Genomic DNA, 228,147 nt, shown 5'->3' with positions numbered 1-228,147 from the left:
TCGTGCCGACCCGCATGGTGGCCGCGGCGCCATCCGGCCCGAGCCAAACCGCGCGCGAGGCGTCGTCATCAGCCACCATCGTCACGACCGCATCGGCATCGATTGCCGCATCAGCTGGCGAGGTCGACCAGCGCGCGCCGCGCGCGATCAGATCCTCCGCCTTCGCCCGGCTGCGATTCCAGACCGCCACGGAATAGCCTGCGTCGAGATAACGACCGGCCATACCATGGCCCATGCGCCCGAGCCCGATGAAGGCAACGCGCGCCACGCTCAATCGACGTCCTCGATCGCAGCGCCTGGCGTCGTGCCGAACGCGCGCTGCGCCAGCGTCGCCGCCATGAACTCGTCGAGATCGCCATCGAGCACGCCGGCGGTGTCGGACGTCTGCACGCCCGTGCGCAGATCCTTCACCATCTGATACGGCTGCAGCACGTAGGAGCGGATCTGGTGGCCCCAACCGATCTCGGTCTTGGCCGCCTGGTCGGCCGCCGCTTTCTCCTCGCGCTTCTTCAGCTCGATCTCATAGAGACGTGCGCGCAGCATGTCCCAGGCCTGGGCGCGGTTCTTGTGCTGTGACCGGCCAGCCTGACAGACCACCGCAACGCCGGTTGGGATGTGCGTCAGCCGGACCGCCGATTCGGTCTTGTTGACGTGCTGGCCGCCGGCGCCACCGGACCGCATGGTGTCGACGCGGACATCGGACTCCTTGATGTCGATCTTGATGCTGTCGTCGATGACCGGGAAGATCTGCACCGAAGAGAACGAGGTGTGGCGGCGTGCATTCGAATCGAACGGAGAGATTCGGACCAAGCGATGCACGCCAGCTTCAGTCTTCAGCCAACCATAGGCATTATGCCCGGAGATCTGGATGGTCGCCGACTTGATGCCGGCCTCTTCGCCCAACGATTCTTCGAGATACTCGATCTTGAAACCGTGCTTCTCGGCCCATCGGGCGTACATGCGCAGCAGCATCTGCGCCCAGTCCTGGCTCTCGGTGCCGCCGGCGCCGGCATGGACCTCGAGATAGGTGTCGAACTTGTCGGCCTCGCCGGACAGGAGCGCCTCGAGCTCGCGCCGCGCGACCTCCTTCTTCAGCTCCTTCAGCGCATTCTCGGCTTCAGTGACGACACCGGGATCGTTCTCGGCCTCGCCAAGCTCGATCATCTCGATATTGTCGCTGAGCTCACGTTCGACCTTGCCAATGCCGGTGAGCGAATCCTCCAGCGAGGTCCGCTCCTGCATCAGCCGCTGAGCTTTTTGGGGGTCGTTCCAGAGATTGGGGTCTTCGGCGAGCTTGTTCAGCTCGGCCAGCCTTGCCGTCGATGTCTCGACGTCAAAGATGCCTCCTCAGCAGCCCGACCGACTGCTTGATCTCTTCTACGATTTTCTCGATTTCCGCGCGCATGTCGCTCTCTTCAGGCCACGGCTTGAAGCGCCGCAGCATCGTCTCTCACAGGGGATGTAACGGCGCTCGGCGCAAAGCGCAATCGCTCTGCACCGCACCGGCATCAGTTTCAGCCGGCCCAATGCCTAATAGAGGCTTCCCGTGCCTGGACGGATGATGAAGCTGCCAGCATCAGGTTGGCCGCCGCTCTGCGACGGCATCACGCGTCCATCGGCGTCGGCGACACCGATGACCGAGTAGTTGTCCGGCGGCGCCGTACCAGGTTTGAACGCTTCCATGATCGTGCGGCCGCCGTCGCCGGGGCTCGCGCGCATGCCAGTCTTGGCATCGACACGGACCAGCTTGATGCCGGCCGGGATCTTGAAGGGCGTGGCCGGCTTGTCGGCCAGCGCGAGCTTCATGAAGTCTTTTGCGATCGGCGCGGCCAGATGACCGCCGGTCGCAGCATTACCCCTACCGAGCGGCCGGGGCTTGTCGTAACCCATGTAGATGGCGACGGCGAGGTCCGGCGAGAAGCCGACGAACCAGGCGTCCTTGGCCTCGTTGGTGGTGCCGGTCTTGCCGGCGATCGGCTTGCCGACCTCCTTCAGCACGGTCGCCGTGCCCGCCTGCACCACGCCCTCGAGCATCGAGGTGATCTGGTAGGCCGTCATCGTATCCAGAACCTGCTCCCGGCGGTCGACCAGCTGCGGCTCGCTCTGGTTCTTCCAGCCGTCCGGTGCGTCGCAGCCGCGGCACTCGCGGGCATCATGCTTGAAGATGGTGTGGCCGTAGCGGTCCTGGATGCGGTCGATCAAGGTCGGCTTCACCCGACGGCCGCCATTGGCGATCATCGAATAGGCCGTGACCATGCGCATGGCCGTGGTTTCGCCGGCGCCGAGGGCGTAGGAGAGGTAATTCGGCAGCTCGTCATAGACTCCGAATCGCTTGGCGTATTCGGAAATCAGCGGCATGCCGACGTCCTGCGCGAGACGCACGGTCACCGTGTTCAGCGACAGACGCAGCGCGTTGCGCAAGGTCGTGGGCCCGAGATATTTGCCGTTGGAGAAGTTGTCGGGGCGCCAGACCTGCCCGCCCTGCCCCTGGTCGATCTCGATTGGTGCGTCGACGACCTGGGTCGACGGCGTATAGCCGTTGTCGAGCGCCGAAGAATAGACGATCGGCTTGAATGACGATCCGGGCTGCCGGTAGGCCTGCGTTGCGCGGTTGAACTGGCTCTGGTCGAAGGAGAAGCCGCCGACCATCGCGAGCACACGGCCGGTGTTCGGGTCCATGGCAACCATCGCGCCGGACACTTCGGGCAGTTGCTCGAGGCGATACTGGCCTTCGACCGGATTGCCTTCCTTGTACAGCGGATCGGCATAGATCACGTCGCCCGGCTGCAGCACCTGGGCGACCGACGTCGGCACCTTGCCACGGCCGTTGGCCGTCGCAGCCCGCGCCCATTTCACGCCGTCAAGCGTGATCAGGCCAGTCTGGCGTTCCTTGCTGACGGCGCCGCCGAGTTCGCGCGGCGGCTGGAAGCCGATGCGGGCGGACTGGTCACTGGTCTCGAGCACCACGGCCATCCGCCACGGTGAGATGTCCGAGAGCGATTTGATGTCGGCGAGCTTCACCCCCCAATCGCCCGAAGTATCGAGCTTGGAGACAGGCCCGCGATAGCCCTGCTCCTGGTCGTACCTCACGAGTCCGGCGACCATGGCCTTGCGCGCCATGACCTGAATCTTCGGATCGAGCGTCGTCCGGACGGACAGGCCGCCTTCGTAGAGTTTCTTCTCGCCATAACGTTCGAAGATGTCGCGGCGAACTTCCTCGGCGAAATATTCACCCGCAAAGATGTGGGCGCCGGTGTTGCGGCTCGCGATCGTCAGCGGATCCTTGCGCGCCTTGTCGGCGTCGGCCTGCTTGATCCAGCCGTTCTCAAGCAGACGATCGACGACGTAGTTGCGGCGCTCGATGGCGCGGTCGCGATTGCGGATCGGATGCAGGCTGCCCGGCATCTTCGGCAGCGCGGCGAGATAGGACGCCTCCGCCACGGTGAGCTCGTTCACCGACTTGTCGAAATAGACCAGCGACGCCGCGGCGATGCCATAGGCGCCCGAGCCGAGATAGATCTCGTTGAGATAGAGCTCGAGAATCTTGTCCTTCGAGTAGGTGCGCTCGATGCGCATCGCCAGCAGCGCTTCCTTGATCTTGCGGGCGAACGACACCTCGTTGGTCAACAGGAAGTTCTTGGCGACCTGCTGGGTGATGGTGGAGGCGCCCTGCGGACGGCGATTGGAGCCGAAGTTCTGGGCGTAGACCACGGCGGCGCGCGCCATGCCGGTGAAATCGATGCCGCCATGCTCGTAGAAGTTCTTGTCCTCGGCGGCGAGGAAGGCGTTGATCACGAGCTTGGGAACCGCCTGGATCGGCAGGTACAGCCGGCGCTCCCGGGCATATTCACCGACCAGCGAGCCGTCGACCGCGTGCACGCGCGTCATCACCGGCGGCTCATAATCCTGCAACTGGGAGTAGTCAGGCAGGTCCTTGGAAAAATGCCAGATCAGGCCGGCCGCTGCTGCCACACCGACCAGGAACAAGACGGTACCGGCCGCGAACAGGAAGCCCAAAAACCGCACCAGAAAGCGCATCGGCGAATATCCGTTCCAACTCTTGTTTCGTCTCTCGGCTCGGACGCGGCGCACCCACAGGCGCTACCGCCAAAAATCACACGGTCGGCTGCAATGCCGCGTGACCCATGCCAGAGAAACGCATGGTCAAGCCTATCAGCGGTCAAGCCTATCACAAGTCTGCCGAGAAGGAATCCTCACTGATTCCGGGTGCCTCGCAGCACGTTTATACGGATGTTGCTGTGGCCAAACTAGGGCTTTGCGCGTACCGCCGCCGGCTTGTCCGGCCTCTCGGGGCCCGCGTTGGCGATGCGCTTGGCCAGAAAGGCATCGATCGCCCGCGCCATTGCGTCCGCCGTGCGCGACCGCCATGCGTCGGAGACCAGGTTCCCCATATCGCCCTTATTGGAGACATAGCCGAGTTCGACCAGCACGGATGGCACGTCGGGCGCCTTGAGCACGCGGAAACCGGCCGATTTCAGCGGGCGCTTATGCATATGCACCGCCGTCTTCATGTCGTTCATCAGCACACGGGCGAACCTGTTGGAAAACGTGCGGGTTTCCCGGCGGGCCAGATCGATCAGGATGTCGGCGACGTCGGCCGGCTCCTCGGTCAGATTGACCCCGCCGATCTGGTCGGCCCGGTTCTCGGCCTCGGCCAGCCGTTCCGCCTCGACGTCAGACGCCTTGTCCGACAGCGTATAGATGGTCGCGCCCTGCGCAGTGCCCTCACCTCGCGGCAGCGCATCGGCGTGGATGGAGACGAACAGAGCCGCCGACTGCTTCTGGGCGATGCGGACCCGGTCTCCAAGCGGGATGAAGGTGTCGTCGTCGCGAGTCATGATCACGCGGAACTTGCCCGACCGTTCCAGCCGGTCGCGCAGCGCCTGGCCGAAGGCGAGCACCAGATTCTTCTCCGGCACCTCGCCGCCCTGGGTGCCGTAGTCGATACCACCATGACCGGGGTCGATCACGACCACGGGCCGGGTGTCCGGCGGACCATCCGTCGGAGGGGGAGCGATGGCGACCGTCGTCGGCGGCGGCCGGACTGCCGGCGCAGGGTTTCCTGCGACCGCGACCGACGCCGTCGCGGACCCCGAATCGGCAGGCCTGGGCGCAAGACGGCTGTCGCTGCCGATGGCGCGGGCGAAGGTCGCCTCGTCGACCTCCTCCAGTTCGAGCACCAGCCGCGGCGGCTGACCGTTGGCGGCATCCAGCACCGTGGAGTTGGCGATTCGAGCCGGGCCGGTGAGATCGAAGACGATGCGGGACCCACCGGGCATCACCATCCCATAGCGGAACGCCTTCACCAAACCACGGCCGCTGGTCCCGGCTCCAGTGGGCAGATGAAAGCTGACCTGGGGCAGGTCGACGACGACGCGATAGGGTTCGCTGAGCAGGAAGGTTCGAAACGGCACCGTCCGGTCGAGATCGAGCACGAAACGGGTCTGTCGGGAATCGCCGGCGACCCGTGCGTCGGTGGCGATGGGGAACCCGGGCCCGACCACGGCAGGCGGCACCTGGCCGACCGGTCCGCTCTGGGCGCGGGCCGGAATGACCGCCGCACATAACATTTGCGTGACGCACAGCGACGCGCATCCCAGCAAGGAAAGGTAATTCGCCCGGCCAATTGCCAAATCGATGCCTCCGCGGGATCGTCTTACCGCAACCAATCCCAGGGGTTAACCGCCAAATTTTGTCATTTTCGTTAAAGGCCACCGATTGTTGCGGTTCCGCGACGCTTCGCTTGCGCGACCTGACCATTCCTCGTATGTACGAAGGGCTGAAGGCTAATCCTTACTGCCGGTTGTGTCGCGTTCAACCTCCGGTGAAACGCCGGAAGCTTCGTGATCGGGGTGCTCGATATCGGGTCCTCGGTCGTTGCGAAGAGTCCAGCGCCTTTCCGACGCTCCACCAAAGCCTGCGCGATCCCGCGCGGCCGCAACGGAGAGCCGGTCACGAGCCGAGTGGCGCCTGTCAGGGCGCCTCCTCGCAGAGACCGCCCGGGCACCAGGTCAGACACGGTATAGCCTGATACCGCACCCGTGACAGGGTGGGTATTCGATCCAGGCAAGCGTTTCGGCGCAATCTGGCCTTCGGCAACAGAGAAGGCGGCACCCGCTGCCGCCCACATATTCCAGACGGGCCGACGCTTGATGCGCCAGACTGAGTTGCCAACCATGACCAGCGGACGATCCGCGCCGATGCGGGGCCAGATCCCCGTTCGGCCAATCGCCCCGCCGGCATCAGGGTTGGCGCGGCGCGACCAGCTGCGTTTAGGCCTTCCCCTCACCCCCGAATCAGGTGGACCGTCGCGTCATCCGACAGCGCGCCACGCGCTCGCGGCCAATCGCGCCCGTCGCCTCCAAGAGTTCCAATATGCCCAACAAGATGTTGATCGATGCTACCCACCCGGAAGAGACCCGGGTCGTTGTCGTCCGCGGCAACCGCGTCGAGGAATTTGATTTCGAAACGGCCCAACGCAAGCAGCTCCGCGGCAACATCTACCTGGCCAAGGTTACGCGGGTCGAGCCCTCGCTGCAGGCCGCCTTCGTCGAGTATGGCGGCAACCGCCACGGCTTCCTGGCCTTCAGCGAAATCCATCCGGACTACTATCAGATCCCGGTCGCCGACCGGCAGGCTCTGATCGAGGCCGAGGAGCGCGCGCACCGCGAAGCCGAAGAGGAAAGCGAGAACCGCTCCAACCGCCGCCGCAACCGGCACCGCAGTTCACGGCGCCGCGGCAGCGGCGAACGGGTCCAGAGCGAGATCGTCGAGGCCGCCGAGGCGGGCCTCCCTGCCCCGACCGAAGGGCACGAGGCCGACCACGAGGCGCAAGACCACCACGCCTACGCGCAGGACGATCAGCCGCACGCCGACGCGACCGCTCCCAGCGAGGCGCAGGGCTTCTCCGAAGGCCCGGTCGAGGCTCAAGGTCGGGACGCCTCGGGCGAAGCTCGGCAGGGCGCAGCCGACGAATCGCGCGAGCATGCCGACCGTCAGCCTGATGCCGTTGCCGCGCAGGGCCATGACGCTGCTGCCGAGCAGCCCGCCGGCGAAGCTGCGGAGGCCGCGAGCCCGCAGACCGGCGACTCGCACGCTGCCGAGGCGGCCAGCCCGGCTGTCGCGGCAGACGAGCACGACGACGAGCATGACCATGAGCATCACGGTCACGACGAGCATCATGACGGCGAGCACGAGCATGATGAGCACGAACATCACGAATACGACCATCATGAGCATGATCACGATGAGCACGACGACGATGACGTCGCTGCCGTGGGCGAACATGCTGATCACGGCGTCACCATCGTGCCCGGCGACGAGAACGGCTCCGACACCGCGTCCGGCGACCATGAGGACGACGAGGACGACGGCGAGGAGATCGAGGAAGAGCTCGTCGAATCCGTCGGCGGCGATGACGTGCTGGAGGAAGTGCCGGAGCGCACCTTCCGTCCGCGCCGGCAGTACAAGATCCAGGAAGTCATCAAGCGCCGCCAGGTGATGCTGGTGCAGGTCGTGAAGGAGGAGCGCGGCAACAAGGGCGCGGCGCTGACGACCTATCTGTCGCTGGCCGGCCGCTATGCCGTGCTGATGCCCAACACGGCGCGCGGTGGCGGCATCAGCCGCAAGATCACCTCGGCGCAGGACCGCTCGCGCCTGAAGGAAGTGGTGCAGGATCTCGACGTGCCCGAGGGCATGGGCGTGATCCTGCGTACCGCCGGCGCCAACCGCACCAAGCCCGAGATCAAGCGCGACTTCGAATATCTGCTGCGTCTCTGGGAAACGGTCCGCGACATGACCCTGAAGTCGCAGGCCCCGACCCTCGTGTACGAGGAAGGCTCGCTGATCAAGCGCTCGCTGCGCGACCTCTACAACAAGGAGATCGACGAGATCCTCGTGGCCGGCGAAGACGGCTACCGCGAGGCGCACGATTTCATGAAGATGCTGATGCCGACCAATGTCCGGGCGGTGAAGCAGTATCGCGACGGCCAGCCGCTGTTCTCCCGGATGGGCGTCGAGAGCCAGCTCGACGCGATGTTCTCGCCGACCGTTCAGCTGCGCTCGGGCGGCTATATCGTGCTCAACCAGACCGAGGCGCTGGTCTCGATCGACGTGAACTCCGGCCGCGCCACGCGCGAGCATCACATCGAGGACACAGCGCTCAAGACCAATATGGAGGCGGCCGAGGAAGTGGCGCGGCAGCTCCGTTTGCGCGACCTGGCCGGGCTGATCGTCATCGACTTCATCGACATGGACGAGAAGCGCAACAACCGCTCCGTGGAACGCAAGCTGTCGGACTGCCTGCGGCAGGATCGCGCGCGCATCCAGGTCGGCCGGATCTCGCATTTCGGCCTTCTGGAGATGTCGCGGCAGCGCATCCGGGCCAGCGTGCTCGAAAGCTCGACCGAGCCGTGCGCGCATTGCGGCGGCACCGGTCACGTGCGCTCGGTGTCCTCGGTGGCGCTGCAACTGCTGCGCAGCCTCGAAGAGACGCTGATGAAGGGCGCCACCCACAATCTCGTGGTCCGCACCCGCACCGAGGTGGCGCTCTACGTGCTCAATCACAAGCGCGGCCATCTGCGTGACCTCGAGAACAGCTTCAAGGTCTCGCTCGCCGTCATCGCCGATCCGAGCGTGAGCGGCCAGCAATCCTTCATCATCGATCGGGGCGAGCAGGTGCACACGCTCGAGGCCGCCAAGGCGCTGCTCGCCGCGCAGGCCTCCGCCCCGCCGCTGGCGGCCGAGGAAATCTACGACGAGGAAGAACCGTTCGACATCGAGACGGAATCCGAGGTCGAGACCGAGGAGACCGAAGGCCTGTCCGAGGACGCAGCCGACGGCAGCGCAGCCGAAGGCGAGCGGGACGGCGCGCGCCGCAAGCGGCGACGGCGCCGGCGTGGCCGCGGCAGCGAGGCCCGCGAGGGCGCGCTCCCAGAAGGCACGGCCGGACTGCAGTCCGCCGAGCCGGGCTCTGCCGCCGAGCAGTCAGCCGAGGACACCGACGGCGAAGACGACGAGTCGGAGGAACAGCCTGCGTTCGCACAAGGCGAGCAGACGGATCAGCCTGGCGGCGAGCGGCGTCCGCGCCGGCGTGGACGCCGCGGCGGTCGCCGTCGGCGCGGTGGCGCGGAAGAAGGTCTCGCCGCGTCGATCGGCGACGAGCTCGCGCCGGCTTCGGCATCGGAGGCAGAAGCCGCCGTGGCCGATTTCGACGGCGATGGCGCTTCCCACCACGACGAGGAAGAGCCGGCAGAACCTGCGGCGCCAGTCCATGCGTCGGCCGCAACCGAGGCCGATGAGTCCGTCGCTGGCGCCTCCGTGCCCATGCCACAGGCTGCTCCGGGACAGCCCGAAGTGCAGCAGACCGAGGCTCCGAAGACGGAATCCGAGAAGACCCCACGCCGTTCAACGGTTCGCGAGAAGGTCAGCTTCCTCACCGAGCCGAGGCCGGAGGGCGCGGTTTCAGCCGTCAACGTCGCCGAGAGCAGCGCACCCACTCCGGCTGTCGACGTCGCGGCGTCCGGACCGGTTGCCTCCGAACCGGCGGCCACCGATTCCTCGTCCCCTGCGGCCCCGCGCCGGGCCGGCTGGTGGTCCCGCCGTTTCGGTGGCGGGCAGTAAGCCCCCGCTCTCCGACGCTTCGATGCAAAACGCCCGGCCAGATTGGCCGGGCGTTTTTCATATGGCGTTCTTCGTATGGCGATCGTTCTTGACCGTGACGACCGACCGGAGGCCGCTCAGCCGGTCGTCACGGCCGGCTCGACATCCGACGGATCGATCTGCTGATTGAGCCGTCGCTGCAGGAAATCATGGTCGAGTTCGTCTTCGCGCCACGAGACGAACACGGTGGCGATGCCGTTGCCGATGATGTTGGTCAGTGCACGCGGCTCGCGCGCCCTAGCCTAACCAGCGCGCGATCCGGGCCACCGCCTCACGCATGTCCTCGGCCGAACGCGCATAGGAAAAGCGCACGAAGCTGCGGCCGTGGATCGGATCGAAGTCGACGCCCGGCGTGGCCGCCACATGGGTCTCCTCCAGCATCCGCTTGGCGAAGTCGAAACTGTCGGAGGTGAAGTCGGACACGTCGGCATAGAGGTAGAAGGCGCCGTCGGCCGGCAGGAACCGGGTCAGGCCGGCCTTCGGGAAACCCTCGATCAGGATGTGCCGGTTCTCCTGGTAACCGTGCTTGATGGCCTCCATTTCGGTCCGGCCGTCGAACGCCGCTTCCGCCGCGATCTGCGACAGGGTCGGAACCGAGATCGCGAGGTTCTGTTGCAGACGCTCGATCGGCCGCACCAGCGCATCTGGCACCACCATCCAGCCGATGCGCCAGCCCGTCATGCAGAAGTACTTCGAGAACGAGTTGATGATCAGGGCCTCGCGCGACAGCTCCGCCGCCGTCACCGCCGGAAACGCGTAGTCCAGACCATGATAGATCTCGTCGGAGATGAAGCGGATGCCGGCGTCGCGTGCGGCTGCGATGACACCGCCCAGCGCCTCACGCGACATCATGGTGCCGGTCGGATTGGCGGGACTTGCCACCAGCACACCCTTCAGCGGCGTCTTGCGGTGCGCGGCGAGCAGCGCTTCGCCGGTCAGGGCGTGACGGTTCTCCGCCGTGGTCTCGATCAGCACCGGCTCGCAGCCCAGCGCCGTCAGGATATGGCGATAGGGCGGATAGCCCGGCACGGTCACGGCCACGCGGTCGCCGGGCTCGAACATGGCCAGGAACGCCAGGATGAATCCGGCCGAGGATCCCGTCGTGATCACGATCCGCGCCGGATCGACCTCGCAAGCGTGCGTCTCGCGATAGTGCCGCGCGATTCGCTGTCGCAGCGACAGCAGACCGAGCGCCGAGGTGTAGTCGATGCGGGCCTGATCGAGCGCGGCATGCGCGGCCGCAATGGCCGCTCGTGGCGCAGGCGCCGCCGGTTGGCCGACCTCCATGTGGATGACATGTCCACCGCCCGCCTCGATCCGCTCGGCCGCAGCCATCACGTCCATCACCATGAACGGCGGAACATTGCTGCGCGCGGACGGTGCCGTCAGGTCGGCGATCCGCTGTTCCAATGTCGGTATCACTGTCGCATCCACCATCGATATCTGCTATTGACCCCGGCTGTTCGGACCCGCTCCGTGAACCGGTCGGGGTCAGCCCATGGGCCTCGTTCGCCGCAGATGAGCCGCATTCCGCCGTTTGGTGGGCAATAGCCCGTCTCGCGCCTCGCGCCAATTGCAAAGATCGCCTGATGTCGCTCCGCATCGTGCTTCGCAAGAAACTGTCCGGCGGGCTTGCCGCGGTCGTCGCGGCGGCCGTGACGCTGGCGCCGCTCGCGCCTGCATCGGCGCAGCAAGGCAAGGGACCGCCGATCCTGCGCGACACCGAGACCGAGGTGCTGCTGCGTGAATATACCCGGCCGATCCTGCGCGTCGCCGGGCTCGAAAAGCAGAACATCCAGATGGTCATCATCAACGATGCGTCCTTCAACGCGTTCGTTGCCGACGGCCGCCGCATCTTCGTCAATTACGGCGCCATCCTGCAGTCGGAAAATCCGAACCAGCTGATCGGCGTTCTCGCGCACGAGACCGGCCATCTCGCCGGCGGCCATCTCGCCAAGCTGCGCCAGCAGCTCGCCACCGCCCAGACCCAGATGATCATCGCCACCATTCTCGGCGCCGGCGCCCTCGCGGTCGGCGCGCGCGGCGGCGGCAGCGGCCTTGCCAATGCCGGCGCCGCGACGCTGTCGGCCCCGGGCGAGGTCATCCGCCGATCGCTGTTGTCGTACCAGCGTCAGCAGGAGGAGAACGCCGACCGCGCGGGGGTGAAATTCCTCACTGCGACAGCGCAATCGCCGAAGGGCATGTACGAGACGTTCAAGCGCTTCACCAATGAGAGCCTGTTCGCCGCGCGCGGCGCCGACCCCTATCTGCAATCACATCCGATGCCGGCCGATCGCGTCGAGGCGCTCGAGGGCCTCGCGCGCCAAAGCCCCTATTGGGACAAGAAGGACGACCCCGCACTGCAGCTCCGCCACGACATGGTCCGTGCCAAGATTTCGGCCTTCATGGAACGGCCGGACACGGTGGCACGGCGCTATCCATTGTCGGACACCGGCCTGCCCGCCCGCTACGCCAGGGCAATCTCCACCTACCTGCATGGCGACCTGCGCAGCGCCCTGAGCCAGATCGATGCCCTGATCCAAGTGCAACCCAACAACGCCTATTTCTACGAGGTCCGCGGCCAGGCCCTGCTGGAGGGCGGCCGACCCACTGAGGCGATCGCCCCGCTGCGCAAGGCGGTGCACCTGTCCAATAACGCCCCGCTCATCGAGATGTTACTTGGTCAGGCCTTGGTGGCATCCGAGAACAAAGCCTACACTGAGGAGGCGATCTCGATCTTGCGCGCGGCGGTCGCGCGCGAATCCGAGGCGCCGCTCGGCTATTCCCAGCTCGCGATGGCCTACGGTCGCAAGGGCGATTATGCGGAGGCGGATCTCGCCTCGGCGCAGGCCGCCTTCCTGCGTGGCGACAACAAGACGGCGCGCGAGCTTGCCTCGCGTGCAAAAACCCGCTTCGCGGTCGGCTCGCCAGGCTGGGTCAGGGCCGACGACATCGTCACGGCAAAGCCGCTTTCCGGCCAGTAGGCTGTCGGACAGCGGGGTTGGCGCCCGCTGAAGTTTTGAACTACTGCTATCATCCGATCCAGAATATCAAAATACCGTCACGACCATCGACAAGGACCCGATCATTTGACCCAGAGGACCTCCTTCATGCCGTCAGTCCGCACGCTCATTCCCGCGATGTTGCTCGCGCTTTCGCTCTGCGGCGTGCCTCAGCTCGCGTCGGCGGAGAGCTTCTCCGACAGCCAGCGGGGCGAGATCGAGACCATCGTCCGAAACTACCTGATCGCGCATCCCGAGGTGCTCGAAGAGGCGATGGCCGAGCTGCAGAAGCGCCAGACGGCAGCCGAGGCGGCCAAGCACGAGGCCAGCGTCAGCAAGAACGCCGAGACCATCTTCAACTCGCCGCGCGGCGTCGTGCTCGGCAACAAGGATGGCGACGTCACCTTCGTCGAGTTCTTCGATTACAATTGCGGCTACTGCAAGCGCGCGATGGCCGACATGATGGAGCTGATGAAGAGCGACCCGAAGCTGAAGGTCGTGCTCAAGGAATTTCCCGTGCTGAGCCAGGGCTCCGTCGAGGCCGCGCAGGTCGCCGTTGCCGTTCGCATTCAAGCCCCGCAGAAATATCTCGACTTCCACCAGAAGCTGCTGGGCGGCCGTGGCCAGGCCGACAAGGCCCATGCGCTCGCGGTCGCCAAGGATCTCGGGCTCGACATGGCGCGCGTCGAGAAGGACATGGCGAGCCCCGAGGCCAAGGCGACGATCGAGGAAAACTTCAAGCTCGCCGAGGAGATGGGCATGAACGGGACGCCGAGCTACGTGATCGGCAAGCAGGTCGTGATCGGCGCCGTCGGCGTCGAGGGCCTGCGCGAGAAGATCAGCGCGGCCCGCTGCGGCAAGGCGAGCTGCTGAGCATCTCTGCCAAAGCGTCTCGCCATCACGAGATCAATCGAAGGCCGGCTGTCTCAGCCGGCCTTCTGCTTTTGCCGTGAGCCGGTGGCGAAGCGGCAGCCGGGTGGCGGCAGCGCCCTCGCCTATCCCTTCAGCTTCATGCCGAGCCGGGTTCGAAGTGCCTCGCGGATGTGCCCGCGTGCAATCGCCTCGGCCCGATCGGGATCGCGGATCGCGATCGCTTCGATCAGCTCACCATGCTCGGCCGCGGCAGTTGCCGCACGTCCTTCGGCCGCAAACGTCGTGGTTCCCAGCAGCGCTGTCGCGACATGCATGTCCTCGAGGGCGGCATCGAGGTAGCGGTTGCGCGCCGCGCGCTGGATCGCACCGTGCATCAGCCGGTTCAGCCGCGCTAGCTCGGCGGCGTCGTCCCCCCCGCTGACAAAGCGTGCATGAATGTCGCGGAGCGCCGCGATCTCGGCCGACACGGCATACTGCGCGGCGAGCCGGGCGGCGGCGCCTTCGAGAATTTCCCGCATCGCGTACAGCTCGAGGACTTCATTCTCGTCGAGACTGCGCACGATCAGGCCGCGTCCACCAGCCGGCTGCACCCACCCCTTGGCCACCAGCTTGCCGAAAGCCTCACGGACCGGCGTCCGGCTGACGTTCAGCTTCTGGGCGACCTCGTCCTCACGCAGCCGATCGCCGGAGCGATAGAAGCCGTTCTCCAGCGCATGGCACAGCGCACGAAATACCGCTTCGCCGAGAGAGACGTTGTCACGATCGATGGTGAGCGATGGCGCTTCCGAGGACATGGGGGTCACGATTTCACAATCTCGTTGCGAACAACAGCCTATCTTGCATATTTTTGTATACAATGGCATACCAATTCTATGCCTACTGTAGCCTTTACTTCCGTACCATCCATCATCGCTTGGCCGACGGCTGGCATGCGGAGGGGTGGCTGTGTGGACCAAACCCGGTCCAGGCCCCGCCGCCTTGCGTCCGCGAGGGCCTGCGATGACTGATCAGAGCGATCTCGCCGTCCATCCCCTGACCTACGACGTCGTCGTGGTCGGCGGCGGCAACGCAGCCCTCTGCGCCGCCATTGCGGCACGGCGCGCCGGGGCCTCGGTCATCGTGCTGGAGGCCGCCTCCAAGTTCTATCGCGGTGGCAATACGCGCCACACCCGCAACATGCGCTGCGCCCATGACGCGGCGACCGCGACGTTGAGCGGCCCCTACACCGAGGACGAGTTCTGGGACGATCTCCTGCGCGTCACCGAAGGCCAGACCAACGAACAACTGGCGCGTCTGATGATCCGCGAGTCCAAGGACATGCTCGACTGGATCGTCGCACAGGGCGTGCGTTTCCAGCCGTCGCTCGGCGGGACGCTGAGCTTAGGGCGGACCAACTCGTTCTTCCTGGGCGGCGGCCGGGCCATGCTCAATGCGTTGTATCTCACCGCCGAGCGGCTCGGCGTCGACGTGCTGTATGAGGCGGAGGTCGTCGGGCTCGACATCGATGAGACCCGTTTCGACGCTGCGATCATCCGGCAGCGTGACGCCAGGACGCGGATCTGCGGCAAGGCGCTGGTTGCGGCAGCGGGCGGCTTCGAAGCCAACATCGACAGGCTGGTCGAGGGCTGGGGCGAGATCGCGCGCAACTTCCTGATCCGCGGCACGCCCAACAATCGCGGCACGGTGCTCGACTTGCTGCTCGGCGCCGGCGTCGACAGCATCGGCGATCCGACCCAGTGCCACGCGGTGGCGATCGATGCGCGCGCCCCCAAATATGACGGCGGCATCATCACGCGGCTCGACTGCGTCGTGTTCGGCATCGTCGTCAACAACAACGCTGAGCGATTCTACGACGAAGGCGAGGACGTCTGGCCGAAGCGCTACGCGATCTGGGGACGCCTGGTTGCCGCTCAGCCGGAGCAGATCGCCTACATCATCTTCGACGCGAAATCGGCGAACCTGTTCATGCCGTCGCTCTACCCCGCGATCGAGGCGGCCAGCATCACCGAGCTCGCCGGCAGGCTCGGCCTCGATCCGGACAAGCTGACCGCCACCGTCGCGCATTTCAACGCATCGGTGCGCGACGGACAATTCAATCCCGACATCCTCGACGATTGCCGCACCGAGAACCTGACGCCGCCGAAATCGCATTGGGCGCGCCGCATCGATAGCGGCCCCTACTACGCCTATCCGGTTCGGCCCGGCATTACCTTCACCTACCTCGGCGTGCGGGTCGATCACGCCGCAAAGATGATGATGAAGTCCGGCGGTCCCGCCGACAACATGTACGCCGCAGGCGAGATCATGGCCGGCAACGTGCTCGGCCGCGGCTATGCCGCAGGAATCGGCATGACGATCGGCAGCGTGTTCGGGCGTATCGCCGGCCAGGGAGCAGCGACACATGCAGCACAGTGAGGCGTTGACCGAGGCGGATCGGCTGATGACGATCTGCAATTCCTGCCGCTATTGCGAGGGACTCTGCGCCGTGTTTCCGGCAATGGAGATGCGCCGCGCCTTCACCGGCGGCGACCTCAACTATCTCGCCAATCTCTGCCATGCCTGCGGGGCCTGCTACGTCGACTGCCAGTTCTCCCCCCCGCACGAGTTCGACGTTCGCGTCCCCTCCGTTCTGGCCCGGGTGCGGCACGAGAGCTATGCCGACTATGCCTGGCCGCACGCGCTGGCGCCGCTGTTCAGGCGCAATGGTCTCGCGGTGTCGCTCATCGCGGTGGTCAGCATGGCCGCGTTCATCGTCGGCATCGTGGCCTTCAACGATCCCGCCGCGGTGTTTGCAAGCCGGCACGGCCCCGGCTCGTTCTACGCGCTCATGCCCCACAACGCGATGGCGCTGTTGTTCGGCGCCGCCTTCCTGTGGGCCATCATCGCCTTCATCACGGGCGCTCGGGCGTTCTGGAATGATATCGGCGAGCCGAGCTCGACCTTGACGCGCCCACGTCCACTGCTGCGCGCCGTTCGCGACGCAGCCAGCCTGCGCTATCTCGATGGCGGCGGCGTCGGCTGCTACAACGAGGACGAGCGGCCACGCGACACCCGGCGGTTCTATCACCATCTGACGTTCTGGGGCTTCATGCTCTGCGTCGCATCGACCAGCGTCGCGACGCTCTATCACTATCTTCTGCACCGTGAGGCGCCCTATCCGTTGTGGGACCTGCCGGTCGTGCTCGGCACGCTGGGCGGATTGGGCATCGTGGTCGGTCCGCTCGGACTCTACACCGCCAAGCGCAGGCGTGAGCCTGCGATGATAGATGCGGGCAGTCGCGCCATGGACGTCGCGTTCCTGGCGATGCTCGTCCTTACCGGCGCAACCGGGCTCGCCCTCCTCTTGCTACGCGAGACCAGCACGATGGGCCTGCTGCTCGCGCTCCATCTCGGTGCGGTGTTCGCGCTCTTCATCACGATGCCCTACGGCAAGTTCGTGCACGGCCTCTATCGATTCTTGGCGCTCGTCCGCTACGCGCGCGAACGTCACGGCGCGTAGCTCATGCGAAGTCGCCGGCGACACGCAACGGATCACTGTTGTCGTCATGCAGCATTCATGACCCTGAGCATCCGTTCATAAAGTTGCGATCTGCGACATTTTTCCGGAACGATCGGCGACGCACGGAACGACTCCTACCTCCTGCCGTTGTCGGCGCGGGCAGTGCAAATACGAGGAGGATAGAGGATGACCAATCGCTTGATGGTATCAGTTGCTGCAATCGCGCTCCTGGCGGGTGCAGGTTTTGCTCATGCGCAAGGTACCGGCGGTGCGGGCGGCGCAGCTGGACAGTCCGGCGGCGCAGCCATGCAGGGCGGTGCGACCGGTGGTGCTGCCGGCGGAGCATCGAGCGGTGGCATGAACGCGCCCGGCGGCGCGATGCATCGCGACAGCGGCTCGCCTGCGTCCGACATGCGCTCCAGTCAGTCCGAGCAGAAGCCCGGTGCGACCAAGGGCCAGCGCGCCGAGGAAGGCATGAAGGGTCCGAATGCCAAGGGCGCGACCTCCGAGACCGACAAGGCCGGCTCCAAGAACATGAAGGCCGAGGGTCGCGACAGCAAGAGCGGCACCAGCACGAACGCCGAAACCAAGACCGGCAGCGACCGGTCGCAGACCACCACCGGACAGGCCGGCGCCGGCGCCAAGCTCACCACCGAGCAGCGCACCAAGATCACCAGCGTGATCCGCAGCCAGCGCGTCGAGCCGGTGACCAACGTGAACTTCAATATCTCGGTCGGCACCCGGGTGCCGCGCGACGTTCACTTCCACCGGCTCCCGGCGGAAGTCGTGACGATCTATCCGGAATGGCGCGGATACGACTTCATCCTGGTTCGTGAGCAGATCATCGTGATCGATCCCCGCACCTACGAGATCGTCGCAGTTCTCGACGCCTGATCCCGACCAGGCAGGCGATGAGGACATGGGGCGGGCAGCAATGCCCGCCCCATTCTATTGCGCAAAGAGCACGTAAGGGCGATCACACGCAGCCCGTGCAGCCGGGTGGACAAACCTGGTTAACCAGCAATTTCGTACACTTAAGACGGTTTTTTCGTCTGACGGACCAAGCCTCGGGCAGCCGGCCCGGCTGCCGAAAGGCTTCCCCTTGGCGGCTTTGTTACCTATAACGCCGCCCACTGCCGCCACACCGCCGGGATGGGAATGGCCGACGCCGCGCACAACACGATCTATGTCCTCAACGGACCCAACCTCAACCTGCTGGGCACCCGCGAGCCGGAGACCTATGGCCATGCCACCCTGGCAGACGTCGAACGGCTCTGCGTCGAGACGGCCGCGCGCTTCGGCCTGACGGCGGAGTGCCGGCAGTCGAACCATGAGGGTGTGCTCGTGGATTGCATCCATGAGGCCCGCAGCCGCGGTGCGGTCGGAATCATCCTCAATGCCGGCGCCTACTCTCATACCTCCATTGCCTTGCACGACGCGCTGATGGGGGTGAAGATCCCCGCCGTCGAAGTGCACATCAGCAACATTCACGCCCGCGAGAGCTTCCGGCACCATTCTTTCACCGCGAAGGCCGCGTTTGCCTCGATCTGCGGCTTCGGCATCGACGGCTACCGGCTGGCGATCACCGGCCTCGCCGCCAAGATCGGCGCCAAAGCCGTCACGCAGACCGACATCTAGCGCAAGCCTGACGTCACAGTCCTCACGCACCCAACGTTCCGGATCAGATCATGGCGCCCCAGCCCGACGACAAGACTATCGCGAAATCCGAAGACAGCCAGCTCATTCGCGAGCTCGCAGCGCTGCTGGATGAGACCAGCCTGACCGAGATCGAGCTGGAGCGTGCCGGCCTTCGCATCCGCGTTGCCCGCAACGTGACCGTTGCGGCGGCCGTCCATTCGGCCATCGGAACGGCCGCCGCTGGCGTTCCCGTGGTCGCAGCCGCCACCGCGGCAGCCGCCGGCGCAGACTTGTCCAAACATCCCGGCGTGGTGCCCTCGCCCATGGTCGGCACCGCCTACTGGGCGCCCGAGCCCGGCGCCAAACCGTTCGTCGAGGTCGGCTCCAAGGTGTCCGTCGGTCAGACTCTGATGATCATCGAGGCGATGAAGACGATGAACCAGATTCCGTCACCGCGCGCCGGGACGGTGACGCAGATCCTGGTCGAGGACGGCCAGCCCGTGGAGTACGGCGAGCCGCTCGTCATCATCGAATAAGCGCGACTAGCGGACGGCGAAAGCGAATGGTCCACCATTCCATGTTCGCCGCTCACTACTCGCCACTCGCGCCCGAGGCACCATGTTCGACAAGATCCTCATCGCCAATCGCGGCGAAATCGCCCTTCGCATCCTCAGGGCCTGCAAGGAGCTCGGTATCTCCACCGTCGCGGTGCATTCCACCGCCGACGCCGATGCGATGCATGTCCGCCTCGCCGACGAAAGCGTCTGCATCGGGCCGCCGCCGTCGAAGGACAGCTATCTCAACATTCCCGCCCTGCTCGCCGCCTGCGAGATCACCGGCGCGGACGCCGTGCATCCCGGCTACGGCTTCCTGTCGGAGAACGCGCGCTTCGCCGAGATTCTCGCGGACCACAATCTGCATTTCATCGGGCCGAAGGCGGAGCACATCCGCCTGATGGGCGACAAGATCGAGGCCAAGAAGACGGCCAAGCGGCTGGGCATTCCCGTCGTTCCAGGCTCGGATGGCGCTGTCACTCCGGACCACGACGCGATGGCGATCGCCAAGGAGATCGGCTTCCCGGTGCTGGTCAAGGCAGCCGCCGGCGGCGGCGGCCGCGGCATGAAGGTCGCCCACACCGAGGCCGACCTGCAGCTGGCGCTGACCACAGCGGCCAACGAGGCGAGATCGGCGTTCGGCGACGCCTCGGTCTATCTGGAGAAGTATCTGCAGAAGCCGCGCCACATCGAGATCCAGGTGCTCGGCGACGGCCGCGGCGGCGCCATCCATCTCGGCGAGCGCGACTGCTCGTTGCAGCGGCGCCATCAGAAGGTCTGGGAGGAAGGCCCCTCCCCGGTGCTTGACGCAGCGGCCCGGGCCAAGATCGGCAACACCGTCGCCAAGGCGATGCAGGAGCTGAAATACATCGGCGTCGGCACCATCGAATTCCTCTACGAGGACGGCGAATTCTATTTCATCGAGATGAATACCCGCATCCAGGTCGAGCATCCCGTCACGGAGATGATCACCGGGATCGACCTCGTGCTGGAGCAGATCCGCATCGCCGCCGGCGGCGACCTGCCGATGACCCAGGACCAGGTTGTCATCAACGGCCACTCCATCGAGTGCCGCGTCAATGCGGAAAACCCTGTCACCTTCCGGCCCTCGCCGGGCAAGATCCTGCAGTACCACCCGCCTGGCGGCCTCGGCGTCCGCATCGATTCCGCCGTGTATCAGGGCTACGTGATTCCGCCCTATTACGACTCGCTGGTCGGCAAGCTGATCGTCCACGGCAAGACTCGGGTCGAGTGCCTGATGCGGCTGCGGCGCGCGCTGGACGAGATGGTCGTCGACGGCATCGAGACCACCCTGCCGCTGTTCAGGGCCCTTGTCCGCGAGCCGGCCATCATCGATGGCGACTATCACATCCACTGGCTCGAACAGTACCTCGCTGGCCAGAAGGCGGAGTGAGCGGCCAACCGCAAAATTCCAACGACGCGCCGGAACCCTTCAGCCCGCACTGCGTTCTGCTCTTTCGGCGGTTCCGCTGAGGGGGCAGGTATTTCAATTGGCATGCGAGTGAGCGGTGGCGCCTGAGATTGGACAAAGGCGCACGCTGGGACAAATCCTGCTGCTGTCGGCGGGATTCCTGGTGCTGGTCGTCGTCAGCACGGCCTCGGTGCTGCTCGTCAACAAGGCCCGCAAAGACAACGCCTGGGTGGTGCACACCATCGAGGCGGAGAACCAGATCAACGCGCTGCTGCTCGAGGTCCGCCGGGCCGAGAGCGGCGCCCGCGCCTACCTGCTGACCCAGGACAATACGTTTCTGACCGATCACGACGCCGCCGTCACCGCGATCGCGCCGGTGCTCGACAAGCTCGGAACACTCGTGGCCGACAATCCTGCCCAGGTCGAGCTGCTCCGCCAGGTCCGCGCCGAAATCGACACCCGCCTCGGCCAATTCAGGCGCGAGAAGGACCTGGCCGCGCAGGGTGACCTCGCCGCCGCCGCCGCGCTCGTGCGGAGCGCCGCTTCCGGCAACACCAGCATCAACATCCGCGATCTCGCCAATCGCATGCGGCTGGAGGAAGAGCGGCTGTTCGTGCTGCGCACCGCCAATGCCGACCGCAGCCAGCAGCTGGCGACCGTCGTGACGGTGACTGGCTCGGCCCTGGTCGTCCTGCTCGCGATCATCTCGGTGCTCCTTGTGCGCCGCTCGGCCAGCGCGCGCGACGAGGCCGAGGCCAGGCTGCGCGAGAGCAACCTCAACCTCGAAGCCACCGTCGACGAGCGCACCGCGGACCTGCGCGAGGCCAATGAGGAGATCCAGCGCTTCGCCTATATCGTGAGCCACGACCTGCGCTCGCCGCTCGTCAACATCATGGGCTTCACCAGCGAGCTCGACGAGCTGCGCAACGACATCTTCCGGCGGATCGCGACGCTGGCGCGGGCGGCCTCCGACGCGCCGCCGCCGGCGGAAGGCGCCGAGCCCGAGCTCGAAGGCGCCGACCAGCAGCTGTCGGAGGATTTCAGCGAGGCGCTCGGCTTCATCAAATCCTCGATCGCCAAGATGGACCGGCTGATCACGGCCATCCTCAACCTGACCCGCGAGGGCCGCCGCGAGTTCGTGCCGGTGCGGATCGATACCCGCGAGCTGATCGAGGGCATCGTCTCGACGCTTGCGCATCAGGCTGCGGAAACCGACACCACCATCCGCGTGGAACCGTTGCCGGCCATCGTCAGCGACCGCCTGGCGCTGGAGCAGATCTTCTCCAACCTGATCGACAACGCCATCAAATATCTCAAGCCGGGCGTTCCCGGCGACATCGCCATTCGCGCCCGTACCAAGCTCGGTTTTGCCATCTTCGAGGTTACGGACAACGGCCGGGGGATTGATCCCAGGGATCATCAACGTATCTTTGATCTGTTCCGCCGCGCCGGGACCCAGGACCGTCCGGGTCAGGGGATTGGATTGGCGCATGTCCGCGCGCTGGTGCGCCGGCTCGGCGGAACCATGTCGGTTGCGTCGGAACTCGACCAGGGCAGCACGTTCACCATCACGCTCCCGATCAACTGGAACGCCTCAAACCGGAACTCAGACCGATGACCATGCCCGTGACGATCATCATGATCGAGGACGACGAAGGCCACGCCCGCCTGATCGAGCGCAACATCCGACGGTCCGGCGTCAACAACGAGATCAAGCCGTTCACCAATGGTACAGATGCCGTGAAGTATCTGCTGGGTGCTGACGGCACCGGCCTCGATCACAAGGGGCACGCATTGCTGATCCTGCTCGACCTGAACCTGCCGGACATGACCGGCATCGACATCCTCAAGATGGTCAAGCAGAACAGTTTCCTGAAGAGCGCGCCCGTGGTCATCCTCACCACGACCGACGACTCGCAGGAGATCAAGCGCTGCTACGAACTCGGCTGCAACGTCTACATCACCAAGCCGGTCAACTACGAAAGCTTCGCCAACGCCATTCGCCAACTCGGCCTGTTCTTCTCCGTCATCCAGGTTCCGCCCGCCGCATGAGCTCCGCCGCCCCCACGCTGCTCTATATCGACGACGACGCAGCGCTGGCGCGGCTGGTCGAGCGCGGGCTCAAGCGATTGGGCTTCACGGTGGAACACGCCGCCGACGGCAGCGCGGGCTTGCAACGGCTGGAGCGCGGCGGCATCGACGTCGTGGCGCTCGACCAGTACATGCCAGGCTTCGACGGACTCGAGACGCTGGAGCGCATCATGGCGCTGCCCGAACCGCCGCCGGTGGTGTTCGTCACCGCCTCACAGGATTCCAAGATCGCGGTCACGGCCCTGAAGGCCGGCGCGGCGGACTACCTGGTCAAGGACGTGCAGGGGGAGTTCATTCCCCTGCTGCAGGTCGCGGCCGAAGGCGCGGTGCGCCAGGCCCGGCTGCAGAAGGCCCGCGACGAGGCGGAGGCGGAAGTGCGGGCGTCACGCGACCGCTACGCGGCGCTGGCGGCCGAGCGCGAGGTCCTGCTGCGCGAGGTCAATCACCGCGTCGGCAATTCGCTGCAGATCATCGCCTCGCTGCTGCATCTTCAGGCCAACTCCAGCACCCAGGACGACGTCAAGGCCGCGCTCACCAATGCAATGGGCCGCGTCGCCGCCGTGGCGCAGGTGCATCGCCGCCTCTACACGTCTCAGGATCTCAAGAGCGTGCTGCTCAACCAGTATCTGGATTCGCTGCTCGACGACCTGCGCCGCTCGGCGGAGGGCAACCGGATGTCGCGGCTGACCCTGAAGGCGGAGCCGGTCGAGATCGACCCGGATCGCGCGGTCGCGATCGGCATCGTCGTCAACGAGCTGGTCATGAACGCGGTCAAATACGCCTACCCCGATGGGCCGGGCCCGATCCATGTCGAGCTGAAGCTTGCAGGTGAGGACATCGTGCTGTCGATCGCCGACAACGGCGTCGGCCTCAACGCAACCAGCGATCCGCGCTCGACCGGAATGGGCCAGCGCATCGTCAGCGCCATGGCGACCAAGCTCGACGCCACCGTCGGCCCCGATCCGAGCCATGCCGGCACCAGGATCGTGGTCCGCTTCCGCCTCGAAAAAGATGCTCCCAAGCCCGCGGCTGCCGCGGTCGGCTGAGCCGACGCAGCCGGCACGCAACCATCGCGCGCCCGGCATCGGCCTGCTATGCTGATCCCATGAATACGCGCGACTCTGCAGCGTCCGAGATTACGCCCGAGGTCCTGCTGCGTGCCTATGCCTGCGGCATCTTCCCGATGGCCGAAAGTGCCGACGACCCGACCTTGTTCTGGGTCGAGCCGGAGCTGCGCGGCGTCATTCCGCTCGACGGCTTTCGCGTCGCCTCGCGCCTTGCGCGTACGGTCCGGTCGGACGCCTTCGCCGTGACCGTGAACCAGGCGTTCAAGGCGGTGATGGATGGCTGCGCCGAGCCGCAGCCTGGCCGCGAGGACACCTGGATCAACAGGCGTATCCGCGAGCTCTACAGCGGCCTCCACGCGCTCGGCCATTGCCACAGCGTCGAATGCTGGCAGGATGGCGAGCTGGTGGGCGGCCTCTACGGCGTCAGCCTGGGCCGCGCCTTCTTCGGCGAGAGCATGTTTCACCGCACCCGCGACGCCTCGAAGGTCGCGCTCGTGCATCTCGTCGCGCGGCTGATCGCCGGGGGCTTCGAGCTGCTCGACACCCAATACGTCACCGAGCACCTCAAGACCTTCGGCGCCGTTGAGATCCCGCGCCGGCGCTACACCGTGCTGCTCGAAAAGGCCCTGAGGGGGCCGGCCGCCAATTTCGCCAGGCTGGCGGTTGATCGGCCGATCTCGGGCACCGAGGCACTCGCGATCATCGCAGCGCGCGGCTGAGCGAGGTTATCTGAACACTCCGCCGAACGGTCCACCCGCCTGGGGCGGCGGCGGTGGTGGCGGCACCTGCTGGGTCTGATTCTGCTGCGGCGGCGATGGCGGCCTGGGCGCCGCCTGCCGCTGCTGCGGCGGACGCTTTTGCGCAGGCTGCGGCGCCGCGGCCGGCTTCTGATCCGGCGCGGCGGCGCTGACGACCGTGGTCTGCGGCTCTTTGCAGTCAACCAGCCAGATGTCGTAGATCGGGTGCTCGACGCCGTGCAGACCGGGGCTGGCCGCGAACATCCAGCCCGAGAAGATGCGCTTCACCTCGCCCTGCAAGGTGATCTCGTCGACCTGCACGAACGCGTCGGTGTTGGCGGCCTCGGTGGCTGGCCTCGTGTAGCAGGCGTCGGTCTTTACCCGGAGCGCCCCGAACTGCACGGTCTCGCCGATATCCTCGTCGAAATTGATGATGCGGCCGGTGATCTTGTCGAGCCCGGAGAAGCTCGCCTTCTTGTTGACGATCTTCTGCGCCGGCGGTTCGGTCACGACCTCGTCGCCCGGCTGGATGGTGGCCGGGGTCTGCGGTACCGCGCCGTTCGGCGGGATCGCTGCATTCTGGGGTGCGCCGCGTGGCGGGGCCTGCCGCTGACCAGGCGCAGCCCCCGGCTGGCCGGGTGGCGGCACGGCCGCAACCGGAGGATTGTTCTGTGGCAGGATCGTCGTTCCCGGCGGCGGCGCCAGCGGCTGGGATTGGACCGGACCCGGCAGGGCGGCGCCCTGCCCTGGCGGCGGACGGGTTGGCGCCGGCAGCACCCGGCCCTGCGGCAGCTCCGGGATCTCCTCCTCTTCCTCAGGAGGCGGAATCGGCTCGCCACGGCGCGGAATGTTGCCCGGCGGGCGCGGAACGGGATCGGAGAAAATGGTACCGATCTGCGCGCGCGCCGGCACGGACAGCGTGAGGGATGTGGCGGCCAGCAATGCCGCGATACCGGTCAGGACGATTGTTCGGTGCATCTCGCGCGGCTTTATCAGGCGAATCGGGGTTCGGGACAATCAAATCGCGTCATGACCCATCCGCCGCTCTCGATCAGCCCTCCCGTTAACATGTCGAATACGGCGGGGGAAGGGCGAGCTGCCAGCACTCCGCGTGCTGGTCAGCCGGTTCTTCCAATGAGATAGTCGTGATCAAGAGCCGGATCGGAACCGGCGCCAAAGGGAAGGAAATCGATGTCTGATTCGATCCGTCTCGACGGCCGAGTGGCCGTCGTTACCGGCGCGGCCGGCGTCATCGGCGCCGCGACCATGCGGCTGCTGGCCGCGCGCGGGGCCCGCATCGTCGCCGTGGACCGGCGCGAGGCCGATCTCGCCGCCGCGACGGCCGCCCTGCCGGCGAGCGCCGAGGCGCTCGCCGTGGCCGCCGACGTCACCAACGAGGACCAGGTCGCGGCTTATGTGCGACAAGCGTGCGATCGGTTCGGCACCATCGACGTGTTCTTCAACAATGCCGGCATCGAAGGCGAGATCAAGCCGATCACCGCATATCCGCTGGAGGCGTTCCGTCGCGTGCTCGACGTCAACGTCGTCGGCGTCTTCCTCGGCCTCAAGCACGTGCTGCCGGTGATGCTGAAGCAGAACCGCGGCTCGATCATCAACACCGCCTCGATCGCAGGCCTGATCGGCTCGCCGCAGATCGCCGTCTACAGCGCCAGCAAGCACGCGGTCATCGGCCTGACCAAGAGCGCGTCCTGGGAGTGCACCGGCACCAATGTCCGTGTGAACTGCATCTGCCCCGGGCTGATCGAGAGCCGCATGCTGAGCGCGATCATCGAAGGGCGCAGCGGCGCCGCGGTTCCGGCCGACAAGGTGGTCGATCGCGTCCCCGCGCGCCGGCTCGGCCAGGGCGCGGAGGTCGCCTCGATCGTCGCCTTCCTCGCCTCCGACGATGCCAGCTACGTCTCCGGCGCGGCCTACACCGTCGATGGCGGCCGCACCGCCGCCTGACGTCCCTTCAACTTGACCGTCTTTCAACCCGACAGGTTTTTGCAATGCCCGTGCAACTCGATGCCGATGCCGCTGCCGTCTACAAAGCATTTCAGGAGGCCGGTCGGCCGGCCTATGAGACGCTGACACCACAGGAGGCGCGGGACTACTATCTGGCCGCGCGCGTCGTGAGCAATCCCGAGCCGCCCGAGCTTGCGGACGTCAAGGACCTCGCCATCCCTGCCCCGCATGGCACAATCCCGGCACGGCTCTATCGGCCAAGGACGGTGCGGCAGAACAACGGTCTTGCACCAGGATTGGTGTTCTATCACGGCGGCGGCTGGGTGATCGGCAATCTGGAGTCGCATGACGTGGTCTGCCGCGCGCTGGCGCACGAAGGCGAACTGATCGTGATCTCGGTCGACTACCGCCTCGCGCCCGAGCACAAGTTTCCGGCCGCGGTCGACGACGCCGCCGCGGCCATACGATGGATCGCCGACAATGCCGCCGCGCTCGGCATCGATGCCGCCAGGCTCAGCGTCGGCGGCGATTCCGCCGGCGGCAATCTCGCCGCCGTCGTCGCGCTCTTGGCGCGTGACGGCAAGGGCCCGAAGCTCTCAGGCCAGGTGCTGATCTATCCGGCCACCGACTTTTCGATGAGCCATCCCTCGCACAGCGAGCCCGAGACCAGCGTGCTGCTGACGCATTCGGTGATCCGCTGGTTTCGCGACCATTATCTCAACAGTGCCGCCGACATCCACGATTGGCGGGCCTCCCCGGCGAAGGCGGAAACCCTAGCCGGGCTACCGCCCGCCTATGTGCTCACGGCCGGCGCCGATCCGCTGCGCGACGAGGGCGACGACTACGCGCGCCGCTTGCGCGAGGCCGGCGTGCCGGTGACGCATCGCAACCATCCCGGCCAATTCCACGGCTTCTTTACGATGGGCAAGCTGCTCGACCAGGCCAATGTCGCCGCACGCGACATCGGCGCCTGGCTGAAGCAGCTCGACCGGCCCGGCGGCATCTGAGCGTTACCGCGCTGAGCTCAGAACGCACCGACCCGCGAGTTCGCGGGTCGTGCTCACATGCGGCCGAAGTCGTCGCGTGTGAGATCGGCTTGCTCGCGCTCGAGCAGCAGCTACATCCCGCGCAAGCCGGCCGGGACGACTGGACAGCTCACATTTCATTCCTCGCAGCAGGAGACTCCCACATGAAGACCGTGAACCTCGCCGACAAGCTGAGCCAATTCTCAGGCCATTGGGACCCGCACGTGGTCGCGGACTACAACGATAATGACGTGATGGTCGTGAAGTTCATGGGAGAATTCCCGTTCCACAAGCATGACACGACGGATGACTTCTTCCTGGTCCTGGAAGGCGAGATGGAGATGGACATTCAGGGGCAGCCGTCGCGGACGGTGAAGGCCGGCGAGTTGTTCGTCGTCCCCAAAGGGGTCGTCCACCGGCCGCGCGCGGCCAAGGAGGTCAAGGTGCTCCTGATCGAACCCAAGGGCGAACCGAACTCCGGCGACTCCGACCGGGTGCCCGCGCCCAAGCCGCGCATCTGACTCGCCGGAAGGCGTCAGACCTTCGGGCCTCCGCGAGCTTGAGATATCATTCAGAGCGGACAGGTGAGCAGGATAAACATGGAGCCAACTCTGGAGATTGCGCTGGCTTGGTTCCAGCCCGAAGAGTGGGAGGACATCAGGCGGATCTGCCCGGATCTGCACGACACTTATGAAGAATGGCTGGCCAGCGCTCAGGAGGTCATCGACACGATCGGCAGTCGCCCGGACGAGCGGATCGTGAAAGTGATCCTGACCGCGGCCGAGCTTCGGAAATGGCAACGTGCGACAGGCCGCAAAGTCGATGGCAGGGTTCGCTCACAGCTTGCCGCCAGGCGCGCGCGCAAGATCCGCAACGAGTCCCCACATCCGGCTCCCGAGCCCCGTTCTGGCTCAGAAGGCAGTCGCTGACGCTTGTCGCTCAGTTCGCTCAGGCGGGCCACGGCAAGTTCTGAGGGCGCAACGGCCGCCCATGCAGCGAACGAAGCGGAGCATCGCCGAAATGTCCGCTGTTCTTGCGCTGCAACCGAGATAGTGTCCCGTCGCCCGCAAGGACGGCTTATGGCCGTCTGGCAGGCCCCTCCTCCAATAGGATCGCCCCGATGTTCGACCGCTTGACCCGCCAGCCCGAGGATCCCCTGCTCGCTCTGATCGGCATCTTCAAGGCTGACCCGAGAGCCGACAAGGTCGATCTCGGCGTCGGCGTGTATCGCGACGAGGCCGGCCATTCGCCGATCTTCCGCGCTGTGAAAGCTGCGGAGCGCATCATCTGGGAGAGCCAGGACAGCAAGAGCTATGTGGCGCCGGAAGGCGACCAGCTCTTCCTCGACCTGTTGTGGTCGCTCGTCGGCGGCCCCGCGCCCTCGGTCCATGCCGCAGGCGTGCAGACCCCGGGCGGCTCGGGTGCGCTCCGCCTCGCCGCCGATTTGATCCGCCAGGCCGGCACCGGCAAGATCTGGCTCGGACTGCCGAGCTGGCCCAACCACGCCGGCATCTTCGCCGCGGCGGGGCTCGAGGTCGAGACCTATCCCTACTTCGACGTTCCGTCGCAGACGCTGCAGTTCGACCGCATGCTGGAGGCGCTGCAGCGCGCCGCGCCCGGCGACGCCGTCCTGATCCACGCCTCCTGCCACAACCCGACCGGCGCCCCGCTCAGCACCGAGGACTTTGCGCGCATCACCGCCGTGATGGCCGCGCGTGGCCTCGTGCCGCTGATCGACTCCGCTTATCAGGGTTTTGGCGCCGGTCTCGAGGGCGATGCCGCCGGCCTGCGGGCAATGGTCGCGGCCGTGCCCGAGGCGCTGCTGGCGGTGTCCTGCTCGAAGTCCTTCGGACTCTACCGCGAGCGGACCGGCGCGCTCTACGCCGTCGCCTCGGCACAGGCCGCAGCCGAGACCGCGCGCTCCAATCTCGTCTCCATCGCCCGCACCAGCTATTCGATGCCGCCCGACCATGGCTCGGCGATCGTCAAGACGATTCTCGACACGCCGGACCTCTATGCCGACTGGAGCAGCGAGCTCGAGACGATGCGCCAGCGCCTCGCCGCGCTGCGCCGCTCTTTTGCCGAGGCGCTCGGCGGGCGCTGGTCCAACACGATCGCGATCGGCGTCCAGGAAGGCATGTTCTCGCTGCTGCCGGTGACGCCGGCCGAGGTCATGACTTTGCGCGAAAAGCACGGCGTGTACATGCCGACCTCGGGCCGCATCAACATTGCAGGCCTGAAGCTCGCCGACGTCGCGCGCGTTGCCGGCCTGTTCAAGTCGCTTTGAAACATCGCCTGCAAGGATCAAGGCCGTGACAGAGATCGTCGCTCAGGAGCGGCACAAGCTCTACGAGGACGCGATGGCGCTGACGCTGGGCACGCTGTTCGTGTCGCTCGGCATGCTGATCTACAGCAAGACGGTGCTGCTGGTCGGCAGCACCGCCGGTCTGTCGCTGCTGTTGAGCTACATCAGCGGCTATGGTTTCGGCGTCAGCTTCTTCCTGATCAATCTGCCGTTCTATGCGTTGGCCGTCCGGCGCATGGGCTGGCCGTTCACGATCCGCACCTTTGTCGCGGTCGGGCTCGTCGCCCTGTTCTCACGGCTGACGACGTCATGGATCGACATCAGCCATATCGATCCGATCTATGCCACCGTAATCGGCGCCGGCCTGACCGGGACCGGCCTGTTGATGCTGTTCCGGCATCGCACCGGGCTTGGCGGGATCAACATTCTGGCGCTGTATCTGCAGGAGCACTGGAAGATCCGCGCCGGCTATTTCCAGCTCGCCGTCGATTTCCTCATCATGATCGCCGCATTCTTCGTCATCCCCGTGAACCGGCTGGCGCTGTCGATCCTCGGCATCGTGATCGTCAACGTCATCATCGCGATCAACCACAAGCCGGGGCGCTATATGGCGCTGAGCTGAACGGCCGAGCTCCAAGCGCACGGTCGATCTGCGCTCGGATAGCCCCACCGTGACACGCGCCGGATGCCGCACGAGTGCGCTGCACCTTGCCAGACGGCGCATTCCGTGGGATGAAAGCTCTGGTATGCCAGCAACCGAGGCAATGGGTTACCGCATCCGTCCGCTCCTGCCGGACGCCTGACGGACTCGTCGGTACGGCTGGATCGCCAACAAGAAACGCGAACGCAAAATCTCGAACCGATCTCTGGGGACGACCAAGGTATGGCACGCAACATTCTGATTCTCGGGGCCTCCTATGGCTCCCTCCTCGGCACCAAGCTGCTGATGGCCGGCCACAACGTGACGCTGGTCTGCCGCAAGAAGACAGCCGAGCTGATCAACCGCGACGGCACGGAAGTCCGCATCAAGCTGCGCGACGAGCCGGCGCATCGCTCGATCTTCTCGCGCGACCTGCCGGGCAAGCTCGACGCGGCCACGCCCGATAGCGTCGACCTGTCGCGCTACGACCTGGTCGGTCTTGCGATGCAGGAGCCGCAGTACACCAACCACACCATTCGCGTGCTGATGGTGAAGATCGCCGAGGCCAAGCTGCCGTGCCTCTCGATCATGAACATGCCGCCGCTGCCCTATCTCAAGCGCATCCCGGCGCTCGCCAACGTCGACCTCGACGAGGCCTACACCAATCCCGCGGTGTGGGAACGCTTCACGCCCGGGCTGGTCACGCTGTGCTCGCCGGATCCGCAGGCCTTCCGTCCGCCGGAGGAAGCCGCCAACGTGCTGCATGTCGGCCTGCCGACCAACTTCAAGGCCGCCGCGTTCGAGGACGAGACGCACAACGCGTTGCTCCGCGAGCTGGAGCGCGACATCGACGCGGTCAGGCTCGACGGCCAGGACGTGCCCGTGAAGCTGAAGGTGTTCGACTCGCTGTTCGTGCCGCTGGCGAAGTGGTCGATGCTGCTCACCGGCAACTACCGCTGCATCACCCGCGGTGAACCGCAGGCGATCCGCGATGCCGTGCATAGCAATCTCGCCCAGTCGAAATCGATCTACGAGCATGTCGATGCCATCGCCCGCAAGCTCGGCGCCGATCCGAGCGACCAGGTGCCGTTCGAGAAATACGCCAAGGCGGCCGAGAGCCTGCTCAAGCCGTCGTCGGCCGCGCGCGCCGTCGCCGCGGGCGCGCCGTTCATCGAACGCGTCGACCTTCTGGTGAAGCTGATCTCGCAGCAGCTCGGCATGCCCAACCCCGACATCGAGCAGACGGTGCAGACGGTCGACTTCAAGCTCAACGAGAAGATCGTGGTCGGCGGCTCCAGCGCGCAGTGATGCGCAGGCGCCGACATCGTCCGTAACCAGATGTGACTTTGCATGAACGCGCGGCCGACGCATGGTTCGCGCGTTCATTGATTCCCATCGTTCGGAATGAAGATGCCGTCCTTCGGGCCTCTCGCTTTTCCTCTGCAGGCCCTGAGCTGGCTCGGCAATCAGGGCACCCGCGCCATCGTCGCGGTTCTGCTGGCGGCAATCGCCGTGCCGCCGCTGGGCGAGCTGGCGCGGCCCTACGTCACACAGGCGATCTTCCTGCTGCTCTGCATCTCCTTCATGCGCGTCGACGTCGCGATGCTAACAGCGCATCTGCGCCGCCCGCTGCTGGTGGTGGCCGCGACCGCATGGACCACGATCGCCGTGCCGACGCTGGTCGGCACGATTGGACGCATCGCCGGCGTCGATGCCACCGCGCCCGACCTGTATCTCGCGCTGATGCTGCAGGGGACGGCCTCGCCGATGATGGCCTCGCCCGCACTCGCCGCGCTGATGGGGCTCGACGCGACGCTGGTTCTCATCACGCTGGTGACCTCGACCGCGCTGGTGCCGCTGACGGCGCCGCTGTTCGCCTATGTGTTTTTGGGTGAGACATTGTCACTGTCTCCGGCCGCGCTCGGGCTGAAGCTCGCCGCCATCCTTGCGGGCGCCCTGGCGGCGGCCGCCGCGATCCGCCTTGCCCTCGGCATCGCGACGATCCGCCGCCACCGCGCGCCGATCGACGGCGTCAACGTCCTCATCCTGTTCGTGTTCGCGTCCGCCATCATGGCCCATTTCCTGGCCGACCTGGCCGCCAGCCCGTTCCGCATGCTGGGACTGGCGCTGCTCGCCTTCACCGTGTTCTTCCTGTTGCTTGGTACCACGATGCTGCTGTTTCGCGGCGCGGGGCGCGAACGCGCGATGGCGCTCGGCATGATGGTGTCGCTACGCAACATGGGGCTGATGCTCGCGGCGACCGAGGGCGCGATCCCCGGCACCACCTGGCTGTATTTCGCGATGAGCCAGTTCCCGATCCACCTTGCGCCGCAACTGTTGCGCCCGCTCGCCGAGCGCCTGCGTCCAAGGCCGCTTCCATCGGGCGGGACCGATCACGGCTTGATCAATCCTGCATCGGAATGAGGCAGAGCAGCAACGGCATGCGGCCGTTCCGGCATGACACGACGGCGAGCCGCTTACTATCAAGGCCGACATGGTTGTTGCTGGCGTGCAAGGCCGGCGCTACGCTCCGTGCCTGTTGGTGCAGGAGGATTATGTGACCACGTCAGACGATCAGAAAATTTCCGAAGACCGCCGCGATGCGCTGCGCTACGCGCTCGCCATCGGCTCCGGTGCCGCGCTTGCGTCCGCCATGACGACGACGCCCGCCTCGGCGCAAGCGGCCGACAACACGCTCGACCGCGTCCGCGCCAACAAGGTGCTGCGCATCGCCGTGCTGCCGGGCGAGCTGCCCTATTTCAACAAGGATCTTGCCACCGGCACCTGGTCGGGCTTCTCGATCGAGATGGCCAACGACATCGCCAAGCTGCTCGACGTGAAGCTCGAATATGTCGAGTCGACCTACGGCAATTCGGTGCTCGACCTGCAGGCCGGCAAGATCGATCTCGGCTTCGCCCTCAACCCGACGCCGCAGCGCGCGCTGGTCATCGACTTCTGCGGCACGGTGTTCCCGCATCCGTTCGGCGCCATGCTGAAGAAGGGCATGGAAGCGAAGACCTGGGCCGACATCAACAAGCCGGAAGTGAAGATCGCCGTCGACGTCGGCTCGGCCAACGAGGCGGTGGCGCGGCGCTTTGCTCCCAACGCCACGATCAAGTCGCTCAAGTCGCGCGACGAAGTGATGCTGGAGATGGCCTCGGGCCGCGTCGACGTCGTCGTCAACGCCCTGATCCTGGGCCTCACCGCAATCGCCAAGAACCCCAATCTCGGCTCCTACAAGATCCTGCAGTCGCCCTCGGTCGCGATCCCCTCCAGCATGGGCGTGCGCCGCGAGGCCGACAAGCGCTGGCGCGACTTCCTCGCGGTGTGGATCGACTACAACCGCGGCATCGGCCAGATGCGCGAATGGTTCGTCAAGGGCCTGGGGCTGGCCGGCGTCAAGGCCGAGGACGTGCCGGTCGAGGTGAATATCTAAGCGAAGCCACGCTCTCTCCCAGCGTCATTGCGAGGAGCGCAGCGACGAAGCAATCCAGGACCGTTCGTGCCGCCCTGGATTGCTTCGCGTCGCTCGCAATGACGGAGGCATTCGATGATGTATCGCCTCACGCCTTGTCGTACGTCATGCCGCGCTCGAAGCGGCGGCCCAGGAGCGTCGCCGGAAACAGGATCGCGAAATAGATCAGCGCGATGATGGTGTAGACCTCGAGCGGCCGATAGGTGTCGGCGTTGATCAGCGTCGCGTTGTAGACGAGATCGGGCACTGCGATCACCGACACCAGCGAGGTGTTCTTCAACTGCGTCACCGACTGGTTGACGTAGGGCGCCAGCATCGGCTTCAAGGCCTGTGGCAGGATCACGAGCCGCATCATCCGCCACGGACGCAGGCCGAGCGCGCGCGCCGCATCCCATTGCCCGCGTGGCACGCTCTCGATGCTGCCGCGCACGATCTCGGCATAGAACGCCCCGGCGTAGAGCGACAGCACGGTGACCGCGGCGACATGCGCCGGAATGTTGACGCCGATCACCACCGGGAACGCGTAATAGAACCAGATGATCTGCACCAGCAGCGGGGTGCAGCGGAACAGCTCGATATAGCCGATCAACAGCCAGTCGATCACGACCGGACGGCGCAGCCTGACGATGCCGACGACGAGCCCGATCACCGAGCCGAGCAGGATGGTGCCGAGCGTGTACGCCATGGTCCAGCCGAGCCCCAGCCAGAACAGATGGCTGTACTTGGCGAGGATGGCGAAATCCCAGGTATAGTTCATCGCAGCTCCGGCGTGACGCGGTCGCGGCCCCTCACAGATACCGGCTCGGAGCAAAGGCGGAGACGTCGAACGACGGCGCCTCGCCCGTGATCATCGCGGCGATCGCCGCGCCCGTGGCCGGCCCCGTGGTGAAGCCGATATGCTGATTGCCGAATGCAAGCCACAGGCCGGAATGGCGCGGCGCCGGCCCGATCATCGGCAGCGAATCCGGCAAGGTCGGCCGCGCGCCGCGCCATGGCTGGGCCACGGCCTCGCCGAACTCGACCACGCCGCGCGCCAGCGGGACCACCTGCTCGAGCTGGGCGAAATTCGACGGCGCATCGCGATCGGTCAGCTCGACGCCGGAGGTGACGCGCACGCCGTTCTCCATCGGCGTCATCAGGAAGCTGCCCTCGGCGTCGTGGATCGGACGGTACAGCATGCGCTCCGGATTGGGCGTGAACTCCTGGTGATAGCCGCGCTCGAACGCCATCGGCACCCGGTAGCCGAGCGACCTGAGAATGTCCGGCGACCAGGGACCGAGCGCAACCACGACATGACGGGCGCGAATCTCGCCGTCGCCGAGCACGACACGCCAGCCGTCCCCGTCGGACAGCACCGCCCTGATCTCGGACTGCCGCAGCACGCCGCCCGCGCCCTCGAACATCCGCGCGTAGGCTTTCGTCACATTGCCGGGCGAGTCGACCGACGCGGTCTGGCTATGCAGCAGTCCCACTTTGTAGACCGGCAGCATATTAGGCTCGAGCGCGGAAATGCCCTGGCGGTCGAGCAGCTCGCTCTTGATGCCGTATTCGGCCAGGAGAGCCTGCTCCGCCTTGGCCGCTCCGACAGCGTCGCTGCGCCACGCCTTGAGCCAGCCGGTCTCGCGGATCCGCTGCGGCTCGCCGGCGCGAACGATCCAGTCGCGATGCAGTTTCAGCGACGCGCCGATCAGGCCATGCAGCGCGGTGGCGCGCGGCTTGACGCGGGACTCCACGGCATTGGCGAGAAAGCGCAGCACCCATTCGACATTGCGCAGCGTCCATGCCGGATCCCAGCGCAGCGCCGCGCTCTTGTTGCCGAGATAGGACGGCAGGGCCTTGAACAGCGAGGGCTTGTTGAGCGGAAGGATCGAACCGGAGGAGAGAATGCCGGCATTGCCGTACGATGTCTCCTCGCCCGGCGCCTTGCGGTCGACCAGCACCACCGAGAGCCCGCGCTCCCGGATGGCGTAGGCGGAGGAGACGCCGACGATCCCCGCTCCCAGCACGACCACGTCGGCTGTCTGCTGCATACGCTCCATCGTCTCTCGATCCATCTGCTGCTTACATCAGGGTCAGGCCGCCATCGACCGGCAGCACCGCGCCGGTGACGTGGCCGGCGTCTTTCGACAGCAGGAAGGTCACGGCCGCGGCGATGTCGTCGGGCTCGGCGAGGCGCTGTTGCGGATTGGCCGCCGCCGCCGTCTGCCACGCGGCCGGATCGAGCGAGCCGAGCCGTCCCGCATCCTTGCGCGTATAGCCGGGCACGACGACATTCGCGGTGCCGCCGCACGCAGCCAGCTCGATGGCGAGGCATTTCACCAGCGCCTCCAGCGCCGCCTTGGCGGCGGCCGAGGCCGGGAAGGTGCCGCCCGGCACGAAGCGGTGCGCGACGAAGCTGGAGATCGCGACCACGCGCGCATGGGTGCTCTGCACGAGGTCAGGGAGCGCGGCGCTGGCGAGCTCATGAAATGCCGCGGGCATCACTGCGAGTGAGCGGTCGAGCCCGTCGCGCGGCAGATCGCGAAAGCTGCGGCGGTCGGCAAAGCCGGCAGCATGCACCACCGCGTCGATCCGGCCGAACCGCGTTCGTGCCGCAGCCGCCAGCTCGGTGGCAACGCCCTGCCTGACCAGATCGCCGCAATGAAACTCGGCTTCGGCGCCGGCCTCCCGGCACGCCGCGGCGACGTCCCGCAGACGCGCGAGACCTGCTTCGTCAGCCCCCTGCCCGTGCAGCATCAAGGCCTGCCCCGGTGCGGCCACGCGGCGCGCCACCGCAGCGCCGATGCCGGCCCCGCTGCCGGTGATGATGGTGACACGCATCGCGCCTCGTCTACCCCTCGGTTTCGCGGGGCGGACTATAGGTCTCACACCTGCCGATGCCAACACGCGGACGGACATGCGCCGATGTCCGTCGCGCGGGACTTCTTGCGCCTCAGACGTTCAGAACGTCCAGGTCGAACGGCTGAGTTCGCCGCTCAGCACTTGGCGCCGACTTTGCACTTGTTGGTCGACTGTGAAATCGTGCCGCCCTTGCCGCTGCAGGTGGCGGCATAGGCATTCACGCAGGCGACCTTCGCGGATGTGCAGCCCGCATGATCGTTCTTCACGCAGATCGTCTCGCTATAGGTCTCGATCGTGCTGCCGCCTTTCTTGCAGACGCACATTCCGGTGACTTCGGCTTTTGCCGCAAAAGCGCTGTCGACACTGCCGACCGCGGCAGCAGCAAACAAAATCAGGGACAGAAATACGCGCATCGTATCCTCCATGGACAAAGTGGCAATGCGCGTACTATGCGCGCTTCGCGCATGTCACACAACTTTAAATTGTCTCAACTGCCATCGAGGATCGTCGCCCGCGGCTGCTCGTCCACTGATCCAGGTCAGGCGGTGAGGCGTGCCGCGCGCCGCAGGGCCTGCGGCGGCTGGCCGAAGGCGCGAATGAAGGCGCGGCGCATCCGCTCAGGATCGCGAAAGCCGGTCGCCTCGGCCACCAGCTCGATCGGCTGATGCGAAGCCTGCACGCGATCGCGCGCCACCTCCAGCCTGAGACGCTCGATCGCCTTCGACGGCGTCGTGCCGGTCTCGGCCACGAAGGCGCGGGTGAAATGCCGCGTGCTCATGCCGGCACGCTCGGCAAGGTCGTCGACCGTCAGCGGCGCATCGAGATGCTCCCGCGCCCAGGTCAGGAGCTCGGCGAAGCGGCCGCTCGGCGCCTTCAGCTCCAGCAGCGAGGAGAACTGCGACTGCCCGCCGCTGCGGCGATGATACAGCACGAGCTGACGTGCGGTCTTCTGCGCGATCTCCTCGCCGTGATCGTCGGCGACCATGGCGAGTGCGAGATCGATGCCGGCAGTGATCCCAGCCGAGCTCCAGACATTGCCGTCGCGGACGTAGATGCTGTCAGGCTCGAGCTTCACTTGGGGGTAGGCTCGCAGGAACTGCCGCGTGCGCTGCCAATGCGTGGTCGCGCGCCGCCCGTCCAGCAGGCCCGCTTCGGCCAGCACGAAGGCGCCGGAACAGATGCTGGCAAGCCGGGTGCCCCGCTGCGCGACCTTACGAACGAAGTTCAGCGTGCATGCGTTGCGGCTCGCAGCTTCCACGCCCTCGCCGCCGGCGATCAGCAGCGTGGTCAGCGCCGACACCGGACCGAATTTCCGCGCCAGCATTTCGGCCCCTGACGACGACCGCACGGGTCCGGGCGTGGCGGCGACGACCCTGATCGATGGCGCGGCGCGCGCATAACGCGAAGCGATCTCGAACACCGAGATCGGTCCGGCGGCGTCGAGCAACTGAAAATCGGGGTAGATGAGCACGCCGATCATGGTGGATGACTCCGTGAGCCCAAGTCCGTGAGCCCAAGTGCGAAATCCCAAGCCCGTCCGGAAACGAGGGAACTTTGGCATATGCGCCATCCAGCGGACCATGCAGAATGCCCGCCGTCAAGCACCACACCTGCGAGCACCGCCATGGCCCAACCGCTCTCGATCGCTCTCGTCCTGTTTCCACATCTGACCCAGCTCGATCTCACCGGTCCGGTGCAGGTGTTCTCCAGCGTGCCGGGGGCGACACTGCATCTGGCGTGGAAGAGGATCGAGCCGATTCCGACCGACTCGGTCCTCACACTGATGCCGACCACCACCTTCGCTGACTGTCCGCAGGCGGACGTGATCTGCATTCCCGGCGGCTTCGGCGTCGACGCCATCCTCGATGACGCCGAGGTCATCGGCTTCATCCGCCGCCAAGCCGAACGAGCCAGGTACGTCACCTCGGTGTGCACGGGCTCGCTCGCGCTCGGCGCCGCCGGCCTGCTGGATGGCTATCGCGCAGCGACCCATTGGAGCGCGCGCGAGTGCCTGCCGCTGTTCGGGGCCACCGTCAGCACCGAGCGCGTCTGCATCGACCGCAACCGGATCACCGGCGGCGGCGTCACGGCCGGCATCGACTTCGCGCTGACCCTGGTGGCGCAGTTGGTCGATCGTCAGACGGCGGAGGCAATCCAGCTCAGACTCGAATACAATCCGGCGCCCCCTTTCACCGCTGGATCCCCCGACACGGCGCCGCCCGAGGTGGTGTCACGCATGCTGGAGCGGATCGCACCGTTCCGGAAGCGGCGAATCGAGGCGGCGGAGCATGCGGCGGCCGCCCTCAGGAGCAACCCGGCGTAGCGCAGGCTTGGCAGGCTCCCGACAGTAAAGAGGCCGCCCAGAGCTCGGGGCGGCCTTTTCCGATCGGGTCATCTCGAGCGAAATCGAATCAGCCGCCAGGAGTCCAGGGCTGATAATCACCGGTGGCCTTTGGCCTGCGACCGCTGCCCAAGGTCGAGCCGGCCGGGCGATACGCCAGCGCAGTCCCCGTCAGGTTCGGCTCATGCGGCTTTTCCCACTCGCGGGGCTTGTAGCCCTCCTGAGTCGGCGGCACATCGACCATATGATGCATCCAGCCGTGCCATTCGGGCGGAATACGGCTGGCTTCGGCCAGTCCGTTATAGATCACCCAGCGCCGCTCGAAATGCAGCACCGGGTCGATCTTGCCGCCGGCAGTCCGATAATAGCGGTTGCCCTGTGCGTCCTGCCCCACGAGCTCGCCGAAGCGCCAGGTCCACAATTGCGTGCCGAAAGTCTGGCCGTTCCACCACGTGAAGAGCTTGAGAAAGAACTGTTTCATGGGCTTGGGGCCGGTTCTGTGAAGGTCCCGGTTCTGATGCCACCCCGCCCGCATCTTGTCCAGTGTTGCACCGCTCCGCCCGCGACGATGTATCGGTTCGCGGCGGGGAACGACATCCGCGGCCTGCGGTTAGGTCACTTTCCCCCCCTGATGGAGCGATAGCGATGACCAGACTGAAGAGATGGAGCACTGCGGCGGCAGTGGCGCTGATTCTGCCGCTGGCGGCAGCGACGACGAGCTTTGCCCAGGGTCCCGGCGGCGGTCGTGGTCCGGGCGGCGGTGGTGGTGCCGCCATCGGCGGGGGCGGTGGCGCGGCCATCGGTGGTGGCGGCGGCGGAGCGATCGGCGGCGGCGGACGCGGCGGCTTTGCGGCCGGCCCGGGTGGCGCCGGGATGAGCGGCGGCAGCTTCGCCGGACGCGCAGCCGTTGGCGGCGCAGCGCTGGCGGGTCGCGGTCCGGCGGCCGGCGCCAACGTCGCCGTCAACACGGGTGGCGGCCGCGGCAACTGGAGCGGCGGCAATTGGAGTGGCGGCGGCTGGCAGGGCGGTCACCGTGGCGGCTGGCATCACCGCGGCGGCGGCTTCTGGCCGGGTGTCGGCGTTGGCGTCGGGATCGGATTGGGCAGCAGCTATGCCTACTACAACGATCCGTATTATTACGGGCCCGACTATTACTCCGACTACTCGTACTATGACGACTCCGCGCCTGTCGCCATCGTTGGAACCGAAGGCGTCGACCCGAGCTACTGCGCACGCAGGTACCGCTCGTATGATCCGGCTTCGGGAACCTATCTCGGCTATGATGGCTTTCGCCATCCATGTCCGTAAGAGTCTGACATAGTAGCTGCGACAACAGAGGGCGGCGAGCCTATGCTCGCCGCCTTTTTCGTGCCGTATTGTTGTTTGTTCTGTGTCTAATGCGCCACGTTGCAGGCTGATTTTCGCCCATATTTCAAAATGTGCCTCGCGACGTGCAGATGATCGGCCCGTTTCGGTCCAATATCGTTTGAGCATGTGATTCTGCCCGTTTGGCCGCTTCGCAGGCTTGGTTGATATCAGTTGATGGACACATGGATTTTCGCGGAACTCGCGCAATGCAAACGCCGCGGGTGAGTGGCTTGGGCCTGCCGCCCGCGAACGCGCCAAGAACTTCGAACAAGGAGGCGCGCCTTGCCGACATATCTTCACTGCTTGGACGCAGCTGCATCGAAACTCGGATGCATGGGGCTGGCCGCGATGATCCCCGGCCCAGCTGGCGGACATGTCGATGATTGAGAAACGCAGATGACCTATCAGCGCCTCGCATTGGGGCTCGGTCTTGGAACGCTGCTGGCGATCGGCGCCGCGTCCACGGCGCTCGACATCAAGTCGCGCCACGACGCGGCCTGGGTGAATTCATCGCTCGACATCCTGCAGAAGACCTCCGATCTGCGTCTGCTGCTACGCGAAGCGGAAGCGACCTCTCGCGGCTACGCACTCGTCGGTGACGATCAGTTCAGGACGGAGTTTGCCGATGTCAGCACGAGAATTCCGGTCGCCATGGCCGAGCTGCGGCGCGCCGTGGCCGACAATCCCGAACCGCTGAAGCTTCTGACCGAGACCGAAGCCCTGATTGTCCGCAGGGTCGAGCTCGCTGCGGAGCTGATCCGGTTGCACGCCGCCTCGGATCGTGCGGGGCTCGAAGCCCTCAGAAGCCGCGCCGAAGGGCCGGCGACCATGAGCGAGATCACGGCCCATCTCGACCGTTTCGTTGCCGATCAGCGCAAGCTGCTGACGCAGCGTTCGATGACGTCGAAATCCACCGGATCGCTGCTGCTCACGATCGACCTGTGCGGTCTCGCGCTGCTGCTGATCATCGCCTTCTACCTCATCCGGCGGACCTATCTCCACGATCGTGCGCTGCGCGCGTCGCTGGTCCGCTCCGAAGCCGAGGCCAACTCGCTGGCGGAAAAGGCCGAGCAACAGCATCTCGACCTGATCGCCGCCCATGAGAAGCTGCGCCATTCCGCCGAGATCCTGCAGAACACGTTCAACAGCATGGCAGAGGGCGTGCTCGTCATCGATGCCACCGACACCGTGGTATTCTCGAACCCCGCGGTCGAACATCTGCTCGGCTACAGCCCGGAAAAGAATCTGGCCGACGTCCGCGCGCGCCTCCGCGTCTACGAAAGCGACGGCGTGACGCCTGTCGCAGCACACGACCTGCCGACGCCGCGAGCGTTGCGGGGCGAGAGCTTCGACCGCCGCGAGCTGATCGTCTACCGGCCCGACCGGGACGAGACGCTGCGGCTGATGATCTCCGGCCGCCCGCTGCGCGACGCCGCGGGCGGCATTACCGGCGCGGCGATGGTCTATCACGACATCACCACGGCGCACGAGACCGAGCGGCTGCTGCAGCAGGCGCAGAAGCTGGATGCGATCGGCAAGCTCACCGGCGGCGTCGCACACGACTTCAACAACATGCTGACGATCATTACCGGCACCATCGAAACGCTGGCCGACGAGGTGAAGGACCGCCCCGCCGCCGCGGCGACCGCGGCGCTGATCGGACAGGCGGCAGACCGCTGCACCGAGCTGATCCGGCATCTGCTCGCCTTCGCCCGCAAGCAGCCGCTGCATCCGCGCGACAGCGACGTCAACAGCACGATTCTCGACATCGCAAAGCTGCTGCGTCCGACCCTCGGCGAGCAGATCGAGATCAACTCGATCCTCGAAGAGGAGACGCTGATCACGCACATCGATTCGGCGCAGCTCGCCAACTCGCTGGTCAACATGGCGATCAACGCCCGCGACGCGATGCCCAATGGCGGCAAGCTGCTGCTGGAATCGCGCAGGGTGGAGCTCGATGAGGCCTATGCCTCAGCCAACGCCGGCGTGACGCCCGGCCCCTATGTCATGGTCGCCGTCAGCGACACGGGTACTGGCATGTTGCCGGAGGTCCGCGACCGCGCCTTCGAACCCTTCTTCACGACGAAGGAAGCCGGCAAGGGCTCCGGCCTCGGCCTCAGCATGGTCTACGGCTTCGTCAAGCAATCCGGCGGCCACATCAAGATCTACAGCGAGGAAGGACGGGGCACCACGATCCGGCTCTACATCCCTGTGCCCAAGGGACAGGCTGCGAGCCCTGCTCGGCCCGAGCCCCCGCCGCCGCGCGGCGAGGAGACGATCTTCATCGTCGAGGACGATCCACTGGTGCAGGACTTCGTCGTCTCACAGTTGCAGAGCCTCGGCTACAAGACCATCACCGCATCGACCGGGGTCGAGGCGCTGGCCAAGATCGACTCCGGCCAGAGCTTCGATCTCCTGTTCACCGACGTCATCATGCCCGGCGGCGTCAACGGCAAGGAGCTCGCCGAGGAGGCGCTGCGGCAGCGGCCCGGCACCAAGGTGCTGTACACGTCCGGCTATACCGACAATGCGATGGTCGAGCACGGTCGCCTCGACCAGGCTGCGCTGCTGCTCACCAAGCCCTATCGCAAGTCGGAGCTCGCCAAGATGGTGCGGCTGGCGCTGGCAGGCCCCGTGGATGACGCCTTGGCCGATGATGCCTTGGCCGAGAACGCCTTTTCCGAGGACGCGCAGACGCGCGCTCACTTCTCCTGACTTGACCATCGCGCAGATCGGAACTGCGATCGTCACGGAGCTGGGCGCCACAAATTCCAATGGAAACCTACCCCATGCAATTGGCAGGACGCGACGGCATCCCGCGCCATTGGAGGCCACCGATGATCCGCCGGCGGGTGGTGATCGGGCTCGGCCTTGGAACCCTGCTCGCGATCGGCGCCGCGTCGACGGGACTGGACATCAAGGCGCGCAACGATACCGCCCTGGTCGAGCACACGATGGAGGTGCTGGAGAAATCCTCCGAGCTCCGCGCCCTGCTGCGACAGTCAGAAGCCGCCTCGCGCGGCTTCGCATTGTCCGGAGCCGACCGGTTCATCGCAGAGTTTCAGGCGACGAGTGGACTTATTCCTGCAGCCTGGGCGGACCTGCGAGAGCTCGTCCGGGACAATTCCTCGCAGAGCGAGCGGCTGCGATCGATCTATGGCATCGTGCAGCGGCGCATTCAGCTTGCCGGCGAGCTGATCCGTCGCCACGCGGCGAACGATCGCGACGGCCCGGAGGCGCTGGCGGCGAGCGCGGCCGGTCCGGCGGCGATGACGACGATCAACCAGGCGCTCGACGCCTTTACCGATGAGGAGCGCCGGCTGCTGGCGGACCGCGCCACGATCTCGCGACGAACCGGATCCTGGCTGCTGGCGATCGACCTCGCCGGCGTCGGCCTGCTGCTCCTGATGTCGGCCTATCTCGTCCGGCGCGCTCATCTTTCCGACCGGGCGCTGCGCTCGTCCCTCACCCGGTCACGGGAGACCGCGACCTCGCTGGAAGCCCAGGCCGTGCAGCAGCGCAGCGATCTCGCCGCCGCCTATGACGAGCTGCGCCGCTTCTCCGCCATTCTCACGAACACCTTCAACAGCATGGCCGAGGGCGTCCTCGTCGTCGATCCCGAAGGCACGATCATGCTGTCGAACCAGGCGATGGGACGTTTCCTGGGAACGAATGTGGGCAAGACCTTCGCCGAGATGCAGGCTGCCAACCAGTTCTACGAGAGCGACGCCGTCACCCGCATCGTCGACGAGGAGCTCCCGATCGCGCGCGCCTTGTGCGGGCTGTCGTTCGACCGCCGCGAGGTCGTGGTCAAGCCGACCGACGGCCGGCCGCAGTTTCGCCTGATGGTCAGCGGGCGGCCGCTGCGCAATTCCGCAGGCGCGATCAGTGGCGCCGCGCTGGTGTATCACGACGTCACCGACGTGCACGAGACCGAGCGCCTGCTGCAGCAGGCGCAGAAGCTCGATGCCATCGGCAAGCTCACCGGCGGCGTCGCGCACGACTTCAACAACATGCTGACGATCATCACCGGGTCGATCGAGGTCCTGATCGACGCGGTGCAGGACCGGCCGGCGGCGGCCGAGTTCGCAGCCCTGATCGGCAGGGCCACCGATCGCTGCACCGAGCTGATCCGGCATCTGCTCGCCTTCGCCCGCAAGCAGCCGCTGCGTCCGCGCGACATCGACGTCAACGCCACGGTGGAGGACATCGCCAAGCTGCTGCGGCCGACCCTCGGCGAGCAGGTCGAGATCAGGACCGTTCTCGCCGACGAGGATCTCATCGCCCATGTCGATTCCGCGCAGCTCGCGAACGCGCTGGTCAACATGGCGATCAACGCGCGCGATGCGATGCCCGATGGCGGCAGGCTGCTGCTGGAGACGGCGAAGACCACGCTCGACGCGGCCCATGCAGCGGCCAATCCCGGCATCGTGCCCGGCTCCTACGTCATGGTCGCGGTCAGCGACACCGGCAGCGGCATGCCGCGGGAGGTGAAGGACCGCGCCTTCGAGCCGTTCTTCACCACCAAGGATGCCGGCAAGGGCTCCGGTCTCGGCCTCAGCATGGTCTATGGCTTCGTCAGGCAGTCCGGCGGCCACGTCAAGCTTCAGAGCGAGCAGAACCGCGGCACGACGATCCGGCTCTATCTGCCGGCGGCGCAGGCGACGCAGCAGATCGAGACGGAGCACGAGCAGGCGCTGCCGCATGGCCGCGAGACGATCCTGGTGGTCGAGGACGATCCGCTGGTGCGCGACTTCGTGCTCGCCCAGTTGCAGGGCCTCGGCTACACCACCCTCGTCGCCTCGCAGGCCTCGGAGGCGCTGGCCATCGCCGCGCGGAACCAGCCCTTCGACCTGCTGTTCACCGACGTCATCATGCCCGGCGGCATCAGCGGCCGGCAGCTCGCCGAAACCATCATGACCACGCGCCCCGCGCTCCCAGTGCTCTACACCTCCGGCTATACCGGCGATGAGATGGTCGAGAATCGGCAGCTCGTGCCGGACGCGCTGCTGCTGACCAAGCCCTATCGCCGCGCCGAGCTCGCGCAGATGGTGCGGCGGGCGCTGGACGGCAAGCCGGCGGCCGGCTGGCGCTAGCCGCGGGTCGCCATCGCCACCGCGGCCAGCGTGAAGGCCAGCGCGGCCACCTGCCCTGCCCCGAGCGGCTCGCGCAGCGCGATCGCGGAGGCCAGGACGCCGATCACCGGCACCGCCATGGTGCCGATCGCCGCCACCGACGCCGGCAGCCGCGACAGCGCCGCGAACCAGGCGACATAGGCGACGCAGAACTGGATCACGGTGGAATAGAACATCAGCGCCCAGTCGAGCTGATCCAGCTTCGTCCAGTCGGAATGCTCGACCGCGAAGCCCACGAGCACGATCGGCACGCAGCCGATGCCGATCTGCCAGGCCGCCGCCGACAGCGGCGGCAGCCTGATCGGGAGCTTCTTGGCCATGACCGTGCCGAGCGCGAAGCCGAACGCGCCACCGAGCACCATCAGGATGCCCGGCAGCTTGTCGCGGCTGGCGTTGAGCCCGTTGCTGCCCATGATCGAAGCCAGCCCGGCGAACGCCAGCACCAGCGCGAGCACGCGCAACAGCGTCGGCCGCTCGCCGAGGATCGGCCAGGCCAAGAGCGAGGCCCACACCGGCATGGTGTAGGCGATCAGCGCAGCCTCGCTCGCCGGCAGCCACAGCAGCGCCAGCCCCATCAGCACCATCCAGGCGGTGACGTTGAGCATCCCGGCCAGGATCAGCCGCGGCCAGACCTCCCGTGGCACGGCGAGGCTCTGGCTGCGGATGACGGCCAGCAGCGCCAACAACAGCGCGCCCACCACCCCGGTGGTGCCGCGCAGAGTGAGCGGCGGCAGCACGCCGACCAGATGCTTGGTGACCGGCCAGTTGAAGCCCCAGCCGAGCGAGGTGATGGCGAGGAACATCAGCCCGGCGGGCGTGATCCGCCCGCTGGCCACTGGCTTGTCTGTCATGGAATCACCGGCGCCGTCCGTGGGAGGATGAGCTTGCCGGCGTTTTCCCGGCCACACCAGGGATTGTGGGGCATGCCTGCCCCGCGAACGCTCCGTAGGCGCCCGTGAGTCCCGCCGATGCAAGCGAAACACGTCATTCGCACGCGAATAAATCTGCCCCTGTGAACAGCGGGACGAAGCCCTGTGGACAGCCTGCGGCACAAATTTTTTCGGTTTCGAATCCGCGAGGACTCGCCGATAGTTACGGCCATCACGATACCGGCACGCGCCCTGGTTATCCCGTACTTTCCCCCATATTTAGTGTTTGGTTTAGGAACCCGTACTAGTCCTTGACGGGTGGAGCGGAGTCGTCCTAGCTTCCGGCCCGGTTCGGCGCACAGTCATGTTTCGGGTCTGGCCGGCCGCTTCCCTCGAGAGGGTTCGAAGACGACCACGCCGCCGTCGCCACGGCAGCGGGCGTGGGTCGCCGTCTGCCCTGTGGACCATCGCTGCGCCGACGCGTCCCGGCGGGGAACCCACTAGATGTGGGGCCTCCCCTGCAGGGACGACGGAGCAGAACGGCGGGAGTGACGCGTTGAGAACGGACGGTGCGGGCAGCGGACGGGCTGCACGCCCCGCGCAGGAAGACGGGGCGAGACGCCGGACAACGGCGCAAGGCCTTCGCCTTCGAGGCTGAACAGATGCGGACCGGGCAACCGGTTGAACTGCGGCGGCAGACGAATTTTCCGGCAGCGTCCGGGGACTTCCAGCCGTCGCCCTTGGATGCAATGATCCCGGCCGCCAAGCGCGGTCCGGCAAGAACTATTGGGGCTCGCGATGCGGATTGAACGGCGCAACACCACCGAAGGACAGTCGCCCTATGCAGGGATCGACTTCCGCCTGACCACGTCCGAGATCAAGAATCCGGATGGCTCCGTGGTGTTCCGGCTCGAGAATGTCGAGGTCCCCGAGTTCTGGTCGCAGGTCGCCTCCGACGTGCTGGCGCAGAAGTATTTCCGGAAAGCCGGCGTCGCCGCGCGCCTGAAGAAGGTCGAGGAAGAGAGCGTGCCGTCGTGGCTGTGGCGCTCGGTGCCGGACACCGAGGCGCTGGCCGCTCTCCCTGAGAACGAGCGCTACGGCAGCGAGCGCTCGGCCAAGCAGGTGTTCGACCGTCTCGCCGGCTGCTGGACCTATTGGGGCTGGAAGGGCAACTACTTCTCCTCGGAAGCGGACGCGCAGGCGTTCTATGACGAGCTCCGCGTCATGCTCGCCAAGCAGATGGTCGCGCCGAACTCGCCGCAATGGTTCAACACCGGCCTGCACTGGGCCTACGGCATCGACGGCCCCGGCCAGGGCCACTATTACGTCGACTACAAGACCGGCAAGCTGACCAAGTCGAAGTCGTCCTACGAGCATCCGCAGCCGCACGCCTGCTTCATCCAGGGCGTCGAGGACGACCTCGTCAATGACGGCGGCATCATGGATCTGTGGGTGCGCGAGGCGCGCCTGTTCAAATACGGCTCCGGCACCGGCTCCAACTTCTCGCGGCTGCGCGGCGAAGGCGAGCGGCTGTCGGGCGGCGGCCGCTCGTCCGGCCTGATGAGCTTCCTCAAGATCGGCGACCGTGCCGCCGGCGCGATCAAGTCGGGCGGCACGACGCGCCGCGCCGCCAAGATGGTGGTGGTCGACGCCGACCATCCGGACATCGAGGCCTATATCGACTGGAAGGTGAAGGAGGAGCAGAAGGTCGCGGCGCTGGTCACCGGCTCCAAGATCAACCAGAAGCACCTCAAGGCCGTGATGAAGGCCTGCGTCAATTGCGAGGGCTCCGGCGACGACTGCTTCGATCCCGAGAAGAACCCGGCGCTGCGCCGCGAGATCAAGCTCGCGCGCCGCGCGCTGGTGCCCGACAACTACATCAAGCGGGTGATCCAGTTCGCCAAGCAGGGCTACAAGGACATCGACTTCCCGATCTACGACACGGACTGGGATTCCGAGGCGTATCTGACCGTCTCCGGCCAGAACTCCAACAACTCGGTGTCGCTGAAGGACGACTTCCTCCGCGCGGTCGAGACCGACGGCGACTGGAGCCTGATCGGCCGCACCAACAAGAAGGTCGTCAAGACGCTGAAGGCCAGGGACCTCTGGGAGAAGATCGGCCACGCCGCCTGGGCCTCGGCCGATCCCGGCCTGCACTTCAACACCACGATGAACGACTGGCACACCTGCAAGGCGTCCGGCGACATCCGCGCGTCCAATCCGTGCTCGGAATACATGTTCCTGGACGACACCGCGTGCAACCTGGCCTCGGCCAATCTGCTGACGTTCTACAACACCGAAACGAAGCACTTCGACGTCGGCGCCTACGAGCATCTCTGCCGGCTCTGGACGGTCGTGCTCGAGATCTCCGTGCTGATGGCGCAGTTCCCGTCGAAGGCGATCGCCGAGCTGTCCTACGAGTTCCGCACGCTCGGCCTCGGCTATGCCAATATCGGCGGCCTGTTGATGACCATGGGCCTGTCCTACGACTCCAAGGAAGGCCGCGCGCTGTGCGGCGCGCTCTCGGCGATCATGACCGGCATCGCCTACAAGACCTCCGCCGAGATGGCCGGCGAGCTCGGATCCTTCCCCGGCTACAAGAAGAACGCCGCGCACATGCTGCGCGTCATCCGCAACCATCGCCGCGCCGCGCGCGGCGAGGCGACCGGCTATGAGGCGCTCTCCGTCGCCCCGGTGCCGCTCGACCACGCCCACTGCCCGCAGGTCTCGCTCGTCAGCCACGCCATCCAGGCCTGGGACGACGCGCTCGCGCTCGGCGAGACCAACGGCTACCGCAACGCTCAGGTCACCGTGGTCGCCCCCACCGGCACCATCGGCCTGGTGATGGATTGCGACACCACCGGCATCGAGCCTGACTTCGCGCTGGTGAAGTTCAAGAAGCTGGCCGGCGGCGGCTACTTCAAGATCATCAACCGCGCGGTGCCCGCGGCGCTCCGCGTGCTCGGCTATCGCGAGAGCGAGATCGCCGAGATCGAGGCCTACGCCGTCGGCCACGGCTCGCTGTCGAACGCGCCCGGCGTCAACGCCACCACGTTGAAGGCCAAGGGCTTCACCGACGAGGCCATCGCCAAGGTCGAGAAGGCGCTGCCGACCGCGTTCGACATCAAGTTCGTGTTCAACAAGTGGACGCTCGGCGAGGACTTCATCGTCAAGCAGCTCGGCGTCACCACTGAGGCGATCGCCGCCCCCACCTTCGACCTGCTCACCGCGATCGGCTTCACCAAGCGCGAGATCGAGGCCGCCAACGTGCACATCTGCGGCGCGATGACGGTCGAGGGCGCGCCGCATCTGAAGGCCGAGCATTATTCGGTGTTCGACTGCGCCAACCCCTGCGGCAAGATCGGCAAGCGCTATCTCTCGGTCGAGAGCCACATCCGCATGATGGCGGCGGCGCAGCCGTTCATCTCGGGCGCGATCTCCAAGACCATCAACATGCCGAACGACGCCACGGTCGAGGACTGCAAGGCGGCGTATCTCTTGTCGTGGAAGCTTGCGCTGAAGGCCAACGCGCTCTACCGCGACGGCTCGAAGCTGTCGCAGCCGCTGAACTCGCAGCTCATCGCCGACGATGAGGACGAGGACGATGCGGTGGAGTCCTTCTACGACAAGCCGATGGCGGCGCGTGCCACGCAGGTCTCGGAGAAGATCGTCGAGAAGCTGGTCGAGCGCATCGTGGTGATGCGCGAGCGCGAGAAGATGCCGGATCGCCGCAAGGGCTACACCCAGAAGGCGGTCGTCGGCGGCCACAAGGTGTACCTGCGCACCGGCGAGTATGACGACGGCCGTCTCGGCGAGATCTTCATCGACATGCACAAGGAGGGCGCGGCGCTGCGCTCCTTCATCAACAACTTCGCCATCGCGGTGTCGCTGGGTCTCCAGTACGGCGTGCCGCTGGAGGAGTATGTCGACGCCTTCACCTTCACCCGCTTCGAGCCGGCCGGTCCCGTGCAGGGCAACGACTCGATCAAGTACGCGACGTCGATCCTCGACTATGTCTTCCGCGAGCTCGCCGTCAGCTACATGTCGCGCTTCGACCTCGCCCATGTCGACCCCTCGGAGAGCAATTTCGACGCGCTCGGCCGCGGCGTCGACGAAGGCAAGCCGTCGGAGGATGGCCCGAGCCAGCAGGCGGCCAAATATGTCTCGCGCGGCCTGACCCGCTCCCGCACCGACAATCTCGTGGTGATGCGCGGCGGCTCCTCGTCCCCCTCCCCTGCAGGGGGAGGGTCGATCGGAAGCACCGCTTCCGATCGGGGTGGGGTGAATCTCACCGCCCTCTCCCATGCCCGCACCGGCGACGCCCTCGACGGCGCCGTCGCCCTGAAGCAGGAGCCGCAGCACGACCTCTCGCCCACCGAGAAGCTCGAAGCCCTGCAATGGAGCAAGGCCGGCACGGCCAACACCCAAGTCGCCTCCAAGGCCGAACGCCGCGCCGAAGCCAAGGCCAAGGGCTACGAAGGCGAGATGTGCTCGGAGTGCGGGAATTTCACGCTGGTGCGGAACGGCACCTGCATGAAGTGCGATACGTGCGGCAGCACGACGGGGTGTTCGTAGACCGTGCATAACACACTACAGATCCTAAATGTGTTCTTAGCGTCGCCGGGCGATCTTCTAGAAGAGAGGAAGATCGCCCGGATGGTCGTCGACGAACTGAATGCCTCGATTGGCCGCCCCTTAGGCTGGCGAGTCGAGCTATACGGCTGGGAGGACACACCAATCGGTGCCGTGCGGCCACAAAGCCAGATCAATGAAGAGGTCAACCAATGCGACCTGTTTGTTGGATTGCTCTGGGAGCGATGGGGCCAACCTCCTGGCGAAAGTCCGTACAACTCTGGGTTCGAGGAAGAGATTGAACTAGCAAAAGCCCGACGGGCCAAGACCGGCAGTCCGGAGATTTGGCTATTCCTCAAAAAGATCGATCCCAAGCTGCTCCGAGATCCTGGGGAGCAGATGAAGCTAGTAATTGCCTTTCGAGAAAAAACCCGCTCCGAGCAGAAGCTCTTCTATAAGGAATTTGACAACTCTATTGAGTGGACGTCAGAGTTTCGCCGACGACTTTCAAATTACTTGGTTACCTTGGCCGGCACGAGGTCATTTCCGGCCACAGCATCTACGCCGCCCGAACGTACCGAGTCCACCACAGAACTGTTGGAGTTAGAGGCACAGACCAGGGAAGATCTCCCAAAGTCTTCTCAACAGGCGATTGGTCTGATTTCAACTCTCTCGCGCGCAATCTCAGCTGGAGCTCTTGAAACCTCGCAGGTCAAGCAAATCGAAGACAAGCAATTGGCCAGGATCCTACTCCTAGCGGGCGCATTACAAGCTTCATATTTCAAGGATGAACTTCTCACCGCTCATCAGGCCAACTTGATCTATCGAGAGCGCGATGGGATTAATCCATCAAAAAGCGAACGGCTTCTTCTGCTCCGGACGATGCTAGCTAGCAGCGAGCAGAACGTCCCAGGTTGGGCATGGTTCAGATCCGACAAAACGGCAAAGGCGATCGTTGCGATAGCGACCTACGACACGTCAGACGAAGTCTCAGTAGGGGCCATCCGCTTCTTACGTGAATTGAAACTAGGAATCAGCCCTCAGGAAAAAAAGAAACTTCTAGAAACACTGCTTGGTCGCAAAAGCGAAAATTGCTCCTTACAGGCCGCATTGTGGCTTCAGTCCCACGGCGAGCTATCCGATCTCCCATTCCTTTTGGAATGCAAGCTGGACGACTCAAGCGAGCTAAGCATCGCCGCCGAAAATGCTTCGTTGGCGATTCTACAGAGAGACAACCCGATACAGGCATTGAAAGAACTATCAGAGACCAGCCAGAAGCCCTCCGAGGGCATCGCCACTAGCATCCTTGCTTTCGCCCAAGACGCAGACCTACACACTTTCCTAAAACATTCAAATCCGACTCTCCGAAAGCTATCGGCATTAGAACTCCACGAGAGGAGTCTGCTAACTGGAGAGATGGCCGCTGCACTTATCAAAGACATCAACAATGATGTACAGATCACTGGAATAGAACTCTCCATCCAGCTAGGAGAGTTTATTCCCTCAAGCCAGATCCGATCCGTTGTTAGACCAACAAGCCTCCTTGCGGCCATAGGATCTACTAGTTCGCCAGACGCCGACAGGATAATCGTTAAGTCTCTTGAAACGCTCTCACCTGACGAACTAAAGAAAAAGATCGACTGGTACTTGAGTGACGGTTATCTAGCATATGCAGCCCTCGCGCGGAAATATTTCTCATCATTCCACGATCAGATCATTTCGGATTTATCCGACGGTTTCTCCTCACTCCAAAAGAAATGCTCGGAACGCCTATTAAAGGAGTTCGGAGAAGCGGGGCGACGGCAGCTAGATCAATACGACGGAAAGCTCAACAACTTCCTCCGCAAGCAATACACGGCCGCGGCACTCGATGCCATCGCGACTTATGGAAGTTCAATCGACCGTCCAGTCGTAGAAGAATTCATAAAAACTGCAGACTTTGACACAGCAGGAAGCCTTGGCGAGTTTTTAGGGAAGCATGGCGGCGCTGAGGACGCAAAAACAATCATTGACTTATACAAGAAAAGCTGGAGCAACCGAGATCATCTACTGAACTCGGCGCTTCAATTAATGCAAGACCCACACAGTCTTTTGTCCGATTCCACCATAGATGAGCAAACCCTGGCTAAAATAATACGTCTATTAGATAACGCGTCGATCAGCGCCGGACAGAACAGTTGGCTGTCACTGCTTAGCAGCTCAAGCAGCGATGTCCGCAAAGCAATAGCTTATCGAATCTACGCAACATCAGATTCAAAGAAGCGAAGGCGACTACTAACTTCACTGCTGAGCATGCCAAGCTACTACTATGACGCTGTTTACTGGCTTGACAGAATGTCCTACGCGCCCATCGAATGGCAGTCTCATTTTGCTGATTCACTTCAGAAGCACCTTGATCAACCGTTCAAAAAGGACTGGCTTGATTGAATGCATCACTCGCCTTTCCGGCGATTTTGGTGTTTGGCGCAAGACGGATTAGCGGCGTGTAGTCCGCCGCTTACCTGGCCGACGCATGCGCTTTTCTAACGCGCCCTACTAAGCCAGCCCTTGGCTCCGCCTCCCCCATGCACCTCCACATCTTCTCCGATCTCCACGCCGACATGGCCGGGAGTTACGGTGACGCTGCACTTTACTCGATCTGTTTGCGCTCGAACGCCCTCACCCACTCCCGCTGATCTTCCGTATCCGGCACGCGCACGCCGCGTGCGGCGCCGATCCGGTCGAAGGCCTCAGTTCCATCAATGCCCAGCCGAATCATCACAGACGCCGCGATGACGGCCGAGCGGCCGATACCGGCCCGGCAATGGATCAGGACCGTCGCGCCCTCCGTCAGCCGCACGGCGAGGCCCTCGGCAAGCCGCACCGCCGCACTGCGGCTGTCGGGCAGGCCGCGGTCGGGGACCGGGAACGACAGGAAGGCCATGCCTCGCGACTGGCACAGCGCGGCCTCGCGCTGAAGGCCGAGGTCATGAACCTCAGCCGGCTCCAGCAGGCTGACGACGACGGCAATGCCCTCGCCCACCCAGGCCGCGATGTCGTCTGCCAGCCAGTCTTCCGCCCGCGGCCGCGCCGCGATGGCGAGCCGGCCGGCGATGGGCAAGTCGATCCAGTGCAGGCGGGACATGGTGATGGTCCTGTCATGAATGAGCGTTCGTAGCCCGGATGAGCGAGAGCGACATCCGGGATCGCGGTTGCCGAGACGGATGCACTCTCAGGCCCCCGAACATCATACCGCGTCCGCTACACGATCCCCAGGATTTCCCGGTGCAGCGGAACGATCGCCGACACGCCGCAGTTTACTACGAACCAACAACGAAGGAGGTTCGTTCATGAAGATGGCAATCGTCTTGACGGCGGCTCTGTTCGCCGCTTCGCCGGTGTTCGCCGCAGAGACCGGCGCAAGTTCGCACGGCGCGTCGAAGAAGGCGCCCGGTCAGCAGATGCAGCGTAGCAAGACGTCGACGGCGCCCGGCGCTTCGGAGTACGCGCCCGGTCATCAGAGCAACACCGCCGCCGGCCCTGGGCATTCCGAGAGCGCTCCCGGCCAGCGCATGACGACCACCGGCTCCAGCACGCATAGGAAATAGTGGGCGCGCGAACGGGATACGATCCCGCTTCTCGGCCCCCCTTTCGCTTGAAGACACAGAAAAGCCGTAAGCCTCTCAGTTCATCTTCCAGACATCCGAGGGAGTCACATGCGCAAAGCGATCTTCATCCTTGCAACATCGATTTCAACCGCGCTGATCGTGCCCGCCAGCGCGTTGCCTCGCGCTCCCCTTCAGGTCGATCGCGGCGCATCTGATCTCATCGAGGTGAGAGGCGGTCATGGCCATGGTCATGGTCATGGCTGGGGCCGCGGCGGCGGTCACCGGGCCTTCGGCTGGAGTCGCGGCCGAAAGGTGGGTTGGCGCGGTCATCACTGTCCGCCGGGCCACTGGAAGAAGGGATGGTGCTGATCAGCCGGACCAGGAGCGTTAGCAAGCGTAGGGCGGATTAGCGGAGCGTAATCCGCCGCTCGACCAGATCGGCGCGTTACGCTTCGCTAACGCGCCCTACGCGGCGAGCCCTGGGCTCCACCTCCCTGCCCGCCATGAACCTCCACATCATGGCGTGCCGATCGTCATGGTGATGGGCAACCATGAATTTGATCACCGCACCCTTCCCGAAGAGCTGAAGCTGGCGCGCGCCGAGGCGGCGCGGTTCGGCGTGCATCTGCTGGAGAACGAGGCGGTCGTGCTCGCGGGCGTACGCTTTGCGGGCGCCACGCTGTGGACACAGCCACGCGCTTCCCGCGCACTTTGGTTGACTTGCATCAACAGGGTCGTAGTGAATCCGCATCAAGCTGTCATCGTCAGAGAAGCGGAGGCAGTATCATGGCCGACTCGCAAGCATCTCTCGTCCCATCCCACGACGCGCCCGATCCGCACCGTCAAATCGATTCAGCCGCTTGGGCCGTCTTCTTCATCTGGCTCGGCGTGGTCATGCTCGCAGGGCTTCCCTGGGGCTGGTTCCTGGTGGGCGTCGGCGTCCTCATCCTGGGCGCACAGATGATGCGGACGCAACGGAGCCTAAAGGTCGACAGGTTCGGCGTGGTCATCGGGGTCATCATTCTTGCGGCCGGCCTGTGGGATCTTCTTGCCTTGCCGTTGCCGCTCATGCCGATGATCCTGATCGTGCTGGGCGGATATCTGCTCTGGAAGACGCTTTCGACGACGGAATCCCCCTGAAGCGGCGCACGAAACATCAGCAGGCTCGGATGAGCGGGATAGCCCGTAGGGTACGGGCGGTTCGCAATGGAGGGCACGCGCCGCCCTGCGGCGCTACTTGAAACACACCGACTTGTCGTTCGGGTCGAACGAATTCCCCGGCATCGGCCGCAGCGGGGTCAGCTTGGGGTTGGCGGCCAGCAGCCGCTTCGCATAGGCGCCCAGCGCGGCGTTCATCGTGTTCAGGCGGTCCTGGGCGTCGGTGCGTTGCAGCGGCAGGGTGACCACGCCAGAGTTGTAGACCTCCGCCCGCGACCATTGCTGGCCCTGCACGATGCGGCCGACGAGGCGCGACTTCAAATCGGCGGCGCTGTCACCGGCCGCGCTCTTGGCCCCGACGACATCAGGCGGCAGCAGACTGGGGTTGACGATCCAGCCGCGCGGCTTGGCGACGGTGTTGCCGAACAGGATCAGCTCGTCGACGGTGTTGTTCAGCGCTACGTAGTCGCGCAGCGGCAGGCTGGCGTCGCCGGTGCCGGTCTCCTGGACGTGGCTCGCCAGATGCGGGCCGGTGGCGCAATAGGTGCCGAAGCTGAGCTTGATGCTGCCGGAGCTCATGGCCATGTAGCTGCCGACATCCGAGCCGCCCGGCGGCGACGGCGCGTCGTCGCCGCAGAAGGTGCCGTGCGACGAGGCATCCTGCAGGGAGTGCAGATAGAGCCCGATCCGGGCGATCTGCACCGGCACCGGCGGCTTCCTGGGGTCGTCGAACAGCACGCCGGTCGTCTTGCTCTTGTCGTCCAGCCAGGATTTGAGCTGGGTGTAGTCGACGACGCCGTTGCTGTTGTCGAGCACCTTCGGTCCCGAGGTGATGTTGAGGGCCGGCCCGATGGCGTAGTTCTCCAGCAGCGGCACGTTGCCGCTGATCGGCACGTTCGCCAGGCATTGCGGGCCGCTGAAGTTCGAGGAGCCGTTCGGCACCGTGTATCCGGCGGTGCACAGCAGGCCCGGGCCGTCGTCGGGCTTCATCGCCCATTGCCGGAGATCGTACAGCGTGCCCTGATAGACGCTGTCGATGGTGATGGGATAGCCGGGGGGCGGATAGTGGAACGGATACACCGCCTGCACGCCGCTGGCGCCGTGCACGTCGGTGCCCTGCCCATTCGGCGAGAAGTTCAGGAGATAATGATAGAGCGGCCCGTCGGTGGTGTTGTTGGTGCGCTGGAAGCCGTTGAACTTGGCGGTGATGTAGCTGGCGCCGGAATTGGTCGATGTCGCCTGCCCGCCGCACTGATCGATCGGCGCATATTGCGCGTAGTCGGAATTCTCGTTGTAGGCGGCGATCCAATACGCCACGTCGGCGCGATAGCCGAGCGCCTGGGCGATGAAATAGGTGGAGTCGGCGTGGACCATGCTGCGGCCGGGCGGGATGACGGCGAACTGCACCGCCTCGAGCAGGCAGCCCCGGTTGAGCGCCTCCGCCGGATTGCGGCACGCGCTGGCCGGCGCGAGACAATTCCTCAAGCCGTCCTTCACGCGCGGGATGCAGATGTCCTCCAGGAACGCCTGCGCGGGGTGCGGCGCGGTCAGGCCCCAGCCGAGAACGGACGATCCCACGACGACGGAGAGGGTCGACAATGCAAAGCCAATGCGCATGAAAAACTCCTTGGTGATTGAAATCCAGCCGGTCGGGACTGAACGATGGCCAAACGCCACGCCTCTCAAGCCACGCGAAACGCTGCGTGAGGCTTGCCTCGCGGATTCGGCGAGGATGATTTGTCCCCATCTCGATCAAAATATCAACCTATAGTTGTTATAACAAATGTATCGCTTTCGCAAAGATGGCGCGCTGCTTGGCCCGCCGGCGGCTCGCCGTTGACGCAGGTCTTTCAGACTCGCATCATCACGCCCTGATGTATCGCGATGTCACCGAGCCGCCGTCGGAGGTGCGCTATCGCTGCCCGTGCTGCCGCTTCCTCACTCTGGGTGAGCGCGGCGGGTTCGAGATCTGCCCGGTCTGCTATTGGGAGCACGACGGCCAGGACGACCACGATGCCGACCTCGTCCGTGGTGGTCCCAATGGAGCGCTGTCGCTGACCGAGGCACGCGCCAATTTCAAGACCCACGGCGCCTCGGAGGCGGCGCATCGTGCGTGCGTCCGTCTCCCCCGGCGGACGACGAGCGCTAGCTCGTCGCACGATGCGGGACCGTCATCGGCCCGACGGGAGACGCCGGATGTTGTCATCGCTGGATGCCACCACGCCAGCATAGCGATCGCAGGCGAGCACCAAGCGCCAGCGTCATGTCGCAGGGAACGAGCCGTTCAGCTCGCTCCGTCTCGTTTGCCATGAGCGTCGTTCTTCTCGCGCTGAGGAGAGATCTTCCAGTCGCGACCTGCCTTACGGTGGTCCCAATCGATGCCGGGTCCCATCCGATGCAGCGTGTGCTGCTTCTGACGTTCGCTGGTCGACTGCCCCTTCTCTCTTGCCGGCACGCCTGAACTCGCTTTGGTCTCCGCGGGATTGGGGGAAGGTTTTCCTTGCCCCTGAGCGAACAAGGGATTGAGGCTGACTGACGCCAGCAAGACGATCATGAAGGCAAAAGTACGCATGGAACGGCTCTCCCTTTGCATGTCACATCGACCATCCGGCCGCGACCTCGACAGGAGCACTCTGAAGGTCGCGGGCAGCTGCGGATTGATCTGGATCAGATATCCCGCGGGACCAGGCAATCGCGGCTCGCCGGAGCGGATTGACCAGCGATGGATGGAACATGCCTTTGCCTGAGCCGTTCCTGGCTGAAGTGCGGATCGCGGCTGTTTACAGAGCAGACAGATGACCAAGTTTGCGAAGGGCGACCACGTCTCCTGGAACTCGGAGGCCGGCCGCGTGACCGGACGCATCGTCGCGGTGCATGTGCGCGACTTCGACTACAAGGGCTATCGTCACCGCGCCAGCAAGGACTCTCCGCAATACGAGATCAAGAGCGACAAGAGCGAGCACATCGCCGCTCACAAGGAGAGCGCCTTGACCAGGGTGAGCGGCAATGAGGCTCGCGGTTCGCAGGGATGACCGAGCACTCACCCGCCAAGACCGCAATGACACGGGCGCGCGACGCGCTTCCCGTCTTCACCATCGGGCACTCCACGCGGACGATCGCCGAGTTCGTCACGCTGTTGCGGGCCGGCGAGGTTCAGCTCGTCGTCGATATCAGGCGCATCCCGCGCTCGCGGACCAACCCGCAGTACAATTCGGAGGTGCTGCCGGCCGAGCTCGCGCGCCATCAGATCGGCCATCTGCGCATTGCCGAGCTCGGCGGCCTGCGCAAGACGAGCGGCATTTCACCGGACACGAACGGCTTCTGGACCAACAAGAGCTTCCATCATTACGCTGACTACGCCCTGTCCGATGACTTCCGGCGCGGCTTCGATCGCCTGCTGACCGTGTCGGCCGCGCAACGCACGGCCATCATGTGCGCGGAGGCGGTGTGGTGGCGCTGTCATCGTCGCATCGTCGCCGACTACCTGATCGATGCCGGCCGCGCCGTGTATCATCTCATGGGCCACGACGAGGTTCGTGCGGCGACGTTATCTGAGGGTGCGGTGCGAGCCGGCGACAAATTGACCTATCCCGGCTCGAACAACGAATGACACGCAACTCGCGGCGCAGCCGACGCGCTCCGCAGGCTAGGTCTCCTCCTCCATCGTCACCGCGACGGCGCCGATGGCCGACAGCCGCACCTTGTCGCCTTCGACCTCGGCGACGAGACCCTTGTCGATGAAGTGATGATGCCCCTTGTGGCTGCCCTCGCCGCTGTCCTTCCTGGTCAGCTTGATGCGGTTGCCGTCGACGCGGTCGACGGTGCCGACATGCACGCCGTCGGCGCCGATGACTTCCATGTGTTCCCTGATGTCCTGCATGACGCGTCTCCTTCGTGGCTGATGATGGGTCTGAAACTGCCTCAACCGGCGGGGTGCCCGAACTGTTCCGTCCGCGTACCTAGCCGTCGGGCGGATCAGCGCAGCGTGATCCGCCCTTCCTCCGCAGGCGGCGGTTACGGCTGCGCCAAACCCCGCCCTACGGACTCTCGTCATTGCGAGGAGCCGAAGGCGACGAAGCAATCCAGGGCGGCATGAGAATTCTGGAGTGCTGCGGATCCTGCCACGGGCTGCGCCTCGGCGCGGACCCGTCGGCTCGCAATGACGCAAAAACCCGCCTGCGCCGACAAAGCTATTTCATCAGCGGCCTCAAGCTGATTTGGCCTGTCCAGTCCTTCGGTGAAAAATAAATCACTTTCGCTTTTTCAAAAATCATGATTGTCTACGCCCATCCCGGCCCGCCGAGAGGGGCGCATCGCGATCGTCACGAGACGTGGGCCGGAGATGCGGTGGCTGTGAGTGTGCCGCAGCGGGCTTGAGGCCCGCCGACGAACGGCACGCTTGCGGACGTGAAGACGCGTGGTCCTGGCGCCCCGAAGCTGGCGCCAAGTGCGGTGGTGATGATGATCGCGCCGTGCGACGGTGGCTAACAAGCCGGACACCGGGGAGATCGCGACATAAGCGTGAAAACCATCGCGCGGGGAATGCCGGGATGCCTCGGCTGAACCTGTGGTGACTGCCGCCTGCTTATCTTCTGCAGGCGGGCCATGGGTGCGGCCAGCGCCCGGCATTCCCCGCGCCCTCTCCCTTCAGAGGGCCAACGACCGGCAAGGCTCGGGCGCCATCTGCGTCGCGGGATCGCGCCCGCTTGGCGATGCTACGCCTTGCGCACGGTGCAGAGGAAGCCCTCCACCGCCACGCGGAAACGATCGGCATCGGTGGACATGCGGCGGACGGAGTCGACCATCGCCGCGCCCGCATTGCCGGTCTGGCGGTTGAGCGCTGCGACCGAGCCAATCGTGTCGGTCACGGCGCGGGTGCCCTGGGCGGCATGCTGGAAGTTGCGCGAGATCTCGGTGGTGGCGGCGCGCTGCTCTTCGACCGCCGCGGCGATCGCCGTCATCTTCTCGTCGATGCTGGAGATGTTGTGGCTGATGGCGCGGATCGCCTCGACCGACTCGCCGGTGGCGGCCTGGATCTCGGCGATCTGGCGGGTGATGTCGTCGGTGGCGGTCGCCGTCTGCGCCGCGAGGTTCTTTACCTCGCCGGCGACCACGGCGAAGCCGCGGCCGGCTTCGCCGGCGCGCGCCGCCTCGATGGTCGCGTTGAGCGCCAGCAGGTTGGTCTGCGCGGCGATCGCGGTGATCATCTTGACCACCTCGCCGATGCGGTTGGCGGCGCGGTCGAGCATCTCGACGGTGGCGTTGGTCTGCGCCGCCTTCTCCACCGCCTGGCGCGCATCGGCCGCCGAGGCCTGCACCTGGACCGCGATCTCGGAGACCGACGCGGTCAGCTCCTCGGTGGCGGCGGCGATGGTCTCGAGATTGGTGGTCGCGGTCTCCGCGGCGCTGGCGACCGCGGCCGTCTGCTCGGTGGACTCATCGACCAGCTTGCGGACCTCGCCGGCGCTGGAATCGAGCTGGCCGGTCGAGTTTCCCATGCTGACGATGACCGCCTGCACGGTGTCGTCGAAGCTCTTGCAGGCGCTGTCGATCGCCTGCGAGCGCTCCAGCCGGCGGCCCTGGTCGAGCTCGCGCTCACGCGACAGCTGCTCGGCGGTGGCGGCGCTCTCGCGCAGGCCCTCGAGGGCGGCAGCCATGGCGCCGAACTCGTCGGCATGAGCGAACTGCGGCACCGGCGTCTGGTAGTCGCGCTGGCCGATGCGCTGGATCGCCTGCATCAGGACGCCGACCGGGCGCATCAGGCGGACGCGCACCGCGCGCAGCGCCAGGCCGGCCACCACGAGCGCGGTGATGAAGGCGAGCGACTGGACGATCAGGCTGCTCAGCGCCGCGGTCTTGATCTCCTCGGCGCGCGCGATCGAGCCGTCGAGCGCGGTCATGCCGATGGCGATGATGCCGGCGAACGGGCCCTGGCAGAACGCGTTCCATTCCGGCGCCGGCATCGCCGGCTTGCCGCTGCCGTCAAACCCCTTGGCGAGCTGGTCCATGCGCTGATGCGCGGCCTCGACCTCGGCGCGCGAGGTCTTCACGGCCCCGGCGAGCCCGGTGCTGCGGCCCCCCGCCAGGAGGTCGTCGAGCCCGGACCAGCCGGCCGCGACGGTGCCGCGCCATTGCGCGATCGCGCCCTTCTGGGTGTCGTCGAGCGGCTTGGAGGCGTTGATGTTGGGACGCAGCGCCGAACATTGCAGGCCGTAGCGGTCGCGGACCTGCCAGGCCAGCCGCCGCGCCTGCACCATCTTGGCGATCGCCGGATCGGTCATCCAGGCGCGGTTCGAGACGGCGAGCGAGGCGGCGTTGGCGACGTCCAGCGTCTTGGTCATTGCCTGGTACCAGGCCTGCGTGCGCGCCAGCACGCGTTCGGAGCGCGGCTTCGCGGCTTCATCGAACAGCAGCTTGAACTGCGGAACCGTGGCGTCCCAGCTCGATTTCAACCCGGCCATGAGGTCGTCGCGCTCGGGCATGTCGACGCCGGCGAGCGCGGCGACGATGCCGTCATAGCCCTTGGCCTCGATGCCCTGATATTCGGTGAGCTTGGCGCGCGGATCGTCCTCGCTCAGCAGCACGCTCTGGATGTCGCCGCGGTGGGCGCGCATGACCAGGACGTTCTGGAAGATCGCCTTGTCGGCCGCGGTCAATTGCTCGGTCGCGACGCTCTCGCGATAGCGGCCCGCGGCGCCGCTCATCAGGATCGCCGTGGACACCAGGATGCCCGCCGCCAGCACCGACAACAGCACCATCAGCAGAGTACTGACCGATTTCTTCATCACGCCCCGCCCCACACCAGAAAGTGGCAGGATGACGCGATTGCGCAAATTCTTCCTTAACCATGGACCGGCACACCGGCGGCCGAGGTAATCAGTTGCCGAAATCCCCTGCCCCACGCCAACAAAAAATGCGCAAGCCGCAACGCGGCAGCCGCTGGCGCGCGCTGCGGCGCGATGCGAAGCGAATCGCAGGGCGCGGTGCGCAGTGGCTGGGCCGGACGGTGGGCGCGGCGCCGCGATGGATCAAGATCGCCTGCGGCGCCTTGGTGCTGCTCGTGACCTTCGCGCTGGTCAATCTGGCCTATCACGTCCTGCGCAAGCCGACCGAGCTGTTCGTGGTGACGGGTCATTCGCTCGACAAGGAGCCGGAAGAGACTTGGCGCCAATATGGCGCGCTGTTCCGTGAGAGCTCGACACGATCGATCACGCCGGAGCTGCTCGCCGCCCTGGCGCAGACCGAGAGCTCGGGCAATCCGGTGGCGCGCACCTATTGGCGCTGGCGCTTCGCATGGAATCCGTTCGCGCTGTATCAGCCGGCGTCCAGCGCCGTCGGCTTGTTCCAGATGACCGACGGCGCCTTTGCCGACGCCGCACGGTTCTGCATCCGGGATCGCGAGGTGGTCAGCGACGGCTGTGGGTCGCCGAGCCTGTACGTCCGCGCATGGCCGGCGCATGCGGTGGCGCTCACGGTGATCTCGCTCGACCGCCAGGTCGCTGCCGTGCTCGCGCGGCAGCCTGCTGCCAAGCCGAGTGCGCAGCAGCGGCAGGATCTCGCGGCCGTCATTCATCTGTGCGGCGCCGGGCCGGCGGCCGGGTTCGCGCGCCGTGGCTTCAAGCCGGCGGATGGCGAGCGCTGCGGCGACCATTCGGTCGCCGGTTATCTCAGCCGCGTCAATGCGATGAAGAAGCAGTTTCAGAAGCTCTCGACGGCGGAGCAGAGCTAGCGCATGGCGCCCGCTCGGCAACATCGCAGCCCGCCCGGTTCCGCGTTAAGCACGTCGGATTCACTGATGTGGGCAAAGCGCGCCCGTTAAGACATTGGCAACGAACTGCCGCGCATTTTCTCCGTCCCATTAGTACAGGAGTCACCATGTCAGAGATCGGCATTCCCGGCGCGCGCATCCGGTCCTTCATCGAGCGGATCGAGCACCTCGATGGCGAATTGGCGGAGCTGAACGAGCAGAAGAAGGAAGTGTTCGCCGAGGCCAAGGGCGAAGGCTTCGACGTCAAGATCCTGAAGGAGATCATCAAGCTCAGGAAGCAGGACCAGGACGAGCGCGACGAGCACGAGACGCTGCTCGACACCTATCTCCGGGCGATGGAAGCGGCCGAGACCGGGCCGGCCAGCAAAACCCCCGAGCGCAAGGCGGCGTGACGCTGCCGACCGACGATGGCGGCGCGCAGCCCATCTGCGCCGCGCGCTGCCCTCCCCCGGGATTTTCCTTGCCCGGTTCCATCCGAGCCTCTAACGCTGCGCTACGCTTCTGCCCGCGCCCGAGGATGAGATGACCGACGCAATGACCTGCCCGCAATGCCGCTCCGAGCACGCCTATCAGGACGGCGCGCTATGGGTCTGTCCCGAATGCGGCCATGAATGGAGCGGCGACGCCGCCGTTGCGGCATCGGCCGGCGACGACGCCAGCATCCGCGACGCCAACGGCAACGTTCTGGCCGACGGTGACAGCGTCATCGTCATCAAGGACCTGAAAGTGAAGGGATCGTCGTCGGTGGTGAAGGGCGGCACCAAGGTGCGCAACATCCGCCTGCAGGAGGCGAGCGACGGCCACAACATCGCCTGCAAGATCGACGGCATCGGCCAGATGAACCTGAAGTCGGAGTTCGTGCGCAAGGCGTAGAGCCTAGTGCTCCCGGAACATTCGCGACGCCATGGCGTTCGGATCAACAACGGGAGGATGGCCATGCTGACGGACGACCAGATCGCGACGCTTTCGGATATCGGCCAGGCGATCGCCTTCTCGCCCGACCGGCAGGACGAACTCGATGGACTGATCCGCGAAGGTTATGTCGCCAAGGACGGCGACATCTACGAGCTGACGGCGAAGGGGCAGAAGATCCTGACCGATCGAGGTGCCGGATTGAACGAGGCCTGACGGACCGGAGGCTCGCAGCACCGGGCATCGGGGCGTCGGTATCAGCGCCACCGGAAAGTCTGGCATCCGGCCAAATATCATGCGGGGAATCGGCGGTTCGTCTGCAGACACCCTTGCGAATCGAACTCTGATTCACCCAATGAACGGCGATATTCCGCCCGAAGACCGAAAACAATGTCCGCGGGCGCCGCAGGACTGCGCAGGCGCTGCCTGTTATTTGACGCAACAGGTCCGGCTCAGGCCCGGCACTCAGGCCGAACAGCACAACACGGGCAAATCGCCAATTGATCGAGCAGCAAACGCAGGCCGGTTGCCCAACGCTGCGTGATCCAAGCAGTGAATCCGTCACGCTTCTGTGGTCATGAAGTGACACCCGTAGCAATCCGTTCCGTAGCAGCACGGCGTGGATTCATAACTTGGCATGAACTCTGCTTTCCCGATCCTGACCGGGTCCCACTCTTTGGAGGCAGAATCAACGTGCTCGTCACTCTCGTCGCAATGCTATGCAACGGCCAGCTCTGCATGGAGAAGGTCGTCACCAACAGCGAGATGTCCGGCATCACGATGACATCCTGCGCCGTCAGCGCGCAGATCGGAATCGCAGACTGGATGTCCAAGGGTCCCTATCACGAGTGGCATCTGCAGAGTTACAAGTGTGTCGCCGGCAAGTACGTGCCGAAGACCAACGCCTGATCCGCTTTGTCCGTCCGGCTGGCGCCCGGATATCCGGGGCCGGCCGGCCAGGCGGAAGAGCTCTGCACTGCTGTCGAATGTTCGACCCCAGTCGCGTCGCATTCGGGACATGCGCAGCAAAAAACGCTGCCGTCAGCGTGCAAACGCGCCCTGAATCGGCGAATTCGATGCGCAATGGCGCTGGCCCGCTTCGTGCAACGCCCCTCAGCGACAATGAGGGATGACGTCATGCCGTTCTACAGCTTCCATTGCGCAGCCTGCGCGGAGGATATCGAGTTGCTGATCGGGATTTCTGAAAGGCCGGTCTGTCCGACCTGCGGCAGTCGCAAGCTGACCCGCCTGCCCTCGCTACCGGCGCCGCCAGCGCGCAGCCCCGGCCTGATCAAGGCGGCGCGCAGCCAGGCAGCACGCGAGGGGCACCTCAGCAACTACAGCCGCGCCGAACGGAAGAAGCGCTGACCCGGCCGCGGCCGCCGGCCCTCGGCCTCAGTCCGATGTGATCTGCACCTCGGGCACGTCATCCTCGGGATCGTCGATGTCGAGGCCATCCTCCTCGTCCAGATCGATCCCGGAGAGGCAGATGTCACCGTCGTCGATCACGAGCTCGACCGGGGACAACGTCCGGCCCTGGCAGGGCCCGATGAAGCATTGTCCGGTATCGAGGTCGAACTGCGCACCATGCTCGCCACAAACGAGGAAATTGCCTTCCTCGTCCATGAACTCGCCCGGATGCTTGTCGAGGCGGGCGCCCTGATGCGGGCAGGCATTCTCGAAGCCATAGAAATTGTTGCCCTTGCGCGTGACCAGGATCGGCCAAGGCTTGGCGCTGCCGTCGGGCTCGCGGCGCTGGAGAACGAAGCCCCGCGCCGCGCCATCGTCCACCTCATAGGTCGCGCAGATCGCAAACAGCGTGCTCATCATCCGCCTCTTCTCGCCTCGCCCGGCGTTCTTGGCGCATCCGCGACATCACAGGCGCGCTGAAGAGGGTCGCAGCAAGCAGCATGCCAGCCAGTGCCTGACAGGCAGATCGCGGGCCTCAGACCGCTCGCATGCCGAGGCGGCCGATCCCGGGAAATTTCAGCGCCGGCCGACGCAGATCGACGCCGAGAACTCCCCCGAAGAAGTTCAGCTCGACGCCCTCGATCCACCCGACGGTGACACCGAGATAGCCGCCGAGCGATACGAACAGACCGGTCCCGGAGGCCGTGCGCCCCCACCAGCCGTCAAAGGGGAAGTCCTTGCCGATTGCGGTTGGCGGCAGCACGGCGTTCAGCTCAGGAACCGCGTTCAGCGCCGCCTGCACGAAGGTGTTCGAATTCGGCCCCGGCCAGGCGTTGTAGTCGCCATAGGCGCGGAAGCGGTAGTTCTCGATCACGCTGCGGATCCTCGGGATCACCCGCTCGGCTTCATCGCCGTCGACGGCCAGCACTGTCTCCGGCAATGCACCGAACCAGCGACCATCGGGCGCGAAGCCATCGACCCGGATCGGCTCACCCCACGCGGTGTAGTCGTAGCGGGTGTAGCGCGGGCCGCCCTTCTCCTTCACGACGATCCAGGTGTGGACCGCGAAGATGCCACGCCAACGCACCGTGCGCGCAGCGAATACGCGCACCATCGCGTCGGCATGCTGCGCCGGCGATGGCAGCAGGCCCGCGCTCGAACGGTCCGCAGTCTGCCAGCTGCCGCGACGATCGCCGCGCAGATAGTTCGCGGCCGACAGCGAGATGGGCACGAAGATGAGCAGGAGGAAAGCGAGCACGGGCTTTTTCACGATGGGCGAGAACAATGGAGGCACCGAGGAATGACAGCCATGTAGTCATCGCGCCCGCCGTCGCCAGCGCCGGCCGGCCCGCCACCTTCACAATCCGGACACCAGGGCAGCGCTGAAGACTCAGTGCCGGCGGAAACCACCGTCCGGGCCGGAACGCCCGCCGCCGCCGCGAGGGCCGCTGACGCCGACACGCGCAGCGCCCATGGCGGGGCCGCCCCCGATATGCGCCAAACCGATTTGCGGCGAAGTCCCGATCATGCGCATGCCGCCCATCTGCGCGCGGGCGCTCTGCGGCGCACCGCTGCTTCGGCTCATCAATGGCTGCACCATGGGTGGCGTTGCAGCTCGAGCGGGAGCACCAGCCACGACCGGAGGTGCGCCGGGGCCGGCGGCAGTCGCAGGCGGCACACGACCTTGCATGCCCGAAGGCGGTCCGGATCGTTGGCCCGTGCCGGCGACCGCGACCGCTCCGGCGCCAGGCTGGATCATCCCGCCGGGACCACGACCCGGCATCCCCGGGGTCATGCCAGGCTGAGGCGGATTTTGCGCCATGACCGGCGGATGGCGATGCCAGTAGCGGTTCCAGAACGCGTGCCGATGATACCAAGGCCGTCCGAAATAGAAGCTGCTCCAATAGGTGGTCAGCGTGAAGCCGACAGTCGGCACGTACTCGACATATTCGGGCAGGTAGACGTACTGCTCACGATACAGATAGGCGAGCGTCCGCGCCGCGACCCAGCCGCGTTCGCCTCCGAAGCTGACATCGCACCATGCGCCGCCTTGAATGCAGCCATGGATGGTGATCCTGGCACCGACTGGAATGCGCTCGACGACGGGAAAACCGGGGCCGGGTCCTGCGCGCATGGTGGCCGCGGTGCGCACCAGGCCCGGCGCGGCCACCGCCAGCGAGGCGGGCGTGACAATCAACAGCGCAGCAACAAGACACGGTCTGAGTTTCACCACGGGCGCCCTCCTGTCTGTTTGCCCGAGCGAGCTCGGGCGCGAGACTCTCGCGCCCCGCATGCGCGGCTCAGGCATCCGGTCCACGGGGATGGTTGCAGACTATCGCGGCAACCTCACGGCGCTCCGTTGTCGGAGAGGAGTTGCGCTGCTCCACCGAGAGCACGGCGAAATGCCTCGTCGAACGTCACGCCACGGAATTGCCACCGATCTTGCTTGCCAGCGCGATCGAGGCGCCATTGCGTGACCCAGCCCAGTTCGGCATCGTCCCAGGTGAGATCGCCAAAGAGCATGACATCAGCGCCGGGAAACCACGACGCAACCGCCGCGGGCTGGACATCGTTCAACTTGGTCCGCTCAATAGCGGCCTTCGAGACCTCGGAGGCGCTTGGCAGAGCGATCTCGAGTCCACGCTTGACGGCGGCTGCGCGCAGCGCGTCGCGCTGCAGATCGGACCTCCGGTCGTCGGATGCAACGAAGAAAGTACGACCGCCCGACGTCATCGCCACGATCACGGCAATCGACGGGCGCGGCGCCGGCCACGGCTTGATGTTCAAGCTCGCAAGCAACTGATCGATCCGCGCGCGATCGAATGACACAGTCAAGTCATACGGACGGTCGCGCGTGCCCTGCTCGTCGTGCTTCGGCTTGCCCGACATCTGATCGTGATAATCGAAGCCGGTGACGAACTCCGCTGCCCGCGCCTCGAGTGGCGCGAGCCTTGCGTCGTTCCTGAGCTGAAATGCACCGGACACCTTGATCAGCACGTCTTCCAGACATGCTGCAAATGCCGCCCGGCGATTGTCCTCGCCCTGACCGGTCACGACCGTCTGCGCCTGGTACAGGTCGGTCGGAGCCGCATTCGCAATAGTGCAGGCCCCGACGACCATCATCGCCCAGAGCCCGAGACGCCATACGCCCCAACCGCGGAGAGCACCGCACTGCCTCTGCCTCATCGCGCCCTCGATCCGGCTATGTCGGCTATTTCTGCCGGTCGAGCTTGACGATCGTCGGTGTGGCGGCGTCGGACGTCGAGAACGTCACGCGATCGCCGGCGTGGATGTTCTCGATCATGGCATTGTCCTTGATCTTGAACTCCTGGGCCGCTCCGGCCGTGTTGGCACCGACGGTCCCGTTGGGAACGCGCTTGATCGCGATCGTGCCGTTGAGACGGTTGATCCCCGTGACCATGCCCGCCGTGTCTTGCTCCGCTGCCAGAGCGGGCCAAGTCCCCGCAAACAGGGCGACCGTCGCCAGAGTAATGCCAACTGCTCTCATCGCTGTTCTCCTGCCTTGCTTCTCGCGGCAAACAAAACACCACGAATTCTTTGGTTCCCGGAACCTTCAGCTTCGTCGCTGACGACTTTGGGCCGTCTAACGCGCCACATCAATGCGCCGTGCAGCCCGTTTGTCGCCCCCAAGCACTACGCCTACATAAAACATGCTGATCGTCTCCGCCGCTGCGGACGACGCGCGCTCGACCGGGCGCAATCGCGAACCTTCTTCGACCGACACGGCTCGGCCACCCTCATGTAGTGATTTGCACGGATTTGTCATCAGACCAGCGCGTGATCAAAGTTTTCCTGCACTCGCAGTATCGACGCCCCGTAACGCCGAATTCATCAATGCGTCAGGATGCGCCTTGACAGCACAGGCAGCCGGGAGGACGATAACCGCGTCGTCCAATCTCGGTGGCCGTTCCTGACGACGCCGCGATGTCCGAACGACAACAAACCATCTGATTGCAGGGAGGTTCTATGACTCCACCTCCGTACCAGATCCGCTGAGTGCGACGGGACTCGCTTCGGACCATCGCATAGCGGCAAATCACGAACGGCACGCCGGGTCGCGGCTTAGTGGGCTGCATCAGCGAGGCATGGCCCCTTGCCCGCCCGGCGCTGTGCCGTCCATCTGGATCACTTCAGCGCGAGCTTTGTAGCTATCTGCGGCTTGAGGCCCGATACTCGGGTTGATACTGCGCAACGAGAACATTGGAACGTGTGATCAGTCGATCGCGTGCAGCGATCAGTTGACCAATGGCAGCCGAGATATCCGCTCGCGGCATCGCCGCATTCCCAATGTCCCCGACCAATGTCCCCGAAACGAAATCCTTCATCGCCTGATGCACGGCGGGTGCAGGCGTCACCCGCCGCCGAAGCAATCTGCCGCAGCTACTTGCTGTAGTCGTAGAAGCCCTTGCCGGTCTTGCGGCCGAGCTGGCCTGCGGCCACCATCTCCTTCAGCAACGGCGCCGGCCGATACTTCGGATCGTTGAAGCCGTTGTAGAACACCTCCATCACCGACAGCATCGTGTCGAGACCGATCAGATCGGCCAGCGCCAGCGGACCGATGGGGTGATTGCAGCCGAGCTTCATGCCCTCGTCGATGTCGGCCGCGGTCGCGATGCCTTCCGAATACACGAAGATCGCCTCGTTGATCATCGGGCACAGGATGCGGTTTACGGCAAAGCCCGGGCTGTTCTTCGCGGTGATCGCGACCTTGCCGATCCGCTTGGCGAAATCGGCGGCGGCCGCATGGGTCGCATCCGAGGTCTGCAGGCCGCGGATCAGTTCAAGCAGCGCCATCATCGGCACCGGATTGAAGAAGTGCATGCCGATGAAGCGGTCGGGCCGGTCGGTGGCGGTGGCCAGCTTGGTGATCGAGATGGAGGAGGTGTTGGTCGCGATCAGCGCCTCGGGTTTCAGACCGGCACAGAGATCCTTGAGGATCTTGAGCTTCAGCTCCTCGTTCTCCGTCGCGGCCTCGATGACCAGGTCACAGTTCGACAGCTTCGCCTTGTCGGCGGTGCCGGTGATGAGCGACAACGCCCTGTCCTTGTCGGCGGTCGTCATCTTCTCCTTCTTGACCAGGCGATCGAGGCTGGAGCCCACCGTCGCCAGCCCGCGCGCCACGGCCTGCTCCGAGATGTCGACCATGACGACCGGAACGCCCGCGGCGGCGCACACCTGCGCGATGCCGTTGCCCATGGTGCCTGCTCCGATGATGCCGACCGTCTGAATCATTGCCGCTTCCTCTCAGTCTCGTATCCGCGGGGACCGCCCCGTCCTGCGCCGTTGCTTAACAGGCTATCGGCCGGCCGGGTAGACCCAAGGCGGCGGGCTGAGAAGGGGCCGGCTGCCCCGCGGTTCGACGGCATCGGGAGCGAACGGTCGCCCCGGGGTCCAAACCAAGAGCCGGCAGACAACTGGCACGGCGCCCAGCCAGAGCCAGCCGCCCGCACCCGCGCCGACGGCGCCGCGCAACGACGCGGCCGGCGACAGCGCGCGCGGCACCGGGCCGCTGAACAGGACCGCTGACCGACACGCCGGCACGGGCGCCCGGGCGGCGGCGGCCGTCGCGTGACGTTGCGTGAGCGCCACGCCAAATCCGTCGGTGTCATCGGAACACCTGTTGAGGCCGACGGTTCTCCACGCTGCAACAGGTCCAATCGAGGAGACCGCCGTGGCGACCGCCGAAACCACCCGACCATCCCCGGAGCCAACGGCGCAGATCGCACGGCATCCGATCCATCCGATGCTGGTGCCGTTCCCTATCGTCTGCTTCATCGGAGCGTTCGTCACCGACATCGCCTATTGGCGGACCGCTGAAATCATGTGGGCGGATATCTCCGCCTGGCTGCTGCTGGTCGGACTGATCATGGGCGTGCTGGCCGGCATCGCCGGGCTCATCGACTTCCTTGGCAATCGGCTGATCCGGTCGCAGGCACCGGCCTGGCCGCACATGGCCGGCAACCTCATCGCCCTGGTGCTGGCCTTCTTCAACAACTTGGTCCATTCACGCGATGCCTGGACCTCGGTCGTGCCGACCGGCCTCATCCTGTCGCTCGTCACGGTGCTGATCCTGCCCGTCACCGGCTGGCTCGGTTGGTCGCTCGTGTATCGTCACAGGGTGGGAGTCGCACGATGACGCCGTCCGGCTCCTCTCGCCTCGCGCCTCTGCTCACAGCCCTCCTGCTCGGAATATCCGCGCTTGGTCTCACCGCGTGCAACGAAGCCGGCGATCCGAACGCCGAGGTCGGCGCCAACGTCAAGCTGCCCGCATTGACGCAATACCTGTTGCCGCCGATGAACGTCGCCACGGTGGTCGGCTGGAAACAGGGCGAGACTCCCAAAGTCGCGCCGGGCCTGAAGATCGAGGCGCTCGCGACCGGCCTGCAGCATCCGCGCTCGCTCTACACGCTGCCGGACGGCGACGTCCTGGTGGTGGAATCGAAAGCGCCACCCCCGCCGCCGGCGAAACGGCCGAAGGATCTCGTGATGGCCCTCGTCGAATCCTGGGCCACGTCGGGCGGCAACACCGGAGCGAGCAACCGCGTCACATTGTTGCACGACGCCAATGGCGATGGCATTCCCAAGCAGCAGAGCCTGTTCATCGACCATCTCAATTCGCCGTTCGGGATCGCTCTGGTCGGCAACGATCTCTACATCGCCAACACCGACGCCATCGTTCGATATCCCTACACGCCAGGCGAAACCCAGATGAAGGACGCGGGCACGACGCTTGCCGCGCTGCCGGGCGGCCCGATCGATCATCACTGGACCAAGAGCCTGGTGGCGAGCCCCGACGGCCGGTTGCTCTATGTGGGCGTCGGCTCCAACAGCAACATCACCGAGAACGGCATCGAGGCCGAGAAGAACCGTGCCGCCATTCTCGAGGTGGATCGCACCACGGGACGCTGGCGGGTATTCGCGAGCGGCCTGCGCAATCCGAACGGATTGAGCTTCGAGCCGCAGAGCGGCGCGCTGTGGACGGTCGTGAACGAGCGTGACGAGATCGGTCCGGACCTCGTGCCCGACTACATGACCTCGGTGAAGGACGGCGGCTTCTATGGCTGGCCATACAGCTATTACGGCCAGCATGTCGATCCCCGCGTGCAGCCGCAACGGCCGGACCTGGTCGAAAAGGCCATCGTCCCGGACTACGCGCTCAGCTCGCATGTCGCGCCGCTCGGCATGACGTTCTACACCGCCAGCGCACTGCCGCAGGCCTATCGCGGCGGCGCGTTCGTCGGCGAGCACGGCAGCTGGAACCGCACGCCGTTGAACGGCTACAAGGTGGTCTACATCCCCTTCGATGGCGGCAAGCCGAACGGGGAAGCCCAGGACGTCGTGACCGGCTTCCTCAATGATCGGAACGAGGCGCGCGGCCGGCCGGTCGGTCTCGCCGTCGACAAGACCGGCGCCCTGCTGATTGCCGACGATGTCGGCAATACGGTCTGGCGCGTCACGGCATCCGGCGGCTGACGGCCTTCAGCCGAATGACGCGAAGAATGGAGGACGATATGGGACTGGCTCAATACGCCATCGTTGCAGTCGGCGATCATTGGAGCGTGCTGCATGACGGCAACGCCCATGGCGACTACGCGACCAAAGAGGCTGCGTTCGAATCCGCTGCATCGGCTGCGACGCTGGCCATCAAGCAAGGCCACGAGGTGCATCTCAGCGTTCCGGGCAATGAACCCGATCGATCGAACAACTAATCAGCACCACGACACTGTCGTCTTGTTCCAACAGAACCTCCAGGGATAGTGAACTGCACGCTAACGTGTGTTAGCGACACCAGGCCGACAGGCTCGCAGACTTCTGCTCGAAGCAACAGGAGTTCGCCATGAGCGTCACCCGGAACCGGCGCAAGCAGACAGTGTCGTTCCGCCAGCGGCTGCAGCAGGCTGCAGCCGCTGCCCGCGAGGCGGCAGCACGTCTTCCCGCAGGCCCCGAACGCGACATCATGCTGAAGAAGGCGATGCAGGCGGAGACGGCGGCGCATATCAACGAGCTGTTGAGCGCGCCGGTGCTGCACGCCGCGGAGCGCTAGACCACGCGCCGTATCGTCTGCTGCGGCTTTGAAAGGAACCCGAACGCCATCACGACGCTTTGCTTTCGAGGTCTTGTCTCGGCGAGAGGACGATGATGGCCCGGGTCGTGATAGGCACATCGGGATGGCACTACGAGTCCTGGCGCGGCGCGTTCTTTCCGCCGGAACTGCTGATCAGACATCGGCTGCCCTACTACGCCAGCCAGTTCGAGACCACCGAGCTGAATGGCGTGTTCTACAGGACACCGACGGAAGCTGCCGTCCGCGGCTGGCGCGATCAGACCGGGCCCGATTTCGTTTTCGCATGGAAGGCCTCCAAGTTCATCACGCATTGGAAGCGCCTGTCTGCGCGCTCGGTCAACAGCATCGCGCTGATGGAGAGCCGGCTGTCGCTGCTCGGCGACAAGGCCGGCCCCGTGCTGTTCCAGCTGCCGCCGCAATTCGAAGCGAATCCAGAACGGCTCGAGTCGTTTCTGCCGCTGCTGCCGACGCACCGGCGCTACAGCTTCGAATTCCGTCACCCGAGCTGGTACACACCGGCCATCATGCGCCTGCTGAGGGATGCGAACATCTCGCTCTGCCTGTCGGACCATCACGACGCGCCGGCGCCGTGGAGGCGCACGGCCGATTTCGTCTATGTGCGCGGCCATGGTCCGGGCGGCCGCTACAAGGACAACTATCCGGACGCGACACTCGAGGCCTGGGCCAAGCGCATGCGCGCCTGGGCGTCGCGCGGCATCGACATCTACGTCTATTTCGACAACGACCAGAAGAGCGCGGCACCCGCCGATGCTCTGCGGCTACGCCGGCTGCTCGCGGCGTCTTCTCACCGCGCACGCCACGCAGCGCGCGCCAGCTCGTCGGAACATCGTACACATCTCTCGGTTTAGGTCTGCAACCAACGAGAGGAGCGATCCGCGCGACGCACGCTCATCACGCTCGGCTGCCTGGTGGCGGCGGGCCCTGCCCTCGCCCAATCAGTCGGCGAAAAGACCGGGGTGAATTCGGCGCTCGGCATTGCGCCGATCACCGAGGACTTCGTGAAGCAGGTCGCCATCAGCGACATGTTCGAACTGCAAATTGAACCAGTTCGGCGAGCAGAAGGGCAACGGGCAGGAGAAGAGCTTCGCCGCGCAGATCGTCAAGGATCACCAAGACTTCGACCGGGCTGAAGAGCATGGTCGAGAGCGGCAAGGTCAAGGTCCAACTGCCCGCCGTTCTCGACAGCGCGCATCAGAGCAAGCTCGACAAGCTGAAGGCAGCGAGCGGCAAGGACTTCAGCTCGGATTTCGACGACATGCAGGTCAGCGCCCACAAGAACGCGGTGTCGCTGTTCGAGCGTTATGCGGAGGGCGGCGACAATCCGGCGCTGAAGGAATGGGCCGGCAAAACCCTGCCGGCCCTGCAGCATCATCTCGAAATGGCGCAGAACCTCGACAAGGGCAAGCGAGCGAACGATATGAGCGCCGGTCCGAGCTGGCCCTCATGATGTTCGGATGCTGTGCCGTGCAGTCCCGTCGTCAGGCGGCGCGGACGGAGGATTGCCGAGTTGATCGATGCTCGACTCGATCCGTACGCGATCGACCTCGATCCGGCCTTGCGGCGCGGTCGACCATCGCGCGCACGTCGGTGAGCTTTGCCTTGGCAGCGCTCAGTCCGTCGAAGATGGCTTGGCTGTCGGAGAGCGTCTCAACGGCCGCTTTCGCTTTGGCGAAGGCGGCGTCGGCCTGCTGCCCGGCCTTGTCGACGGACTTGATCGCTTCGGTTCTGCTCGCGTAGGCGCGATAGTGAGATACCAGCACCTCGCCCCCGAGAACACAGGCAAGCGCCGTGACCGAGAGCATCGATGCCGAAAAGAGCTGACCGACTCGCATTGATGCATTTCCAGTTGCTTGTTTTGATCAACCCAGAAGCCGGAACTAAGGGGGCCTTAACTACACAGGTTTCGCCGAGCGCCAGATCGTCGCGATCACGCATCGGGTCCCGTAATTTCACGGGCTTCGACGGTGATGCCGCATCAGATTTCATGAGAGTTCCACGACAGGGGCGCGAAGGACTGGTCGGACTCGCGCGATGTCGACCAGCTCCGAGCATCGCTGAGGGCAGGAGCATCGCCAAGATGCCGCAGCAGTCCCCGGCCGCGGGCCGCACTTTGGTTCCGCGCGCAGGTGCAGAAAGATCAGCGGTCAACGCGGTATCATGCTAACATAAGTTATTGAAGTCGCACCGAATGGAACCCCAATAAACCAACTCGGGGGAACCACTCTTTGAGTCATCTGGTCCGCAAGCTCGAGAATTTCGTCCGCCTCTCTGCGGCCGACCGCCTGATGCTCAACCGCGCGGCGGCTCAACGGGTAAGGACCTTCGCGCCACGCACCGACATCGCGCGCGAAGGCGAGAAGCCCAAGGACGTGCATCTGATCCTGAACGGCTGGGCCTGCCGCTACAAGCAGCTCGAGGACGGCCGCCGCCAGATCGTCTCGTTCTTCCTGCCTGGCGATATCTGCGATCTCAACATCTTCATCCTGCGCGAGATGGACCATTCGATCGGCACCATCACGCCGGTGTCGATCGCCGACCTGCCGCGCGAGTTCTTCGACGAGATCAGCGCCGGCTATCCGCGCATTGCGACGGCGTTCTGGTGGGAGACGCTGGTCAACGCCGCAATCCAGCGCGAATGGACCATGAATCTCGGGCAACGCACCGCGTCCGAACGCATGGCTCACCTGTTGTGCGAACTGTTCTTCCGGCTGCGGCTGGCGGGCCTGGCCGACGACAGCAGTTGCAGCTTCCCTCTCACCCAGGCAGATCTCGCCGAGGCGACAGGCCTGTCGAAGGTCCACGTCAACCGCACGCTGCAGGAACTGCGCGCCAGCAACCTGATCGTGCTCAAGGGCAAGATGCTGGTACTTCCGGACCTCGAGCGCCTGATGAGCGCCGGCCTGTTCAACGCGAATTACTTGCATTTGGACCGCGAAGGCCGTCAGCTCGACGCGAATGAGTGAGAGGTTCGGAGCGCTGGCGCTTGCGCTATGCTGACCGTGTCGGCACTCTGCCGGGGAAACGGCGATGGTCGAACAGCGCATGGTGGACGGACCCTTCGAGCAGGAGATCGTGCAGCGCCTCGGGCTGATGCCCAACCTGTTCAGGTCGGCGCCGTCGGCGCCTGAGGCGACCCGACAGCTCTGGCAGTTCGCCAAATGCGCCTATCTCGACACCCCGCTTCCGGCCCTTTTCAAGGAGCGGCTCGCCGTCCATCTGTCGCGCCTCAACCGCTCGCCTTATTGTCTGACCCGGCATTTCGGATTTCTGGTCGGATTGGGCAAGCCCGCGGGTGACTCGACGTCTCGCCCGGAGACGATCGATCGGGCGCGTCACCTGCTCGCGCGGCCGCTCGCGGATCCCGCGCGCGCCGCGGCGGCGCTCGACCGGCTTGAACTCGTCCAGCCCCCGCTCGACATCCCGGAGCCGGGCAGCGATGGTGAGGCGGACCTGTTCGAGGCCGCGTCGGTGCTGTTCATGCAGCGTGCTGATTCCGACCGCTCGCGGCGCGCAATCCGACATGCCTTCGGCAACACCAGGTTCGATCTGCTGGCGGCCTTCCTCGCCTATCTGCGCACAGCCCATTTCTGGGCCGATGTACACCTGCTTGCGATCGATTCGGACGTGCTTGCCCTCGCACAGACCGATCCCGAGCTTGCCGTCTGCCTCGGGTGCAGCGAGCTGCCGGAGGCAGGGCCGTCCGCACGGCAGCCGCATTCGAACGGCGGCGATGCCGGCGATCATCGGCTGCGCCGCCTCCTCGAGATCGATTCGGTCGGCGTGCTGTTCTTCGATCATGCAGCCGGCACCCTGATCGACGCCAACGAGGCCTTCTTGGCGATGACAGGCTATTCGCGCCAGGACATCGACAGCGGCGAGCTGACCTGGAAGAGCCTGACACCCCCGGAATGGATGCGCACCTCGAGCGACCAGATCGAGCTGCTGCGGCAGACCGGCCGGATCGGTCCCTATGAGAAGCAGTATTTTCGCAAGGACGGGGAACGCGCCTGGATGATGTTCGCCGGCCGTGACCTCGGCGACGGCACCCTGGTCGGGCTCGCGATGAACATCGACGACCGCAAGCGCACCGAGGCCGCGCTGCGCGACAGCGAGGCGCGCTTCCGCCAGTTCGGCGAAGCATCCTCCGACGTCGTGTGGATCCGCGATGCCGAGACCCTGCGCTGGGAATATCTCAGCCCCGCATTCGAGACGATCTATGGCGTCCCGCGCAGCGCTGTGCTCCGCGGCGACCATCTGGCATCGTGGACCGAGCTCATGCTGCCGGAGGACCGGCCCCGCGCCATCGAGAGCCTCGAGCGCGCCCGGCGTGGCCAGCGCGACAGCCTGGATGTCCGTATCGTCAGCCAGCCGGACGACGTCACGCGCTGGCTGCGCATCCGTAGTTTTCCCATGGTCGACGAGCTGGGACGGGTGCAGCGCATCGGCGGCATCACCCAAGACATCACGGCGCTGGTCTCGGCCTCGGAGCACCAGAAGCTGCTGCTCGCCGAGCTGCAGCACCGCGTCCGCAACATGCTCGCCGTGATCCGCTCGATCATCCGCCGCACGGGCGACTCGAGCGACAGTGTCGAGGATTTCGCCAGTCACCTCGAAGGCCGCATCACTGCGCTGTCGCGCATCCAGGCGGTCGTCACGCGCGATCCCCTCGCCGGTTTCGATCTGGCCGAACTGATCGCCGATGAGCTGCGCGCCGGTGCCGCGCGCGAGGACAGGCAATTCTCGCTGTCGGGCCCCCAGGTGCGACTGAAGCCGAAGGCGGCCGAGAGCATCGGGCTTGCCATGCACGAGCTCGCGACCAATGCGCTGAAATACGGCGCGCTCACAGTGCCGCGGGGCTTCATCAGGATCGAATGGCGGCTCGATGAGCGCGACGCGGCCGACTGGCTGGTCATCGACTGGACCGAGACCGGCATGTCCGGCCGTCCGCTGGGTGCGCAGCGCCAGGGTTTTGGAACCGTGCTGCTGGAACAGATGCTGCCGTACGAGGTCGGTGCCCGCGTTGTCCGGCGCTTCGAGCCGAGCGGCCTCTGCTGCGAGATCCGAGTGCCCACGGGCGACATTCTCAAGCGTTGACGGGCCGATCGACGCTTCATTTCGCGGCACCGGTCGGTAACAATGGCCAGGATCTCGCCGGCACGGCGAAACGCCGTCGGCATAGCCTTCGCGGTGCATTCGGGGTATGCTCCGCCTGCGGCCAGAGGTGGACGTCGCACGGGTCGCGCAACCGCCATGTCTTCGCCTTGGTTGGGGCGGATATGACCAAGTGTCGATGAGAATGGGAATCAGCAGAGCGTCGGCGCGACGGAACGATGATGGGACGTTCCCGAGTATGCGGCTCTGGCCAAGATGGATCACCGTGAACATGCAGATGCGTGGGCACGAGGGACAACCGGTATCCAGGTTCTGTGCTGATGCGGCCGGAGAGGCCGAGCGTTTCGTGGCGCAGTCGTCATCCGACGTTGGTGTCACGAAGCGTCAGTACGATGCAGCGTGAGTACGCGAAGCGTGGGTGCACGAGGCGTTGGTAGGACGACGCATCGGAACAGAGCCGAGCGCCGCCTGCGAGGCGGACGACAACGGAGGACGGAGCGTCAATGCTTGCAACGACGACCAAGGACGGCGATCAGCAGCCTCATGCCGTGATCGATCCCGAGATCGTGCTGGCGGCCCGCGCCGATCGCACTGCCGCCGAAGCGGACAGGCGCAGCTCGCAACGGCCACCGGACGTGCCCTCGCCGAAGATCGACCCTGACTACAGGACGCAGGCGACCAGCGACTTCGCAGTCACCGGAGAGCGCAGCACGTTCGCCACCTGGGCCGTGCGCACCATTCTGGCGGTGCTGTTCGCGGTCGGCAGCGCCGTCGCCGCAGCCGCCTGGCAGAGCTATGGAGACCAGGCCCAGGAGATGATCGCGCATTGGATGCCGCGGATCTCGCTGGCTTCGAACGCCGACAAGGATGCCGCGGCACAGCCAGCCGCGACCGCGCCCCAGCAGGCGGCCGCAGAAGCGCCGGCCGAGGTGCAGGAGCACGCAACGAGCGCGGTTGGCGCGACCTCGCAGGAGCAGGCGCAGTTGCTGCAATCGATGGCCCACGACCTCGCTGCCTTGAGCCAGCAGATCGGCGAGCTGAAGACGAGCCTCGCACAGCTGAAGGCCGGGCAGGAGCAGATGGTCCGCGACATGGCGCGGGTCGCCGAGGCCAAGTCCAGCGACAGGCCCGCCGAGCGGCCGAGCGAGCGGACCGCGGAAGCACGGTCGTTCGATCCGCGCGCCATCGAGCAGACGATCCGGCCGCGCCCGGCCGCGCGCCCTGCAACGGCGGCCGTGACCCCGGCACAGCCTGGTGCGGCAGCACCGCACCGGCCGCGCATGCCGCCGCCGGCCGCAACCAGCATGGCCCCTCCGCCGCCCGCCCCGATGCCGCTGCCGTCGGCGCCGGTCGATCCGGATCAGCCCGTGGTGCGCCCGCCAATGCCGGTGCGCTGAAGGATCCGCACAGGCGCCCGCGCTGGTCCGCGCCGATCGGCGCAGCGGTGATCGATGTCGTCGATCCACTTGTGGCGACGCGGCTTTCCGAGCTAAGGAACTGCGCCTGACAATGCGCATCCCCGAGGGGTTCATGAGCCTGACCGATCCGACCGTCCTGTCCGCCTCCGACCTCGCAGACCGCATCGCGATCCTGCGCGACAACATCCGCCAGATCACCGAGCAGGCCGCCTCGCAGTCGGGTGCCGCGGACGAGGAGCGCAACGCCGACCGCCTCGCGCAGCAGAGCGAGGAGCTCGACGTTCTGCTCAAGGAGCAGGAGCGGCGGCTGAACAAGTAGCCGGCGACCCCTTCGATCAATTCGCGCGTGCTGCACTGCGCTCGTTGTTGCCCGCGCTTCGCCCACAGGCTAGCCTCGCCGAAAACAAGCGGGAGGTAGCCAGAGAATGCGAAACGGTCTGCTTTACACGTCAACCCTTGCGGCATTGACCATTGCGGCATTGCTGGCGGCCCTGACACCGGGCAGCGCAGAGCCACGCCACATGTATACGACCATGGTGCTGGAGGCGTTCGCCACCAAGGTCGAATGTCCCGGCGTCGATGTCGTCTATCAGGACCTAGTCCAGAAGGCGCAGGACATGAAGATGCCTGACGGCACGACCGAGAAGGTGCGCAAGGCGATCGCCTACATGCACACCGGCGGCAAGATGGGCGAGAAGCAGGACGACGAGCTGATGGCGGAGGTCGCCGTCGCCACGCAGGCCATCGACATGGATCAGCGCCGCCTCGGCATGACGAACTGGTGCGAGGAGCAGAAGAAGACGCTGGCCGGCTTCATCCGTCCCAAGGGCTGACCCCGGAGCGGCCGCGAGGCTGGCGGAAAGACCGCGCGGCGCGTTGCCGGCAATGGCCGAATGACGCGCCGGTCGTCGACCAGCGCACCGCCATAGCGGGCACCGGCACAGCCCCGCGGCGGGCAGGAACCCGGATAGCCGCTGCCGCTTGGCCTTGAGCTGCTACGCAGCAGACATCCAGCCCGGAGCGAGCCATGCGCATCGAAACCGCCTTCCTGTTCGACCTCGACGGCACGCTGGTCGACAGCGTCTATCAGCACGTGCTCGCCTGGAAGACGGCGCTGGATGCCGAGAACATCGAGCTCTCGGTCTGGCGCATCCACCGCAAAATCGGCATGAGCGGCGGCCTGTTCACCAATCAGTTGCTGCGCGAGACAGGTTTTGCCATCGAGCCCGAGCGGATCGAGCGGCTGCGGAAAGCGCATGCGGCGGCCTATCAGAAGCTCGGAGGCCAGGTCCGGCCCCTGCCCGGCGCCCGCGAGCTGCTGGGTTTCCTGACCGATGCCGGCATCCCCTGGGCGATCGCGACCAGCGGCAGAATGGAAACGGCGGCCGTCAATCTCGCCGCGCTCGGCGTCGATCCCAAGACCAGCGCCGTCGTGACCCGCGACGAGGTCCGCTACGCCAAGCCTGATCCCGACCTGTTTCTCGCCGCCGCCGCCCGCCTCGACGCGCCGATCGAGCGCGCGGTCGTGATCGGCGACAGCATCTGGGACATGCTTGCCGCAACCCGCTGCCGGGCGCTCGGCGTCGGCCTGTTGAGCGGCGGCTATGGCTCGGAGGAATTGCGCCAGTCCGGCGCCATCCGCGTCTACGAGGACCCGGCCGACCTGCTCGACCACATCGACGAGGTCGGCGGCCGGCGTTGACTCCAGCCAGTCAACTCTGCGGGCCCGACAGCGAGATGTCGCGTTCGGCGCGGAACACGTTGGCATAGAGGTTGGCGATCCACTGGCGCCCCGTCGATGTCATGTTGAGATAGCGGATCTCGGTCTGGATGTGCGGGGCGACGCTGTTCCAATAAAACTGCGGATAACGATTGACGATGTCGGCCGGTGACTCATAGCCGAGCTGCCGGTTGATGCCGACCTCCTCGAACTCGTGATACAGCGCGTTGGCCTTGCGGATGTAGTTGGGGTCGCCGAGCTGTCCGATCAGGTCGGCGGCGCGCACGATCGACTGCTCTTCGTCGAACTGCTGGCCGGCGAGCGGCGGAAAGCGCGTGCCCTCGATGGCGCGGGCGATGCGGTCCTTGTCCAGCGGCGCCATGCCTTCGATGCGGTTGATCACGTACAGCTTCGAGCGGTCGACGTGATACGGCATCAGGCTGGCATCGGAGGAGCCGCGCGGCAGGCAGATCTTGCGGCCGCCGCGATCGACGACGAAGCCATTGACATCGTCTTCCCTGAACAAGCCGCGGACATAGCCGATGTCGTGAAGCAGGCAGGCCAGGATGACGTGGACGTAGTCGTCCGCCGTCATGTGGCTGTGCAGCGCACGGCCGCGCAGGATCTCGTGGCCGGCCAACGTCACCAGCAAGGTGTGCTCGACGTTGTGATACAGCGCATCGCTGTTGCCGATGCATTCCAGCGCAATGCGCGCAGCTGCCGGAAGCATCTCCGTCAACTGGGTATGAGACGATCCGAAACGGCGTCGCATATAGGAGCTGAGGAAACGCTCCAACGCCGCTGCCGCGAGCTCCGGTAAGGTCATCATCGCCGCTGCCCCGCCTCAGACAGCCTAAACACAACGTCAAAAGACATAACGCCCGAAAACACAATCACGATAACGCGGCTCGTGGCACGACTGAGACGTCACGATGATCCGGCTCGGGACGGCCAGCTTCGCACGGACACGCGCGAGATCGGCCTCCCGGGGGCGTCGAGCACCTTGGCCGACGAGCATAGCCCAGGTCGAGGATATCGGCCACACCCGGACGGGCACACACCGGAAAACTGCGGGCCGAGCGGCTGCACCTGAGCAGCTCAAATTCGATCGCCGCGGCCCGTTCACCTCACGTGACGAGAGAGGCGGAGCGCGACGTGCAGCGCGATCGCTAACGTCCCCGCACCGGCAGCGGCGGCCGCGGCGGTCGTGTCTCACCACGATGGGCCGGGCGCCGCGAAGGGGGACGGCGGGCCGGCGCGGCTGCCGGCGCATCGACCGACTGCAGATAGGTGCTCAAGGCCGACGCGGCGTCGTCGCTGCTGGTGTAGTGCTTCTGCAGGAACAGATAGAGCGTCAGGCGAAAGCGCCCCTTGGCGAGCCCACGTGCCGAGCGATGACAGGTGGCGCAGCTGTCCGCAAACAGCCGCGCACCGGATTTGCCGGCATCGAGATTTTCCGCCCGTGCAGCGCTGATGACAATCAGCAGCAGCACGGCCGATCCAACGAGCTTCAGCCGCGCTCCGGCGCGCCTGCGCGCTTGGACGCGCTCAGGCGACATCAGCCTGCGGGCTTTCCTCGGCCTGCGCACCCAGCGCATCGAGATCGACCAGCGCCGGATCGTCGGGCATCGGCTCGCTCTGCTGCTGTCCGCCGCCATGGACGTGCATCAGCGTCTGGACCCGGCGCGCGTTGAGATAGTCGACGTGCTGATGCGCCAGCGCCAGCGGCAACAGGGCCTTGGGCAGCGCCGTCATGGTGAACGCGGCGACGCGCTTCACCTCCTCGCCCTCGCGCCAGGTCAGCGGGCTCAGCGTATAGATCATCTGACGGTCGGTCTCGGGCGCCGGCAGTTGCCGCGTCTCGGGCGGCGCCAGCAGGGCCACATTGATGTTGCCGGCCCGCGTGCGGCTTGCGGCCGCGCGCAGCTCCCAGCAGATCAGCTCCGCGGCGGAGAGCACCTCGCGGCGGATGTCGTCGACATCGGATGCGAAACGACTGGCCTCGCTCAGCGCCGCGCGGCCGCGCGTGACCGCATCGACAAGCGCCGCCGCACCGATTTCGAAGCGAGGAACCGCCTGCTCGATGGCGGTGGCGACGGCCTCGATGTCGTTGGCGGCGCGGTCGCGGTCGCGCTGCGCCACCGCGTCGGCGAAGGCGCGCTCCGCCAGGATGATCTGCTCGTCGCACTCGGCGACGGATGCGCGCAGCGCCTTGGCCTTCTGCTCGACGGCCTGCATCTTCGATTCGGCACGATCGAGCTGCCCGTTGCTGGCGCCGGCCTTGGCGAGCCGCTCCGCTGCGACGCGCTTCTCGTCCAGCGCCGCCTCGGCCACCCGGAGACGGTCCGTCAGCCGCTGCCGCGCGGCCTGCTTGTCCTTCAGCGCACGCTCGAAGATCTCGACGGGGCTCAGCTCACGCTTGAAGAAGACCATGGCAATAATCCCTGGACGGCGGGCGCGCCGGCAACGTTGGTCAGCGGCGAATCCACTGCCGAATCATGTTGCCCGATTCTTGCGTGGAAAATGGGTCGGAAACCAGGATGAGATGCGGCACACGTCCCCCTTGACGGAACGTATCCACCGCCGGCTGGTGCGGAGCATCAGTCGGCGGATCCGACGGACCGCGCGGCGATATTCGGTAAAATGGAATCCGATGTCAGCTCTGATGCGGACCGCGCATCATCCTCATGGCGTCCGCGATGTGGCGCCATTCGCGGGCCTCCTCGGCCTCGCCACTGGCTTCGCATTGCTGCGCCTTCTGCGCAGCCTGCGCGACGGCCGAGGCGCCGTGCATCTCGAGCATCTGCCGGGCGATCGCGTGGATCTGGACTTCAGACATCATGTCGAGCTCCTGTCGCCGGATCGAATGGTTCGCGACAACTTCCTCTACGCCGATGCGTTCCGTGAGCTGGATCACTGCACGTCCGGTTCCACCGGCCCAGACTGCGCCCCGTAATTTACCTTACGTGATCAATCCGATTTCGCGCGCGCCGCCACGCTGTTACTTCTGACTGAGATTCGCCGGAGGGCGATTGAGGAGACGGACATGACGCAGGTCTTCTTCCACTGCTCCAATCCCGATGAGTTCCTCGTCGATCGGCGTGGAACCGCGGTCATCGATCTCGCCGAGGCCTGTGATCACGCCGAGCGCGTCATGCAGTCGCTGATCTCGTCCGAGAGCGAGGAGGATTGGCGCGACTGGGTGCTGCACATTTCCGACGATCTCGGCGAGGAAATCATCGCCATGCCATTCACGTCGGTGCTCGGCCCGATGCATTGAACGGAGCTGCGCACTGCGCCCTCCGGCGCTGAGACATTGAGTCCGCATTAGGGTTACCGGCTCCCTTACAGGTTCCGCTCCTCGCATTCTTCTCGCCACATTTGTCCGCCATTTCGGCGCTGTTGCGACGGAGGGGACATCTCATGACCAGACTGCTGACGGCCGCGGCCTTGGCGCTGACATTGACGGCATCGGCGGCGATGGCCGACGAGCACCGCGGCGGCGATGCCGCGCTGGGCGCCTTGTCGGGCGCCGTCGTATTTGGACCGGTCGGGGCCGTTGCCGGCGCCGTCGTCGGCTATACCGCAGGTCCTTCGATCGCGCGCTCCTGGGGCTTCCGCCGCTCGCGTGCGGCCCGGTCGCAACAGGTCCGGCGTCCGGCCAGGGACAGCCAGGCTGCGATGACCGAGTCTCAGCAGCAGCCGCAGGCCGCGCCGCGCAGCGCACCCCCGCCTGCACGGACCATCGCTGTCGCTCCGCCGGCGCCGCGCGGTCCGGTGGCGCCCCCGGTGCAAACGCTCGAGTAGACCCGCAGGCTGATCAGTAGCCGCGGGCGCGATCCACGACGTTCAGCAACGGCTCTCCGCGCAGCAACCGCCGCGCATTCTCCGTGACCTGCTGCGCGATCACCTCCCAGGAGGCGATCGCCGCCATGTGCGGCGTCACCAGCACGCCCGGCTCGCGCCACAGCGCATCGTCCGCGGGCAACGGCTCATGTGCAAAGACATCGAGCACCGCGCCGCGCAGATGGCCGCTGCGAAGCAGCGCGACCAGATCCTCCGTCACCAGGTGCTCGCCGCGGCTGCACAGGATCAGCGCGGCCCCCTTGGGCAGCCGGCCCAGGCGCCCGGCATCGAGCAGGCCCACGGTCGAGGCCGTCAGCGGCAGCAAGCAGATCAGGATCTCCGTCTCGCCGAGGAAGGCGTCGAGCGCATCGGCGCCGCTATAGGTCCGCACACCGGCGAGCGCCTTGGGCGAGCGCGACCACGCGCTCACCGCGAAGCCCAGATCGACGAGACGGATCGCGGCCGCGGAGCCGAGCTCGCCGAGCCCGAGAATGCCGACCCGACGGTCCTTCGCGGCACGCTGCTCGTACCGACGCCACACGCCGTTGCGCGCATTGCTGACCACGCGGTCGAAGTCGCGGTGGAAATACAGCGTCCCCCACAGCACGAACTCGGTCATGGCCGCGGAGATATCGGGATCGACGATCCGGCACAGCGGCACGTCCGGCACGGTCGGATCGGACAGGATGTTGTCGACGCCCGCTGCGATCGAATGGATCAGCTTCAGCTTCGGCATCGCCGCCAGCGCGCCGGGCTCCGGCTTCCAGCACACGGCAAGCTCGGCGCCGCGCGCCGCGGCTTCCGGCCATGACGCGACGGTCACGCCCGGCAGCTCGCGCGCGAGCAGCGCCTGCATCGGATCCATCAGTCCGGGACGGCTGAGAAGCGCGACCGTGATCATGCCGGCCGCAGTCCACACCATTGCGCGACGAACATTGCAATGGACAGCGTGGTCTTGCGCACGCTGTCGAGATCGACACGCTCGTCGAACGCGTGCGGACCGATGCCATAGGGCCCGTAGCACAGCGCCGGGATGCCATAGTCGACCTGATAGTAGCGGGTGTCGTTGACCGCCGTAGAGAGCCGCACGTCGAGCGGCTGCTCGAACACGCGCGCATGTACCTCGGCCAGCGCCGCCTCGGCGGCGCTGCCGGGCTCGCACACCGCAGGATCGGCCTGGAAGCCGCTCCACACCAGCTCGACCGGATTCTCCGACAGGAAGCTGTCTGCGGCCTGCGCCTTCGCGAGACACTGCTCGATGCCGGCCATGGCCTGCGCCGGCGTCTCGCCCGGCAGCACGCCCAGCCGGCAATCGAGGTCGCACCAGGCCGGCGTCGAGCTCGCCCAGTCGCCGCCCTTGATGATGCCGACGTTGAACTTGATCGGATCCTTGACCGCAGCGAACCAGGCGTTCGACTTGGCACGCGCGTTGATCTCTTTCGTGTGCTCCTGGAAGGCGCGGATCAGATGCATCGCCGAGAGGATCGCGTTGGTGCCGGTCTCGGCATAGGCAACGTGGACCGGCGTGCCGCGGACACGCAGCCGGAACCAGATGGCGCCGACCTGCGCGCGGGTCAGCGTGTGGCCGGTCGGCTCCGGGATCAGGCAGGCATCCGCCGTGTAGCCGCGCATCAAGGTCGAGAGCGCGCCGTTGCCGGTGCTCTCCTCCTCGGTCACGGTCTCCAGGTGAATGCGTCCGTCCAGCACGAAGCCGGCGGCCTTGATCGCGTCGAGCGCGAAGATCATCGCGGAGACGCCGGCCTTCATGTCCTGCGCGCCGCGGCCGATCATCCAGCCGTCGCGCACGATCCCCTCATAGGGTGGATCGTTCCAGAGATCGGTCGGGCCCTCGGGCACGACGTCGATGTGGCCCTGCAGGATCAGGCTGCGTCCCTTGCCCGCGCCGTCCAGCGTCGCCACCACCTGCTTGGAGCCGTCGAGTGCGATGCTGTCCATCGGCGCCGCCTTGGGATGGCGCATCAGGTCGACGTCCTCGAGGCTGAAGCGGTCGACCTGATAGCCGCGGGTCTCGAACTCGCGAGCCAGCCAGTCCTGCACCGGCGCCTCTTCGCCGCGCAGGCTGCGGAACTGGACGAGTTGCTGCAGGAAGGCGACCTGCTTGGCGAAGTTGGCATCGACAGCGGCGGCGAGCCGCTCCATCACGTCATTCGGCACAGCCGCCGCAGCGTCGGTCACGTCTCAAACCTCCAGCCTTCCAGTTCACCTCGGCCGCGCGTCAGGCGGCCAGGCATTTCTCCAGGATCGCGAGCCCTTCGTCCACGATCTCGTCGGACGCGGTCAGCGGCACCAGGATGCGGATGGTGCTCGCGGTGACGCCGCAGGACAACAGGATCAGTCCGTTCTCGTGCGCCACGCGGGTCACGCGCTTGGTCATTTCGGAATCCGGCTCGTCGCTGCCGCGCTGCTTCAGGATATCGAATGCAACCATCGCGCCAGGACCGCGCGGCCCGGAAACCGGAACCAGGTTGTTGGCGCGCGAGAAGCGCTCGATCGCCGCGCGCAGCCGCTCGCCGATCGCATTGGCGCGGTCGAGCAGCTTCTCCTGCTCGAACACGTCGAGCACGGCGAGCGCCGCCGCGCAGGCCAGCGGATTGCCGCCATAGGTGCCGCCGAGGCCGCCCGGCTCCGCGGCGTCCATGATTGCGGCACGTCCGATCACGCCGGACAGCGGCATGCCGCCGGCGAGACTCTTGGCGACGCAGATCAGGTCCGGCTGCACGTCGTAGTGCTCCATCGCGAACATCTTGCCGGTTCGGCCGAAGCCGGTCTGCACCTCGTCGGCGATCAGCACGATGCCATTGCTGTCGCAGATCCGGCGCAGGCCCCGCATCAGCTCCGGCGGCGCCTGGTGGAAGCCGCCCTCGCCCTGCACCGGCTCGATGATGATGGCCGCGACCTGCGAGGCGTCGATGTCGGCCTTGAAGATGAAGTTGATGTAGGACAGCGTATCCTCGACCGTCACATTGCTGCCGGCGATCGGGAACGGCGCATGCCAGACGCCGGGCAGCGGCGGCCCGAAATGCTTCTTGTACGGCATCACCTTGCCGGTCATCGCATTGGCGAGCGCGGTGCGGCCGTGGAACGCGCCGGTGAAGGCGATGATGCCGCTGCGCCCCGTGGCGGCGCGCGCGATCTTGATGGCGTTCTCGGTCGCCTCCGCGCCGGTCGTCAGCAGGATCGACTTGGCCGGCCCCGAAATCGGCGCCAGCGCGTTGAGCCGCTCGCTCAGCCGCACATACGGCTCGTATTGCAGCACCTGGAAGCAGGTGTGGGTGAAGCGGTCGAGCTGCGCCCGGATCGCGGCAACGACATGCGGATGGCAGTGGCCGGTGTTGAGCACCGCGATGCCGCCGGCAAAGTCGACATAGCGCTTGCCCTCGACGTCCCACACCTCGCTGTTGAGGGCGCGGTCAGCAAACAACGGCGTCGCATAGCTCACGCCCCGGACGACGGCCTCGTGTCGCCGCGCCAGCAGGTCTTCGTTCGCAGCCAAATTCGCAGCCATGGCTCAACTCCTCGTGGGAAAATCGAGCCGCAGGCTACGCCGAGAGCCGTCGCGATCAATCAGCTTGTTCCCGACGACAGGTGCCTGCAATGCACCGGACCCAGCGGGATGAGCGCGCAGCTACGCGGCGAGCACATTCTTCAGCCAAGCCCGCAGCGCGACGATCGCGGGCTCGTCCCAGCGCTCCCGAAGGGCGACGAGCTGATAGGCTCCCATGTGGAGTGCCGAGGGGATCACCTCGACCAACGCACCGCTGCGCAAATCATCGGCGACCAACACCTCGTTGGCGAGCGCGACGCCCTGGCCAAAGCGGGCCGCCTCGATGGCGAGATGCGCGTGCCACAGCCGCTGGCCGCGCAACGTGACCGGCTCCCGATACCCCGCCAGCTCGAACCATTGCTCCCATTGCGCGGTGGACTCCTCGTGGATCAGCGAGGCCCTGGCGAGGCCCGGGAGTGTCGCGATCGCCGGAAACCTTGCCAGATAGGCCGGGCTTGCGACCGGGAATACGCGTGGACGCACCAGCTCCTCAGCGACCAGGCCGCCGCTCCGGTCGACCGCTTCGGCATAGACGATCTCCGCATCCGCTTCCCCGCGCTGCAAATCGGGGTGCGCCAGCGTCGGCTGCAGATTGATGTCCCAGTTGCGCGGCGGGCCGCTCAGCTCGGGCAGCCGCGCCAGCAGGCGGCGATTCGCGAGGCCCGGAATGCACCAGATGTTCAGGGTCGGACGCGCCACGGGCCGCACCGAGATTGTCGCGCGGGCGATGATGTCGAAGGCCTGGCTGACCTCGGCATGAAACTGGCGCCCGGCCTCGGTCAGCGCGAGGCCCCGCCCCTCGGCACGCACCAGCGCCACGCCCAGGCTGCGTTGCAGATTCTGCAGATGCCGCGAGACCACGGTGTGGCTGACGGCGAGTTCGTCGCCGGCGGCGCGCACGCTGCCCTTGCGGCCGACGGCCTCGAAGGCACGCAGCGCGATCAGGGAGGGCAATCGAGGTCTCGTCATGCTCGCACAGTTCTCAGCCTGCGCGATCCCCCTCCCCGCCCTCAAGCGGGAACCGCCACGATCCGTCTGTCGCGCGGCTGATGTCGGAGCGCCGGCTGCCATGGCGGCGTCCGTTGACCGCACAAGGCGTTCCGGGCGGAGCGCCGCATCGCGGTCACGAGGGCGCTTTCGCGCGTCATGCCGCTCTTAGCGTCAGCATTGGCGCAACGCCAGCCCGGAGAAAGCCACACGCGCGGCCGGGACCTCCGCGGACGCCTTACGAGGCAGGCCACGTCGCAAACGATCCTTAAGCCTCCCGCCATGGCAGGCGCCATTTGCCTAAAAGTTTCCACAATTCGACTTTGAATCGGGAGTGCTTCGAGCAGGAGAACCCCCAAGATGCGGATCAGCCAAATGATCTACGTCGGTTCGCTGGCAGCCCTCGTCGCGACGGCCGCCCCCGCACTGGCGAAAAGCTCCCAGACGCCCAAGCCGGATGATCAGACCACGTCGTCCCTGCCGTGCCGCGCCTACCAGCAGGCCCCCGACGGGACCTGGATGGAGCGGCCCTGTCAGGGCCAGGGCGCAAGCGCCCCGGCGCGTCAGCGCGCGGTCACCAACGGGACCGGCAGCGCCGAACAACGTTAGCGGATCTGGTTCGCGGACTTGGCGCGAGAGCCGGAGCGCTTGCGCTCCGGCCTGCACTGATGCCCGCGCTCAGTAAGGTGGCGCCCGGCGCGCCCGCTGCTCCCTGCCCGCCTCGACCCACCACAAGAGATCGTCGGCAAAACGCGGAAACGCGCGTTCCAGCGATTGGCCGGAATCGCCGGTCGGCCTGCCGTCGGCGGACAGCGCCTGACCGATCGGGCCGACGGCAAGCGTGCTCGACACCACCACCATGCCCATCTCCGACAACGTGCCGTGCCACGCCGTGGCGGCCCGCGCCCCGGAGAGCCGGCCGGCGGAATAGCTCGCGATCGCCGCCGGACGCCAGAACCATTCCTCGAGAAAGTGGTCGGTGAGGTTCTTCAGTCCCGGCTGCATGCCCCAGTTATATTCGCCGGTGACGAACACGAAGCCGTCGGCGGCGCGGATCTTGACCGCAAGCTCGGCCATGGCCGCTGGCGCCTGGCCGGGCGGATATTCCTTGTACATGCGGTCGAGCATCGGCAGGCCGACCGCCCTGGCGTCGATCAGTTCGACGTCCTGGTCCTTGGCGCGCAACCCGTCCACGACGAATTGCGCGAGCCGGATGCCCATCCGGTCGGAGCGATAGGAGCCGTAGAGGACGAGGATTCGGAAGCTCATGGCGCGTCAACTCCTGGCGCGGACGATCCGCGCCAGACTACCACGCCGTCATGTCATGGAGGTAGTTGTGGTCACGCCGCAGATCGATGGACCGGCGGCGCGTGGTTGCAGAAACGAGGCGAGGCGGGCTCAGCGCGTCACCGTGGCCGAAGCGGAGCGCTCGGATGGCCGGCCGAACACGCTGCGGCAGCCGTCGCTGAGGCTGGCGCGCTGCTTCATCATGCAGGCAATGATGCGGTCGCGATCGGGAATCTCCGACGAGCACAGCCGGAACACGTCGCCCGTGCACAGCCGCCGCTGGTCGTCCTCCGTGAAGGCATGGCCTGCGCGCGGGCTGGCGACCATCGCCAGCGCAAGCCCTGCCATTGCCACATTCCAATTCCGCATCCTGAACAGATGAGTTCGCATCGCCGTCCCCAATTCGCCCGCTGTTTGTCCGGTTCACCCGCTGCTTTCACTGATGTCGCGAAGCAGTTGCCGCCGCAGAATCAAATGATGACACGTCGCGGCGCGCCTTCAACAAGCGCTCTCGTTCCTGCACCACAATTTTGCGGCCTGTTGCATCTTCGACTCCTTTTGCGCTGCCGGAACCCGTGAGACGCCGCCAAATTGTCATTAGGCGAACGCAATCCGGCCCAGCCGCGCTCACACTCTCACGGCGTAGTGGCGGCGTCCTGATGGTGCTTCGGACCATCACGTGTCCCGAGTTCAGGTGTGGGAGTCAGGTTCATGGCGTACACGATGGTGGCTGAGCGGGAGCAGCAGACAATCCGCAAGCAGCGCGAAAGCGCCCTCATCGTTCTCGCCAACGCACAGGTGATGGAGGCGGAAGGCTGGCAGGTCGTCATCACCGACGAGGACGGCAACAGCATGCCGCTCGCCGAGTTCGAAGCTGGCATCTCGCAGAAGTTTTCGTCCTGGTACAAGGCCAAGCAGCGGCCGGTGGTGCCCACCACCATTCCCGCCCCCAACCTGTTCGCAACGCCGGCCAATGACGACGCCGGGCCGGAGGCCGTCGTGGCCGCCGAACTCGCCGCCGAGCAGGTCGAGACGGCCGAGGTCCAGGAGGCTCCTGTCCAGGAGATCGCCGAGGACGATTTCGAAACGGCCGAGACCGCCAACGCTCCGACGGCCGAGAAGGCCGAGCGCGAGGAGATCGCGCTCGACGCCGCCGAGATGGCCGACTGACGCTGCGGCCGCGCCGCAGCATCAGCGAGAGTCACTCGCCGCCTTCGTAGAACAGCTCCAGCGGCAGCCCGGCCTGGGCCTCGCCGATCCACTCCCGCGCAATGGCGTTGGACTCCCCCATGCGTGCATCGCCGCATGCACGCAAAGACCATCCCCCGTCGCTTCGCGTGGCGCGGATCGAGCGTGCTTCGGCCTGCCTTCGCTTCCTCGCGATCAGCGCGCGCCGGGCGACTAACAAACATGTTCGCCCCGCGGCTCTCGGTCGAACAACGATCATCGGAACGAAGCGACCATCTGCCCGTCGGGCAAATCAAGGCGCATTTCCATCTCGCGGCGTCACCTCCAGGGCCTGAATCGGCAGCAACGGCGGTGCGCGCGGAAACGATTTTCCGCAGGCCCATCAAGCTGATTTGGCCTGTCCAGTCCCGCCGCCGAAAATATTCTGCTTTTCCTAAATCTAATTCAGTGCTTTTGTCGCGCCATCTCCCGCTCGCAGGAGGGGCGGTTCGCGGTCGTCACGGACGTGGAGCGGGAGGAGCGGTGGACGCGATGGCAGCGCAGCGCATCTTGCGCCGACGAACGCTGACGTCGCGTACGGTCAAGTCGCGTGGTCCTGGCATCCCGACGCTGATGCCCCCACGGTGGCGCGCCCAAAACGCGTTGTCGTGCACGGTGACCAGAACGCCCGGCGCACCGGGGAGCGCGCGAAGCAGCCGTTAAGATCATCGCGCGGGGAATGCCGGTTGCCCGGCTGAACCTGTGGTGACTGCCGCCTGCTTTTTTTCTGCAGGCGGGCCATGGGTTGCGGCCAGCATCCCGGCATTCCCCGCGCCCTCTGCTGTGCGGAGGGCAAGACGGATGGATCACTCGGGCGCATCAGCGCGGCGAGAACGCGAGGGCGTGCGTGAATGAGACTTCGCAGGACGGTGCTTCAAATCGCTCGGTGTCATTCCGGGGCGCGCGGAGCGCGAGCCCGGAATCCATACGCTGCAGCAGAACTGATGGAGCACGCTGGAGCGACACACCTGCCCGACACGCCCGCTCGTGGTTATGGATGCCGGGCTCGCGCATGCGCGCGCCCCGGCATGACGATGTTGAGAGACCGTGGCGCCACCCGCCGTCATGCCCCGCCCCCGGGTCTCGCCTTCGGCGAGCCCGAGGACAGGCTCCGGCGGGACATCCACTACGCCGCGGCCTCTCGATCAATCACGACTGCGGCGGCGTACTGGGTCGCCCGGTCCCGTCTTCGCCCGATGGGCTTCGACGCGGCAACGAGCGCCAGGGCGCGCCGCAGCTTTAGCGGAGGCGGCAAGCCGGGCGATGACACCGAATGTAAAGCAGGCATCAACACGAGCCAGAGGCCGCGGGTGCCCTGGGGGATGATCCAGTCTCACAACAGCTTCGCGCTCACGAACAGCGTGCGCACGGCGTTGGTGGCCTGCACTGTCATGATGGCGTTGTCGGCCGCGGCCTGCAGGGCGGCCATGGCCTGGTCGTGCAGCGACTTGAACTCCATCCACTCGACGGCGTTGAGGCTGGTGAGGAACTGATGGGCCTGCCCGACCGTCGAAATCACGACCGGCTTGCCGTTCACCTTGATGTTGAAGGTAGTACGCAGACGCGTTTCCGAGTTTGCGGGATCAATCATGGGGACCTTCCGGAAGATGCGACGGGCGTCACCGCCGAGGTCGCGCCGAGGCCCAGCAACAAAACGTCACTCGGTCTTTTGCGCGGTCCGCGTCGGGGTGCCAGCCTCGAGCCCGACGACGACAACGAGTCGGTTGAACTCGCCGTCATCATACGCCTTCAGGAAGCGATCGTAATTCTTGATCGAGACGCAGCCGTTCGAATCACCCTCCGGACCCAGCATATAGGGGTGGGTCAGCAATCCGCTCCGGCCGAGGGTCGATCCTTCCACCACGTTCATGCGCAGGGCGCGAACGCCGTGAAACGGTTTTTCGCGCGGCTTCAGGTCATAGGTGGCGGGCGGGGTCGCGCCAACCATGCGCTGATTGACGTGCTCGGGGTCGTCGCGCAGGCTGCCCATGCCGGAATGGGCCTCGAGCCCGATGCCGGACGGCAGATACACCATCTTGGCCTTGATGTCGTACACGGCGGTCTTGTCATAGCCGAGCGCACCGAGATCGATTCCGGATCGGACGATGCCGCTATCCGGACCGAGCGAGGCGAACTTGGTCGGGCTCGGCAACAGGTCGGACAGCTTCTGCAGGATGGAGCGATCGTCGACGCGTCCGACCGCTTCAGGCGCACTGGCCGAAACCAGGCTGGTCGGCAGGTTGGCGACGGACGGGCGCGGGCGCGGCAGCGGCACGCCCGGTGCAGGCATCGTGACGGTATTGCCCTCCGTCAACATCGGCCGCCAATCGCTGTTGCTGGGGTCGCGAGCGCCCGGATCACGCGCTTCCATGCCCTTCACCAGCGCGGCCCGGGCATCGAGCAATTGGCGGTCGATCGCGCCGCGAAGGGCGAAACGGTCGAGCGCGCGAACCGCGTCTTTTTCCGAATAGGCCGTGGCCGAGGCGGAGGCCGGCGCGAAACGTGTTTCGAAGGTCATGGACGGCGCGGCGGCGGCCGGAATCGCCGCGCTCGCAAGCGACGTCTCATCGCTGTTGGCTCCGACCCATGCGGCCGCGCCCGCTGCGACCGCAAGTGCTGCAAGCACGAGTGCGATCGCTTCGGAGCGCCCGAAGCGGCCTTGCGACAACAGAACGTCTACGCTTGCTTCACTGGAAGCCATCACGTCCCCGATATACCCCCCTTTTCGGACCACCCGGGAAAGGTGACCGACCCCAAGGGGTACGATTCGACCCGTCATGACATAGGATGGCAAGAGTGCGGCATAATCTAGACAAACGCCAGCCCGGAGTGATCCGGCGTGAACCGACGCCCAAGCCTCGCACGGGCTGCGCCGCGACCGTCCCAGAAAGCCGATTATATCGATGAATCAGCCGGTTGGAGGAATGTATGAACGCCGAATGGGATGATCTCGGCCGATTTGCCGACGCACAGGATTCGATTTATTCGCGCGTGACCGCCGAACTTGCGGCCGGCGCCAAGCAAAGCCACTGGATGTGGTTCATCTTTCCCCAGGTCGAGGGGCTCGGCAGCTCCGCCATGGCGCAGCGCTACGCGATCCGCTCCCGCGCCGAGGCCGAGGCCTATCTGGCGCATCCCCTGCTCGGCCCGCGACTCGTCGAATGCACCCGACTGGTGCTCGCAGTGCAGGGCAAGTCGCTGCGCGACATTCTGGGTGTTCCGGACGATGCCAAATTCCGCTCATGCATGACGCTGTTCGATTCGATCAGCCCGAACGGGATCTTCGCGCAGGCGCTCGATCGCTATTGCGACGGTGCGCGCGACCCGGCGACGCTCGCGTTTCTGCAGCACAGCACCGCATGAGCACACGGTTACCGCAGATGCGCATCTCGGCCTCATAGGGCTGACACGGTAATGAACCAACTCTGCCCTGCGGCCGGATTTCGGGTGACAAGCCCGAACAGGAAACTTGATCGCGCCAAGATTTGCGGGTCCCATCCGCCGCGTTGTTTGTCCCAAGGAGACACACTCATGAAGAAGTTTTTCCTGATTGCCGCGCTCGCGACCTTCGCCGCCGGATCTGCCTTCGCCCAAGACAGCTGCGAGACCAAGGCCGTCGGCAAGGACGGCAAGGCGCTCGCCGGCGCCGCCAAGACCTCGTTCATGAAGAAGTGCATGGCCGAGACGTGTGAGACCAAGGCGGTCGGCTCCGACGGCAAGAAGCTCGCCGGCGCGGCCAAGACCAGCTTCATGAAGAAGTGCGAGGCCGGCGGCTGACGCGCTGGCGGCTGACGACACTGGCGCCCCGCCATGATGCTTGGCGGGGCAAAGCCATGCCGGCGGGCTCCATCAGCGCGAAGCGTATCGGCAAGCTACGACGCGGGCGGCGGGCGCCTCGATGTCGAACGGCTTGGTCAGCAGTGCGCAGCACGCCGCCATAGAGCTCGACCCAGCCCTCGGCCGGCACCATCTCGCGGACCTTCTGCCCGATCACGTTCAGGATGCCCGCATGCAGGGCGTAGGCCGGATTGGCTTCAACGTGGACGGAATCGCTCAGCGGGCCCTGCGGACCGTCGAAGAACTCGATGGGCGAGATGGTGGAGAGCTGAGGAGGGCCGGCACACGGTTGAACCGAGGGAAACCCGCAGGACACCACTGCATGTCGCCCGCCCTGGCGGGCCCATGCGAGATCAACATGCTCACCGCATCCGCCCTGCTCTGGACCCGTGTCGCCGCCGGCATCTTCGGCTTTCTCGCCCTCAATTCCGGCTACGGACTCTGGCTTCAGCGCAAGAAGACCAGCGGCGGCCGCGCCTGGCCGGTCGTCGAGGGGGAGATCGTGGCCTCGGCGGTGTCTGTCGCGGCGACGCATCGGTCGGCAGATGACACCGATGCCAAGCCTGACATCCGCTACCGCTACGAGGTGTCGGGCAAGAGCTACGAAGGTCGCCGCATCCGTTTCGGCAGCCCGAGCCGCGTCACGCGCCTGCGAGCCGACGAGCTCACCGGCAAATATCCGCAAGGCGCGAAGGTCCGCGTTTTTTACGATCCGAAACGCCCCTCGCAATCGGTGCTGGAGCCTACCAATGCCAGCGGGACGGCGGCGCTGGTGGCGCTGTTCGTCGTGCTGTCGGCCGTGACCGCCGTGTTGGTGGCGCATTCGCTCGCCGGCAAGGTGCTCACGACCGAGGCTGGCGTGCCGCTGTTCGCCTTCCTGATGCCGTTCGCCCTGTTCGGCTTCGGAGCCGTCGCACTCGCCTCCTACTGGAAGCTGCGGCAGGAGCGCCTGGCGAGCCGCTCCTGGCCGACTACGCCGGGACGCATCACGCGCTCCGGCGTGACGATGGAGATCACACGACGTGAGGACGATCGCGGACGAGAAACGGAAGAGGAGCGTTTCCGGGTCACGATCGAATACAGCTACACTGTGGATGGTCGCTCTTTCCACAGCACGCATTGGAATTGGGGCTGGACCGCGCTGCATTCCGACAGGTCGAGCGCTGAAGCCGTCGCCGCCCAATACCCGGTCAACACCGACGTCACCGTCTACTACGATCCGCTACAACCCGAGACGGCCGTGCTCGATCCCACAAACAAGAGCGGCGTGGCGGCGCCGCTCTGGGCCGGCATCTTCCTGATCGCGATCGGCGCGCTGTTCCTGTTCGTCTTCACCCACGTCCAGATGAGCTAGCCGGGGATGATGCGAACAAAGCGCAAGCAGAGCACGAACGACGAGTATGGCCGCGTCGTCAGCTGCGCAGGCCTGGCGCTTCGTGGCCGCTGCGGGCGACATACTCGGTATAGCCGCCGCCATACTGATGGAGACCGTCAGGGGTCAGCTCGAGCACGCGGTTGGAGAGCGCGGCGAGGAAATGACGATCGTGCGAGACGAACAGCATGGTGCCCTCGAAGTTCGACAGGGCCGCGATCAGCATCTCCTTGGTCGCCATGTCCAGATGGTTGGTCGGCTCGTCCAGCACCAGGAAGTTCGGCGGATCGTAGAGCATCTTGGCCATCACGAGCCGCGCCTTCTCGCCCCCCGACAGCACCCGGCATCTTTTCTCGACGTCGTCGCCGGAGAAGCCGAAGCAGCCCGCCAGTGCCCGCAACGAGCCTTGACCGGCTTGCGGGAACGAATGCTCGAGCGACTCGAACACGGTCTCGTCGCCGTCCAGCAGGTCCATCGCATGCTGCGCGAAGTAGCCCATCTTGACGCTGCCGCCGATCGTCACCGAACCGTCATCGGGCTCCGCGCTACCGGCGACGAGCTTCAACAGGGTCGACTTGCCAGCGCCATTGACGCCCATCACGCACCAGCGCTCGCGGCGCCGGATCATGAAGTCCAGCCCGTCGTAGATGCGGCGGCTGCCGTAGCTCTTGGACACGCTCTTCAGCGCTACCACATCCTCGCCCGAGCGCGGCGCGGGCAGAAAGTCGAACGCCACGGTCTGGCGCCGCTTCGGCGGCTCGACCCGCTCGATCTTGTCGAGCTTCTTGACCCGGCTCTGCACCTGCGCCGCGTGCGAGGCCCGCGCCTTGAAACGCTCGATGAACTTGATCTCCTTGGCGAGCATCGCCTGCTGGCGCTCATATTGCGCCTGCTGCTGCTTCTCGTTCAACGCCCGCTGCTGCTCATAGAAATCGTAGTCGCCGGAATAGGTCGTGAGCTGGCCGGCGTCGATCTCGATCACCTTGTTGATGATGCGGTTGATGAATTCGCGGTCGTGCGAGGTCATCAGCAGCGCGCCCTCATAGCCCTTGAGGAAATGCTCCAGCCAGATCAGGCTCTCGAGATCGAGGTGGTTGGACGGCTCGTCGAGCAGCATCACGTCGGGACGCATCAGGAGGATGCGCGCCAGCGCGACGCGCATCTTCCAGCCGCCGGACAACAGGCCGACGTCCTTGTCCATCATCTCCTCGGAGAAGCCGAGGCCGGCCAGCGCCTCGCGGGCGCGGCTGTCGAGCGCGTAGCCGTCGAGCTCCTCGAACTGCGCCAGCACCTCGCCATAGCGCGCGATGATCTCGTCCATCTCGTCGGCGCGGTCCGGATCGGCCATGGCGGCCTCGAGTTCCTTGAGCTCGGCGGCGACCGACGACACCGGCCCGGCGCCGTCCATCACCTCCGCCACCGCGCTGCGGCCGGACATCTCACCGACATCCTGGTTGAAATAACCGATCGAGACGCCGCGATCGATCGAGACCTGCCCCTCGTCGGGCTGCTCGCGGCCTGAGATCATCCGGAACAGCGTCGTCTTGCCGGCCCCGTTCGGGCCGACCAAGCCGATCTTTTCGCCGCGCTGGAGGGCGGCGGAGGCTTCGATGAAGAGAATCTGGTGGCCGACTTGCTTGCTGACGTTATCGAGGCGGATCATGAGGTCTCAGGACATGGACAGGTTGCCGCCGCTCTTAGTCGATGCGCGCCGCCGGTGGAAGGCGCAATTTGGGCGCCCTCCCCGCACCGTCCGCCCCGCGCCGGTCAGCGGCCTGGAGGCCGAAAATCCTGGTTGCCGAACGGCTTGTCGGTCGGAATGCGGATCGCGACGTAGCCCCGATCCATGGTCGCGTGGCATGCGTTGCATCCGGACGTCAGCTCGGTCACGGCGGAAGCGAAACGCTTGCCATCCTTGGCGGCGATGGCGTCCGAGATCGACTGGATCGGCTGGCCGAGCGTGGTGACATTGTTCACCGGCAGGCCCGAATAGAAGACCGCGGCGTCAGTCAGGCTCTGCCTCAACTGGGCGAGCTCATAGGACGCGAGATCCCAATTCTTGGACTGTCCCGCGAACCAGAGCTTCGCGTGTCTGACCTGAATCAGATTCATGATGTCGCCGAGCCGCGGCAGATATTGTTCTGCACTGGACTGCGACTGCCCTGCAGCCAGGGAGATGGCCGAACAGGCGATCAGAACGCCTGAAACCCACTTGCGATAGCTCATTCCATGCCCCGCTTCCAAACAAACCGCTACGGAAAGACATACCGCTGCGATCGAAACCGGACTTGCGATTGATCAAGGCCATGGCCGCCTCCGATCGTTCGAGCCCGCCAAACGAATGATCCGCCGAAGCGGCTGCTCCGGCGGATCATCATATCAGCCCCCGGCCCCGGGGTATTGTGGTCGGCGTCTTAGGCTGCGGCTTTCGCGCCGGTCGGAACCATCGCGATCGTCTTCAGGACCTGAGACGCGATCTGGTAGGGGTCGCCCTGGGAGTTCGGACGGCGGTCCTCCAGATAGCCCTTATAGGCGTTGTTCACGAAGGAATGCGGCACGCGAATCGAGGCGCCGCGGTCGGCCACACCCCAGCTGAAGGTGTCGATCGAGGCGGTCTCGTGCTTGCCGGTCAGGCGCATGTGGTTGTCCGGACCGTACACCGCGATGTGGTCGGCGCGAGCTTCCTTGAAGGCGTCCATCAGCTTCTCGAAATACTCCTTGCCGCCGACTTCGCGCATGTACTTGGTCGAGAAGTTGCAGTGCATGCCCGAGCCGTTCCAGTCGGTGTCGCCGAGCGGCTTGCAGTGGAACTCGATGTCGATGCCGTACTTTTCGGTCAGGCGCAGCATCAGGTAGCGGGCCATCCACATCTGGTCAGCAGCCGTGCGCGAGCCCTTGCCGAACACCTGGAATTCCCACTGGCCCTTCGCCACCTCGGCGTTGATGCCTTCGTGGTTGATGCCGGCCGCGAGGCAGAGGTCGAGATGCTCTTCGACGATCTTGCGGGCGACGTCGCCGACGTTCTTGAAGCCGACGCCCGTGTAGTACGGGCCCTGCGGCGCCGGATAGCCGTATTCCGGGAACCCGAGCGGACGGCCGTCCTTGTAGAAGAAGTACTCCTGCTCGAAGCCGAACCACGCGTCTGGATCGTCAAGGATGGTGGCGCGGGCGTTCGACGGATGCGGGGTCTTGCCGTCCGGCATCATCACTTCGCACATCACCAGCACACCGTTGGTGCGGGCGGCGTCGGGATACACGGCGACCGGCTTCAACACGCAGTCGGAGCTATGGCCTTCGGCCTGCATCGTCGACGAGCCGTCGAAGCCCCAAAGAGGCAGCTGTTCCAGGGTCGGAAAAGAGGAAAATTCCTTGATCTGTGTCTTGCCGCGCAAATTCGGCACCGGCTTGTAGCCGTCGAGCCAGATGTACTCGAGCTTGTATTTCGTCATTGAGCCTCTCTGTCTTATCGAAAGGTGGGAGCCCAGCAATCGAAGGCTCCCCGCTTACCCGGCCACGATCGGCCAGCGCACTCTTAAGCATGGAATGTGCCAAGTCCCGCGACGTCCCGTCGCATGGACGAAGACCCATCGGGGCGGAGCTGGCGACCGGTTCTGCACGTCAGGGGTGCGGCAAAGGAGCGCGACCGGGATTGCACGGAGCGCATGGCGGAGAGGAGAGCTTGTCGAAAACCCGCTTGATTCCTTGGCATTTGCGGCGACGCGCAAGAGAGGCCGAACAAGCCGTCAGCAGTTCCGGGACATTTTCGAAAAGAGTTGGACCTCTGTCCGCAACCTTTGGTCCAGCCCAAGTGTTGGTCAGATGAACATTGCTGCTGGGGGAGCACATGCAGCAATGCCTGCAAAACGCGCAACATGTGATTTCGTTTTGATCATGTTGCATTCCCTCCGGGCAGCACTGATATCGGCGCTGGTAACCACAACGGAACGAGTCGGGCGCAACCTGATGTGTGGCCGACGGAAGGAGAATGAGGAATGGGCACCAATGTGGACGAGGGATCCGCAAGGATCTACCAATTTCCGCGCGGAGGGCGAGCGGGTCTTACACCTCGCCAGTCCGGATCGTCGCCTGAGCGGCCGATCGCGCCGTCGATCCAGCCGACGATCTACAGCGCGAGCTGGTATCATGACGAGGCGATCCAGGAAGCCAAGCCGGTGTGGGACCGCTGATGTCAGACTGTACCGTGACGCCAGCACGCCTTTGCTGAAGGGTCGGACCGACAAGGTTCCGGCCCTTTTTTCTTGCGCCGCTGTCTGCATGTCTCTCGCCGCTGCTGACGGCCGCCGGCGGGCTCGACGTGCCAGGGTCAAACAGGCCGCCGTCGTGACCCGTTTCATGGTCTTCCCTATCCTGTCGAAGGCTACGCATACGCGTCGCGTCGATGAAACGGCGTTTCACATCGAAGCCCGCATCCCCTAGAATGGGTTGATGTCTGCCCATCCGCTCCGCCATCTCGGCCTTCACGGTGCCAGCAATTTCAGAGATCTCGGCGGATATCCCAGCAGGGACGGCCGGCACGTGCGATGGCGGCAGCTGTTTCGGTCGAACCATCTCGGACAGCTGACCGAGCCCGACGTCGCGGTCCTGCGGGAGCTTGGCGTTCGGACGGCGTTCGATTTCCGCGGTCGCAACGAGCGCGCTGCCGGTCTCTGCACCATCGCCGAGATCACCGTGCATTCCGTGCCGATCGAGCCGAGCGTGGTGCCGGCGCTGCGGGCTCTGGCGACACGAGGACAGCTCACAACCGACCATGCCTTGGAGCTGATGCGCGAGTCCTACCGCAACTACGTCCGCAGCTACACGCCGCGCTTCCGCGCGCTATTCCAGCATGTTCTCAATGAGGACGCCCCGTTGGTGATCCATTGCACGGCCGGCAAGGATCGCACCGGTGTGGCCTGCGCGCTGGTCTTGCACGCGCTCGAGGTTCCGGATGACGCCATCTTGGAAGATTACCTGCTCACGAACCAGCTCTATCGTCGCGAGACTGCAGCTCACCCGGATCTTCCCGCTGATGTCGTCCAGACGATCGGGACAGTCCAGGCCTCGTTCCTGGCAGCTGCGTTCAACGCCATGCGTGATGATTTCGGCGACGTCGACACCTACCTGCGCGACGGTCTCGGCATCGACGGCGCGGCACGGAAGACGCTACAGGAGCGCTATCTCACGCTGTGAGCCTGGGCGGCCCGAATACGCTTGAGCGATCAGGCCGCTTCGATATCGGCTGTCTCGGCGGCTTCCATCGCGTCGAGATCGGCAATCACCTCCTCGAATGCGGAAATCGCCTGTTGAACCGCCGCGATCTGCATCAATTCCCAGCCGGTCACCGGACCTGCACGGTTCTGCAAGGCGACCACCAGATCCCGCCGCTGCTCCTTCAGTTGCACCAGCGGCAAACCATGGTCCGGCAGATGTCTCATCATGTCAAAGCTCCAACGCCCCTCAAGCGGCATAGCGACAGGCTAGCGGGCCGCGCTGGCAATCCACTTACGAAAGTCCGGCTAATTTTATCGATCAGGCCAGCGCGACCGGTGCCGCCATGATGGCGCTGGCCAAAACGTCGCTGATCTTCGCAGTGGCGGCTTCGCTCACATGCAAGCGGTCGCCGTGCCCGTCGTCGAGCGCCGACAACGGAATCTGGCCGGCCTCATGCCAGCTCTTCATCAGATTCCAGCGCCTGAAGACATTGACGTCGGCCGCAGACGTGACCTTCTCGATGCGCCGCTGAATGTCCTCGGCACGCGCCAGCCTGCTGGGCACCGTCACGATGGCAGCCGTATATTGCAGGTCCATCACGATGGCATCGATGGCCAGCCCCGCCAGCCATCGAAGGCCGACGCGCAGCGCCGCCTCGACGTCATCGGGACTGTAGACCTCGGGCCTGTAGGCGGCGTTGGTGCCGACCTGCCAGATGACGAGCGAGGGCTGCTCCGCAATCACGTCGCATTCGAAACGCGAGAGCTCCTCCGGGGATTCCTGTCCGCCCACACCCCGATTGAGGACGTCGATCAGGCAGCCGAAATTGGTCTTGCGCAGCGACTGCTCGATCCGGGCCGGAAAAGCGACAATTCCGTTGGTGCCGGCGGTGGAAGATGAGCCAAGCGCCACGATCCGGGTCTTGCGCTGCGCATCCAGACTCTCCCTGAACCGTCTGATCGGACGAGGAAAACCGGTGGAAACGTCGGGAAATTCGAGAGAGCCTGTCGCGGTCATGGTCACCTCTGACGAACCACGCTTTCTGATTGCAATTGCATGCCCTGGCCGCCCGGCCATTGCAACTCATCGGCAGGGCCATAGTATAACGAGCGGCGCTGTGGGGCGCGTCAACGGAGACCAGGGACGGAATGAACGGAGCAGTGATTGTCATTACGGGTGCGCAAGGGGCGCTCGGACGCAGCGTGGCCGATCTCGCGCTCGCACGGGGCGCGCATGTGGCCGGGATCGATCATGCCCAGGCCGAAATCCCGGCGAGTGACGACCGCATCGAGCTCGGAGGCGTCGATCTCTCCGACCCCGAGCAGGCAAAGGTCGCGATCGACTCCGTCGCCGCCCACTTCGGCACTCTGGATGCGCTGATCAACATCGCCGGCGCGTTCGCGTTCGAGACGACTGCCGACGGCGACGATTCCGTCTGGGAGACGATGCATGCGCGAAACCTGATGACCGCGCTGCACGCATCGCGCGCGGCGATTCCGCATCTCGTCCGCTCCAGCACGGGCCGCATCGTCAACATCGGCGCCATGGGCGCGCTCCAGGCCAGTGCCGGCATGGGCCCCTATGCGGCCTCCAAGTCGGGAGTGCATCGCCTGACGGAAGCACTCGCGGCCGAATGGAAGGGCAAGATCACCGTCAACGCCGTCCTGCCGTCGACGATCGATACGCCGGCCAACCGCGCCAGCATGCCCAAGGCCGATTTCGACAAATGGGTGACGCCGCAGGAACTCGCGGAGGTTATTCTGTTTCTAGCCAGCGACGCCGCGAGCGGCGTGACCGGCGCGCTGCTACCGGTTGTCGGCCGGGTGTAGCGAAGCCAGCCGTTCACCCCGACTTGGCGCTGACATCACCGGACTCGGCGGGCTAGACTCGCGCGCGCTCTGAGTCGCACACATCGGACGGCCCCTTGGAAACCGCGCTCTACCTTCCCGTCAAACGCTTCCTCGAAAACCTCGGCTTCTCGGTCAAAGGGGAAATCGGCGGTTGCGACGTGGTGGCGCTCAAGGGCGACGACCCGCCGGTGGTCGTCGTCTGCGAGCTGAAGCAGGTCTTCAACCTGGAACTGCTGCTGCAGGCAGTCGATCGGGCCGGTGCCTGTGACGAGGTGTGGGTTGCGGCGAACCTGTCGGCACGCGGCAAGGGCCGCGAAAGCGACTCCCGCTACCGCAATCTGTGCCGCCGGCTCGGCTTCGGCATGCTGGCCGTGACCTCAGCCGGACACATCGAAGTGCTGGTGCAGCCGCCCACCACGGCGCCGCGCAAGAACCCCAAGAAACGTTCGCGTCTCGTGATCGAGCATCAGCGGCGCAAGGGCGACCCCGTCGCTGGCGGCTCGACCCGGGCTCCCATCATGACGGCCTATCGGCAGCAGGCGCTGGCCTGCGCCTCGGCGCTGTCGGGCGGGCCGAAACGCGTCCGCGACCTCCGAGCGGACATTCCGGATGCGCCGAAGATCTTGCAGCGTAACGTCTATGGTTGGTTCGACCGCGCCGAGCGCGGCGTCTATGTCCTCACGAAAGCCGGGCTCGCGGCCTTGCGCCGCTGGCCCCAGGATATCCACATGACGCAGGCAGCGTTGCCCAATCGCGACATGGTGAACGCATAGCTGGGCTGCCCCGCGGAATATATATTGCAATGCAACAATCCTGCTTCTAGGTATCCCGGACGATTCACGAGGCCCCCATGAGCGAAGATTGGAACACCAAGTACGGTCCGCGTCGCGTCAGGCGTGATCCCCCGACACTGGAAGAAGCGATCTTCGCTGCGTCAGGCATCACCGACGATGTGCAGGCTCAGGCCGAGATCGCGTCGGCGCTGATGGGTCTGCCGCTCGAGCAGGTGCTTCCCGAGGTGAAGAAGGCAGTCCGCGTTGCCGCGCGCACCAACACGCGCGTCATCACGGCCGACCAGGGCACGCAGCAGCGTGCCGTCGTGGTCGAACGCCGCACCGTGCGCCGCTTCAATTTCGACAAGCGCACCGGCACCTGAACGCCGCCCTCCGGGGCGCATCGGTAATGCAGTCAAACGAAAAGGCGCGGCAGCGGTGATCGCTGTCGCGCCTTTGTCGTCGCTGCAAACGGCTCGGCTCAGGCGGCGCGCTTGTCGCCGTACATCCGGGTCACGAGCTTCCAGCAGGCCCGGTTGAGGGTGAAGAACGCGCGCGCTGCCGCGATCGGCGCATCGATCACGAGCTTCGCCAGCTCATCCTGGGGCTGCTCGGTCAGATCGATCGTGCCGGTCGATTCGCCATGACGGAACGCCAGATGCGCGCCGAATTTGGCCGCCAGCGCCCGCATCGCATGGTTCTGCGATCCCGTCGTGACGCGGAGCTTGCGATAGCCCTTCCAGCGCGCCTCCGAGATCACCCGCTGGAACAGCAGGCTGCCGACCCCGCGGCGACGCACGCAAGCCTCCACGCTGAACGCAATCTCCGGAAGCCCGTCCTCGGACTGCTCCGGCGGATGCAACTCGGCGGCCCCGCGCACCATGCCATTTTCCATGTAGGCGACGACGATTGTGCCATCGGCCGCACAGCGGGCCGCATAGCGTTCGATGAAACTGTCATCGAGGAAGCCGTTGAATCGATCGTGCCGGCTTTCCGCATCGAGCCGCAACAGATGATCGCGCAGCAACGGCAGTTCTTCGTGCTGGCTGAGGGTCCGCACATAGCCGAAGCCCGGCCGGGGACGAAAAGTATCTACCTGTGACACTGCCTGAGACTCCTCTCGAGAGCCCTCGCACACAGACGTCTTTCCCTAGACAGGAGCTATATTGTGCATCGCAACATTCATTGCAAGCCCCGCGCTCTACGGAGAGAACATGCGGCCATGCAAGGATCGCGTGAGTTAACGATTCGTTTGTGTACGAATCATCACAGCACGAGCTGAGTCTGGGTCACGAGTGCGACCAGCCTGCCGTCGTCGGTCTCGATCCGGGTTTGCCACACCTGGGTGCGGCGGCCGCGATGCACGGGCGTGGCGGTTGCCGTCACCACCGTCCCCTCCTTGGCGCCGCCGATGAAGTTGGTCTTGCTCTCGATCGTCGTGGTGCCCTTGGCGTCCTGCGGCAGGTTGATCACGGTTGCGGCCGCGCCGACCGAATCCGCCAGCGCCATGACGGCGCCGCCATGGATGGTGTGATGCAGAGTGCAGAGATCCGGCCGCACCTGCATTTGCGCCACGACGCGATCGGCGCTGGCCTCGGTGAAGGTCACACCCTTCAATTCCGCGAACGGCATCTTCATCGCATTGATCTTGTCGAGTGGCGTCATGCCTTCCCTCCCCCGTTGATCGGACGACCCGTCTTCGCGGGTCAGCGCCGCATCTGGATGCGCCGGGCTTCGAACCCGAAGCAATGACCTGAGAGGTCATTGCTTCGGTCCGATCGTGCCGCCGCTCAGACCTTCTCGATCCCGCACCACTCCGCGATGAACAGCGCCATGGTCTTGGTCACCTGGCGCAGCGAGTCGAGCTCGACATATTCGTTGAAGCCGTGCATGGCGGCGCCGGTCGCGCCGAAGCAGAGGCTGGGGATGTTGTAGTTGAGCCCGTAGAAGCGGGTATCCGTGAGCGCCGTGAAGACGAGATCCTGGACCTCGCCGCCGTAGACGGCGGTGAAGGCCTTGCCGAACGCCGCCTCCGGCTCGGCCGAATTGGTCAACTCGTAGCCTTCGGACAGGAAGCCCGACCACTCGACGACCGGCGGATTGTTGGAGAGAAAACGATGATCACGCGAAGCCGCGGCGACGCAGGCGAGGATCTCGTTCTGGCAGTCCTTGACCGACCAGCCCGGCAGGATGGCGATGCGGCAATCGACGTCGCACCAGGCCGGCACGCTCGAGGCCCAGTCGCCGCCTTTGATGATGCCCGGATTGAAGTTGATCGGATGCGTGAGCGTCCTGAAATGACGATCGCTCTTGGCGCGCTCGTTCCAGTCCGCCTCGAGCTTCTCCAGCGCATGGATCAGATGATAGCTCGCCTGGATCGCATTGGCGCCGACGCCGGCCTCGAACACATGCGCCGGGAAGCCGCGCACTTTCAGGCGGAACCAGATCACGCCCACCTGAGAACGCACCATCTTGCCGCTGGTCGGCTCCGGGATGAAGCAGGCATCCGCGCGGTAGCCGCGCTGCAGGGTCGACAGCGCGCCGACGCCGGTGCTCTCCTCCTCGATGACGGATTGGATGTGAATTCGCGCCGTCGGCTTGAAGCCGGCAGCCTTGATGGCATCGAGCGCATAGAGCGCGCCGATGGTACCGGACTTCATGTCGCAGGCGCCGCGGCCATACATCCGACCGTCGCGGATCACCGGCGAGAACGGCGGCGTCTCCCACATGTCGAGCGGACCGGCCGGCACCACGTCGCAATGGCCCTGCAGGATCAGCGATCGCCCGGCCGACGTCGCCGGCCGGTAGGTTCCGACCACGCTGCGTGCTCTCGAGAAGTCGTGCTCGATCGGGCCGTAGCCGCGCATCTCCTTGAGATCGTCGAGATCGATGTGCCAGTCGTCGACCTCGTAGCCGCGCGCGCGCAGGAGATCGCTGAACATGTCCTGGCACGGCCCTTCGGCGCCGCGGGTCGAGGGGATGGCGACGAAGTCGCTCGTGGTCGCAAGCTGCCGGTCGAAGTCGGCATCGACGGCGTCGACGATGCGCTGCGTAATGTCCTGGGTGATCATGCCTGTCGAGGTTCCAATTGCCGATGACTGCAGCAAATCACAATCTCATGCAGAGTTGCACCGGATTCGCCGCTGCTTTCAGAATCGCAAGGCCGCCCGTACATTCGCGCATACGAAAATGGCCGCAACATACTTTGGAATTTAACATGTCGGATCACCGCAATATCCTTTATTTCCTCCTCGGCATTCTCAGCGCGGCGATCATCGTGCTCGGCTACAATTTCTATCAGGCCAAGAAGCAGCCGGAGGGTGTCCAGATCAATATCGGGCCAAACGGACTGAAGATCGAAGGAAAGTGATGCGTTCTCAAATCTCCTCGTTCGCGAATGTCGCAGCGCGCCCTCTCGGCGTCCTCGGTGTCCTGCTTTTGGTTGCCGCACCCGCGCAGGCGCAATATGTCGGGCGCGAGCAGGACATCACCGATCTCCGGCTCGGCCAGCGGGTGCTGGTCGATGACGGCACCTGCCCCGCCGGCCAGGTGAAGGAGGTCTCCGGCTCCAAGATGGCTGAAACCGGTATTGTCCGCACCACGAAATGCGTGCCGCGCTTCGGGCCGAAGAAGAAGTAGCTGACCTCGTTCGATGCGGCTCTCGCCGCCGACCTCCGGCGCGTGACCTTCCGCACAGTCCCACAGCCGCGCATCGACGATGCTCCTGCCCGTGGACAAGCGGGGACGCAGCATGTCGATGTCAGCGGTGCAGGATCACGGCTTCTTCGAAGCGGCCGACCGGCCGCAGCCGGTCAAGGCCGATTTCAGCCGTTACGCCCTGCTCGGCTATCTGTCGATCGCGCTGGTGTTCGGCGGCTTCGGCGTGTGGGCGGCCTATGCGCCGCTCGATCGCGCGGCGATCGCACCGGGCACCGTGTCCGTCTCCGGCGATCACAAGGTGGTTCAGCACCGTGAGGGCGGAATCATCAGGGAGATCCTGGCCAAGGAAACTCACGCCGTGCATCGCGGCGACCTGCTGTTTCGGCTGCAGCCGACCGAGGCCCAGGCCAACACCGACCTCCTTCGCAAGCAGATGGACGCGTCGCTGGCCGAGGAGGCGCGCCTGCTCGCCGAGCGCGGCAATGCGCGGATGATCACGTTTCCCGACACGTTGCTCAACCGCCAGAACGTGCCGGAGGCGGCGCTTGCCATCGCCGACCAGCAGCGGCTGTTCGTCGAGCGCCGCAATGGCCTGATCAGCCAGATCAACATCCTCAACTCGCAGATCGCCCAGCAGCAGCAGGAGTTCGCCGGCCGTGACCGCCAGCGCGCCGCGCTCTCCGCGCAGCTCGCGAGCTTCGAGACGCAGATGAACAATGTGCGCCCGGCGGTCGCCGCAGGCTATTATCCGCGCAACAAGTTCCTCGAGCTGGAACGCGAGCGCGCCCGCGTCGAAGGCGATCTCGGCCAGGCGCAGGCCGACGTCGCGCGGCTGACGCAGACGGCCGCGCAGACGCGCCTGCAGATCGATCAGACGCTGCAGAAATATCTGACCGAAGTCGGCCAGCAGCTCGACGGCACCCGGGCCAAGCTGTCGGACCTGCGCGAGAAGCTGGTCATCGCCGAGGACGTGCTGCGCCGGGTCGACATCCGCGCCGAGCGCGACGGCATCGTCATGAACATGAAAGTCCACACCGTCGGCGCCGTCGTGAAGCCCGGTGATACGCTCGCCGAGATCGTTCCGGTCGGCGAAGGCGTCGACGTGATGGCGCACGTCTCGCCGCGCGACATCGAGAGCGTCGCCATCGGCCAGAGGGCCGAGGTGCGCTTCTCCAATTTCTCCTCGCGCACGACGCCGACGATCTTCGGCAAGGTCTCGAGCGTCTCGGCGGACGCGATGTCGGACGAGGCGACCAAGCAGAGCTACTATTCGGCGCGCGTCGTGATCGACTATTCGACCATCCCGCCCGAGATCGCCGAGAAGATCCTGCCGGGCATGCAGGCCGACGTCATCATCTCCACGGGAGAGCGCACCGTGCTCGAATATCTGGTCGGCCCGCTGCTCAACACGCTCGCCAAGACGTTCCGTGAGAAATGAGCCGAGAACACCTATGCCGACGGCACCGGTGGCGCGCCCGCGACGACAGCAAGGTCGCGGGCACGCCGCACGCCGATGGCGTCCAGCTCGCTACCCTGTTCCGGATCGGCAAGGCTCTCACGTATCGCTCCATCCAGATCAGCAAGGCCGCCTGCTGCCGCCACGCCCCCGGACATCGCGAGCTGCCAACCTCTGGTGTCGGCCAATTCAGCTAGAAGCGCCGACCACTCCGTCCCGAGCCCGAGCACAGCCACCTGCGACGTGCGTCCAAGGGTCAGTTGCCCGACGACGATGTCGCCAAGGTGAGCACCAATCGCCAGCTCGACGGGCCGACCGATCTCCGCGGCGATCTTTTCGTTGACGCGGTCCATGACCACGTCCATGGCGCCGATCGCCTGCAGCGCATCGCGGCAGCCTTGTTCTGCTCCCTGCTCCTCGCCGAAGACGGCGAGCACGCCATTGCCGAGAAAGCGATCGATGCGCCCGGAATGGGCTTCGATCGCCCTGCCAATGGCGCCGAAGATCTCGTTCATCATGAACCCGAGGTCGGATGGCAGCCGGTCGCGCGCAATCGCCGCAAGCGGACGGACGCGGACGTGGACCAGGCATACCGCACGGCGCTCGGCGGGAAGGTCGTCGACGAGGGGCGCCCTCTCCGCTTGATCGCCGCCGAGGAGACGCGTGATCGTCAGCGGCGCCACCGGGCGAATCTGGCAGGCCAGCCGCACATTCGCCGGAGCCGCCAAGTCGGCGAGCATGACGCGCTCCGCGTGGCCGGGCGGTGCCAGCGTCTCCGCACCTTCATCAACGCGGACGCGACAAAGACCGCAGCGGGCACGGCCGCCGCAGTCGGATCGCTGCGAAAGATCGTTGCTGCCGATGATCTCCAGCAGCGTCGGACCGACCGCGGCCCGCACCGTCGCACCACCCGTGAAAGCAATGGCGATCTTCGGCGCCGCGAGGGACGCGACGTGACGGAACACGATGATCGTCACGCCTGCAACGAGCAGCGCGACGACCGCGATCTGCGCCGAAACCTGCAGCAGGGCGATCCACTTTCCGTCGAGTTCGCTCGGCCAATGGGTGACCTGGCGCATCTGCTCGGCCATACCGGGATTGCCGAGCAACGTGGCGACGGCGCGTCCGGACACCACGAACCCCATCAGCGCCGCCATCGGCACCGCGACGGCGAGAACAACCAGCAGCGGCTGGACGAGGCGGTACCAGCTCCGGAATTTCAGCCAATGATGCAGGCCGACGCAGCCGTGGATCCAGACCAGCAGCAGCAGCGCGGTCTGAATCCAGGCCGCCTTGGGCCACAGCAACGCCAGCGCATAGAGGTAGCCATCCTGAACGCCGAACAGCGCATGAGCCATGTGGGTCTCGATGACATGCGGCAGCAACAGCAGCGGGATCGCAAATCCGGTGGCGATCTGAACAAACTCCCACGAGGACAGCCGCCACGTGCCGCGCTGAACCGTCTTGGCGAACGCCAGCACGACATGCGCGAGCAATGCCGCCGACAGCACGATCATTCCCGGCCACGATCGGGTGACGACCAGTCGCCATTCCTGCACCTCGTCCATCGCCTCGAGGCTGAACAGACCCACCGCATGGTTGAGAAAATGCGTCGCGGCGAACGCAAACAGGACGAGGCCGGACACGAGCCGGATGTTCTGGGACGTTACGGCAGGCATGAGCTCACTGTGATTCAGGCAAGCTGCGAAATCTGAGCACGGCTGAACCATCCGGTAGCGGCTGCCACCGGCCAACTCAAGCGCCGGCAGATCAGCCTCGAGCTATGTGAGGTCAGTCACGGTCGACGACGGGTGCCCCAGGCGAAGCTCCCCAGCACCATCGCAAGGGGATCCGACATGACGAGCACCACCCGAAGCCCGCTGGGAACCGCGCTCCGCGCCTGCTTTCCCGCGCTCACCGCGACCTTCGTGCTCAGCCTCTTCATCAATGCGAGCATGCTCGCCTCGCCCCTCTATTCCATGCAGGTCTACGACCGCGTCCTCACCAGCCGCAATCTCGGCACGCTGGTCATGCTGACGCTCATCGTCGGTGTCTTCCTGGTGCTGTATGGCGTCCTCGAATTCGCCCGTTCCGGCGTTTTGGCCCGGGCCGGCGTGCAGTTCGAAGGCACGCTGCGCCACCCGCTGTTCGAGACGATGATGAAGGCGGAGCTGTCGCCGCGGCATCGCTTCGGCCAGCAGATCATCCGTGACGCCGAGACCATCCGCGACTGCATCTCCAGCGGCACCGCCGCCATCGCCTGCGATCTGCCGTGGACGCCGGTGTTCGTCGCGCTGTGCTTTCTGCAGCATGCCTATCTCGGCATCCTCTCGCTGCTCGGCGCGATCGTGCTGTTCTCGCTGGCGCTGCTCACCGAATTCTACACGCGCGCCAGCGTCGAGCGCACCAACGCGCTGGCCAACGAGGCCTCGCGTTTCGTCGCGGCGGCGCTGCGCAATGGCGAGGTCGTGCGCGGCCTCGGCATGGGCGACATCGTCATGGACCGCTGGAGCTGCCGGCAGTCGGCGATGGTCGATGCCCACAGCACCCTCGTCGAGCGGGGCGCCGCGATGCATTCCGTCACCAAGTTCGCGCGCATGGCGGTGCAGACCTCGCTGCTGTGCATCGGCGCCTGGCTCGCGATCGAGCAGCAGATCTCGCCCGGCGCGATGATGGCGACGTCGATCATCATGGGCCGCGCGCTGGCCCCGGTCGAGCAGGTCGTCGGGCAGTGGAAGCGCATCATCGCATTCCGCTCGGCCTACCGCCGGCTGGAGGAGCTGTTCCAGGCCTTGCCGGTCACGGCTGCACCGACGGCGCTGCCGACGCCGCGCGGCGACATCGACGTCGAGAACGCCGTGGTGTGGCCGCCAGCGGCCGGCCGCCCCTCGGTCAAGGGCGTCAGCTTTTCACTCAAGGCCGGCGAGAGTCTCGCGATCGTCGGCGCCTCCGCCAGCGGCAAGTCGAGCATGGCGCGCGCCATGGCCGGCGTCTGGCCGCTGCGCGAAGGCGTGATCCGCATCGACGGCGCCGCCTACAGCCAATGGGACCCAAACCGGCTCGGCAAGCATATCGGCTACCTGCCGCAGGACATCGAACTGTTCTCGGGCACCGTCGCCGACAACATCGCCCGGCTTGCGAAGGTCGACGAGGCCGCCGTTGTGGCTGCCGCCAAGGCCGCCGGCGCGCATGAGGTGATCCTGCGCCTGCCCAACGGCTACGACACGCCGATCGGTGAAGGCGGCGTGGCATTGTCCGGCGGCATGCGACAGCGCGTCGGCCTCGCCCGCGCGCTCTACGGCAATCCGCGGCTCCTGATCCTCGACGAGCCGAACTCGAACCTCGACGAGGACGGCGAGCGGGCGCTGGCGCAGGCCATGGCCCAGGCGAAGGCCGCCGGCCGAACCGTGATCGTCGTCACGCACCGCCCGCAGCTTCTGGCGCATGTTGACCGCATCATGGTGATGGCCTTCGGCAAGACGCTGGCATTCGGCCCGCGCGACGAGGTGATCGCCAAGATGCGCGGCCAGCGTGTCGTCGTCGCCCACGACCGGGCGACGGCCAGCGCCGCGGCCTGAACGAACCCAGTGCAGATCTCACACCGCAAGGAGCCGGCCATGATCAAGTTCACATCGTCTACGAGGACCCTGCAGCTGGCCTTCGCGACCGCCGTCCTGTTGCCGATCTCGGCTTCGGCGGAGACGCCGATGACCGCGCGGCAGATGCTGGCCCACGCGCAAACTCAAGCCCTCAATGTCCCCAGCGATATCAGGAAGCCCGAGCTCGACCGCAGCGAAAAGATCACCAGCGAGGCCGCCTCCGCAGGCAATGCCGCCATCGCCGCCCCGCTTCCGGTGATCGAACCGCCGGCGCCGATGTCGCCGCCAGCCCCGGCGCTCACCGCACTGGCTGCGCCCGTCCCGGCGCCTGAGGCAGCTTCGTCGCAGACGCGTACCAACTCGCTCACGGCCGCCGCGCCCGTTGCTGAAGCTGCCAAGACGTCGAATCCAACGCTCGCGACACCGCCCGTGGCCGCCACCACCGAAACACGCCCGATGGCACCGGCCGCGACGCCGCCCGTCACGGCCGCAGCTTCACCGGCCCTCGTCCCCGCGACCGCTCCCGTTGCCGCGCCGCCCCAGTCCGGCCTGCCGGCCGCGGCGGCCACCCAGACCACGGGGACGCAATCGACCGCCTCGTCGTCCGCCGAAAAGCCCGCTCCTGCGCGACATCAGCCAACCCGTGCCAGCGCGGCAGCGGCCCGCCCTGCGCCCAAGCCTACTGCGAGATCGTCGAGACACAGCGACGAGAATGCCATCAGTACCCGGATCTCGCACATCATGCGCCGGCCGGACGTGCAGTCATTGATGTCGCAATATGGCCTGGACTGACGACGAGCACCGCGGACGATGGACGCTGATCGACATCGGTTCAGACGGCTGATCAGTTGGCCGGATCGAACATGCACTGCAGCGCGGGCTTCGCGATCTTGGTGAACGTGGGACCGATCTCCGCTCGCTTCGGTGCGGGCACCCAATCGGTCTCGATGGTCGGCACGCCGGTCTCACTGATCCCGCGCAGCAGCGCCTCACGCAAGTCGGCATCCTCCACCATCGCGGCCGCATGGTCATGCAGGCAGGAGCAGATCGCTTCAGGACGCGTCCACCGGTCGAGCATATGAGGCGCACATTGCCGTACGAACTCGCCGCGCAGATCTGGCAATCGGGTCGTCGTCCGCGCCTCGACGAAGGACCAGAAGAGGCACGGCAGCACGGCAAGCGCCGCAGCATCCAGTCGAAAACGCATGGTGGACCGCTGGTGTTTGTTTTTCGTCATGTCATCCACGCAGGCCGCGACGACACGATTCGCAGGCCGCCCACGCTTTCATACCCGCTTCACGTTTCAAGCGGCCTGCGGCACGGGCACAAAATGGTTTCATGGGCCCGCCGCTCCGTTTCATCGCGACCCACCCGACGACACAAAATACAATCAAAACGAGAGTGATCTAAAGCGCCACCTGCTTTGGCCGAGCCAGCGCGATCCGGGGCGACCGTCGATCTGCGGATGGAGAGCTTCTTAACGACCTGGCGTTAACCGTGGCCGGCAGGGAGAACCTCCCAGATCGCTACGGCGACCCAGCAGCGCGGCGCGTTGGGGGACGACGTTGCTCCGCAGGGTCACCATGAGCAGGCGCTTGCACACACCCAAGCCGAAGGTATCTCGCCGCAGCTCGCTGGCTACGCCGATGGCGCAGCAGCGAACCGAGGGCCATGCCGGCTCGACGCCACAGAGCCTGGTCCGGCTGATCGGCTGCCACGATCCTGCCAAGCACAGATTGCCCAGCGAGGCTTTCGGCAGCCGATCGTCCCTTGGCAGGTCCCTTATTGAATGAAATCACCGCACTTCTGGACTGCGCCGTCGTCGGATTTGCCCCAAGGCATGATCGGGACGGAGGAGGTCGAGTTCTTCGGTGAGCCCTCGATCAGCCTGTCCGAGTAAACCATGTAGACCAGCACGTTGCGCTTGGCATCGCAGCCACGAACGATCTGCATCTTCTTGAAGAACAGCGACCGCCGCTGCCGGAACATGTCGTCGGCCTGTTCGAGCTTGCGCTTGAACCTGATCGGGCCGATCTGCCGGCATGCGAGCGAGATGTCGGAGACCTCCTCAGCCAGGCCCAGCCAACCGGCATATCCGCCCTTCTGCGGCACCGTGAAGTGGCAGGCAACGCCCTCGACCTCTGGATCATCAACGCCATAGGTCGCGAGCTTGTCATTCGGGCTGAGCAATTTGAACACGGTGGACCGACGGAAGATCAGATCCGGCTCGTCTGCGGCGTATGCTGAGATCACAGGCGAGGACAATCCGATAAGCAGCAGGCAAGCGAGGGTTTTCAGCCACAGATCAAACCGTTTGGTGGCTCTGAACGACATGTCGGTCTCCGTTATACCGCCGATGCTCGGCATACCGCCCATGTAGGGACACAAATGCCTGCAAGGAAGGCGCTCCAGCCCGTGACCTTCCACTACCCGTTTAACGGGATGTGAGGCTTTTCTGCTACGATTGGAACGAAATCACGCAGGGCAGAAGCCCCAAGCTGGTGAACGCAGACTCCGTCTGCGACACTAAAGACCAGATGGTTCTTGAGGATTTGCCGGAATGCTCTGCGTTCGTGCAGCCGCCAGGGGGCGGTTCTATTGTGCAGCAATCGTTTCAGTTCCGCTTGCCATAGCAGCGACCTCACAGGCTGACGCAGCGTCATATTACTACTGGAACGACGCTCAGCCCGTCACCATTGCTCCGACCATACGCCCGGCCGTGCCGCGCAAGCCCAAGGCGCGCCACCTCGACAAGCTGACAAAGACCGAGAAGGAGGCTGCCAAGCCGCAAGGACCGGTCACGATCGCGGTGTCGATCAACAAGCAGCAGCTCAAGGTCTACGACGCAAACGGTCTGTTCGCGGAAGCACCGGTCTCGACGGGCATGAAGGGACATTCCACGCCGTTGGGCGTGTTCAGCGTCATTCAGAAGCAGAAATTCCATCGCTCCAACATCTATAGCGGCGCCCCGATGCCGTTCATGCAGCGCATCACCTGGTCGGGCGTCGCGCTCCATGCGGGCGTGCTGCCCGGCTACCCAGCCTCGCATGGCTGCATCCGCATGCCGGCAAGCTTTGCAACCCGCTTCTATGGCTGGACGCGCATGGGATCCCGGGTCCTGGTCACGCCGAGCGAAGTGGCTCCTGCGAGTTTCTCGCATCCGATGCTCGCTGCCCTGAAGGCACCGCAGCCGAGCGCATCGGTGCAACCCGATGCGACTGCGCCGGCAGCGATCAAGTCGGACAAGGGCGCCGCCGTCACCACCGCGATCACAGTCGCGACGACGGATCTGCGCGCCACGATCGGTCATGCCGAGAGCCCGCGCTCCGGCGAAGGATCGCCCGCCGCGTCGCGCCAGGTGCGGACCGCCGATGCCAGCAACGCCAACGGACTCCCTCCGATGGTCTCGGACGCTTCCCCAAGCGCCGAACCATCGCGCTCGCTCCCGATGGAGGTTCAAAGCGATGCTGCCGATCTGAAGCCCAGTGTCGCCGAGATCAAGATTGAGCCCGCGACCGCCGACGCAGAGGCGAAGTCTGCCCCCGGCGACGTGGCTCCGGCGAGCGAGCCCACGAATGTTGCGCAGGTGGCCGCTCCGGCTCTCGAGAAGCCGGCTGAGGCATCGGCGAATGCCGAAGCCACCGGTTCGACCGAACTCAAGCCTGCTGAATCCAAGTCGGTAGAGTCCAAGCCTGCCGACGCCCCGATCGCGGAGCAGCCTGCGTCGCCGCCCACACCGGCGGCAGAGGCACCGGCGAAGCCGGTCGATCCCAACGATCTCGCCAAGGATCAGTCGCGTGTTGCCGCACCGGACAAGCCGATTGCGCCCAAGCCCGAATTGAAGCGCAACAGCCAGATCGCGATCTTCATCAGCCGCAAGGATTCGAAGCTGTACGTGCGGCAGAACTTCGCTCCGGTGTTCAACACCCCGGTCACCATCGCACCGGGCGACAAGCCGCTCGGCACCCACGTGTTCACCGCGACGGCTGACAAGGCCGATCCGGCGACGATGCGCTGGTCCGTCGTCTCGCTGCCCTCCTCGGCGCGGAGCACCGCGGCGAACGATGGCACTGCCAGGGCGGTCCGGCGGGGTAAGAAGTCCGCGGGCGCCGATGCCGAGCCGAAACAGGTCGTTCAGCTGAGCAGCGCGGCCGAGGCGCTCGATCGCATCACCATTCCCGCCGATGTCATGGCGTGGCTCGGCGAAGCCCTGTCGACCGGAAGTTCGCTGATCGTGTCCGATCAAGGCATCAATCAGGGCGAAACCGGCGAGGGCACCGAGTTCATCCTTTCGCTGCGCTGACGACCGACGACGTCCCTCTTTCCGCCCCACGGCAGGGGTATCCCCATGCCGGAACGCAGTCTGATCCAGCGCAACGTGGCGGCCGTTGAAGCAGCGGCCGGTCGAGCGCGGGCACATTCATGCTGACGGGGCTGGCTCTGCTCAGGGAGATTCACATGATCGATCGCAGGATGGTTGTTCTCGGCATTGGCGCCTCGTTGTCGGGTGCGACGCTCACGTCGCAGGCTGCTCGTGCCGACAATGCAGCGAGCAAGATGACCGCCTATCGCTTCTCCTTCGCGGCGCTGGCCGGTGAGCCGATTCGGCTCGCCGATTTCGCGGGCAAACCGGTGCTGGTCGTCAACACGGCCTCCCAGTGCGGCTACACCCCGCAATACACCGGGCTCCAGAAGCTGTGGAGCGAGTTCCATGAGCGCGGGCTGACGATCATCGCCGTGCCGTCCAACGACTTCAACCAGGAGCCTGGGATCGCCGGCGACATCGCCGAGCAGGCCAACAAAGACTATGGCGTGACCTTCCCGATGACCGCAAAAGCGGTGGTCACCGGTTCCAACGCCCACCCATTCTACCGCTGGGCCGCCGAGGCGCGGCCCAAGGAGACGCCGCGCTGGAACTTTCACAAATATCTGATCGGTCGTGACGGCTACATCGCCGACGTGTTCGCCTCCTCGGTTGAGCCGACGGATACGCGGGTCAAGACCGCAGTTGCCCGGTTGCTGGCGAACGGCTGAGCAACACTCGGCAGGAATGCGGCGGAAGCTGGCAACTTCCCCGTGTTTTTGCCTTGTTTCCTTTTGGCGCCACTCCGGCTGCTGGGCTAGTATCCCGGCCGGATGACGGAGCGACTCTCGACGCTGGCGCTCCCGTTGCAACAACCCCGAGGAAACACGATGCGGATTGCAGCAGGATTGGTGTTCGCAAGCTCTTTGGCGGCTTCGCTGTTGACGTCTGGCGCGGCCTGGTCCCAGGCGCAGCGCACGGCGGCGGCGCCGACCCCGGCCGCTGCTGCTCCCGCACCGGCCCCTGTTCCCGCCGTCGCCGCCCAGACGCAGCCGCCGCGCGCGCCCTGCATGAACCCCGATGCGCTCGGCGTCGGCCGCACCGTCGAGATCGATACGACCGGAGGTCCGGGATTCGGCTTCGAGCACTTCAAGGACCTCGACTTCCTGAAGGATCACGAGGTCGTGCTGACCTTCGATGACGGTCCGTGGCCGGAGAACACGCCCAGCGTGCTCAAGGCGCTTGCCGACCAGTGCACCACCGGCATCTTCTTCATCATCGGCAAGCATGCGACCTATTATCCGGAGATCCTGAAGCAGGTCTACAATGCCGGCCATACGGTCGGCACGCACACCTGGTCGCATGCGACGCTGACCAACAAGAAGCTGACCGAGGATCAGCGCAAGGAAGAGATCGAACTCGGCATCAGCGCCGTGAAGTGGGCGCTCGGCGGCAATTCCCCGGCGCCGTTCTTCCGCTTCCCGGCATTGCAGCATCCGCCGGAGATCGTGACCTATCTCGGCACCCGCAACATCGGCATCTTCTCCTGCGATCTCGACTCGTTCGACTTCAAGGCGCGCAATGCCCAGGCGGTGATCGACGTCACCTTCAAGAAGCTCGACAAGCTCGGCAAGGGCATCATCCTGATGCACGACTTCCACAAGCATACCGCCGAGGCCCTGCCCGAGATGCTGCGCCGCCTGAAGGCCGGCGGCTACAAGGTGGTCGCGATGCGCGCCAAGGCGCCGGTGCAGTCGCTGCCGCAATATGACGAGCAGCTCGCCAAGGTCGCGAAGCTTCCGACGGTGAGCCAAAGGCCGGTGTCGAGCGTTGTGACGACAGTGTCCGAATGAGACGGGATTCCTTTCGTCAGTGACCAAGCTTCGTATCGAAGGTTACGTGATCGTGTCGGCCGACGGGATGTTGGCCGACGCGAGCAATGCGATGCCGCCCGCCCTGAAATTTCCCGGCGACGCCGCATTCTTTTCCCAGGCTCTCGATGGCGCCGATCTGATCGTCCACGGCCGCAACTCCTATGAGGACCAGCCGAACTCGCCGAAGCGCCGGCGCATCGTCGTGACCGGGAAGGTGGCGGGACTGGCGCCGGATCCGGAAAAGCCGCTCTCCACCCTTTGGAATCCGGCGGGGGCCTCCTTCGAAGCCGCCTGTGAAGCCGCGGGCGTCAGCTCTGGCACCGTGGCGGTGATCGGCGGTCCCGTCGTGTTCGAGATGTTCATGGACCGCTACGACACCTTCTTCCTGTCAATGGCCCCCCACGTCTCCCTGCCCGGCGGCGCACCGTGCTTTCCCGGCGTCGGTCCCGACCGTTCGCCGCAGCAGGTGCTGACGGCCCACGGCTACACGCCCGCCAATCAGCTGATGCTCGATCCTGCCCACGACGTCAGCGTGACCGCCTGGAAACGCACCGCTCAGAGCTCCCTCTAGATGTCTCCATACGCGCTCTGCTCGGGCGCTTTCGGACCCTTGCCATAGCCGAAGATCATGAACAGCGCGCCGATGATCGACAGGTTCTTCAGCGCGTCGATCAGGGTCTTGGCGTTGTCGGGCGGGGCCTGGTTCCAGAAGTCATGGAAGTAGAAGATGGTCGCGCCGACGAACACGATCATCAGAGCCGCGAAGAAACGTCCGAGAAGGTTGAGCGCGATCATCACGCCGGCGAGCACCTCGAACGCGCCGGCCGCGATCGCCAGGATCTGCGGCATCGGCATCTTGGCAGCGGCCTCGAGCTGCGCCGCATAGGGCGCGAGCATCGTGGGAATCGTGACCTTGGCGGCGATGAGATCGGCGGTGGCGGGAATGCCGAACAGCTTTGTCGCGCCCGTGTAGATGAAGATCACGGCGAACAGAACGCGCCCGAACGTAATGAAACCCGGCATTCTCGCCCTCACGGATCAACTTCAAACGATGTGTCGCCGGCCCACCGGGCCGGATATGTGACGTCGCGAACGCTTTTCAACAATAAAGGCGGGCGGAATACGACCGAAACCGGACGAATTCCGCCACACTTCGATCACGCCAGCAGCGTCACGCGAACAGCGTCGGCTGCGCCCTCCCCGCCCGTTCCTGGGCTTCGACCGCGGCCACCGCTGTCATGTTGAGAATGCCGCGCGCCGTCACCGACGGCGTCAGGATATGCGCCGGCCGCGCCGGACCGATCAGGATCGGCCCCACCGGCACCGCATCCGCCAGCACCTTGATCATCTGATAGGCGACGTTGGCGGCGTCGAGATTCGGCATGATCAGGACGTTGGCCGAGCCTTCGAGATCCGAATGCGGCAAAATCGCCTTGCGCGCGGTCGCCGACAGCGCGGTGTCGCCCTGCATCTCGCCGTCGGCCTCGAGGTCGGGACGATGCTGCTTCAGCAATGCCGTCGCCTGCCGCATCTTGCGCGACGAATCCGTGTCGTAGCCGCCGAAATCCGAGTGCGAGACGAAGGCGATCTTCGGCTTGATGTTGAAACGCGTGACGTGGTTGGCCGCCAGCGAGGCCATCTCTGCGAGTTCCTCGGCCGTGGGATCCGGCCGCACCTGGGTGTCGCCGATGAAATAGGCGCCCTTGCTGGTGATGGTGAGCGCCAGCGCCGCGTAGTCGCTGACCCCCGGCATGAAGCCGATGATCTCACGGACGTGGCGCAGATGGCTCATATAGCGCCCCTCGACGCCGCAGATCATCGCATCCGCCTCACCCCTGACGACAGCGAGCGCCGCAATCACGGTGGCATTCGTGCGCACCACCGTGCGCGCCGCATCCGGCGTCACGCCGCGCCGTCCCGCGACCTCGATATAGCTCTGCACATAGGAGCGGTAGCGCGGATCGTCCTCGGGGTTGATCAGGTCGAAATCACGCCCGGCCTTGATCGACAGGCCGAAGCGCTTGATGCGGGCCTCGACCACGGAAGGACGGCCGACCAGGATCGGCCTCGCCAGCTTCTCCTCCAGCACCACCTGGGTGGCGCGCAACACGCGCTCGTCCTCGCCCTCGGCATAGATCACGCGGACCGGCTGCGTCTTTGCCTTGGCGAACACCGGCTTCATCACCAGGCCGGAGCGGAACGCGAAACGCTCCAGCAGCGCAGTGTACTCGTCGAAATTGGTGATCGGCCGCGTGGCGACGCCGGACTCCATCGCCGCCCTCGCCACCGCCGGCGCAATGCGCAGGATCAGGCGCGGATCGAATGGCGAGGGGATCAACGAACCCGGACCAAAGCCCTGGGTCTCGCCGGTGTCGAAGCCGCGGGACACCGCGTCCGACGGCGGGTCCTGGGCGAGCTGCGCGATCGCATCGACCGCGGCCTGCTTCATCGCCTCGTTGATCGCGGTGGCGCCGACGTCGAGCGCGCCGCGGAAGATGAACGGGAAGCACAGCACGTTGTTGACTTGGTTCGGGAAGTCCGAACGCCCCGTGCAGATCATCGCGTCCGGCCGTGCCGCGCGCGCCTCCTCCGGCATGATCTCCGGGTTGGGATTGGCGAGCGCCATGATCAGCGGTTTCTCGGCCATCTGCTTGAGCAGCTCCGGCTTCAGCACGCCGCCGGCGGACAGCCCGAGGAAGATGTCCGCGCCGCCGATCACCTCGGCCAGGGTCCGCTTGTCGGTCTTCTGCGCATAGACCGCCTTCCAGGGATCCATCAGCGTGTTGCGGCCCTCATGGACGACACCGTCGATGTCGCAGACCCAGATGTTCTTGCGCTGCGCGCCCATCGACACCAGCAGGTTGAGGCAGGCGATGGCGGCGGCGCCCGCGCCGGAGGTCACGATCTTGACCTCGGAGAGCTGCTTGCCCGCCAGCGACAGCGCATTCTTGATTGCGGCGCCGACGATGATCGCGGTGCCGTGCTGGTCGTCATGGAAGACCGGGATCTTCATGCGCTCCTTGAGCCGCGCCTCGATCTCGAAGCATTCCGGTCCCTTGATGTCCTCGAGGTTGATGCCGCCGAAGGTCGGCTCCAACGCCGCGACCGTCTCGACCACCCGGTCGATCGTGTCGGCCGCAATCTCGATGTCGAACACGTCGATCCCGGCGAATTTCTTGAACAGGACCGCCTTGCCCTCCATCACCGGCTTGGAGGCCAGCGGGCCAATATTGCCGAGCCCGAGCACGGCGGTCCCGTTGGAGACGACGGCCACCAGGTTGGCCCGCGCGGTCAGTGAGGCGGCCTCGGCCGGGTTGCTGGCGATCTCGGTGCACGCAGCGGCAACGCCCGGAGAATAGGCCAGCGCCAGGTCGCGCTGGTTGGCGAGCGGCTTGGTGGCCTGGATCTCCAGCTTGCCGGGCCGCGGCAGGCGGTGGTAGGCCAGGGCTGCGGAACGAAGATCTTCAGAATAGGACGACGACATACGTGCTCCAGCGTTTCCGACCCGGATTTTTGGTCTCTTGAGTCTCGGTCAGACGTCGGTTTTTCCGGCCGGTGGAAGCGCATGTGATGCACGTTGGGCGGCTTTCATGCAACATCCGAAACCATGCTCGCCGGCATCCCGGGCCAGCGATTCCCCAGTTCGCAGAAGCACATCCCTACTCCATCGATTTCATTGAGACCATCACCACTTGCTGCCTAAGCCTTGGGCGGAGCACATCAAATGACCCGTATCCTGATCGGAATTGTCACGGCCGTCGCGCTGGCCGTCGCCGGCTTCGTCGGCGTGCCCTGGTACGCCCAGGGCCGCGCCGAGCGCGAGGTCGAGGCAAACTTTGCCCAGATCCGGCAGAGCGGCGCCATGGCAACCCATGGCAAGGTCGCCTTCGACCTGTGGAGCCGCAAGTTGACAATCGCCGATGTCAAGCTCGAGTCGGCCACGCAGCCGCCGGCCAGCGTCACGTTCGGCACCATCACCGCGACCGGGCTGAGCCAGCATGATTCCGAGCATGTCACGGCCGCCAGCATCGAGATCAGCGACATCGCCATGGCCGGCCAGATCCCCGGCCCCTCGCCGCTCCGCCTGAACTACAAGCTGCCGCAACTGGTGGTGAAGGATTACGCCGGCCCCGCGCGGCTCGCCACGATCCCGGCCGGTGCGGGTGCACTCGAGACCGCCCGTGCCCTCGCCCAACAGCTCGCCACCATCAGCGCCACCTCGGCCACGGTGCCGCGGGTCACCGGCACCATGGAAGGCGGCGCTTCGGTGGGGCCGACCGAGTTCGGCTATTCCGGGCTGGTGGTGGACGACATCAAGGGCGGCCGAATCGGCAACTACAAGATCCAGGAGGTCACCTTCAGCACGGCGGCGCAACCGCCGAACGGCAAGGTCGAGACGGTGCGCGGCCGCATGCTCGACATCGTGACCAAGGACATCGACGTCAACGCCATCGCCGGCCTGTTCGCGGCCGAGTTCACCAAGGACGATCGTGCCATTCGCCTGAGCGGCTCCGCCGGGATGGGCCTCTACGAGATCACGTCCGATCTCGGCATGCGCATCCACATCGACAGCCTGACGATGGACGAGTTCGGCGTGCGGCCGTCGCGCATCCAGCTTCCGGCGCTGGTCGCCGCCCTGACGCCGACTTCTCCGCGAACGAGCGCCATGACGCCCGACCTCATCGACAAGGTCGCCAGCATCTATGATGGCGTCCTGTTCAAGAACGTCGAGGTCAAAGGCCTGGCGGTCGAGACGCCCGACGGCCCGGTCAAGGTCGCGCTGACGCGGTTCGACCTCGACGACGGCAAGGGCGACGTCGCGTTCGAGGGCTTCGACGGACGGACCCCGAACGGCCCCGTCAAGCTCGGCCGCTTCGCGGTCAAGCGCTTCGACATGGGCGGTATGCTGCGCCAGACCGCCAAATTCGCCGTGCCCGGCGCCAAGCCCGGTGCGGCCGAAGCCATGGCGCTGTTCAAGCTGATCGGCGGCATCGAGCTGAAGGGGCTGACGACCTCCTACAAGGCGAGCACCAAGCCGGTGCAGATCGACAATTTCAGCCTCGACTGGGGCCAGTTCGTCGGTCCCATCCCGACCCAGGCGCACCTGGTGGCCAAGATGGCCGGTCCGCTGGATGCGTCCAATCCGGCGCTGCTGCCGCTCCTCATCGCCGGCATCGACACCGCCGCGTTCGACGCCGATCTCGGCCTCGGCTGGACCGAGAGCTCGGGCGCGTTCGCGCTCCAGCCGTTCAAGCTCGAGGTCAGCAACCTCATCGCGGCCTCCGCCAATGTCTCGCTGTCGCAGGTGCCGCGCGACGTCTTCACCATCGACCTGCAGCAGGCGACCACCGCGGCGGCGCAGATCGAAGCCAGCGGACTGGAATTGACCTTGCACGATCTCGGCGCGGTCGACCTGCTCGTCGCCAACTACGCGCGCGGTCATGCGATCACGCGCGATGCCGCGCGCAAGGCGCTGGTCGACAGCATCAAGGCGATCGGCGCCCAGGTCGCGGCCGACAACATCGATGTCGCCGGTGCGGTCGACGCCATCGGCCGTTTCGTCCAGACCCCGCGCCAGACCCTCACGCTGAAGCTCTCGCCGCGCGCCAGGGTCCCGGCCCTGCAGCTCGCCCAGCTCATCGCCATCGACCCACCAAGCGCGCTGGCGCAATTCAAGATCGAGGCCCAGACCACGCCGTGACGTGAGCTGCGACGTGAATGGAGGAGTGAGTCCCCGCCTCTCTCCTCCGTCATTCCGGGGCGCGCACAGCGCGAGCCCGGAATCCATACTCCCGACAATGATTGGCGAAGGAGTCGACGGTGCAGGCATCTCGATCCTTCTCGCACGGTCGTGGTTATGGATTCCGGGCTCGCGCTGTGCGCGCCCCGGAATGACTCGCGGAGGGAGCGTGCTCGTAACCGCCGATGCTGCGCACTGGGACTCGCGCTACGCCATCGATGAACACGGCAAGTCCCCTTCACCCCAAGACGCGCGTCCTCAAGCCCGCGGCGCGATCGCCCGAGTTTGTGCGGTCGTTCGGCCCTCCTCCAACGAAGAGGGCGCAGGGAATGCCGGGTGCTGGCCGCAACCCATGGCCCGCCTGCGAAAAAAATGCAGGCGGCAGGTACCACAGGTTCAGCCGATCATCCGGCGGGCTCAATCGGTGGTCGCAACACCAAGTGTTTTCATTCGTGACAGCAGCTCGTCAAGCGCTTCTGCTGGAGTTTTCCATCCTAGCGTCTTTCTCGGTCGGGAATTGAGCGCTGCGGCCACGGCGGCGATCTCGTCAGCATCGTAGACGCTCAGATCGGTACCTTTCGGGAAGTACTGCCGCAGCAGGCCATTCGTGTTCTCGTTCGTGCCACGTTGCCAGGGGCTTCTTGGATCGCAGAAGTAGATCTGAAGGTCTGTATCGATCTTGAGGTCACTGTGTTGAGCCATTTCGGTCCCCTGATCCCAGGTTAGCGAGCGGCGGAGTTCTTTGGGCAAGGTGACGATGGTGCGCGTGATCGCATCGCGTACCGCTTCAGCTCCGTGTCCGGAGAGCGCAGGCCCACCCTTCGTACGTGGGCCATCGTCAAACCCCGGCAGCCGTGGAAGGTGCAGGAGCATTGTAAACCGCGTGCTGCGTTCGACCAGCGTGCCGATTGCCGAGCTGGCGGAGCCGACGATCAGATCTCCTTCCCAATGTCCCGGCACAGCTCGATCCGCGACTTCGGCCGGACGCTCACTGATCATGATCTCTGGCGATATGAAGCCTTTGCTGCGCTTCCGCGTACGCGCTCGGGGCACGCGCAGCGCACGTCCCGTTCGCAAACAGGACGACAACTCGCGTTTCAGCGCTCCTCGGCCCTGAACAAAAAGCGCCTGGTAAATGGCTTCGTGGCTGATGCGCATCGCCTCGTCATCCGGGAAGTCGATCGGTAAGCGCCGGGCAATCTGCTCGGGACTCCACGCTTTCGTCCACCCCTGATCCTGGCTAGAGCCCGCACGACCGGCCTTCCGCCGAACGCCGCCTGGAGGTGCGACAAACCCTGCAAGCCGCTCTTCAACATAAGCGCGCAAGGCGGCGTTGCTTGCAAGCTTGCTCGGCTTAGGACGCCGGGCCGATCGATCTGCATGCCACTGGGCGGCCGTCGCCCGATAGGCCATCTTGCCGCCGTGCGTGGCCGCATTGCGATCGAGTTCACGGGAGATGGTCGAGGGAGATCGATTGAGACGCCGCGCTATCTCTCGTACAGAATGGCGCTGCGCATTCAGCAGCGCAATCTCTTCGCGCTCAGAAAAAGAGAGGTGCCGTCCGGAGAGCGGCTTCGCTGAAGGTCGGAACATTGCCGGTGCCACGCCGCCCGCTTTTCGAAATAATCGGGGGCCGACAGCATCCGATAATCCAGCAGCCAGCGCAGCATTCTCGCTGTTCAACCCAGCGGCAATCCCACGCCAAAATTTCTGCTGTTCCGCACGCCCCGCAACTGGTGGGCGCCCCAATGATCCCAGCTTGCCCCGCGTTGACCGTTTCTTTCGAATGCCCATCGCAACCTCCTCATCGAGTGTTGCGACGACCAATTGAATCCGCCTCCGGCATTCCCTGCGCGGTGGGCTTTTCGGCTGCTTCGCGCTCTCCTCGGGGACCGGCTTGTTTGCCCCCGTCATCCGCGCAATGCCGCAAGGCATCTTCCGCGAACTTGACACCAGCATCGGGGTGTCAGGACCACGCGACTTGACCGTCTGCACCGTGCCGTTCGTCGACGCGCGCTATCAGCACGTTGCGAACACGGTGCAGCCACCGCCTCCCCGCCTCACGCCTCGTGACGACCGCGAACCGTCCCTCTTCATCGAGGCGGGATGGCCGGAAATGTGAAGGTGATTTGCCCGACGGTGCAAGGGGCAAAGCTGCGGCAAACTAACACGACGGGCAATTAGCGCATGGCGGAGTTGCCGGGATTGCCTGTCGGGCAGAGTGCAACGTAGCTACTGCGATCATGTGAGAACCGTGAGAGATGTCGACGCGTATCGCAAGATGTAGGGCTTATGGGCCGGCCTCCCCGCCGGATGCCGTGATCCAAAGAACGCAACATAACAATCGTAGCCGCCGATATCTTCCTCCAGCCAACAGTGCACGACGACGCCATATTCCGGGACACCATCCTCAACACCATCATAACGGACCGCCGTTCCCGGCAACAGATATCTATCAGGAGTAGATTGATTGCTGGACATACGAACTTGTTCTTCCCCAATGCTGTCGTCCAGGCGAACCCCGCCGGGCTTGCACCAAACGGGCTCCATACTCACGGGATTTGGTTGGAGGGCGCGCACACGTCGCTCAAACCTTTCCTCACAAACCCGCTGAGGTTATGGGTCCTGGGTCGGCGCCGCACCGCGCTGTCGCACGGCACGGCTTGCACAGGACGACAGCGGAGGCAGGCCCCCACAGCCGTCTCTCGAAAAACGCCGCCTCCTGTCTGAGTCCGCTTTGCCACGTCCGAAGGATTGCCCTACACATCTCCTCACCCAACAAAGAAATCCGATGCCCGACGTCCCGACCTTCCTCCTATTCCTCTCCGCCGCCCTCGTCATCGCGCTCACGCCCGGCCCCGGTATCTTCTACATCGTGGCGCGCACGCTGGCCGGCGGGCGAAGCGAGGGACTGGCCTCCAGCGTCGGCCTCGGGCTCGGTGGCCTCGTGCACGTGGTCGCCGGTGCGGTCGGGCTGTCGGCGCTGGTGATGGCGAGCGCGGAGGCATTCACGGTGCTGAAGATCGCGGGCGCGGTCTATCTGATCTGGCTCGGCGTGAAGACGTGGCGGGAGGCTCGGGCCGCCCAGCCGGCCGAGGTGACGACGACAGGCAGCCGGCGCGCGTTTCGCGAGGGCATCATCGTCGAGGCGCTCAATCCGAAGACGGCGGCGTTCTTCCTCGCCTTCATCCCGCAATTCGTCGATCCCGCCGGCGACGTCGCCGCGCAGTTCGTCGTGCTCGGGCTGATCTCGGTGACGCTCAACACCAGCGTCGACCTGGTCGTGACGTTCTGGGCCGCCAAGGCGCGGCATCGTCTCGCCCAGCGGCCAAGCCTCGTGACGCGGATGCGGCAGGCGTCTGGCGCCGTCATGTGCAGCCTTGGCGGCGCGCTGTTGTTGGCGCGGCGCACGAGCTGACGACCAGACTGGCGCCAAGTCGTCACGTTCATTTCCGCGGCGTGCCGGCATCGCCATGCCGGTGCACGCGAGCCGATGCTGCTAGGCGACCACCCCCGCTGAGCTAGTCGCGATAGCGGCAGAACTCGTCGCCATTTTCGTATTCGTAGCAGATCTTGACGCGCCGGTAGGGCCGTTCGCTATCGAAACTGCGCGCGCGACGATCCATATCGTCATCATCGCGTTGCATTCGCGCGTTTCGACCCGTGGTGCGATGGTCCATGTCCTGGTCCATCATGCGGCCCATGCGGTGCTGGCGCATCCGATCCATGTCCATGCGATCCATGCCCATCCGGTCGTCGTCGCGCTGTTGTGTCGTCCAGTCGCGGTTCACCCGCGTGTCCTCGGCCCTCTGGCGCTCGCGTTCACGGGCCTGGTCCGACTGCTGGGGCGTGCGTTCCGGCTGCACGGGAACGGCCTGGGTCTGGCTGGTTCCCGGCGTGCTGTCGGCCTGCTGGGCCCATGCGCCGGCGGAGAGGAGACAAGAGGATAGTAACACGACGGTCGCTGCTGCTGGAACGCGCATGGTTCATCCTCCAAGGGAATGCTGTCTAACCGCGCGGGTCAGCGTTGGTTCAAACGACATCGCCTGTTTTGGTGCTGCGCCGCACAGATGACAGCCGGACGCGGAAGCGAGCTGGGGGTGCCGAGCCGGGGCGGTCGCCGGCTGCTCTCTGGCGTCAGCCCGAGATCAGGTCGTGGTTGATTCCACGCCGGCGCCAATATCGCGCACGGAGCCGCGGTGCGATCTGCCACGAGACAATGGCTGACAGCACCACGCTCAGGGCAATCATGACCGGCATTGCGAGCATCGCGTGATTGCTGAGCGGCGTGAGAAGAATCGTCAGAACTCCCGCACCGAACAGCACGGCCTGAACCATCATGAAGACCATCGCCGAAATCTGTGTTCGCATGGACATTGCGGTCGCTCACGGTTGTTGCGCCTGCAAGTCAATGAAGCATCAGTCGAACAGTTCCGGCATGATCTCGAGGTCGGCTCCGGGCCGCCCGGCCGCCCGCAAGCCGGCCGGGGGACGTTGTTTGCACTGCGGCGTTGACGGGGGGACGACAAGTTCGGCTGCGTCCCCCCGCCCGTCATTCCAGCTCGATCGCCTGGTAGGTGCCGGTCTCGTCGAGTGCGGTGCCCCAGATCTTGTGCGAGGCCTGGTGCTCGGCGCGTCCGAACGACAGCTTGCTGCCAAGGCCGAGGTCGATGCTCTGCATCGACTCCAGCGTGTCGACCAGCCGCTCGGTCTCGAGCGGCGTCGTCTGCTTCAGGGCCTGGATCAGGATGCTTGCCGAAATGAAGCCCTCGAGCGAGGTGTAATCCGGCGCTTCGCCGGGGAAGTACTTTTCCAGCGCGGTCTTGTAGTCGAGCACCAGGCTCGAATAGCCGGCGACCGAGGGAACGCCCTGCGTGACGATGACGCCGTTGGTGTATTTCGAGCCGAGCAGCTTCAGCTCGGCGGCGAGCGACGACGATCCGACCGCCGAGATGTTGGCATAGATGAGCCCTGGAACCGCCTCGTGGGTCTTCTCGATGAATTTCGCCGCCGCGCGGTCGGTCGCGATCATGATCACGGCCTTGATCGGTGGCTTGGTCTGCGCCTTCAGCTTGCCGACGGCCTCGTCGACGTCGAGCGTGCCACGCGGGAAACCGTAGCGGATGATCGGATCGGTGATGCCGTTCGCGCGGAACGCCTTGGCTACACCGTTGGCGCCGTCGTCGCCATAGGCGTCGTTCTGCGCGAATACGGCGATCTGCTTCGCCGGGATGCGCTTGACCTTCATCAGGTAGCGCACGATCGCGGCGGTCTCTTCGGCGTAGCTCGCACGATAGTTGAAGACGTAGCGGTCGGGCGGATCGCGGCGGACGACGGCGGAGCCGCTGTAGGGCGCAAAGAACAGCGCCCGGCGCTCCAGCGCGTAGGGAATCGCCACCGCGTTGTTGGCAGTGCCCATGTTGCCGATATAGCCGAACACCTGGTCCTTCTCGTACAGCTGCGTCATGGCGCCGAGCGTCCGCGTGGGATCATAGCCGTCGTCGGCAGCGATCAGCCGCAGTTTGCGGCCGTTGATGCCACCGGCATCGTTGGCGCGGGCGAACGCGGTCTCGATGCCGAGTTTCATCTGGCGCGCGGACTCCTTGCGGACTCCGGAGAACGGGATGACGGTGCCGAACCGGATCTCGGTGTCGCTGACGCCGTGCGGAAGCGGAGGCGGCAGGTTGGCCGTGGGCTGCGTCGACGCGGCCGCGGTCGACGGCGCCAGCGCGAAGGACAGCGAGGGAGCCGCCGACTGCTGCTGGCTGAGTGACCGCTCCAGCTCTGCCAACTGGCGCTCTGCGGTCTGACAGTTCACCTGCGAGGACGCGACCCGGCCGCGCCCCTCGGCGATATAGCTGTTGAAGGTGCGGATGAGCCCATCGCGCTCGCCGCCGTTCGAAGAGCCCTGGCGGATCACTTCGCTGAATTGATCGATGATGGTCTGGACGCGCCCCTGGGCGATCTCACGGCACGTCGCGGCCTGGCCGACGACCGGACCGACACGGGAGGCGAGATCACGAACGACATCGGGGGAAATGGGAGCAGCGGAGGCGGCAGGGACGAAGAAGCAGGTTCCGAGAAGGAGCGCACACCAGCGAACGGTCATTTTGAACTATCCGTCTTCTTGTGATTGGTTGGCTAAGTTCACTACATGAGTCAGACAGGCTTCCTATTAAGGACAGGTTGCATGACACCGCAACCACCATTCGACTGATCGGTGCCGCCTGGAACTCATAGCGGTGCGCACTGCTCGATCGTGTTACGCGCCGTGTCGCGCAAGGTGCCGAACTAACAAGCGGCACGAACGATTAGTTCTCAGAATCAACGATTTGCCGCCGGGCGCGATGACCGCTCTGGCCGGCCGCTCGACCACGTCAGCGCGACGCTCCCGATGCGTCCGGCGCTGCCTGGACGCGACCGGAGCCCCCGGATGAAGTTGTTCGCAGTCTTAACCAGCGTTAACGCGAGAACATCAAATGCAGAGCGACGCCTTCAAGGCCGGGTCATCTTGCGCCGGAGCTACAACGCGCCGGGCGACGACATGCCGCAGTTCGGGATCCGATAACGACGAGTCGAGACGGATTGCGCTGTTCGGCTGGATCGAGACGCGCTCGAGGAACACCTGGGAGGCGTTGGAGCCGGTCGTTCACGCGATCCACGATGTCCTCGGCAAATGGATCGCGGGATCGTGGCGACCCCTGCAGGTCGCCACCGCCGCGCTGTTGCATCACGCCATTCGCAGCGACAGCGTCCTGAGGCGGATGCGGCTGGGCCAATCGGCTGCGCGATGTTGTCGCAAGCAGCCTGCCGAACTACTTGTTCGGCAGATTCGTCCTGATGTGCAGCTCGCGGAGCTGCTTCGTGCTGGCCTCCGACGGCGCGCCCATCAGCAGGTCCATGGCCTGCTGATTCATCGGGAACAGCGAGATCTCGCGCAGGTTCGTGGTGCCACAGAGCAGCATCACGATGCGGTCGACGCCGGCGGCCATGCCGCCATGCGGCGGGGCGCCATACTGGAAGGCGCGGTACATGCCGCCGAAGCGGTCGACCACCTCCTGCTCGCCGTAACCCGCGATCTCGAACGCCTTCACCATCGCGGCCGGCTTGTGGTTGCGGATGCCGCCGGAGGCGATCTCGTAGCCGTTGCAGGTGATGTCGTACTGGAACGCCTTGATGGTCAGCGGGTCCTGCGTCTGCAATGCTTCGAGGCCGCCCTGCGGCATGGAGAACGGGTTGTGCGAGAAGTCGACCTTCTTGTCGTCCTCGTTGTACTCGTACATCGGGAAGTCGACGATCCAGGCCAGCTTGAACTGATCCTTGTCGGACAGGTTCAGCTCATCGGCGACCTTGTTGCGGGCGAGGCCTGCGAACTTCCAGAACTTGTCGGGATCGCCGGCGACGAAGAAGGCAGCGTCGCCCTCCTTGGTGCCGAGCTGGCTGCGGATCGCAGCCGTGCGCTCCGGACCGATGTTGTTCGCCAGGGGACCTGCGCCCTCGCCGCCCTCGCGCCACATGATGTAGCCGAGGCCGGGCTGGCCCTCTCCCTGCGCCCACGAGTTCATGCGGTCGCAGAACGCGCGGCTGCCGCCGGATGGCGCCGGGATCGCCCAGACCTGGTTCTTGGGGTCCTCGAGCATGCGCGCGAACACCTTGAAGCCGGAGCCGCGGAAGTGCTCGGAGACGTCGGCCATCTCGATCGGGTTGCGCAGGTCGGGCTTGTCGGAGCCGTATTTGCGGATCGCCTCGGCGAACGGGATGCGCGGCCAGCCCTTGGTCACCGGCTTGCCCTTGGCGAAATCCTCGAACACGCCGGTGATGACCGGCTCCATCGCCGCGAACACATCCTCCTGCTCGACGAAGCTCATCTCGACGTCGAGCTGGTAGAACTCGCCGGGCAGGCGGTCGGCGCGCGGGTCCTCGTCGCGGAAGCACGGCGCGATCTGGAAGTAGCGGTCGAAGCCCGACATCATCAGCAGCTGCTTGTACTGCTGCGGCGCCTGCGGCAGCGCGTAGAACTTGCCGGGATGGATGCGCGACGGCACCAGGAAGTCGCGCGCGCCCTCCGGCGACGACGCGGTCAGGATCGGCGTCTGGAATTCGAAGAAGCCCTGCTCCTTCATGCGCCGGCGCATCGAATCGATGATCGCGCCGCGCGTCATGATGTTCTGGTGCAGCTTCTCGCGACGCAGATCGAGGAAGCGGTATTTCAGCCGGATGTCCTCAGGATATTCCTGCTCGCCGAACACCGGCAGCGGCAGCTCGTCCGCGGGGCCGAGCACCTCGATGTCGGAGACGTACAGCTCGATCTTGCCGGTCGGCAGATCGTCGTTGTCGGTGCTCTTGTTGTCGGCGCCGGCCGGGCGGCGGCGCACCTTGCCCTCCATGCGCACGACCCATTCCGAGCGCAGCTTCTCGGCCAGGCTGAACGCCGGCGAGTCCGGATCGACGACGCATTGGGTGATGCCGTAATGGTCGCGCAGGTCGACGAACAGCACGCCGCCATGGTCGCGGATGCGATGGCACCAGCCGGACAGCCGGACCGTCTCTCCGATGTTGCTCTCGCGGAGCGCGCCGCAGGTGTGGGTCCGGTAGCGATGCATGGTCGTCCTGAATGGTCGTCGTGAGGAGAAGGAATCGGCGCAGCCGCAGGGGCGCGCTCCGAATGCGCGCAGGGTTTAGCCGAGCCGCCCCGGCGCGGCAACCGCAGGAACGGGCCTTTTCGGCCTCGCGCCGGAAAAGGCCGCCCGCCCTGGGCCTCACTGCAACGTCGGCGCCGATGCCGAATTGAGCTGGCGCCGAAACGCTCGTCTGACGGCCGTTTGGGCTCGAAAAACGGCCGCCCCGCGCCTATCTTGGAGCCATGACCGTGCATTTCCCCTTCCAGAACTCCTACGCCACGCTGCCGGACAATTTCTTTGCCCGGGTGGCGCCGACCCCCGTCGCAGCGCCTCGTCTGATCAAGCTGAACCGGCCTCTCGCCGCGGACCTGGGGCTGAACCCGGCCGAGCTGGAAACGCCGGAGGGCGCCGAGATCCTGGCCGGCAAGACCGTGCCTGAGGGCGCCGAGCCGATCGCGATGGCCTATGCCGGCCACCAGTTCGGGCATTTCGTGCCGCAGCTCGGCGACGGCCGGGCGGTCCTGCTCGGCGAGGTCGTCGACCGCAACGGCGTCCGCCGCGACATCCAGCTGAAAGGCTCCGGCCCGACGCCATTTTCGTGCCGCGGCGATGGCCGCGCGGCGCTGGGGCCGGTCTTGCGCGAATACATCGTCAGCGAGGCGATGGCGGCCCTGGGCATTCCGACGACGCGCTCGCTGGCTGCGGTCGTGACCGGCGAGCAGGTCTATCGCGGCACCGCCCTGCCCGGCGCGGTGCTGACCCGTGTCGCCACCAGCCACATCCGGGTCGGCACGTTCCAGTATTTCGCCGCGCGCCAGGACGTGGACGCCGTGCGCCGGCTCGCCGACCACGTCATCCACCGGCACTATCCGGATCTCGCCGGTACCGAGCGCCCCTACCACGCCCTGCTGGATGCCGTGATCGCCCGCCAGGCCAAGCTGATCGCCGAGTGGCTGCTGGTCGGCTTCATCCATGGCGTCATGAACACCGACAACACCTCGGTGTCCGGCGAAACCATCGACTACGGCCCCTGCGCCTTCATGGACGCCTACGATCCCAAGCAGGTGTTCTCCTCGATCGACGAGTTCGGCCGCTACGCCTTCGCGAACCAGCCGCGCATCGCGATGTGGAACCTGACCCGGCTTGCCGAGTGCCTGTTGCCGCTGTTCGGCGACGACAAGGACCAGGCGATCAAGGAGGCCGAGGCTGCGCTCGACGGCTTCGCCACCCAGTTTACCGACGCGCACCAGGCGGGCCTGCGCCGCAAGCTCGGCCTGTTCACGCGAGCCGAGGGCGACCAGCCGCTGGCGCAGGCATTGTTCGACGCGATGGCGGCGGCCCGAGCCGATTTCACGCTGACGTTCCGCCGTCTCAGCGACGCCGCCGGCAGCGGCGATCTCAGCGAGGTCCGCGTCCTGTTCGAGGATCCCACCGGCTTCGACGAGTGGGCCCAGCGCTGGCGCCAGCGCCTGGCGGAGGAACCGCAGACGGCGGCGGAGCGGAGCGCGGCCATGCGCAAGGTCAATCCCGCCTTCATCCCGCGCAACCACCGCATCGAGGCGGTGATCACGGCAGCGGTCGAGAACGACGACTACGCGCCGTTCGAGGAGCTGCATGCGGTGCTGGCCCGGCCCTATGACGACCAGCCGGACCGGGCTGATTATGCCGATCCGCCGCAGCCGGAGGAGCAGGTGTTGCAGACCTTCTGCGGCACCTGACACGCGGTCTTAACCTCGCGTCCACCATCGCCCTGACAGCGCCCAGGCCCTTAAGAAACGATCAACGCAGCCCCGACAAGTTGAACCAACAAGTCGGGGAGGTCTGAGACGTGGACGCGCTGGTGTTCGAATTCATGGGTCTGGCGATGATCGCCTTGTGCCTGATCGTGCTCGCGGTGCCCTCGACGCGCCGGCCTGCGGGCCGCGTCCGGCATCACTGACCGGCGCCGGTCGCACCCTATCATCAACCATAGAGCGATCAGCTCGCGTCGCGGTGCTTGCGTTCGGGGCGGATTGGGCCGACAACCGGACACGAATTCGTCCCGTACCCTTTGCCGACACCCTTGACTTGTCAGCGTTTTCGGACGACGGCGTAAGAGCCTCGTCATGGATCGTTCATGGACTTGATCACCACCACCGCGGACCTCGCAGCCGCCTGCGCCCGCCTCGCCCGCCACCCGGTCGTCACCGTCGATACCGAGTTCCTGCGGGAAACCACCTACTATCCCCTGCTCTGCGTCGTGCAGATGGCGAGCCCGGACGAGGCCGTGGTGATCGATGCGCTGGCCGAGGGCATCGATCTCAAAGCCTTCTTCGAGCTGATGGCGAACGAGAAGATCCTCAAGGTCTTTCATGCCGCCCGCCAGGACATCGAGATCATCTGGCACCGCGCCGGCATCGTGCCGCATCCGATCTTCGACACCCAGGTCGCCGCGATGGTGCTGGGGTATGGCGACAGCATCGCCTATGACCAACTGGTCGAACGCATCACCGGCCATCGCCCCGACAAGACCCACCGCTTCACCGACTGGTCGCGCCGGCCGCTGACCAAGGAGCAGGCGCACTACGCCGAGGCCGACGTCACCCATCTGCGCGACGTGTTCGCCGCGCTCGATGCCGATCTGAAGAAGCGCGGGCGCAGCGACTGGGTCAGCGAGGAGATGGAGATCCTGACCTCGCCGAAGACCTACGACTTCCACCCCGAGCGCGCCTGGGAGCGGCTGAAGACCCGCGTCCGCAAGCCGAAGGAATTGGCCGTGTTGATCGAGGTCGCGGCTTGGCGCGAGCAGGAGGCGCAGAGCCGCGACGTGCCGCGCAGCCGCGTGATGAAGGACGACGCGGTCGGCGACATCGCCACCCATGCCCCGACAACGATCGAGAAGCTCGGCAATCTGCGCTCGCTGCCCAAGGGCTTCGAGCGCTCCAAATGGGGCTCCGACATCGTTGCCGCCGTGCAGCGCGGTCTGGCGCGCGATCTCGCCGCTTTGCCCAAGCTGGAAAAGCCGCGCAACAACTCCAACGGCGCTGCGATCGTCGAGCTGCTCAAGGTCCTGCTGCGCATGACCTCGGAACGCCACGCCGTGGCGAGCAAGGTCATCGCCACCGTCGACGATCTCGAGCAGATCGCCGCCGATGACAATGCCGACGTTGCTGCGCTGCAGGGCTGGCGCCGCGAGCTGTTCGGCGAGGCCGCGCTCGCGCTGAAGCACGGCAAGCTCGCACTCGCCATCGAGAAGGGCCGCGTCGTCCGGGTCGACCGGGCCTGATAGGCGTCGCAGCCGCTCCGGCCGGCTGCGTCTTCCCGAGTCTGCCAAGTTGATTGCAGCAGGCGGCACGGGTGGTCATGATGCCGCCCATCATTCGGCGCTGGTCTGCCCCCTCAACTCCGCCTCGATTGTCTGGGACACCTCAACCAGAGCCATCGAAAGGATGTAGGCGCTGGTCGGCAGATTGAGCTGGCGCGCCTTTGCGATGGCTGCCCGGAGGCTGCTCGCCAGCTCTTTGAGCTCTTCCTCTCGGGTCATGTCGTGGTCTCGGTCCTGGAGCTGCCGCGTGAGCAAAGACGATTGCGAACCGCCGGAACAGAGGCTGCTGCGGCTGCTCAGCGAGAATCCGGTCGACCTGCACGTCGTCGAGGCCCTTCGCCTCGTCGTCGCGTTCAACAAGATCAGCGATCCGGCCGATCGCCGTATGATTATCGATCTGGCCGAACGACTCGCCTCAGGATGATACCGCCAATAGCCGCCGCGGTCACACCGCTAGACGGCCGCCGGCGCCGATAAGCTCGGCACTGTCGAGGACGCCGGCAAAATTGCCGATCACCTTGGTTACAACCAGCTTGTACAACGCGGCGTCGCCGGCGCAGGCCTGCCGGCAGGCGACGGCGTCTCCGATCACCTGATAGCGGTGACTGCGGTGAAAGCCGTCCACCACCGTCGAGAGGATCGTCTCGTCCAGCGAGAAGCCGAGCAGCACGCAGCGCATGCTGCGCATGTTCGCCATGTACTCGGCGAACCGGGCCGAGCTATAGGCCGAGGGCAGTGGATGCTCGAACGCGAGCTCCCCCGGGGTTGGCTTGAAGTCCGGAAGCCAGTTCGTCAGGTTGGAGGCCGGGTTGAACCAGGCTGCCTGTGCGATCCGCTTGAGATGGACGACCGGCCACAGGTTGTCGCGCCAGAGCGCGATCAACTGCCGGCACAGCGCCATGACGACGTCGCCATCGGCGATCAGATGCCTGCGCCCCTCGGCGAGATATTCGCACTGCAGATCGGCGCAGACGAGAACAGGCGGATCCGCCTCGGTGGCACCGAACAGATCTCGGCCCGTCATCACGGTCTCGCTGCGGCGAAGTCGTGCAAGGGCGACGATGCCGGCCGGCCGGCCGAGAGATCGAGCACACCCGGCCGATCCCAGTCGCCTTCCGGACGAATGATCATGTAGGGATCGCTGTCGAGCGTGATCGCATCGTCGCACGGCTCGAGGTCCAGCACCATCTCCGTGTAGGAGAAGTCGGAGAATGTGAGCTTGCGATTATGGCCGAGCGGCTTGGCGCCGAAATGCGCCCAGAAATCGACGAGACGATCCTGCGCGTGGCCATAAGCCTTCTTGAAGCCCTTTCGCCTGCAATAGTCGAGCGCCTCGCGAACCAGCTTGAACGACAGCCGGGAACGCCGGTACTGATGGCGCACCGCCAGCCGCTCGACCTTGGCGAAGTCGCCGAAGAAGCGCACGCGTACGCATCCCGCCGGCTCCTTGCCGACGAAACCGAGGAAGTGGGCTGCAACCAGATCGTTGCCGTCGAACTCCTCCTCCATGGGACAATCCTGCTCGGTCAGGTAGACCGCCGAGCGGATCGCGGTAACGAGCATGAGGTCATTCGGATCGCGCGCGATGCGCACCGTGATCGCGCGGGGATTTGTCTTTGCCGCCATGGCCGAACTAATGCTGTGCATCCGCAATGCTCCCTTGTTCGAAACCCTTCATCGACTGGATCGAAGGCGCGATCATCTCCGGCATCCGGTTCCACGGCCGCTGATACCACCAGAGATCGGGCTGAAAGCTCGGTACCGGCGTGAAGCCGAGCGCGCCGAGAAACGCGCGCCCTTCCGGACTCGATGGTTGCGCATAGTAATCGGCTGCGCGAAATCTCGCGCCTTGCAGCGCCTGCGCGACATTGCCGAGACCGATCGCTCCTCGCCCTTGCGCGACGAGCGCCCAGACATAGATGGCGGCTACGTCTTCGTCCGGCCGCGCCAGAAATCTGCGCGGCGGATCATTCAAATTGAACTCATCCAGGAGCAACGCATCGAGGCCTGAGCAGTTGAGATAGAGGAAGGCGATGCCGCCGAGCAGGTTCCTGCCGCGGTAGAGCGCGAAGATCGAGTCCGGATCGTGCCGCAAGAACTCCGCAAGCTCGTGTTCTGAGGCACGAACGCCCGGTATTTCCCGGCGTGCGAGCGCCGTGAGCTCGCCGAGCCGATCGAGCGTGACCGCCTGAGCCGCGACCCGATCCGTCCGCGGCAGCGCGTCGAGCTGATGTCGCAGCGTGAATTCTGTGCTTCCGCGGTGAGGGTTCTGCATCTATGTTTCCAGCTTGGCTTTGATGACGTCATCATACTTGTCGGAGCTGGAGTGTATGCGGCAACATTTGCATCGGGGTGCTGCATCCACGCAGCGCAGGAAGTCTGACGAAACGCTTAACCCCTCATGGGAGGATTTGAGAGCATTTCTGCTCTGTACGCGTCACCGCAGCTTCCGAAACGCGGCGGATGTTCTCGGACTGACCGGCACGACCCTGATGCGCAAGATCGACCGGCTCGAGGAAGAGCTCGGATGCAAGCTCTTCATCCGTGATCAATCCGGCCTGTCGCTCAGCGACGAGGGACGATCGTTGCTCTTCGACGTCGAGCAGATGGAGCGGCTGAGCTTCAACATCTTCCGGCGCGCTTCGCTGTCGACCGACACTCAGGGGTCGGTGCGCGTCGCCGTGACCGAAGGCCCCGGCAACTTCTGGATCCTGCCGCGACTGATCGATTTCCAGAAGACCTATCGCAGGATCACCGTCGATCTGAGCTGCGCGATGCAGCAGGCCGACGTGTCGCGGCTGGAGGCTGACATCTCGATCCAGTTCGAACGGCCGACCAACCCTGACGTGATCGTTGCAAAGCTCGGCCGTCTGCACATCTACGGCTTCGTGTCGGAAGCCTATCGCGACGCGCATGGACTGCCGACATCGCTGGCGGAGCTCAAGGATCATCGCATCATCAAGCAGCACGGCGTGCAGCTCGACGAGACCGGCTATGCGCGCATCCTCGGCTTGGAGTCCCTCGAAGGCATCGTCGGCATCTCAACCAATTCGAGCGTTGCCGTGCTTTACGCGGTCGAGCGCGGCGCCGGCATCGGCTTTCTGCCGACCTCGGCGGTCGCGCTCGGGGCGCCGCTCGTTCCTGTGGATCTCGGCATCAACTACCACATGGATCTGTGGATGACCTATCACAAGGAGTTTCGCAACTCCGACCGACACAAGGTCGTCATCGACTGGTTGAAACGCATCTTCGATCCGAAGGTCCATGCCTGCTTCCGGGACGAGTTCATCCACCCGCTGAATCTCGTGCCGCTGATGGCGCCCGCGCGGGATGTCGTCGGCTTCAACGGCTACGTCGCGCCGAAACCCGTATGACGAGCTACCATTTGAACTCGACGCCGAGCGTGCCCTGATGCGATTGCAGCAGCGAGCGAAGCTTCGCATCGTAGTTGAGATAGAGGCGTGCCGTTCGATTCAGGGATAGCGACAGTGCCGCGCCGGCGTCGGCGCCGTAGCGGCCCTCGCCAAGGCCCTGCAGCGTGATGCTCTGCGGACCGAGGCTGACGGTCACCGCGCCGAGATTCTGGCTGAAATTGTCGACCAGCTTGCCATAGGCCGAGACGTCGAGGATCTTGCCGTCGACGATGAAGTAGCGGCCGAACTCGGCGCCGACGAGAACGCGGGCGCGCTCCAGCGAGGTACCGCTGACCGACAGCGGATCGAGCCCGCCCGCCTCCTGGAATGCCGCCGTCGTGGCGCGCGTGTATTCGAAGGCAAGCTTCGGAACGATCCGGCTCTCACCGATGCTCCAGTAGTAGTCAAGCTCGCTCAGCACGCCCGTGATGTGGGCGCCGTAGACCGACGTCGCCGTACCGAGGCTGGTGTCGCGCCGCGCACTGATCCCGCCGAAGCCATGGACGACCGCGATCGCCCAGGTCCAGGGTCCCTGGTCGACCGAGGCGTTGAACCCGAACTGTGTGAGATCGAGCGTCGCCGCTTGCAGCGCCAGCGGCAAATCGACCCAGGTCCGGCTCTGGTCGACGGATAGTCCGACATTCACGCCCGGCATGAGACGCATGCCGATACCGGCGACGCCGCCCCAAGTCGTCCTCTTGTCGCCGACGAAGTCGCCTTGCGCATTGCTGCGGACGGTTGCGCCATACATCTCGCCCCAGGTCCGGAACCGAGGCTGTTCCGAAGCCTCCGGCGCGCCGCCGCCGCCGGGATTGCTCCGCGGCAGCCGGGTGGCGCCCTGCGTGACCTGAGTACCGAGCCGTTCGAGGAAGCTCGAGCCGAGATCGAGCACGGTTCGGCCGGCCGAGCGTTCGGAACTGATCGCGCCCGGTGCAGGACTGGGCAGCGGGCTCGGCGTTGGCGTCGGGCTTGCGGCGATGCTCGGCAGGCTGGCCTGCGCGGCGCACGGCGAAGAAGCGGCGACCAAACCGAGCCCGCCGATGAGCAGCATCGCCCCGGATGCGCCGCTGCGCATTCGCCAACCCAGCCTGGCCTGAGACGCCCCGCGCATCGATGCCCCGTTCGCCGCCCGCTCAAATTCGCTTCAATATTGCAGCGATGTTCTGCCCGCAGTTCCCGATCGCGGTCAATGAGGATTGCCATGTCGCGGCTGCCCTGCAAGGATTTGTGGTTCCAGCGCCACAAGCCACGCAGTTGCAGCAGCAGCCGGCGACGCGACGCCGCGACGCGTTCTCATCAGTCCGCCAACCTTGATATCGGCGGAAAATCGTGTTGCAATCTCCCGTACAATCGGATTGGCCGTTCGACTGTGCGTTTCGCGACTTCGGAAATTGAGCAGATCCCGGGAAGCCCGTTTGTGGCGTGGCACGCGCGAGCGTGGCCGCGTCTTTTTTTCGTCTAGACGAAGGAGACAGCGATGCCGACCTACAAGGGCAGCGTGAAGTGGTTCAACCCGACCAAGGGATATGGCTTCATCAAACCGGCTGGCGGAGACAAGGACGTGTTCGTCCACATCTCGGCCGTGGAGCGTGCTGGACTGACCACGCTCAACGAGAACCAGACGATCGAATATGATCTGGTGGAGAGCCGCGGCAAGACGTCGGCAGAGAACCTGAAGCTCTCGTGAGCATCGTCCCGGCGGAGGGCGCCACAGCGCGGGTTCGTAAACCAACTCACGAGCTCCGCGTCACGCTCGCTCGCCGCGGATGATCAGACTTCGTCAGCCTTGATGTACCCCGGCCCCGCCGGGGATTTTTTTCGTCCGGCGACAGCTACCGGACGACGGGCCAGATCAGCGCGTGATCGCCCTGCTCCACGGACGACGTCCGGCAGAGATCGCCTTCGAGCCGCACTAGGCCCTTGGCCAGCAGCTTCAGCGCCTCGGGATAGATGCGATGCTCGACGCCGAGAATGCGCGTCGACAGGGTGTCCGGCGTATCGTCGTCCCTGACCACGACCGCGCCCTGCATCACGATCGGACCAGCATCCGTCTCCGGAATGACGAAATGCACGGTGGCGCCTGACAGCTTGACGCCGGCACGCAGCGCCTGGCCGTGCGGATCAAGGCCGGGGAACGACGGCAGCAGCGACGGATGAATGTTCAGCATCCTGCCATACCAGCGCTGCACGAACTCCGCCGTGAACAGGCGCATGAATCCGGCCAGGCAGATGATCTCGATGCCGCGTGCATCGAGCGCCTGCTGCAGTCTGGCTTCGAACCCTGCGCGGTCCTTGCCGAACGGCTTGCTCTCGATGATTTCGATCGCGACGCCGCTTTCCTGCGCTTTCTGCAGTCCGGCCGCATCGGCTCGGTTGGAGATCACGATGGCGACCTCGGCCGGAAAATCCGGCTGCGACGCCGCGTGGATCAGCGCGGCCATGTTCGACCCACGGCCCGAGATCAGGATGGCGACGCGGCGCTTCATCGGCTCACCCGTCTCACAGAGCCAGATCGAGGGCGCCGGTGTAGATCACCCGCTCGTCGCCTGTCGCAGCAACGACCTCGCCGAGCCGTGCGACGTGCTCGCCATTCGCGGTGAACACCTCGATGACGGCATCGACGGCCTCGGCCTTGACGATCGCGATCATGCCGATCCCGCAATTGAAGGTACGCAAGAGCTCGCGCTCTGCAATGCCACCCTGCTCCGCCAGCCATTTGAAGACCGGCAGCACCGGCAGGCCCGTCAGGTCAATCGAGACGCCGAGATGCTTCGGCAGCACGCGCGGAATGTTGTCGGTGAAGCCGCCGCCCGTGATGTGTGCGAGCCCCTTCACCGCACCGGTCTCGCGGATGGCGCGAAGGCACGACTTCACATAGAGCCGGGTCGGCGTCAGCAGCGCCGCGCCGAGAGTCAGGACCGGCGCGAACGGTGCCGGCGCATCGAAGCCGAGGCCGGACTGGGCGACGATCTTGCGCACCAGCGAATAGCCGTTGGAGTGGACGCCGGAGGATGCGAGCCCCAGCACCACGTCACCGGCCGCGATGTCGGGAGACGGCAGCAGCGTCCCACGTTCCGCCGCGCCGACCGCGAAACCGGCAAGATCGTAGTCGCCGTCCTTGTAGAGGCCCGGCATTTCCGCGGTCTCACCGCCGATCAGCGCGCAGCCGGATTCCCGGCAGCCTTCGGCGACACCGGCGACGATCGACGCCGTCGCCTCCGGGTCGAGCTTGCCGCACGCAAAGTAGTCGAGGAAGAACAGCGGCTCGGCACCCTGCACGACGAGATCGTTGACCGACATGGCGACCAGGTCGATGCCGATGCCGCCATGCAGCCCGGTCTCGATCGCGATCTTCACCTTGGTGCCGACGCCGTCGGTTGCCGCGACCAGCACCGGATCCTTGAATCCGGCGGCCTTGAGGTCGAACAGGCCGCCAAAGCCGCCGATCTCGGCATCCGCGCCGGCGCGGGCGGTTGCGCGCACCATGGGCTTGATCAGATCGACCAGACGGTTTCCGGCATCGATATCGACGCCCGAATCTGCATAAGTGAGCCCGTTCTTGCGCTCGGTCATGGTAAAAACCCCTAATCTGGCCGCTGGTTACGTCGGAATCCGGCCGCGCGCAATGGCTCGCAAGGGGCTCGTCCCCATACTATCTAGGAACGGACCGGTTCGCCCTGTTTCGGAATCGGATTGTCTTTTGATCGAGTCGTCGTCGGGACCCGCTGCGTGACCATTCCCCACAGTATCCCCAATCTGATCACGCTGGGTCGAATCCTGCTGGTTCCGATCGTCGTCTGGGCCATTGCGGCCGGCCAGATGGAGATCGCATTTCTGGTCTTCGTGGTCGCGGGGGTGAGCGACGCCGTGGACGGCTTCCTGGCCAAGCGCTTCAACCTGCGGTCCGAGTTGGGAGCGCTGCTCGATCCTCTCGCCGACAAGGCGCTGCTGGTCTCGATCTTCGTCACGCTTGGCATCTGGGGCGCGATCCCGCGTTGGATCGTGATCCTGGTGGTCTCGCGCGACATCATGATCGTCTCGGCGGTGATCGTGTCCTGGCTGTTCGACCGGCCGGTCGCGATGAAGCCATTGATGGTGTCCAAGCTGAACACGGTCGCCCAGGTGGGATTCGCGGCGCTCGTGCTGGCCTCGCTCAGCTTCGGCTTCGAGCCCCAGCCCTACGATGTGGTGCTGATGGTGCTGGTCACCGTCTTTACCCTCGTGTCGGTCGGGCTGTATCTCGTCGACTGGGTGCGCCACATGAGCACCATCGAGGTCCGGTGATCCTCCGCGGAGGGCCCGTCCCGACCTCACGCACCACACGATACGGAGCAATTCGATCTTGGCCGGCCATATCCCCCCTCGTCAGCTGGCCTTCGCGCTGCCGCATGCGGAGAGCCTGACGCGGGACAATTTCTTCGAAGGTCCAGGCAACGCGGCCGGGCTCGCTCTGGTCGACGCCTGGCCGGAATGGCCGGCGCGGACCATGTTCCTGGTCGGCCCCGACGGCTCTGGCAAGAGCCACCTCGCCGCGATCTGGGCCGAGCGGGCTGGCGCCCGATCCCTGTCCGCGCATGCCCTCGAGGCGAGCGTGGTCCCTGGGGCACTCGCCACCGGCGCGCTGGTGCTGGAGGATCTGACGGCCACCGATCTCGACGAGCGAGCGCTGTTTCACCTGCTGAACCTCGCCCGCCAGGACGAGGCCTTCGTGCTGATCACGGCGCGCGAGGCCCCGGCGGCCCTGCCCATCGCCCTGGCCGATCTGAGGTCGCGGCTGCGCGCCGTCCCGGTCGTCACGCTGCTGCCGCCCGACGACCAGCTGTTCCGCGCCTTGATCGTCAAGCTGGCCGCGGACCGGCAACTGGCGATCGACGAGACCGTGGTCAGCTATCTCGCAAGCCACATCGAACGGTCCTACGCGGCCGCCCGCCAGACCGTCGCACTGCTGGACGACGAGTCCCTGCGGCTCGGACGGCCGGTCACCCGGGCGCTGGCGGCGGAGCTGCTCCGCCCGCTTTGACCCGCGACCATCTTGACGGCGGACGGGCACGGAACCCCAATGGTGCCGGCAACGTCATCCCCTGGTTACCCAGATTGGGCTACGGTCGACCGTTCGCGACTGGTTCGCGACTGGATGGATATGGATCGAATTCCGATGGATACCGAGCAAGTTACTGAAATCTCAGAGAAAGAACCGGTCGCCGTGCCGTCCATCGAGATTGCCTCGAGCCCCGAGCGATTCATCAATCGGGAATTGTCCTGGCTTCACTTCAACCGCCGCGTTCTGGAGGAATCGGTCAATCCGCGGCATCCCGCCCTGGAGCGAGTGCGCTTTCTGTCGATTTCCGCCAACAACCTTGATGAATTCTTCATGGTGCGCGTCGCCGGCATCCGCGCCCAGGTCCGCGAGGGCATCGCCGAGCGCAGCCCCGACGGGCTGACGCCGACCGAGCAGCTGAAGCTGATCAACGAGACGGTGTCGCAGCTCGCGATCGACCAGCAGGCGATCTGGCGCGACCTGCGCAAGTTTCTCGGCGAGCTCGGCATCGTGCTCGTCGACGGTCAGGACGTCACCAAGAGCGAGCGCGCCTGGATCGAGGACCACTTCCTCGCCAACATCTTCCCGCTGCTGACGCCACTCGCGATCGATCCGGCGCATCCGTTCCCATTCATCCCGAGCCTCGGCTTCACGGTGGCGCTGCAATTGATCCGCTCCGCCGACGGGCGCCCGATGAACGCCCTCATCCGCATGCCCGGCAAGATCGACCGCTTCATCCGCTTCCCCGGCTCCAAGGATGGCGTGATCCGCCTGATCACCCTGGAACAGGCGACCGGCCTGTTCATCGGCCGGCTGTTTCCCGGCTACACCGTGAAGGGCCAGGGCGCCTTCCGGATCATCCGCGACAGCGAGATCGAGATCGAGGAAGAGGCCGAAGACCTGGTGCGGCTGTTCGAAACCGCGCTGAAGCGGCGCCGTCGCGGCTCGGTGATCCGGCTCGAGATCGAGGCCAACATGCCGGAGGAGCTGCGCCGCTTCGTGCAGAATGCGCTCTCGACCACCGATGACGAGGTGTTCCTGGTCGACGGCGTGCTGGCGATGAACGAGCTGTCGCAACTGACGCGCGTCGACCGGCCCGACCTCGAATTCGCACCCTATGTGCCGCGCCATCCCGAGCGTGTCCGCGACCATGGCGGCGACATCTTCGCCGCCATCCGGCAGAAGGACCTGATCGTCCATCACCCTTACGAGTCGTTCGACGTCGTCGTGCAGTTCCTGCAGCAGGCGGCGCGCGACCCGGACGTCGTCGCGATCAAGCAGACGCTGTACCGCACCTCCAACAACTCGCCTATCGTGCGCACGCTGGTGGAAGCTGCCGAAGCCGGCAAGTCGGTGACGGCGCTGGTCGAGCTCAAGGCGCGTTTCGACGAGGAGGCCAACATCCGCTGGGCCCGCGATCTGGAGCGCGCCGGCGTGCAGGTCGTCTACGGCTTTCTGGAGCTGAAGACGCATGCCAAGCTGTCGATGGTCGTGCGCCGCGAGGGCGGCAGCCTCACCACCTATGTCCACACCGGCACCGGCAACTATCATCCGGTGACGGCGCGCATCTACACCGACCTGTCCTACTTCACATCGGACCCGGTGATCGGCCGCGACGTCACGCGGGTGTTCAACTACATCACCGGCTATGCCGAGCCGATCGACATCGAGAAGATGGCGGTGTCGCCGCTCACGCTTCGCAAGCGCATGATCGAGCACATCCACGGTGAGACCAGCTTCGCCCGCCAGGGCAAGCCGGCCGTGATCTGGATGAAGATGAACTCGCTGGTCGATCCAGACATCATCGACGCGCTGTATGAGGCCTCGCAGGCCGGCGTCTCGATCGAGCTGATCGTGCGCGGCATCTGCTGCCTGCGTCCCGGCCTCCCCGGACTGTCGGAGAACATTCGCGTCAAATCGGTGATCGGCCGCTTCCTCGAGCATGGCCGCATCTACTGCTTTGGTATGGGTCAGGGCCTGCCGAGCGCCAAGGCCGCCGTCTACATCTCCTCGGCCGACATGATGCCGCGCAATCTCGACCGCCGCGTCGAGGTGCTTTGCCCGCTTCAGAACCCGACCGTGCATCAGCAGGTTCTGGAACAGATCATGGTCGCGAACCTCAAGGACACCGAGCAGAGCTGGCAATTGTTGCCGGATGGGTCGTCAACGCGTATGAAGGCCGCGAAGGGCGAGGAGCCGTTCAACCTGCACAATTACTTCATGACGAATCCGAGTCTGTCCGGCCGTGGAAAGTCGCTCAAGGAATCATCGCCGCGCCGGCTCACGCGCCGGAATGAACGCTCTCCTTCATAGGGGCTGTCTGCACCGGGGCCTTCTGCAACGGGACATGCCGTGGTGAAGCGGCCCGGCACGAGGTCCGCCAGCGTCGGTGTCATCGACATCGGCTCGAATTCGGTCCGTCTCGTCGTCTACCAGGCGATGGAACGCAGCCTCGTGACCGTGTTCAACGAGAAGGCGCTGTGCGGGCTCGGCCGCGAGGTCCAGACCACCGGCCTGCTCGCGGCCGATGCCGTCGACAAGGCGCTGACCGCGCTGAAGCGCTTCCGCGCGTTGTGCAAGGTGCAGCGGGTGGGGCAAGTGCATGCCATCGCGACCGCCGCCTGCCGCGATGCTTCGAACGGCGCTGATTTCATCGCCAAGGCCGAGAAGATCTGCGGCGTCCCGATCCAGATCCTCACCGGCCCCGAAGAGGCGCGCTATTCGGCGCTCGGTGTCATTTCCGGCATTCACAAGCCCGACGGCATCGTCGGTGATCTCGGCGGCGGCTCACTTGAGCTGATCGACGTGCGCGGGCACCAGGTCCGCAGCGGCGTTACCCTGCCGCTCGGCAGCCTGGCGCTGCAGGATCTCGCCGAGAAATCGCTGAAGAAGGCGCAGCGGATCGCGAGCGAGGCGCTGACCGACCTGCCGCAACTGCTGGCCGGCCAGAACCGCACCTTCTATGCGGTCGGCGGCACCTGGCGCGCGCTGGCGCGCATCCACATCATCCAGAGCGGCTATCCGCTCGGGGTGATGCACGGCTATGCGATTCCGGCGGCCGATGCGCTGGCCTTCGTGCGCCGGCTGCGCCGTCTCGTCGCCGCCGACATGCTGGCCGACATCGAAGCGATCGCCGAGGCGCGGCGCCCGCTGCTTGCCTATGCTGCGCTGGTGCTCGAGCACATCATCCGCGTCGCCAGGCCGACGACCGTCGTGTTCTCGACCTTCGGCGTGCGCGAGGGCCTGCTCTACTCCAAGCTTCCGGACGCCGAGCGCGCCAAGGACGGGCTGCTGTGCGCGGCGCAGGGCCTCAACGAGCTGTTGTCGCGCTCGGCCCAGCATGCCCGCGAGCTGATCGACTGGACCGACCGCCTGTTCCGCGTGATGCACATCCGCGAGACCGAGGACGAGCGCCGGCTGCGGCACGCCGCCTGCCTGTTGTCCGACATCGGCTGGCGCATGCATCCGGACCATCGCGGCGAGCAGACCTACGGCATCGTTCTGAACGGCAATTTCGGCTCGATCAACCACGAGGGCCGCATCTTCGTCGCGCTGTCCGTGTTCTTCCGCTACGAGGGCCTGCGCGACGAGGCGGCGGCGCCTGCCCTCACCGAGCAGCTGAGCCCGGCCCAGATCGATCGTGCGCGCCTGCTCGGCACCGCGTTTCGCGTCGCGCATCTGATCTCGGCGGCGCGGCCCGGCGTGCTGCCCGCAACGCATTTCCGCACCCAGGACCGCAAGCTGATGCTGGTGTTCGAGCACCAGATGGTCGACCTCGTCGCCGACCGCGTCGGCGGACGCTTCAAGCAGCTCGCGCGCCTCGTCGGCCGCTCCGGCTCGATCGTGCGCAGCTAGATCCGGATCAGGACCGCGGAGCGCCGACCGAAATTGCGATCATGCGCTTGGCGATGACGCCATAGACCTTGCGCCAGGCCTGCTCGACCTCATCATTCCAATGCGGACCAAGTCCTTTGGCGAGGCTCCACAGTAGTGCTTCGCCGACCACCGGATAGTGCTCAGGCCGGACCCCATAGCGCGCATGATTGCGGCCGAGGATGTCGGTGCTCGACAACAGACCAGTCGTCTGATCGAGGCTGCCGACGAGGACCGCCAGGGTCGCGATGAAGTCCCGTTTCAGCACGTCCATGTCGGCGGGAAACATCGCCCGACATTCCGGCGCGAGCTCGAAGACGCGGTCATAGAACGTCGTCGTCATCCGTGTAGCATTGGCAAATACCAAGTCGAACGACGACTTGACGTGCGCAATCTCATCTGCAGTCAACAGGCGCAAGTCCAATTCGAAACAATTCCAATCATGGCCCGATCAGTGGAGCTCGACGTGGTGGTGTCGCGGCGGCGCGAACGGGTTCAAGATTATAAGAAACAGAGGACCGCGCCCTGCGGTACCTGGCAAAGGCGCGGCACCGTGCCGCAGCACTGTGGATTGGCTTGTGATCCTGCCGCCAAGATGGCTGGCCGACTCAGTGATCGGAGACGGTAACGGCAACAAACACGACGGCCATCGTGCTTCTCACAGGCCATCGGAGGACGCCGACACGCCAGCCGCCGACCGGCGCCAAGGCCGACTGATCCGTTGGATCGCGCAGACGGCCGCCGATGCGAATGGCGGCCGTCCGCGTCAGCCGACGCCTGGCTCACACCGCGAGGTTCATCCAGACGGATTTCGGCTCCGTGAAGTTGTCCAGCGCGGCCGTGCCGTGCTCGCGGCCCAGTCCGGAGTCACGATCGCCACCCCAAGGCAGCCGCACATCGGTGTAGCCATAGGTGTTGATCCACACGGTGCCGGCGCGCAGGCGCTTGGCGAAGCGATGGACGCGCCCCATGTCGCGGCTCCAGACGCCGGCGGCCAGGCTGTAGGCCGTGCCGTTCGCCATCCGCAGCGCCTCGGCCTCGTCCCTGAACTTGATCACGCTGACCACGGGTCCGAAGATCTCTTCCTGCGAGATCCGCATGTCGTGCGTGACGCCGGCGAAGACGGCGGGGCTGACGAAATAGCCGCGGGCGGCCGCGCGCTGGCCGCCGGTGACGAGCGTGGCGCCTTCGTTGCGTCCGATGTCGACATAGTCGAGGATCGTCTTCATCTGCCGTTCGGAGATGACCGGTCCGAGCGAGGTTGCGCGATCGAGCGGATCGCCGATCCGCAGCGCCCGTGCGCGCTCGGTCAGGCGCTCGACCACCTCGTCATACACGCGCTCGTGCACCAGCACCCGCGATCCGGCCGAGCACACCTGCCCGGTGTTGAAGAAGATGCCGCTGGCCGCAGCCTTCGCGGCGGCCTCGATGTTCGCATCGTCGAAGATGATGTTGGCCGACTTGCCGCCGAGCTCGAGCGAGACGCGTTTGAAGTTGCCGGCCGCCGCCTTCATGATGCCGCGGCCGACGCCGGGCGAGCCGGTGAACGTGACCTTGTCGACATCGGGGTGGTTGACCAGCGCCTCGCCGACGGTGCGCCCGGGGCCGGTCACGATGTTGAGAACACCGGGCGGCAGTCCGGCTTCGAGCGCGAGCTCCCCGATCCGCAGCGCCGACAGCGACGTCAGCTCGGCGGGCTTCATCACGACGGTGCAGCCGCAGGCCAGCGCCGGCGCTAGCTTCCACATCCCGATCATCAGCGGGAAATTCCACGGCACGATCGCCGCGACCACGCCGACCGGCTCGCGCACCGTATACGTCAGCGCATCATCGCGCGTGGAGACGACTTCACCGCTGATCTTGTCGGCCCATCCGGCGTAATAGGTGAGCGTATCGATGGCGGCGGGAAGATCCTGGCGCAGGATCGCCGACACCGGCTTGCCGGCATCGAGGCTTTCGAGCTCGATGATCTCGTCGGCATGGTCGCGCAACAGCTGCGCCCATTTCAGAAGGATCGCGCCGCGCTCCGCCGCACGCATCGTTCGCCACGGCCCTTCGAAGGCCTTGCGGGCCGCGGCGACTGCGAGATCGACATCCTCGGCATTGCCCTCGGCGACCGTCGCAATCGCCTGCTCGGTTGCAGGATTGAGCGACGTGAAGGTGCGTCCCGAAACCGAGGGAACATGCCTGCCGCCGATCAGGAGCTGGAACGGCTTCGTCAGATAGGACGTCCCCCTCGAGCCGCGCTCGTAATCATATGCAATCGACATCATATTTCCTCCGTTTGTTGTATACCAATGAAGGTAAGAACAAATATCTGTTCGTAAATATGATATCTGTTGCCTATGGCCGGCGGTCATATGAAGCCGACTTCACAAGCGGGCCCTGATGTTGCGGATCGCGATCGAACCTGTCTGGCGCTTCTACAAGGACGACGGCCCGCAGAGCATCGTCGTGATGCTCCGCGTGCTCAGTGAAATCGGGAGGACGGGTAAGATCACCAGCGCGGCCAGTGACGCGCATCTTTCCTATCGTCACGTCTGGAATCTGATCGAGCAGTGGTCTGAATTCTTCGGCGTGCCGCTGGTCGAGACCCAGCGCGGCAAAGGATCGAAGCTCACGGCGTTCGGCGACAAGCTGGTCTGGGCGGGCGAGCGCATGCAGGCTCGCCTCGGCCCGCAGCTCGACAATCTGGCGCAGGAGCTGGTGACCGAGATCAAGCCGTTCCTGCAGTCGCATCCTGGCGTGATCCGCGTTCACGCCAGCCACGGCTTTGCCGTCGCCAAGCTGCGCGAGCTGTTGGATCGCGAGTCAGGCGTCGGGGTCGATGTCCGCTATGTCAGCAGCCAGCATTCGCTGGCCTCGCTGGCGCAAGGAGAATGCGACCTGTCGGGGCTGCATCTGCCGCGCGGCGAGCTGCGTGCCCAGAACATCCAGGCCTGCCGGGATTGGCTCGATCCCAAGCAGGACTGCGTCATCAGCTTCGTGACCCGCGAGATGGGGCTGATGGTCAAGCGCGGCAATCCGCTGTCCATCCGTTCATTGGCCGATCTTGCCGACGGCAGGGCGCGCTTCGTCAATCGCGATCATGATTCCGGCACCCGCCTGTTGTTCGATCAGTTGCTCGCGTCACAAGGCATCGACGAAACCAGCATCAATGGCGCGCAGCAGATCGAGTTCACCCATGCCGCCGTCGCCGCCTATGTCGCGAGCGGCATGGCCGACGTCTGCTTCGGCGTCGAGGCTGCCGCGCGGCAGTTCGGGCTCGACTTCATCCGTATCCTCACCGAGGACTATTTCTTCGCCTGCCATAAATCGTTTCTGGAAACCGACCCGATGCGGCGGGTGCTCGAGGTGATGAAGGGCGATGAATTCCATCGCGCCGTTGCTGCCCTGCCCGGCTACCAGCCAGCGGCCACGGGATCGGTCCACACCGTCCGCGAATTCCTCGATCGGCTGGATGCGGAGTCCTGACGCCGCCCGGTCGGATGCGGCGCGTCCTGACGATCAGCTACGGCAGATCGACGCCGCGCGCCGGCACCGGCTGCAGCTCGCTCTCGGCCTGACGCTGCAGCGCGCGGCCGCGCCAGATCGAGCCGGCGATCAGCACCACACCGGCGCCGATCAGCGACATCAGCGTCTCCATGACATCGACATGGCTCGCGAGATTGGTCTTGCCGGCGAACAGCGCCGAGGTCGCCTCGATGTTGATGAGGACGGTGCCGTCGAGCAGATGGTGCAGCATCGGCTCGATCGCGGGATCGGTCGCGATCACCTCGCCGGCCACCCAGCCGAGCAGCATCGCGCCGAGCCAGACCAGCAGCGGGACCCGATCGAGCACCAGCATGATCAGCGCGGCACCCGCGATGATCAGCGGGATGCTCATGGCAAGGCCGATGATCAGCAGGGACGCCTGGCCGTTGGCGGCCGCAGCCACCGCGATCACGTTGTCGAGGCTCATCACGAGGTCGGCGAGCGCGACGATGCGGACCGCATGCCACAGCGTCGTGCCGGCCGCGATCTCGTCGTTCTCGTCCTCGGGCACCAGCAGCTTGGCGGCGATCACGATCAGTGCCAGCCCGCCGATCAATTTCAGGTATGGCAGCGCCATCAGGGTGGCGACGATGCCGGTAAAGGCGATGCGCAATGCGACGGCAATGCCGGAGCCGGCCACCATGCCCCAGAAGCGATGCTTGCCGTGCAGGCCGCGGCAGGCGAGCGCGATGACCAGCGCATTGTCGCCCGACAACAGCACGTTGATCCAGACGATCTTGCCGAGCGCGAGCCAGAAGCCCGGGCTCTGCAGGTCGGCCTCGAATTGAGCGAGCACATGGCCGAAGCTGGCGGAATCGGCGAGTTGCGATAGCCAGTTCACGGCCGGGCCTTTCAGATAAGTTCAGCGCAGAGCACGAAGGTCGTGCGGCTGAGGGGGCCTCAGCCGCACGAGGATCGATCAACCGACGATCTCGTTGCCGGAGAAGAACTGCGCGATCTCGATCGCTGCCGTTTCCGCCGCGTCGGAACCGTGCACCGAGTTCTCGCCGATCGACTTCGCATGCAGCTTGCGGATGGTACCGTCGGCCGCCTTCGACGGGTCGGTGGCGCCCATCACGTCGCGGTACTTCAGGATGGCGCCCTCGCCCTCCAGCACCTGGACCACGACCGGGCCGGAGATCATGAAATCGACCAGTTCGCCGAAGAATGGCCGCGCCTTGTGCACGGCATAGAAGGTCTCGGCCTGATCGCGGGTCATGCGGATGCGCTTCTGGGCCACGATCCGCAGGCCGGCCTTCTCGATCAGCGCGTTGATCGCGCCGGTGAGATTACGCTCGGTCGCGTCGGGCTTGATGATCGAAAAGGTGCGCTCAATCGCCATGATATCGTCCTTGGAGGTGCGGGATTTCGGTGAGTTGCGGGCTTATATCGACGCGATCGGCCGACGGCAAGCGACCGGGGCCCCTGCCGGAGCGCGACGCCTTACGACAATTTCACAATTCTGAACATAGTCTGAAGGCTCCGTGCCACCCGTGTTCAGCTCGAAGCTCCTAGGGTGTTGGCATCGGGCGAGGACGAGCCAGCAATACGACCGGTGGCCGCCCTCTCCCAGCCTCATCCGTCGGACAATTTCGGCGCCACCAGCGCTGTCATCCAGGAGACGATCATGTTGCGCAAACTCTCCCTCATCGCGGCGGCCACCGTTGCCCTCGGCGCAGCCGCCCTCGCCCCGACTGCCGCCTCGGCTCACTGGCATGGCGGCTGGCATGGGGGCGGTTGGCACGGAGGCTACGGCGGATGGCACCGTCCGTTCTACGGCCCGCGCTTCTTCGTCGGTGGCCCGGTCTACAGCTACGGCTATGGCGGCTGCTACGTGCGCCGCGTGGTTCCGACCCCGTGGGGACCGCGCTGGCGGTGGATCAACCGCTGCTATTGATACGAGCCTCGGCGCGGCACCCGCCCCCCGCCGCACCGAACTCGCATCGCCCCGGCGTCTCCCCCACGCCGGGGCTTTTTTTGTGCATTTTCAACCTCATTTCGGGGTCTTCCGGTCGGGAGCGGGAAACAAATCGAGCGGTCACGACTTGTTACGGCATCGTCCTGCAACTGCTCGTGGAACTCCCTCATGTCTGGCCGCACCGCCGATTTCAGCGAGGCGCTCGATCGCAAGACCAGCCGGTCGATCTGCGAGGCCGTCGGCGAACGCCTGCAACGCAGCCTGCCGCCGGACGGCTCTCATTTGCCGGCTCCGCTTGCGGACCTGATGAACGAGTTGCGCAAGCGCGACGAAAGCGGGATGAGCCTCTCCGGCGGTTGAGACCGCGACAAAGCGGTTGCCTTTGGCCGCGCGCGCGGTGACAAGGCGCGCATGCTTTCCATCACCGACATCTCCATCCGCCTCGCCGGACGGCTTCTCATCGACCAGAGCTCAGTGCAGATTCCGCCCGGCGCGCGCGTCGGACTGGTCGGCCGCAACGGCACCGGCAAGTCGACCCTGTTCAAGGCGATCCGCGGCGAACTGTCGCTGGAGAGCGGCAGCATCACCGTGCCGCCGCGGTGGCGCATCGGCAGCCTGGCCCAGGAAGCCCCGAGCGGGCCCGAAAGCCTGATCGAGGTGGTTCTCCGGGCCGACCTCGAGCGGCATGCGCTGCTGCAGGAGGCCGAGACCGCCCATGACGCACACCGCATCGCCGAGATCCAGACCCGGCTCGTCGACATCGACGCGCATTCCGCCCCGGCGCGCGCGGCCGCTATTCTCAGCGGCCTTGGATTTTCCGCCGCGGATCAGGCGCGAGCCTGCGCCGAATTCTCCGGCGGCTGGCGCATGCGGGTCGCCCTCGCGGCCACGCTGTTCGCCGCGCCCGACCTGCTCCTGCTGGACGAGCCGACCAACTATCTCGACCTCGAGGGCACGCTGTGGCTCGAGGATCATCTGGCGCATTATCCGCGCACGGTGATCGTGATCAGCCACGACCGCGATCTCCTGGAAACCTCCGTCGACCAGATCCTGCATCTCGACCGTTGCAAGCTCACGCTGTATCGCGGCAGCTACTCCTCCTACGAGGAACAGCGCGCCACCCGCGAGATGCTCGATGCCAAGGCGGTCAAGCGCCAGGAAGCGGAGCGTGCGCGGCTGCAGGCCTTTGTCGAGCGCTTCAAGGCCAAGGCCTCGAAGGCGCGCCAGGCGCAGTCCCGCGTCAAGATGTTGGAGCGGATGAAGCCGATCACCGCGCTCGTCACCCAGGACGTGCACGAGATCACGTTCCCCGCACCGGAGCGACTGCTGTCGCCGCCGATCATCGCGGTCGACAACGCCTCGGTCGGCTACGATCCCGCGCAACCGGTGCTCAACAGAGTCACCTTACGCATCGACAATGACGACCGCGTCGCATTGCTCGGCGCCAACGGCAATGGCAAGTCCACGCTGGTGAAGCTGCTCGCCGGCCGGCTCACACCGTTTTCCGGCAAGGTCACGCGCGCCGACAAGCTGTCGATCGCCTATTTCGCCCAGCACCAGCTCGATGAGCTGGACGAGACTGGATCGCCGTATAGTCACGTGCGCAAGCTGATGGGCGATGCGCCGGAATCGAAAGTGCGCGCGCGCGCCGGCGCGATCGGATTTTCCGGCAAGGCCGCCGACACGCTGGTGAAGAGCCTGTCGGGCGGCGAGAAGGCGCGGCTGCTGCTCGGGCTCGCGACCTTCTTCGGCCCCAACATGATCATCCTGGACGAGCCGACCAACCATCTCGACATCGACAGCCGCGCCGCGCTGGCCGAGGCGATCAACGAATTTCCCGGCGCCGTGATCATGGTGTCGCACGATCGCTATCTGATCGAGGCCTGCGCCGACCGCCTCTGGGTCGTCGCCGACCGCACCGTGAAGACCTATGATGGCGACCTCGATGACTACAGGCGCATGGTCCTGTCGACGCGCAGCGCGCCGGCCCGCGACAACGAGCGCTCTCAGGTCGCCGAGAAGACCGAGCGGCCCCGCAGCGACAACAAGCGCAGCGGGCTGAAGCAGAAGATTGCGGCAGCCGAAGCCGAGATCGCCCGCATCACCGAGATCATCGCCAAGATCGACGGCGCGCTGTCGCTGCCCGACATCTTCACGCGCGACCCGAAGCAGGCCGCGCAATTGTCGAAGGCGCGGGCCAATGCCGCCGACGCGCTGGCGCGCGCCGAGGAGCAGTGGCTGGAAGCCAGCACGCTGCATGACGAGGCGGGGAGCTGAAGTGCCCCGAGCCTCGGATCGGCATTCGGCCGAAAGTCGCCGATAGCTTGGCTTTCAGATGCTTCCAAGTCGAAAGCCTTCGCGGTCGGCGGCTAGCACGGCTGAATGCGGGATCGGAGCGAGCGACCGGATCAATTGGTTCGCTGGAACAGGTCGGCACCCGGCAGATTGCCGAGATCACCGTTGGGCTGAATGTAGAAGAGATTCCAATTCGCCCGAAGTTGATTGCCGCCGACTTGGCCTCTCCAACGCGTGATGGAATTGCACTGGGCAAAAGTCACGACCAGCATAACGGCGCTGCCGGCGGATCTGCCGGATACCGGATAGGGAATACCCTGGCATGCGAACCCAGATGCGTTGTTGGTGAATTGCCCTCGCACCTGCCCATCGGTGACTGACCAGATCTCGAGAACCGAGCCTCGTTGATTGGTCCATCTCGACGGCGCCGGCAGGACGTCGGCACGCGCAGCAATCGACGAAACCACGACAATCATGCCTGCGAAAAGATACTTGCTGAAGAACCACTTCATGGCGCGCCTCGCTATGCCCAGAGCTAGAGGTAGCAACGATGACTACATACATCCATAAGATTGAAAGCGCCATTGTAGCAGAATCAAAATTGCTCTACTTTTGGTAGCTGACGTTGATGTTTGAGGTTCGATTGAGGCGATTCAGGAGGACGAAACATGAACAAGCAGCTTTACGCTCGACTTGACGGCCTGCTCTACGACGTCTGCGTCAAGGCCGGTCAAAAGGTGAAGACCGGTGAGGTCCTCTACGTCATCGAGGCGGCCAAATCACAGCTGTCGGTGAAAGCTCCCTACTCCGGGACAATCAGTCAGGTCAGGCGCAAAGCGGGCGATACGTTGAACGCGACCGATGTCGTGATGGAGCTGGATGCGGAGGACGCGGCAGCTTAATCGTCGCCGAAGTTCGGAGTCCTCTGCAGATGGATCGGCGACGACGCGCCGTTGTAGACCGTCGCTCGATCCAGCACGCGCTCGGCCTCGGCGGACGGCCAGGATCTTTCGATCTTGGGCCGCTTTCTGTCGAAGGCGCATTGCAGCCCCTCCGGGAGATCCGACCAGAACGGCACGAAGGACAATACGATCAGGGCTCGGTCTTCGCTCGAATTGTTCGCATGGGATGCGTGAAGGAGCCTGCCGTCGCGAACGATGAGATCCCCCTTCCGAACAGCAACATCAACTTCGTCTGGCCTCGTGGAAACCAGCACGTCGTCGACATGCAGAACCCGATCGGGATGTGTCGGCCTGCCCTCGATCAATGCATGTAGATCGTTCTTGCGCCGATGACTGCCGGGAAGCACGCGCAAGCATCCGTTTGCAGCACTCGTGTCGGTCAAATAGTACATGAAATAGAGAATTGGAGGCGTGGCGCCGTAACTCACAGCGCTCGACCAGCCCCACCAATCCTGGTGCCAGTGCAGCCTCGGACACCCGGCCGGCTTGGAGATCAGAAATCCAGCAAAAAAGCGCGCATCCCGGTATCCGGCGCGCTCCAACAATTCATATTGTGCATCGAAGAGAATGATCGGCGCGAAATCGACCGAAAAGTTGACCGAGACAACAAGCCCGAGATGGGGCTCCGCTCTCGCCTCAAGACTGGCCCGAGACTTGATTCGATTGCCGGCCTCCAACAATTCGCGAGGAAGAAAATCACGGCGTACCGCATACCCGGCCTCCTCCAACTCGCGACGGAGGCCGGTTATTTGCATGGCCGCCTCCCGCCGTCAGCTCGTCCGCTTCTTCGCCTTCGGCTTCGCCACCTTCGGCGCCGGTCCCGGATCGGGCGCGCGCTCGACCGAGGTCAGGCGGCCGGAGCTGAACGTGTAGACGCCGGCGCGTGCGCCGCGCAGCCAGGTCACCGTGGCCACGCGCTCGCCGCCATTGCTCGAGATGTTGACGTTGTCGGGTGCACCGATGCCGCGCACCACGTCGCATTCGGTGTGGCCGAGTGCGACGGTGCCGCCGGCAGCCGGCGTCGAGGCGGCGGGATCATTCGCCAGCGCGTTCGCGCCCGCAGCATCGGCCGCAGGCGCCATGCCCGGGCATGCGCCTTCGGCGCTCACAAGATCCTCAGCCGTGACCGGCTTGTCCGGCGTCAGCGGCGGCGCGTCGATCGAGATGTTTCTGATGAACAGGCGCTGCGGCCGGTTGAACCACTCGGCGTCCTTGGACAGGAAATCGGGCGTGCTCGAGCATCCGGCGACGACCGGGGCAAGCACAAGGAACGCCAGAGCGCGCGTCAGCTGTTTGGTGTGGTCTCGCACGATGAACCTTGCTGAATTGCAACCTGTGGACACTCTAACGTGTTGTCCCAACATCACTTTGCGGCACGTTCGTGACTTTGCCAACGCTCTGCCGGTAAATCGGCAGATTATCATTAATCACGCGGCGCTGCCATCATCGGCGCTTCACGGGCCTCCGTATCATTGTCGGCGCTGCCAGCGCCCCCGTTCATCCGCCTGCCAGTAGGTGACCTCGAATCCCCGCGATTTGCAATCGGTCCACGCCGATCTCGCAGCCGCGAGCGCGTCCGCATCATCGCCGTTGAACACGAGCACCATGCGCTCGTAGCTGTGCGAGTCCGATGGCAGCGCCGCGTTATCCACCAGGAAACGGACGTTCGCGCCGTTGGGATTGCTTTCTTCCACCGCGAGCACGATCGGCTGGTCGGCCACATCGGCCACCCGCCAGGTGGCGTGCGGCAGAAACGAATCGTCGCGATAGGTCCACAGATGCGCATCTAGCGCATCCGCGCGCTCCTCCGATGTCGACTGCACCACGACGCGCCAACCGCGCTCGAGCGACTTCTCGAGCAGCGGCGGCAGCACGCCTTCCACGGTCATGTTCTGCAGGTGGTAGAACAGGACTTCGGTCATCGCCCCGCGTCACGCCTTGGCGCCGGATTTGGCTTCAGCTTTGGTGTCGGATCTGGATTCGTAGGAGTCCCACACCAGCCGATCGAGCAGCCGGACGCCATAGCCCGATCCCCAGCTCTGGTTGATCTCCGATTTCGGCGCGCCCATCGCGGTGCCGGCGATGTCGAGATGCGCCCACGGCGTGTCGTTGACGAAGCGCTGCAGGAATTGCGCGGCGGTGATCGAGCCGCCATGGCGTCCGCCGGTATTCTTCATGTCGGCGAACTGCGAATCGATCAGCTTGTCGTATTCGTGGCCGAGCGGCATGCGCCACACCTTCTCACCCGTCTCCTGCCCCGCCTTGAACAGCTTGTCGGCGAGATCATCATTGTTGGTGAAGAGACCTGCATGCTCGGTGCCGAGCGCGACCATGATCGCGCCGGTCAAGGTCGCCAAGTCGATCATGAATTTCGGCTTGAACTTGGTCGCGACGTACCACAGCACGTCGGCGAGCACGAGGCGGCCCTCCGCATCGGTGTTGATGATCTCGATGGTCTGGCCCGACATCGAGGTGACGATGTCGCCCGGACGCTGGGCGTTGCCGTCCGGCATGTTCTCGACCAGGCCGATGGCGCCGATCACGTTGGCCTTGGCCTTGCGTGCGGCGAGTGCATGCATCAGGCCGACCACGCAGGCCGCGCCGCCCATGTCGCCCTTCATATCCTCCATCGAGCCGGCCGGCTTGATCGAGATGCCGCCGGTGTCGAAGCACACGCCCTTGCCGATGAAGGCGACCGGCTGCTCGCCGCGCTTGCCGCCATTGTAGTGCATCACGACGGTGCGGCTCGGCCGTGCCGAGCCCTGGCCGACGCCGAGCAGCGCGCCCATGCCGAGTTTCTTCATCGCGGGCACGTCGAGGATCTCGACGGTGACGCCGAGCTTGCGCAAGGCGGCAGCGCGTTTGGCGAACTCTTCCGGGTAGAGCACGTTCGGCGGCTCGTTGACGAGATCGCGCGCCAGTATCACCCCGTCGGTCACGTGGGATCGCGGCGCGAAGGCCTTCTTGGCCGCCGCGACGTCCGCCACGGCGATCGAGACATTGGCGCTGACGGCGCCCTCCTCGTCCTTCTTCTTGGTCTTGTAACGGTCGAACCGATAGGCCCGCAGCCGGATCCCGGCGGCCAGCGAGCTGACCTGATCCGGCAACAGCGGTCCCGAAGGCAGCTCGGCGAGCACCGCCACCGCTTCAGTTCCGGCGTTCAGCTTTCCGGCTAAAGTCCCGCCGTATTTGAGGAAATCCTTGTCCTTGAGGTCCGATCCCTTGCCGATGCCGATGACGATCAAGCGCTGAATCTTGATTCCCTCAGGAGCCAGCAGATCCAACACCGCGCCATCCTTGCCCTTGAACCGGGCTGCCCCGGCCGCGCGCTTGATCAGGTCCGAGGCTCCCCCGAGCGCCTTCTCGGTCGCGACTCCAAGACGCAGGGTGTCATCGCAGAACGCCACCACGATGCCACGCGGGGCGGTCGACAGCGGGACGAAGCCGACCTTGACGGCGTCGGACATCAAGCAATCCTCCAAATTTCGACGTGATGAGCCGCCACGTTCGACCGAAAACCTCAAGGGCCAGACGCGGATGGCGGCAGTTCGGAACCCAACTTGACAGCAGTATGGCCTGCCCGGACCGCGGCTGCCAAGCGCCGCGTGGCGGGCCAGTCACAATCATGAAATTTTGACCGTATTTTCGGGGCGCCACGCCACAGCCATTTTGTCGACGGATCAACGAGATGGTAATGATATTCACTGCTCTTGGAACGTCACGGCGACAGCGGCCTTGGGGGACCCGTTTCAAGGGGGGCTGCAGCGCTCGTTCCGGGACTGCTGATTGGGGATCGAGCGCAGACGATGGGGTCCATCGACAGGTACATCTTTCGCACGACGCTGGCGTCGTTCGCGCTGGTGTTGGTCAGCCTCACCGGCGTGATCTGGATTACGCAGGCGTTGCGCGGCATCGACCTGATGACCAGCCAGGGCCAGACGATCCTGACCTTCCTTGGCATCACCGGGCTCGTGATTCCCTCCCTGCTCGGCGTCATCGCGCCGATCGCGCTGATGATCGCGGTCTCGCACACGCTGAACAAGCTGGCGACCGATTCGGAGATCATCGTCATGAACGCCGCCGGCATGTCGCCGATCCGGCTGTTCGTGCCGTTCGCCTATGCCACCTGCGCGGTAGCCGTGCTGGTGACGGTGATCGCCGCCTTCTTCGCCCCCGACGGCCTGCGCCGGATCAAGCAGTGGGATGCCGAGATCACCGCCGACGTGCTCGCCAACATCCTACAGCCCGGGCGGTTCGCGCAGCTCGACCAGAACCTGACCATCCGGATCCGCGAGCGCCAGCCCGGCGGTGAGCTGTCCGGCATCCTGATCGACGACCGCCGCGACCCCAAGGAGCGAATCACGATCATCGCCGAGAAGGGCACCGTCGTGAAGAATGCCGACGGCTCGTTCCTGGTGCTGGAGGACGGCAATCTGGAACGCTTCGAGCTCGGCAAGCGCGAGCCGGCGATGGTCGCGTTCGCCCGCTACGCCTTCGACATGTCGAAGTTTTCGAACCAGGGCCGCGACGTCACGCTCGGCATCCGCGAGCGCTATCTGTGGGAACTGATGGCGCCCGCCGAAAACGATCCGATCTACAAGCAGATCCCGGGACAATTCCGCCAGGAATTGCACGACCGCTTCCTGGCGCCGATCTATCCGTTCGCCTTCGCTGCCCTCACCTTCGCATTCCTGGGCGCGCCGCGGACCACACGCCAGAGCCGCAACTTCTCGTTCGGCAGCGCCATTCTCGCCGTGTTCGGCGTCCGCATGGCGGGCTTCGCCTGCTCGGTCATGACCGTGAAGACGCCGATGGCGGCGCTGGTGCAGTACCTCATGCTGTTCGGCGTGCTCGGCCTCAGCATCTGGATCATCATCGGCGGCGTGGTGGTCGAGCCGCCGGCGCGGCTGATGGAAGCCATCAACCGCTCGAACGCGCGGATCGCACGCCTGTTCGGAAGGCCGGCCACCGCATGAGCATGGTCACCAACACGCTCGGGCGCTATTTCGCCGGCCGCTTCCTGGTCTCGGCGGTCGGCGTGTTCGCGAGCATCTTCATCCTGCTCGTGCTCGTCGACTACATCGAGATGGTGCGCAAGACCTCCGGGCTCGCCTCGGCCTCGGCGCTGATGGTGGCGGAGACGTCGCTGTTCCGGGTGCCGCAATTGCTCGAGAAGATGATGCCGTTCTGCGTCCTGATCGGCACCATGACCTGCTATCTCGCGCTGTCGCGCCGACTCGAACTCGTGGTGGCGCGCGCGGCCGGGGTCTCCGCCTGGCAGTTCATCGCGCCGGCGCTGGCAAGCGCCATCGTGCTCGGGCTAATGGCGACGACCCTCTACAACCCGATGTCGGCAAATCTGCGCGAGCTCTCCAAGCGCATGGAGGCCGAGCTGTTCGGCGCCGCCCCGGGCGGCGGCGTGCAGGACGCGGCCGGCTTCTGGCTCAACCAGATCAACCCCGACGGCTCGGTCATCATCAATGCCGCGCGCAGCGAGCAGCAGGGCGTCCGCCTGACCGGACTGACCCTGTTCCGTTTTGATACGGACAAGCACTTCAAGGAACGAATCGAAGCGCGCGAGGCGACCCTGGAAGAAGGCCGGTGGGTCTTCCGGTCCGTGCGCCGATTCTCCCTCGATGCGCCGCCGGTCGACGAACCGACGTACATTCTTCCGACCAGCCTGACGCCGGCACAGGTCCGAAACAGCTTCTCCACCCCCGAAACTGTGTCGTTTTGGCAACTTCCGACATACATCCGCTCGTCGGAGAGCTCGGGCTTCGCGACCGCGGGGTACAAACTGCAGTATCATAAGCTGATCGCGCAGCCGTTTTTGCTGGCTGCGATGGTCATGCTGGCTGCGTCCGTGTCGCTCAGGTTCTTCCGAATGGGTGGCGTACAGAAAATGGTTTTGAGTGGCGTGGGCGCCGGGTTTCTGCTCTACGTTCTGTCGAAAGTAACTGAAGATTTGAGCAAGGCTGAGTTGATGAATCCGATCGCTGCGGCGTGGCTGCCGGTGTTCGTCGGCGGCCTCACCGGCTTCATGGCCTTGCTCTACCAGGAGGACGGCTAGTGTCGTTCGTTGCCGTCCGTCAGACAGCGCTCGCCGCGCTTCGGCAGCATGCCGTTGCGCGCGTCGGTTGCGCGCGCGTGCGTCGCGCCGGGTCTGGCGTACTTGGATTCGTTATGGCCTGCGGGCTCGGCCTGATGGTCGCTGCTGCGATCGCGGTCGTGGCGCCGACCCCTGCCGTGGCGCAGGGCTTCACCTACAATCCGCGCCCGCCCAAGGCGCCGCCGCCGCGCGTCGCCAACGACAACCAGATGCTGGTGCAGGCGACCGAGGTCGATTACGACTACAACAACTCGCGCGTGTCGGCGGTCGGCAACGTGCAACTGTTCTACAACGGCACCTCGGTCGAGGCCGACCGGGTGATCTACGACCAGAAGACCAAGCGCCTGCATGCGGAAGGCAACATCCGCATGACCGACGCCGACGGCAAGATCACCTACGCCAACAGCCTGGATCTGTCGGACGACTATCGTGACGGCTTCGTCGATTCGCTGCGCGTCGAGACCGAGGATCAGACGCGGATGGCGGCGACCCGCGCCGACCGCTCCAAGGGCAATTACACCGTCTTCGAGAACGGCGTGTACACCGCCTGCGCGCCGTGCAAGGACGATCCGAAGAAGCCGCCGCTGTGGCAGGTCAAGGGTGCGCGCATCATCCACGACCAGACCGAGAAGATGCTGTATTTCGAGAACGCCCAGCTCGAATTCTTCGGCGTTCCCCTGGCCTACATCCCCTACTTCTCGACGCCCGATCCGACCGTGAAGCGCAAGAGCGGCTTCCTGATGCCCGGCGTCACCCAGACCGGCGGCTACGGCTTCGGCGTCGACATCCCCTATTACTGGGCGATCGCGCCGGATTACGACGCGACCTTCACGCCGCGCATCACCTCCAAGCAGGGCGTGCTGCTGCAGACCGAGTTCCGCCAGCGCCTCAGCAATGGCGGCTATCAGGTGCGCCTGTACGGCATCGATCAGCTCGACCGCAACGCCTTCGCCGGCCAGCCGGGCGACCGCCAGTTCCGCGGCGGCGTCGACACCAAGGGCCAGTTCGCGCTCAACGACAAGTGGGTCTGGGGCTGGGACGGCATCCTGCTGTCCGACTACATGTTCCTGTCGGATTACCGGCTGGCGCAGTACCGCGACCCGTTCAACTCGTTCATGAGCCTGCCGACCGAGGCGATCTCGCAGCTGTATTTGACCGGCGTTGGCAGCCGCAGCTTCTTCGACGTCAGGGCGATCCACTATCTGAGCTTCTCGGGCAACCAGCAGACCGTGCCGGTGGTCTATCCGGTGCTGGATTACTCGAACGTGCTGAACTATCCCGTGTTCGGCGGCGAGTTCAGCTACAAGACCAACTTCGTCAATCTGAGCCGCCAGACGGCGGTGTTCGATCCGATCACCACCACGGCCAACACCAACGGCCTGTGCACGACGACATCGGCTGACCCGCTTGCGCGCCTGCCGACGCAGTGCCTGCTGCGCGCCACGCCCGGCACCTACACCCGCCTGACTGCGCAGGCGGAGTGGCGGCGGTCGTTCACGGATCCCTACGGCCAGATCTGGACGCCGTTCGCGATCCTGCGCGCGGATGCGATCAACGCCAACGTCTCGAACCAGCCGGGTGTGGGCAACTTCCTGCAGACCGGCGACACCCAGGCGCTGCGGCTGATGCCGACGGTCGGCCTGGAATATCGCTACCCGTTCATCAACGTTCAGCCGTGGGGCACGACGACGATCGAGCCGATCGCGCAAGTGATCATCCGGCCGAACGAGACCTATGCCGGCCGGCTGCCGAACGAGGACGCCCAGAGCATGGTGTTCGACGCCAGCAACCTGTTCAGCGTCGACAAGTTCTCCGGCTACGACCGCGTCGAGGGCGGCGGGCGCGCCAATGTCGGCGTCCAGGCGACCACGCAGTTCGACCGCGGCGGCACCATCAACGTGCTGTTCGGCCAGTCCTATCACCTGTTCGGGATGAACTCGTTCGCGGTGCAGGACGCCAACAACACCGCCATCGGCTCCGGCCTGGACAAGAACGTCTCGGACTACGTGGCGCGGGTCGACTACTCGCCGAACCGCACTTACACGTTCAGCATGCGCAGCCGGTTCGACCAGCAGACCCTGAACATCCAGCGCTTCGAGGCGGAAGCCAAGGCGAACTTCGACCGCTGGTCGGTGGCCCTGACCTACGGCAACTATGCTGCCGATCCGGCGATCGGTTACCTCACCCGTCGTGAGGGCATCCTGGGTAGCGGCTCGGTCAAGGTGGCACCGAACTGGGTCGTGACGGGCGCCGCGCGGTGGGACCTCGCTGCCAACAAGATCAACCAGTATGTGATCGGCGCGGGCTATGTGGACGACTGTTTCGTGCTGGCCGCCAACTATGTAACGTCGTATAACTATACGGCAGGCACCACTCCACCCGTTCTGAGCCATGCCTATATGCTCCAGATCGGGCTTCGGACGCTTGCCACGACCTCGTCGACGGGAACCGGGGCTGGCGGCCTTCAGTAGTGCGCGCCAGTCTCCGACGGGCCGCTCCGTGGGGTTCGAAAGTCCCTCGTCGGGAGCCGTGGCGCGGCTTCCAGTTGGATCAATAGCGACAGCGAAGCTTGGTCATGACGATCGCGTTCTCTCCTCGCCTTCGGGCCCTGGCCATCTGCACTCTTGCCGCACTCGCCTGCGGCATCGGAACGATGTCGGCTCGCGCCCAGAGCATCGTCGTCATGGTCAATGGCGATCCCATCACCGACTATGACATCGAGCAGCGCACCAAGCTGAACTTCCTGAGCACGCGCAAGCATCAGTCCCGCCAGGAGATCATCGACGAGCTGATCGACGACAAGGTGAAGATCAAGGAAGGCAAGAAGTTCGGCGTCGAGCCGACCGCCTCCGACGTCGACCAATCGTTTGCTGGCATGGGCTCTCGCATGCGGCTCAACCCGGAACAGTTGACCAAATCGCTGGAGAGCCAGGGCGTGCGGCCGGAGACGCTGAAGGCCCGCATCAAGGCGGAGATCGTCTGGAGCAGCCTGGTGCGCGGCCGCTACAAGGAGCGTCTGCTCGTCTCCGACAAGGACGTGGCCGCGGCCGTCGCCGCTGCCGGCGGCGACGGCGATCAGCAGGGCCAGGCGTTCGAGTACAAGATGCAGCCGATCGTGCTGATCGTGTCGAACTCCTCGAACCAGGGCTTGATGGAAGCACGTCACAAGGAGGCGGAAGCGCTGCGCTCACGGGTGCAGACCTGCGCCGAAGCCAACAACATCTTCAAGACGACGGCGAACGCGGTCATCAAGGAGATCGTCGTCAAGACGTCCGCCGACATTCCGCCGAATCTGCGCAAGCTGCTCGATGACACACCGATCGGCCACCTGACTCCGCCGGAAGCGACGCGGCAGGGCATTCAGATGGTGGCGCTCTGCTCGCGGACTCCGACCACGATCGACACGCCGAAGAAGCGCGAGATCAAGGAGCAGATGTACACCAAGAAATACGAGGCCACCTCCAAGGCCTATCTGCAGGAAGTCCGCAAGGCGGCGATGATCGAATATCGCTGATGACGAAGCCGCTCGCGCTGACCCTGGGGGAACCGGCAGGCATTGGCCCCGACATCACCCTGCAGGCGTGGCTGCGCCGCACCGAGCTCGGCCTCCCCGCCTTCTACGTGCGCGGTGATCCTGCCTTCCTGGCTCAGCGCGCCAAGCTGCTCGACCTCCCCGTCACCGTGGACGAGGTTCGTCCCGAACAAGCGGCGCAGGCGTTTGCGACCGCGCTGCCCGTGGTCCCCACCGGGCACGCCGTGACGGCCCCGCCGGGCCGCCCGGACACGACGAGTGCCGAGGCGGCCATCGGCTCGATCCGGGAGGCCGTGGCCGACGTGAGGGCCGGACGCGCCAGCGCCGTCGTGACCAACCCGATCGCCAAGGCCGTGCTCTACCGTGCCGGCTTCTCGCATCCCGGCCATACCGAATTTCTCGCCGAGCTCGCCGCGGATGGCGGAGCCACGCCACAGCCGGTCATGATGCTGTGGTCGCCTGTTCTCGCCGTGGTGCCTGTGACGATCCACGTCGCGTTGCGCGATGCGATCGACCAGCTGACGAGCCCGCTGATCACGTCGACGACGCGAATCGTCGCGGCGAGCCTGCGCCGCTATTTCGGCGTATCGCGGCCGCGCATTGCGATGTCGGGCCTCAATCCGCATGCGGGCGAGGACGGCACGCTCGGCACCGAAGAGGACACGATCATCGCGCCCGCGATCGCAACCTTGCGCAATGCTGGCCTCGACGTGCAGGGACCGCTGCCGGCAGACACGATGTTTCATGAAGCCGCGCGCAAGACCTATGACTGCGCCATCTGCATGTACCACGATCAGGCACTGATCCCGATCAAGACGCTGGCGTTCGACGAGGGCGTCAACGTGACGCTCGGCCTGCCCTTCATCCGCACCTCGCCCGACCACGGCACGGCGTTCGACATTGCCGGCAAGGGCACCGCCAATCCGGCGAGCCTGATCGCGGCGCTCGAGCTCGCGGCGCGCATGGCCAGCCAGTCGTCATGAGCGCGATCGACGACCTCCCGCCGCTGCGCGAGGTCATTCGCGATCATCAGCTGTCGGCTCGCAAGGCGCTCGGCCAGAACTTCCTGCTCGATCTCAATCTCACCGCCCGGATCGCGCGCGCCGCCGGCCCGCTGGAGGACGCCACCGTGGTGGAGATCGGCCCCGGTCCGGGAGGCCTGACGCGGGCGCTGCTCGCGCTCGGCGCGCGCCACGTGATCGCGGTCGAGCACGACGAGCGCGCGATCCCGGCGCTGCAGGCGATCGCCGCGCGCTATCCGGGGCGGCTCGAAATCGTCTGCACCGACGCCCGCACCTTCGACGTCCGGCCCTACCTCGGCAGCACCAAGGCGAAGATCGTCGCCAACCTGCCCTACAACATCGCGACGCACCTCCTGATCGGCTGGCTTTCCGCAGAGCCGTGGCCGCCCTGGTACGACATGATGGTGCTGATGTTTCAGCGCGAGGTCGCCGAGCGCATCGTCGCGCGCGAGAACGAGGACGCCTATGGCCGGCTCGGCGTGCTCGCCAACTGGCGCTGCGAGACCAAGATCCTGTTCGACATCTCGCCATCCGCCTTCGTGCCGCCGCCGAAGGTCACGTCGTCCGTGGTGCGGCTGGTGCCGCGCCCGTCGCCCGAACCCTGCGACCGCCGCGCGCTCGAGCAGGTCGCCGCCGCCGCCTTCGGCCAGCGCCGCAAGATGCTGCGGCAGAGCCTGAAGTCGCTGCCGGCGGATCCCGCGCGGCTCGCGGCCGCCGCAGGCGTCGATCCCACCCGCCGCGCCGAGACCATTCCGGTGTCGGGCTTTGTTGCCATGGCCCGCGAATTGACCAATAGTCGCGACGCGAACAAGTCTTAATCAACAAGCATTTCAGGGAGTTTCATCATGGCGTTGATGCGCCGTCAGTCGCTCGTCAAGTTCGACGCACCGCTGTGCGAAACCATCGTCGAGACGCCGAAGCCGCAAGGCCGGGAAGTTCTGGTTCGCATCGAGCGCTGCGGCCTGTGCCACTCCGACCTGCATATCCAGGACGGCTATGCCGATCTCGGCGGCGGCAAGCGCCTGGACACCACGCGCGGCATGACCCTCCCCTTCACGCTCGGACACGAGATTGCCGGCGTCGTCGATGAGGTCGGACCCGACGTGCCGAAGGAACTGATCGGCGCGCGCCGCGCAGTGTTTCCGTGGATCGGCTGCGGCCAATGCCGCGACTGCGCCAATGGCGACGAGAATTTGTGCGCCAAGCAGCGCTTCCTCGGCGTCTCGATTGACGGCGGCTTCGCCACCCACGTGCTGGTGCCGGATGCGAAGTATCTGCTGGAATACGATCCGCTGCCGGTCAATCAGGCCGCGACGCTGATGTGCTCCGGCGTAACGGCCTATGGCGCGCTCAAGCGCCTCGTGGATCGGCCGCGCCAGCGCAATCTGCTGCTGATCGGACTCGGCGGCGTCGGCATGATGGGCCTGTCGTTCGCGCAGGCGATGTTCAAGCAACCGATCTCGGTGGCCGACCTCTCGGCGGCCGCGCGCGAGACCGCGCTGAAGAATGGCGCCGCGACGGCCTACGATCCGGCCGAGCCGGATGTGATCAAGCGCATCCTCAAGGAGACCGAGGGCGGCTTCGACGAGGTCGTCGATTTCGCCGGCAACGAGAAGTCGATGGCCTTTGCGGTGTCCGTCGTTGCACGCGGCGGCAAGATCGTCGTCTCCGGACTGATGGGCGGCCAGTTCACCCTGCCGATGGTTCAATGGGTGTACAAGCGCATGACCATCGAGGGCTTCATGGTCGGCACGCTGACTGAGGCGCACGAGTTGATGGCGCTCGCGCGCGCCGGCAAGATCAAGCCGCCGCCGATGCGCGAGGAGCCGATGGCTGACGTACAGAAGTGGATCGATGCGCTGCGCGCCGGCCATGTGGTCGGACGTGTGGTGCTGACGAACTGATCCCTCGTCCGTTGCGACATCGCACGCGGCGGCGGTGCTGCACCGCTGCCGCCGTGGCCAATCATTTGTCCACAAACGTAGAGGTTGTCGGCGCCGCGCCTCGGATCCCTGAGGGTGAAAAGTCAGGTCCATCTTCACGGATGTGACCGATTTGGCGCGCTAGCGCGGCCAAAATCGAGGCGGGATGCGGATCCTTTTGTGGGAAAAAAGCCGCACTCGGGCACGAAAGGATCGCGACAGAATTAATCCGGAATTGCGGCTCATTGCCACCCAACTTCTCTCCGAGAACGCGCCGTTGCGTAAGCGTATCCGGAGTCTTCAATGGCAAGCCGAACGGCAGGAGTTGCGTTTGCCATTGCAGCCGGAATCGCCGGCACCGTCGTGCTCGTGCTGCCGCGCGTCGTGTTGGCGGCGGAGGAATGTCTGACCGAGCCGACGGGAGAGAAGTCTGACGCGCAACGCTGGTACTATCGTTTCGATCGTGGCACCAATCGGCGTTGCTGGTATCTGAAAGACGCCAACGGCAATACCCGTGACGCCGCGGCACCGATGCGGGCCGCGCAGCAGCCGACTCCCTGGGACTTCGCCCAGCCCGCTCCACCCAAACTGACGCCGAGACGCAGCGATGGCCCGGTCGCTCGCACCAGCGACGCCCTCGCCGAAGCGCCGCAGCCGCGGCTGCGTGCCGATCTCGCCGTGCGGGGCACGCCGAAGCCGCAGACTCTCGCCACGCCGACGACGCTGACGGCATCGGACACCAGCCTGCCGCGCAGCCTCGATAGCTCGCCCTGGCCCTCTGCCCCGCCGCAACAGGCGGACCCGATCGCGGCCGATGCGCCACCACCGGCAATGGCCGACGACGGCAATGCGGAGCCGGACGCGAATGCGGCGCCGACTGCCGACGGGCCGATCATCGCACCCAAGCCGAGCAAGCCCGAAGCGCCCATCCACGTGCTCATGCTCGTGGTCATCGGCGCACTCGCGATTTCAGGACTGCTGGCGAGCGCGCTCTATCGGCTCAGCCGGATGGGACGGCGGCAACGGCGCAACGGCAGCTGGCACGCGGACGCAGTACGGATGCGCCGCAGTCGCATCAAACCACGCTCCAAGGCGCCGCAGGGCGGGATGCGTGCGAACCGCGGCAGCATGCCGGCGGCACCATCCCAGCCAGGCGGCAGCCGCGGCTCCCAGCCGGCTTCGGCGCTCGACCTCGCCAGCGCGCGGCTGTCCGCTTCAACGGACCAGATCGACCCCCGTGCGCAGCGACCGGCGCCGTCTCCCCAGCATCAGGATCACCCGGCCGTGGCCGCACGCCGACGCGACCGGGACGCGGCTGCGGAGATGCAACGATCACAATCCACCGACGCAGTATGGCAGGCGGTCGATGAGTTGGTGGATCGCGCAGCAGTGCGCCGGGCCGAGCCTTCCGGGGCACAGATCGCTGCGACCAACGCGCCGCCATCGCCGGTTGCCGCAACTGCCGCATCGCCTGCTGCTCCGGCGCAGGCACAACTGGCGGCTGCCCAGATGGCCGCGGCGCAGGCCGCTGCCGCCAAGATTGCAGCAGCCCAGGCGAGCGCCGCTGCTGCAGCCGCCTCGCCGCGCTCGCCGACCTATGCGGCACCGACCGCGCCCGCCGAGCCCTGGCCGGCGGCGCAGCGGGTTGAACCAGCGAATCCCACCCGCATCCAGGCAGCCGCAGCAATGCCGCCAGCCGCCCCGCCACCGGCGCAGGCTGCCGCGACCGCCGCCCCACCTGCCCCTGTCGACGTCAGCGAAATCGTGTCGGCGCTGCGCAAGGCCCGAAGCAGCGATGTCACGTCCCCCTCTGCCGGCGCTCCGATCGACGCCGCCAAGGTGATTGCCGCGCTGCTGGTGTCGCGCGCGGCCAAGCGGCACGCCACGCAACCCGGCGAGGCTAGCGATGATCCGGCTGCAGCGGCCCTCGCTGAGACGGCTCCGCCAACGCAGGCGGACGCTGCACCCCGGACCACGCAGGCGTCGCAACACCTGACGAACCATCCGCGTGGCGGCCAGCCCGTCGCTCAGCCCGTTCCCGGGACGCCCGATCAGCCTGCCTCCCCGCGCGCGCCGTCAACGGCACCAGCCGATCCAGCGGCCGCACTGATCGAGACGCTTCGCGCGCATGCGGCACGACAACCGGCCCCTCAGCCTGACGATGACATCGCCGTGGGCGGACCCGCGATGATGTCGGAAGCCCCTGCCGCCGAAGACGATGAGCTCGACGATCCTGCGGCGGCGCTGATCAACCTTCTGCAGTCGCGCTTTTCATTGCCCGAAGACGAGCTGGAGGCAGAGCCGCAGCAGGAGGAGTTCTCCGTCGAGGCTCAGCAGGACGTCGCGCACATGCATGATGATCCCGCGGCCCGACTGATGAGTCTCCTGGAATCGCGGTCGTCGATCCCCGCCGCGCTACCTATCGACAGACCGCAGGCGCAGCAGCAGCCACAGCGCCCGTCGCAGCAGCGTCCCCTGTTCGTGCCGACGCCGTTCGAGGATCCGGCGACCCCGCCGCTCGACTTCATTCCGCGGCCTCCGGCGCTGCGGCCGCGGCCGCGCAACATTCAGCAGGATGATGAGCTCGACGGCATCCAGGACATCCTGGCGCGCCTCGGCCGGCGGGCGTAGACGGAAGGCGTTTCAGCTCTCGAGCTGGCGCTGCAGCTCGCGCACGAAGGTCGTCAATCCGGTCCGGCGCTCGCGCTTCAGGCGCTCGGCCTTGAGGATCGACTGCACCTCGGCGAACGCATCGTCCACGTTGCGGTTGATGACGATGTAGTCGTACTCCGCCCAGTGGCTCATCTCGTGGCTGGCGCGGCTCATGCGCCCGCGGATGACCTCGTCGGAGTCCTGCGCGCGCGTGTGGAGACGCTTCTCCAGATCGGCGGCGGACGGCGGCAGGATGAACACGCTGACGACGTCCTGCCGCGCCTTCTCGCGCAGTTGCTGCGTGCCCTGCCAGTCGATGTCGAACAGCACGTCCTGGCCCGCCGACAACGCCGCTTCGACCGGCGCGCGCGGCGTGCCATAGCGATTGTCGAACACGGTGGCCCATTCGAGCAGCTCGTTGCGCTTGGCCATGTCCTCGAAGCGCGCCCGGTCGACGAAGTGATAGTCGCGGCCGTCGACCTCACCAGGCCGCATCGGACGCGTCGTCGCCGAGACCGACATCCGCAGGCCCGACATGCGCTCGATCAGCAGGCGCGACAGCGTCGTCTTGCCTGCCCCCGAAGGCGATGACAGCACGAACATCAGCCCGCGCCGCTCGACCCCATCGAAGCTTCCGTCGTGAGCCGCCATGGATCACTCCAGATTCTGAACCTGTTCGCGAAACTGCTCGACCACGGTCTTCATCTCCAGGCCGATGTTCGTCAGCTCGATGTCGTTCGACTTCGAGCAGGTGGTGTTGACCTCGCGATGGAATTCCTGGGCGAGGAAGTCGAGCCGGCGGCCGACGGGCCCGCCCTTGCCGAGCATCTCGCGCGCCTGCGCGATGTGCGAGGCGATGCGATCGAGTTCCTCGCGCACGTCGGCCTTGGCCGCGATCAGCAGCGCCTCCTGCGCCAGGCGATCGGGATCGAAGCGGTCGGAGGTTTCGAGCAGGGCTGCCACCTGTTCGGCCAGCCGCGCCTTGATCGCCTCGGGCTTGCGGCCCGGCGACGCCTCCGCCCTTTTCGCCAACGCCTCGATTTCGTCGACGCGCTGATTGAGGATCTGACCGAGCGTGTCGCCCTCGCGCCGGCGCATCTCGACGAGATGTTTCAGAGCGGTGTCGAAGCCTGCAATCGCCGCCTCTTTGGCGGCCTTGTCCTCGGCCTCGTCACTCTCCGGCTCGGCCACCTCGATCACGCCCTTGATCGACAGCAGCCCGTCAATGCTCGGTGCGACCGCGTCAATCCTGCCGGCGAGCGAGCTCGCCATCTTCACCACCGCAGCCAGCACGTCCTCGTTGATTCGCACCGTCGACCCGGTCTCGGTGCGCTTGACGGTGAGATTCGCATAGACCGTGCCGCGCGACAGGACTTCCGTCGCGCGCTTCTTGGCGAAGGCCTCGACCTCGTCCCAGCCCTGCGGCAATCGCACCCGGACGTCCAATCCCTTGGCGTTGACCGACTTCAACTCCCACTCGAACGAGTAGGGACCGCTTGCCCCGTGGCTACGGGCAAAGCCGGTCATGCTCGACAGCGCCATTTCGTCCATGTCTCCGGCACATTGGGAACGGGGACAGACTCAACCCCCGCCGAAAGTGCGCGAACCTTACGGCCTTTTGGGCAAATGTTAAGCCCGGTTCTGCGCGGCCGACATGCGTGGGAAATTATTGCTGAACGACCGGCGGGCTCGGCTGCGCCGCCCCCTGACGGGCGCCGTTGCCAGGTGCGGCCCCCGGTGCAACTCCGCCGGTGGCGCGGTTGGCCGGCGGCTTCTTTGCCGCTGCGGGCGCCCGTGGGGTCGCTCCGGCCGCCGGATCGGCCGCGCCACCCGCGACGGCAGGCGGCGCCTCGTCGGGCTCGACGGTGTCGTTCTGGGTCTGCCGCTCCATCGCCCTGAGCTTGGCGACGTTCTTCTGGTGCAGGTCGTAGGTTTCGGTGAAAGCATGGCCGCCGGTGCCGTCGGCGACGAAATAGAGATCGCGCGTGCGCGCCGGATTGGCCGTCGCCTCCAGCGAGGCGCGGCCGGGGTTGGAGATCGGTCCCGGCGGCAGGCCCTCGATCACATAGGTGTTGTAGGGCGACGGCTGGGTGATCTCGCTGCGCTTGATCGGACGGCCCAGCGTGCCCTTGCCGCCGACCAGACCATAGATGATGGTCGGATCGGACTGCAGCTTGATCCTCTGCTTCAGCCGGTTGACGAACACGGCGGCCACCCGGCTGCGCTCGTCGGGCTTGCCGGTCTCCTTCTCGACGATCGAAGCCAGCGTCACCAGCTGCTCCGGCGTCCTGACCGGCAGATCCGGACTACGCCGTTCCCAGATCTCGGCCAACACGCGCTTCTGCGCCTGCTGCATGCGTTGCACGACCTGATCGCGGCTGGTGCCGCGCGGAAACTTGTAGGTCTCCGGCAACAACGTGCCTTCGCGCGGAATCTCGCGGACGCTGCCGGTGAAGATCTCGTTCTCGGACAGGCGGGCCACGATCTGCTCTGACGTCAGGCCCTCGGGCACGGTCACCGAATGCTGCACGACCTTGCCTTCGACGATGACGCCGATCACGTCGCGCAACGATGCATTCTTCTGGAACGCATACTCGCCCGGCTTGAGGTCGGAACTGGCCTTCAGGGCATAGACTCCACCGATGAAGATCCACGGATTGACGTCGATCACACCTTCACGCGCGAGCACGTCGGCAATATCGCGTTTGCCCGCGCGCTGCGGGATGTTGACGACCTTGTCCTCCTGCAGCGGTCCTGCCGCTTCCAGGATCTGCCGTCCATAATAGTAGGCCGCGCCCACGCCGAGCATGGCCAGGATGAGCAAGGTGATGATCGCGTTGCCGACAACCACGAACGGATTGCGGGCGCGGTCGGAGCGGCGCGGCGGCGGCGGCACGCGTTCCGGCTCCAGCGCTGCGCGCGGGCTGCGGGGCGAGATGGGCGGCCGTTCACTCATCGATGCAACCTTCAGTCCTGTCGCTCTCGTCGTGGCCGTGCGCTCCCCAACGCAAGCGACCTGAAGTCCACGCCCATTTAACGATTCGTCATCTCGTCATCGAATACGGCGAAAAGGTGTTTTCGCCGGGCCTCACCGCCATGCGTATCCACTTACCGCATCGGCGCCGAAGGCCGACCTGCGAAAGACACGCGAAGTCTTGGGTTCTAGTGTGGCTGCAGTCGGATATCCGCGTGACCAAGCGACAATCGGCCCGCGCGGCATCCGTCCTTCCGCACTAGGTCACCACGCGCCGTAAAACCACCGACGCGTTGGTGCCGCCGAAACCAAACGAGTTCGACAGTGCCACGTTGATCTCGCGTTTGCGAGGTGCATGCGGCACGAGATCGATCGCGGTTTCCACCGACGGGTTCTCCAGATTGATCGTCGGCGGGGCGATGTTATCCCGAATCGCGAGAATGCTGAAGATGGCTTCGACGGCGCCGGCCGCGCCGAGCAGATGTCCGATCGACGATTTGGTCGACGACATCGAGATCTTCGAAGCGGCATTGCCAAGCAGGCGCTCGACCGCGCCGAGTTCGATCTCGTCGCCGACTTGAGTCGAGGTGCCGTGCGCGTTGATGTAGTCGAGGTCGGCGGCCGTGATACCGGCGCGCTTCAGCGCCGCACTCATGCTGCGAAAACCGCCGTCGCCGTCCGGAGATGGCGAGGTGATGTGATAGGCATCTCCGGAGAGTCCGTAGCCGGAGACCTCGGCGTAGATCCGCGCGCCACGTGCTTTGGCGTGCTCATACTCCTCGAGCACGACCACGCCGGCGCCCTCGCCCATCACGAAGCCGTCGCGGTCCTTATCGTAAGGGCGCGACGCGCGCTCGGGCGTCTCGTTGAATCCGGTCGACAGCGCGCGCGCCGCGCAGAACCCGGCCATGCCAATTCGGCAAATCGGCGATTCGGTGCCGCCGGCGACCATGACATCGGCATCGCCGAGCGCGATCAGGCGGCTGGCGTCGCCGATCGCATGCGCGCCGGTCGAGCACGCAGTGACGACCGAATGATTGGGACCCTTGAGCCCGTGCTCGATCGAGACATAGCCCGAGGCGAGATTGATCAGACGTCCAGGAATGAAGAAGGGCGACACTTTGCGCGGACCGCGCTCCTTCAGGAGGATCGCAGTGTCGGCAATGCCCGAGAGGCCCCCGATGCCGGACCCGATCAGCGTGCCGGTGGCACAGCGGTCCTCTTCCGTCGCAGGATGCCAGTTGGCGTCATCGAGCGCCTGACGCGCCGCAGCCATCGCGAAAATGATGAAATCGTCGACCTTGCGCTGGTCCTTCGGCTCCATCCACTGGTCGGCATTGAAGGTGCCGTCGGAGCCATCGCCGCGCGGCACCTGACAGGCCACCTTGGCGGGAAGATCGGAGACCTCGAACGACTCGATCAAGCGCGCACCGCTCTTGCCCTGAAGGATGCGCTGCCAGGTCGTTTCCACACCACAGCCAAGCGGCGAAACCATGCCAAGGCCAGTGACGACAACCCGCCTCATGTTCGTTTCTCCAGACCCGACCTTGAGCGCTTGTGCATCGGCTGACGGCCGTCGCCGCACCTCGGGTCAATTGTTCGAGTAACACGTTCTGGCCGGGCAGCGCGTCCGAATCGTCCATCGCCGACCGCCAGATGACGGCTCATCACGACGCCGCCAACAGCAAGAAACCGGTCGACCGCACAAGACGGATCGGCCGGTTTCGCGCAACTCTCGCCGGAGCGTCAGCTCTTGGCGTTCTTCTCGAGGAACTTGGTGGCGTCGCCGACGGTCAGGATCGTCTCCGCGGCGTCGTCCGGAATCTCGCACCCGAACTCTTCCTCGAAGGCCATGACGAGCTCGACCGTATCGAGGCTGTCAGCACCGAGGTCGTCAATGAAGCTCGCGTTGTCGACCACTTTCTCGGGCTCGACACCAAGGTGTTCGACCACGATCTTCTTAACCCGCTCGCCAATCTCACTCATCGTTCAAACCTCGTGCTTGTTCCTTTAAGACCCGACCCCCGGATGATCCGCATCACCCCGGCCGCTAAACTTCCTTCGCGATCGCGCAAAACCAGATTTGCCCCGCAGCGCCCCTTTACCGAAATTTGGCGGACGACTTGCGGTCCGAAAACTTCGGAAACGGGGCCACTCACAAACTCCAATCCACACTCTCCATGAGGCCGGTACGCCTCCGATCCAGAGCGCTCAAACAGGAACCCGGATCAGCAGCACCAGCCGACGGAGGCCCGGCGAACGATGGCAGCTCGCCCCGCCAATATACAGGGTTTGGAAATCCTGCAATGGCGTTCTTCGTGCCCCGATCAGCTGCCCGGTTACCATACACGCGAATCATTGACCACACGGCCCGGTATAGTGGTCGCGACGTCTTTTCGCCGCATTCCGAGCCACGGCAGAGCCTAGATCATGGCCATGCCGCCATTGACGTGGATGGTCTGCCCCGTGACATACGCCGCCTCGTTGGAGGCGAGGTACACCGCAGCTGCAGCAATGTCCTCCGGCGTGCCCAACCGCGCCGCCGGCACCTTGGCGAGGATCGACTCGCGCTGCTTCTCGTTCAGAGCGTCGGTCATCGGTGTCTTGATGAAGCCGGGTGCGATGCAGTTGGCGGTCACGCCGCGTTTGGCATATTCGGCGCCGAGCGTCTTGATCATGCCGATGATGCCGGCCTTGGACGCCGTGTAATTGCCCTGCCCCGGATTGCCGGTGACGCCGACGATCGAGGTGATCGCGATGATGCGGCCGAAGCGCTTGCGCATCATCAGCTTGGTGGCGGCACGCGAGAGACGGAATGTCGCGGTCAGGTTGACCTTGATCACCTCGTCCCAATCCTCGTCGCGGAGCTGCACGAACAGGTTGTCGCGGGTGATGCCGGCGTTGGCGACGACAATGTCGACCTGCCCCATCGCCTGCTCGGCGGCCGGCACCAGCGCCTCGACCTCGGCCACGTCGGACAGGTTGCAAGGCAGCACATGCACACGGCTGCCCAGCTCGCCGGCGAGGGTCTCAAGCACCTCGCGCCGGGTGCCGGAAACGGCAACGGTCGCCCCCTGGGCATGCAAGGCCTTCGCGATCGCGTTGCCGATGCCGCCGGTCGCGCCGGTCACCAGCGCGGTCCTGCCACTCAGATCGAACATCCAACTCTCCTCAATGCCGCTTCCAAGCGGCCACTTACGACGTTTTCGCCGCGGCCAGCGCATCCTTCGCGGCCACGATATCCGACGGGCCGCCGACGGCGACGCCGACCGCACCATCCGCGATCCGCTTGACCAGGCCGCTGAGCACCTTGCCGGCGCCGATCTCGAAGAACCGTGTCACGCCCTGGCCCGCCATATATGCGATCGATTCGCGCCAGCGCACCGTACCCGTGACCTGCTCGACCAGGCGACGGCGAATCTCGTTGGGATCGCTGATCGGCGCCGCGAGTACGTTCGAGACCAGGGGCGAGGCCGGAGCCTTGATCGTGACCTTGGACAGCGCCTCCGCCATGACGTCCGCCGCCGGCTGCATCAGCTTGCAGTGGAACGGCGCGGAGACCGGCAGCAGCATGGCGCGCTTCGCGCCCTTGGCGCGGGCGATCTCGACGGCGCGATCGACGGCGGCCTTGTTGCCGGACACCACCACCTGGCCGCCGCCATTGTCGTTGGCGGCCTGGCAGACCTCGCCCTGGGCCGCCTCTTCGGCGACCGCTACAGCCGCCTCATAATCCATCCCGAGCAGCGCGGCCATGGCGCCGACGCCCACCGGAACGGCCTTCTGCATGGCAAGCCCACGGGTGCGCAGCAGGCGGGCAGTATCCGCAATCGTCAGGCTGCCGGCGGCGGCCAGCGCCGAGTATTCGCCCAATGAGTGACCTGCGACAAAGGCGGCGTCGCGTCCGACCGAGAATCCGGCCTCGGTTTCCAGCACCCGCAAGGTTGCCATCGAGACCGCCATCAGAGCGGGTTGGGCATTTTCGGTCAGCTGCAGGGTCTCGGCCGGACCTTCCCAAATGATGGTCGTCAGCTTCTCACCGAGGGCGGCATCGACCTCCTCGAACACCGAACGAGCCACCGGGAAGGAGTCGGCGAGCGCCTTGCCCATGCCGACGGCCTGGGACCCCTGCCCCGGAAAAGTGAATGCTGCCGTCATGGCCGCCCCCTGAACGTTCCAAAATCCCTGGAATTGAGTAACTTTGGCCGGAAAGACACTGGCCGGCCCTGTGATGTCAAGCACGTGACGGGCGCAATTCGACCACTTTCCCTTGCCTTGGCCCCGAAAATCGGTATAAGGCGCGCCATCCGTGGATCCCGAGCCGGGAGCTGAACGGACGGTCCCAGCAAATCACCTTGCTCAACCTTGGGGATTTAACCTCTCCAAGCTGTCCAGGCGACTTTGATGTGGCAGGGCCAGTCGGCCCGTCGTCCCGTGTTCCCGCCTTCTGAGCTGACGTCTGCGAGTCCTTTCCACAAGGTCTCGAAGGGCTTGACGCCGGGATTTGCGCCAACTTGGAAAGGACAGCCATGCCGCTTTACGAGCATGTATTCCTCGCGCGTCAGGACGCGAGCACCCAGCAGGTGGAAGAACTGACGGCTCAGATGACCGGTATCGTCGAAGGTCTCGGCGGTAAGGTCACGAAGTCCGAGAATTGGGGCGTTCGCTCCCTCACCTACCGCATGAACAAGAACCGCAAGGCCCACTTCGTGCTGCTCAACATCGACGCGCCGTCCGCGGCGATCGCCGAGATCGAGCGCCAGGAGCGGATCAGCGAAGACGTGATCCGCTACCTCAGCGTCCGCGTCGACGAGCTCGAGGAAGGCCCGTCGGCGATGATGCGCAAGGCCGATCGCGACCGTGAGCGCGACGACCGCGGCGGTGGCTTCCGTGGTGAGCGCGATGGCGGCGGCTTCCGTGGCGATCGCGGTGACCGTGGCGATCGCGGCCCGCGCCGGCCCCGTGACGAAGAAACTGCGGACGAGGAGTAAGATCAATGGCTGAAGCCCCCGCACGTCGCCCGTTCTTCCGCCGCCGCAAGACCTGCCCGTTCTCCGGGCCGAACGCGCCGAAGATCGACTACAAGGACTCCAAGCTGCTGATGCGCTACGTCTCCGAGCGCGGCAAGATCGTGCCGAGCCGCATCACGGCCGTGTCCGCCAAGAAGCAGCGCGAACTCGCGCGCGCCATCAAGCGCGCCCGCTTCCTCGGCCTGCTGCCTTACGTCATCCGCTGATTGCGGACCTCGGACCGGCGGCCCCGCGCCGCCGGCTCCTTCCGTTGAATTCTCATAAGGCTTCCGGTTCGTCCGGTCGCCGATGGTTGGGGCGAAGGCGCCTCTAACCGCTCGAAGGGAGCGGGACAGCTGATGATCGGAACGCTTCTCATCGCGCTCGCGGCAGGCGCGGCCTCCGCGGTCATGTTCGCCTCGACCGGATCGGGCGTGATGACGGCGCTCGTGCTTGCGCTGCTCGCGCCCGTGCCGCTGCTCGTCGCTGCAATCGCCTGGGGCCGGCTTTGCGCCGTCATCGGCGGTCTCGTAGCAACCGCTTGCGTGCTGGCCATCTTCGGCTTCGATCGCGCTCTCGCCTTTGCCGTCTCCGTGACGCTGCCGGCTTGGTGGCTCGGCCACCTCGTCCTGCTCGGCCGTCCGACGACCAGCCCGTCCGGCCAGGATGGCATCGAATGGTATCCGCCCGGCAACATCCTGCTGTGGATCGCGGTGATCGCAGCGCTGATTGCCGCGTTCTCCTTCGGCACCGACATGACGGCCACCAATCAGGGTCTCAGGCGGCTGCTGTCGCGCGTGCTCAGCAATACCGTCACGTCGACCGACGCGGTCGACATTCCCCGGCTGGTCGAGATCCTGGTGTTCATGGCGCCGCCGATGGCCGCGGTGATCATGACCACGATCCTGTCGCTCAACGTCCTGGCGGCCGCAAAGATCACGGCGATCTCCGGCCGGCTGATGCGCCCATGGCCGCGCCTGCGCGACACCAAGCTGCCGCTGATGACGCTGCCGGCGCTGTTTGCGATCATCGCGTTCTGCTTCCCGGGCGGGCTGATCGGCATGCTGGCGCGAATCGCCGCCGCAGCGCTGCTGACCGCCTATGCGCTCACCGGCTTCGCGGTCCTGCATACGCTGACCTTGCCGCTGCGCACCCGGCCGCTTTGGCTCGGCCTCGCCTACGCGCTGATGCTGACGTTCATCTGGCCGATCCCCATGCTGGCGATGATCGTCCTCGGCCTCGCCGACGCCGCCTTCGACCTCCGTCACCGTTACGGCCCGCGGCAGCCGCCGCCTTTGCCGGTGCCGTAAAAGTTCAACCTCACACCAACCGCTTCCGAACATCACAAGGAGAACATCGATGGAAGTCATTCTGCTGGAACGTGTCGCCAAGCTCGGCCAGATGGGCGAGATCGTGAAGGTCAAGGACGGGTTCGCCCGCAACTTCCTGCTGAAGCGCAAGAAGGCGCTGCGGGCCACCGCCGAGAACAAGGCCAAGTATGAGGGCATGAAGGCCGAGCTCGAAGCCAACAACATCAAGGCCAAGGGCGAGGCGGCCAAGGTCGCCGAGAAGATCGACGGCCGCGACATCGTCATCATCCGCCAGGCCTCCGAATCCGGCCAGCTGTTCGGCTCGGTCTCGGTGCGCGACATCGTCGCCGCCCTCGCCGCCGACGGCATCACCGTGAGCCGGCCGCAGGTCTGGCTCGACGCCCCGATCAAGACGATCGGCAAGCAGACGATCACCATCGCGATCCACCCGGAGGTCGAGACCTCGGTGACCGTGACGGTCGCCCGCAGCGCCGACGAGGCCGAGCGCATCAAGCGCGGCGAGGACATCTCGACCCGCCAGGAGGACCGCGATGCCGCCGCCGAAGCGATCGCCGCCGCCGGCGAGTTCTTCGATCCGGAGGCCCAGGACGAGGGCGCTGCCGGCGAGCCTGCGCAGCAGTAAGCGCGCCAGCCCATTTGCGGAAAAGCCCGGCTCCCCGAGCCGGGCTTTTTCATTGTCGTCTCAGCGCGAGGGCGAGGACGGAACCGAGGGATCCGACGGCACCGACTGGGTCGTGGCCGGCGCCGGCGTCACCGGCGGGACCGGATCGGCGCGCAGCGCCGGCGCGGCCTCGCTCGATCTTGCCGGCTCGACCCGCGGCGGCTCGGAGCCGGCAGCGCTGTCCTCGCGCGACGCCGACGGGCGGGTCGCACCGGTCGGCTCGCCGCGCGTCTCTTCCGCAGCCGAGCCCTCCTGGGCCGGCTTCTTGCGCTTGCCGAGCCGGCCCTTCTTCGCGGGCGCGCTGCCCTCGCCGTCGGCCGGCGCAGCGGCTGGATCTGCTGCCGCGTCGGGCCTCGCCTCGGCCGGCGCGGAGCGCTTGGAGTGATGACCCGAACGGCGGCGCGGCTCGCCTGGGCTCGCAGCAGCATCCGCGGCGGCCGGTTTCGCCTCGGGCGGCTCGGTGGCGGCTGACCGGGCGCGGCGCTCGGACCGCGTCTCCTTGCCGGAGTGGCCCGTTGATCGCGCATCCGCAGCGCCGTTCGCAATCAGGTAGTTGGCGAGCACGCCGGCCATCTCGGGGCTCGTCGTGTAATGCTGGCGCAGAAACCCGGGCAGCGAGCTGGCCGAGGTGTTCTTGGCCAGGCCGCGCGGCGACTTGTGGCAGACCACGCAGGTCCCGTTGTAGATCTGCGCAGGACTCTTGCCCGCATCGAGATTTTCCTGCGCAACGGCGGCCCCCGCGAAGCCCATGCAGAACACCGCCACCACCGTCGCCAAATTGAGCGCTCGGCCCACCATTCTCATTCTCCAGCTATGGTTTCGCCCACACGGCGCCGCCCCGCGCGACATCCGCTGCCGTGTTTCCTCTCGCTATCAGCCGAACGTGACAGCGGACATTGCGGTCGCTCCACGCCTTCGACGGCGATCCCTTCAGACCTCGTCCGGCGGTCAGATGCCGGACACCGGCCAAAAGGCCGGCGGCCGCGGCCTTTTTAACGGATTGCGGAGCGAATGAAAGCGCACAGATGTTCCTGCGCCGAGATGTCCATCGATCAATGACGGTTCGGAATATCGGCGTTGTGTTCATGGCAGTGGCGTCGGCTTGTGCCCGCCGGGTAACATAACAACGTGATGATAGGGAACCAATCGGTTCTCAACGCGTCGAGTGCGACGGCCGGGAAAGTCAGCAACTCACGGGAATAGCTCGTTGGGTGGTGTGGATGGACCGTTTGCTGCGAAGTCTGTTGAGTAGCTTCATTCGCCGTGGGTCGATCAGCTTTACGACCGCCAGCGGCACGTCGTTCAGCTGCGGGGATGGAACCGGTGTCCCCGTGGCGGCACGATTTCTGACTCGTGAAGCCGAGCGCCGGATTCTGGCCAATCCCGAGCTCGCGCTCGGCGAGGTCTATATGGACGGCTCGTTCGTGGTCGAACGAGGATCGATCGCGGATCTGCTGTCGATCGTGATGAGCCAGCCGGCCGTGGTGCCCGACTGGGCCAGGCCGCAATGGTGGCTGCGCTATCTGATCCGGCACCTGCGCCAGCTCAATATCCGGGCACGCGCGCGCCGCAACGTCGCCCATCATTACGATCTCGATGGGCGGCTGTATTCGCTGTTCCTCGATGCCGACCGGCAATATTCCTGCGCCTATTTCGAGACGCCGGACGCGACGCTGGACGACGCCCAGCTCGCCAAGAAACGTCATCTCGCAGCCAAGCTGCTGATCGGCCGCCGCCACCGCATCCTCGACATCGGCTGCGGCTGGGGCGGGCTTGGACTTTACCTGGCCGAGATGTGTGATGCCGACGTCACCGGCGTGACCTTGTCGGCCGAGCAGTTGCAGGTTGCCGAGGCCCGCGCGGCCGAACGGCACCTCTCCGCCTCCGCCCGCTTCCTGCTGCAGGATTATCGCGACGTGCCCGGCACCTTCGACCGCATCGTCTCGGTCGGCATGTTCGAGCATGTCGGGGTCGCCTTCTACGACACCTTCTTTCGCCGCTGCGCCGAGCTCCTCGCGGACGACGGCGTCATGCTGCTGCATTCGATCGGACGCTCCGAGGGCCCTGATGCGACCAATCCCTGGATCGCCAAATACATCTTCCCCGGCGGCTACGTCCCAGCCCTCTCGGAGGTTCTGCCGGCGATCGAGCGCGCCGGGCTCCTCGTCTGCGACATCGAGATCCTGCGCCTGCACTACGCGGAGACCCTGAAGGCGTGGCGCGAACGCTTCATGGCCCGGCGCGACGAGGCCGTGCAGCTCTATGACGAGCGCTTCGCGCGGATGTGGGAGTTCTACCTGGCGGCCGCGGAAATGGGGTTCCGCAAGCAGAACATGATGAATGTCCAGATCCAGCTGACGAAGCGCCAGGGCGTGGTGCCGATGACGCGCGACTACGTCCACCGTGAGGAGACGCGGCTGCGGGCGCGCGAGCGCGGCAGCCGCCCGGCGCTGCAGATGGCGGGTGAATAGCGCGCGCGGCCCGCGACGACAGCGGAGGGCGGCGCCAGTGCAATGGTCCTGCAGAGACGGACGGCCGCATTCCCTCGGCTGCGCCGCGCCGGTCTCGACTTCAATTCTGAGATGCTCTGTTGACGTCTTGCATCCCAAGCGCGAGATTATGCCCATCCGACTCAAATTTTCAAACAAATCGTGCGGTCTGTGAACTGGCTCACAGACCCTGGGGAAGCCCGGCCGTAGTGTCCTGGCATGTCCCCGAGCCCCGCCAGAGCCATGTTGGAACCCCAGACCGACTTCAGCACCGACTACGCGCTGATCGCCGCGGGCGTGGGAGCATCCCTGATCGCCCTCCTCTATCTGCTGCTGGTCTGACGCCGGGCGCGGATCCACGCGCGGCCCTGGCACGCCCTGCCGTACCGGCTCTCGTTCCCGCCTCGCCGGCGTGTCGAACGATCGCGCCGGTTGATTGCACCGGCGTGTCGCTCGCGCTCGCGCGGCGTTGAGTCCTGTCGGTTCCGTCAAGCGCGGCATCTGGCGAGTCCGGATTCATCCACCAGATTTACCAGACGGTGAATTGCGCTCAGCTTTCGCTTCCGCTTCGCGCGCGACTGGCGCTTTATCCCCTCCCCTTCAAAGCTGCTAAACACGCGGTCATGGCACTTACCGATTCGAACGTTCACAAGCTGGCGTCGGCTGACGCAGCAACGCCGGCCTATCGCAGCGCTCCTCACAACATCGAGGCTGAACAGGGTCTGCTCGGCGCGATCCTGGTCAACAACGACGCGTTCTATCGCGTGTCGGACTTCCTCGAGCCGAAGCATTTCTTCGAGCCGCTGCACCAGACCGTGTTCGAGACCGCGTCCAGCCTGATCCGGATGGGCAAGGTCGCGACGCCCGTGACCTTGAAGACGTTCCTGCCGGCCGACGTCGACATCGGCGGCATGACCGTCGGGCAGTATCTGGCGCGGCTCGCGGCCGAAGCGACCACGATCATCAACGCCCAGGACTATGGCCGCACCATCTACGACCTGTCGTTGCGCCGCGACCTGATCGGCATCGGCGAGGACATGGTCAACGTCGCCTATGACGCGCCGGTGGACTTCGCGCCGCGCAACCAGATCGAGGACGCCGAGCGCCGGCTGTACGAGCTCGCGGAGTCCGGACGCTACGACGGCGGGTTCCAGAAATTCTCCCAGGCGCTGACGACCGCGCTCGACATGGCCGCCAAGGCCTTTCAGCGCGACGGCAAGCTGTCCGGCATCTCCACGGGCCTGCGCGATCTCGACGCCAAGATGGGCGGCCTGCAGCATTCGGACTTGATCATCCTCGCCGGCCGTCCCGGCATGGGCAAGACCTCGCTCGCGACCAACATCGCTTACAACGTCGCCCAGGCCTATGTTCCCGAATTGCAGCCGGACGGCACCTATCGCGCCGCCCAGGGCGGCGTGGTCGGGTTCTTCTCCTGCGAAATGAGCGGCGAGCAGCTCGCCACCCGTATCATCGCCGAGCGCTCCGGCATTCCCTCCAGCCACATCCGCCGTGGCGGCATCACCGAGGCCGATTTCGAGAAGCTGCGCGAATGCTCGATCGAGCTGCAGTCGCTGCCGTTCTATGTCGACGAGACCGGCGGCATCTCGATCGCGCAGGTGATGGCGCGCGCCCGCCGGCTGAAGCGCCAGAAGGGCCTCGACCTGCTGGTGATCGACTACATCCAGCTGCTGTCGGGCTCGGGCAAGCGCGGCAACGACAACCGCGTCCAGGAAATCACCGAGATCACCACCAGCCTGAAGGCGCTGGCCAAGGAGCTCAGCGTTCCCATCATCGCGCTGTCGCAGCTGTCGCGCCAGGTCGAAAACCGCGAGGACAAGCGGCCGCAACTGTCGGACCTGCGTGAATCCGGCTCGATCGAGCAGGATGCCGACGTGGTGCTGTTCGTGTATCGCGGCGAGTACTATCTGGCCGCCAAGGAGCCGCGTCCCGGCACCGAGGAGCACCAGAAGTGGCAGATGGAAATGGATCTGGCGCTCGGCAAGGCCGAAGTGATCATCGGCAAGCAGCGCCACGGTCCGACCGGCACGGTCGAGCTGCACTTCGACGCCTCGGTCACCCGCTTCGGCGACCTCGCCCATGACGGCCTGCCGCCGCAGCACCACGACTATTGACCTGACGCGGTTGAACCGTGACGCCGCGGCGCGTAAAAGCGCCACATGAGTGTTCCCGAACAGAAACCCGCCGAGCAACCTGTCTCGGCGGTCGACGACGCTGTCCCGGCCAGCGCCACCGGCGTGCTGACCATCGATCTCGATGCGCTCGCCGCCAATTGGCGCAAACTGGAAAAGACCGCAGTGCCGGCCGAATGCGCCGGGGTGATCAAGGCCGACGCCTATGGCTGCGGCATTCCCCAGGTGGCGCGCACGCTCGCCGCGGCCGGCTGCAAGACCTTCTTCGTCGCGACGCTCGCGGAGGCAAAAGTCGCCCGCGCCGCCCTGCCGGACAGCGCCGCGCTCTACGTGCTCGACGGCTTCTTCCAGAACACCGGCGAAGACTACGCGGCGATCAACTGCCGTCCTGTCATCGGCGACCTCAACGAGCTCGCCGAATGGGACATGTTCTGCCGCCGCACCGGCTGGAAGGGCGGCGCGGCCATCCATGTCGACACCGGCATGAACCGGCTCGGCCTCAGCCCGATCGATGCGCAGGGCATGATCCCCCGCATCCAGGGCGGCGACCATGGCATCACGCTGGTGATGAGCCATCTGGCCTCCGCCGAGCAGATCAACAGCCCGTCGAACGCGCGCCAGCTCGCGACGTTCCGCGAGGTCGCCAGCGTGTTCACCGGCGTGCCCGCCGCGCTTGCCGCCTCCTCCGGCATCTTCCTCGGTGCCGCCTTCCAGTTCGACATGGTGCGTCCCGGCGCGGCGCTCTACGGCGTCAATCCGACGCCGGAGGCCGACAATCCGATGCAGCCGGTCGCCGAGATCAAGGCGCGCATCGTGCAGTTGCGCGACCTCGCGCGCGGCGACACGGTCGGCTATGGCGGCACCTGGAGCGCGCGCCGGCCGACGAAAATCGCGATCCTCTCCGCCGGCTATGCCGACGGCTACTTCCGCGCCGCCTCTTCCAACGACGGCACCCGCGGCGCCGACGTCATCATCGCCGGCCAGCGCTGCCCGATCGCAGGGCGCATCTCGATGGACCTGATCGCCGTCGACGTCACCGACCTGCCGCCGAAGGCCGCCCGCCGCGGCCACTTCGCAACCCTGCTCGGCGAAGGCATCACCGTCGACGAGCTCGCGCATCATTTCGGCACCATCGGCTACGAAGTCCTGACCAATCTCGGCCGGCGCTATCATCGCATCTACAAGGGCGGTGCGGCGGCCGCGGAAAGCTGATCGCGCGCAGCAACGCTCTCTGTCTGACGTGCATACAGCTGCTTCCACATCGTCATTGCGAGCGCAGCAATCCAGAGTCCCGCACACCACCCTGCATTGCTTCCGCCTTCGCTCTTCGAGCTACGGCGGACAAGTCGCTGCGCTCGCAATGACGGTGAACTGACATGAGCCATCGTTCTCGCGGCATGTAACGCCCGAGGCTTGCATCTCTTTTTCACCCTCTTCGAAAGACGAGGGCGCAGGGAATGCCGGGTGAAGGCCTCACCCATGGCCCGCCTGCAGAAAAAAAGCAGGCGGCAGTCACCACAGGTTCAGCCGGTCAACCGGCATTCCCCGCGCGATGGCTTTACGCCTTATGCGTACTCTCCCCGGGGATCGGCTGTCTTGCCCCCGTGACCGGCGGATCATCATCACCACCGGCGTAGCATCAGCGTCGGGATGCCAGGACCATACGTCTTCGACGTGCGCCTCGTGCCGTTCGTCCGCACGGCCTCAAGCCATGCTGCGACCCCAAGCGCCCACCACATCCCACCCCGCGTGTCATGACGATCGCGATACGCCCCTCGTGTCGAGGCGGGACGGAGATAGAAAAACATGATTTCTGTAAAAACGAACGACGAATATTTTTCGCGGGGGGACTGGACAGGGTGCGTCGCGTTGAGATTGCGAGGGAAATTCATGTTTGGGCGCAGGTCGCTCCTAAAGGACCGCTTCCCAAAATGCACTCATGAGATTCTTGATCGTTCGGCGAGCATTCACCAACCCATTCGAGGCAATCGAGCTATCTGTCCCCCAAATTAGAATGTGAACTTAGACAGAGACCGGTTAGGGTATCGCAACATCCCTGGGGCTTCTTGTGTTAAGCTTCCAATTCATTATCTTCTGCCAGATCGGCTCGACCTTCGAATGCACAACACTATCAATGGTAGAGTCTGAAATGTGGTCAAGAAAGACCACCTTGTCTAAGTCTAACCGAAACGAAAACTTGTTGTTCTTGGCTAGATAACTGCCTGTCTCTTCGAAATCTACAACGACGCACTTGCTTTCGCCACGCCACCAACGCGCACGCACGCATTGCACTTTGCCTCCTAACCCAAAGTCATCGGTCGTCATATCTATTTCCGGCATGACCTTGACCTCCCGAGTTAGAAAACTTCATAGCGATGAAGTATCCATTCTTTAGGAATGCGGCCTTCGAGCAGAATTTCGGCATCCCTAAGGGCTAATGCCATCGCTTCGAATTCGATTTGCATCTTAGCCGGAGCCGGCAAACCCATTCCGGGCGGCCGCCGCGACGTCGGAGCGCTCGACCCAGGCAATGCCCTGAGCGCTGGGTCAACAACGTACTTCAGGAAGCTTTGATCCCCATCGTGATGATACGATGGCGAGCATAAGGGATCTCCTTGCTGCGACGCAATAAAAATCACCGGATCGACCACATGCGCCACAGCGCTAGGCGGAACATCAATCTCGTATACGTGAGCAGGAACAGCCCGAGTCGGCTCTACCTTGCTGTAGTCAATTGCATAGGCCTCGGCCACCCCGTAGGAGCGCGTAAGCGAGATGTACGGTGACACGATAGTACCTCGCGCGATGTGCTCACAAAGGTCAATTATTGTTGGGGCGCGCGGCCGGTTGCCTCTCGGCTGTATCCCGGAGAGCCTCAGGTCGCTTGGATGGAGAAACGTACCGACTCCTACGCCCTTGTAGAGACGCGCACCCATCCGCCCGATCCCGCCGATGATTTAATACAACCAAAGCATGTAACATTAGTAAATTCGAGAATCGATTAGCTGTCAAATTCATCATCCCGTAGCTCCCCCACGAAGACACTTTCCCCCGTGCGATCTTGAGGCCGGGCAAAAAATGCTCCCAGGATTACGGTCAGGATTACAGTGACGCTCGCCTCCTTGATCATTGCGTGAGCCATTCTGTGGTTCTTCCACTGACCGTGGGATCAGCTTTCTTCAAAATCCTTCGCCGTCGCGCCCCGCGCGGCGTCGATCGCTTCTTTCATTTGTGCTTCGGTCAGCAGCTCGCGCTCCGGCAGCTTGGCGAAATGTTTTTCGACAAAGCCTCGCTGTGAATCGTCGCGGCCCCACACAAATTCACGGGCTTGCTGGACAATGGCGGTGTTCACTTCCCTGACGACTTTGGTTGGATTCAGCTTTTTGAGCGCTTCGATCGTGGCGCGCTGACGCGCGGCGATAAAGTATTTGGTGGGCGAGATCGGCAGCAGAATGTAGGCATCTGGCCGGCCAAGCGGCAGCGGCATGTAGAGCGGCCGGTCAGAGGTCAGGACCGAAAACTTCGCTCGCGTCATATCCAGCACGGCCCATTGCATTTCGAATATCGTCGGGCCAAGCCTGTCGTTGTCGATAAGCTCGGCGATCATGTTTGTTGCATGAATCTCCGCGGCTGCCGGGTTGCTCTGCGCATAAGCCTCGGCAAAGGTCGCGGGGTCGTTCGGGCCGCGGACCTCGTCATAGTGCCGTTCGAGCGCCTCGATTGCTCCTTCGAACACGTCGGCGAAGTGCTTCTTTATGAGCGCGATGCTTGCGGGATGCCGAAAGAGAAATCCGATGATGAATCGGACCCACTCGCTTCGCTCTTCAGCCGTCCAGTCCATCGTGTCGCCAGCCTCGATCCTTTCCAGCGCTTTTGCGGCCCCATTGTCGAGCGGTGACATGAAATGGACTTCAAGGTGCTGGGAGTGCTCCTCCGGGGCACCCTCGATGCGGTATAGGTCACGCTGGAACCCGGTGGCATCAGGATGCCTGGACTTGAGAATGACTTTGCCGCGGACCAGGCGCATTTCGCGGACATCACCATCCGGGCCGGCGAACCTTCCGAGGTAGAAGGCCGGGTTGAAGTGGTGCTTGCGCGGTTGCTCCATGCGAAGGCCTTAAACGATTTAATTGGAATTGTACCCTGCCGGTTCGCTCGATACCGATTCGTTCGTTGTGAACGTTTCAGAGTCGGAAGGTGAACGGCTTCCAGATGCCCCGGAATACTTCGGCACTTTTCTTCTACTCCTTGCGCTCGAAGGTCAGGTATTGGCAGCAAGCGTAGCCCGGATGAGCGTAGCGACATCCGGGATCACGAGACCGTTGCGGGTGTGCCGCGCCATGGGTCCCGCATGTCGTGGCGCTCATCCGGGCTACGCATTGTGCCCCCACCCGCGCGGATCCGTCTTCAGCAACGCATACAGCATGTCGTCGCGCCATTCGCCGCCGACGCGCAGGTGGTCGCGCAACTGGCCCTCGCAGCGGAAGCCGAGCTTTTCGGCCAGTTTGCGCGACGCGGCATTGTCCGGATGGATCAGCGCCTGCGCGCGGTGCAGGCCGAGCTCGCCGAAGCAGAAATCGAGCATCGCAGCGACCGCCTCGGTGGCGATGCCATCGCGCTGCCGGGCAGGATCGACGATGTAGCCGATCGTGACGCGCTTCGCACGCATGTGGCCGTCGTGATAGTTCACCATACCGATGCAGCGGTCGGTCTCGGCCTGTGCCACCGCCCAGAACCGGTAGTAGGACGGCGTGCAATCGATGAACCGGCGGACGGCACGTTCGCTCTCGATCCGTTTGGTGTGAACCGGATGATTCCAGAAGCGCATCGCATCCGGATCGCTGAAGCACCGGTGCATCGCTTCGGTGTCACCGGGATCGAACTGTCGTAGGCGCAGGCGTGCGGTCGAGAGGATCGGGTGCGGGATGGGCTGTTTTGCCATGGCGGGCTCATGCAGGGATGAACCAGACTAGCAGCGATGACGGCAGGAGCGCTACGTTCAGTCGCCTCTCGCCCGAAGGCCCCAATCTCCGCGTCGCCGTCATTGCGGGGCGCGCGGACGACACGGTGCCGGCGTCGTGCCGATCGCATGAGGCCGGTGGCAGTGCACAAGACTCGCGCGCCCCCTGCGCTTGGCTCCTGCACTTCCCGCGGTCGCGGCCGTCGCTCACGCCTTGAAGTAACCCGGCTGGCCGATGTCGGCGATCAGGCCGATGCCCTCGGGCGTCCAGCCCAGGCGCTGCTGTGTCAGGATGCTGGAGGCCGGCATGTCCAGGCCCGCGAACATCGCCAGTGGTCCATAGTAGTCGCCCGCCTCCTCCTGACCTATCGAAACGACCGGCACGTTCAGCGCGCGGCCGATCACCTCGATGACCTCGCGCATGGGGACGCCCTCCTCGCCGACGGCGTGGTAGATCGCGTCTGCAATGCCCTTCTCCAGGGCGAGCCGGTAGAGGCGGGCGACATCCGATCGATGCGCCGCGGCCCAGCGCTCGGTGCCTTCGCCGACATAGGCGGCGCGGCCCTTCTGTCGCGCGAGCTCCACCAGATAGGAGATCAGCCCGGCCCTTCCGGGGGCGCCGTGAACCTGCGGCAGGCGGATCACCATTGCGCGCACGCCGCGCGACGCATAGGCGAGACCCGTCTGCTCGGACACGCGCGGGACATGCGCTGACGACTCGCGCCGCATGTCTTCGGTGACCACCACATTGGCCGCAACGAGCCCCGTTCCGGAGGTGACGATGAACGGCTTGTTCGTGCCCACCAGCACCTCGCCCATGGCGTCGATGGCGGCCTTGTCGATGGCGCCGTTCTCCGCGAATTTCGCGAAGTCGTGGATGAAGGCGAGATGGATCACACCGTCGGCATCCCTCGCGCCGCGCTTCAGGCTGTCGAGGTCCTGCAGCGAGCCGCGATGAACCTGCGCGCCCAGTTGCTCGAGCGTGCGGACGTTCTCGGCGGAGCGCGCGAGGCCGATGACCTGATGCCCGGCGGCGATCAGCTCCCTGGTGGTTTCAGAGCCGATGAATCCGGCGGCGCCGGTGACGAATACGCGCATGAGACACACTCCCTGTTCAGACCGCCGGGATATTGCTAGGCTGCTCATGCGGGTAAAGTTGTGACTTTATACGGGTATAATCGCTAACAGGATGACGGACGCCAACCCTCTCGGGACCTATCTCAGGGATCGCCGCGCCAAGCTCGATCCGACCACCTTCGGCCTGCCGCTGCAGCGGCGGCGAACGCCGGGGCTTCGGCGCGAAGAGGTGGCGCAACGCGCCAATGTGAGCGCCACCTGGTACACTTGGCTCGAGCAAGGGCGCGGCGGCGCGCCCTCCGCCGACGTGCTGGACCGCATTGCTCGCGCCATGATGCTGACCGACGCCGAGCGCGAGCATCTGTTCCTGCTCGGTCTCGGCCGGCCACCCGAAGCCCGCTATCACGCGATCGACGGCATCTCACCCCGTCTCCAACGCGTGCTCGATACGCTGGAATACAGTCCCGCCTTCGTTCGCACGGCGACATGGGACATCCTCGCCTGGAACAGGGCGGCTGCGGCTGTCCTCACCGACTACAGCACCCTGCCGGAGGGCCAGCGCAATGTTCTGCGCATGATGTTCCACGACAGCCGTGTCCGCGCGGCACAGCCCAACTGGCAGGCCGTGGCGCGCTATGTGGTCGCGTCCTTCCGCGCTGACGTGGCCCGCGCCGGCGCGGCCCGCAATGTCCAATCGCTGGTCGATGAGCTCTGCGCGACGAGCCCGGAATTCGCGGCGATGTGGCGCGACAACGATGTGCAAGGGCGGCACGGTGACGGCGTGAAGACCCTGCAGCATCCCGTCGCCGGATCGCTCTCGATGGAATTTTCGGGCTTCGCCGTCGATGGCCGGCCCGACCTCACCATGGTGATCTACAATCCCGCGACGCCGGACGATGCCGACAAGATCCGCGCGCTGGTGGCGTCGCGACCGAAGTAGGTGCGTGCGCCCTCTCGACTCGCGCCGCCGAGAAGCGCGCGGGTCGCCTGACAGGCCGGGCTTTCGTAGGCAGCCTTGGCTGCATCGACGCTGCCGCGTGAACAAAAAGCCGATTGCGAGCTTGGTCATCCGGACCATCCCCACGGCGACGGGCCTCATGAAGATCGCGACCTTCAACATCAACAATGTCCGGCGGCGGCTCCCCAATCTGCTGCGCTGGCTGCGCGCGGCCAAGCCCGACATCGTCTGCCTGCAGGAGCTGAAATGCACCCAGGCCGATTTCCCCGTCGATGCGATCGCCAAGGCCGGCTATGGCGCGGTGTGGCAGGGACAGAAGACCTGGAACGGCGTCGCGATCCTTGCGCGCAAAGCCGAGCCGGTGCTGACCCGCACCGCCCTGCCCGGCAATCCCAGAGACGAGGAGGCGCGCTACATCGAGGCCGCGGTGCGCGGCCTCGTCGTCGGCTGCCTCTATTTGCCGAACGGCAATCCGCAGCCGGGGCCGAAATTCGACTATAAGCTCGCCTGGTTCAAACGCCTGCAGAAGCACGCGGCTGATTTCATCAAGGACGACCTGCCGGCCGTGCTCGCCGGCGACTACAATGTGGCGCCTGCTACGCTCGACATCTATCCGACGAGATCCTGGGACAAGGACGCGCTGATTCAGCCGAAGAGCCGCGCCGCCTTCAAGGCGCTGGTCGATCAGGGCTGGTGCGACGCGATCCGCATGCTGCATCCGGACGCGCCGATGTTCACGTTCTGGGACTACAAGCGCAACCGCTGGCCGCGCGATGCCGGCCTGCGGCTCGACCATCTGCTGCTGAGCCCGCAGCTCGCGCCACGCCTCACCAAGGCCGGCGTCGACCGCGCCATCCGCGGCGAGGACGGCGCCAGCGACCACGCGCCGGCCTGGATCGTGCTGAAATAATCCGAACTCGCCTGTCCGCGTCGGAGCCTCAGCCGCGGTCGGGCCAGGTCTGCTGCAGATTGGTCGCGCGCTCGGGCAGGCCCTCGGTCAGCACCGCCATGCCGCCGCACACCGGCAGATGCACGACGAGGCTCGCGGCATCCGGCACGTTCGGACGCGGCGTCACGTTCCACAGCATGATCTCCTGGCGCGTGCGGCGGATCTCCTTGAACTCGTAACTATACGTCTCCGAGCCGCGCGGATATTCGCGCCAGAACTGGCCTTCCTTGCGGAAGCTGCTCTGCGTGCCGTCATAGCGATCGGCATAGGACAGGCAGGCCGGCACGTTCAGCGCTTCGAGCACGGCCGCGCCGACGTTCGACGCCGCGGGTAGGACGCTGTTCACCGCGCCGATCGCGGCGAACACGGTCGTGATCGCGCCGGCGGCCATCGCGAGCCAGCCGGCCTTGGTCGCGGCCGGCCGCGCGGGCGCATTCGCGGCGGACACCTTGGATGCAAGTCCGCGAGGGGACGTCAGATGGAGCTGGGCCATGACGCGTTCTCCGATGGTGCGGCGAGGATGGAGGCCCCGCCGGGCTGCATTCATCGGAGATCAGTCTGGCCGATCGCGCTCCCGGCGAATGTGACGCCGATCACAACCTGAAATGATGACCGACCGGCGCCACACCAGGAGCGTGACGACACGCGCCGTCAATCGCGTCCCGCATCCATGATCGCCTGCGCGAGCCGGCCGGGATCGGAGAAGCACAGCTCATGGCTGCCGGGCAGCTGGACCAGCCGGAACAGGCCGAGCTTGCCGGACAACCGCGGATGCCATGGCAGGCTGTGCGGCAGCGCCGTGTCCTCGGTGCAGTTGATGTAGGATTTCGCGATTGCCATCTCGGCGGGATTGGCGCGCAGCTTGATCTTGTCGGTGAAGGTCTTGTTGGGATGCGGATTGAGCATCTCATAGGCGCGCGTCGCGGTGGCGAGATCGGCGTCGTTGATGAAGGCCTCGCGCCAGACCGGGAACGGCAGCACCACGGAACCGTCGCCGCGCTCCGCAGCGACGGCGTCGAACAGCGCAACATAGTGCGGTGGCACCATGTCGTTGAGGCACTCGCCGTCGTTGGGCACGAACGCATTCCAGTAGACCAGGCGGCGGATGCGCTGAGCGATGCGGTCGGCGACGCCGGTGATGACCATGCCGCCATACGAATGCCCCATCAGCACGGCGTCGGTGATGTCGTGCTCGCTGAAGTAGTCGCAGATCGAGGCGATCGCCTCGTCGAGTCCGGAGGTCTTTGCGTCGCCGGGGCGGTTGCCGCGGATGGTCGGCAGATGGACGGTGTGGCCGGCGGAGCGAACATGCGCGGCGACCGGCTCGAGCTCGGCGCCGGTATGCCAGGCGCCATGGACCAGGACGTAGGTTGACATGATCACGTTCCTTTGCACGATGGAAGGCGGTGCAGGGACTATGGGCCGGACCGCGCCCGCGGCGCTTGGCTGCAACTGAACCCGATTGGTCTCGGAGTGAACCGATGGGCGCCGAGCCGGAACGGCAGCGGAGCTGGAATACGGCGGCGGTGCGGCCGGAGGAGCAGTTCTCGTATTACCGCGAGGCGATCTGCCAGGCCTTCATGAACTTGACGCCGGAGCCGGCGCGCGGCATCGGATTCGCCGCGGAGGTGCAAAGCATCAGCCTCGGGAGCGGCGCCATCAACCGCGTCAGCTTTCCCGAGCACATCGTACGCCGCTCGCGCACGGACATCGCCGCTTCCACCCAGCGCTGCTTCTATCTCAACCTCAAGCTGGCCGGCCGCTGCACCATCCTGCAGGACGAATGCGATGTCAGCCTGTCCGCCGGTCAGGTCGGCATCTTCGACAGCGATCGCACCTTCGTGCTGCAGCACGATCGCGGGCCGTCGCTCGGCGTGATCTCGTTCCGCGTCCCCGCCGATGCGCTGTGCAGCCGCCTGCCGGCCGAGCCGGACATCGCGCCGACGCGGCTGTCCGACGATCCATGCGTCGGCGCACTGATCGTGGAGACGGCGCGCTCCCTCAACGCCAATGCGCTGCGGCTCGCGCCCGACGATGCGTCGGCGCTGTTCGGCGTGCTGCTCGATCTGGTGGCGCTGAGCCTGGCGCGCCGCGGCCGCCGCGAGCCGCATGCGACCACCTCATTTGCCGATGCGACGACCTTGGCGCTGCGCCGCGCCATTCACGAGCGGGTGCGCGAGCCCGGCCTGACGGTGGCGACCATCGCATCTGTCGTCGGGATCAGCGAGCGCTACGTGCACAAGCTGCTGGCCCGCGCCGGCACCAGCTTCTCCGACCTGGTGATGGAGCGCCGGCTCGATGGCGCAGCGCGCGATCTGCGCGATCCCGCCCGATGCGGCCGCGACATCGGCCGCATCGCCTTCGACTGGGGCTTTTCAGATCTGTCGCACTTCACGCGCCGCTTCAAGCAGCGCTTCGGCATGCGCCCGCGCGACTGGCGCGCGGAGACCGCGCGTCACTCCGGCTGACCACCGCCTGCGGTCAGCGCGGACTCCGTTCGCGGGCTGCGCCCCACAACCAGATTGCCGCCAGCAGGACCAGCGAGCCGACGAACGCCGCGACGACATCGCGCAGCGAAATGACGATGCTGCCCATGCCTGGAAACAACCCGAACAGGTTGAACAAGACACCACCGATGAGGGCGCCGACGCATCCCAATCCGATGTTGGTGAGGAGCCCGAAACCGGCTCGGCGGCGCTTCACCAGGAAGCCGGCAAGGCCGCCACCAATCAAGCCGACGACGAGCCAAGTCCCTGCATGTGCCAGTGTGAACATTCTTCACTCCGTCGGTCTGCCGTCACCCCTCAGCTGGAGCATCACGGCCAGCAGCAAGATCATGAGAACACATTGCCGAGCGAAGCGAGACCGCCAGTTGCTACACGGAAGCGGCCAGATCAGGGGTCTTGCTCGCAGAGCCACACGAATCGCACGCTTGCAGGTTACATCGATTTCGTTGCCATGAGCTGAACTCTGCACATCGGATGAGTTCGCAACCCACTCGCAAACTGGCGCAGGCCGGCGTCCCGTCCATGACAAGGTGATGCGGCCCCTGCTTGCTTCGAATTGGCCATTCCGCTTCGGACGTCGCGTACTTCCTCCCGAAATGACAGTCATTCGAATCTAATCGTCTCGAACACGCACGGCTCATGCGAACGCTTCGCACGCGAAGGGCTACGTAGTTCCCCCGAGTTCATATGATCCGCGGAATCAAGAAGAATGCGTTTCCCGCAGAGCGTGTAAGGGTGAATGCATGTGCATCGCATGCAACTGGGCAAGGTTCCGTGGTTTGCTCCAGCTTGATTTTGGCTCCGTCAACGAGGCCGAGCCGTCACGACGCAGGCTCCTGCAGGCAGGCGCGGCGTTCGCCGCAGCCGGCGTTGCTTCGGTGTCCGCTCCGACGAACGCCGAGGCGCGAACCGGCGGCGGCAAGGCCGACATCGTGTTTCGCAACGGCCCGGTCTACACCGTGAACGGCGGCCGGGAATGGGCCCGCGCGGTCGCCGTCAAGCAAAAGCACATCGTCTATGTCGGCGATGACGCGGGCGTCCGGCCCTTCATCGGCCCGAAGACCCGCGTCGTCGATCTCGCCGGCAGGATGCTGCTGCCCGGCTTCGTGGAAGGACACATCCATCCGATAGCGGGCGCTGTCGTGACTCGGGGTGTCGATCTTCAATACGACACAAGGGAGGAGATGCTCGACGCCCTGAAGGCCTATCGCGCCAAGCTGGGCCAGGCCGGCATCGTCCGCGGCTTCGGCTGGCGCTATAACGCCTTTCCGCCGACCGGCCCTCGCAAGGAGGATCTCGATCAGATCTGGCCGGACACGCCCGTCTTTCTCGTCGGGATCGATGGCCATTCCGCCTGGGTCAATTCCAAGACGCTGGCGATTGCCAAGGTGACCAAGGCGACCAAGGATCCGTTGCCCGGCTACAGCTACTTCGAGCGGGACCCGGCCTCGGGAGAGCCGACCGGCTATCTGGTCGAGCCACCGGCGATGTTTCCGGTCCTCAACGCGATCTCGCCGTTCACGACCGGCTATATTGCGGACTCGCTCGCACAGTGGCTGCCGAAGGCGTCGGCCGCCGGCATCACCAGCGTGTTCGATGCCGGACTGCTCGTTCTGCCCGAGGAGACAGGCTACGAACTCTATCAGGATCTGGAGCGCAAAGGAAAACTGCCGTTCCGTGTGGTCGGATCGACCTACCACAACAATCCGGCGATCGACCCCGTGCCGATCGCGATGGCCCTGCGTCGACGCTTCAATTCCGAACTGGTGCAGGCGCCCGTTCTCAAGCTCAACATCGACGGCGGCGAAGCCCAACGGACCGCCGCATTGCTGGCCCCCTATAGCGACGATCCGAGCACGAGCGGCGAGACGCTGGTCCCGCCGGAGCAGTTCAAGGACATCATCCGCCGCGCCGACAGGGCGGGCCTCAATATTCACATCCATTCCTACGGTGATCGCGCCAACCGCCTGTCGCTGGACGCGTTCGAAGCCGCGATCAAGGCCAATCCGCCGCGCGATCGCCGGCACACGCTGGCGCATCTCATATTTGTTTCACCTGACGATCTGCCGCGCTTCGCCAAGCTCGGCGTCACCGCGCAGTTCTCCGCCCAATGGTCGGTGGCGGATGCCTATTGGCAGGGCGTGATGCGGCCGCGCGTCGGCGCGCGCGCCGAGCAGGCGTTTCGCACCGGCTCGATCCTGCGTCATGGCGCCAACATCTCGCTCGGCACCGATTGGCCGGCCGCCGGCTATTACAGCACCTACAAGCCGCTGGATGCGATCGAGATCGCGACCACGCGGCGGGAGTTGAACAAGCCGGATCAGCCGGCTTTGGTGCCGCTCGACGAGCGGATCAGCCTCGAAGAGGCGATCCGCGCCGCCACCATGGGCCCGGCCTATCAGCTCGGGCTCGACCAGAAGGTCGGTTCGATCGAGGTCGGCAAGCTCGCCGATCTGATCGTGCTTGAAAGAAACCTGTTCGAAGTCGCCCCGCACGACATCCACAACACAAAGGTGCTGATGACCGTCATGAACGGTCAGGTCAGGCACGAACAGCGAAGCTGACTCCGGCGACGTCTCGGACCGACACCTTCAGGACCACATCGACATACTCAGACCGATTCCCGGACATGCGGAGGCGTATATGATCAACAGAAGAATGCTCATCAAAGGCGCGGGAGCGGCGTTGGTCGCGTCCGAACTCGGTTTGCCGGCCGCGCGGGCCGAGTCTGCCGATCCGCTCTGCTACGCGTCGGTCGCCGATCTCATCGCCATGTTCCGGGCCCGCAAGGCGTCGCCGGTCGATCTCTTGAAGGCGCAGATCAAGCGGATCGAAGCCTACAACACGAAGGTCAATTGCATCACCTACGAGCATTTCGATCAGGCGCTCAAGGAGGCCAAGCTGTCCGAGGACCGCTATCGGCGCGGCAACCAGAGGCCGCTCGAAGGGATCACGGTAGCCATCAAGGACGAATTCTCCAGGCCGGGCTGGCGGACCACACAGGGCTCGCTCATCTACAAGGACTCGCCACCGGCAACGGAAAACTCGGCCATCACCGACTTGCTCGAGGCAGCCGGCGCCGTCATGCCGTTCCAGACGACCGTGCCGGAATTCTACCTCTTCCTCGGCGCGTCCACCCGCGCCTGGGGCACGACACGCAATCCATGGAATCTCGAATACTCTCCGGGCGGGTCGTCGGCGGGATCGGGCGCGGCGCTGGCCGCAGGCTTCACGACGCTCGCCATGGGCTCGGACATGGGCGGCTCGATCCGAATTCCCGCCTCGCAATGCGGTCTCTATGGCTTCAGGCCGCCGTTCGGACGCGTGGCCGGTGGGGAAATCCCGTTCGCGACCTCGGGCCCGATGGCGCGGCGCTTCGACGACCTCGTCCGCCTCCAGAACGCGATCGTCGGTCCGTCCGAGCGGATGATGGCCGCGATGCGCCCTCGCCTCGACTATCCCACCCGTTATCCGCGCCTTTCCGGGTGGCGCATCGCCGTGGATTGGGGCGCCGGCATTGCGGACGTCATACCGTCCGTGAAGGCTGCGATGCTGAGAGGCATCGAGGCTCTGCGCGCCGCGGGTTGCACGGTGGACGAAGTCGATTGCGGCTTCACGAAGGCCCACAAGATGGTCTTCATCCGCGGGCTGATGTCGACGTCCATCGGCACGGCGATCGAGATCTCGAATGCGCATCGCGATCAGCTCTCGCCCTACATGACCGAAATGCTCGACCAAGTCGGCCCGGTCGGACCGCGCCAGGCCGAAGAAGCCGAAGAGCTGCTGCAGCGGCTGCACCGCCAGGTCCAGCAGCGCGTGTTCGGCAAGGGGTACCGCATCCTGCTCATGCCGACCATGGCAACGCCTCTTGTCGGGGCCGACATGTTCAAGAGCAAGGAAAACAAGGTGGACCCGTGGGTAGGCACCGGTCTGGGCTTGGCGCTGACGTGGCACTGGAATCTGCTCAACCGCTATCCGGTCGTCGATGTCCCGCTCGGCTTGGTCGAGGACCGCATGCCCTCGGGCATGCAGGTGATCGGCCAGACCTACACCGATCTCGACACGTTCCAGTTCGCGTCCAACTGGTCTCGTCTCCGGCGGTCCCTGTTCGCGGGCGAGCGTTTTCCGACCTTCACGTGATGCAGCGGGGCCACACGGTGCGGGCGCGAGACAGTGGCTGCAAGAGCGGCGCTTCGACAGCGAGGTCGACAAGGACGCCGAGAGCCTTCCGACACGTGGTTCTGTTGCTCCTGATCTCGGCACTCTGCCATGACTCCGGCGCCCTGGCACAGCAGGCCAAGACGCCGTCGCTCGAAGATCTGGCCAAGGCGGCGCAGAACCCGATCGCGGACACGATCAGCGTCGGCCTTGAGAATATCGCCATGCCGAATACGGGCCCGTACCGGCAGACGGCCGACGTCTTCAAGATCGAGCCGGTCATCCCGTTCCAGCTCAATGCCGACTGGAATCTGGTGACGCGCACGACCATTCCCGGCATCGCCCAGATCCGCTTTTCCCCCGAGCAAGGCCGGATCGGCGGGGTCGGCGACATCAACCAGATCTTCGCGCTCACCCCGTCCCATTCGGGCGCCCTCATCTGGGGTGTCGGCCCGACCTTTTCCTATCCGTCGGCGACCGATCCCGCCCTCGGTTCGGGAAAATGGAGCGCAGGCCCGACCATTGTCGCGCTGACCATGCCGGGTCCATGGGTGCTCGGGGTGCTCGCCAACAACATCTGGTCGTTTGCAGGTCCGAGCGACCGCGCGCCGGTGAACCAGATGATGCTGCAGTACTTCGTGACCTACAACTTCTCCGACGGATCCTACATCAGCTCGAGTCCCATCATCACGGCGAACTGGCTCGCGAAGGGCAATGATCGCTGGGTCGTCCCGATCGGCGTCGGCGTGGGCAAGCTCTTCATGGTCGACAAGCAGCCGATCAATGCCGAGGTGGGCGCGTACTACAATCTGCTGAAGCCGGACCAGGCATCGCATTGGCAGTTTCGCGCCAGCCTGGCTTTCCTGTTTCCAAAATGACGCTGCTCGGAACGAGCGGCCTCCGTGGCCGTGAGCAGCAATCCGGTCTGCAATCCTGTCTGAAGGCATTCGATTTGAATTTTCACCATCAGCAAGCATCCAGAGCGTCAGTCTGCGTGCGCACGCTCGACGCCTTTGAGGCCGAGTTGATCGCGGTCAATCCTGGCGGCTGCGGAAGAACGTAGTTTAGCGTTCGATCAGGGAATGATGCGGCTCACACGGAACGCGGGTTTTTCGGAGCAGGACAATGTGCATCGCATGCGGCTCAGCCATCGGTTCGCTGTTCGCGGCGTCGAAGCCGGAGGGCGGCGGACTGACCCGTCGCCAGATTGTTGCAACAACGGCTGCCGCCGCAGCATTCGCGGCCGCGGGCTCGGCTCCGGCCTTTGCCGCCCCCAATCGCACGACCGTGTTTCGCGGCGGGCGCGTCTACACGGTGGAAGACTCGCAGCCCTGGGCGGCGGCCGTCGTCGTCAAGGGCGACAAGATCGTCTATGTCGGCGACGATGCCGGAGCGATGAAGTTTGCCGGACGGGGGGCTGAGGTCATCGACCTCAAGGGCCGCATGCTGATGCCGGGCTTCGTCGAGGCGCATTGGCATCTTTGCACTCTGGCATTTGCCCGCGGCGCCTGGGTCAACGAGGAAGATCCTGAGCGCATCTCCGAGATCCTGCGCGATTACGCCAAGACGCATTCCGACGAGAAGTTCATTCTCGGCTTCGGATGGATCGCGGGCGCGTTTCCCGCCTCGGGTCCCCGCAAGGAACCGCTGGACGCGATCTTCCCCGACCGGCCGGTCCTGCTCGTCAGTTGCGATCTGCACAGCTACTGGGTCAATTCCAAGCTGCTGGAGATGGCCGGCATCACGAGGGACACCCCACGCGACGTCGTGCCCGGCTCCTCCTGGTACGAAAAGGATCCCAATGGCGAGCCGACTGGCTTCATTTCGGAAGTACCCGCGCTGTTCGCGGTACTGAAGACGCTCGAAAAGCACGGCATCGAACCGTTCGGCCTCAAGTCGGCCGCCGCCGCCATCGAGGAATGGCAGCCCAAGCTCGCAGCCGCCGGCATCACCACCCTCTTCGATGCCGGCTTCAGCGCCTGGCCGACCGAGCAGCATCACGGTTTCGACATGCTGGTCGACCTCGAGAGCCGCGGCAAGCTGCTGCAACGCGTGATCGGCAGCCTCTATCACAACGACCCCAACGTCGATCCGCTGCCGATCATTCGGGCCTATCGGAAGCGCTATCGCACTCCGCTGGTCAAGGCCGAGGTGCTCAAGCTGATCGTCGATGGCACCGAGCTGAGCCGCACCGCCTATCTGCTGGATCCCTATGCCGGAAGGCAGGATTGGCGCGGCGAACCATTGTTGCCATCGCCCGTGTTGAATCGAATCCTGCGCGAAGCCCATGCGGAGGGAATCGATACGCACCTTCACGCCGTCGGCGACGCCGCAGTTCGCATGAGCCTGGATGGATACGAAGCCGCGTTCGGCAGGCAGGGCCCCGGCAACCGCCGCCATACCATCTGCCACGCGTTCCTCACCGCGCCCTCGGACATTGCGCGCTTCAGAAAGCTCGGCCTGATTGCGAACACCCAGATCCAGTGGGGCGTGCCGGATACGAGCCAGCGCCGCATCCGCGAGATCTACGGCGAAGAGCGCTGGAGCCGCATGTACAGCTTCAAGACGTTCATCGACCAAGGCGTCACGGTGTCGTTCGGAATGGATGCCCTGGCGACCGGCTCCAAGGTCGTGGTCAAGCCGCTCGAGGCGGTGCAGGCCGGCCATACGCGCCAGGAGCCCGGCAAGCCCGACGGCCTGGTCCATCCGCCCGCTGCCGAACGCCTGAGCCTGCCGCAGCTCATCCGAGGCTACACAATCAACGGAGCTTACCAGATGCGCATGGAGGATAAGATCGGCTCCATCAAGGTCGGGAAGCTGGCCGATCTGATCGTGCTGGAGAAGAACCTGTTCGATGTCGGGCCGCACGAGATCGGCAAGGTGAACGTTCAGCTGACGATGATGAACGGCCGGATCACGCATCGCGACAGACTCTGAACGGGAATGAGGACGGTGCACGAGATGGCGAATGCGCGGACTGAACAGAATCTTGCGCCGGCGGATTCGCCGATGTCGAAACGTAATCGCTGGCTCATTCTCCTGACCGTCTCCAGCGCGCTGGCGCTCGTCGTCATCGACATGACGGTGCTCTATACCGCGCTGCCCAGCCTGACCCATGAGCTCGGAGCAACCGCCTCGGAGAAATTGTGGATCGTCATGGCCTACGGGCTCGTCGTCGCCGGCCTGCTTCCAGGCTTCGGCTCGCTCGGCGATCGCGTCGGGCACAAGAGGACATTCGTCGCCGGCCTCATCGTCTTCGGACTGGCCTCGGTCGTCGCCGCCTATTCGCCGACCGCCACGATCCTGGTTGGCGGACGCGTCCTGCTCGCGATCGGCGCCGCGCTGATGATGCCGGCGACGCTGTCGATCATTCGCATCACCTTCTCCGATGACCACGAACGGGCGCTCGCCATCGCGATCTGGGGAGCCGTTGCGTCCAGCGGGGCGGCAGTCGGCCCCTTGGTCGGCGGTGTCCTGCTGGAATATTTCTGGTGGGGCTCGGTCTTTCTGATCAACGTGCCGCTCGTCGTCCTGGCGCTGGTCGCCGGCCTGCTGCTGATTCCTGCACCGGCCGATCGTGCTGAGCGCGACTGGGACCTCCTCGGTTCAGTGCAGGTGATGGCCGGGCTGATCGGCTTCGCCTACGTCGTCGAGGAGCTCGGCAGTCGCCAGTCTTCCTATGTCGTCCTTGCCGGCACGGCTGTCGCGACGGTCATCATGTTGACGGTGTTCGTACGCCGTCAATTGCGTCTCGAGGATCCTTTGCTCGACTTCACCCTGTTCCGAAACGTCGAGTTCACGCTCAGCGTGATCACCGCGATCGTGGCTTCGCTTGCCATTGCGGGGACGGAGCTCGCGATCAGCCAGCGCCTGCAACTCGTCCTCGGCTACTCGCCGCTGCAGGCGGCATTGTACATCCTGCCGGCCCCGCTCGGTGCATTCATCGGCGGGCCGCTCGCGAGCCTCATGCTCCGTCGCGTGGGAGCCGCCACCACGATGTCCGGCGCGCTGTTGATCGCCGGCATCGGCGCGGCCGGCTACCTGCTCTGCTACAACGCCAATCTGGCCCTGCAATTGGTCTGCATCGCGATCAACGGGCTCGGGCTCGGAGCATCCATTGCCGCCGCCTCCAACTCCGTGATGAATCACGCGCCTGAAGGCCGCGAAGGCATGGCCGCGTCGATCGAGGAGGTGTCGTTCGAGCTCGGCGGCACGATCGGCATCAGCATTTTCGGCAGCATCCTGTCCGGAGTCTATACGGCGTTCATGGTTCTGCCCGACGGCCTCGGCATTCCCGCCGTTGCGCGCGATAGCATCGACGAGGCGCTGATCGCCGCCGAGCGGCTGCCAACCGAACTCGCTGCCATCGTCACCTCGCACGCTCACCGCGCCTTCGATCAGGCGTTCCTGACGGTCGTCTGCGTGGCAATGGTCGTCCTGCTCGGCACCGCCTTCCTGGTCCGGCCCCGAGCAGAGCGAACGACATCGAAAGAGGCTCGTCAGCATATCCATTAGACAGACGACGGCAATCATGTGCCGTCGTCCGTGGTGGAGACCAACATGCTCGCCAACGCAATGTCACCGTCCGTCACGTAGTGATTGACCCGCTCAGGGAGGCTCTGACCAGCTTTGTACAGCTCCACGATCTCGATCGATCGTGTCCTGATCAGTTCGGCCATGATGTAGTCCCGCTCGGCGTTGACATCCGGGTCGGTGGCGTGCGTGACCTGAAACGTCAATCGAGTGAACGATAGGCCGGTGTCCTTCGTGCCGGCTCCGACCCACAGAGCGGATTCATCGACCGCCGGCCGATCGGCGTTGGACCAGAAATCGCCTGCATTCCAGGTTTGCTCTGCGTGTGCCAGGCCAACAGCCCAGAACCTGACGTGATGGCGCTGTCGCGGGCTGTTGCCGATGGCTTTCTGAAAGCCGATATCCTGGCCGCGTCCGAACAGATAGAGCGTGCTGAACGGAGCGGTGGGGTAAGGCGTATCGAGGACGAAGGCGCGGATCATGGCCCAAGAGCTCGTCAGGCCCAATCGGTCCGCTTCAGACCACCCCACCGCAGCAAAGCTTGCGCGAAGCTGTTGGAGCGTCCCGACCAGGGCGAGATTGACGGGGTCGCCGGGCAATCCATCACCCGTGATCGTGTAGCTGGGCACTCGCCGCTTCTGAAGAATCCTGAGACTCAACCGGATCACGCGTGGCAGAACGACATAGGCCGCGAACGCGTAGCTGACGCCGACTGCGACAATCCAGGGCAGCCTGCGGTTCGCGGTCTCGAACACCACGAAGACGATCAGCCAGACCGTGAAGATCCCCAGCCCGGCGACCAGCACGCGTTGCATGAGGCGTATGAGCAGTCGCACTGGATCGGTCCGGCGAAAGGAAGTGAACAGCAGTCGGTGTTTTCGGGAAGGTGTCCGATCTTCATCGCGATGGCAACACCGCACCTGGACGCATGAAACCGCCCGGTCGGCGGCGTTTCGACCAGCTCGTCTGCGTTGCTCGACATCCGCAGTCCAACGCAATCGGACTGCGCGGGGCTTACGCCGACAGCCGCTCGGCGTTGGCCGCGACATAATCCCGATAGAGATCGACGACCGCCGCCGGGCTGGCGCCGGCCATCAGCTTCGCCGTCGCCTCCAGGGCTGCGGCGAGCTTTTCGCTGACCATCAGCTCCGCCTCCTCGCCCGCATCGGCTTCGCCGCGCGCGAACTTTTCCAGCCGGAGCCGGATGACCTCGCCGGCTTCCATGGCCAGCATCGCGGCCGCGAACCAGGGGAACTCCGCCTCGGCGGTTGCCGTCATGGACGGCCGCATCTGCAAGGACATTGGCGTTTTGCTCATCGTCATCGTCCGAGAACATCGGCGGACGTGCGAGGAATACGCTTCAACTTTTAATGATGCGGACGCACAATCATCGCCGATTTCGAGTCGGCTCGAACCACCCGTTAACCACCTGGGCCCTGCTTCTCTCATCCGTCATTGCGAGGAGCGAAGCGGCGAAGCAATCCAGAGTCATGCGCGCGACTCTGGATTGATTCGCTTCGCTCGCAATGACGGGAGAGAGATCTTGCCCGCCGTCACGAAGGCGCGAAAATCTTGGGCTTCCTCTTCGTCCTCGCGGTCGGCCTCGTGGCCGGCACCTTGTCCGGCATCGTCGGCACCGGCTCGTCGATCATGCTGATGCCGGTGCTGGCCTACGAGTACGGCCCGAAGGAGGCCGTGCCGATCATGGCGGTCGCTGCGGTCATGGCGAACCTGTCGCGCATCCTGGCGTGGTGGCGCGAGGTCGACTGGCGCGCCTGCGCGGCCTATTCGGTCACCGGCATTCCGGCCGCCGCACTCGGCGCGCGCACCTTGCTGATCCTGCCGTCGCAGGCGGTCGATATCACGATCGGGCTGTTCCTGATGGCGATGGTGCCGGTACGGCATTGGCTGACGCGGCACGACCTCAAGGCCAACCTCTGGCATCTCGCGCTCGGCGGCGCGATCATCGGTTTCCTCACCGGCATCGTGGTCTCGACCGGACCGCTGAGCGTGCCGCTGTTCCTGTTCTATGGCCTGTCGAAAGGCGCCTTCCTCGCCACCGAGGCCGCGAGCTCGCTCGGGCTCTATGTCTCGAAATCCATCACCTTCCAGCGCTTCGGCGCGCTGACGCCGGACATTCTTCTCAAGGGCCTGATCGCCGGCGGCTCGCTGATGGCTGGCGCCTTCGTCGCCAAGCGCTTCGTGCTGCACATGAAGCCCGATCTGTTCCGCGTGGTGATGGATGGCATCATGCTGGCCGCGGGCCTAAGTATGTTATGGAACGCCACCCACTCCTGACCGCACCGATTCTCACCTCATGGCCAAGACCACGCTCTCCTTCGTCTGCCAGAACTGCGGCGCGGCTTATTCGCGCTGGCAGGGCAAGTGCGAGGCCTGCGGCGAGTGGAACACGCTGGCCGAGGAAGACACGACGGGCGCGACCTCCGCGCCGGTGTCGCTGCGCTCCAAGCGCAAGGGCCGCACCTTCCAGCTGGAATCGCTGACCGGCAAGAGCATCGACGCGCCGCGGCTGTCGTCGGGCATGACCGAACTCGACCGCGTCACCGGCGGCGGCTTCGTGCGCGGCTCGATCCTGCTGGTTGGCGGCGACCCGGGCATCGGCAAGTCGACGCTGTTGACCCAGACCACCGCGATGATGGCGCGTGCCGGCCATCGCGCCGTCTACATCTCGGGCGAGGAAGCCGTCGCCCAGGTGCGGCTGCGCGCCGAGCGGCTCGGGCTCGCGGATGCGCCGGTGCAACTGGCGGCCGAGACCTCGGTCGAGGACATCATCTCGACCCTGTCCGAAGGCACGGTGCCACGGCTGATCGTGATCGATTCGATCCAGACGATGTGGACCGACACCGTCGAATCGGCGCCGGGCACGGTGACGCAAGTGCGCGCCTCGGCGCAGAAGCTGATCAGGTTCGCCAAGAAATCCGGCGCCGCGATCATCCTGGTCGGCCACGTCACCAAGGACGGCCAGATCGCCGGGCCCCGCGTCGTCGAGCACATGGTCGACGCGGTGCTGTCGTTCGAGGGCGAGGGCTCGCAGCAGTTCCGCATCCTGCGCGCGGTCAAGAACCGGTTCGGCCCGACCGACGAGATCGGCGTGTTCGAAATGACCGGATTGGGTCTGCGCGAGGTCACCAACCCCTCCGAGCTGTTCCTGTCCGAGCGCGATCTCGGCAGCCCCGGCACGGCGGTCTTTGCCGGGATCGAGGGCACGCGCCCCGTGCTGGTCGAAATCCAGGCCCTGGTGGCGCCGACCTCGCTCGGCACGCCGCGCCGCGCCGTGGTCGGCTGGGATCCGAGCCGGCTGTCGATGGTGCTGGCCGTGCTGGAGGCGCATTGCGGCGTCAAGCTGTCGGGCCACGACGTCTATCTCAACGTCGCCGGCGGCCTGCGCATCAACGAGCCTGCGGCGGATCTCGCCGCGGCCGCGGCTCTGGTCTCCTCGCTGGTCAACGCTCCGCTGCCGCCCGATGCGGTCTATTTCGGCGAAATCTCGCTGTCGGGCGCGGTCCGACCGGTGGCACAGACCTCGGCTCGGCTGAAGGAGGCTGCCAAGCTCGGCTTCGGCCGCGTGGTACTGCCGGAGCGCGCCCGCGGCGAGGCCGGCGGCGACGCCGGGCTCAGCCTCAATACCGTCGGCGGATTGACCAGCCTGGTGGCCGACATCGCCGCGCGCGGCACGCCTCGTGCCCGACACGACAGCAGCCGCGAAGACGGCGACCAGGGCCGCCGCGGCCCCAGCCATGCCGAAAAAAATGCCACACCGGCGAGATTCCGCCGCCAGGACGGCTAGCCGGACCGTGACGTTCGCGTGACTCGCCGCTATACAACGCCGCAACCGGTCGCCCACACGGGATCGTGCAGCCGTCCGGACTTGCCGGGGAACCTCGCTGTCCTCCTCCCGGAGGGGCGGTCCTCCGTCGACTCGAAGCGAACCTTGGACCTGTGAAGCGGACCTGAGCAGCCGATGCCGATAACGATCCTCGATCTCATCCTGCTCGGCGTGATGCTGGTGTCGGGGCTGCTCGCGATGGTCCGGGGCTTCATGCGCGAGGTGCTGTCGATCGCAGCCTGGGGCGCGGCCGCCCTGGTCACGCTTTATTCATTCTCCAAGCTGCTGCCGACCGCCAAGACCTATTTCAACAACGATACCGTCGCGAGCGTGGTCGTCGTCGCCGGTACTTTCGTGGGCACCCTGCTGATCGTCTCGGTGATCACGGTCAAAATCTCCGACATGATTCTCGATTCGCGCATCGGCGCGCTCGACCGCACCCTCGGATTCCTGTTCGGACTGGGCCGCGGCCTGCTGATCGTGGTCGTCGCCTTCCTGTTCTTCAGCTGGCTGGTGCCGGACAAGCAGCGCCCGGACTGGGTCACCGGTGCCAAATCCCGCGTGGTCCTGCAGGGAACCGGGGATTGGCTGATGTCGCTCTTGCCTGATGATCCCGAGAACACCATTTTAAAGAAATTCAAGAAGAACAAGCCGGACGACGACCAGACTGACACCGAGTCGCCCGGAGCGGGCGGCGATGGGTATAGCAAGCCTGCCCGCGACAGCTTGAAGAAGCTGATCGAGAAACCCGCGGCCAAGTGAGCTCAGCCCAGAAGAGAGGCGCGATGGACCTGCACCACGATTCTTCCGGCGAAGCCCAAGCGGATACTCACGCGGATCTGGACTTCGGACCTCAAGCCTACCTCAGAGACCCAGACCTTGACGGAGACACGCTGCGCGAAGAGTGCGGCGTGTTCGGCATTTATGGGCACAATGACGCCGCCGCGATCACCGCGCTCGGCCTGCACGCGCTCCAGCATCGCGGCCAGGAAGCCGCCGGCATCGTCTCCTATGACGGCACGCGCTTCCACAGCGAGCGCCGCCTGGGCCTCGTCGGCGACACCTTCTCCCGCCGCGAGGTGATCGAGCGCCTGCCCGGCAACGCCGCGATCGGTCACGTGCGCTACGCGACCACCGGCGCCACGATCCTGCGCAACGTGCAGCCGCTGTTCGCCGAGCTCAATGCCGGCGGCTTCGCTGTCGGCCACAACGGCAACCTCACCAACGGGCTCACGCTCCGCCGCGAGCTGGTGCGCGCCGGCGCCATCATGCAGTCGACCACCGACACCGAGGTGATCCTGCATCTGGTCGCGCATTCCCGCCGCACCAATTTCATCGACCGCTTCATCGAGGCGCTGCGCGCGCTCGAAGGCGCCTACTCGCTGGTCTGCATGACCAACAAGAAGCTGATCGGCGCCCGCGATCCCCTCGGCATCCGCCCGCTGGTGTATGGCGAGCTCGAGGGCTGCCCGATCCTGGCCTCGGAGACCTGCGCGCTCGACATGATCGGCGCACGCTACATCCGCGACATCGAGCCGGGCGAGGTCGTGATCTTCGATGAAAACGGCGCCCACAGCCACAAGCCGTTCCCGCCGAAGCCGGCGCGTCCCTGCGTCTTCGAATACATCTACTTCGCCCGGCCCGACTCAGTGGTCGGCGGCCGCTCGGTCTACGAGGTCCGCAAGGCATTCGGCGCGCAGCTCGCGCGCGAGAGCCATCCCGACGTCGACGTCGTCGTGCCGGTGCCTGATTCCGGCGTGCCGGCGGCGATCGGCTACAGCCAGCATTCGGGCGTGCCGTTCGAGCTCGGCATCATCCGCAATCACTATGTCGGCCGCACCTTCATCCAGCCGACGCAGGCGATCCGCGAATCCGGCGTGCGCATGAAGCACTCGGCCAACCGCGCCGCGATCGAAGGCAAGCGCATCATCCTGATCGACGACTCGCTGGTGCGCGGCACCACCTCGCGCAAGATCGTGCGCATGATGCGCGACGCCGGCGCCACGGAGGTGCATTTCCGCCTCGCCTCACCGCCGATCCTCTACCCCGACTATTACGGCATCGACCTGCCGGACCGTGGCGGCCTCTTGGCGGCGACGCATTCGCTCGAGGAGATGCGCGAGCTGATCGGCGCCGACTCGCTGGCGTTCCTGTCGATCGACGGCATGTACCGCGCCATGGGCGAGCCGGCCCGCGACCCCGCCGCGCCGAAATACGCCGACCACTGCTTCACCGGCAGCTATCCGACCCACCTCACCGACCAGTCGCTGGTCGAGCCGACCCAGCAGCAATTGTCGCTCCTGGCGGAGGCGAGCTGAGGCTCTTTCCACATGGTGTCATTCTGGGGTGATGCGCAGCATCGAACCCGGAATCTCGAAATTGTTTTGTGCGCCTGACCTCTAGATTCCGGGTTCGAGGCCTAACGGCCTCGCCCCGGAACGACGGCGTTCGATCGGCCGTCGTCCCGGCACATGCCGGAGGCCCTGACCACCGGCCGTCGTTTGTCGGGCAGGACTAGCCACAGCCACCCAACTCCATCATAACCGCCGCGGAATATGGATCCCGGCGTTCGCCGGGACGACGGCTGAGAGACTATCGTGATGACCCTTCCCCTCGCCAATCGTATCGCCCTCGTCACCGGCGCCTCGCGCGGCATCGGCCATGCGACCGCCCGCGCGCTCGCGCGCGCCGGTGCGCATGTCGTCGCCGTCGCCCGCACCCAGGGCGGGCTGGAGGAACTCGACGACGAGATCCGGAAAGAGACCGGCAGCGGCGCCACCCTGGTGCCGCTCAGCATGACCGACAGCGACGGCATCGCCCGGCTCGGCGCCGCGCTGCATGAGCGCCATGGCAAGCTCGACATCCTCGTCGGCAATGCCGCCGTGCCCGGCCCCTCCTCACCGCTCGGCCATATCGACCTCAAGCCGTGGAACGACGTCGTCGCGGTCAACCTCACCGCCAACTTCCAGCTGATCCGCTGCATGGAGCCGCTGCTGAAGGCCTCCGACGCCGGCCGCGCGGTGTTCCTCACCTCAGGCGCCGCTCACAAGGCGCAGGCCTATCTCGGCCCCTACGCCGTCACCAAGGCGGCGCTGGAGACCCTGGCTCGGGTATGGGCGCACGAGACCGAGCGCACGCCGCTGCGCGTCAACCTGTTCAGCCCGGGCCCGATCCGCACCCGCATGCGCGCCACGGTGTTCCCAGGTGAAGACCCGATGACGCTCGAGACGCCCGAGCAGGTCGCCGAATTGATCGTGCCGATGTGCCTGCCGTCGTGGACCGAGACCGGCAAGCTCTACGAGTACAAGACCCGCGCGCTGAAGAGCTTTCAGCCACCGGCGTAGACTATCGCGTCGACGGCACCAGGGCGGTCGCAGGCTCCACTCCTACGTCGCGCTGTCACCCGCCGCGACCTCCACGAGATCGATGGCGCGCTCCGGGCAAGCCACCACGCACAGGCCGCAGGCAAGGCAGAGATAGCTCTTCGGCGTGTAGGCCGTCTTCATGCCGTGAAAGCGCACGCGCATCCTGCCGAGGAAGGACAGCGCTCGGAAATCGTCGCCGCTGATCGGCGCAACGTCGAACACGTTGTAGGGGCACACCTCGACGCAGTCGCCCTTGGCCTCGCATCGGTTGCGGTCGACGACCGGCACGAAGCTGCCCGGCTCGGCCTTGCAGCCGGCGCCCGGACGTTTCGGATGCTGCGCGGCCTTGCGCACCTTGGCAGCCTTGGTGCGCTTCGAGAGCGGTGGTGTCGGCTCGGTCTGGTCGGTCACGCTGTCGGCTCCATGGGCGGATGAATCAGGCTTCGGCGGTCAGCATCAGCGCGGTGCCGGCGGGATCGCGCAGCACGTACTGATCGCCCCGCACGATCACCTCGTCACAGCCGCGCAGCGCGGCGTCGAGGCGCGCGCGGGTGTCGAAGCGGATCGAGAAGCCGCGCAGCCGCGCCACGCGTGCGGGTGCTGGCGGCGCATCGATCCCCTGCCAGACGTTCAATGCGATACGGTGGGTGTAGGCGCCGCCGGCGCCGAGATCGGCAAACCCCAGCTGTGGCGCGAATGCGCCGGGCAGGAAGCCAAGCCGGGTGTAGAACGTGCGCGCAGCCTCGATGCGCGGGACGTGCAGATGCAGATGGCCGATCCGCGCGGCGTCGGCGAGCGGCGCCGACAGCGGCGGTCCTTTCGCCTGCGCCAGCTCATGGCGCACGTCGAGGGGGCTCCTGCCACTGCAGGGCCGGCCTTCGGCATCGAACACGGTGAAATCGGTCTCGAACGTGCCGTAGCCGCCGAACCGCTCCGGCGTCTCCAGCGTGAACTCGATGCCGAGCCCGTCAGGATCGTTGAGATAGATCGCCTTGGACATCACGTGATCGACCGGCGAGATCGGCGTGCGGCTGGCGATCAGCCGGCGCAGCATCCGCGAGAATTCCGCCTGGTCGGGCACATGGATGGCGATATGATAGAGGCCGGAGAAGCCGCGCAGCGCCGGGCGTTTCGCACCGGGATGCAGCACCACGAGCGTCTCGCCCGCCGTGCCGAGCTCGGCCGCGCCGTTGCGCTTGCGCAGGCGCAGACCTGCGGTCTCGCACCAGAAATCGATCGCGCGCTCGAGATGCGTGACCTCCAGATGCACCGGCCCGAAGGTCGCGATCTCGCCGGATGCGCCGGTTCGCGGCAAGGTCAGATGGTCCATGTGCGATCTCCGATTGGTCCGTCGTTGCGGCCGCGCCCGATGCGGCGGGGCCACGTTAGACGGCCGACGCGTCCTGATCGCCGGGCGCCCCGTTGAGGCTCGCATTCTCCGGGGTGAATGATCCGGGCCGGACAGCGCCGCTCCGCCCGCGGCCGGCGCCTATCTCGGTCCGGCAGGATCTGCCGCGGCGGGTTTGGCGGCTGCCGACTTGCCCGCAGCCGCCTTCGCCACAGCCGGCGCCTGGCGATCGCGCACCGCCATCAGCTCCTTACGCAGCTTCTCCTGCTGCTCGACCGACAACACCGGACGCTGGTCGTCATGCGGCACGTCGTTGACGGGGAGATAGTTGTAGGTGTTGTGGAACTGCGTGGTGGCGTCGGGCGGCGGCGTGGACGACGTCGCGCAGCCGCCGAGCAGCAATGGTATCAGCAGCGCGGCGCGCGCAGCGGAGCTCACGACAGACCTGCAGCTTCGCCAGATCATCGCGCGGCAGCCGCCATCGTGCGCGCCGGGATCTGCGCCGTGATGCCGTGCTCGTTGGCTTGCAGCCCAGGCAGGCTCTTCACCCAGGGATAGCCCCGCCGTCCCATGTCGTGGCCGCGATCGAACAGCGCGGTCATGTAGGTGCGGTCGAACGGACCGTCGGCCTTGGCCTGGAAATCGGCCGGCACGCTGGCGAGGTTGAAGTCGATGCCGTTGAACTTCGCCACCGAGTAGATGCGGTAGATGTCGCCGATGCCCTGGTTCTTGATCAGGGTCGACAGCGAGCGTTGCGTCACCGAGAGCACGTCGGCGCCGACGCTGTCCCATTGCGGATCGATGCGGGCGTTGCGGATGACGTAGAGATGCGCGCCGCTCACGCTCCGGCGCGGGCCGCGGCCGGAGACGAGGCGCAGCACCGACGGACCGATGAACACCTGCCGCGTCACGCCGCCGTCGACATGGAGCTCGTCGTAGTCCTTGTCGCCGATCCGCACCTTGATGCGAACCGGAGCGAAGGCGCCCGGCACGGTCGCGGACGCCAGCAGCACCTGGCGGAACAGCGCGATCGCCTCGGGCGTATCGGCGGCGGCGATGCGGCCCATGTCCCACAGCACCGGACGCTGCGCATCGAGATTGGTGGTGCCGACCAGAAGCACCCGGCCCTTGCTGCTCTCGCGCGCGACGTCGCGCAGGAACTCGCGATCGACATACTTCTCGATCAGCCGCGACAGCGGCGTGTTGTCGGCCAGCGCCGAGCCCTGCAGCAGGCCGGGAATGTTGACCGTGAAGATGTCCTTGCGCTCATAGGCGGTGAAGATCTCGCGCAGCTTGTCATCGTGCTCGCGGCCCAGGAAGACGAACGGCGCGATCAGCGCGCCCGAGCTGACGCCCGTCACCATGTCGAACGACGGCCGGTTGCCGGCCTCGCCCCAGCCGGCCAGCAGCCCGGCGCCGAACGCGCCGTTCTCGGCGCCACCGGAGATCGCGAGGAAATTCAGCGGACGCGAGATCGGGAGTTCGGCCGACGCGCGTGACATCGCGGCCTCGGCAAAGCGCGGCGCCGGCTCGTCACCCCAGTAGCGGACGTTGCGGAAGCCGACCGGGTCGGCGCTGACAGCCGCCGCCTCCGGCAACGCGTTGCGTGGCATGACGGCTGCGCACGCCGCCAGCAGCAGCGACGCGGCGCACGCGAGCAGGACACGCGGGACAAGCACGCGGAAGGAGGCGGCGGACTTCATCGCGACGCTTGCTGCTCCACGCTTGCGATCTCCGGCGACGGCTGCGGCGCGTCCGGCCTGGCTTCCTCGGCGCCCTTGTCGGTCCAGCCCGGCGGCAGACCCAGACCGGCACCGACGAAGCCCTTCAGGCCGGGGAAACGTCCGTACTGCTCACATGCGGCATATTTGGGAGCGGCGCCGAGCTTGGCCGGCACGCTCGACACCGAAGGCAGCGAGGCCAGCGACGGGACGCCTGAGAACGGCGACTCGCCGGTCGACACCAGCTTCGCGAAGTCGGCGCCGAACTCGGAAGCGAGGTCGTAGGCGTCGCCGTCATTGGCCATGCGGGCAGTCGAGACCGAGTTGGCGCCGCGCGCCCACACCATTGCGGCCTTCTGGAACCCTGCGAAGTCGCGCGCCTCGGCCTCGACGGACAGCGTGCCGAGCCCGACGGGCAGTCGGGGCACCGGCACCGGGACGCCCGGCAGCGCAACGCTCTTGGCGATGGACGCCGCCTGCGAGGCGGCCGAGGCGGTCGCGTTGGTCGCCGTGGCATGGGTGACGGTCGCCTTGACCGTCAGATCGGCCTCCTCGCGGGGGCCGACGATCTGGAATCGCTCGCTCAGCCGCAGGCACATTTCCCGGCTGATGACGTTGGCCACCAGCTTGCGCTCGCTCTCGTCGAGGGCGATGTCGGGACGCGGCGGAAACGCGGTCGGCTCGATCCGGATCGTCTTGGCCTCGAGCAGCTCTTTCTTGTTGGCCTTGATCTGCGCGCGCGTCACCAGGCCGTTGGCTTCGGCGAGATGATCGTAGTTCTTGAGCGAGCCCGCCCGCTCGAGCGGAGCGGTGGCGCAGCCGGCCGTTGCCAGCGCCAGGGAAACCAGGGTCATCGACTTCAGCGGAGCGAGACGCATCGAAACGGTCAGACCCATTGATAGACAACTCACTCTAATTAAGTCTCACAAGCCGTAGCGCTTGTCCAACGAAACTAGATCAAATTCTCTAGATTAGAGCGGCGAGAAATATTATTTTATATTACAAGCAGTTGGCGGAAACGACGAATGTGGCGAGAGTTGGCCCGGCAGGACACGCGATGAGAAAGGTCGATCCGGTCAAGCACGAGCAGAAGCGCCGGGAGATTCTCCAGGCCGCACTGTCGTGCTTCGTCAGGAACGGATTTCACGGCGCCAGCACCACCGACATCTGCGCCGCCGCCAAGATCAGCCCGGGGCACCTCTACCATTACTTCCCCAGCAAGGAGGCGATGATCCAGGCGCTGGTCGAGCAGAATCTGAGCCACGCGGCATCGCGCCTCCAGGCAATCCTGGCCTCGCCCGACGTGATCGACGCCCTGGTGCAGGAGCTCGAGAGCACCAGCATTCACCAGCCGCAGGCCCAGGTCCTCAGCGCCGAGGCTTTGGCTGAGGCCTGCCGCAATGCCGACTTTGCAGCCATCGTCCACGCCCATGCGCGCGCGATGCGGGCGCTGCTGGTCGACTTCCTGACCAAGGCACAGGGCCGCGGCGAGGTCGATCCCGGCCTCGATCCGGAGGCGACCGCGAACATCCTGTTCGTGATCGTCGACGGCGCACGCGCGCTGCCGATCCGCAATCCGAACGTCGACATCAAGCAGAGCAGTGAGCATCTGCGGCTCATGCTGACGCGCTTTCTGCGGCCGCCCACGTTGCGGACGCCGCCGAAAAAGGAAGCGGTGGAGCGGGCGCCGGTCTGAGCCTGCCGATCGGCGTCCCCCGCGCGATTGACACTCCGCCATGCCCGCGATTGACTGCGCTCATAAGCGGATGACCGCAGCACATATCGGGGAGGACGGCATGACGCGAGCACGATGCGGACGCGCGACAAGGCCTGCCCTGGTCATTCTGCTGTTCGCCGTTGCGGCCGGCAACGTCCTCTTCTCTCGCAGCACCAGCGCCGCAGCAGAGGTGCCCGCGTTCGCCGTCGAGCCGTCCTGGCCGAAGCAGCTCCCCAACAACTGGATCCTCGGCCAGGTCGGCGGCATCACGGTTGATCACCAGGGCCACATCTGGATCATTCACCGGCCGCGCTCGCTGACCGACGACGAGAAAGGCGCCACGCTCAATCCGCCGCGATCGAAATGCTGCATGCCGGCGCCGCCGGTGCTCGAATTCGATACCGACGGCAATCTCTTGCGCGCCTGGGGCGGCCCGGGCCCGGGCTATGAATGGGTCGGCCGCGAGCATGGCATCGAGGTCGACGAACGCGGCTTCGTCTGGATCGGCGGCAATGCCGACAATGACAACGCCATCCTGAAGTTCACGCTCGATGGCAAGTTCGTCGCTCAGATCGGAACGATGGCGCCGAGCAAGGGCTCCAACGACACCACCCAGCTCGGCAAGCCCGCGGAGACAGCGATCGACAAGGAGGCGAACGAGATCTACGTCGCCGACGGCTACGGCAACCGCCGCGTCATCGTGTTCGATGCCACCACCCTCGCCTACAAGCGGCATTGGGGCGCCTATGGCCATCTCCCTGACGATGCCAAGCAGCCGCCGTATGATCCCAAGGCACCGGTCGCCCAGCAGTTCGGCAATCCCGTGCACTGCGTGAAGATCGCCGACGATGGTCTCGTCTATGTCTGCGACCGCATCAACGACCGCATCCAGGTGTTCAGGAAGGACGGGACATTCGTGACCGAATGGTTCTTCGAAAAGAACACGCTCGGCAATGGCGCGGTGTGGGACATCGCGATCTGGCCGGATCCGAAGCAGACCTACCTGCTGTCTGCCGATGGCGAGAACAACGAGATCCGCATCATCAGGCGGCATGACGGCAGCGTGGTTGGCAGCTTCGGCCACAATGGCCGCAATGCCGGCCAATTCCATTGGGTGCACGCGATGGCTGTCGACCGGCAGGGCAACGTTTATACCGCCGAGGTCGACACCGGTAAGCGCATCCAGAAATTCCGGCTGACCTCGGACGCCCTGCGTTAACGCTCAAGCGAAACGCACAAACCTTGGGCGCGTCTCGCGCCTTTTGGCGCATTGCCGCAACTCACAAGACCGGCTATCCAGGGAGACCGACGGCAAAGGGCGCCCAAGAAGCCCCGCCGTGGCACGACACCAGGGAGGACTTTGATGACGACGTCTCATGCGCGGCGGATGGCTGCGCTGCTTGCCGCCACCACGCTCAGCTTTGCCGGCTCCGCCTTCGCCGACGACAAGGTCGTCAAGATCGGCGTGCTCAACGACATGTCCAGCCTCTACGCCGACATCGGCGGTCCCAACTCGGTCGCAGCCGTCAACATGGCGGTCGAGGATTCCGGCCTGAAGGCCAAGGGCTGGACCATCGAGGTCATCAGCGGCGACCACCAGAACAAGCCCGACGTCGGCGTCAATATCGGCCGGCAGTGGATCGACACGCAGAAGGTCGACGTGATCATGGACACGCCGAACTCGGGCGTGGCGCTGGCCGTCTCCAACCTGGTCAAGGAAAAGAACTCGATCCTGTTGAACTCCGGTGCCGCCACGGCGGACCTGACTGGCAAAGCGTGCAACGCAAACACCATCTCCTTCACCTACGACACCTACATGCTCGCGAACGGCACCGGCAAGGCGCTGACCAAGGCCGGCGGCGACACTTGGTTCTTCCTGACCGCCGACTATGCCTTCGGTCACGCACTCGAGCGCGACACCTCGGCCGTGGTGACCAGCAGCGGCGGCAAGGTGCTGGGCTCGGTGAAGCACCCGCTCAACACCGCCGACTTCTCGTCCTTCCTGCTGCAGGCGCAGTCGTCGAAGGCGAAGGTCATCGGGCTTGCCAATGCCGGCGGCGACACCACCAACTCGATCAAGCAGGCCTCGGAATTCGGCATCGTCCAGGGCGGCCAGAAGCTCGCCGCACTCCTGCTGTTCGTCAACGACGTGCATGCGCTGGGGCTGAAGGTGGCGCAGGGCCTGACCTTCACCGAGTCGTTCTACTGGGATCTGAACGACCAGACCCGCGAATGGTCCAAGCGTTTCCAGAAGCTGTCGCCGAAGGGCACGATGCCGTCGATGACGGTGGCGGGCAACTACGCCGGCACGCTGCATTACCTCAAGACGCTGGAAGCGCTCGGCGGCAATCCGCATGACGGCGCCAAGGTCGTGGCCAAGATGAAGGAGATCCCGACCGACGATCCGCTGTTCGGCAAGGGCCCGCTGCGCGCCGACGGACGCCGCCTGATCCCGGCCTATCTGTTCGAGGTCAAGAAGCCCGAAGAGTCCAAATACCCGTGGGACTACTACAAGCTGATCGCCAAGATCGCGCCTGAGGATGCCGCCAAGCCGCTCGAGGCCAGCGACTGTCCGCTGGTGAAGAAGTAAGCCGATAGCTCCGATGCGGGATGCGGTGGATTAGCATCGCGTCCCGCCAGTGCCGCTGCGCAGACGATGCGACATTCGCTGCGCAGAATCACGTCATCGTCAGCGCAGCAGGCTCGCGAGGCGGCCGATGCCTTCCTCGATCACGGCCTCCTCGGGCAGCGAATAAGACAGGCGGATCGTGTTGGTGCCGCTGCCGTCGTGGAAGAAAGCTGCCCCGGGAACGAACGCCACCTGGGCCTGATTCATGGCCCGGTCGAGCAAGGCGGCACCGGACACGCCGTCCGGCAAGGTGAGCCAGACGAAGAACCCGCCGTCGGGCCGCGTCCACCTCGCTTCTGACGGCATCTGTGCCTCGAGTGCCCTCAGCATCGCATCGCGCTTGAGCCGATAATGCGCGCGCGCCCGTGCAATCAGCCCGGCATGCCCTCCGTCTTTCACGAGCCTGTGCATCACGATCTGATTGATCGCTGACACGTTGAGGTCGCTCGCCTGCTTGATGAGGACGAGACGGCTGATGATGGCGCGCGAGGCACAAACCCAGCCGATGCGCAGGCCCGGCGCGACCGTCTTCGAGAACGTTCCGAGATGGATGACGCGGGAAGCATCGAGCGAGCCGCGGCGACGGACGTCCAACGACTGCAGCGACGGCATCTCGTCGCCGTCGAAACGCAAGGCAGAATAGGCGCTGTCCTCCAACACCGGCACGTCCAGCTCGCCGGCGAGATCCAGGACTTCGGCGCGCGCCGAACGCGACAGCGTCTCACCGGTCGGATTGGCAAAGTCCGGCACGACATAGACGAACTTCACGCGCGCCCCCGCAGCTTCTTTCGCGGCTTCGTCCGCGTAGGAGGCCGGGGTGCGGTTCGCAGCGCGTGGACCGATCGAATCGTAACGCGGCTCGTAGGCCGAAAAGGCCTGCAGCGCGCCAAGATAGGTGGGAACGGTGACGAGCGCCGTATCCGCGGGCGTGAGCAGCAGCTTGCCGAGAAAATCGAGCGCCTGTTGCGATCCCGCGGTGACGAGGATGTTGTCTGGCGAGGCCGCTATGCCCTGCGCGGTCATGTGCTCGGCGATCCACTGGCGAAGCGGACCGTAGCCCTCGCTGACGGCATATTGCAGAGCAGCGGAAGCCACGTTGGGCGATGCCAGCGCATCGGCATAGACCTGCGCCGCCGCTGCTGCAGGAAACAGCGCGGGATCGGGGATGCCGCCGGCGAACGAAATCATGCCGGGCCGCTCCAGCACCTTGAGCAGCTCGCGGATCTCCGATGCCTTCATGCGATCCGCGCGGCGCGCGTAGACGGGCTTCCAGCTCACCAATATTCCTCCCCTGATCCGGATATTTATGTCAGCATTATTGACCTATTTTGAAGTGTGTGCAATCCCCGTCCCGCGAGAGCGCGAGAGCTGCATCGGTGAGGTCAGCGGATGAGAACCTTCAGGCCGGCGCGCTAGTCTAGCTGTTCTTTGCCGAGGACAGCGTCCGCACCGCAATCAGGAGAGCGACGATCAGCAACGCCGACGCCAGCAGGAACGGCGCGCCGGGTAGATGCGCCGGCGCGGCCGCTCCGATGAAATAGGCAAAGGTCAGCGTGAACAGGAAGGGACCCGCGAGCTGGGCCACGCTCTGCACGCTCGACGTCGCGCCCTGTAGCTGGCCCTGCTTGTCCGGTGGGACGAGGCGGGTCATCAAAGCCTGCATGGCCGCGCCCGACACGCCCCATAGCGCCATCACGGGGATGCCGAGCCAGCTCAGCGGTCCCGTCGGCGCCACACCGAAAATGAAGAAGCCGACCATGCCCGCCGACAGGCCGAGCATCAACGCGCCGCGCTCGCCGAACAGGCGGACGATCAGCCCGACCGCGCCGCCCTGCACGATCATCGCGCAGACGCCGACCATCGCCAATGTGAGGCCGACGGTGCGGGTGTCCCAGCCGTAGCGGTAGGTCGCATACAGCACGAAGGTCGACGGCAGCACGACATGGGCAAGCTGGGTGATGAAGTTCACGGTCGACAGCCCCGCCAGGATGCGGTCCGATGCCAGCAACCGCAGCGCACCGAGCGGGTTCGCCGTCCGCCACCGGAATGGACTGCGCCGTTCCGGCTTCAGCGACTCCGGCAGCACCAGGAAGCCATAGAGCGCGTTGGCGAAGCTGAGCCCCGCAGCCGCCCAGAACGGCAGCCGCGGATCGATGTCACCCAACAGTCCGCCGGTGGCGGGACCGAGCACGAACCCCGCACCGAACGCTGCGCCGATGCGGCCGAAGATCGCGGCCCGCCGATCCGGCGGCGTCAGATCGGCGATGTAGGCAAAGGCGGTGGAGATGCTGGCCGAGGTGACGCCGGAGACCAGGCGCCCAACGAACAGCCAGGCGAGCGACGGCGCCAGCGCCATCAGCACGTAGTCGGCGGCGAGGCCGAAGTTCGACAGCAGGATCACCGGCCGTCGGCCGAAGCGATCGGACAGGCTGCCGAGCACCGGCGAGAACACGAACTGCATCAGCGCCCAGGCGGTGCCGAACAGGCCGAAGATGCGGGCCGCCTGCGCGGTGTCGTTGCCGACGAAGCTCTCGATCAGCTTCGGCAGGATCGGCATGATCAGCCCGAGCGCGAGCATGTCGAGCAGGATGGTGACGAAGATGAAGGCGACCGCGCCGCGGCGCGGGGCCGGCGCACTTTCGGTCGCGACGCTCGGCGGACTTGCTTCCATGGCCGGACCGCTTCCGCTACCGCAACTGATCAGTTCGGCCGCTTGCGCTTGTGCGCGAACGGATTGGCCTTCTCGCGCAGAGTGATGCGCACCGGCGTGCCGGGCAGCTCGAAGGTCTCGCGCATCGAGTTGGTGAGATAGCGCAAGTAGGATTGCGGGATCGCGTCGGCGCGCGAGCAGAACAGCACGAAACTCGGCGGACGCGCCTTGGTTTGGGTGATGTAGTTCAGCTTGAGCCGGCGGCCCGACACCGCCGGCGGCGGATTGTCGGCGATCGCCCCCTCGAACCAGCGGTTCAGCGCCGCCGTCGGCACGCGCCGGTTCCAGACCGCGTAGGCTTCGACGATCGCCTGCATCAGCCGGTCGATGCCCTCGCCCATCAGGCCCGACACCGCCACGATCGGCGCGCCCGCGACCTGCGGCAGCCAGTGGTCGGCATCGCGGCGGAGCATCGAGATCTGGCCGGGGTTGCCGTCCATCAGGTCCCATTTGTTGACGGCGATGACCAGGGCACGCCCCTCGCGCTCGATCAGGTCGGCGATGCGCAGATCCTGCTCCTCGAAGCGGTTCTGCGCATCCATCATCAGCACGACCACCTCGGCGAAGCGCACCGCGCGCAGCGCGTCCGCCACCGACAGCTTCTCCAGCTTCTCCTCGATGCGCGAGCGCCGGCGCAGACCTGCGGTGTCGAAGATGCGGAAGCCGCGGCCCTTCCACTCGATTTCGACCGCGATCGAATCGCGCGTCGTCCCGGCCTCGGGACTCGTGAGCAGCCGCTCCTCGCCGAGCAGATGGTTGATCAGGGTCGACTTGCCGGCGTTGGGACGGCCGACGATCGCGACCCGGATCGGCCTGTTGGCGCGCTCCTCGTCGGTCTCCTCGTGCTCGTCCTCCTCATCGTCCGTGGGCGGCACGAGCTTGCTGACGGCGTCATAGAGCTCGCCCATGCCCTCGCCGTGCTCGGCCGAGATCTGGATGGGATCACCGAGGCCGAGCGCGTAAGATTCCATGGCGCCGAGCTCGCCATGCTTGCCCTCGCTCTTGTTGGCGAGCAACAGCACCGGCTTGTCGGCGCGGCGGGCGACATCGGCGAAGGCGCGGTCGGCGGGCGTCAGGCCGATGCGCGCATCGATGACGAAGAACAGCGCGTCGGCGAGCGCGATCGCGGTTTCCGTCTGCTCCTGCATGCGCGCGGTCAGCGAGCCCTTGGGGCCCTCGTCGAGTCCTGCGGTGTCGATGATCGTGAAGTTGAGATCGAACAGCTTCGCTTCGCCCTCGCGGCGGTCGCGCGTGACGCCCGGCACGTCGTCGACGAGCGCCAGCTTCTGCCCAACCAGACGGTTGAACAGGGTCGACTTGCCGACGTTGGGCCGGCCGATGATGGCGATGGTGAAGGGCATGATGATCCGTGCGCGTGAGCGCGCAGCTTTAGCGCATTCGGCCGCAAAACCGAACGGGCGATCCGCCGATTCGCAGGTGAGATTAACGGCTGAACGAGCCGCTCGGCATCGGCGCCGGGAAGCCGCCGCCGGATCGCTGGGCCGCCGGCTGCTGCGCCGGGGCAGCATCATCCGGCGGTGGTGCCGTGGTGCGGCGGCGCACGATCTTCTTGGGCTTCGGTGCCGGCGGAACGGCGGCAGCGCCCTCCTCGACCGCGGCAGCCTCGCCATCCTGCGGATCGGCCGTCGTCGGGTTGTTCACGGCCGCCTGCCGCCGGCCCTTTTTACCCTTGGGCTCCTCCACCGGAGGCGCCGGCGGCGTAGCCGCCTGAGCGCCTGGGTCGGTCACCGGCTGCTGCTGGGCACCCTTGTAGAGTTCCTTCGGCACGCCCTGCTCGAGACCCGGCACGCCCTCCGGGAACACCGGCTTGCGGTCACCCGGCAGCTTCTTCTTGGTGTCCAGGAAGTCGAGCATGTCCGAGGGGTCGAAACTTCCCCCGCTCGCGCAGCCGCCCAGCACGCCGGAAAGCGCAACGAGGACCGTGAGGGCAATGACACGTTGGGGGCGGCGCA

The 228,147-nt window shown here is 65.5% G+C and carries 217 protein-coding genes and 3 pseudogenes (2 of these 220 running past the window's edge); 121 read left to right on the top strand and 99 right to left on the bottom strand.

The features are described from left to right. From QW887_RS02960 to QW887_RS02945, 4 genes and pseudogenes are all read right to left on the bottom strand, one after another. Positions 1-289 (bottom strand): annotated as a pseudogene (locus QW887_RS02960) (NAD(P)-dependent oxidoreductase) (its annotated part extends 614 nt beyond the left edge of the window); the annotation flags it as partial. Then, positions 271-1,405 (bottom strand): peptide chain release factor 2 gene (gene prfB / locus QW887_RS02955; protein WP_315712184.1). Its coding sequence is split into 2 segments (ribosomal slippage): positions 271-1,335 and positions 1,337-1,405, totalling 1,134 coding nucleotides; the frame shifts between segments, so codons are not numbered across the junction. The gene prfB and the pseudogene QW887_RS02960, both read right to left, overlap by 19 nt. Positions 1,406-1,530: 125 nt before the next feature. Further along, positions 1,531-4,038, bottom strand: coding sequence for a penicillin-binding protein 1A (locus QW887_RS02950; protein ID WP_315712186.1), 2,508 nt, complete (start codon positions 4,036-4,038; stop codon positions 1,531-1,533). Between the two features lie 230 nt (positions 4,039-4,268). Beyond that, a complete protein-coding gene (locus QW887_RS02945) occupies positions 4,269-5,591 on the bottom strand; it encodes an N-acetylmuramoyl-L-alanine amidase (protein WP_315751757.1) in 1,323 nt (440 codons plus the stop codon). 805 nt (positions 5,592-6,396) lie between these two features. Between QW887_RS02945 and QW887_RS02930 the strand changes: the two genes are divergently transcribed. Continuing rightward, a complete protein-coding gene (locus tag QW887_RS02930; protein WP_410052206.1) occupies positions 6,397-9,642 on the top strand; it encodes an Rne/Rng family ribonuclease in 3,246 nt (1,081 codons plus the stop codon). A gap of 116 nt (positions 9,643-9,758) precedes the next feature. Here the strand turns inward: QW887_RS02930 and QW887_RS02925 are convergent. Beyond that, positions 9,759-9,911 (bottom strand): annotated as a pseudogene (locus QW887_RS02925) (dicarboxylate/amino acid:cation symporter); the annotation flags it as partial. 7 nt (positions 9,912-9,918) lie between these two features. Then, the gene (locus QW887_RS02920; RefSeq protein ID WP_315826864.1) at positions 9,919-11,118 is read right to left on the bottom strand and encodes a pyridoxal phosphate-dependent aminotransferase; all 1,200 of its coding nucleotides are present in this window, start codon (positions 11,116-11,118) and stop codon (positions 9,919-9,921) included. A gap of 152 nt (positions 11,119-11,270) precedes the next feature. Here QW887_RS02920 and QW887_RS02915 point away from each other — a divergent pair, with 152 nt between their 5' ends. Next, complete coding sequence (locus QW887_RS02915; protein WP_315767296.1) at positions 11,271-12,665, top strand: M48 family metalloprotease; 1,395 nt, start codon at positions 11,271-11,273, stop codon at positions 12,663-12,665. Positions 12,666-12,791: 126 nt separating this feature from the next. Continuing rightward, entirely contained in the window at positions 12,792-13,556 is a 765-nt protein-coding gene (locus QW887_RS02910) for a DsbA family protein (protein ID WP_316194156.1), read from the top strand. A gap of 122 nt (positions 13,557-13,678) precedes the next feature. On the opposite strand, the gene QW887_RS02905 is transcribed toward QW887_RS02910, so the two are convergent. Then, positions 13,679-14,350, bottom strand: a complete 672-nt coding sequence (locus QW887_RS02905) for a GntR family transcriptional regulator (RefSeq protein ID WP_315712636.1) — start codon at positions 14,348-14,350, stop codon at positions 13,679-13,681. Between the two features lie 205 nt (positions 14,351-14,555). Here QW887_RS02905 and tcuA point away from each other — a divergent pair, with 205 nt between their 5' ends. The 10 genes from tcuA to aat all read left to right on the top strand — a co-directional run bounded on the left by tcuA (position 14,556) and on the right by aat (position 24,556). Then, positions 14,556-15,971, top strand: coding sequence for an FAD-dependent tricarballylate dehydrogenase TcuA (gene tcuA / locus QW887_RS02900; protein ID WP_316194155.1), 1,416 nt, complete (start codon positions 14,556-14,558; stop codon positions 15,969-15,971). Then, positions 15,958-17,055 carry a tricarballylate utilization 4Fe-4S protein TcuB gene (gene tcuB / locus QW887_RS02895; protein ID WP_316194154.1) on the top strand — a complete coding sequence of 366 codons (1,098 nt, stop codon included), beginning with the start codon at positions 15,958-15,960 and terminating at the stop codon, positions 17,053-17,055. Before tcuA ends, tcuB begins: the two co-directional genes overlap by 14 nt. A gap of 186 nt (positions 17,056-17,241) precedes the next feature. Continuing rightward, positions 17,242-17,949, top strand: coding sequence for a DUF1236 domain-containing protein (locus tag QW887_RS02890; protein WP_316192618.1), 708 nt, complete (start codon positions 17,242-17,244; stop codon positions 17,947-17,949). A 264-nt stretch (positions 17,950-18,213) separates the two neighbouring features. After that, the gene (gene aroQ / locus QW887_RS02885) at positions 18,214-18,693 is read left to right on the top strand and encodes a type II 3-dehydroquinate dehydratase (RefSeq protein WP_316170460.1); all 480 of its coding nucleotides are present in this window, start codon (positions 18,214-18,216) and stop codon (positions 18,691-18,693) included. A 50-nt stretch (positions 18,694-18,743) separates the two neighbouring features. Beyond that, complete coding sequence (accB, locus tag QW887_RS02880) at positions 18,744-19,229, top strand: acetyl-CoA carboxylase biotin carboxyl carrier protein (protein ID WP_316164755.1); 486 nt, start codon at positions 18,744-18,746, stop codon at positions 19,227-19,229. A gap of 82 nt (positions 19,230-19,311) precedes the next feature. Next, positions 19,312-20,661 (top strand): acetyl-CoA carboxylase biotin carboxylase subunit, encoded by a 1,350-nt coding sequence (gene accC, locus QW887_RS02875; protein ID WP_315712202.1) that lies wholly within the window; start codon positions 19,312-19,314, stop codon positions 20,659-20,661. 115 nt (positions 20,662-20,776) lie between these two features. Further along, a complete protein-coding gene (locus tag QW887_RS02870) occupies positions 20,777-22,297 on the top strand; it encodes a sensor histidine kinase (RefSeq protein ID WP_316194153.1) in 1,521 nt (506 codons plus the stop codon). Next, complete coding sequence (locus tag QW887_RS02865; RefSeq protein WP_172109443.1) at positions 22,294-22,731, top strand: response regulator; 438 nt, start codon at positions 22,294-22,296, stop codon at positions 22,729-22,731. Before QW887_RS02870 ends, QW887_RS02865 begins: the two co-directional genes overlap by 4 nt. Then, positions 22,728-23,816: a sensor histidine kinase gene (locus QW887_RS02860; RefSeq protein ID WP_315712206.1), complete on the top strand. Its 1,089-nt coding sequence runs from the start codon at positions 22,728-22,730 to the stop codon at positions 23,814-23,816. Before QW887_RS02865 ends, QW887_RS02860 begins: the two co-directional genes overlap by 4 nt. Before the next feature lie 59 nt (positions 23,817-23,875). After that, positions 23,876-24,556, top strand: a complete 681-nt coding sequence (gene aat / locus QW887_RS02855; RefSeq protein ID WP_316194152.1) for a leucyl/phenylalanyl-tRNA--protein transferase — start codon at positions 23,876-23,878, stop codon at positions 24,554-24,556. 6 nt (positions 24,557-24,562) lie between these two features. Here aat and QW887_RS02850 read toward each other — a convergent pair whose 3' ends face one another. Then, positions 24,563-25,552 carry a DUF2155 domain-containing protein gene (locus tag QW887_RS02850; RefSeq protein WP_316164753.1) on the bottom strand — a complete coding sequence of 330 codons (990 nt, stop codon included), beginning with the start codon at positions 25,550-25,552 and terminating at the stop codon, positions 24,563-24,565. A 213-nt stretch (positions 25,553-25,765) separates the two neighbouring features. On the opposite strand from QW887_RS02850, the gene QW887_RS02845 reads away from it, so the two are divergent. From QW887_RS02845 to QW887_RS02805, 9 genes are all read left to right on the top strand, one after another. Beyond that, positions 25,766-26,539 carry an SDR family oxidoreductase gene (locus QW887_RS02845; protein ID WP_315751703.1) on the top strand — a complete coding sequence of 258 codons (774 nt, stop codon included), beginning with the start codon at positions 25,766-25,768 and terminating at the stop codon, positions 26,537-26,539. A gap of 44 nt (positions 26,540-26,583) precedes the next feature. Further along, positions 26,584-27,546, top strand: a complete 963-nt coding sequence (locus tag QW887_RS02840) for an alpha/beta hydrolase (protein ID WP_315751704.1) — start codon at positions 26,584-26,586, stop codon at positions 27,544-27,546. A 182-nt stretch (positions 27,547-27,728) separates the two neighbouring features. Next, positions 27,729-28,085 carry a cupin domain-containing protein gene (locus tag QW887_RS02835; RefSeq protein WP_315712213.1) on the top strand — a complete coding sequence of 119 codons (357 nt, stop codon included), beginning with the start codon at positions 27,729-27,731 and terminating at the stop codon, positions 28,083-28,085. Positions 28,086-28,163: 78 nt separating this feature from the next. Next, positions 28,164-28,493 carry a hypothetical protein gene (locus QW887_RS02830; protein ID WP_315826857.1) on the top strand — a complete coding sequence of 110 codons (330 nt, stop codon included), beginning with the start codon at positions 28,164-28,166 and terminating at the stop codon, positions 28,491-28,493. 191 nt (positions 28,494-28,684) lie between these two features. Next, positions 28,685-29,851, top strand: coding sequence for an amino acid aminotransferase (locus tag QW887_RS02825; RefSeq protein WP_316192620.1), 1,167 nt, complete (start codon positions 28,685-28,687; stop codon positions 29,849-29,851). Positions 29,852-29,876: 25 nt separating this feature from the next. Further along, positions 29,877-30,491 (top strand): YitT family protein, encoded by a 615-nt coding sequence (locus tag QW887_RS02820; protein ID WP_315712219.1) that lies wholly within the window; start codon positions 29,877-29,879, stop codon positions 30,489-30,491. A gap of 261 nt (positions 30,492-30,752) precedes the next feature. Next, positions 30,753-31,817, top strand: coding sequence for a ketopantoate reductase family protein (locus QW887_RS02815; protein WP_315712221.1), 1,065 nt, complete (start codon positions 30,753-30,755; stop codon positions 31,815-31,817). Positions 31,818-31,919: 102 nt separating this feature from the next. After that, entirely contained in the window at positions 31,920-32,933 is a 1,014-nt protein-coding gene (locus QW887_RS02810) for a Na+-dependent transporter (protein WP_315712223.1), read from the top strand. A 133-nt stretch (positions 32,934-33,066) separates the two neighbouring features. After that, the gene (locus QW887_RS02805; protein WP_315712225.1) at positions 33,067-33,945 is read left to right on the top strand and encodes a transporter substrate-binding domain-containing protein; all 879 of its coding nucleotides are present in this window, start codon (positions 33,067-33,069) and stop codon (positions 33,943-33,945) included. Positions 33,946-34,072: 127 nt separating this feature from the next. Here QW887_RS02805 and QW887_RS02800 read toward each other — a convergent pair whose 3' ends face one another. The 5 genes from QW887_RS02800 to QW887_RS02780 all read right to left on the bottom strand — a co-directional run bounded on the left by QW887_RS02800 (position 34,073) and on the right by QW887_RS02780 (position 38,305). Next, entirely contained in the window at positions 34,073-34,741 is a 669-nt protein-coding gene (locus tag QW887_RS02800) for an amino acid ABC transporter permease (RefSeq protein ID WP_315712227.1), read from the bottom strand. 31 nt (positions 34,742-34,772) lie between these two features. Beyond that, positions 34,773-36,023, bottom strand: a complete 1,251-nt coding sequence (locus tag QW887_RS02795) for an FAD-binding oxidoreductase (protein ID WP_315712229.1) — start codon at positions 36,021-36,023, stop codon at positions 34,773-34,775. A 22-nt stretch (positions 36,024-36,045) separates the two neighbouring features. Further along, the gene (locus QW887_RS02790; RefSeq protein WP_315712231.1) at positions 36,046-36,804 is read right to left on the bottom strand and encodes an SDR family NAD(P)-dependent oxidoreductase; all 759 of its coding nucleotides are present in this window, start codon (positions 36,802-36,804) and stop codon (positions 36,046-36,048) included. A 155-nt stretch (positions 36,805-36,959) separates the two neighbouring features. Then, on the bottom strand, positions 36,960-37,250 hold the full coding sequence (locus tag QW887_RS02785) for a hypothetical protein (protein WP_315751711.1): 291 nt from the start codon (positions 37,248-37,250) through the stop codon (positions 36,960-36,962). A 113-nt stretch (positions 37,251-37,363) separates the two neighbouring features. Beyond that, positions 37,364-38,305 carry a GlxA family transcriptional regulator gene (locus QW887_RS02780; RefSeq protein ID WP_315712236.1) on the bottom strand — a complete coding sequence of 314 codons (942 nt, stop codon included), beginning with the start codon at positions 38,303-38,305 and terminating at the stop codon, positions 37,364-37,366. A 144-nt stretch (positions 38,306-38,449) separates the two neighbouring features. On the opposite strand from QW887_RS02780, the gene QW887_RS02775 reads away from it, so the two are divergent. After that, positions 38,450-39,148 (top strand): DJ-1/PfpI family protein, encoded by a 699-nt coding sequence (locus QW887_RS02775; protein ID WP_315712238.1) that lies wholly within the window; start codon positions 38,450-38,452, stop codon positions 39,146-39,148. 88 nt (positions 39,149-39,236) lie between these two features. Here QW887_RS02775 and QW887_RS02770 read toward each other — a convergent pair whose 3' ends face one another. Then, entirely contained in the window at positions 39,237-39,647 is a 411-nt protein-coding gene (locus tag QW887_RS02770) for an NADH:ubiquinone oxidoreductase subunit NDUFA12 (RefSeq protein ID WP_315712239.1), read from the bottom strand. Between the two features lie 164 nt (positions 39,648-39,811). Here QW887_RS02770 and QW887_RS02765 point away from each other — a divergent pair, with 164 nt between their 5' ends. The 3 genes from QW887_RS02765 (at position 39,812) to QW887_RS02755 (ending at position 45,630) form a co-directional block, all read left to right on the top strand. Further along, complete coding sequence (locus QW887_RS02765; RefSeq protein ID WP_315712240.1) at positions 39,812-40,474, top strand: BA14K family protein; 663 nt, start codon at positions 39,812-39,814, stop codon at positions 40,472-40,474. Between the two features lie 456 nt (positions 40,475-40,930). Then, the gene (locus tag QW887_RS02760) at positions 40,931-43,249 is read left to right on the top strand and encodes a CHASE3 domain-containing protein (RefSeq protein WP_315826848.1); all 2,319 of its coding nucleotides are present in this window, start codon (positions 40,931-40,933) and stop codon (positions 43,247-43,249) included. Positions 43,250-43,371: 122 nt separating this feature from the next. Beyond that, the gene (locus QW887_RS02755; protein WP_316194151.1) at positions 43,372-45,630 is read left to right on the top strand and encodes a CHASE3 domain-containing protein; all 2,259 of its coding nucleotides are present in this window, start codon (positions 43,372-43,374) and stop codon (positions 45,628-45,630) included. On the opposite strand, the gene QW887_RS02750 is transcribed toward QW887_RS02755, so the two are convergent. Beyond that, complete coding sequence (locus QW887_RS02750; RefSeq protein WP_315826846.1) at positions 45,627-46,520, bottom strand: DMT family transporter; 894 nt, start codon at positions 46,518-46,520, stop codon at positions 45,627-45,629. The genes QW887_RS02755 and QW887_RS02750 overlap by 4 nt on opposite strands. 816 nt (positions 46,521-47,336) lie before the next feature. Here QW887_RS02750 and QW887_RS02745 point away from each other — a divergent pair. Both QW887_RS02745 and QW887_RS02740 read left to right on the top strand, forming a co-directional pair. Beyond that, entirely contained in the window at positions 47,337-51,113 is a 3,777-nt protein-coding gene (locus QW887_RS02745; RefSeq protein WP_316194150.1) for a vitamin B12-dependent ribonucleotide reductase, read from the top strand. Between the two features lie 3 nt (positions 51,114-51,116). After that, on the top strand, positions 51,117-53,537 hold the full coding sequence (locus tag QW887_RS02740) for a DUF4062 domain-containing protein (protein WP_316194149.1): 2,421 nt from the start codon (positions 51,117-51,119) through the stop codon (positions 53,535-53,537). A 202-nt stretch (positions 53,538-53,739) separates the two neighbouring features. Here the strand turns inward: QW887_RS02740 and QW887_RS02735 are convergent, their stop codons facing one another. Continuing rightward, on the bottom strand, positions 53,740-54,234 hold the full coding sequence (locus tag QW887_RS02735; RefSeq protein ID WP_316194148.1) for a protein-tyrosine phosphatase family protein: 495 nt from the start codon (positions 54,232-54,234) through the stop codon (positions 53,740-53,742). A 205-nt stretch (positions 54,235-54,439) separates the two neighbouring features. Here QW887_RS02735 and QW887_RS02730 point away from each other — a divergent pair, with 205 nt between their 5' ends. The 3 genes from QW887_RS02730 (at position 54,440) to QW887_RS02720 (ending at position 55,837) form a co-directional block, all read left to right on the top strand. Next, positions 54,440-54,697: a hypothetical protein gene (locus QW887_RS02730; RefSeq protein ID WP_315751721.1), complete on the top strand. Its 258-nt coding sequence runs from the start codon at positions 54,440-54,442 to the stop codon at positions 54,695-54,697. A gap of 108 nt (positions 54,698-54,805) precedes the next feature. Next, positions 54,806-55,066, top strand: a complete 261-nt coding sequence (locus tag QW887_RS02725; RefSeq protein WP_315712249.1) for a hypothetical protein — start codon at positions 54,806-54,808, stop codon at positions 55,064-55,066. A 417-nt stretch (positions 55,067-55,483) separates the two neighbouring features. Then, positions 55,484-55,837: a hypothetical protein gene (locus QW887_RS02720; protein ID WP_316194147.1), complete on the top strand. Its 354-nt coding sequence runs from the start codon at positions 55,484-55,486 to the stop codon at positions 55,835-55,837. Between the two features lie 93 nt (positions 55,838-55,930). Here QW887_RS02720 and QW887_RS02715 read toward each other — a convergent pair whose 3' ends face one another. Then, the gene (locus tag QW887_RS02715) at positions 55,931-57,472 is read right to left on the bottom strand and encodes a hypothetical protein (protein WP_315826838.1); all 1,542 of its coding nucleotides are present in this window, start codon (positions 57,470-57,472) and stop codon (positions 55,931-55,933) included. Between the two features lie 185 nt (positions 57,473-57,657). On the opposite strand from QW887_RS02715, the gene QW887_RS34860 reads away from it, so the two are divergent. After that, entirely contained in the window at positions 57,658-58,167 is a 510-nt protein-coding gene (locus tag QW887_RS34860) for a CPCC family cysteine-rich protein (protein WP_409999244.1), read from the top strand. Here QW887_RS34860 and QW887_RS02710 read toward each other — a convergent pair. Continuing rightward, positions 58,140-58,427, bottom strand: coding sequence for a hypothetical protein (locus tag QW887_RS02710; protein WP_315826837.1), 288 nt, complete (start codon positions 58,425-58,427; stop codon positions 58,140-58,142). The two genes, QW887_RS34860 and QW887_RS02710, sit on opposite strands and share 28 nt — an antisense overlap. A 223-nt stretch (positions 58,428-58,650) precedes the next feature. Here QW887_RS02710 and QW887_RS02705 point away from each other — a divergent pair, with 223 nt between their 5' ends. Then, on the top strand, positions 58,651-58,887 hold the full coding sequence (locus tag QW887_RS02705) for a DUF2945 domain-containing protein (RefSeq protein ID WP_315826836.1): 237 nt from the start codon (positions 58,651-58,653) through the stop codon (positions 58,885-58,887). Then, the gene (locus tag QW887_RS02700) at positions 58,884-59,465 is read left to right on the top strand and encodes a DUF488 domain-containing protein (protein ID WP_315826835.1); all 582 of its coding nucleotides are present in this window, start codon (positions 58,884-58,886) and stop codon (positions 59,463-59,465) included. The genes QW887_RS02705 and QW887_RS02700 overlap by 4 nt, the downstream gene beginning before the upstream one ends. A 36-nt stretch (positions 59,466-59,501) precedes the next feature. Here the strand turns inward: QW887_RS02700 and QW887_RS02695 are convergent, their stop codons facing one another. Together QW887_RS02695 and QW887_RS02690 are read right to left on the bottom strand one after the other, a co-directional pair. Continuing rightward, a complete protein-coding gene (locus QW887_RS02695) occupies positions 59,502-59,735 on the bottom strand; it encodes a DUF2171 domain-containing protein (RefSeq protein WP_315751727.1) in 234 nt (77 codons plus the stop codon). Positions 59,736-60,570: 835 nt separating this feature from the next. Further along, positions 60,571-62,640: a methyl-accepting chemotaxis protein gene (locus QW887_RS02690; RefSeq protein WP_316194146.1), complete on the bottom strand. Its 2,070-nt coding sequence runs from the start codon at positions 62,638-62,640 to the stop codon at positions 60,571-60,573. A 128-nt stretch (positions 62,641-62,768) separates the two neighbouring features. On the opposite strand from QW887_RS02690, the gene QW887_RS02685 reads away from it, so the two are divergent. The 6 genes from QW887_RS02685 to QW887_RS02660 all read left to right on the top strand — a co-directional run bounded on the left by QW887_RS02685 (position 62,769) and on the right by QW887_RS02660 (position 65,903). After that, positions 62,769-63,584 carry a transglycosylase SLT domain-containing protein gene (locus QW887_RS02685; protein ID WP_410052597.1) on the top strand — a complete coding sequence of 272 codons (816 nt, stop codon included), beginning with the start codon at positions 62,769-62,771 and terminating at the stop codon, positions 63,582-63,584. A 146-nt stretch (positions 63,585-63,730) separates the two neighbouring features. Then, on the top strand, positions 63,731-64,015 hold the full coding sequence (locus tag QW887_RS02680; RefSeq protein WP_315712263.1) for a DUF2312 domain-containing protein: 285 nt from the start codon (positions 63,731-63,733) through the stop codon (positions 64,013-64,015). A 130-nt stretch (positions 64,016-64,145) separates the two neighbouring features. Beyond that, positions 64,146-64,496, top strand: a complete 351-nt coding sequence (locus tag QW887_RS02675) for a zinc ribbon domain-containing protein YjdM (RefSeq protein WP_315751729.1) — start codon at positions 64,146-64,148, stop codon at positions 64,494-64,496. Positions 64,497-64,559: 63 nt separating this feature from the next. Further along, on the top strand, positions 64,560-64,751 hold the full coding sequence (locus tag QW887_RS02670; RefSeq protein WP_315712266.1) for a hypothetical protein: 192 nt from the start codon (positions 64,560-64,562) through the stop codon (positions 64,749-64,751). A 477-nt stretch (positions 64,752-65,228) separates the two neighbouring features. Further along, positions 65,229-65,444: a hypothetical protein gene (locus QW887_RS02665; RefSeq protein ID WP_316170439.1), complete on the top strand. Its 216-nt coding sequence runs from the start codon at positions 65,229-65,231 to the stop codon at positions 65,442-65,444. A gap of 228 nt (positions 65,445-65,672) precedes the next feature. After that, complete coding sequence (locus tag QW887_RS02660) at positions 65,673-65,903, top strand: zinc ribbon domain-containing protein (protein WP_316170438.1); 231 nt, start codon at positions 65,673-65,675, stop codon at positions 65,901-65,903. A gap of 27 nt (positions 65,904-65,930) precedes the next feature. On the opposite strand, the gene QW887_RS02655 is transcribed toward QW887_RS02660, so the two are convergent. The 6 genes from QW887_RS02655 to QW887_RS02630 all read right to left on the bottom strand — a co-directional run bounded on the left by QW887_RS02655 (position 65,931) and on the right by QW887_RS02630 (position 71,198). Continuing rightward, entirely contained in the window at positions 65,931-66,365 is a 435-nt protein-coding gene (locus QW887_RS02655; RefSeq protein WP_315712272.1) for a Rieske (2Fe-2S) protein, read from the bottom strand. Between the two features lie 115 nt (positions 66,366-66,480). Beyond that, positions 66,481-67,203: a DUF3750 domain-containing protein gene (locus QW887_RS02650; RefSeq protein ID WP_315751730.1), complete on the bottom strand. Its 723-nt coding sequence runs from the start codon at positions 67,201-67,203 to the stop codon at positions 66,481-66,483. Positions 67,204-67,335: 132 nt separating this feature from the next. Further along, entirely contained in the window at positions 67,336-68,178 is an 843-nt protein-coding gene (locus QW887_RS02645; protein ID WP_316194145.1) for an SH3 domain-containing protein, read from the bottom strand. A 113-nt stretch (positions 68,179-68,291) separates the two neighbouring features. Next, a complete protein-coding gene (locus QW887_RS02640; RefSeq protein WP_315767279.1) occupies positions 68,292-69,065 on the bottom strand; it encodes a DUF2066 domain-containing protein in 774 nt (257 codons plus the stop codon). A gap of 91 nt (positions 69,066-69,156) precedes the next feature. Further along, entirely contained in the window at positions 69,157-69,453 is a 297-nt protein-coding gene (locus tag QW887_RS02635) for a copper-binding protein (protein WP_315712278.1), read from the bottom strand. Positions 69,454-70,346: 893 nt separating this feature from the next. Then, positions 70,347-71,198 carry a 3-hydroxybutyryl-CoA dehydrogenase gene (locus QW887_RS02630; RefSeq protein ID WP_316194144.1) on the bottom strand — a complete coding sequence of 284 codons (852 nt, stop codon included), beginning with the start codon at positions 71,196-71,198 and terminating at the stop codon, positions 70,347-70,349. Positions 71,199-71,637: 439 nt separating this feature from the next. Between QW887_RS02630 and QW887_RS02625 the strand changes: the two genes are divergently transcribed. The 6 genes and pseudogenes from QW887_RS02625 (at position 71,638) to QW887_RS02600 (ending at position 75,499) form a co-directional block, all read left to right on the top strand. Beyond that, positions 71,638-72,102, top strand: a complete 465-nt coding sequence (locus QW887_RS02625) for a DUF2231 domain-containing protein (RefSeq protein WP_315751734.1) — start codon at positions 71,638-71,640, stop codon at positions 72,100-72,102. Further along, positions 72,099-73,439: a sorbosone dehydrogenase family protein gene (locus tag QW887_RS02620; protein ID WP_316194143.1), complete on the top strand. Its 1,341-nt coding sequence runs from the start codon at positions 72,099-72,101 to the stop codon at positions 73,437-73,439. The genes QW887_RS02625 and QW887_RS02620 overlap by 4 nt, the downstream gene beginning before the upstream one ends. A gap of 38 nt (positions 73,440-73,477) precedes the next feature. After that, complete coding sequence (locus tag QW887_RS02615) at positions 73,478-73,675, top strand: hypothetical protein (protein ID WP_315751736.1); 198 nt, start codon at positions 73,478-73,480, stop codon at positions 73,673-73,675. 128 nt (positions 73,676-73,803) lie between these two features. Further along, a complete protein-coding gene (locus QW887_RS02610; protein WP_316194142.1) occupies positions 73,804-74,010 on the top strand; it encodes a hypothetical protein in 207 nt (68 codons plus the stop codon). Between the two features lie 95 nt (positions 74,011-74,105). Then, complete coding sequence (locus QW887_RS02605) at positions 74,106-74,900, top strand: DUF72 domain-containing protein (protein WP_316194229.1); 795 nt, start codon at positions 74,106-74,108, stop codon at positions 74,898-74,900. Positions 74,901-74,942: 42 nt separating this feature from the next. Next, positions 74,943-75,499 (top strand): annotated as a pseudogene (locus tag QW887_RS02600) (DUF4142 domain-containing protein). A gap of 31 nt (positions 75,500-75,530) precedes the next feature. Here the strand turns inward: QW887_RS02600 and QW887_RS02595 are convergent. Next, a complete protein-coding gene (locus QW887_RS02595) occupies positions 75,531-75,884 on the bottom strand; it encodes a hypothetical protein (RefSeq protein ID WP_315751738.1) in 354 nt (117 codons plus the stop codon). A gap of 393 nt (positions 75,885-76,277) precedes the next feature. On the opposite strand from QW887_RS02595, the gene QW887_RS02590 reads away from it, so the two are divergent. From QW887_RS02590 to QW887_RS02565, 6 genes are all read left to right on the top strand, one after another. Next, entirely contained in the window at positions 76,278-77,015 is a 738-nt protein-coding gene (locus QW887_RS02590; protein WP_315712288.1) for a Crp/Fnr family transcriptional regulator, read from the top strand. 64 nt (positions 77,016-77,079) lie between these two features. Beyond that, positions 77,080-79,146 carry a PAS domain S-box protein gene (locus QW887_RS02585; RefSeq protein ID WP_315712289.1) on the top strand — a complete coding sequence of 689 codons (2,067 nt, stop codon included), beginning with the start codon at positions 77,080-77,082 and terminating at the stop codon, positions 79,144-79,146. Positions 79,147-79,667: 521 nt separating this feature from the next. Next, positions 79,668-80,561 carry a hypothetical protein gene (locus tag QW887_RS02580; RefSeq protein ID WP_315751739.1) on the top strand — a complete coding sequence of 298 codons (894 nt, stop codon included), beginning with the start codon at positions 79,668-79,670 and terminating at the stop codon, positions 80,559-80,561. A 133-nt stretch (positions 80,562-80,694) separates the two neighbouring features. Further along, on the top strand, positions 80,695-80,901 hold the full coding sequence (locus QW887_RS02575; protein WP_315712292.1) for a hypothetical protein: 207 nt from the start codon (positions 80,695-80,697) through the stop codon (positions 80,899-80,901). A gap of 106 nt (positions 80,902-81,007) precedes the next feature. Continuing rightward, positions 81,008-81,415: a hypothetical protein gene (locus QW887_RS02570; RefSeq protein ID WP_315826828.1), complete on the top strand. Its 408-nt coding sequence runs from the start codon at positions 81,008-81,010 to the stop codon at positions 81,413-81,415. Positions 81,416-81,609: 194 nt separating this feature from the next. After that, positions 81,610-82,284 (top strand): HAD family hydrolase, encoded by a 675-nt coding sequence (locus QW887_RS02565; protein ID WP_315712294.1) that lies wholly within the window; start codon positions 81,610-81,612, stop codon positions 82,282-82,284. A gap of 10 nt (positions 82,285-82,294) precedes the next feature. On the opposite strand, the gene QW887_RS02560 is transcribed toward QW887_RS02565, so the two are convergent. The 4 genes from QW887_RS02560 to QW887_RS02545 all read right to left on the bottom strand — a co-directional run bounded on the left by QW887_RS02560 (position 82,295) and on the right by QW887_RS02545 (position 85,141). Further along, positions 82,295-83,131, bottom strand: coding sequence for an HD domain-containing protein (locus tag QW887_RS02560; RefSeq protein ID WP_315712295.1), 837 nt, complete (start codon positions 83,129-83,131; stop codon positions 82,295-82,297). Positions 83,132-83,471: 340 nt separating this feature from the next. Then, on the bottom strand, positions 83,472-83,861 hold the full coding sequence (locus QW887_RS02555) for a cytochrome C (protein WP_316194141.1): 390 nt from the start codon (positions 83,859-83,861) through the stop codon (positions 83,472-83,474). Then, positions 83,851-84,735 carry a hypothetical protein gene (locus tag QW887_RS02550; RefSeq protein WP_316170433.1) on the bottom strand — a complete coding sequence of 295 codons (885 nt, stop codon included), beginning with the start codon at positions 84,733-84,735 and terminating at the stop codon, positions 83,851-83,853. Before QW887_RS02550 ends, QW887_RS02555 begins: the two co-directional genes overlap by 11 nt. 223 nt (positions 84,736-84,958) lie before the next feature. Then, positions 84,959-85,141, bottom strand: a complete 183-nt coding sequence (locus tag QW887_RS02545; RefSeq protein WP_315712640.1) for a hypothetical protein — start codon at positions 85,139-85,141, stop codon at positions 84,959-84,961. 207 nt (positions 85,142-85,348) lie between these two features. Here QW887_RS02545 and QW887_RS02540 point away from each other — a divergent pair, with 207 nt between their 5' ends. Both QW887_RS02540 and QW887_RS02535 read left to right on the top strand, forming a co-directional pair. Beyond that, positions 85,349-85,582, top strand: coding sequence for a DUF6894 family protein (locus QW887_RS02540; RefSeq protein WP_315712301.1), 234 nt, complete (start codon positions 85,349-85,351; stop codon positions 85,580-85,582). Positions 85,583-85,725: 143 nt separating this feature from the next. After that, a complete protein-coding gene (locus QW887_RS02535) occupies positions 85,726-86,109 on the top strand; it encodes a hypothetical protein (RefSeq protein ID WP_316194140.1) in 384 nt (127 codons plus the stop codon). A 13-nt stretch (positions 86,110-86,122) separates the two neighbouring features. On the opposite strand, the gene QW887_RS02530 is transcribed toward QW887_RS02535, so the two are convergent. The 4 genes from QW887_RS02530 to QW887_RS02515 form a co-directional block, all read right to left on the bottom strand. After that, complete coding sequence (locus QW887_RS02530; RefSeq protein ID WP_316194228.1) at positions 86,123-87,049, bottom strand: glyoxylate/hydroxypyruvate reductase A; 927 nt, start codon at positions 87,047-87,049, stop codon at positions 86,123-86,125. After that, a complete protein-coding gene (locus tag QW887_RS02525; protein WP_316194139.1) occupies positions 87,046-88,344 on the bottom strand; it encodes an ArgE/DapE family deacylase in 1,299 nt (432 codons plus the stop codon). The genes QW887_RS02530 and QW887_RS02525 overlap by 4 nt, the downstream gene beginning before the upstream one ends. Before the next feature lie 40 nt (positions 88,345-88,384). After that, positions 88,385-89,674: a 4-aminobutyrate--2-oxoglutarate transaminase gene (gene gabT / locus QW887_RS02520; RefSeq protein ID WP_316194138.1), complete on the bottom strand. Its 1,290-nt coding sequence runs from the start codon at positions 89,672-89,674 to the stop codon at positions 88,385-88,387. 120 nt (positions 89,675-89,794) lie between these two features. Beyond that, on the bottom strand, positions 89,795-90,682 hold the full coding sequence (locus QW887_RS02515) for a LysR substrate-binding domain-containing protein (RefSeq protein WP_315712307.1): 888 nt from the start codon (positions 90,680-90,682) through the stop codon (positions 89,795-89,797). Between the two features lie 378 nt (positions 90,683-91,060). On the opposite strand from QW887_RS02515, the gene QW887_RS02510 reads away from it, so the two are divergent. Beyond that, positions 91,061-91,309, top strand: coding sequence for a hypothetical protein (locus QW887_RS02510; RefSeq protein ID WP_315712308.1), 249 nt, complete (start codon positions 91,061-91,063; stop codon positions 91,307-91,309). A 69-nt stretch (positions 91,310-91,378) separates the two neighbouring features. Here QW887_RS02510 and QW887_RS02505 read toward each other — a convergent pair whose 3' ends face one another. Together QW887_RS02505 and QW887_RS02500 are read right to left on the bottom strand one after the other, a co-directional pair. Beyond that, a complete protein-coding gene (locus tag QW887_RS02505; RefSeq protein WP_316194137.1) occupies positions 91,379-91,969 on the bottom strand; it encodes an NAD(P)H-dependent oxidoreductase in 591 nt (196 codons plus the stop codon). A 129-nt stretch (positions 91,970-92,098) separates the two neighbouring features. After that, entirely contained in the window at positions 92,099-92,335 is a 237-nt protein-coding gene (locus tag QW887_RS02500; protein ID WP_315712310.1) for a hypothetical protein, read from the bottom strand. 363 nt (positions 92,336-92,698) lie between these two features. Here QW887_RS02500 and QW887_RS02495 point away from each other — a divergent pair, with 363 nt between their 5' ends. Further along, positions 92,699-93,157, top strand: a complete 459-nt coding sequence (locus tag QW887_RS02495) for a hypothetical protein (protein WP_316164724.1) — start codon at positions 92,699-92,701, stop codon at positions 93,155-93,157. A gap of 1,390 nt (positions 93,158-94,547) precedes the next feature. Here QW887_RS02495 and QW887_RS02490 read toward each other — a convergent pair. Both QW887_RS02490 and QW887_RS02485 read right to left on the bottom strand, forming a co-directional pair. Next, positions 94,548-94,805, bottom strand: a complete 258-nt coding sequence (locus QW887_RS02490; protein ID WP_315712312.1) for a hypothetical protein — start codon at positions 94,803-94,805, stop codon at positions 94,548-94,550. Positions 94,806-94,871: 66 nt separating this feature from the next. Then, positions 94,872-95,915, bottom strand: a complete 1,044-nt coding sequence (locus tag QW887_RS02485; protein ID WP_315712643.1) for a DUF2778 domain-containing protein — start codon at positions 95,913-95,915, stop codon at positions 94,872-94,874. A gap of 227 nt (positions 95,916-96,142) precedes the next feature. Here QW887_RS02485 and QW887_RS02480 point away from each other — a divergent pair, with 227 nt between their 5' ends. The 3 genes from QW887_RS02480 (at position 96,143) to QW887_RS02470 (ending at position 98,405) form a co-directional block, all read left to right on the top strand. Then, positions 96,143-96,577, top strand: a complete 435-nt coding sequence (locus QW887_RS02480) for a DUF1810 domain-containing protein (RefSeq protein ID WP_315712313.1) — start codon at positions 96,143-96,145, stop codon at positions 96,575-96,577. 168 nt (positions 96,578-96,745) lie between these two features. Then, on the top strand, positions 96,746-96,991 hold the full coding sequence (locus QW887_RS02475; RefSeq protein WP_315712314.1) for a hypothetical protein: 246 nt from the start codon (positions 96,746-96,748) through the stop codon (positions 96,989-96,991). A gap of 418 nt (positions 96,992-97,409) precedes the next feature. Next, positions 97,410-98,405 (top strand): DUF3592 domain-containing protein, encoded by a 996-nt coding sequence (locus QW887_RS02470; protein WP_316194136.1) that lies wholly within the window; start codon positions 97,410-97,412, stop codon positions 98,403-98,405. A gap of 58 nt (positions 98,406-98,463) precedes the next feature. Here QW887_RS02470 and QW887_RS02465 read toward each other — a convergent pair whose 3' ends face one another. The 3 genes from QW887_RS02465 to QW887_RS02455 form a co-directional block, all read right to left on the bottom strand. Beyond that, the gene (locus QW887_RS02465) at positions 98,464-100,086 is read right to left on the bottom strand and encodes an ABC-F family ATP-binding cassette domain-containing protein (protein ID WP_316194135.1); all 1,623 of its coding nucleotides are present in this window, start codon (positions 100,084-100,086) and stop codon (positions 98,464-98,466) included. Positions 100,087-100,190: 104 nt separating this feature from the next. Next, positions 100,191-100,649: a hypothetical protein gene (locus QW887_RS02460; protein ID WP_315751751.1), complete on the bottom strand. Its 459-nt coding sequence runs from the start codon at positions 100,647-100,649 to the stop codon at positions 100,191-100,193. Positions 100,650-100,837: 188 nt separating this feature from the next. Next, positions 100,838-101,872, bottom strand: a complete 1,035-nt coding sequence (locus QW887_RS02455; protein ID WP_315712320.1) for a glutamine synthetase beta-grasp domain-containing protein — start codon at positions 101,870-101,872, stop codon at positions 100,838-100,840. Between the two features lie 543 nt (positions 101,873-102,415). Between QW887_RS02455 and QW887_RS02450 the strand changes: the two genes are divergently transcribed. Continuing rightward, positions 102,416-102,610, top strand: coding sequence for a DUF2735 domain-containing protein (locus tag QW887_RS02450; RefSeq protein ID WP_316184907.1), 195 nt, complete (start codon positions 102,416-102,418; stop codon positions 102,608-102,610). Between the two features lie 259 nt (positions 102,611-102,869). Beyond that, a complete protein-coding gene (locus QW887_RS02445) occupies positions 102,870-103,613 on the top strand; it encodes a tyrosine-protein phosphatase (RefSeq protein ID WP_316184906.1) in 744 nt (247 codons plus the stop codon). Positions 103,614-103,642: 29 nt separating this feature from the next. Here QW887_RS02445 and QW887_RS02440 read toward each other — a convergent pair whose 3' ends face one another. Next, positions 103,643-103,861, bottom strand: a complete 219-nt coding sequence (locus QW887_RS02440) for a hypothetical protein (protein WP_012044361.1) — start codon at positions 103,859-103,861, stop codon at positions 103,643-103,645. Between the two features lie 91 nt (positions 103,862-103,952). Beyond that, the gene (locus QW887_RS02435) at positions 103,953-104,651 is read right to left on the bottom strand and encodes an SGNH/GDSL hydrolase family protein (RefSeq protein WP_316184904.1); all 699 of its coding nucleotides are present in this window, start codon (positions 104,649-104,651) and stop codon (positions 103,953-103,955) included. A gap of 131 nt (positions 104,652-104,782) precedes the next feature. On the opposite strand from QW887_RS02435, the gene QW887_RS02430 reads away from it, so the two are divergent. The 3 genes from QW887_RS02430 to QW887_RS02420 all read left to right on the top strand — a co-directional run bounded on the left by QW887_RS02430 (position 104,783) and on the right by QW887_RS02420 (position 106,640). Next, positions 104,783-105,463: an SDR family oxidoreductase gene (locus QW887_RS02430; RefSeq protein WP_315749997.1), complete on the top strand. Its 681-nt coding sequence runs from the start codon at positions 104,783-104,785 to the stop codon at positions 105,461-105,463. 95 nt (positions 105,464-105,558) lie between these two features. Then, positions 105,559-106,257, top strand: a complete 699-nt coding sequence (locus QW887_RS02425) for a DUF2161 domain-containing phosphodiesterase (protein WP_316173792.1) — start codon at positions 105,559-105,561, stop codon at positions 106,255-106,257. Between the two features lie 77 nt (positions 106,258-106,334). Further along, entirely contained in the window at positions 106,335-106,640 is a 306-nt protein-coding gene (locus QW887_RS02420) for a hypothetical protein (protein WP_172109527.1), read from the top strand. A 98-nt stretch (positions 106,641-106,738) separates the two neighbouring features. Here QW887_RS02420 and QW887_RS02415 read toward each other — a convergent pair whose 3' ends face one another. The 3 genes from QW887_RS02415 to QW887_RS02405 form a co-directional block, all read right to left on the bottom strand. Beyond that, on the bottom strand, positions 106,739-107,395 hold the full coding sequence (locus QW887_RS02415) for an N-acetyltransferase family protein (protein WP_409977870.1): 657 nt from the start codon (positions 107,393-107,395) through the stop codon (positions 106,739-106,741). 128 nt (positions 107,396-107,523) lie between these two features. Further along, complete coding sequence (locus QW887_RS02410) at positions 107,524-107,922, bottom strand: PaaI family thioesterase (RefSeq protein ID WP_315712326.1); 399 nt, start codon at positions 107,920-107,922, stop codon at positions 107,524-107,526. Between the two features lie 125 nt (positions 107,923-108,047). Then, entirely contained in the window at positions 108,048-109,328 is a 1,281-nt protein-coding gene (locus QW887_RS02405; protein ID WP_315712327.1) for an ArgE/DapE family deacylase, read from the bottom strand. A gap of 146 nt (positions 109,329-109,474) precedes the next feature. Between QW887_RS02405 and QW887_RS02400 the strand changes: the two genes are divergently transcribed. From QW887_RS02400 to QW887_RS02390, 3 genes are all read left to right on the top strand, one after another. Further along, complete coding sequence (locus QW887_RS02400) at positions 109,475-109,627, top strand: hypothetical protein (protein ID WP_315712328.1); 153 nt, start codon at positions 109,475-109,477, stop codon at positions 109,625-109,627. Beyond that, positions 109,627-109,896, top strand: a complete 270-nt coding sequence (locus QW887_RS02395; RefSeq protein WP_315712330.1) for a DUF6719 family protein — start codon at positions 109,627-109,629, stop codon at positions 109,894-109,896. The genes QW887_RS02400 and QW887_RS02395 overlap by 1 nt, the downstream gene beginning before the upstream one ends. Before the next feature lie 112 nt (positions 109,897-110,008). Then, positions 110,009-111,355: an HlyD family type I secretion periplasmic adaptor subunit gene (locus QW887_RS02390; RefSeq protein ID WP_315712331.1), complete on the top strand. Its 1,347-nt coding sequence runs from the start codon at positions 110,009-110,011 to the stop codon at positions 111,353-111,355. Between the two features lie 11 nt (positions 111,356-111,366). Here the strand turns inward: QW887_RS02390 and QW887_RS02385 are convergent, their stop codons facing one another. Beyond that, positions 111,367-113,127 carry a 2Fe-2S iron-sulfur cluster-binding protein gene (locus QW887_RS02385; RefSeq protein ID WP_316194134.1) on the bottom strand — a complete coding sequence of 587 codons (1,761 nt, stop codon included), beginning with the start codon at positions 113,125-113,127 and terminating at the stop codon, positions 111,367-111,369. 102 nt (positions 113,128-113,229) lie between these two features. Here QW887_RS02385 and QW887_RS02380 point away from each other — a divergent pair, with 102 nt between their 5' ends. Further along, a complete protein-coding gene (locus QW887_RS02380; RefSeq protein WP_315749991.1) occupies positions 113,230-114,951 on the top strand; it encodes a type I secretion system permease/ATPase in 1,722 nt (573 codons plus the stop codon). A 129-nt stretch (positions 114,952-115,080) separates the two neighbouring features. Next, positions 115,081-115,764, top strand: a complete 684-nt coding sequence (locus tag QW887_RS02375; RefSeq protein ID WP_316194133.1) for a hypothetical protein — start codon at positions 115,081-115,083, stop codon at positions 115,762-115,764. Positions 115,765-115,816: 52 nt separating this feature from the next. Here QW887_RS02375 and QW887_RS02370 read toward each other — a convergent pair whose 3' ends face one another. Beyond that, positions 115,817-116,179 (bottom strand): hypothetical protein, encoded by a 363-nt coding sequence (locus QW887_RS02370; protein ID WP_316194227.1) that lies wholly within the window; start codon positions 116,177-116,179, stop codon positions 115,817-115,819. Positions 116,180-116,754: 575 nt separating this feature from the next. Next, positions 116,755-117,306: a CreA family protein gene (locus QW887_RS02365; RefSeq protein ID WP_315712646.1), complete on the bottom strand. Its 552-nt coding sequence runs from the start codon at positions 117,304-117,306 to the stop codon at positions 116,755-116,757. A gap of 226 nt (positions 117,307-117,532) precedes the next feature. On the opposite strand from QW887_RS02365, the gene QW887_RS02360 reads away from it, so the two are divergent. The 4 genes from QW887_RS02360 to QW887_RS02345 all read left to right on the top strand — a co-directional run bounded on the left by QW887_RS02360 (position 117,533) and on the right by QW887_RS02345 (position 121,720). Then, complete coding sequence (locus QW887_RS02360) at positions 117,533-119,275, top strand: L,D-transpeptidase (RefSeq protein WP_316194132.1); 1,743 nt, start codon at positions 117,533-117,535, stop codon at positions 119,273-119,275. 155 nt (positions 119,276-119,430) lie between these two features. Beyond that, a complete protein-coding gene (locus QW887_RS02355) occupies positions 119,431-120,006 on the top strand; it encodes a glutathione peroxidase (RefSeq protein WP_316194131.1) in 576 nt (191 codons plus the stop codon). Positions 120,007-120,165: 159 nt separating this feature from the next. Continuing rightward, positions 120,166-121,128 carry a polysaccharide deacetylase family protein gene (locus QW887_RS02350; protein WP_315712338.1) on the top strand — a complete coding sequence of 321 codons (963 nt, stop codon included), beginning with the start codon at positions 120,166-120,168 and terminating at the stop codon, positions 121,126-121,128. A 19-nt stretch (positions 121,129-121,147) separates the two neighbouring features. Continuing rightward, the gene (locus QW887_RS02345) at positions 121,148-121,720 is read left to right on the top strand and encodes a dihydrofolate reductase (RefSeq protein ID WP_316194130.1); all 573 of its coding nucleotides are present in this window, start codon (positions 121,148-121,150) and stop codon (positions 121,718-121,720) included. Here QW887_RS02345 and QW887_RS02340 read toward each other — a convergent pair. Both QW887_RS02340 and QW887_RS02335 read right to left on the bottom strand, forming a co-directional pair. Next, positions 121,717-122,172, bottom strand: a complete 456-nt coding sequence (locus QW887_RS02340; protein ID WP_315712340.1) for a DoxX family protein — start codon at positions 122,170-122,172, stop codon at positions 121,717-121,719. The two genes, QW887_RS02345 and QW887_RS02340, sit on opposite strands and share 4 nt — an antisense overlap. 148 nt (positions 122,173-122,320) lie before the next feature. Continuing rightward, positions 122,321-124,633, bottom strand: coding sequence for an NADP-dependent malic enzyme (locus QW887_RS02335; protein ID WP_316173801.1), 2,313 nt, complete (start codon positions 124,631-124,633; stop codon positions 122,321-122,323). A gap of 240 nt (positions 124,634-124,873) precedes the next feature. Between QW887_RS02335 and QW887_RS02330 the strand changes: the two genes are divergently transcribed. Further along, the gene (locus tag QW887_RS02330; protein WP_316194129.1) at positions 124,874-126,850 is read left to right on the top strand and encodes a hypothetical protein; all 1,977 of its coding nucleotides are present in this window, start codon (positions 124,874-124,876) and stop codon (positions 126,848-126,850) included. Positions 126,851-127,306: 456 nt separating this feature from the next. Here QW887_RS02330 and QW887_RS02325 read toward each other — a convergent pair whose 3' ends face one another. Next, entirely contained in the window at positions 127,307-128,683 is a 1,377-nt protein-coding gene (locus tag QW887_RS02325) for an IS30 family transposase (RefSeq protein WP_316194128.1), read from the bottom strand. Positions 128,684-128,786: 103 nt separating this feature from the next. On the opposite strand from QW887_RS02325, the gene QW887_RS02320 reads away from it, so the two are divergent. Beyond that, the gene (locus tag QW887_RS02320; RefSeq protein WP_316173804.1) at positions 128,787-129,011 is read left to right on the top strand and encodes a hypothetical protein; all 225 of its coding nucleotides are present in this window, start codon (positions 128,787-128,789) and stop codon (positions 129,009-129,011) included. Between the two features lie 669 nt (positions 129,012-129,680). Beyond that, positions 129,681-130,307, top strand: coding sequence for a LysE family translocator (locus tag QW887_RS02315; RefSeq protein ID WP_316173806.1), 627 nt, complete (start codon positions 129,681-129,683; stop codon positions 130,305-130,307). A gap of 103 nt (positions 130,308-130,410) precedes the next feature. Here QW887_RS02315 and QW887_RS02310 read toward each other — a convergent pair whose 3' ends face one another. The 4 genes from QW887_RS02310 to aspS form a co-directional block, all read right to left on the bottom strand. Continuing rightward, positions 130,411-130,872 (bottom strand): hypothetical protein, encoded by a 462-nt coding sequence (locus QW887_RS02310; protein WP_315749980.1) that lies wholly within the window; start codon positions 130,870-130,872, stop codon positions 130,411-130,413. 154 nt (positions 130,873-131,026) lie between these two features. Continuing rightward, positions 131,027-131,239 carry a hypothetical protein gene (locus tag QW887_RS02305; RefSeq protein WP_315712348.1) on the bottom strand — a complete coding sequence of 71 codons (213 nt, stop codon included), beginning with the start codon at positions 131,237-131,239 and terminating at the stop codon, positions 131,027-131,029. 202 nt (positions 131,240-131,441) lie between these two features. Next, complete coding sequence (locus tag QW887_RS02300) at positions 131,442-132,998, bottom strand: ABC transporter substrate-binding protein (protein WP_316173810.1); 1,557 nt, start codon at positions 132,996-132,998, stop codon at positions 131,442-131,444. A gap of 706 nt (positions 132,999-133,704) precedes the next feature. Continuing rightward, complete coding sequence (gene aspS, locus QW887_RS02295) at positions 133,705-135,492, bottom strand: aspartate--tRNA ligase (protein WP_315712352.1); 1,788 nt, start codon at positions 135,490-135,492, stop codon at positions 133,705-133,707. A 260-nt stretch (positions 135,493-135,752) separates the two neighbouring features. Between aspS and QW887_RS02290 the strand changes: the two genes are divergently transcribed. After that, positions 135,753-137,228, top strand: coding sequence for a protein adenylyltransferase SelO (locus QW887_RS02290; protein ID WP_316194127.1), 1,476 nt, complete (start codon positions 135,753-135,755; stop codon positions 137,226-137,228). A gap of 398 nt (positions 137,229-137,626) precedes the next feature. Further along, a complete protein-coding gene (gene rnd, locus QW887_RS02285) occupies positions 137,627-138,775 on the top strand; it encodes a ribonuclease D (RefSeq protein ID WP_316173813.1) in 1,149 nt (382 codons plus the stop codon). Between the two features lie 90 nt (positions 138,776-138,865). On the opposite strand, the gene QW887_RS02280 is transcribed toward rnd, so the two are convergent. Continuing rightward, positions 138,866-139,033 carry a hypothetical protein gene (locus QW887_RS02280; protein WP_315712357.1) on the bottom strand — a complete coding sequence of 56 codons (168 nt, stop codon included), beginning with the start codon at positions 139,031-139,033 and terminating at the stop codon, positions 138,866-138,868. A 28-nt stretch (positions 139,034-139,061) separates the two neighbouring features. Between QW887_RS02280 and QW887_RS02275 the strand changes: the two genes are divergently transcribed. Continuing rightward, positions 139,062-139,238 (top strand): hypothetical protein, encoded by a 177-nt coding sequence (locus tag QW887_RS02275; protein ID WP_315712358.1) that lies wholly within the window; start codon positions 139,062-139,064, stop codon positions 139,236-139,238. Between the two features lie 21 nt (positions 139,239-139,259). On the opposite strand, the gene QW887_RS02270 is transcribed toward QW887_RS02275, so the two are convergent. From QW887_RS02270 to QW887_RS02260, 3 genes are read right to left on the bottom strand one after another with little or no spacing between them, the layout of a single operon-like run. Next, a complete protein-coding gene (locus tag QW887_RS02270) occupies positions 139,260-139,838 on the bottom strand; it encodes an isochorismatase family protein (protein ID WP_315712360.1) in 579 nt (192 codons plus the stop codon). Next, positions 139,838-140,461 carry a GNAT family N-acetyltransferase gene (locus QW887_RS02265; RefSeq protein ID WP_315712361.1) on the bottom strand — a complete coding sequence of 208 codons (624 nt, stop codon included), beginning with the start codon at positions 140,459-140,461 and terminating at the stop codon, positions 139,838-139,840. Before QW887_RS02265 ends, QW887_RS02270 begins: the two co-directional genes overlap by 1 nt. Further along, a complete protein-coding gene (locus QW887_RS02260; RefSeq protein WP_315712362.1) occupies positions 140,448-141,089 on the bottom strand; it encodes a hypothetical protein in 642 nt (213 codons plus the stop codon). Before QW887_RS02260 ends, QW887_RS02265 begins: the two co-directional genes overlap by 14 nt. A 55-nt stretch (positions 141,090-141,144) precedes the next feature. Here QW887_RS02260 and QW887_RS02255 point away from each other — a divergent pair, with 55 nt between their 5' ends. Beyond that, positions 141,145-142,188, top strand: a complete 1,044-nt coding sequence (locus QW887_RS02255) for a LysR family transcriptional regulator (protein ID WP_315712364.1) — start codon at positions 141,145-141,147, stop codon at positions 142,186-142,188. A gap of 4 nt (positions 142,189-142,192) precedes the next feature. On the opposite strand, the gene QW887_RS02250 is transcribed toward QW887_RS02255, so the two are convergent. Beyond that, entirely contained in the window at positions 142,193-143,338 is a 1,146-nt protein-coding gene (locus QW887_RS02250) for an autotransporter outer membrane beta-barrel domain-containing protein (protein WP_316173814.1), read from the bottom strand. A 366-nt stretch (positions 143,339-143,704) separates the two neighbouring features. On the opposite strand from QW887_RS02250, the gene QW887_RS02245 reads away from it, so the two are divergent. After that, positions 143,705-143,914, top strand: coding sequence for a cold-shock protein (locus QW887_RS02245; RefSeq protein ID WP_315712366.1), 210 nt, complete (start codon positions 143,705-143,707; stop codon positions 143,912-143,914). A 145-nt stretch (positions 143,915-144,059) separates the two neighbouring features. On the opposite strand, the gene purN is transcribed toward QW887_RS02245, so the two are convergent. Beyond that, positions 144,060-144,713, bottom strand: a complete 654-nt coding sequence (purN, locus tag QW887_RS02240; RefSeq protein ID WP_315712367.1) for a phosphoribosylglycinamide formyltransferase — start codon at positions 144,711-144,713, stop codon at positions 144,060-144,062. Positions 144,714-144,726: 13 nt separating this feature from the next. Beyond that, entirely contained in the window at positions 144,727-145,800 is a 1,074-nt protein-coding gene (gene purM / locus QW887_RS02235; protein WP_315712369.1) for a phosphoribosylformylglycinamidine cyclo-ligase, read from the bottom strand. A gap of 156 nt (positions 145,801-145,956) precedes the next feature. Here purM and QW887_RS02230 point away from each other — a divergent pair, with 156 nt between their 5' ends. The 4 genes from QW887_RS02230 to ppx all read left to right on the top strand — a co-directional run bounded on the left by QW887_RS02230 (position 145,957) and on the right by ppx (position 151,120). Continuing rightward, positions 145,957-146,511, top strand: a complete 555-nt coding sequence (locus QW887_RS02230) for a CDP-alcohol phosphatidyltransferase family protein (protein WP_315712371.1) — start codon at positions 145,957-145,959, stop codon at positions 146,509-146,511. A 58-nt stretch (positions 146,512-146,569) separates the two neighbouring features. Further along, the gene (locus QW887_RS02225) at positions 146,570-147,247 is read left to right on the top strand and encodes a DnaA ATPase domain-containing protein (protein ID WP_316164711.1); all 678 of its coding nucleotides are present in this window, start codon (positions 146,570-146,572) and stop codon (positions 147,245-147,247) included. Between the two features lie 135 nt (positions 147,248-147,382). Next, complete coding sequence (locus tag QW887_RS02220; protein ID WP_316194126.1) at positions 147,383-149,578, top strand: RNA degradosome polyphosphate kinase; 2,196 nt, start codon at positions 147,383-147,385, stop codon at positions 149,576-149,578. 42 nt (positions 149,579-149,620) lie between these two features. Then, positions 149,621-151,120, top strand: coding sequence for an exopolyphosphatase (gene ppx / locus QW887_RS02215; protein WP_316164845.1), 1,500 nt, complete (start codon positions 149,621-149,623; stop codon positions 151,118-151,120). Positions 151,121-151,127: 7 nt separating this feature from the next. Here the strand turns inward: ppx and QW887_RS02210 are convergent, their stop codons facing one another. Together QW887_RS02210 and QW887_RS02205 are read right to left on the bottom strand one after the other, a co-directional pair. Continuing rightward, entirely contained in the window at positions 151,128-151,481 is a 354-nt protein-coding gene (locus tag QW887_RS02210) for a globin domain-containing protein (protein ID WP_316194125.1), read from the bottom strand. A gap of 439 nt (positions 151,482-151,920) precedes the next feature. Further along, positions 151,921-153,408, bottom strand: coding sequence for an aldehyde dehydrogenase family protein (locus QW887_RS02205; RefSeq protein WP_315826800.1), 1,488 nt, complete (start codon positions 153,406-153,408; stop codon positions 151,921-151,923). 118 nt (positions 153,409-153,526) lie between these two features. Here QW887_RS02205 and QW887_RS02200 point away from each other — a divergent pair, with 118 nt between their 5' ends. After that, positions 153,527-154,612: a substrate-binding domain-containing protein gene (locus QW887_RS02200; RefSeq protein WP_315712378.1), complete on the top strand. Its 1,086-nt coding sequence runs from the start codon at positions 153,527-153,529 to the stop codon at positions 154,610-154,612. A gap of 37 nt (positions 154,613-154,649) precedes the next feature. Here QW887_RS02200 and QW887_RS02195 read toward each other — a convergent pair whose 3' ends face one another. Both QW887_RS02195 and ndk read right to left on the bottom strand, forming a co-directional pair. Continuing rightward, the gene (locus tag QW887_RS02195; protein WP_315712379.1) at positions 154,650-155,513 is read right to left on the bottom strand and encodes a TerC family protein; all 864 of its coding nucleotides are present in this window, start codon (positions 155,511-155,513) and stop codon (positions 154,650-154,652) included. 78 nt (positions 155,514-155,591) lie between these two features. After that, complete coding sequence (ndk, locus tag QW887_RS02190; protein ID WP_315712380.1) at positions 155,592-156,014, bottom strand: nucleoside-diphosphate kinase; 423 nt, start codon at positions 156,012-156,014, stop codon at positions 155,592-155,594. Between the two features lie 285 nt (positions 156,015-156,299). Here ndk and QW887_RS02185 point away from each other — a divergent pair, with 285 nt between their 5' ends. From QW887_RS02185 to QW887_RS02175, 3 genes are all read left to right on the top strand, one after another. Then, positions 156,300-156,569 carry a sulfur globule protein precursor gene (locus tag QW887_RS02185; RefSeq protein ID WP_315712648.1) on the top strand — a complete coding sequence of 90 codons (270 nt, stop codon included), beginning with the start codon at positions 156,300-156,302 and terminating at the stop codon, positions 156,567-156,569. A gap of 189 nt (positions 156,570-156,758) precedes the next feature. Beyond that, complete coding sequence (locus tag QW887_RS02180) at positions 156,759-156,950, top strand: hypothetical protein (RefSeq protein WP_316184880.1); 192 nt, start codon at positions 156,759-156,761, stop codon at positions 156,948-156,950. A gap of 51 nt (positions 156,951-157,001) precedes the next feature. Further along, complete coding sequence (locus QW887_RS02175; RefSeq protein ID WP_316184878.1) at positions 157,002-158,867, top strand: ABC-F family ATP-binding cassette domain-containing protein; 1,866 nt, start codon at positions 157,002-157,004, stop codon at positions 158,865-158,867. A gap of 131 nt (positions 158,868-158,998) precedes the next feature. On the opposite strand, the gene QW887_RS02170 is transcribed toward QW887_RS02175, so the two are convergent. Beyond that, on the bottom strand, positions 158,999-159,397 hold the full coding sequence (locus tag QW887_RS02170; RefSeq protein WP_315712383.1) for an avidin/streptavidin family protein: 399 nt from the start codon (positions 159,395-159,397) through the stop codon (positions 158,999-159,001). Between the two features lie 156 nt (positions 159,398-159,553). Here QW887_RS02170 and QW887_RS02165 point away from each other — a divergent pair, with 156 nt between their 5' ends. Further along, positions 159,554-159,787 (top strand): acetyl-CoA carboxylase biotin carboxyl carrier protein subunit, encoded by a 234-nt coding sequence (locus tag QW887_RS02165; protein WP_315712384.1) that lies wholly within the window; start codon positions 159,554-159,556, stop codon positions 159,785-159,787. Here the strand turns inward: QW887_RS02165 and QW887_RS02160 are convergent. The 4 genes from QW887_RS02160 to QW887_RS02145 form a co-directional block, all read right to left on the bottom strand. Continuing rightward, positions 159,784-160,602, bottom strand: a complete 819-nt coding sequence (locus QW887_RS02160) for a phytanoyl-CoA dioxygenase family protein (protein ID WP_316184876.1) — start codon at positions 160,600-160,602, stop codon at positions 159,784-159,786. The genes QW887_RS02165 and QW887_RS02160 overlap by 4 nt on opposite strands. A 15-nt stretch (positions 160,603-160,617) precedes the next feature. Further along, positions 160,618-161,112 carry a hypothetical protein gene (locus QW887_RS02155; RefSeq protein WP_316185084.1) on the bottom strand — a complete coding sequence of 165 codons (495 nt, stop codon included), beginning with the start codon at positions 161,110-161,112 and terminating at the stop codon, positions 160,618-160,620. 204 nt (positions 161,113-161,316) lie between these two features. Continuing rightward, positions 161,317-161,769 (bottom strand): DNA polymerase III subunit chi, encoded by a 453-nt coding sequence (locus tag QW887_RS02150; protein ID WP_315749957.1) that lies wholly within the window; start codon positions 161,767-161,769, stop codon positions 161,317-161,319. 9 nt (positions 161,770-161,778) lie between these two features. Beyond that, positions 161,779-163,314 carry a leucyl aminopeptidase gene (locus QW887_RS02145; RefSeq protein ID WP_315712388.1) on the bottom strand — a complete coding sequence of 512 codons (1,536 nt, stop codon included), beginning with the start codon at positions 163,312-163,314 and terminating at the stop codon, positions 161,779-161,781. 339 nt (positions 163,315-163,653) lie between these two features. On the opposite strand from QW887_RS02145, the gene lptF reads away from it, so the two are divergent. The 8 genes from lptF (at position 163,654) to QW887_RS02105 (ending at position 175,063) form a co-directional block, all read left to right on the top strand. Then, positions 163,654-164,823: an LPS export ABC transporter permease LptF gene (gene lptF / locus QW887_RS02140; protein ID WP_315749956.1), complete on the top strand. Its 1,170-nt coding sequence runs from the start codon at positions 163,654-163,656 to the stop codon at positions 164,821-164,823. Beyond that, positions 164,820-165,917, top strand: a complete 1,098-nt coding sequence (lptG, locus tag QW887_RS02135; RefSeq protein WP_316194124.1) for an LPS export ABC transporter permease LptG — start codon at positions 164,820-164,822, stop codon at positions 165,915-165,917. The genes lptF and lptG overlap by 4 nt, the downstream gene beginning before the upstream one ends. After that, positions 165,917-168,427, top strand: coding sequence for an LPS-assembly protein LptD (locus tag QW887_RS02130; protein ID WP_315826795.1), 2,511 nt, complete (start codon positions 165,917-165,919; stop codon positions 168,425-168,427). Before lptG ends, QW887_RS02130 begins: the two co-directional genes overlap by 1 nt. Before the next feature lie 104 nt (positions 168,428-168,531). Beyond that, complete coding sequence (locus QW887_RS02125) at positions 168,532-169,470, top strand: SurA N-terminal domain-containing protein (protein WP_315712396.1); 939 nt, start codon at positions 168,532-168,534, stop codon at positions 169,468-169,470. Continuing rightward, positions 169,470-170,471, top strand: coding sequence for a 4-hydroxythreonine-4-phosphate dehydrogenase PdxA (pdxA, locus tag QW887_RS02120; RefSeq protein WP_315712398.1), 1,002 nt, complete (start codon positions 169,470-169,472; stop codon positions 170,469-170,471). Before QW887_RS02125 ends, pdxA begins: the two co-directional genes overlap by 1 nt. Continuing rightward, entirely contained in the window at positions 170,468-171,328 is an 861-nt protein-coding gene (rsmA, locus tag QW887_RS02115) for a 16S rRNA (adenine(1518)-N(6)/adenine(1519)-N(6))-dimethyltransferase RsmA (RefSeq protein ID WP_315712399.1), read from the top strand. The genes pdxA and rsmA overlap by 4 nt, the downstream gene beginning before the upstream one ends. 27 nt (positions 171,329-171,355) lie before the next feature. Then, positions 171,356-172,414, top strand: coding sequence for an alcohol dehydrogenase (locus QW887_RS02110; RefSeq protein ID WP_315712400.1), 1,059 nt, complete (start codon positions 171,356-171,358; stop codon positions 172,412-172,414). 381 nt (positions 172,415-172,795) lie between these two features. Continuing rightward, positions 172,796-175,063: a hypothetical protein gene (locus QW887_RS02105; RefSeq protein ID WP_315712401.1), complete on the top strand. Its 2,268-nt coding sequence runs from the start codon at positions 172,796-172,798 to the stop codon at positions 175,061-175,063. A 12-nt stretch (positions 175,064-175,075) separates the two neighbouring features. On the opposite strand, the gene gmk is transcribed toward QW887_RS02105, so the two are convergent. The 7 genes from gmk to fabD form a co-directional block, all read right to left on the bottom strand. Further along, the gene (gmk, locus tag QW887_RS02100) at positions 175,076-175,735 is read right to left on the bottom strand and encodes a guanylate kinase (protein ID WP_172109343.1); all 660 of its coding nucleotides are present in this window, start codon (positions 175,733-175,735) and stop codon (positions 175,076-175,078) included. 3 nt (positions 175,736-175,738) lie between these two features. Beyond that, positions 175,739-176,626 (bottom strand): YicC/YloC family endoribonuclease, encoded by an 888-nt coding sequence (locus tag QW887_RS02095; protein ID WP_315712651.1) that lies wholly within the window; start codon positions 176,624-176,626, stop codon positions 175,739-175,741. Positions 176,627-176,750: 124 nt separating this feature from the next. Next, positions 176,751-178,040 carry an endolytic transglycosylase MltG gene (mltG, locus tag QW887_RS02090; protein WP_315767262.1) on the bottom strand — a complete coding sequence of 430 codons (1,290 nt, stop codon included), beginning with the start codon at positions 178,038-178,040 and terminating at the stop codon, positions 176,751-176,753. Between the two features lie 277 nt (positions 178,041-178,317). Next, positions 178,318-179,583 (bottom strand): beta-ketoacyl-ACP synthase II, encoded by a 1,266-nt coding sequence (fabF, locus tag QW887_RS02085; RefSeq protein ID WP_315712404.1) that lies wholly within the window; start codon positions 179,581-179,583, stop codon positions 178,318-178,320. A gap of 221 nt (positions 179,584-179,804) precedes the next feature. Continuing rightward, positions 179,805-180,044 carry an acyl carrier protein gene (locus QW887_RS02080; RefSeq protein ID WP_006610957.1) on the bottom strand — a complete coding sequence of 80 codons (240 nt, stop codon included), beginning with the start codon at positions 180,042-180,044 and terminating at the stop codon, positions 179,805-179,807. Between the two features lie 437 nt (positions 180,045-180,481). After that, the gene (fabG, locus tag QW887_RS02075) at positions 180,482-181,219 is read right to left on the bottom strand and encodes a 3-oxoacyl-[acyl-carrier-protein] reductase (protein WP_316194123.1); all 738 of its coding nucleotides are present in this window, start codon (positions 181,217-181,219) and stop codon (positions 180,482-180,484) included. Positions 181,220-181,253: 34 nt separating this feature from the next. Beyond that, entirely contained in the window at positions 181,254-182,213 is a 960-nt protein-coding gene (gene fabD, locus QW887_RS02070; RefSeq protein WP_315712421.1) for an ACP S-malonyltransferase, read from the bottom strand. Positions 182,214-182,584: 371 nt separating this feature from the next. Between fabD and rpsF the strand changes: the two genes are divergently transcribed. The 4 genes from rpsF to rplI all read left to right on the top strand — a co-directional run bounded on the left by rpsF (position 182,585) and on the right by rplI (position 185,017). Beyond that, entirely contained in the window at positions 182,585-183,046 is a 462-nt protein-coding gene (rpsF, locus tag QW887_RS02065; protein WP_315712423.1) for a 30S ribosomal protein S6, read from the top strand. Between the two features lie 5 nt (positions 183,047-183,051). Beyond that, positions 183,052-183,291 carry a 30S ribosomal protein S18 gene (gene rpsR / locus QW887_RS02060; RefSeq protein ID WP_008963441.1) on the top strand — a complete coding sequence of 80 codons (240 nt, stop codon included), beginning with the start codon at positions 183,052-183,054 and terminating at the stop codon, positions 183,289-183,291. A 132-nt stretch (positions 183,292-183,423) separates the two neighbouring features. Further along, positions 183,424-184,374: a hypothetical protein gene (locus QW887_RS02055; RefSeq protein ID WP_315749948.1), complete on the top strand. Its 951-nt coding sequence runs from the start codon at positions 183,424-183,426 to the stop codon at positions 184,372-184,374. Between the two features lie 49 nt (positions 184,375-184,423). Beyond that, on the top strand, positions 184,424-185,017 hold the full coding sequence (gene rplI, locus QW887_RS02050) for a 50S ribosomal protein L9 (RefSeq protein WP_315826786.1): 594 nt from the start codon (positions 184,424-184,426) through the stop codon (positions 185,015-185,017). Between the two features lie 60 nt (positions 185,018-185,077). Here rplI and QW887_RS02045 read toward each other — a convergent pair whose 3' ends face one another. Beyond that, positions 185,078-185,854, bottom strand: a complete 777-nt coding sequence (locus QW887_RS02045; protein WP_316170409.1) for a hypothetical protein — start codon at positions 185,852-185,854, stop codon at positions 185,078-185,080. Between the two features lie 422 nt (positions 185,855-186,276). Between QW887_RS02045 and QW887_RS02040 the strand changes: the two genes are divergently transcribed. The 3 genes from QW887_RS02040 (at position 186,277) to alr (ending at position 190,907) form a co-directional block, all read left to right on the top strand. Beyond that, positions 186,277-187,527 carry a cyclopropane-fatty-acyl-phospholipid synthase family protein gene (locus QW887_RS02040; protein WP_316194122.1) on the top strand — a complete coding sequence of 417 codons (1,251 nt, stop codon included), beginning with the start codon at positions 186,277-186,279 and terminating at the stop codon, positions 187,525-187,527. A 641-nt stretch (positions 187,528-188,168) separates the two neighbouring features. Beyond that, complete coding sequence (locus QW887_RS02035) at positions 188,169-189,677, top strand: replicative DNA helicase (RefSeq protein ID WP_315712432.1); 1,509 nt, start codon at positions 188,169-188,171, stop codon at positions 189,675-189,677. Between the two features lie 45 nt (positions 189,678-189,722). After that, positions 189,723-190,907 (top strand): alanine racemase, encoded by a 1,185-nt coding sequence (gene alr / locus QW887_RS02030; protein WP_316170407.1) that lies wholly within the window; start codon positions 189,723-189,725, stop codon positions 190,905-190,907. Between the two features lie 1,145 nt (positions 190,908-192,052). Here the strand turns inward: alr and QW887_RS02025 are convergent. The 4 genes from QW887_RS02025 to QW887_RS02010 form a co-directional block, all read right to left on the bottom strand. Further along, positions 192,053-192,484, bottom strand: a complete 432-nt coding sequence (locus QW887_RS02025) for a hypothetical protein (protein WP_316194121.1) — start codon at positions 192,482-192,484, stop codon at positions 192,053-192,055. Positions 192,485-192,864: 380 nt separating this feature from the next. Continuing rightward, positions 192,865-193,803 (bottom strand): DUF4238 domain-containing protein, encoded by a 939-nt coding sequence (locus QW887_RS02020; protein WP_316194120.1) that lies wholly within the window; start codon positions 193,801-193,803, stop codon positions 192,865-192,867. 264 nt (positions 193,804-194,067) lie between these two features. Further along, positions 194,068-194,637, bottom strand: coding sequence for a GNAT family protein (locus tag QW887_RS02015; protein ID WP_316194119.1), 570 nt, complete (start codon positions 194,635-194,637; stop codon positions 194,068-194,070). Positions 194,638-194,862: 225 nt separating this feature from the next. Then, positions 194,863-195,753 carry an SDR family oxidoreductase gene (locus QW887_RS02010; protein WP_316194118.1) on the bottom strand — a complete coding sequence of 297 codons (891 nt, stop codon included), beginning with the start codon at positions 195,751-195,753 and terminating at the stop codon, positions 194,863-194,865. A gap of 91 nt (positions 195,754-195,844) precedes the next feature. On the opposite strand from QW887_RS02010, the gene QW887_RS02005 reads away from it, so the two are divergent. Next, positions 195,845-196,672, top strand: coding sequence for a helix-turn-helix transcriptional regulator (locus QW887_RS02005; RefSeq protein ID WP_316194117.1), 828 nt, complete (start codon positions 195,845-195,847; stop codon positions 196,670-196,672). 157 nt (positions 196,673-196,829) lie between these two features. After that, positions 196,830-197,600 (top strand): exodeoxyribonuclease III, encoded by a 771-nt coding sequence (gene xth, locus QW887_RS02000; protein ID WP_316194116.1) that lies wholly within the window; start codon positions 196,830-196,832, stop codon positions 197,598-197,600. Positions 197,601-197,628: 28 nt separating this feature from the next. Here the strand turns inward: xth and QW887_RS01995 are convergent, their stop codons facing one another. Both QW887_RS01995 and QW887_RS01990 read right to left on the bottom strand, forming a co-directional pair. Continuing rightward, the gene (locus QW887_RS01995; RefSeq protein ID WP_316194115.1) at positions 197,629-198,132 is read right to left on the bottom strand and encodes a hypothetical protein; all 504 of its coding nucleotides are present in this window, start codon (positions 198,130-198,132) and stop codon (positions 197,629-197,631) included. A 158-nt stretch (positions 198,133-198,290) separates the two neighbouring features. Next, entirely contained in the window at positions 198,291-199,016 is a 726-nt protein-coding gene (locus QW887_RS01990) for an alpha/beta hydrolase (RefSeq protein WP_316194114.1), read from the bottom strand. A 104-nt stretch (positions 199,017-199,120) separates the two neighbouring features. Here QW887_RS01990 and QW887_RS01985 point away from each other — a divergent pair, with 104 nt between their 5' ends. Further along, complete coding sequence (locus QW887_RS01985; protein WP_316194113.1) at positions 199,121-200,107, top strand: helix-turn-helix domain-containing protein; 987 nt, start codon at positions 199,121-199,123, stop codon at positions 200,105-200,107. Between the two features lie 13 nt (positions 200,108-200,120). On the opposite strand, the gene QW887_RS01980 is transcribed toward QW887_RS01985, so the two are convergent. Next, complete coding sequence (locus tag QW887_RS01980) at positions 200,121-200,414, bottom strand: GlsB/YeaQ/YmgE family stress response membrane protein (RefSeq protein WP_316184852.1); 294 nt, start codon at positions 200,412-200,414, stop codon at positions 200,121-200,123. A gap of 610 nt (positions 200,415-201,024) precedes the next feature. Here QW887_RS01980 and QW887_RS01975 point away from each other — a divergent pair. From QW887_RS01975 to QW887_RS01955, 5 genes are all read left to right on the top strand, one after another. Next, the gene (locus QW887_RS01975; protein WP_316188398.1) at positions 201,025-202,710 is read left to right on the top strand and encodes an amidohydrolase; all 1,686 of its coding nucleotides are present in this window, start codon (positions 201,025-201,027) and stop codon (positions 202,708-202,710) included. A gap of 79 nt (positions 202,711-202,789) precedes the next feature. After that, a complete protein-coding gene (locus QW887_RS01970) occupies positions 202,790-204,286 on the top strand; it encodes an amidase (protein ID WP_315749935.1) in 1,497 nt (498 codons plus the stop codon). A gap of 95 nt (positions 204,287-204,381) precedes the next feature. Continuing rightward, entirely contained in the window at positions 204,382-205,182 is an 801-nt protein-coding gene (locus QW887_RS01965; protein WP_316173832.1) for a hypothetical protein, read from the top strand. Positions 205,183-205,429: 247 nt separating this feature from the next. After that, entirely contained in the window at positions 205,430-207,241 is a 1,812-nt protein-coding gene (locus QW887_RS01960) for an amidohydrolase (RefSeq protein ID WP_316173834.1), read from the top strand. 72 nt (positions 207,242-207,313) lie between these two features. Further along, positions 207,314-208,819, top strand: coding sequence for an MFS transporter (locus QW887_RS01955; RefSeq protein WP_316173836.1), 1,506 nt, complete (start codon positions 207,314-207,316; stop codon positions 208,817-208,819). Between the two features lie 14 nt (positions 208,820-208,833). Here QW887_RS01955 and QW887_RS01950 read toward each other — a convergent pair whose 3' ends face one another. Together QW887_RS01950 and QW887_RS01945 are read right to left on the bottom strand one after the other, a co-directional pair. Further along, entirely contained in the window at positions 208,834-209,652 is an 819-nt protein-coding gene (locus tag QW887_RS01950) for an LssY C-terminal domain-containing protein (RefSeq protein WP_315749930.1), read from the bottom strand. A 199-nt stretch (positions 209,653-209,851) separates the two neighbouring features. Further along, positions 209,852-210,139, bottom strand: coding sequence for a hypothetical protein (locus QW887_RS01945; protein ID WP_409998620.1), 288 nt, complete (start codon positions 210,137-210,139; stop codon positions 209,852-209,854). A gap of 270 nt (positions 210,140-210,409) precedes the next feature. On the opposite strand from QW887_RS01945, the gene QW887_RS01940 reads away from it, so the two are divergent. The 5 genes from QW887_RS01940 to QW887_RS01920 all read left to right on the top strand — a co-directional run bounded on the left by QW887_RS01940 (position 210,410) and on the right by QW887_RS01920 (position 216,028). Next, on the top strand, positions 210,410-211,135 hold the full coding sequence (locus QW887_RS01940) for a sulfite exporter TauE/SafE family protein (protein ID WP_316173837.1): 726 nt from the start codon (positions 210,410-210,412) through the stop codon (positions 211,133-211,135). Between the two features lie 19 nt (positions 211,136-211,154). After that, positions 211,155-212,645, top strand: a complete 1,491-nt coding sequence (radA, locus tag QW887_RS01935) for a DNA repair protein RadA (RefSeq protein ID WP_316173838.1) — start codon at positions 211,155-211,157, stop codon at positions 212,643-212,645. Positions 212,646-212,819: 174 nt separating this feature from the next. Then, on the top strand, positions 212,820-213,446 hold the full coding sequence (locus QW887_RS01930; RefSeq protein ID WP_315712460.1) for a CvpA family protein: 627 nt from the start codon (positions 212,820-212,822) through the stop codon (positions 213,444-213,446). A gap of 23 nt (positions 213,447-213,469) precedes the next feature. Next, entirely contained in the window at positions 213,470-215,002 is a 1,533-nt protein-coding gene (gene purF, locus QW887_RS01925; RefSeq protein WP_315712462.1) for an amidophosphoribosyltransferase, read from the top strand. A 282-nt stretch (positions 215,003-215,284) separates the two neighbouring features. After that, positions 215,285-216,028: an SDR family NAD(P)-dependent oxidoreductase gene (locus QW887_RS01920; protein ID WP_316164687.1), complete on the top strand. Its 744-nt coding sequence runs from the start codon at positions 215,285-215,287 to the stop codon at positions 216,026-216,028. Positions 216,029-216,070: 42 nt separating this feature from the next. On the opposite strand, the gene QW887_RS01915 is transcribed toward QW887_RS01920, so the two are convergent. The 5 genes from QW887_RS01915 to QW887_RS01895 all read right to left on the bottom strand — a co-directional run bounded on the left by QW887_RS01915 (position 216,071) and on the right by QW887_RS01895 (position 220,014). Then, positions 216,071-216,460, bottom strand: coding sequence for a 4Fe-4S binding protein (locus QW887_RS01915; protein ID WP_315712465.1), 390 nt, complete (start codon positions 216,458-216,460; stop codon positions 216,071-216,073). Between the two features lie 25 nt (positions 216,461-216,485). Further along, positions 216,486-217,379: a VOC family protein gene (locus tag QW887_RS01910; protein ID WP_316194112.1), complete on the bottom strand. Its 894-nt coding sequence runs from the start codon at positions 217,377-217,379 to the stop codon at positions 216,486-216,488. A gap of 159 nt (positions 217,380-217,538) precedes the next feature. Beyond that, on the bottom strand, positions 217,539-217,835 hold the full coding sequence (locus QW887_RS01905) for a hypothetical protein (RefSeq protein ID WP_315712468.1): 297 nt from the start codon (positions 217,833-217,835) through the stop codon (positions 217,539-217,541). A 23-nt stretch (positions 217,836-217,858) separates the two neighbouring features. Further along, positions 217,859-219,100 carry a patatin-like phospholipase family protein gene (locus QW887_RS01900; protein WP_316194111.1) on the bottom strand — a complete coding sequence of 414 codons (1,242 nt, stop codon included), beginning with the start codon at positions 219,098-219,100 and terminating at the stop codon, positions 217,859-217,861. Further along, positions 219,097-220,014, bottom strand: a complete 918-nt coding sequence (locus tag QW887_RS01895; protein WP_315712471.1) for a DUF3313 family protein — start codon at positions 220,012-220,014, stop codon at positions 219,097-219,099. The genes QW887_RS01900 and QW887_RS01895 overlap by 4 nt, the downstream gene beginning before the upstream one ends. Positions 220,015-220,175: 161 nt before the next feature. Between QW887_RS01895 and QW887_RS01890 the strand changes: the two genes are divergently transcribed. The 3 genes from QW887_RS01890 to QW887_RS01880 all read left to right on the top strand — a co-directional run bounded on the left by QW887_RS01890 (position 220,176) and on the right by QW887_RS01880 (position 223,425). Further along, complete coding sequence (locus tag QW887_RS01890) at positions 220,176-220,814, top strand: TetR/AcrR family transcriptional regulator (RefSeq protein WP_316170396.1); 639 nt, start codon at positions 220,176-220,178, stop codon at positions 220,812-220,814. 100 nt (positions 220,815-220,914) lie between these two features. Next, positions 220,915-222,054, top strand: a complete 1,140-nt coding sequence (locus tag QW887_RS01885; protein ID WP_316194110.1) for a hypothetical protein — start codon at positions 220,915-220,917, stop codon at positions 222,052-222,054. Between the two features lie 144 nt (positions 222,055-222,198). Further along, on the top strand, positions 222,199-223,425 hold the full coding sequence (locus QW887_RS01880; RefSeq protein ID WP_315712474.1) for an ABC transporter substrate-binding protein: 1,227 nt from the start codon (positions 222,199-222,201) through the stop codon (positions 223,423-223,425). Between the two features lie 99 nt (positions 223,426-223,524). Here the strand turns inward: QW887_RS01880 and QW887_RS01875 are convergent, their stop codons facing one another. The 4 genes from QW887_RS01875 to QW887_RS01860 form a co-directional block, all read right to left on the bottom strand. Continuing rightward, positions 223,525-224,745 carry a PLP-dependent aminotransferase family protein gene (locus tag QW887_RS01875; RefSeq protein WP_315749917.1) on the bottom strand — a complete coding sequence of 407 codons (1,221 nt, stop codon included), beginning with the start codon at positions 224,743-224,745 and terminating at the stop codon, positions 223,525-223,527. A 136-nt stretch (positions 224,746-224,881) separates the two neighbouring features. Further along, the gene (locus tag QW887_RS01870; protein ID WP_315749915.1) at positions 224,882-226,135 is read right to left on the bottom strand and encodes a TCR/Tet family MFS transporter; all 1,254 of its coding nucleotides are present in this window, start codon (positions 226,133-226,135) and stop codon (positions 224,882-224,884) included. A gap of 29 nt (positions 226,136-226,164) precedes the next feature. Continuing rightward, the gene (gene der / locus QW887_RS01865; RefSeq protein WP_316194109.1) at positions 226,165-227,535 is read right to left on the bottom strand and encodes a ribosome biogenesis GTPase Der; all 1,371 of its coding nucleotides are present in this window, start codon (positions 227,533-227,535) and stop codon (positions 226,165-226,167) included. An 82-nt stretch (positions 227,536-227,617) separates the two neighbouring features. Then, on the bottom strand, positions 227,618-228,147 hold the 3' portion of the coding sequence (locus tag QW887_RS01860) for a hypothetical protein (RefSeq protein ID WP_316173844.1). Its footprint extends 1 nt past the window's final position; the window shows 530 of its 531 coding nt (coding positions 2-531); the start codon is cut by the window's right edge — 2 of its three bases fall inside, at positions 228,146-228,147; its stop codon occupies positions 227,618-227,620.

Source organism: Bradyrhizobium sp. SZCCHNRI3052 (assembly GCF_032484895.1).
Classification (GTDB): Bacteria; Pseudomonadota; Alphaproteobacteria; order Rhizobiales; family Xanthobacteraceae; genus Bradyrhizobium.
This window is presented reverse-complemented; position numbering and strand designations above follow the sequence as displayed.

Bases quoted from the DNA above. Each gene is read 5' to 3' on its own strand.
- QW887_RS02950 (WP_315712186.1), bottom strand. From the start codon at position 4,038: ATGCGCTTTCTGGTGCGGTTTTTGGGCTTCCTGTTCGCGGCCGGTACC.
- QW887_RS02945 (WP_315751757.1), bottom strand. From the start codon at position 5,591: ATGTTATGTGCGGCGGTCATTCCGGCCCGCGCCCAGAGCGGACCGGTC.
- QW887_RS02930 (WP_410052206.1), top strand. From the start codon at position 6,397: ATGCCCAACAAGATGTTGATCGATGCTACCCACCCGGAAGAGACCCGG.
- QW887_RS02920 (WP_315826864.1), bottom strand. From the start codon at position 11,118: ATGGTGGATGCGACAGTGATACCGACATTGGAACAGCGGATCGCCGAC.
- QW887_RS02915 (WP_315767296.1), top strand. From the start codon at position 11,271: ATGTCGCTCCGCATCGTGCTTCGCAAGAAACTGTCCGGCGGGCTTGCC.
- QW887_RS02910 (WP_316194156.1), top strand. From the start codon at position 12,792: ATGCCGTCAGTCCGCACGCTCATTCCCGCGATGTTGCTCGCGCTTTCG.
- QW887_RS02905 (WP_315712636.1), bottom strand. From the start codon at position 14,350: ATGTCCTCGGAAGCGCCATCGCTCACCATCGATCGTGACAACGTCTCT.
- tcuA (WP_316194155.1), top strand. From the start codon at position 14,556: ATGACTGATCAGAGCGATCTCGCCGTCCATCCCCTGACCTACGACGTC.
- tcuB (WP_316194154.1), top strand. From the start codon at position 15,958: ATGCAGCACAGTGAGGCGTTGACCGAGGCGGATCGGCTGATGACGATC.
- QW887_RS02890 (WP_316192618.1), top strand. From the start codon at position 17,242: ATGACCAATCGCTTGATGGTATCAGTTGCTGCAATCGCGCTCCTGGCG.
- aroQ (WP_316170460.1), top strand. From the start codon at position 18,214: ATGGCCGACGCCGCGCACAACACGATCTATGTCCTCAACGGACCCAAC.
- accB (WP_316164755.1), top strand. From the start codon at position 18,744: ATGGCGCCCCAGCCCGACGACAAGACTATCGCGAAATCCGAAGACAGC.
- accC (WP_315712202.1), top strand. From the start codon at position 19,312: ATGTTCGACAAGATCCTCATCGCCAATCGCGGCGAAATCGCCCTTCGC.
- QW887_RS02865 (WP_172109443.1), top strand. From the start codon at position 22,294: ATGACCATGCCCGTGACGATCATCATGATCGAGGACGACGAAGGCCAC.
- QW887_RS02860 (WP_315712206.1), top strand. From the start codon at position 22,728: ATGAGCTCCGCCGCCCCCACGCTGCTCTATATCGACGACGACGCAGCG.
- aat (WP_316194152.1), top strand. From the start codon at position 23,876: ATGAATACGCGCGACTCTGCAGCGTCCGAGATTACGCCCGAGGTCCTG.
- QW887_RS02850 (WP_316164753.1), bottom strand. From the start codon at position 25,552: ATGCACCGAACAATCGTCCTGACCGGTATCGCGGCATTGCTGGCCGCC.
- QW887_RS02845 (WP_315751703.1), top strand. From the start codon at position 25,766: ATGTCTGATTCGATCCGTCTCGACGGCCGAGTGGCCGTCGTTACCGGC.
- QW887_RS02840 (WP_315751704.1), top strand. From the start codon at position 26,584: ATGCCCGTGCAACTCGATGCCGATGCCGCTGCCGTCTACAAAGCATTT.
- QW887_RS02835 (WP_315712213.1), top strand. From the start codon at position 27,729: ATGAAGACCGTGAACCTCGCCGACAAGCTGAGCCAATTCTCAGGCCAT.
- QW887_RS02830 (WP_315826857.1), top strand. From the start codon at position 28,164: ATGGAGCCAACTCTGGAGATTGCGCTGGCTTGGTTCCAGCCCGAAGAG.
- QW887_RS02825 (WP_316192620.1), top strand. From the start codon at position 28,685: ATGTTCGACCGCTTGACCCGCCAGCCCGAGGATCCCCTGCTCGCTCTG.
- QW887_RS02815 (WP_315712221.1), top strand. From the start codon at position 30,753: ATGGCACGCAACATTCTGATTCTCGGGGCCTCCTATGGCTCCCTCCTC.
- QW887_RS02810 (WP_315712223.1), top strand. From the start codon at position 31,920: ATGCCGTCCTTCGGGCCTCTCGCTTTTCCTCTGCAGGCCCTGAGCTGG.
- QW887_RS02800 (WP_315712227.1), bottom strand. From the start codon at position 34,741: ATGAACTATACCTGGGATTTCGCCATCCTCGCCAAGTACAGCCATCTG.
- QW887_RS02795 (WP_315712229.1), bottom strand. From the start codon at position 36,023: ATGGAGCGTATGCAGCAGACAGCCGACGTGGTCGTGCTGGGAGCGGGG.
- QW887_RS02790 (WP_315712231.1), bottom strand. From the start codon at position 36,804: ATGCGTGTCACCATCATCACCGGCAGCGGGGCCGGCATCGGCGCTGCG.
- QW887_RS02785 (WP_315751711.1), bottom strand. From the start codon at position 37,250: ATGGAGGATACGATGCGCGTATTTCTGTCCCTGATTTTGTTTGCTGCT.
- QW887_RS02780 (WP_315712236.1), bottom strand. From the start codon at position 38,305: ATGATCGGCGTGCTCATCTACCCCGATTTTCAGTTGCTCGACGCCGCC.
- QW887_RS02775 (WP_315712238.1), top strand. From the start codon at position 38,450: ATGGCCCAACCGCTCTCGATCGCTCTCGTCCTGTTTCCACATCTGACC.
- QW887_RS02770 (WP_315712239.1), bottom strand. From the start codon at position 39,647: ATGAAACAGTTCTTTCTCAAGCTCTTCACGTGGTGGAACGGCCAGACT.
- QW887_RS02765 (WP_315712240.1), top strand. From the start codon at position 39,812: ATGACCAGACTGAAGAGATGGAGCACTGCGGCGGCAGTGGCGCTGATT.
- QW887_RS02760 (WP_315826848.1), top strand. From the start codon at position 40,931: ATGACCTATCAGCGCCTCGCATTGGGGCTCGGTCTTGGAACGCTGCTG.
- QW887_RS02755 (WP_316194151.1), top strand. From the start codon at position 43,372: ATGATCCGCCGGCGGGTGGTGATCGGGCTCGGCCTTGGAACCCTGCTC.
- QW887_RS02750 (WP_315826846.1), bottom strand. From the start codon at position 46,520: ATGACAGACAAGCCAGTGGCCAGCGGGCGGATCACGCCCGCCGGGCTG.
- QW887_RS02745 (WP_316194150.1), top strand. From the start codon at position 47,337: ATGCGGATTGAACGGCGCAACACCACCGAAGGACAGTCGCCCTATGCA.
- QW887_RS02735 (WP_316194148.1), bottom strand. From the start codon at position 54,234: ATGTCCCGCCTGCACTGGATCGACTTGCCCATCGCCGGCCGGCTCGCC.
- QW887_RS02730 (WP_315751721.1), top strand. From the start codon at position 54,440: ATGAAGATGGCAATCGTCTTGACGGCGGCTCTGTTCGCCGCTTCGCCG.
- QW887_RS02725 (WP_315712249.1), top strand. From the start codon at position 54,806: ATGCGCAAAGCGATCTTCATCCTTGCAACATCGATTTCAACCGCGCTG.
- QW887_RS02720 (WP_316194147.1), top strand. From the start codon at position 55,484: ATGGCCGACTCGCAAGCATCTCTCGTCCCATCCCACGACGCGCCCGAT.
- QW887_RS02715 (WP_315826838.1), bottom strand. From the start codon at position 57,472: ATGCGCATTGGCTTTGCATTGTCGACCCTCTCCGTCGTCGTGGGATCG.
- QW887_RS34860 (WP_409999244.1), top strand. From the start codon at position 57,658: ATGGCGCGCTGCTTGGCCCGCCGGCGGCTCGCCGTTGACGCAGGTCTT.
- QW887_RS02710 (WP_315826837.1), bottom strand. From the start codon at position 58,427: ATGCGTACTTTTGCCTTCATGATCGTCTTGCTGGCGTCAGTCAGCCTC.
- QW887_RS02705 (WP_315826836.1), top strand. From the start codon at position 58,651: ATGACCAAGTTTGCGAAGGGCGACCACGTCTCCTGGAACTCGGAGGCC.
- QW887_RS02700 (WP_315826835.1), top strand. From the start codon at position 58,884: ATGACCGAGCACTCACCCGCCAAGACCGCAATGACACGGGCGCGCGAC.
- QW887_RS02695 (WP_315751727.1), bottom strand. From the start codon at position 59,735: ATGCAGGACATCAGGGAACACATGGAAGTCATCGGCGCCGACGGCGTG.
- QW887_RS02690 (WP_316194146.1), bottom strand. From the start codon at position 62,640: ATGAAGAAATCGGTCAGTACTCTGCTGATGGTGCTGTTGTCGGTGCTG.
- QW887_RS02685 (WP_410052597.1), top strand. From the start codon at position 62,769: ATGCGCAAGCCGCAACGCGGCAGCCGCTGGCGCGCGCTGCGGCGCGAT.
- QW887_RS02680 (WP_315712263.1), top strand. From the start codon at position 63,731: ATGTCAGAGATCGGCATTCCCGGCGCGCGCATCCGGTCCTTCATCGAG.
- QW887_RS02675 (WP_315751729.1), top strand. From the start codon at position 64,146: ATGACCGACGCAATGACCTGCCCGCAATGCCGCTCCGAGCACGCCTAT.
- QW887_RS02670 (WP_315712266.1), top strand. From the start codon at position 64,560: ATGCTGACGGACGACCAGATCGCGACGCTTTCGGATATCGGCCAGGCG.
- QW887_RS02660 (WP_316170438.1), top strand. From the start codon at position 65,673: ATGCCGTTCTACAGCTTCCATTGCGCAGCCTGCGCGGAGGATATCGAG.
- QW887_RS02655 (WP_315712272.1), bottom strand. From the start codon at position 66,365: ATGATGAGCACGCTGTTTGCGATCTGCGCGACCTATGAGGTGGACGAT.
- QW887_RS02640 (WP_315767279.1), bottom strand. From the start codon at position 69,065: ATGGTCGTCGGGGCCTGCACTATTGCGAATGCGGCTCCGACCGACCTG.
- QW887_RS02635 (WP_315712278.1), bottom strand. From the start codon at position 69,453: ATGAGAGCAGTTGGCATTACTCTGGCGACGGTCGCCCTGTTTGCGGGG.
- QW887_RS02630 (WP_316194144.1), bottom strand. From the start codon at position 71,198: ATGATTCAGACGGTCGGCATCATCGGAGCAGGCACCATGGGCAACGGC.
- QW887_RS02620 (WP_316194143.1), top strand. From the start codon at position 72,099: ATGACGCCGTCCGGCTCCTCTCGCCTCGCGCCTCTGCTCACAGCCCTC.
- QW887_RS02615 (WP_315751736.1), top strand. From the start codon at position 73,478: ATGGGACTGGCTCAATACGCCATCGTTGCAGTCGGCGATCATTGGAGC.
- QW887_RS02610 (WP_316194142.1), top strand. From the start codon at position 73,804: ATGAGCGTCACCCGGAACCGGCGCAAGCAGACAGTGTCGTTCCGCCAG.
- QW887_RS02605 (WP_316194229.1), top strand. From the start codon at position 74,106: ATGGCCCGGGTCGTGATAGGCACATCGGGATGGCACTACGAGTCCTGG.
- QW887_RS02595 (WP_315751738.1), bottom strand. From the start codon at position 75,884: ATGCGAGTCGGTCAGCTCTTTTCGGCATCGATGCTCTCGGTCACGGCG.
- QW887_RS02585 (WP_315712289.1), top strand. From the start codon at position 77,080: ATGGTCGAACAGCGCATGGTGGACGGACCCTTCGAGCAGGAGATCGTG.
- QW887_RS02580 (WP_315751739.1), top strand. From the start codon at position 79,668: ATGCTTGCAACGACGACCAAGGACGGCGATCAGCAGCCTCATGCCGTG.
- QW887_RS02575 (WP_315712292.1), top strand. From the start codon at position 80,695: ATGAGCCTGACCGATCCGACCGTCCTGTCCGCCTCCGACCTCGCAGAC.
- QW887_RS02570 (WP_315826828.1), top strand. From the start codon at position 81,008: ATGCGAAACGGTCTGCTTTACACGTCAACCCTTGCGGCATTGACCATT.
- QW887_RS02565 (WP_315712294.1), top strand. From the start codon at position 81,610: ATGCGCATCGAAACCGCCTTCCTGTTCGACCTCGACGGCACGCTGGTC.
- QW887_RS02560 (WP_315712295.1), bottom strand. From the start codon at position 83,131: ATGATGACCTTACCGGAGCTCGCGGCAGCGGCGTTGGAGCGTTTCCTC.
- QW887_RS02555 (WP_316194141.1), bottom strand. From the start codon at position 83,861: ATGTCGCCTGAGCGCGTCCAAGCGCGCAGGCGCGCCGGAGCGCGGCTG.
- QW887_RS02550 (WP_316170433.1), bottom strand. From the start codon at position 84,735: ATGGTCTTCTTCAAGCGTGAGCTGAGCCCCGTCGAGATCTTCGAGCGT.
- QW887_RS02545 (WP_315712640.1), bottom strand. From the start codon at position 85,141: ATGTCTGAAGTCCAGATCCACGCGATCGCCCGGCAGATGCTCGAGATG.
- QW887_RS02540 (WP_315712301.1), top strand. From the start codon at position 85,349: ATGACGCAGGTCTTCTTCCACTGCTCCAATCCCGATGAGTTCCTCGTC.
- QW887_RS02535 (WP_316194140.1), top strand. From the start codon at position 85,726: ATGACCAGACTGCTGACGGCCGCGGCCTTGGCGCTGACATTGACGGCA.
- QW887_RS02530 (WP_316194228.1), bottom strand. From the start codon at position 87,049: ATGATCACGGTCGCGCTTCTCAGCCGTCCCGGACTGATGGATCCGATG.
- gabT (WP_316194138.1), bottom strand. From the start codon at position 89,674: ATGGCTGCGAATTTGGCTGCGAACGAAGACCTGCTGGCGCGGCGACAC.
- QW887_RS02515 (WP_315712307.1), bottom strand. From the start codon at position 90,682: ATGACGAGACCTCGATTGCCCTCCCTGATCGCGCTGCGTGCCTTCGAG.
- QW887_RS02510 (WP_315712308.1), top strand. From the start codon at position 91,061: ATGCGGATCAGCCAAATGATCTACGTCGGTTCGCTGGCAGCCCTCGTC.
- QW887_RS02505 (WP_316194137.1), bottom strand. From the start codon at position 91,969: ATGAGCTTCCGAATCCTCGTCCTCTACGGCTCCTATCGCTCCGACCGG.
- QW887_RS02500 (WP_315712310.1), bottom strand. From the start codon at position 92,335: ATGGCAGGGCTTGCGCTGGCGATGGTCGCCAGCCCGCGCGCAGGCCAT.
- QW887_RS02495 (WP_316164724.1), top strand. From the start codon at position 92,699: ATGGCGTACACGATGGTGGCTGAGCGGGAGCAGCAGACAATCCGCAAG.
- QW887_RS02490 (WP_315712312.1), bottom strand. From the start codon at position 94,805: ATGATTGATCCCGCAAACTCGGAAACGCGTCTGCGTACTACCTTCAAC.
- QW887_RS02485 (WP_315712643.1), bottom strand. From the start codon at position 95,915: ATGGCTTCCAGTGAAGCAAGCGTAGACGTTCTGTTGTCGCAAGGCCGC.
- QW887_RS02480 (WP_315712313.1), top strand. From the start codon at position 96,143: ATGAACGCCGAATGGGATGATCTCGGCCGATTTGCCGACGCACAGGAT.
- QW887_RS02475 (WP_315712314.1), top strand. From the start codon at position 96,746: ATGAAGAAGTTTTTCCTGATTGCCGCGCTCGCGACCTTCGCCGCCGGA.
- QW887_RS02470 (WP_316194136.1), top strand. From the start codon at position 97,410: ATGCTCACCGCATCCGCCCTGCTCTGGACCCGTGTCGCCGCCGGCATC.
- QW887_RS02465 (WP_316194135.1), bottom strand. From the start codon at position 100,086: ATGATCCGCCTCGATAACGTCAGCAAGCAAGTCGGCCACCAGATTCTC.
- QW887_RS02460 (WP_315751751.1), bottom strand. From the start codon at position 100,649: ATGAGCTATCGCAAGTGGGTTTCAGGCGTTCTGATCGCCTGTTCGGCC.
- QW887_RS02455 (WP_315712320.1), bottom strand. From the start codon at position 101,872: ATGACGAAATACAAGCTCGAGTACATCTGGCTCGACGGCTACAAGCCG.
- QW887_RS02450 (WP_316184907.1), top strand. From the start codon at position 102,416: ATGGGCACCAATGTGGACGAGGGATCCGCAAGGATCTACCAATTTCCG.
- QW887_RS02445 (WP_316184906.1), top strand. From the start codon at position 102,870: ATGTCTGCCCATCCGCTCCGCCATCTCGGCCTTCACGGTGCCAGCAAT.
- QW887_RS02440 (WP_012044361.1), bottom strand. From the start codon at position 103,861: ATGATGAGACATCTGCCGGACCATGGTTTGCCGCTGGTGCAACTGAAG.
- QW887_RS02435 (WP_316184904.1), bottom strand. From the start codon at position 104,651: ATGACCGCGACAGGCTCTCTCGAATTTCCCGACGTTTCCACCGGTTTT.
- QW887_RS02430 (WP_315749997.1), top strand. From the start codon at position 104,783: ATGAACGGAGCAGTGATTGTCATTACGGGTGCGCAAGGGGCGCTCGGA.
- QW887_RS02420 (WP_172109527.1), top strand. From the start codon at position 106,335: ATGAGCGAAGATTGGAACACCAAGTACGGTCCGCGTCGCGTCAGGCGT.
- QW887_RS02410 (WP_315712326.1), bottom strand. From the start codon at position 107,922: ATGACGCCACTCGACAAGATCAATGCGATGAAGATGCCGTTCGCGGAA.
- QW887_RS02405 (WP_315712327.1), bottom strand. From the start codon at position 109,328: ATGATCACCCAGGACATTACGCAGCGCATCGTCGACGCCGTCGATGCC.
- QW887_RS02400 (WP_315712328.1), top strand. From the start codon at position 109,475: ATGTCGGATCACCGCAATATCCTTTATTTCCTCCTCGGCATTCTCAGC.
- QW887_RS02395 (WP_315712330.1), top strand. From the start codon at position 109,627: ATGCGTTCTCAAATCTCCTCGTTCGCGAATGTCGCAGCGCGCCCTCTC.
- QW887_RS02390 (WP_315712331.1), top strand. From the start codon at position 110,009: ATGTCGATGTCAGCGGTGCAGGATCACGGCTTCTTCGAAGCGGCCGAC.
- QW887_RS02380 (WP_315749991.1), top strand. From the start codon at position 113,230: ATGACGAGCACCACCCGAAGCCCGCTGGGAACCGCGCTCCGCGCCTGC.
- QW887_RS02375 (WP_316194133.1), top strand. From the start codon at position 115,081: ATGACCGCGCGGCAGATGCTGGCCCACGCGCAAACTCAAGCCCTCAAT.
- QW887_RS02370 (WP_316194227.1), bottom strand. From the start codon at position 116,179: ATGCGTTTTCGACTGGATGCTGCGGCGCTTGCCGTGCTGCCGTGCCTC.
- QW887_RS02365 (WP_315712646.1), bottom strand. From the start codon at position 117,306: ATGTCGTTCAGAGCCACCAAACGGTTTGATCTGTGGCTGAAAACCCTC.
- QW887_RS02360 (WP_316194132.1), top strand. From the start codon at position 117,533: ATGCTCTGCGTTCGTGCAGCCGCCAGGGGGCGGTTCTATTGTGCAGCA.
- QW887_RS02355 (WP_316194131.1), top strand. From the start codon at position 119,431: ATGATCGATCGCAGGATGGTTGTTCTCGGCATTGGCGCCTCGTTGTCG.
- QW887_RS02350 (WP_315712338.1), top strand. From the start codon at position 120,166: ATGCGGATTGCAGCAGGATTGGTGTTCGCAAGCTCTTTGGCGGCTTCG.
- QW887_RS02340 (WP_315712340.1), bottom strand. From the start codon at position 122,172: ATGCCGGGTTTCATTACGTTCGGGCGCGTTCTGTTCGCCGTGATCTTC.
- QW887_RS02335 (WP_316173801.1), bottom strand. From the start codon at position 124,633: ATGTCGTCGTCCTATTCTGAAGATCTTCGTTCCGCAGCCCTGGCCTAC.
- QW887_RS02330 (WP_316194129.1), top strand. From the start codon at position 124,874: ATGACCCGTATCCTGATCGGAATTGTCACGGCCGTCGCGCTGGCCGTC.
- QW887_RS02325 (WP_316194128.1), bottom strand. From the start codon at position 128,683: ATGGGCATTCGAAAGAAACGGTCAACGCGGGGCAAGCTGGGATCATTG.
- QW887_RS02315 (WP_316173806.1), top strand. From the start codon at position 129,681: ATGCCCGACGTCCCGACCTTCCTCCTATTCCTCTCCGCCGCCCTCGTC.
- QW887_RS02310 (WP_315749980.1), bottom strand. From the start codon at position 130,872: ATGCGCGTTCCAGCAGCAGCGACCGTCGTGTTACTATCCTCTTGTCTC.
- QW887_RS02305 (WP_315712348.1), bottom strand. From the start codon at position 131,239: ATGGTCTTCATGATGGTTCAGGCCGTGCTGTTCGGTGCGGGAGTTCTG.
- QW887_RS02300 (WP_316173810.1), bottom strand. From the start codon at position 132,998: ATGACCGTTCGCTGGTGTGCGCTCCTTCTCGGAACCTGCTTCTTCGTC.
- aspS (WP_315712352.1), bottom strand. From the start codon at position 135,492: ATGCATCGCTACCGGACCCACACCTGCGGCGCGCTCCGCGAGAGCAAC.
- QW887_RS02290 (WP_316194127.1), top strand. From the start codon at position 135,753: ATGACCGTGCATTTCCCCTTCCAGAACTCCTACGCCACGCTGCCGGAC.
- rnd (WP_316173813.1), top strand. From the start codon at position 137,627: ATGGACTTGATCACCACCACCGCGGACCTCGCAGCCGCCTGCGCCCGC.
- QW887_RS02280 (WP_315712357.1), bottom strand. From the start codon at position 139,033: ATGACCCGAGAGGAAGAGCTCAAAGAGCTGGCGAGCAGCCTCCGGGCA.
- QW887_RS02270 (WP_315712360.1), bottom strand. From the start codon at position 139,838: ATGACGGGCCGAGATCTGTTCGGTGCCACCGAGGCGGATCCGCCTGTT.
- QW887_RS02265 (WP_315712361.1), bottom strand. From the start codon at position 140,461: ATGCACAGCATTAGTTCGGCCATGGCGGCAAAGACAAATCCCCGCGCG.
- QW887_RS02260 (WP_315712362.1), bottom strand. From the start codon at position 141,089: ATGCAGAACCCTCACCGCGGAAGCACAGAATTCACGCTGCGACATCAG.
- QW887_RS02255 (WP_315712364.1), top strand. From the start codon at position 141,145: ATGCGGCAACATTTGCATCGGGGTGCTGCATCCACGCAGCGCAGGAAG.
- QW887_RS02250 (WP_316173814.1), bottom strand. From the start codon at position 143,338: ATGCGCGGGGCGTCTCAGGCCAGGCTGGGTTGGCGAATGCGCAGCGGC.
- QW887_RS02245 (WP_315712366.1), top strand. From the start codon at position 143,705: ATGCCGACCTACAAGGGCAGCGTGAAGTGGTTCAACCCGACCAAGGGA.
- purN (WP_315712367.1), bottom strand. From the start codon at position 144,713: ATGAAGCGCCGCGTCGCCATCCTGATCTCGGGCCGTGGGTCGAACATG.
- purM (WP_315712369.1), bottom strand. From the start codon at position 145,800: ATGACCGAGCGCAAGAACGGGCTCACTTATGCAGATTCGGGCGTCGAT.
- QW887_RS02220 (WP_316194126.1), top strand. From the start codon at position 147,383: ATGGATACCGAGCAAGTTACTGAAATCTCAGAGAAAGAACCGGTCGCC.
- QW887_RS02210 (WP_316194125.1), bottom strand. From the start codon at position 151,481: ATGACGACGACGTTCTATGACCGCGTCTTCGAGCTCGCGCCGGAATGT.
- QW887_RS02205 (WP_315826800.1), bottom strand. From the start codon at position 153,408: ATGTCGATTGCATATGATTACGAGCGCGGCTCGAGGGGGACGTCCTAT.
- QW887_RS02200 (WP_315712378.1), top strand. From the start codon at position 153,527: ATGTTGCGGATCGCGATCGAACCTGTCTGGCGCTTCTACAAGGACGAC.
- ndk (WP_315712380.1), bottom strand. From the start codon at position 156,014: ATGGCGATTGAGCGCACCTTTTCGATCATCAAGCCCGACGCGACCGAG.
- QW887_RS02185 (WP_315712648.1), top strand. From the start codon at position 156,300: ATGTTGCGCAAACTCTCCCTCATCGCGGCGGCCACCGTTGCCCTCGGC.
- QW887_RS02180 (WP_316184880.1), top strand. From the start codon at position 156,759: ATGTCTGGCCGCACCGCCGATTTCAGCGAGGCGCTCGATCGCAAGACC.
- QW887_RS02175 (WP_316184878.1), top strand. From the start codon at position 157,002: ATGCTTTCCATCACCGACATCTCCATCCGCCTCGCCGGACGGCTTCTC.
- QW887_RS02170 (WP_315712383.1), bottom strand. From the start codon at position 159,397: ATGAAGTGGTTCTTCAGCAAGTATCTTTTCGCAGGCATGATTGTCGTG.
- QW887_RS02165 (WP_315712384.1), top strand. From the start codon at position 159,554: ATGAACAAGCAGCTTTACGCTCGACTTGACGGCCTGCTCTACGACGTC.
- QW887_RS02160 (WP_316184876.1), bottom strand. From the start codon at position 160,602: ATGCAAATAACCGGCCTCCGTCGCGAGTTGGAGGAGGCCGGGTATGCG.
- QW887_RS02150 (WP_315749957.1), bottom strand. From the start codon at position 161,769: ATGACCGAAGTCCTGTTCTACCACCTGCAGAACATGACCGTGGAAGGC.
- QW887_RS02145 (WP_315712388.1), bottom strand. From the start codon at position 163,314: ATGTCCGACGCCGTCAAGGTCGGCTTCGTCCCGCTGTCGACCGCCCCG.
- lptF (WP_315749956.1), top strand. From the start codon at position 163,654: ATGGGGTCCATCGACAGGTACATCTTTCGCACGACGCTGGCGTCGTTC.
- lptG (WP_316194124.1), top strand. From the start codon at position 164,820: ATGAGCATGGTCACCAACACGCTCGGGCGCTATTTCGCCGGCCGCTTC.
- QW887_RS02125 (WP_315712396.1), top strand. From the start codon at position 168,532: ATGACGATCGCGTTCTCTCCTCGCCTTCGGGCCCTGGCCATCTGCACT.
- pdxA (WP_315712398.1), top strand. From the start codon at position 169,470: ATGACGAAGCCGCTCGCGCTGACCCTGGGGGAACCGGCAGGCATTGGC.
- rsmA (WP_315712399.1), top strand. From the start codon at position 170,468: ATGAGCGCGATCGACGACCTCCCGCCGCTGCGCGAGGTCATTCGCGAT.
- QW887_RS02110 (WP_315712400.1), top strand. From the start codon at position 171,356: ATGGCGTTGATGCGCCGTCAGTCGCTCGTCAAGTTCGACGCACCGCTG.
- gmk (WP_172109343.1), bottom strand. From the start codon at position 175,735: ATGGCGGCTCACGACGGAAGCTTCGATGGGGTCGAGCGGCGCGGGCTG.
- QW887_RS02095 (WP_315712651.1), bottom strand. From the start codon at position 176,626: ATGGCGCTGTCGAGCATGACCGGCTTTGCCCGTAGCCACGGGGCAAGC.
- mltG (WP_315767262.1), bottom strand. From the start codon at position 178,040: ATGAGTGAACGGCCGCCCATCTCGCCCCGCAGCCCGCGCGCAGCGCTG.
- fabF (WP_315712404.1), bottom strand. From the start codon at position 179,583: ATGAGGCGGGTTGTCGTCACTGGCCTTGGCATGGTTTCGCCGCTTGGC.
- QW887_RS02080 (WP_006610957.1), bottom strand. From the start codon at position 180,044: ATGAGTGAGATTGGCGAGCGGGTTAAGAAGATCGTGGTCGAACACCTT.
- fabG (WP_316194123.1), bottom strand. From the start codon at position 181,219: ATGTTCGATCTGAGTGGCAGGACCGCGCTGGTGACCGGCGCGACCGGC.
- fabD (WP_315712421.1), bottom strand. From the start codon at position 182,213: ATGACGGCAGCATTCACTTTTCCGGGGCAGGGGTCCCAGGCCGTCGGC.
- rpsF (WP_315712423.1), top strand. From the start codon at position 182,585: ATGCCGCTTTACGAGCATGTATTCCTCGCGCGTCAGGACGCGAGCACC.
- rpsR (WP_008963441.1), top strand. From the start codon at position 183,052: ATGGCTGAAGCCCCCGCACGTCGCCCGTTCTTCCGCCGCCGCAAGACC.
- QW887_RS02055 (WP_315749948.1), top strand. From the start codon at position 183,424: ATGATCGGAACGCTTCTCATCGCGCTCGCGGCAGGCGCGGCCTCCGCG.
- rplI (WP_315826786.1), top strand. From the start codon at position 184,424: ATGGAAGTCATTCTGCTGGAACGTGTCGCCAAGCTCGGCCAGATGGGC.
- QW887_RS02045 (WP_316170409.1), bottom strand. From the start codon at position 185,854: ATGGTGGGCCGAGCGCTCAATTTGGCGACGGTGGTGGCGGTGTTCTGC.
- QW887_RS02040 (WP_316194122.1), top strand. From the start codon at position 186,277: ATGGACCGTTTGCTGCGAAGTCTGTTGAGTAGCTTCATTCGCCGTGGG.
- QW887_RS02035 (WP_315712432.1), top strand. From the start codon at position 188,169: ATGGCACTTACCGATTCGAACGTTCACAAGCTGGCGTCGGCTGACGCA.
- alr (WP_316170407.1), top strand. From the start codon at position 189,723: ATGAGTGTTCCCGAACAGAAACCCGCCGAGCAACCTGTCTCGGCGGTC.
- QW887_RS02020 (WP_316194120.1), bottom strand. From the start codon at position 193,803: ATGGAGCAACCGCGCAAGCACCACTTCAACCCGGCCTTCTACCTCGGA.
- QW887_RS02015 (WP_316194119.1), bottom strand. From the start codon at position 194,637: ATGGCAAAACAGCCCATCCCGCACCCGATCCTCTCGACCGCACGCCTG.
- QW887_RS02010 (WP_316194118.1), bottom strand. From the start codon at position 195,753: ATGCGCGTATTCGTCACCGGCGCCGCCGGATTCATCGGCTCTGAAACC.
- QW887_RS02005 (WP_316194117.1), top strand. From the start codon at position 195,845: ATGACGGACGCCAACCCTCTCGGGACCTATCTCAGGGATCGCCGCGCC.
- xth (WP_316194116.1), top strand. From the start codon at position 196,830: ATGAAGATCGCGACCTTCAACATCAACAATGTCCGGCGGCGGCTCCCC.
- QW887_RS01995 (WP_316194115.1), bottom strand. From the start codon at position 198,132: ATGGCCCAGCTCCATCTGACGTCCCCTCGCGGACTTGCATCCAAGGTG.
- QW887_RS01990 (WP_316194114.1), bottom strand. From the start codon at position 199,016: ATGTCAACCTACGTCCTGGTCCATGGCGCCTGGCATACCGGCGCCGAG.
- QW887_RS01985 (WP_316194113.1), top strand. From the start codon at position 199,121: ATGGGCGCCGAGCCGGAACGGCAGCGGAGCTGGAATACGGCGGCGGTG.
- QW887_RS01980 (WP_316184852.1), bottom strand. From the start codon at position 200,414: ATGTTCACACTGGCACATGCAGGGACTTGGCTCGTCGTCGGCTTGATT.
- QW887_RS01970 (WP_315749935.1), top strand. From the start codon at position 202,790: ATGATCAACAGAAGAATGCTCATCAAAGGCGCGGGAGCGGCGTTGGTC.
- QW887_RS01960 (WP_316173834.1), top strand. From the start codon at position 205,430: ATGTGCATCGCATGCGGCTCAGCCATCGGTTCGCTGTTCGCGGCGTCG.
- QW887_RS01955 (WP_316173836.1), top strand. From the start codon at position 207,314: ATGTCGAAACGTAATCGCTGGCTCATTCTCCTGACCGTCTCCAGCGCG.
- QW887_RS01950 (WP_315749930.1), bottom strand. From the start codon at position 209,652: ATGCAACGCGTGCTGGTCGCCGGGCTGGGGATCTTCACGGTCTGGCTG.
- QW887_RS01945 (WP_409998620.1), bottom strand. From the start codon at position 210,139: ATGTCCTTGCAGATGCGGCCGTCCATGACGGCAACCGCCGAGGCGGAG.
- radA (WP_316173838.1), top strand. From the start codon at position 211,155: ATGGCCAAGACCACGCTCTCCTTCGTCTGCCAGAACTGCGGCGCGGCT.
- QW887_RS01930 (WP_315712460.1), top strand. From the start codon at position 212,820: ATGCCGATAACGATCCTCGATCTCATCCTGCTCGGCGTGATGCTGGTG.
- purF (WP_315712462.1), top strand. From the start codon at position 213,470: ATGGACCTGCACCACGATTCTTCCGGCGAAGCCCAAGCGGATACTCAC.
- QW887_RS01920 (WP_316164687.1), top strand. From the start codon at position 215,285: ATGACCCTTCCCCTCGCCAATCGTATCGCCCTCGTCACCGGCGCCTCG.
- QW887_RS01910 (WP_316194112.1), bottom strand. From the start codon at position 217,379: ATGGACCATCTGACCTTGCCGCGAACCGGCGCATCCGGCGAGATCGCG.
- QW887_RS01900 (WP_316194111.1), bottom strand. From the start codon at position 219,100: ATGAAGTCCGCCGCCTCCTTCCGCGTGCTTGTCCCGCGTGTCCTGCTC.
- QW887_RS01895 (WP_315712471.1), bottom strand. From the start codon at position 220,014: ATGGGTCTGACCGTTTCGATGCGTCTCGCTCCGCTGAAGTCGATGACC.
- QW887_RS01890 (WP_316170396.1), top strand. From the start codon at position 220,176: ATGAGAAAGGTCGATCCGGTCAAGCACGAGCAGAAGCGCCGGGAGATT.
- QW887_RS01885 (WP_316194110.1), top strand. From the start codon at position 220,915: ATGACGCGAGCACGATGCGGACGCGCGACAAGGCCTGCCCTGGTCATT.
- QW887_RS01880 (WP_315712474.1), top strand. From the start codon at position 222,199: ATGACGACGTCTCATGCGCGGCGGATGGCTGCGCTGCTTGCCGCCACC.
- QW887_RS01870 (WP_315749915.1), bottom strand. From the start codon at position 226,135: ATGGAAGCAAGTCCGCCGAGCGTCGCGACCGAAAGTGCGCCGGCCCCG.
- der (WP_316194109.1), bottom strand. From the start codon at position 227,535: ATGCCCTTCACCATCGCCATCATCGGCCGGCCCAACGTCGGCAAGTCG.